Below are 230,686 nucleotides of genomic sequence, written 5' to 3'. Positions count from 1 at the left end.
GAGCCGTGTACCCAGGCGACGGACTGCGCGCCCGGGGTGGATCCCCGCGTGGCCTCCCTGCTCTACGTCTGCCGGCAGGGCGACTGTCTGCGGCAGTGTCTGAATGATCAGCTCTGCGGCGCGGGCTTCATCTGCGAGGCCGGCACGTGCGCCCGCGCGGGCTGTGTTACCAAGGCCGACTGTCCCTCGGGCCAGTACTGCACGAGCGCCACCGCGGGACGCTGCCTCGAATACCAGCTCTGCACCTCCACCTCCGAGTGCGGCCCCAACTTCGAGTGCCGGGCCTTCACCTCGGGCGCCTGTCCTCCGGGCTTCGACTGCGCGACGAAGATCTGCCAGGAGCTGTCCCGCTGCCTCGTGGACACGGACTGCCCGGCCACCGCGTACTGCCGGGACGCGCACTGCCAGCCCACCTCCGCGTGCACGGAGGGCTCCCCCTGCCCCTCGGGTCTCACCTGCGTGGCGAACCGATGCGTGCCGGGAGGTTGCCGGGGACATGCGGAGTGTGCCCCGGGCGAGGCCTGCACGGATGGCGCCTGTCGCCCCGCGCCCCCAGCGGGCAACATCGTCGCCCTCGCGCTCAGCCCCCGGGTGGCCACGCTCGTGGTGGGAGACACCGTGCAGCTCTCGCTGGTGGCCTACTCCGCGCCGGACAGCGCCAGCTTCCCGCTGGCCGAGGCCAGCTTCTCGGCAGTGGACGCGAGCGGCGCTCCCAGTAGCGCGGTGACCGTGTCGTCCAAGGGTCTCGTCACGGCCGTGTCCGCCGGGACGGTGCGCGTGCGGGCGTCTCCCGTGGGCGCGGCGGTGTCTCCCCAGGAGGCCACCCTCACCGTGCTGCCCGTGCTGGAGAGCGGCCGGCGGGTCACCGTGGTCGACGCGGCCTCCCGGCGTCCGCTCGCCGGCGTGGAGGTGCTCGGCTGTGACACGCCTCCCGCCTCGGGCCCCTGCCCCGCTCCCGTCACGGTGACGACGGACGCGAGCGGCGTGGCCCTCTTCCCTGGCTCCACCGGAGCCACCGCCAGCTTCTCCGCCGCCTCGCCCGAGACGCGAGCGGATGGGCGGCTGCGGTACGACCGCGTCTCCGTGGTCTCCACTCCCGTGCGCGACGTGCTGCTGCCGCTCGGGGAGAACCCCGTCCACGGCGCCGCCGGCTTCAACGCGGGCATCAGCTTCAACGAGGTCCACTCCTCCGGCGAGCTGTGGCTCGGCTTCTCCATGCTGTCCGCGGGGGATCCGACAGCGGTGGACCTCACCAATCTCTTCGGAGACACCTTCCTCGTCTCCATCCCTGGCCTCACCCAGCGCGTCCCCGCCCCCGCCGGCCTGGTGGCCTATGCGTCCCTGGGGCTCGCGGGGACCACGGAGATCAAACCGCGCTCGTATGGCTTGGGACTGGCCGGGCGCCGCACCGCCGTGGCCTTCGCCGGCAAGCTTCCCCTCGCCCAGGCCACGAGCCTCCGTCCCACGGACCTGCTCGCCTACTCCGGCGCGATGGACTACTCCCTCCAGGCCTTCACCTCCACCCCCCACCTCCCGTACGTACCGGACGAGACGGACCTCGATGGGGATGGCCTGTGCTCGGACACCACGCGCTGCCAGGGCAGCGAGGACCTCCCGGACTACAACCACTTCACCGGCATCACCCACCGCCCCCGCCGCGAGCAGCTCCTCCGCACGGAGGTGGTGATCCCCAATCTCCCCTCCGGCCTGGACACGGCCGTGGTCGCCGCCGTGGAGCTCTCCCCCGAGGCCGGTCTGATGCCCCTGGGGCTCGCCTCGCGCACGGCCGGAGCAGCCCAGCCGGATGGGACCCGGCCCGTCCAGCCAGTGCTGCTGCGCAGTGGTGCACCGTATGGCGGTGCGGAGGTGGGTTCACCCGGAGTGTGGGTGTTCGCCACGTCCGCGACCCTGGGGACGTCTGTCAGCGGGCGCATCGTCCGAGCGACCACCCTCCCCACCCGCGTCGCTCCAGAGCCCTTCCTGCCAGTACCTACCGCCTCCTACACGCCCGCGAGCCGGACCTTCACGCCCTCGGCGGCGAGCTGGAGCGCCCTGGCGGGACAAGGCGTGGGGCTCGTCCGGGTGACGCTCACGGGCGCCCGGGGGCGGCACGTGGTGTTCCTCTCGCTGGATGCGAGTGGAGGAGCGCTCCATGTCCCCGAGTCCCCCGCCGGGGCGGACGTGGATCCCGCCGGGCAGGCCGGAGTCTCGCTGGAGGTGGCGGCGCTCCGGCTGGCCGAGGGGCTCTCGGCCGAGGGTCTCCTGGATGCGCCCGGGGTGAACCTGCTGCAACTGCCGGTGGTGCTGGACGCCTACTCGCGCTCGCGACCCCAGTGAACTTGAACTAACCTGTCGATCCATGGTTGAGGCGAGCCCCCACTCGCCCCCGCGCGCCCTTTCATCGGAGTCCACGCCAGATGCACAAGGATCCCATCATCGGCATCGACCTTGGCACGACCAACTCGTGCGCCGCGATCGTCGAAGAAGGTGGGAACGTGAAGCTCATCCCCTACAAGGGCGGCGAGTACACCATCCCCTCCATCTTCGCGATCGACGACAAGGGCAACGAGCTGATCGGCTACGAGGCCAAGCGCCAGTGGCAGCTCAACCCGAAGAACACCATCTACGGCTCCAAGCGGCTGGTGGGGCGGCCCTTCAAGAGCGACATCGTCGAGGCGATGAAGAAGGTCGTGGCGTACTCGGTGCGCCCCGGCAAGAAGAACGACGTCGTCCTGGACGTGGGCAAGAAGGAGTTCACCCTCCAGGAGATCAGCGCCAAGATCCTCAACAAGATCCGCGACGTTGCCGCCAACTACCTGAAGACGCCCATCAAGCGCGCGGTGGTGACGGTGCCGGCGTACTTCAACGACCGGCAGCGCCAGACGGTGAAGGAGGCGGGCAAGCTCATCGACCTCGAGGTGGTGCGCATCATCAACGAGCCCACCGCCGCGGCGCTCGCGTATGGCGCCGGCAAGGGCGTCACCAAGAAGGTGCTCGTCTATGACCTGGGCGGCGGCACCTTCGACGTGTCCATCATCGAGATCCGCGACCGCGTCTTCGAGGTGAAGGCCACCGGCGGCGACGTGTTCCTGGGCGGCATCGACTTCGACAACGCCATCATCCACCACGTCCTGAAGGACTTCGCGTCGAAGACGGGCATCGATCTGGCCACGGATCCGGTGGCCATGCAGCGCATCAAGGACCTCGCCGAGCGCACGAAGATCGATCTGTCGGCGCGCGACGACGTGCAGTTCAACATCCCCTTCATCACGATGACGTCGCAGGGCCAGCCCCTGAACATCGAGATGAAGTTCACGCGCAAGATGCTGGAGCAGCTGACGAACCACCTGGTGGATCGGACGCTGCAGATGGTGGCGCGGGTGCTGGTGGACTCGGGGCTGAGCACCAAGGACATCGACGAGGTGCTGCTGGTGGGCGGGCAGACGCGCATGCCCATCGTGCAGGACCGGCTCACGAAGTTCTTCGGCAAGACGCCGAGCAAGGGCGTGCACCCGGACGAGGCGGTGGCGGTGGGCGCGGCGCTGTACGCCAAGTCGCTCGAGGACAACTCGAGCCTGCGGCTGCAGCTGCTGGATGTGATTCCCATGGCGATCGGCCTGGAGCGTGCGGGAGGGGCGTTCCACACGGTGTTCCCGCGCAACGCGCCAATCCCCAATGCCAAACAGCTGGTGGCGACCACGAGCATGGACAACCAGACCGAGCTGGCCATGCGCATCTTCCAGGGCGACCACGAGCAGGTGGTGAAGAACGATCTGCTGGGCGAGTTCACCTTCTCGGGGATCCGCCCGGCCCGGGCGGGCTCGGTGCAGGTGGAGATCACCTTCGACGTGAACGTGGAAGGCATCCTCACCATGCGCGCCAGGGACCCGGCCACCGGCCGTGAGATGAAGACCACGGTGCGCGTGAGCTGAGCGCTTCGTCCGAGGATCATGGGATGAATTTCCCGCTGGGAGAGTCGTCCCAGGGGGGCCTCATTCCACACGATTCGAGGATCCACCCCATGCGTAGCCTGTCCCTTCGGGCGCGAGCCAGCCTTCTGCTGGCCACGACCCTGCTGCCCCTGTCTGCCCTCGCCCAGGCCCCCGCCCCAAGTCAGGTCCCCTCCTCTGAGCCCATCCCGACCACCGCGCCGGCCCCGGGTGGAGACTCGCCGTTGGGTCAGGACGCTGAGCAGCCGCCAGTCCGGGGCTTCACGAAGCTCGACATCGGCGTGTCCGCCGGGTTCAACAGCCCCGCGGGTATCTATGGCGGAGAGATCGAGTACCGGGCCCTTCCGTGGCTCGGCCTGAACGCGAGCGGCGGTGTCGGGGCCTGGGGCTTGCGAGTGGGCCCGCTCGTCCGCCTGTATCCGTTGGGCGCGAGGGGCTTCAGCCCGTTCGCCGAGGCCGGCGTCAGCTTCAACCTCGGCTCCGAGGTGTACTCGGAAATCAACGGAGAGCGGCGGTATGCGGACCAGCTCTTCACGCCCGTGGCGACCGCGAGCCTGGGCGCGCGCATCGCGCTCGGGAGCCGGCTCTACCTCACGCCTCGCGTGGGCTGGGCCTTCCGCCTGCGCGAGGACAACTTCCAGATGCGGGATGGCAATCCCCCCGACTCCATCACGGATGCCGCCGTCTTCCTGACCCAGCACGGCGGTTTCCTCACCAGCCTCGCCTTCGGCGTGGCGATCTTCTGAAGCGGCCTTCCGGGCTGAAATGAGAAAGCCCCCGCGCCTCGATGGGCCGCGGGGGCTTTTTCACGACGGAAGAAGCACGGCTACGCCGACTTCTTCTCCTTCTCCATCACCAGTTGGGGCGGCTCGTGCTTGGTCACCACCGTCTCGGTGATCTTGCACTCCTTCACCCCATCCCGGTACGGGACGTCGTACATGATGTCCAGCATCGCGTCCTCGAGGATGGCGCGCAGGCCGCGCGCTCCCGAGTTGCGCCGCATCGCCTCCTTGGCGATCGCCTTCAGCGCTTCCTTGGTGAAGGTCAGCTTCACCTTCTCCATCTCGAAGAGCTTCTGGTACTGCTTGATCAGCGCGTTCTTCGGCTGGGTGAGGATGGTGATCAGATCCTCTTCCTTCAGGTCGTTGAGCGTCGCCACCACCGGCAGACGGCCGATGAACTCGGGGATCATCCCGAACTTCATCAGGTCCTCCGGCTCCACCATGGCGAGCAGCTCACCCACGCTCCGGTCTTCCCGGTGGGTGATCTTCGCTCCGAAGCCCAGGCCCTTCTCGCCCACGCGGCGCTTGATGATGCCGTCGATGCCGTGGAACGCGCCGCCGCAGATGAACAGGATGTTCGTCGTATCAACCTGCACGTACTCCTGCTGGTTGTACTTCTTCCCACCCCGGGGCGTGACGTTGGCCCGCGTGCCCTCGATGATCTTCAAGAGCGCCTGCTGCACGCCCTCGCCGCCCACGTCTCGCGTGGCGCTCGGCGTGTCACCCTTGCGCGCGATCTTGTCGATCTCGTCGATGTAGACGATGCCGCGCGCCGCCTTCTCCACGTCGTAGTCCGCGTTGTGGAGCAGGTTCTGGATGATGTTCTCCACGTCCTCACCCACGTAGCCGGCCTCGGTGAGGCTGGTGGCGTCCGCGATGGTGAAGGGGACGTTGAGGAAGCGCGCCAGCGACTGCGCCAGCAGCGTCTTGCCGCTGCCCGTGGGGCCGACGAGCAGGATGTTGCTCTTGCTCAGCTCCACGTCCTCCGAGCCCGAGGGCTTCATCCCCGGACGCGGCCGCGCCGTCGGCTTCTTCTGGTAGATGCGCTTGTAGTGGTTGTACACGGCGACCGACAGGACCTTCTTCGCCTGGTCCTGTCCGATCACGTAGTCATCGAGGAACGCCTTGATCTCCATCGGCGTCGGCAAGCTGACCTGCGGCTTGCCCTCCTCGCGCTCGTTCTCGTCCGCAATGATGTCGTTGCAGAGCTTGATGCACTCGTCGCAGATGTAGACCGTGGGGCCCGCGATGAGCTTGCGGACCTCGCGCTGCGACTTGCCGCAGAACGAGCAGGACAGGTTGACGTGGTGCTCCTTCTTCACTGCCGCCTCCGAGTTCACCGACCCCGGTTCCCCGGAGCCTACTAGCCGACACCACCACACCCAAGCCGCCTGGCTGCCCACGTCTCGAACAGCCGTCCGCTAAAATATAGGCTCCAGCTGAACGCGCAGGAAGCCCATCTCGGATGTATCGCCCGGCGGGCTGTGCACCGCCGGACGGGGTCAGCGTTGAGTAACACTCGTTCAGGCGTCATTCACGCCCGAAGCGAGTTCCTCCAGGTCTTGGGCCAGGGCGCCCGCCCGCTCGGCGATGGCGTGGGGGACCCGGCGGCAACCGGACACCTCGGAGGCCAGCTTCCGGGCCATCTGGGCCAGTTTGCGCACCTGGAGACTCTCCGGGGGGGGCTCCGGGGGCGGCCGGGGGAAGCGCTCGGCGAACTCCTTCTTCAGTTCATTGGGCGGCTTCTCGGGGTTCCAGATACTGTCACGGAGTGAACGGTACTCCTGGGGCGAGAGCTGGCCGCGCTCCTCGGCGTCCGCGAGCACCTCAATGACCTCGAAGGCGGGGGCCTTCTGGGGGAAGTCCTCCTGGGCCACCTCCTCGGCGGACTCGTGCTTGGCCAGGAAGCTGAACGAGCGCGTGAGCTTCAGGGCGGTCTGCTTCTTGATGTGGAGCTCCTTGAGGCAGTAGGCCTCGAAGGAGGCGTAGCCCCAGGGTTCCCAGAGGTTCTCGTCCCGCACCTGGACGAGCAGCTTGCCCAGCTCAGCCCAGGTGGACTTGAAGCGCTTGGCCGCCACCAGGACGGTGTGGCGGAAGGTGCCCGGGGGCACGGAGGCGGCCTTCTTCTCGATATCTGCTTCTGCGGCGGTCACCATGCCCACCTGTATCGGGCAGGAAAACCGGGGGGGCAAAAAAGCGGCCCGCCGCCGGACCGCTGGTGCTTAGCCCTTCTTACCGATGGTGAACGCGAGGTTCACCGTGGCGCGCTCGCCCGTGTAGGGCTTGAAGGGCCACTTCTTCATCTCGACCAGCAGGCAGTCGAAGAGCGGGCCCTTCTTCAGTTGCGGGTGGTCCACCCACAGCTGCGCCACCTTGCCGTCGTTGCCGATGGTGAACTCGAGCGGCACCTTGGCGGCGAAGCCCGGGCGGCGCTCGGCCTCCTCCTTGAAGCAGCGGTGGAGCGAGTTCTGGTACTGCTTCACCACCCGGTTGATGGACGCCTGGTCGTAGTTGACCTCCGTGGACAGGCCGTCCGCATCCGTGGAGACCTTGCCCGCTGGGCGGCCCCCTCCCCCCGCCGGGCGGCGATCCGGCTTCTGCGTCAGCGAGGCCACCTTCTCCGGCGGCTTCTCCGTCTTGTCCGGCGTCGCCGTCTCAGGAGGTTTGACAGGGGGGGCCGGCGTCCGCTTGGGCTCGCCTGGGTAGTCGAAGAGCTCCTCGGGCACCGAGCGCTTCGCCGTGGTGATCACCGGGGGATCCATCTTGATGTCGAGCTCCCCGCTGTCGACACCCGGCAGGTACACGGCCGAATAGCGGGCGATCTGCCACGCGCCCACTCCCAGCCCACCGAGCACCACCGCCGCCACGCCACTCGCGATCAGCCGAGCACGGGTGCGGCGGGCCTGGAGGGCTCGGGCCTCGGCTTCCACCTTCAGCTTCACCGCCGCCTTGGAGGCGTGGAGCTGGAAGGCGTCCAGGGACTTGAGTTTGCGGAAACCACTCGGACCGGAGGCGGAGACTTCCGTCTCTCCGGTCAACTCTCCGGTGTACAGCTTCTCCACCACCTGGTGGCCGGTCAGGGGTCCGAGGACGAGGTCCCCCTGGCGGTAGAGCCACTGGGCATCAAGCTGCGCCCTCTCGAAGTCATGGAGATCTTGTGCGGCCGACATGGGCCGTGAAGTATCCCAGGCCCCACGGGTCATCACAACGCCCCTCCAACCCCCAACGCTCAGTGAAGAGAACCCCCGCCGTTCTGTGGATCTGGTATCGCGGCACGAATTTCCTCGGCTTCCAACGCCAGCCGGGCGGCCTCACCGTCCAGGAGGCCCTCGAGAGCGCCATGCGCAAGGCCGGAGTCCCCTACCCCGTCATGCCCGCCGGCCGCACCGACCGGGGCGTCCACGCGCGCATGCAGGTGGTGAGTGTCCGGCTGCCGCCCTGCTACACCTCGGAGATGCTCGCCGAACGGCTGCCCCCCCACCTCCCGCCGGATCTGGGGCTGTGTGTGGCCCGGCGTCCCCCCGAGGGCTTCCACTCCCAATGGAGCGCCGCCGGCAAGGAGTACCGCTACCGCGTCCAGCTCGGAGGCACCGTGTCCGAAGCGTGGCGGCCCTTCGTGATGGATCCCTCGCTCGAGCCCCGGCTGGTGGGAACGCCGATCAAGCCCGAGCGTGTGGCGGAGCTGCTCGGCGCCGCCGTGGGACGCCGTGACTTCTACGCCTTCCACGAGCACTCCAGCCTGCGCAAGCCGCGCACCCTGGAGTCGGCTACCCTGCACGAGCTGGGGGATGGTCTGTTCGAGGTCCGGCTGCGGGGCGATGGCTTCGGGCGCTACCAGGTGCGCTACCTCGTGGGCTCCACGCTGCTCACCGCCGCGAGCTCCCTCTCCGAGGAGCACTTCCGCGCCGCGCTCGAGTCGGGCACCGCCATCCCAGGCCTCAAGGCCCCCGCCCGGGGGCTCGTGCTCTGGGAGGTGTACTACCCGTCCGACAAGGATCCGTTCCCTCCCGAGGAGCGGGCCCGCGCCCCGGGTCTCCCCTCGGCGCCTCCCTTCTCCCACCACCCCGAGGAAGCGGATGCCCGGGCCGCCTAGTCGACCAGGCGATCCTCGTACTTCGTCAGCAGATCCGAGATCGCCTCACGCAGGTACTCGCTCTGGCGGATCCTCGTCGAGCGCGACAGCTCCTTGAGCGCATCCAGCTTCTCGCGGCTGAGACGGAACACCACCGAGGTGAGGCGAGGATTCATATCCATGTGCGTTATCTCCTACAGGTGCGCACAACGTCTCACAGACGCATCGGATCGCAAGAAAATCATCGGACCCGTTGGATCACCCGAGGATCAGAAGCGGATCACCGGCCCCAGCGCACACCGGGGCACAGCTCTACGTCCGATCGGAGCGCGGATCCAAATCCCAGCCGCACTCCAGGATCAGCGCAGGCTCAGCTGACGACCGGCAGCGGGTGCGCATCCGCCGAGGGACGCTGGAGCCCCGCCGCCTCGTTCATCCGACCCGAACGGAAGGGCTCGAGATCCAACGCCACGAACTTGAACCCCAGCGCCTTGAGCGCCGCGTCCACCTCGCGCCGCACGTCCGGAGACAGGAAGCGCTCGTACTCCTCGGCGGCCAGCTCGATGCGGGCGATCTCCTGGTGGTAGCGCACCCGGAACTGCCGGAAGCCCCGCTTGCGCAGCTCGGACTCGGCCCCGGCGATCTGGAACAGGCGCTCGCGCGTCACCGACGTCCCGTACGGAATCCGCGACGCCAGGCACGCCATCTGCGGCTTGTCCCACGTGGGCAGCCCCAGCGCGTGGCTCCACGCCCGGATCTCCTCCTTCGTCAGTCCCGCCTTCGCCAGCGGCGACTGCACCGCGTGCTCCTTCGCCGCCTGGTGCCCCGGCCGGTGATCCTTGAAGTCGTCCGCGTTGAAGCCGTCCAGCACCACCTCGAGCCCCAGCTCCTGGCGCTTTGCCTCGCAGAGGTCGTACAGCTCCGTCTTGCAGAAATAGCAGCGGTTGGTCGGGTTGGCGGCGTAGTTCGGATTGGCCAGCTCGCCGCTCGACACCACCACGTGCCGCGCCCCCAGCCGCTCGGCCAGCTCCCGCGCCTCTCTCTCCTCCTCCGGCGCCACCGACGCCGACAACGCCGTCAGCGCCAGCGCCCGCTCCCCCAGCTCCTCCACGGCGATCTTCAGCACGAACGTGGAGTCCACCCCTCCCGAGAACGCCACCAGCGCCGAGCCGTGCGCGCGCAAGGCCGCACGCATCGCCTCCAGCTTGGGACGGGAGGAGTCACACAGGGCCTGGATACGCTCGGGGGTCAGCATGGGGGGACCTCTATAAACGAAGAACCCCCGGGTTGCCCACGCAACCTGGGGGTCCTCTCGTCCCTTCTCAATCCACGGCCCTCCCAGGGTGGGAGGCAGTGGGCGCCCGGCTAGCGGGCCTTGCGCTTGGCCGCCGCCTTCTTGGCCGCCGGCTTGGCCACCCGGGCCGCCCTCGACGCCGGACGCGCCTTGGCACCCTTGCCCGCCTTGGCCGCGGCCTTGGCCGGCGCCTTCGCCGACGACACCCGCGTCACCGGCGTCTTCGTCGGGGGCTGCGCCTTCATCTTCTTGCCGGTGATGATCTTCAGCTCCTCGGACGTCACGTACCCGAGGTCCAGCAGCGACTGGAAGATCTTCGCGGCGCCGTCCTCGACGCTCTCCTGATCCGAGTGGATGACGACCTCGGCCGAGGCGGGCGGCTCATACGGCTCGGTGATCCCGATGAAGTTGGGGATCTCCCCGCCCAGCGCCTTCTTGTAGCGGCCCGTGGTGTCGCGCTCGATGAGCTTCTCCGTCGGACAGTCCACGTACACTTCGATGTAGCGGCCGATCGTCCGGCGATTCTCCTCGCGCGCCGGCTTGTAGGGGCTCACGGCCGGCACCAGCACCGCCACGTTGTTGCGCGTGAGCACCCCGGCCACGAAGCCCAGCCGGCGGACGATGAGATTGCGCTCGTCCTTGGTATCCCCCAGGCCCTGCCAGAGGTCATCCCCGAGCGCGTTCTCGTCGAGGATCTCCACGTTGCGGTCCACCTGCCTGAGCCGGGCCGCGATGTAGGCAGCCATCGTACTCTTGCCGGTCCCGGACATGCCGGTCAGCCAAACGGTAAAACCAATCGTCTGCGCCATACGGGTCCCAAACTCCCTGCGCCCAGGGGCGACAACTCCGTGCCCCCCACGTGCGCGGCAGATCAAAAGTCGGGGGCGTTATAGACGAAAATCATACCGTTTGACAATTCGTACCCACCTTTCCGCAGGTAGGGGGGGCAGGCGGCCAAGTGCCCGCTTTCTCAAGGGATTTGCAAGAGAGAAATGCGCTAGAAGGCCCGTAAAACAGGACCTCCTCGAAACTCTCCGCAATCCCACCAGAAAATTTTCATATCACTGATATGCCCCGCGTGTACCGCCACCACGAGGTAGCAAACGCCGGGAAGCAGCGGATCACCGTCCGGGGCGGCCTGGCGTCGGTCTTCGTCGGAAAAGTCCGCACTCGTGTCTACATGGGAGTGGAAGACGCAGGCCACGTGCTCCCCTCGGGCCTCGGCCTCCAGCAGGACGCCGAGCCACTCGCGCGGCTCGAACGCGTACGCGATCCGGGGCGCGGCGTGGACGTTGCGCAGGGGGAGGACCCGCCACGAGCCTCCCTCCCCCGCGCGCAGCAGCACCCCACAGCCCTCCCGTGGATAGGTGGACTCCAGGTGTCGGACGACATCCGACAGGTCTTCCGGTAGCAGGGGGAGCACGTCTCTCAGCCACACCGGCCGCAGCGCCGCACGGGCAGGTCCGTCATCACGCCCGGAGCCTCCCACGTGCACGCCCCCAGGGCCGGCCCCAGTCCGAGCAGCAGCCGCTGGAGGATCAGGGCTCCCAGCGCCCCCAATCCCACGCCGAGCGCGCCCTTGGGAGGAGCACCCCACGCGGCCGTGGTGGCCTCGAAGCACCCGACACAGCCACCCGCGCCCCGGAAGATGACCACCCCCCGCGTTCCGTCGCCGCCCAACGCCACCCAGGGGCCCTCGCCGTCCCATGCCGCTGGCAGCTCCGCCAGCCTCCCGGTCCCGTGGCCGGCGAGCGCGTCCGCATTGACGTCCGGCAACACCCTCGCGAGCACCTCGGAAGCCGGCCGGCCCACGTCCTCCGCCGGGACGAGGAAGCCCTCCGCACCCGGCGCCAGTGACTCGGGGCCCGCCTCCACTGCCGTGCCCCCGGCCACCACGTACGCCGCGGCCGTCAGCCCCGCCACTCCCGTGGCCTTCAGCCGCACGCCTCCCGACAGCAGCTTCTCCTGTCCGCGCCCGCCCACCTCGCGCAGGAGGATCTGCCTCGAGTACCGGAGGATCTGCTCCTCGCGCAGTGCCATGGCTCCTACCCTCCGGCGATGGCCGGGATGAGGGTGATGCGGTCTCCCTCCTTCACGGGCGTGGCCAGTTCCCCCAGGAAGCGGATGTCCTCGTCGTTGAGGAACACGTTGACGTAGCGCCGCACCGCGCCCCTGTCGTCGAGCACCCTCGAGCCGATCCCCGGGTGCGCCTTCTCCAGGTTGTTCAGCACCTCGCCCACCGTGGCGCCCGCGACGCGGACCTCGCCCTTGTTGCCCGTGAAGCTCCGCAGGGACGTGGGAATGCGAATCGTGGCCATTTCTCAGCTCCCGCCCTGCTTGCGCAGCAGCAACCTGTGGACTCCATCGCCCCGGGGCTCCAGCTCAAGCACCTCGTGGCCATCTTCTCGCGCGTTGCGCGGGACATTCTTCAGCGGCTCGTCGCCCCGCAGCAGCACCTCCAGCACCGCGCCGTCGTCGAGCGACTCCAGCGCCAGCTTGGTGCGCACGTAGGTCATCGGGCAGACCTCACGGGTGATGTCCAACGTCCGGGTCACCTCGTGCATCCGGCGATCTCCTCGGTGAAGACGGCAGGGCGCGGGCGGGAACAGCCCTCGCAATCAGGGGCGCGCCGCACGCGCACCTGGCGGCCTCGCAGCGTGGCCCCGTCGAGCACGTGCAGGATGGCCTCGCCGTTCGCCGCCGGGGCCTGGCCCGTCAGCCGCTCCAGGATCAGCAGGGCCTGCACCGCCCCCACCAGCCCCGCCATCGAGCCGAGCACCCCCGCCTGCGCGCAGGTGGGCACCGCGTCCGGCGAGGGCGGCTCCTCGTACACGCAGCGCAGGCACGGCCCGCCGGGCTCCACGCGCATCGCCTGCCCCTGCATCCGCAGCACCCCGCCATAGACGAGCGGCACGCCCGTGGCCACCGCCACGTCCGACAGGAAGAGCTTGGTGGACGTGCCGTCGGTGGCATCCACCACCGCGTCATGGGCCCGGAACAGGGAGACGGCATTGCGATCGTCCACCCTCTCGGCGAGGGTCTCCACGCGCAGGCCCGGGAAGGCCCTCCGCAGCCCATCCGCCGCCGACTCCACCTTGGGCCGGCCCACGTCCGAGGTGCGGTGCCAGAGCTGCCGGTGGAGGTTCGTCACGTCCACCCGATCCGGATCCACGAGCGTCAGAGCTCCCACTCCCGAGCGCGCGAGCGCCAGCGAGGCCGGACAGCCCAACCCGCCCACGCCCACCACCAATACCCGCGCCGAAGCCGCTCGTTCCACGCGCGCGACCCTCGCCGAGCCTCCTCCCGCCGTCAACCCCGCCTCTCGCGCGCGTCCAGTACCGCCCACTCCACCCAGTGAAAAAGCCGCCGACCCTCGAGCCGAGCGAATATCGTCCGGCCCCGCTTCGTCTTCTCGCAGAAGCGCCTCCCATCCGGAGCACCCCACCTTCCCCGAGGACCCATGAGACACGCGCTCGCATTCCTCACCGCCGCCCTCCTCTTCACCGGCTGCCACAAGAACACCGGCGAGAGCCCCACCCCGCCCGCGGACGCCCGCGACTCCGGCCAGACCGGTTCCACCGAGTCCACCCTCTCCGCAACGGCCCCCTCTGGCGGTGGCGACAAGGCCCAGGCCGGCACCAAGGCCCAGACCGGCGGCAAGGCCGCGGTGGAGGCCTGCGTCGACCGCTGGCTCCAGGAGCACAAGCTGGACAACTACGGCCACCCCGAGGGCACCATGTACGCGGGCGGCACTCCGCTCTTCAACGAGGCCACCGGCGAGACCCGCGACCGCCTCGAGTACGTCTTCTCGCGCCAGCCCGAGGCCCGCAAGGCCTGCGCCGAGAAGAACGCGCAGTAGCCTCCCCCCTCGCCGCCCCCCAGAAACCAGGGGGGCAGGCGTCCCGAGGAGTGTTGGGATTCCAGAAAACCCGGCAGGCCCTTAAGCTCGCCCGCCAGATGGAACCCGCCCTCACGCTCGAAGACGACAAGCCCGATTCGCACCGGCGCGCCCGCGTGCGCGCAGTGCTCGAGCGGCGCAAGCTGACGGACAGCATCTCCGCCGAGCAGGCCGCGGCCTCCTGGGAGCAGGAGCGCTTCGTCGCCCGGGCCCGCGCCCTCTTCTACGCGCGGCTCATGTTCCTCACCCTGGGCCTGTTCATCCTCGCCGTGCCCAAGTGGTCCCTCTACTTCGGCTTCGGGCCCCAGGGCACCTTCGCCTTCGCCGGCTATTTCACGATGCTGCTCTACAGCGTCGCGAACTACCTGGTCATCCAGCACCCCAAGGCCGGCCGGTGGGTGACGTACATCACCCTGTGCCTCGACCTGGTCATCATGGTGGTGCTCATCAACAAGCCCCAGGTCGGCGGCGGTCTGCAGAGCCCCCTGCTCGCCACGCAGCTGCTCTTCACCACCCTCTTCGCCCTCCTCTTCCCCAAGCCGCTGGCGGTCCTCCCGCCCATGCTGACGCTGCCCATCACCGCGCGGCTGGATCTGCTGCTCAACCGGGACGTCACCGCCGTCGATGTGCTCACCCTGCTGTGGTACTCCGGGCTCAACGTCATCATCATCTACGTGCTGGTGTACCTGAACGAGCGCGAGGCCCTCTCCCACCGCGAGGTGGTGGAGCTCCAGGGAGATCTCAAGGAGATCGCCGTGGTGGAGGAGCGCAACCGGCTCGCGCGGGAGATCCACGATGGACTGGGCGCCTCGCTCTCCTCGATGATCATCCAGGCCGAGTTCATCCTCGGCATGGCCCAGGACAATGCCCTGCGCACGGAGATCCAAGAGCTGAAAGCGACCGCCGAGGAGTCCATCGAGGAGCTGCGCCGCAACCTGCAGATGATGCGCGAGGACTTCGAGCTCACCCAGGGGCTCGAGGAGTACGTGAAGACGTTCCACGAGCGCACCCAGGTGGACATCCGCTTCGAGCGCAGCGGCCTGCCGCGCAAGCTGTCCCCGGACGCCCAGCTCGCCCTCTTCCGCATCCTCCAGGAGAGCCTCTCCAACGCCGTCAAGCACGCCGCGCCCAAGCAGGTGCAGGTGAAGCTCGACTACGACCTGGACCGGGTGCACCTGCTCGTCCGTGACGACGGCAAGGGATTCGACTCGCGGCAGACACCCCGCGGTCACTACGGCCTGCTCAATATGCGCGAGCGGGCCATGAAGCTCGGCGGTACCCTCATCGTGGACTCGGCGCCGGGTAACGGCACCCGCATCTCCTTCACCCTCCCTTCCGCCCCATGACCGAAGCGATCGCGCCCTCTCCCATCCGCGTCTTCGTCGTCGAGGACCAGACGCGCATCCTCAAGAACCAGCTCCGCCTGCTCGAGAGCCACCAGGACATCGAGATCGTCGGCACCGCGCTGTCCGGCGAGGCCGCGCTCGAGGACGTGCCCCGGACGAACCCGGAGGTCCTCCTGCTGGACCTGGGCCTGCCTCGCATGAGCGGCATCGACGTCACCCGCCAGGTCAAGGCGCAGTGGCCAAAGGTGGAGATCCTCATCTTCACCATCTTCGACGAGGAGGACAAAGTCCTCGAGGCGGTGAAGGCCGGAGCCTCGGGATACCTGCTCAAGGGCACACCCGCGGACAAGATCATCGAGGCCATCAAGGAAGTGCGCGCCGGTGGCACCGTCATCCAGCCCAGCCTGGCGCGGCGGCTGCTCCGCCACTTCCGCGTGGAGCCGGATGCGAGCCCCATCCCCACCGAGCCCCTGGCCCCGGTCTCCGCCGCGCCCGCCGTGCCCGAGACACCGGAGCCGCCTCCCGCCACGCCCGCCTCAGACGCCAGCGAGGAGCCCCTGCTCAAGCCGCTGTCCAACCGCGAGACGGAGCTGCTCCAGCTCATCGCCAAGGGCGTGTCCAACAGCGAGGCGGCCCGGCTGCTCAACCTCTCCAAGGCCACCATCCGCACCCACCTCGAGCACATCTACCGCAAGCTCGAGGTCACCAACCGCGTGGAGGCCGTCACGGAGGGCATCCGCAAGGGCATCATCTCGGTGTGACGCACCGGGGACTCACCAGGAGGCGGTGACGCCCGCGAGGATGCTCGAGTAGGTGTCCTCGGCCACGCCTCCGTTCGTCCAGCCGCGCCGGGTGCCCGGCCCCGAGAAGCGATCCAGGTAGTGCTCCAGCCGGAAGCGCGCGGAGTAGCCGATCGGGCCCCAGATGTCGCCCGCCACGCCCAGCTCCGCCGCCCAGCCGAGGCTCGACACCGAGGTGCCGTAATCGCGCACCTCCGCGACGAGCGTGCCGTTGGAATCTCCGCCAATCGACTCCCCCGGGTTGGGCCGCAGGAAGAGCTGGCCCGCGCCCTCGATGCGCACCGCGCGCATCAGCGGCACCGACACGTCCAGCCCCAGCACCGGGTAGAAGCGGTGCGTCACCGGCAGCGGCGACTCCACCGCCTCGTCCACGGCGAACTCCCGGCCTTGCGCCCCCAGCCGCAACCCGGCGTAGCCCCACTGCGGCGCTCCCTGCTTCCCCAGGTCGAAGAAGTAGCGGTAGGCGAGCATGGCGCCATAAGCCGTGTCCGTCGCGTACACCTCGCGATCGGGCGTGGAGCCCACCGGCGTCGACACCTTCACCGTCGTCCGCGCGAAGCTCCGCTGGTAGCCCAGCGTGAGCCCCACCCCGCGCAGCAGCGAGGGCCAGTGCGCTAGTGGGAACACCTCCGCCTGCGCGGCGATCCCCACGTAGGGCGCGTTCGAGGAGAAGTCCGCGATGTCTCCCGTCTGCTGCTCCGGCGGCAGTGCGTCGTACTGGCTGCACGACGACACGCCCGGCCGCGCGCAGTACTTGCGCCAGGTCACCGCCGCCCCGAGGAACACCCGCACCCTCGGAGGGTAATGGCCCGGGGCCGATGCCTTCTCCGCCTCCTGGGGCTGGGCACCCTGCGCCTCGGGAAAGCCTCCACCACTGCCCTCGAAGTCCGGGGTGTACGTGTGCGACTCGTCGTCCAGCTCCACCCACGCGAGAACGGGCTGCGCTTCGGACGCGCGAGGCTCCTGCGCCGCCGGCTTCTCCGCCACCGGAGCCGGCTTCGGCTTCGGCGCCTGGGGCACCACGGGCTGCTCGGGCTCCATCAGGCGGGGTGCCTCCACCGGAGGCTCGGTCCGGGCCACCACCGGGGGCTCGGGAGCCGGCTGCGTCACCGTGGGAGGAGCGGGCGGCGGGGCCTTCGCCACGGGCTCCGGCGCCACGGGAGCGGGGGCGGGCGTGATCTGATTCGCCGTCTTCACCGCGGCGGACACGGCCAGCGCGAGCTTCTGCGCATCCTTCGGCGCCAGCACCCCGCGCGTCAGCGGGTAGCGCCCGGACCACACCTCCCGGCCATCCTTCGCCAGGAGACGGGCGTTGAAGTCCGCACCCACGGAGCCCGCCAGGACGGCATCCACCTTCAGCTTCGGAGCCAGGCGGGTCACCGCCTCGGGCGACACGGCGGCGGGGCCCCTCAGCCCCTGCTTTCCGGCCGCCATCCCCCAGGCCGCCGGAGGCGACACCTGCACCTTGCGCGTCTTGCGCAGGGCCGCCGTCACCTGGGCCCGGAGCCGATAGTTCTTGTCTCCTTCGAGTACGGAGACCGCGACGCGCTCGGCAAGCGCGACCTGCGAGGTGAGCATCACGGCCAGCGCCACCGCCGCGCCCCACCGACACATCCAGCGTCCAGAGGCCTTCATGGATGTCTGGCAGCCTCACCCAGCGTACAGGCCCTTGTCCAGGCTCGTGCACCGTCAGCCCCGCGCAGGGCCGTCCCAAGGGTGATGCCTCGCGATGAGCGGTGAGCTCGACGGCGCCAGGCCCAGCGATTCGATGACCGGCCGGGGCCTGGGTCGGGGGCCCGAGAGGGTCGCCCATGGCTTCCGCGTAAACATGTATTCATCGATTTACATGTTTTCCAGCTAGTCAACATCCTTTAACCGCGCTAGGAGAGACAACCGCCGCACCGTCCGCACGAGTAGACCTCCGGCCCACCGAGCTGCTCGGGGCCAGTCCGTACATGGAAGGAATGGGTTCCCATGATGAAGAAAGGCTTCAAGCGCTCTCGGATGTCCCTGCTGTCCACCCTGGTGATGGCGCCGCTCGCGGGGCTCACGATCGGCGCTCCCGCATATGCCGCCGGTGAGAGCAGCAGCGTCTGGCTCACCAAGAAGGATCTGTCCCAGGCCCTGCAGCAGCAAGGCAACGTGGTCTTCGGGGCGGACTCGAGCTCCGGGCAGAACACCATCTACGTGGACGAGAACGTCACCTATCAAGCCATGGATGGAATCGGCGCGTCGCTGACCGACTCCTCCGCCTGGTTGATCAAGAACAAGCTGAGCGCGTCCACCCAGACCTCGGTGATGACCAAGCTGTTCGACCCGGTCAACGGAATCGGCGTCTCCTGGCTGCGCCAACCCATGGGCGCCTCGGACTTCGCGGTCAACGGCAACTACTCCTACGACGACATGCCCGCGGGGCAGCGGGATGACACGAACCTGTCCCGGTTCTCCATCGCCCATGACGAGGCGTACATCATTCCGCTGGTCAAACAGGCCATCAGCCTCAATCCCAACATCAAGGTGATGATCTCCCCGTGGAGCCCGCCCGCCTGGATGAAGGCGAATGACTCCATGAACGGCGGGACGTTGAGCACCAGCGCGTATTCCCAGTTCGCGCTCTACTTCGCCAAGACGATCGAGGCCTATGAGGCTCGAGGCATCCCCATCTACGCCTTGACCGTGCAGAACGAGCCGCTGCACCAGACCTCCGGCTATCCCACGATGAGCCTGCCGGCCACGGACGCGTCCAACTTCATCAAGTTCAACCTGGGCCCCACCCTCGCCGGACGCGGCCTCAAGACGAAGATCCTCGGCTACGATCACAACTGGGATCAGCCGGGCTACGTGCAGACGCTCTACTCCGACGCGTCGACCTACGGCTACCTCGCTGGCTCCGCCTGGCACTTCTACGGCGGGGATGTCTCCACGATGAACGACATCCACAACCAGTACCCGGACAAGGACGTCTACTTCACCGAAGGGTCCAGCGGGACGTGGATCTCCGATTTGTTCGACGCGAACATCACCAATGAGATCTCCATCTTCCGCAACTGGGCCAAGACGTACACCGACTGGAACATCGCGCTCGACACCAACCGGGGCCCGACCAATGGCGGCTGCACGACCTGCTCGGCGCTCGTGACGATCAACCAGGCCAATGGCAGCGTGAGCTACACGCCCACGTACTACGCCATGGGCCACATCAGTAAGTTCGTCACCCCGGGCGCCAGGCGGATCACCTCCACGGGCTACGCGCAAGGGCTCCACAACGTCGCGTTCAAGAACCCGGACGGCTCCAAGTCGCTCATCGTCTACAACCAGAATGGTGCGAGCGCCACGTTCGCGGTCAAGTGGGGCAACGCGTCGTTCTCCTACACGCTGCCGGCGACCACGATCGCCACGTTCAAGTGGTCGGGCACGCAGGCGGGCAGCACCCTCATCCCGGCGAGCACCCGGCTGTATGCCTCGGCGTACCAGGAGGCCCGGGGCGCTCGCCTGGAGACCACCACGGACACGGGCGGCGGCCGGGATGTTGGCTACACCTCCAACGGCAGCTACCTCGTGTTCAAGAACGTGGACCTGACGAACGTCACGTCCGTCAGCGCCCGGGTGGCCAACGGGAGCTCGAATACCTCGCTCGAGTTCCGCACCGACAGCGCCACCGGCCCCCTGCTCGGCACGGCCACCGTCAACGCCACCGGCGGCTGGCAGACGTGGACCACCACCAGCGCGGCCCTCACCGGCGCGGCGGGCGTGCACGACCTCTACGTCGTGTTCCGGGGCAGCCTCAACCTGAACTGGGTCCAGCTCGGCTCGAGCACCGGCTCGGGCAACCTCGCGTCCAACCCGGGCCTCGAGTCCGGTGACCTGAGCAGCTGGTCCGACTGGCACCCGACGACTCAGTCCGCCGCCGCGCACAAGGTGGACACGGACACCCCGCGCACGGGCTCGTTCAAGCTGACGCACTACGCGGCCACCGCCTATCAGCAGACCTCGTTTCAGGCGGTCTCCGTGCCGAACGGGACGTACCGCGCGAGCGTATGGGTGCGCTCCGGCGGCGGCCAGACCAACCTGCGTCTGGAGGCGAGCAACCACGGCGGCGGCACCACCCTGTACAGCACGGATCTCGGCTCCACCGCGACGCCCAGCACGTGGACGCAGTTGACCATCGCCAACATTCCCGTGACGACTGGCACGGTCACGATCGGTGTCTATTCGAACGCCGCCGCTGGAAACTGGGCGGCTTTCGATGACTTCGAGCTCACGCGCCAGTAGCTCCTCACCCCTCGATGGCCGCCGTGGACGCGGGAGCCACCACCGCCTGCGGCGCGGCGACCGGCACGGGCGACACCAGGGCCGGGGTCTCTGACTCCGGCTGCGGTACCGCCAGCTGGAGCTTCAGGAAGTCCCGCCGGTAGATGCGCACCATCGCCATGAAGATCGAGGCGATGAGCGGCCCCACCAGCAGCCCCATCATCCCGAACACCGCCAGCCCGCCGAACATGGACAGGAACACCAGCAGCGGGTGGAGCGTCATCCGCGAGCCGCACAGCCTCGGCCGGATGATGTTGTCGATGGTGCCCACCACGAAGGCGCCCCACGCCAGCAGGAAGACGCCCTCGTTCACTTTGCCGGTGAGCAGCAGCATCACCCCGATGGGCCCCCAGACGAGCGCTGTGCCTCCCACCGGCACCATCGCCACCAGCGCCATGGCCGCGCCCCACACCCCCGCGTGCGGCACCTTCACCACCATCAGCCCCACCACCCCCAGCGCGCCCTGCACCAGCGCGGTGATGGTGTTGCCATAGATGATGGCGTGCGCCACGTCGGTGAACTCCTGCGCGAACGCCTGGATGTAGCGCTTGTCCAGCGGCACCAGCTGCGTGGCCTCGGACCACAGGCGGCGGCCATCCAGGAAGAAGTAGTACATGGCCACCGTCATCAGGAACAGGTCGATGACCAGCTCCGTCCCGGCCCCCAGCACCTCGCTGAGCACCGAGGCCCCGCTGGCCATCGCCCCCATCAGCGCCTGCTCCGTCTGCGTGCCATTCAGCGTCGTCGGCACGTAGCGCCGCAGCCCCCTCGGCAGGTTCGCGGCGAGCTGCTTGCGCAGGTCCACCGTGTCGAGCAGCACCTGCGTGTGCTCCAACATCCCCAGCACCTCGCGCGCCACCAGCCAGCCCACCACCGCCAGCGGCACCAGGATGAGCAGGAAGATGGCCACCGTGGAGAGGCCGGCGCACAGCGACGGATAAGCCCTCAGCCGCGTGCGGAACAGCACGTCCTGGAGTGGCAGGAACAACACCACCAGGAAGCCGCCCAACAGCACCGGCATGAGGAACGGAAGAAGGATCCTCGAGAAGAGAATCAGTGCCAGGCCGAACAGGCCGGCGAAGATAAGATTGGACCACCGCTTGGTATCGAAACCAGTCACGCCCCCACCCCCACCCCACAACACCCGCCCAGGACGCGACAAAACGTAGGAACTTCGCTTCTCAGCGGGAAGCCCGGGCACCCTCTCCAAGGCAGACGATCTCATGACTTCTGGACGCTTCCGCTTCCCCACCTTCCCCCTCACAACGCTCGTGGGGGCCCTCGCGCTGGCCTCCTCCGCATGCGGCGGCGGCTCCTCCCAGGGCTGCACCCAGTGCGCTCCCATCGAGGGCCGCTACACCCTGGTGCTCGAGCCGGGGACGAATCCCTCCTCCTGCAGCGGGGTGACGGTGACGCTGCCCCAGGGGCCGCTGGACGTGAGCCGTCAGGACAGCGACATCTCCGCCGAGCTGGACGGTCTGACGCTCCGCGGCACGCTCTACCAGACCAATGACTTCAGCCTGGTGGGCAACAGCCTCGGACAGGAAGATGGGGGAACCCCCGGGCCCGAGTCGGCGACCCTCGCCGGACTCTACGTCCCGGGAGTCGGGGACGGCGGCGTGCCCAGGTTGGTGGGGGACTGGCAGGGGAACTTCTCGAGCACCTCGGCCGGGGGCACGAAACGGTGCTCGGTGACCCGCTCCTTCACGGCGACCCGCCAGTAGGCAGGCGAGCGTGCTCGCGCGGAGCGGGTCCGAGGCAACGGGGCGACGGACTACTTCTTCTCGCCCTCGGCCGCCTTGGCCGCCTTGCGCTTGAACTGACGCTTCCACTTCTGCTTGATCTTGTTCTGAACGCGGCGGTGCTTGCTCTTGCTGCGGGCCATGTAGGTGTCTCCTGAAATAGGTAGGACAGACGAGGGGCGCCTAAGTACCAGAACTTCCCCCGGAAGAGGAGTCCTCGATGTCGTCCGGGGCGGGCCGTGTGGGGTATGGGATGCCTTCCGCCCCCCGGACCTCGGTGGGCAGCACCGCCCCGGCCGTCACCTCCCCCTCCTTGTCCACGTCCGCCGGCTTCTCCCGGACCACCGGGGCGCTCGTCTGCTGGGGGCGCTTCTTCACCGAGGCGAAGATGGGCCGGCAGGCCGTCACGAACCGCCGCACCTCGTCCAACGGCAGCGCCGGGACGAAGTTGTCGTTGACCCCCTTCATGGAGGTCGCCATGCACATGGCGTTGAGGATGGCCTCCTCGGTGGCCTCGAGCATGGCCTCGTAGAGGGGATCCAGCCGCTGATCCAGGAGGATCTTCAGCTTGTAGACCATCTTCTGGGTGCGCCGCGGGATGATGTTGGCGGTGGAGAAGCCCACGACGATCTCCCCCGAGCCGTGCGCCGCGTAGCTGCCCACCCGGCCGATGCCCAACGCCACGCGCTTGCACAGGCGGTTGATCTGATGGCTGAGCAGCGGGGCGTCCGTGGCCACCACGGCGATGATGGAGCCGTACGAGTGCCCCCGCCGGGGCACGTCCTTGAACTTCTCCGCGAGCACCTCGCCCACGGGCAGGCCGCCCACGCGCAGGTTGTGCATCTTCCCGAAGTTGGACATCACCAGCACACCCAGGGTGTAGCCGCCGAGCGCCTCGGGGAGCTTGCGCGAGGCGGTGCCGATGCCCCCCTTGAAGTCGCACGTCAACATGCCGGTGCCGCCGCCCACGTTGCCCTCGAGCACCGGGCCGTCCGAGGCGTTGCGGATAGCCTCGTAGACGTGCTCGGCGCGCACGTGCCGGCCCGCGATGTCGTTGAGGAAGCTGTCGTCGCACTCGCCGACGATGGGGATGATGACGTCGTGCTCGTCGCCGATGCCCGGGTACTGCTCCACCATGTGGCGGGCCATGGCGTCGGACACCGCGCCCACGGACATGGTGTTGGTGAGCAGGATGGGCGTCTCCACCATGCCCCACTCCATGAGCTGCGTCATGCCGGCCACCTCGCCGGCCCCGTTGAGTACGAAGCCGCCCCCGTTCATGCGCTCCATGAAGATGTTGCCCCGGTTGGGCAGGATGGCGGTGACGCCGGTGCGCACGGGGCCATGGCCGGGCCTCAGCCGCCCCTCGCCCTTGATGAGGGTGCAGTGCCCGACGAGCACTCCCTCCACATCCGTGATGGCGTTGTACCGGCCCGTCTTGAAGCGGCCCAGGGGGACGCCCAGCTCCCGGGCTCGGACGCGCTTCTCGGTGGACTCGCTCTCGGGGGGGTTGGCCATGGACGCGAAACCTAACCGAGGCGCTCCCCCGGTCAATCGCTCGTTGTGCGCGCCAGCCCTCGCAACAACAGTCTCGCCTGCCCCTCGGCCATCGCCTCGACCTGCGGACCGGTGGTGACCCCGCCCGACGCCAGGTGCCCATCCACCAGCAGCGAAGCCAGTCCGTGCACCAGGGACCAGCACGTCATCGCGAGCGCCTGGGGATCGCCCTCGAGGAACACGCTCGCCCGCTGGCCCTCGGTGATGGTGCCCATCAACAGATCGAAGGCGTCCTCCTCCTCATCGGAAGCAGACAGGTCCGGAGGCTTGGTGAAGTGCGGCCCGAACATCACCCGGAAGTGCGAGGGGTGCTCCATGGCGAAGAGCACATAGGCCACACCGCAGGCGCTCAGCCGCCCCTGGGGCGTCGTCTCCCGGGCCATGCGCTCCTTCATACCGGCCGCCATGGCGCGGAAGCCCTCCTCGGCCACGGCCGCCAGCAGGGCCTCCTTGTCCGCGAAATGACGGTAGGGCGCCGCGTGCGTCACCCCCGCCCGCCTGGCCACCTCCCGGAGAGACAGGGCCCCGAAGCCCTCCTCGGAGATGAGCGCCAGGGAGGCGTCCAACAGCGCCCGCCGCAGATCGCCGTGGTGGTAGCGGGGCTTGTCCGCTGTCTTCTTCCGAGTGCCTCGGGTGGCCATGCGCCCCTCCTCTCTCAACGAGCCTCTACGTGCAATATGTAACCACCGTCAACTTCCAAGGTTGACGCCAGAAGCACAAATGTTTACACCGTCATCATGAACAGCGGCCTCCAGGGCCCCCGAATCGGAGCACACACGCGATGACGAGCACGATGGCGGCGAAGAGGCCTGGCGCTCCCGAGCAGCCCGGCTGGCGCGGGGTCTTCCGCGACTTCACGCAGGACCATGGCTTCCAGCCGCTCCGGGTGGAGGGACGACTGCCGGAGGATCTGCGGGGCACGCTGCTGCGGGTGGGCCCGGTGGCCTTCGGGGTGGGGGCTCAACGTTACGGGCACTGGTTCGACGGGGACGGAGGCCTGCTCGCGGTGCGCTTCGAAGGGAGCGGCGCGCAGGGGGCGGCGAGGCTGATCAACACGCCGACCATCCAGGCCGAGCGCAATGCCGGCAAGCTCATCTACAGCAACTACGGCACGTCGGTCCCGCTGTGGCGGAAGCTGATGATGCGCGGCAAGAAGAAGAACTCGGCGAACACGTCGGTGATGGCGTGGAACGGGCGGCTCTTCGCGCTGTTCGAGGCCACCCAGCCCACCGAGCTCTCTCCGGAGGATCTGCGCGTCCTGGGCGAGACGGACCTGGACGTCATCGTGAGCAACTTCTCCGCGCATCCGCACCGGGTGCCGGCGCGCAAGGCGACGTACAACTTCGGCATGCAGTACGGCCGCGAGACCCTGCTGGAGCTGTACGAGCTGCCGGACGGAGGAGCCGCGCGCCACCTGGGCCAGGTGCCCCTGCCCCGGCCGACGATGATCCACGACTTCATCGCCACCGAGCGGCACCTGATCTTCTTCGTGACGCCGCTGCGGCTGAACGTCTTCCGGATGCTGCTGAAGCTGGGGACGTATTCGGAGAACCTGGAGTGGAGGCCGGAGCTGGGGACGGAGGTGCTGGTCATCCCCATCGACGACCTGGCGAACCCGGTGCGCATCGAGACGGAGCCGCTCTACACGTGGCACTTCGCCAATGCGTACGAGCGGGAGGACGGGAGCCTCGTGGTGGACTACGTGCGCCAACCGGACTTCAGCAGCACCCACACGTGGCTGGGCGAGCTGACACACGGAGTGCCCTCGGCGGACGCGCAGGGCCGGCTGCACCGGGCGACGGTGGACCTGAAGGCGCGCACCTTCCGCACCGAGGAGCGCTCGGCGCTGTCCTGCGAGTTCCCCCGTGTGGCGCCTCGGGACCAAACGCGGGAGTACCGCTACCTCTACGTGGGGGTGCACTCGAAGGCGGCGGCGCTGCGCGGCCCGTTCGACGCGGTGGCGAAGGTGGACATGACGACGGGGCGCGAGGAGCTCTTCGGGCCCTACGGGGAGCAGTACCCCGCGGAGCCGGTGTTCGTGCCGCGAGCGGGAGCCACGCAGGAGGACGACGGCTACGTGCTGACGCAGGTGTACGACGTGCCGAGCGGCCTGACGCACGTGGCGGTCCTGGACGCGCGCAACCCGGGAGCGGACCCGCTGGCCCGGGCGTGGTTCGAGCACTCCTTCCCCATCACCTTCCACGGCGGCTTCATGCCGGCGAAGTGAGGCCTCTCACTCCGTCCGGATGCCCGTTGTCCCGTGGGCGCCCTACCTCTTCTTCGCCGGCCCGCCCCACTCCGCGCCACGGATGACCCCATGGTTCTGCTGGGTCGAGACATCCCGGACGATGTTCCCCTGCCCTTCGTCGATCGGCCAGTAACCCATGAGTCCCGGAGCATCCTTCTTCGGGGCTCGCGTCATGTCCGTACGGATCTCCTCCTGGCTGCGAGCGACGTTCCAGACGCGCACGTCCCGGATGTCACCCAGGAAGGCGCGCTCGATTCCACCCCCCTTGGCGCCGATGGCCCAGGGAGCAGCGGAGGCGCGGACAGAATCGGGCGCCTGGGGTCCGCTGGAGGCCAACAATTCCCCGTTGCGATAGAGCAGCCATTGGGTGCCATCGAAGACCCCGGCCAGGTGGACCCACTGCCCCACGTCCGAGCCAGGAGCGGGAGCCCCCGCGAAATGTTCCAGCCCATCCCAGGAGCCCGCCTGGTACGTCCCGTCCGAGATGCGCAGGACGACCTCGCGCGCGGGGTCGATGGAATAACCGTGGGCCACGACGTCGCGCAGACTGTCCAGGGCCTGGGGACGGATCCACGCCTCGAGGGTGACGGGTCCCTCGATGTTCAGGGAGCGCGGGTTGCCCAGATCGACGAAGACCCCCGTCCCATCGAAGCGCAGGAACACATGGGTATCGGCGCTCCCCGAGCCCCCGGTGCCCCCCTCGCGATGGGCCCGGGCCACGAGGAAGGAGACCAGGACGATGAGGAAGAGGCCCGAGGCCAGGGCGACCACCCACCACGGGAACTGCTTCGGGCGTACCGGCACCACGGGACGTGACACCTGGAACCCCACCGAGGGCCCGACGGCGAAGTCCTCGTCGGGGTTCTCCACGCTCACCGAGGACAGACGGAACGCGTAGGTGCCCTCGGGCGTGCCGGGAGGAATGTCCACCCGCACGGTGTACTGGTGCGTGCCATCGGGAGCGAAGTCGCGCTCGGGCTCGCCCACGAGCGTCAACCACTCGCCACGGGCATTGCCCTCGGGCTCGAGCAGCGCCCGAGCCCTCACTGGCCGGCCCAGCGCGTTGGTGACGGTGAAGGTGACCTCCCCCTTGCCCGACCCATCCAACCGGAGCACTGGGGTGGACGTGGTGATGGCGAAACTGCGAACCATGCGCACCTCCCTGGGCGACCTTGTCCCTTGCATCCAAGGGTGGACACGGCTGGGGAAGCTCGTGATGGCCGGGAGGGGCGCGCATCGCTCTCTCAGAGAGGAGGCAGCCAGCCCCTCGCCAGGAGTCCGGACGTACTGGCAAGTCCAGTTCCACTCCCCATACGCTCCGCGCATGACGACCTCTCCCGCTGTTGCCGTGAAGAGCCCGGGTGAGCACCCGGTGCTCGCCGCCGTCCGACAACTCGCCCCCAGGGTGGCCAGCCGCTCCGAGGAGATCGAATCCGCCCGGCACCTCCCGGCGGATCTCGCCCGCGAGCTGGCCGCGGCTGGTCTCTTCCACATGGTGATACCCGAGGCCTATGGCGGCCTGGAGCTCCACCCCCTCCAGATCATCGAGGCCATCGAGGAGATCTCGAAAGCGGACGGCTCGGCGGGCTGGTGCGTGATGATCGGCTCCGTCACCGCCATGTGTGCGGCGTGGCTGCCCGAGTCCACGGCTCGCACCATCTACGGCGCTCCGGACGTCATCACCGGAGGAGTGGCCGCGCCCCAGGGGCGAGCCGAGCTCGTCGAGGGCGGCTACCGCGTCACGGGGCGCTGGTCGTGGGCCAGTGGAAGCCAGAACTGCCACTGGCTGACGGGAGGCGTGGTGGTGACGAAGGACGGAGCCCCCCGCATGGTGCGCGAGGGCATTCCCGAAACACGCATCCTCTTCTTCCCCCGCGAGGACGTGACACTCCACGACACCTGGCACGCCACGGGCCTGTGCGGCACGGGCAGCGGAGACATGGAAGTGCGAGACGTCTTCGTCCCCGCCGAGCGCGCCTTGTCGCTCCTCGCCGGGCCGCGCGTCGACCGGCCGCTCTACGCCTTCCCAGCCTTCGGGCTGCTGGGGGTGGGCCTCCCGGCGGTGGCGCTCGGCATCGCCCGCCGCGCCATCGACGAGCTGACGGCGCTGGCGCAGCACAAGAAGATCATGCCGCTGGGCCGTCATGCGATCGCCACGCGGCCCGCGGTGCAGGAGGCCGTAGCCGAGGCCGAGGCCACCCTCCGGGCCGCCCGTGCCTTCCTGCTGGAGACCGTGAACACCACCTACGAGGCCGCCACGCGCCGCGAGGTGACGCTGCGCCACCGCGCGGAGCTGCGGCTGGCCTATACCCACGCCACGCGGAGCGCCGCGCGCGTGGTGGACCGGATGTACGAAGTCGCGGGAGGCGCGGCCGTCTACCGGTCCAGCCCGTTGCAGCGCTGCCTACGTGATATCCACGTGGCGACGCAGCACGCCATGGTGGCTCAGCCCATCCTGGAGCTCGTCGGCAGCGTGCTGCTCGGCCAGGAAGCCAACACGGTCATGCTCTGACTGTCGGAGTAAAGAATTTTACTCTGGCTTGCAAGTGCGGTCTCAACGCAACTCCGAGCGGGTGGTGTCGATAATCGAGAAGTCAGATTCCAGGTTCTCGAAGCACGGCCCCCGACGGAGATTCCGTGAAAATTAGCGAGCGCCCGAAGCCGACCCTCCCCACTCAGCTTGCCAGGACCGCACAGCCCGCGGACGTCAGCCGGACCACCGCTGCCCAGCAAGTGGGCATGGTGGCCGTCCAAACGCCCCGTGTGCTCATGACGAACTTCGTGCAGCCGGCCAGCCCAAAGAACCTGGCCGCGGGGGAGCTGTTGCCTCCCTCGATGAATCCGGTGACGGACGAGCGCCTCGCCCGGTGCATCGACGAGGCCTACCGCGACATGTACCAGGGCAAGCAGTTCCCCACCGGCCAGCAGCGGACCGAACTGATGAACGTCGCCCGAGAGCTGCGCGCCCAGGGAAGGAACGCCGAAGACATCCGTTATGCGCTCCGCGACAAGATCCGCCTCAAAACGGAGGGCCTGGACAAGCCCAATGACGCCACGCTCAACCGGCTCATCGATGAAGCCTTCCAGCGCGTCTACAAAGGCAAACATCCGCCCTCCGCCTCCGAGCGCAACGAGATGATGGACGCGGCCCGGAAGATGATCGCCGACGGCAAGAACGGCGAGTTCATCAAGTACGGCCTGATCGACAAGGTGCGCATCAAGTCCGAAGGTCTGGACAAGACGGATGACGCCACGCTCAACCGGCTCATCAACGAGGCCTTCCAGCGCATCTATGAAGGCAAGCATCCGCCCTCCGCCGCCGAGCGCAACGAGATGATGCAGGAGGCCCGGAAGATGGTCGCCGATGGCCAGAGCGCCGAGACCATCAAGTACGGTCTGATCGACAAGGTGCGCGTCAAGTCCCAGGGTCTGGACAAGACCGACGACGCCACACTCAACCGGCTCATCAACGAGGCCTTCCAGCGCATCTACGCGGGCAAGCACCCGCCCTCCGCCTCCGAGCGCAACGAGATGATGCAGGAAGCTCGGAAGATGGTCGCGGACGGCAAGAACGCCGAGTTCATCAAGTACGGCCTGATCGACAAGGTGCGCATCAAGTCCGAAGGTCTGGACAAGACGGATGACGCCACGCTCAACCGGCTCATCAACGAAGCCTTCCAGCGCGTCTATGAAGGCAAACACCCTCCCTCCGCCGCCGAGCGCAACGAGATGATGCAGGAGGCCCGGAAGATGGTCGCCGATAGCCAGAGCGCCGAGACCATCAAGTACGGCCTGATCGACAAGGTGCGCATCAAGTCCCAGGGTCTGGACAAGACCGATGACCCCACGCTCAACCGGCTCATCGACGAGGCATACCGCAGGGTGCTCGAAGGCGCGCGGCCCCCCTCCTCGCGCGAGCGCACGGAGTGGCTGAAGGTCGCGAGGCAGATGGCCGCGGATGGCCAGAAGGCCGAGACCATCAAGTACGCGCTCGCCGATCAACTGCGGATCGCCCTCGACAACCGCTGATCAGGTAGGCTCCCCTCTCGAAGTCTGACGGGAGCCCCATGGACGCAACCCATTCACCCGGTGCGCGAGTGCGCTGGCTCGTCGCCGGCGCGTTCCACCCCTCGCCCTCGGGCCACCGCTGGCTCCTCACCGCGGAGTCCTTCGCCGAGCAACTCGGCCGCGCCGCGAGCGGGCTGCGCCTCACCGTCGAGGATCGGCTCGGTTCCGGCGACGCGAGCTCCTATGAAGTCTCCTTCGACGGGCTGCACGCCTTCCAGCTCTCCGAGGTCCTCAACTCCATTCCGGATCTCCGCACCCTGCGCTCCGCCCTCGACGCGCTCGCCCATGCGAGGGCCCTCGATCCGCAGGAGGTCGCCCGCCTCCAATCCGTCATGGGCCCGGGACGCCTGTCCTCCGCCGTGGCCGAGGCCCTCCGCGGCCGGCGCTCGGCGCAGGAGGCTCGCTCCGCTGTGCTCGGCGTCATCGAGGAGCTCCTCTTCACCACCGCGCGCGACCTCCTCCAACATCCTCTCGTGGCCCGGCTGGAGTCCGCCTGGCGGGGACTGCACTGGTTGTGGACGCACTGCCCCAGCGCGTCCGGCATGGACATCGAGGTGCTCGACGTCGGGCCGGACCAGCTCGTGGAGGCCCTCGAGCAATGCCTCGATGTGCCCGCGCTGCAACGCCCCGATGCCTGCTTCGTCCTCGACGCGAGCGCCGACATGGACACCCTGTACCGGCTCGCGGCACTGGGCGAGCAGGCCTGGGTGCCCATGGTGGTGGCGGTTCCCCCGGCCCGTGTCGGGGAGGGACAACCGCCCGCTCAGGGGGAGAAGGAGGCCCGGCCGCCGGAAGCGTGGCAGCGGCTGCGCACCGATGAGTCCTCGCGCTGGCTGTGCGCCGCCCTCAATCCGGTGGTGATGATGGCCGAGCAGCACGGAGAGGTGCGCCGCGAGTGCTTTACCAGCCCCGCGTTCGCGGTGGCGGCCCTGCTGGCGGCCAGCTTCCGGGACACGCGCACCTTCGCCCGTGTGGTGGGACCGGGGAGCGGGACGCGGGCGCCGGCGGTGTGGCGGCCCCATGCACGCTCGACGGTGGCGACCGAGGTGGGCTTCTCCCTGCACGAACAGCAGCGGCTGGCCGCGCGGGGGGTATTGGGGGTGAGCGGCTGGTGGGACTCGGATTCCGTGCTGCTGGCGGCGGCGCCCACGGCGTACGGAGGCCGGGATGCGACGCCGCTCGCCGCGCAACTGCTCACCGGCCGCCTCGTCCGCATGGCGCAGGAAATCACCGAGCGACTGCCCGTGGGCGCCAGTCCGGACGCGGTGTCGGCCGTCTTCACGCGAGCCGCCGAGGCATTCCTTCCCATGGGCCCGGGGAAGAGCTGTCAGCTCCAGGGACGGGTGGTGCCCACCGGGAACGGTGAGCGGAGCGTGCACGTGCGAGCGGCCTTGCGGCCCGAGTTGGCGGGTACGCACGTGCAACTCGAGTTCACCCTTCCGCTGCGCGGGTGAGGCGCGGGCGCCGGTTTCCATGCGCAGCGGACTGCGTGGGGATGTGAGATGATGCCCCGGGCGCCCGGCACGAGAGGAGGCCCCATCCGGTGAGGACGGCATTCCAGGAGGAGCTCCGGTTCGAGCTGACGCTCACCGTGGGGGGGAAGTCCTTCTCCATCCCCGGCGGGCAGCTCAAGCACCTGTCCGCCCGCATGGCCAACCATGGCTTCACCGCCTCGGTCACCTTCTGGAGCTCGCTGGAGAAGAAGGACGCCCCGCTCTTCACCGCCCTCCAGAAGCCGGACCTCGTCCAGGTGCGGCTGTCCGTGGCCGCGGTGGACCCCGAGCTCGATCCGCCTCCCGCGCCCCTCGTCCTCCAGGGGCTCGTGCGCAGCCGCCGGCTCGTGGCCGAAACCCATGGCGCCACCAAGAGCGCCGATCGCGTCTTCCGCCGCTACACCCTCGAATTCGCCGACGCCGCCCAGGTGCTCTGGCGCCAGCACCGCCCCGTCGAGCTGCACACCAACATCTCGATGCAGGAGGTGCTCGACGCGCACAAGGCCAGCCTCCAGCTCTCCTACGACTGGGCCGTGCTCCGGCAGAAGCAGGAGATGCTGTGCCTGGCGCTGGGCGCGGACGTCCCCGGGGTGAGCTTCTACGACTTCGTCCTCTGGTACGTGCACACGCGCAACGGCGTCTTCAGCTACGACAGCCAGCAGAACCAGTATCTGCTGACCGACAGCAAGCCCTCCTCGGGCCAGGCGGCCCCGCTGAGCCGCCAGAGGGTGCAGCACGTGCAGGTGCAGCTGCCGCAGCCCATCCGCCACGGCACCCGCGTGCTCAACGCCCTGGCCAACGGGCCCACCACCACGGCGCTCGCGCAGGACCAGGCCGTCACGGGCGTGTCCCACGACGTGCTGCTGCGCACCCCCATCACCGCCCAGGCCGAGCAGCGGCAGAAGCTGGAGAAGACCCGTCTCCAGGTGCGCCAGCGGCAACTCCTGGTGTCCTTCAAGCGGTTCCCCTCGGTGGACGTCTTCCCCGGCGCGCTGTTGCGCCTGGAGGGCCCGCTCTGGCCCTCCGCGTTGACGGGGCTCGGCGAGGACCAGCGGGTGCTCGAGCTGGAGCTGGAGGCCCACGCCGAGCGCGAGGGCCAGCACGATGAGCAGCAGTCGAAAGAGGCCAACTACCAGGTGCTCCTGTCGGCGCGGCTGGAGTCCTCCTCGGAGCCGCTGGTCACCCTGCCCCCCTACCGCGTCCCGCGCTACCCCATCCACGTCGAAGGACTGGTGCACAGCCCGGGTGGAGAGCCCCAGGACAGGCGCTACCTCATCATCGAGGACGAGAAGACCTCCCTCTCCTACTTCCGGATGACGGTGCCGCTGTGGAACCAGACGGTGAGCGTGCCCGCCGAGCCCACCCTCTTCCCGGGCCAGTTCTTCTTCCCTCCGTACAAGAACACCCGGGTGATGGTGGCGCTCCACTTCGAGCGTGCCGAGCTCATCCGCTTCCTCGACTGGAAGGAGGGCGTTCGCACACCCCAGGACGGACAGGGCGATCAGCTTCTCCTGGGCTGGAACAAGACGAGCCAGACGGCCTTCACGCACGACTTCCAGGACGAGAATCCCATGTGGCGCATGCACCGCACCAACTCGGGTGACACCCAGATCGTCCGCATGGGAGAGGGCCACCTCTTCATCCAGGTGAAGGAGTCGCCGAGTGGTGGGCCTCCCACGCCGACTTATGATGTCACCCCACAGGTAGAGGCCGCCAAGGGAGACCTCTCCTCCGCCGTGGGGAGCGCCATCGGGGAGACCTCGGCCGCCTACCAGGGCGCGATGGGCGCCGTGCGTGCGAAGATGAAGAGCGCTCAGGCCGAGACCAAGGCGGCGCTCAGCGGGGCTCGGGCGGAGGTGGGCGCCAAGGTGGCGGAGGCCAAGAGCGGGCTCCAGGGAGCCTCCTCGCGGTTGTCCCAGGGAGTGAGCAAGCTCTCCGGGGCGGCGGAGGCAGCCAAGGCGGCACTCGAGAAGCTTCGGTAGGAACCCATCGGGGGATGGAGCGGACCCATGAAGGAACTGCGCGGCAAGGTCACGGAGCTACGCGGAGAACTGGACTCGTTCAGTACGGGCGTGGTGGCCCGCCTGAAGCCGATCCGTAGCGAGATCGATGCGCTGGCGGGCAAGCTCGAGGCGGCCCTCGCGACCCTGCGTCCCGAGGTGGAGGCGTTCGGGGGAGAGCTCTCGAAGAAGATTGATGCACTGGACGCCGCACTGGCGGAGCTGGAGCCCTGAGTGAAGGCGCTGTGGACCCGATTCGACGAGGCCGCGGACGAGGTGCTCACCCTCCGCCAGAAGCTCGAGTCCTCCGCGGGCCGGGTCCGGAGCACCGTGAAGGAGCTCGGGCCCGCGGTCTCCTCGCGTTGCGAGGCCCTGGAAGGCAAGGTGAAGGACAAGGAGCAGTCCTTCGTGACGCAGCTCGATTCGCTCGAGCAGGACGTGGCGACGCGCTCCGAGACACTCTCCGCCGATCTGGCCTCCGCGATGAAGAAGCGCAAGGAGGTCCTGAAGGCGAAGCATGACGCGCGCGTCAAGCAGCTCGAGGGCGAGTACCAGAAGCTGCGCGCCCAGGCCGAACAGGAGATGAAGGGGCCCGAGCTGGAAGCTCGCATGAAACAGCTCGAGGAGGACTTCCAGAAGCTGCGCGCCCAGGCCGATCAGGAGTTGGAGAAAGCGCTCGCGGAGGACGAGGAGCGCGAGAAACAGCTCAAGGAGGAGCTCGAGCGGGTCCGTACGAGCACCGGACAGGATCTGAAGGGAGCAACCTCGAAGCTCGAGGAGGTGACGAGTCTGGTGCTCGCTCCGGTGGCGCAGGTCCGCAAGACGGTGGGAGCCGAGACCGAGCAGCTGGGCAAGGCGATCGACGCCCTGCTCGTCACGCCCACCGAGGCCCTCCAACGCGTCCACGACGAGGTGCGCTCGACGAGCGAGACATCGAAGGCCGAGGCCCAGCGGCTCATCGGCCAGCTGCGCACGGGACTGGCGCCGATCCGCGCCCAGGTGAAGGGGGCCACCGAGGCGGCCGATCAGCTCCTCCAGGTGCTGGAGAAGACCGTCGGCAGCACCCTCGAGACCGGACGCGACCAGCTCAACCACACGCTCGATGCGCTCGAGAAGACCCTGGGCGGACAGGTGCAGCAGCTGGCCAGCGGCATCGAGGTCGTCGAGGAGCTCATCGAGCAGATCCAGAAGCAGATCGACTCGCTCATCACCCAGGGGGGCGAGGCCATCGACACGCTGATGAAGACGGCGCTCGCCACCTTCGAGTCCATCCAGGTCCCGGTGCGCCAGACGATCGACGCCGCCTTTTCGGTGCTCGACACGTTGATGGACACCCTGGCGAGCCTCGAGAAGCAGCTCCAGGCGCTCTTCGCGCTGTTGCCCGAGAAGCTCGAGCAGCTCCAGACGCTCTACAAGACCCTGGTCGGCACGCTGGAGTCCCTGCTGGCCAAGGCGGTGCAGCTATTGGAGGCCGTTCCCGCCTCGGACCTGCCCAAGCCTCTGGTGGACCCGGCCATGCAGGCCATCGGCAAGGTGGTGTCGCAGATCTCCACCCAGCTCGGGAGCATCAGCAGCCAGGTGGGGCAGCAGCTCACGTCGCTGCAGGATCAACTCATCACCCAGGTGGAGCAGCTCCAGACGCAGGCCGTGCAGCAGGTGCAGACCCTGCAACAGCAGCTCGTGCAGCAGATCCAGACCCTGCTGACGTCGGTGCAGAGCAGCATCGACCAGGCCGTCGTGCAGGTGGAGCAGCTCGTGGCTCAGGTGGCGCAGCAGATCGCAACCGCGCGAGACCAGGTGGTGAAGCAGGTGGAGGCAATGGTGGACCAGGTGTCCACGCGCGTGGAGCAGCTCAAGACCGAGGTGAAGCAGAAACTCGAGGCGCTCCAGCAGAGCCTCACCGATGGAACGAAGGCCGCGACCAATCAGGTGAAGGCGATGGGCGAGGCGGCCGAGACCCAGGTGGGCTCCTCCCAGAATCAGATGAAGTCCGGGCTCGACACGACCCGCACCTCGGTGAACAAGGCCCTCGAGGAGACCCAGAAGGCCCGGGAACGCATCGAGTCCGAGCTCACCCAGCGGGTGGAGCAGGTGCTCGCGGCCTTCTCGACGCAGGCCGAGGGGCTGATGGACGCGGCGGCGAAGCAGCTCGAGGCGATGTCCGGCCGGGTGGATGCGACCCGGGAGCAGTTGCTCGCGCCCCTGGACAAGCTCGAGCAGTCCATCCAGGAGCCCACCCTCTTCGCCCAACCGGTGGAGCAGGCGCGCACCTCGGTGGGAAGGGCGATGGACGGGCTGGACGCCCAGGTGCGCTCGCTGGCCGCGTGACTCAGGCGCCAGGCAGCTTCGGCATCCCCTTGGGGAGCTCCGGCGCCTTGGGTGCTTCCGGTGCCGCCGCGGGCGCGCCCTGTCCGTCCGAGGGCAGGGCCGGCGGGATCGAGTCGCTCAGGATGCGGCTCACGGTCAGCTCGACGTCCACCGCGCTCGACATGGGAGGGCTGAGCAGCAGTTGCCAGTTGCCGTCCGGGGCGGTGAAGAGGAAGGAGACGGCCACCGCGCCGTCCTTGGGCGCCTTCACCTGGAAGCGCTGGATGGTGCCCGGGTAGATGACGGCCGTCTGCAGCACGGTGTTGTCCGGCGCGCCCACCTTGGCGGCCACCTCGGAGTAGGCCTCGTTGGCGTACTGCTTGGGGTCCACCTGGCGGACGAGCATGTACATCGGCCGGCCCATGTTGGTGCCGGGCGGCGACTTGATGCTGAGACTGATCTGACTCGGCCCACAGGCGCTGAGCAGCAGCGCCGCCAGGGCCGTCAGCCGAAACATGCGTGCGCTCATCGCGGCACCTCCCGGAACGGAACCCAGGGATCTCCCTTGAGGCCGAAGCTGATGTCCACCCCGCGCTTGCTCACGTTGTTGCCCTGCAGGGCGAGGCTCCACTGCCGGCGCTGATCCGTGGTGAGGGTGGCCTCCTCGAAGAGGCGGAAGCAGCTCCAGGCCGAGCGGTTCCACGGCAACGACAGGTACTGGGGGACGTCGCGTGCGGGCGAGCGCAGCTCCAGCACGATGGACGACACCTGCTGATCCCACCAGTTCAGGGGGAACTCCTGCCAGGTGGGGCTCTGGTTGAAGCCATACGCGGCCGTCTTCCCACACTTGAGGGAGGACATGGTGACGAAGACACCCGTCATCGGCGGCGCGGGCAGGGGCTGGGGCTGCACCTTGAGCATCAGCGGCCGGGGCCGGCCCTCGTCGTCCCAGAGCAACTTCGCCAGGCGCGCCAGCCGGCTGAGGGACAGCAGCATCTCATCCGGCAGCGTCAGCTTGTCGCGCAGCGGGCCGCGCAGCGACCACTGCGTGCCCCGCTCCACGCACACGCGGGAGAACATCTGGTTCACGAAGAGCCAGAAGGCTCCGTCCTTGCGGCGCAGCACCTCCAGCTCGCCCGGATCCACGTCCTCCTTCGATTCGGGGTTGAAGGGGTAGCGCTCCATCATGGGCCGCAGCATGCGCCCGGATGCCTCCTGCCACTGCCGCGACAGGGTGCTCTCCAGCTCCTGCTTGCCCAGGCGCTGCACCTGGAGGAAGGGCTCGAGGAAGGGCTGCCGCAGCTCGCCGGTGATGCCCTGCTGGTCCAACCACTCCTGGGCCTTGCGCAGGTAGGAGCCCTCCTCCTCGAGCAGCATGGACAGGGCCACCTTCTCCAACGGCGTCATCATGTCCGCGAGCTCGACGGTGCCGGCTTCCGACTGCGCCGGGTCGCCCTCGTCCGAGGCCGCCGCCTTGTCCTTGGCCGGAGGGGCCGCTGCCTTGTCCTTGGCACCCGCCTTATCCTTGCCCGCCTTGTCCTGACCGGTCTTGGACACGGCGTCCAGCTCGTCATGCATCTGCGCCACGATCGCCTGGTACGGGGCGAGCGCGGAGTAGAAACCATTCTTGTCCGCCGTCATGAGCTGGACGATGGGCCTGAAGGGCGCCACGGCGTTGCGCAGTGGCTCATAGTAGGGCCCATCCAACGGCTCGAGGTTGGCCCGGGTGGACACGTCGCGCAGCATATCCACCTGCTCCGAGGAGGGCTGGGTGAGCCGGGCCAGCTCATCGAGCAGCAGCCGGCGCGGCGCGGTGAAGCGGTAGCTGCGCACGGAGTGGAAGAGGCCCTCGCGGTAGCCCTGGGAGAACACGGCCACGCGCTTCTGGATGTACGCTTCGCGCTTGGCGGCCTCCTCCAGCGGCAGTTGGGCGTTCTTCAGCCGCTGGGTGAAGTCGTCCACCAGGGGCTTGAGGTCGGCCTCGAAGGGCGTCCGGCTCAGCACCATCTGCCCCTCACGAGGGGAAACCTGGGGACCGACGGTCAGCCTGCCGCTCTTCTCATAGGAGTCGAGCAGGGCCTGCAGCAGATCGCGCGACAGTTGAGGCGGGCGGAATTCGAAGGACTGCTGCAGCAGCTCGATGCGGTAGGGGCCCTTGTTGTTGCCCGTCAGCCAGAGACCATCGCGGGTGAGCAGCTCGGAGGGCGTCATCTTCTCCACGGCCAGATACCCCGCGTACGCATCCTCCTCCATGCGCAGCACGGCTGCGAGCGTGTCCCGGTTCGTCTTCAACCACTCGAGCACCTCGACGGTGGTCTCGATGCCCTGGAAGTGGCGCGTGTTGACCTGCACCGCGGAGGCGTCGATCAGGTTGAGCACCATGGGAAGCGAGGCGTAGACGTCGAGGTCGGCCAACTGCGCCTGCAGCCGCTCACGCTCCTGCCTGCGTTGATCGAGCTGGGCCAGCCCCTTGGGCCCGGCCTCCAGGGTCTGCCGCAGGAAGAGGAAGTGCTCCACCCAGGGCTTGAGCTGGCTCTCGAAGGTCAATCGCTCCACATAGGGCCAGCAGGACCAGTCCTCGTCCGCGTTGTTGTTGGACACCTGCACGGCCCCGCGGCGGCAGGGCGGAGTGCGCTCCCAGGGCGTGTCGCTGGCGAGGACGTAGGTGGCCACCAGCGACTCACGCAGCTCGAGCGCGGAGATCCACGTGCGGCTCTTCTCGACAGTGGCGGTGGCCGTGTTCCCCGTCTCGACGACATCGCGCAAACGGCGCGTGTGCTGGGGCTGAACGCTGGAGCTCACGAACGTGCCCAGACCGTCCCCATTCGAGGCGTGGAGGGTGGCCAGCAGGTAGACCACCTCCTCGGGGCGGCAGTCGTGGGGCAGCTTGTGGCAGTACTCGAGGGCGGGCCGGAGGTGGCTCTCGCGGATGCCCCGGGCCAGGCGCTGCCGCAGATCCAGCATCTCGTCGGGGAAGCTGGAGCTCAAGGGCGGCCACCAGCGCTCGGCCCGGTTGAGGCGGAGGAGCGCGTCCGCCGCCTCGTTCACCTGCTGCTCGACGACCTCTCCCCTCCCCGCCAACCCCTGCTCCTTCAGTTCCGCGACCGTGTCCTCGAAGCGCTGCAACTGCGCCTGTGCATCGCCCAGCAACGAGTAGAAGCGGGCATACGCGACCACGACCGGCAGGCAGCCCACCACGGCGATCAGCACAGCGCGCCGCAGGTGGGTGCGCAGGTAGAGCTCGCGCAGCGACTGGGTGGAGTTCTCCTCGGCCTCCACGGAGAGCGTGCCGCTGGCGCGCGCCTCGGGCGTGGGCGAGGAGAAGAAGAGCCGGGTGAGCCGGGGCTTGTAGGAGAGGGTATCGCCCTCCAGCAGCGCGGAGACGAAACGGCCGAGCGCCGTGAACGAGCGGCCCCCCTGCGAGTAGAAGTGCTCCAGGCGCTCGAAGTCATCCACCGGCAGCGAGGTGAGGCCCAGGGCCAGGTACTGCTCCTGCCCTTCCAGCAGCGAGGCCAGCTTGCCCTCCTCGCCCTGCTTGGGGATGTCGAAGGAGAGCGCCACGCCGTGCTTCTTCAGCAGCCGGGCGAAGTCCTCGAAGCCCTCCAGCCCGTCCATGTGCGTCAGGCACAGGCGGGTCTCCACCGGGCCCCGGCAGGCCTCGGACATGAGGTTGAGCTTGCCGCGCAGCAGCTGGGCCATGCGCCGCTGCTCGTCGGGCGGGGTGTCCGCGAGCCAGCGCACGTCCAGGACGATGACGGCCAGGCCCTTCTGCCGGTGGCTGAAGCACTTCTGCCACATGCGGCGCAGGGCGCTGCGGGCCTGGAGTGTCTCATCCTCCAGCAGTGGGGCCGACACCTCCTGCACCATGCAGTCGGGCCCCAGATACACCTGCAGCAACGAGTCCGCGGTGTAGCTGGGAAGGAACTGGCGGGCCTGGCGCTGCCAGTCCACATCCAGGCCAATGAGCTGTGTCTTGCCACTGCCGGCGGGCCCGAGCACCACCACGGTGGGCAGGTCCACCACGGCGGCGCGGTTGGCCCAGGGAAGCCCGGCGAGGAAGGCCCGGCGCACCTGCAGCAGCCGGTTGGAGGACATGGGCGGAGGGCCGCTCGAGACCGGAGCCGCGGAGCGGCGCTTGCGCCACCACGGCACGAGCCACTTCACCACCGCGTACACGACGAAGGCCACGGCGCCCAGCACCAGCAGCCAGATCAGGTACGGGCTCACCATGTTCCAGATCTTCCCGAGCGTCGTCGCGCTCGAGTTGACCGACTGTGCCCCGGTGTTGAGCGTCTGCACGCCCGAGTTGAGCGCCTTCACCGGATCCCCAGCGGCGGGCGCCTGCGCCAACACCTCATTCAGCAGCAGCGACGCCACGGCTCAACCCCCCCTGCGGGCCGCGCTTGCCCCGGGGCGGCCAGAGCGCGCGGCCAGTTGGAGTGCCTCCAACACGTCTTCCAGCTCGTCCAGCGACCGCAGGAGGGCCTCGTGCCGGGCCTCGTGCTCCTTGGGCGCCAGGCGCGTCCCCCCTGCCTCCGGGAAGAGCGCCGCGACACCCGCGCGCACCTCGGCCAGCAGCGGCTCCACACCCGCGCTCAACGTCCCCAGCTCGGCATGAAGCGTCTGTTCCAGGCGCATGAGTTGCGTCCGGGGCCCCTGAGCCTCGCTCATCCTCTGCGCCGCAGCCTTCATCTCGAGAGCCACCACAGTAACACCGGAACAGCCACCACCACGAATCCGGACACCGCGTAGTAGCGCCACGGGAAGGAGTGGACGAGCGGGGCCTGGGGCGCGGCAGGCGGGGCAGCGGGCACGGCCTCCGGCTTGGGGATTCGGGCCGCCAGCCGCTCCTTGTACTCGCGCAACCGGGCCGTGTTGCCCGCGTAGCGGCCCTCGAAGCCGGCGGTGAGGCAGAAGTGCAGCAGCTCGAAGACGAGCGGTGCGGCGCCACGCTGGACCAGCTTCTCGTCAGCCAACTCGTAGAAGCGATCCCCTCCCGAGTCGATGCCGAACAGCTTGTACTGCAGCAGCGGCCAGTCCGACTGCTCCACGTCCGCGAGCCGGCGCAGCACCATCTCGTCCACGAGGTAGACGAAGGGACGCAGCGCCTCGTCGAGCTCCTCCGCGCGATAGGTCTCGCCCAGGGCCCTCTGGAGGCCGCCCACCTCGTCCAACAACTGCTGCTGGAGCGGGAGCAGGCCCTGGAGACCCACGCGAACCTGGGTGCGCTCTCCACCTGCGGCGGGCTCGGCGGGCAGGGACTGCTCCAGCAACGAGCGCACCTGCCGATGGGCCCGGAGGAGGTTCTGCCAATGCTCGAGTTTCATGAGGATACCTTCAAGGGGAAGGGACCGGCCCCGGCCACGGAGGGCCGCAGCACCACCGAGGCCTCGCCATTCCACGCCTCCAGCAACTGATGGACCTGCTCGAGGAAACAGGCCACGAGGGGCTCGGCGCTGGCATCGAAGGGCTCCAGCAGCAGCTCGTAGACGTGCAGCAGGCCCGAGCCGCGCAGCGCGCCGTCCGGGGCCACCGTGACCTTGAGCTCCCGGAGCCAGGGGAGGACGCGGCGGAAGGGCTCCTCGACGGGAGTGCCCAGGTAGTTGAGCAACGCGGCCAGCTCGTTGCGCTCGAGGGTGGATCTGACCTTCCAGGCCAGCAACCGGGTCAACCCCGCCACGTCGTTGCGCAGCGCGCTGTCGCGGTGGGCCTCGAGCCGGCCCACCAACTGCCAGCCCAGGCCTTCCACGTGCCGACCCGGGGTGGAGACCCCCACCCGGCCAATGGCCTCGGAGACGAACTGCGGCTGGTACCAGAGGGCTTCCACCAGCAGCTTGCGCGGCTCGGCGAAGGCCTCGGGCAGCCGCACCAGCAGGCTGTGGCGCGGGCGCATCTCCTCGTCGAGCGTCTCATCCAGCTCGTAGCTCGGCCCCTCGCCCGGCAGGAAGGCCGGACGCATGGGCGCGCGCCCCGTCTTCTCCAGCACGTACACGCCAGTGACCGAGTGCAGCTGCAGGTCTCGCCCGGCGGTCATGCCGCGGATGGGGTACTCGGAGCGGGTGCCATCGGCGACGATGGGTTGGGCGGGCTCGGCCTTGAGGTTCTCCACCGGCACGACGAAGGGCTGGAGGAAGTCCGGGTGGCTGGAGCGGCCCACCGACCAGGACCTGTCCAGGTCCAGGCACAGGCTGAAGCGGCTCCACTCCTTGCGGTGCGAGGGCACCGACACGTGGAGGAAGAGCCCCTGCTCGGGCATCTGGAAGAAGGCGCGCACGCGCTGCAACGGGTGCTCGTAGACCGCCGCGTCATCCAGCTCGGCGGGGGCGTTGCCGAAGGAGAACTCGCAGGGCAGACACGCGGAGGACTCGTCGGCCTGTGCGTCATACACCACGCCCACCTGCAGGAGCTGCTGGCGCAGCGCGTGGAAGACGGACAGCGAGGGACGGTACTCATCCAGGTGGCGCACGTGCAGGCTGAAGAGGCCCACCGGATCCCGGCGCGGGAAGGCGGACTCGAAGCGGAGGATGAGCCGCCAGCGCCCGTCCGCCAGGCGCACCACATCCGTGCCCGCCATGGAGATGGGGAGGATGCGCAGGTGACGCCGGGTACGGAAGGAGCCGGCCACCCCATGGGAGGGAGACAGCCGCAACTCTGTGCCCCGGGGGAGCATCACCGTCTCGGTCATCTTCTCCGCCGGCAGCGCCTGCACCAGCGCCACCGCCGGCAGCGGCTGCAACAGGAAGTCGAAGAAGGAGGAGAACAGGCGCAGCCAGGTGGAGCGCAGGTTGTGCTGCGTGGCCAGGCGCGTCTGCACCGAGAAGAAGGCCATGGACTCGATGAGGCGCCGCACATGCGGGTCCTCCCGGTCCAGCGGCACGGTGGGGTACGAGGTGAGGAAACGCTGCCGGAAGCGCTCGAGCGCATCCAACTCGTTGAGGTAGTCCAGGTAGATCCGCTCCGACGAATCGCTCACCGCGCCCTCACCCCAGCTTCACGAGCGATCCGGCGACGGTGGTCAGCGCGCCCTTGAGATCCGCCATGCCCGAGGACTCGAGGCCGAGCTTGCCCTGGGCGGCGACCTTGACCATGGCGGAGGACAGCTCCGCCTGGGACTGCCCGGACATCTTCAGCGTGAGGCCCTCCAGCTTGTTCTCGCCACCGGAGGCCGTGAGGCTCGTCTGCAGGCCCTTGAGATCGAGGTTGGTGGCCGCCTCGATGCCCACCTTGGCGTTCGAGGACAACTTGGCGTCCTGCGTGGCGCTCTGGGTGAGCTTGGCGCTGGAGGTGAAGGTCATGTCCTTGGTGCTCTCCAGGGAGAGCGTGTCCTGGCTCGTCCAGCTCGAGGCCTTCTGCGACTTGAGGGTGAGCGTCCCGGTAGCGTCCACGGTGAAATCCTTGCACGTGATGGTGACGCTGTCCTGCTTCTGGACGTAGGTGCTCGTTTCCTCGGAGCCCTTCACGGTGATGGTGATGCTGGTGCCGTCCATCACCACCGTCTGGGTGATCTGATCATCGGCGTTCTCCACCTTTACGGTGACGCCTTTCTGCTTGTCCAGTTCAACGGTGCAGACGAGCTTGCCCATGGTTCCTCGCCTCCTTGGTGGAGGGCCGCAGGCCCCCTGGCTTCACGACGGCTCTTCCTTCACCTGGATGAGCAGCGTGCCTTCTTCCAGCTGGATCTTCTGCGTGTCCTTGTCATGCGTGCGCTGCATCAGGAACACGGGCTTGTCGTCCGTGTAGTAGTGCTTGAGCGCGGTGCCGTTCTCCGGAGTCTTCCCCACCATGAGCTGCACGCCCTGCCCGTCCTGGGGCATGCGCGCGCCGGTGCGCCAGTCCAGGAAGCGTTTGATCCACGCGCGCTGGAAGTCGAGCGCCACCAGCACCCGCTCCCCCTTGTAGGCGGGGAAGTAGAAGTGGCCGGGCAGCAGGTTGGGGTTGAAGGGGGCGGGGACGATCTGCTCCTCGAAGAGGGGGATCTTCACCTTGTACCCGTCCAGCGAGGTGGCCGAGTCGGTATAGGCCTGCCAGGTCTCGTCCTTCTCCGCGCCCTGCTCGCTGACGATGAGGCCCTCCACGTAGCGGGGGTAGATGGGGGGCTGCCAGGCGGGCAGATCCACATGGGACTCGTCCTTGGGCTCCAGGCGGGTGCGCATGCGGAAGGAGAAGAGGGCATACGTATCGCCGTACACCTCTTCCTCACCCTGCTCGCCCGACACCTCTCCGGACAGGTGCATGCTGCGAATGCGGAGCACCTGGTCCTTGGCGACGCCCGCTGCAGCCCAGGCCTCATGGGTGGGCAGCTTCACCAGCGTCCCCGGAGCCACCACCTTCTCGGGGAAGGAGCGCCAGGCCAGCTCCATCTCCGGGCCACGTGCCTTCAGCCGCGCCGTCTCGAGGTCCACCCGGGCCTGCACCTCGTCCGAGATGGGGGTGCACAGCAGCACGTCCTGGCGGATGCCGGCGACGGCCTGCTTGTGCGTGACGGGCTGGGTCTGTGGACTCTCGGCGGTGGCGTTGAGCACCGTCACGTCGTGACGGATGACCTCGGGCAGCAGCACCTCCAGCGCTTCCAGGTTCTCCTCGTGCAGGTTCAGCGGCGTACCCGAGGTGTCCTTGGCGCCCGCGAACTTGTAGCCGTGCGTCGCGTAGTCGTAGGTGAAGACCCCGGCGTGGCCATGCACGTACCACAGCACCCAGTCGTAGAAGCTGACCCCGCTCTGGGGATCCAACCCCACGAAGAGCACGGAGTGCGTGGTGCCGAGGCCTGCCTGCCAGTCGTAGGCGAGGCGGATCTTGTCGCCCTTGTGCGCCTCCAGCACGTCCTTCATCGTCTTCGAGGTGTAGAGGGCACAGGGATAATGCTGACGCCACAGCAGCCGGGCGGCGTCCAGGAAGCGGATGCCATAGCGGCGATGGAGGATGACATCGCTGTCGCCGCTGGTGGCGACGGCATCCTCGACGAGCGACTTCTCGGTGACGAAGCCCTGGATCTTCAGCGCGCCATGGCTCGGCCGTCCCGAGGTCTCCGGGAGGACCGCCTTGACTTCCAGCGACACCCCGACCAGGTCCGGCTTGAGGAAGTCGGCCAGCAGCTCATCCTTGTCCTGGCCGCCCTGGCTCTGGTTGTCCGTCAGCAGGAACTCCGCCTCACCCTCCAGACCCCAGCTCCACAGGTCCAGCGCGAAGCGCTTCATGCTGCCGGCGATGACCTTGTGGGCCTTGCCACCAATGGTCAGGGTGAGCGAGACGGCCAGCCGCTCATCGAAGGTGCGCTCCATCATGACTCCTCGTCCTCCGCCACCCGCACCTGGCCGCTCACGGTGTGGAAGAGGATGCGCAACGTGCAGGGCGCACCGAGCAGCGTGCCCGTCAGCACGAAGTGCAGCCACAGCCCCGAGTCCTGACCGCGCAGCTCCACCTCCACATCGCGCAGGCGCGGCTCGTGATGCTCGATCGAGTGCAGCATCTCACCGATGAGCGTCTTCATCAGATCCTGGGTGCCGAACTTCTCCGTGTAGCGCCCCAGGCCGAAGCCCTCGACGAAGTAACCGTAACCCTCCTTGGTGTTGAGCACGGACTCGAGGTTCTGCCGCACCTGCTCCCGCTCGCCCTGGGCCCCCTGGCGCTGCCAGGAGCCGGTGAACTTGTCGAGGAAGGAAGGGCGTGCCATCTCAAGCCCTGCGCCAGAAGAGGAAGACCTGGGTGCCCTGCAGCGCCGGGGTGACGTAGAAGGCCATGCCGTTGTCGCGCAGGGCGTACTGCCACTCCTCCCCCAGCGAGAGCTTGTACCAGGAGATCTCCGGACCGAAGGCGTGGGGGAAGGCGGGATGAGGCACGTGCTGCAGGGGGATGCCCCGGAGCGCCAGCCGGCGCACCACCGGGAGGCGGGAGGGACTCGCCACCTTCACCCCCTCCATCGAGGGCGGCTGACTGGGATCCTCGCTGCGCACCAGCAGGTACAGCTCGCTCTGCACGCCCGCGTCCAGGGTGGGCAGGGGCGAGAGGACGAACTGCCCTTCCCGGCAGTCGAAGGGCTTGTAGGTGAGCCGCGTGTCCTCGGGGCGGAAGGCCCGGTTGAGCAGCGTCATCCACCCCCACAGCCCCTCGCCCAGGTCCTCGTGGCGATAGGTGGGCAGCGTGGCGTCGGGCACCATCTCCAGGTAGCAGCAGACCTCGAAGTAGAACCGGCGCAGGGCGTCGAAGAAGTGATACGGGTGCGGGCAGATGCCCCCGAGCATGTCGGCACGCAGGGCCTGCAGACGGCGCACCTCCAACAGGGTCCTGCGGGCGCTGGCGAGCCGCTCGCCGCGCTGGTAGCTGTCCAGCAGGAGGGTGTGCAGCTGGCCGTGGGCCTTCTCCAGCAGCAGGTCCAGCTCGCCGAGCAATTCGTTGAGGAAGGGATTGCGGCCCACCAGCAGCAGCGGTGGCACCTTCCGGGAGGAGGGACGCCACGCGCCCTGGAGATCCTTGGAGAAGGCCACCAGCTCCAACGAGGAGAGGGCCCGGTCCACGGACTGCTCGCTGGAGAGCTGAAACCGGTGCAGCACGCGCTGCACGGTGGGCGGCTCATCCGCGTAGAGCGGCACGCCCTCGGTCCCGCGCGTCTCCTCCAGCAGGTGCAGGAAGACGGTGACCTCCGCGCGGCCGGTGGCCTCCAGGGAGAACGACGGCAGGGCGGCATTTCCCGGCACGTCCACCAGGAAGCCGCCCGGCATGACGGCGGTCAACGAGGAGATGGAGAGGCTGCCCTCGGCCAGCAGCGCCTCGCTCCACGTGAGCGAGGCGATACCCACCTGGGGCAACCCGGACAGCTGCGCATGCAGCCGCGCCTCGGCCGAGAGTGCTTCGTCCTGAGCGCGGAAGTGCTCGGGAAGGATCGTCTGGCCGACCTGCCAGCGGACCCGCGCGAGCTTGTGGCGCTGCATGGCATTGGTTCCTGTCGTTGAGAGACTAGGCCGAGCTCTCGGTGATGCCCCACTGCTTGACCAGGTTCTTGCCGGACCCCGTGGCCATGTTCACCGTCTGCTCGAGCGTCTGCGGCTTGATGCCGATCTGCAGGGTGTAGTTCTTGGGCGACTGCACCTCGTGCGACGGATCATCCGCCACCGACAGGTTCAGGTCATCCCCGGTCTTCTCCAGGATGCCCTTGAGCTCCGCGTCGATGAAGCTGGACTTGAAGTACTTCTTCTGGGCCGGGTCGTACTCGTAGATGACGTACGTGAACAGCACCTCGACGTTGGCCCAGGTGCCCAGCAGCGCGGCGGAGATCGACTGCTTGTTGGTGGTGGAGATCTGCGCGGAGAAGTACATGGCATCCGTGATGCCCGTCTCCCACAGATAGTGGTTGAGGACCCCCACCACCTTGTTGCTCAGGGCCTTGTCCGGCTGCTCCGGATCCTTGATGGTCTCCTGATCGGCCTTCAGCTCCACATCACCCACCTTCAGCTTGGTGATGTAGCCAACCGGCGCCTGCTTGTCCTTCTTGAAGTTGAACCCCTGGTAGACGTCCAGAGAACGGGCGAATTGAGGCATGACTCCCTCTGTCTTTCTCTTGAGTAGGGACTACTTACACCCGGTCATCCCAGGCGAGACTCGAGCATCAGCTCGACATTGAGGCCTTCGAACTGGATGTGGGGCAGGACGGCCACCTTGCAGTCGTACCAGCCGATCTCCCCGGGCTTCGCCTCCACCAGCACGCTGGTGGCCTTGAAGGGGAAGCGCCGCAGCGTCAGGTCATCCGGGTTGACCACTGTAGTGACGTACCCCGACAGCCACGCGTCGATCTGCCGCTGGACGTAGCCCGCATCGGCGGTGCTGCCGATGTTGTCGCGCATGATGCTCTTGATGTAGTGCGCGAGCCGCGTGATGGAGAAGGTGTAGGCCAGGTTGGTGACCAACTGCGAGTTCTCCGAGTCCTTGGGGTCCTTGAACTTCTTGGCCCGCTTGACGGCCTGGGTGCTGAAGAAGGTCGCCTCGCTGGAGCCCTTGCGGTACACGAGCGGGATGAACCCGTTGCGGGCGAACTCGAACTCGCGGTAGTCCGGGATGGCGATCTCCACCGGCGCCTGGATCATCTTCTGCCCGCGCAGGGTGAAGGTGTCCACCGGCAGGCCGGTGACGAGCCCGCCGCCCTTGGGGCCGCGGATGGACTGGCACCAGCCGGACTGCTCGAAGGACTTCACCAGATTGCGGCCCAGCAGGAAGGCCGCGTTGCCCCACAGGTACTTCTTGGAGTCACCCTGGGCGTCCTCCTTGAAGTTGAGCACGTCGCAAGGGTTGCGGTCCGGATCCCACGGCTGGCGCACCACGTAGCGCGGCAGCGTGAGGCCGATATAGGCCGCCTCCTCCTTGTCCCGGAGCTCATTCCACTTGCTGTAGCGCGGGTGGCTCAGCACGCCGTCCAGGTTCTTGAGCGACTCGAGCTGCTCGACGCTGTCGCAGTCGAAGAACTTGTAGCTGGCCGAGGAGATGAAGGGGCAGTGCGCCGCGTTGGCCACCTTGCCCATGCGCTCCAGCCAGGTGATGTCCGCGCGCGAGGAGGAGAACTCGTACAGCCCCAGCATCACCCCGTACGGGCGGCCGCCGAACTGGTCGTACTCCTTGATGTACATCTTGTCGAACAGCGCGCTGGAGAAGATGTTGCTCGAGTTCTTCTCGAAGTCCTCGGACAGCTCCTCCTTGTCCACGTCCAGGATGTCGATGGTGATGTCGGCCTGGAAGTTGGTGTTGTTGACGAGGTCCTCCAGACCGCGCCAGGAGGCCTCCATCTTCTGGAACTTCTCGCTGTGGAGGATCTCGTTCATCTGCGACTCGATGAGCTCATCGATGCGCGCGATGGCCTTCATCACCTCGCCCTTGTCGAAGCGGACCTGCCCCACGTCGTCCTGGATGGGCTCGACGTTGTAGAGCAGCGCCGCCAGGGACGACATGAAGCGCTCGTTCCCTCCGACCTGGGTCTCGTTGGCGGTGACGGGGACCAGGCCCGTGCCGATCATCGGCTGGGCGCTGGTGGGCATGTCGAGCCCGCGAACCTTGAACAACTCATTCAGATAATCTGTTTCGGCCATGAGCGATGGCTCCTCGGCGTGGAGAAAGGGGCTGTGGGGAAGATCAGGCCTTGGCGGTCGCCACGGCGGGGACGTTCTGGGCGGCGAGCGCGGGCTTGTCGTCCTGCGGCTTCGCCACGGGCAGACGCATGCTCGCGTAGCTCTTGAGCTGCTCGCTCTCCAGGAGCTTCTTGAGCTCCTCCTTGTTGGAGAACAGCTCGTACAGCTTGCGCCGCAGATCCTTGCGGTTGTCGATGTCCGACTGCATCTCCAGCAGGAGCTTGCGCATCAGCAACAGCGCCTTGAGCTTGGGCACATGGTGGACGATCTCGTCCGGGTGGAAGGACTTCATCTGATCGATGGGCAGCGCGATGGCCATCTTCCCTTCGCCATCCGCGCTCACCTTGTCGTCCACCTCGAACGAGATGGACATCCCCATGTCCCGCATCAGATCGCTGAGGTTGGAACCGGTGACCGAGCGCAGCTTGCGCTCTTCCAGGTCCACCTGGCGATCCGTGGCGCTGCCAAGGGAGAAATCACCGAGCACCACGACGCGGAAGGGGAGCTTGACGTCCTCCTCCTGTCCGTTGATGTTGGTGCGATAGACGAGCGTGATGCGAGACTTGGGCAGCTTGTCCTGGATGGGCACGGCTTCTCCTTACACAAGGCGGTTCGCGTCCCTGCATCCCGAGGCCTTCTCCCCCCTCCACCGCAGGACACAGCCCGCTGTGTTGCGAACAGCAATTTTAAGGACAAGCGATCGCAGGGGTCAAGGGAACCTATTGCTCTTCTGATACGCCGCGAGCCTGGGAACTCGAGGTGTCACCCGAAAAGAGGAGGACCTGCCGGGTCTGAACAGGGGCTTCATACAGAGGATCGAAGCCGAGGTGGCTGTCGCGCTCGAGGCGCAGGAAGCCCTCCTTCTCGCGTTGCACGACGAAGACGGTGAGCATCAAGACCGTCTCGGCGAGCAGCGGCCGCAGATCCTCCTCGAAGCGGCGGCGGGCTTCCACGGCCCATGGAACTCCGCTGGCGGAGAGGGGCTCGTCGCAGTGGATCTTCACCTCCATTCCCCCCGTGGGAAGGGAAGCGAAGCCACCCATGGAGTCGCCCTCGCCGAGCGCGCTGGAGCCCAGCCGCATCTCGCGAGCGGGCACCCGCTGTTGGCGCACCTCGCGACGTACTGAGATTTCCGCCTCGGGGAAGGTCTTGCGGAAGAGCCAATGCAGGGTACTCAGGGAGGTAGGGCGCAGCAGGCGCAGCCGGTCCTTCGCCGCCTCCGGCCAACCGGGCAGCAGCGCCCCGTCACGCTCCGGGTACAGCCCGGCGAAACACTCCTGTAGCAGTTGGTGATCAAAGAAGCCGATGAAGCGCTCGAGCCGATCATGGTCGAGCTGATCCATCGTCCGCATCAGGAAGGACGGCAGCGGCGACTGTGCGCTGAGCAGCCCCATGTTCACCGTGATGACCACCCGCTTGCGCGGCTGGTGGATGAACTGGATGTCGTGCACCAGGTGCGACTGATGAACGGTGGTGCGGTGGCCGCGGTACTCGATCTCCGCGTCGCCGTAGCCGGAAGCGTTGAGCACCTCCAGCAACGCCGGGACGTCGAAGCTGCGGATGCGCTCGCGGATGCGCTGCTCGAGAGGCCCATCCATGGAGCCCTACTCCTCCGCCCCGCCCGGCTCCGTGCTCTGCGCGAGGAAGGTGTCCAGGTCCACCCGGTAGAGCTGATCGAGCGCCCGGAACGACAGCGTCTCGGTGCTCTGCAGCATCGGCTCCACCTGCTCCGCGTGGGTGCTCAGTCCCGCGAAGAACCGGGAGAAGAGCGCGGGCAGGTACACGCGCGGATCGAAGTGCTCCACCACGTTCAGCACGTCCGCGGCCACCACGCTGGCGCGCTGGTAGTCCTGGCGCTCGACGAGCGTGTTGAACGCGGCCAGTTTGCGCATCAACTGGGCCAGCGCGGGTGACACGGACATCGTGGGTCCATCCGACGCCGCAGCCGGGCGCATGGACTCGGCCGGCCGTGCCCTCGCGGGGGCCTCGTCCTCCGCGGGCTCGTCCAGGGACTCCGGCGCGGGCTCCTCCTGCGAAACCGCGGCGGGCAGGGATTGCAGGTGGCCCTCCAGCCACTGGGAGAGACGGCGGAACCCGGCCTCGCACCCGTTGCGGGGCATCACCCGGCCGAACGCGGAGAAGATCTCCTCGCTGAGCGTGAGCGCCTGCTCCAGGGGCTCGCGGTTGCTGGGAGCGCACCAGCGCTGCCACGTCTCGTCCTTGAGGCGCTCGTGGTGCTCGAGGTGCTTGGTGAGCACCTTGAGAAACCAGCGCAGGCTGGCGTCGGCGAAGACGTCCTTGCGCTCGTGCGGTCCGAAGGACTGCCAGTTCCCCAGGAGGGTGTTGGAGAGCGAGTGGAACACCACCGGCATCGCCTCCAGACCGCCCTCGAGGAAGAGACCGAGGAGATAGGGGCTCACCAGCCGCACATCGAACACGCCCTCGCGCAGCAGGGCCTCGGCCGCCCGCGCCGCGTCGGGGTAGGTGCCCCGGGACACCAGATCGTTGACCTTCTCCAGCCGCTCATCCGTGCTCTCCAGATCCGGCGCCTCGGCATCCAGAGGCTTGTCCAGCAGGTGGAGCTCGAGTGGAGGAGGCGGAAGGGCCTTGGAGGGCTCAGCCATCTTGCACCGTGAACTGGCCAGGGGAGACGACCTGGATGACGCCACCCCAGTTGCACATCAGTTTGCAGTTGCTATCCACGGCCGGCATGTTGCCGATCATCACCTTGGGGCAACCCGGAACCCACGGAGCGGCCGTGGCGGGCACGCACGGCATGGGCGTGAGCACCCCCATGGCCGCCGCCGTCGCCGCGGCCACCGTGGGGTTGGCCATCGACATGCACATGCCAAAGGGCAGGATGTTCAGCATCGGCTTGTTGTCCATGATGTTGGCCGCTGGCGTCGTGGCCAACACCTTGTTGGTGGGCAGCACCACCAGCGACGAAGGGGCCGCGCCAAAGCTGCACTGAAGCATGGCCCCCGTAACGACCTGGACTCCCATGGTGCACCCCTTGGCGAAGCCTCTCGGGACGCACCATCCTCACACACCCTGCCCCGCTTTTTCCAGCAGATGGCCTCGCAGCGCGGTCAGGGATTGGAAGAGCGGATCCGAGCTCTTCCGGTGGAGCGCCCCCGTCAGGTACTGCGCGTGGCACCAGGCCTCGTCCACCTGCCCGTCCACCACGTGAGGGTACAGGGGAAAGAACTCGGTGCGATCCGGCAGGTGCTCGGCCCCGAGCTGGAGCTCGATGCAGCGGCGAAGCTCCTGCTGCCAGGTGCCCGTCTGCGGAGCCTGGGCCCCCGTGAAGACGAGCAGCACGTAGCGGTAGTGCCCCGCCACACCGCCCGTGGGGGCAGGCACCACGGTGGCACCCCGGACGAAGGGCAACTCCCGCACGGCCTCGGCGACCTCGGCGGCCGGATAGACGCGCCCTTCCCTCCTCGCCGTACGAGGCCCTCCGTAATGGTACAGGCCATAGGAGCACGTGAGGACCAGATAGGCGGGCGGCCGCTCCTCGTTCGGCAGCAGGGTGAAGACGCCCAGGTCTCCCGGGGCCAGCTGGCCGCTCATGTTGACGTCGTGCAGCGCCCAGCGGCGTCCCGAAGCGGGTGGTGCCTCCGTGTGCACGTCCCTCACCCGCCTCGGCGAGACGAGCACCGCGCCCCCGGCGGAGGGATCCACGAGCACGTTGGAGGAAGGTACCGCGGACAACCCACACTGCTTCACCCAGGCGCGCCAGGCCTGCCAGTCGATGGGCTCCTCGGGGTTGCGGAACCAGTGGGCCACGTTCTTGAGCTGCGTGCGGGAGCGCAACAGCACGTCCCTCAGGGCGGGGGTGACGCCGAGCGCGCGCACCGGGTGCTCGGTGAGCAGCGCGGGGTTGGACTCGAGGTCCGGCAGCTCGAGGTGGAGGTACGTGGCCCCGCGCAGCAACGTGGTGAAGAGGAATGCCGGCAGGTGCTGCAACGGATGGCAACCGGGCGACGCCAGGTGCTCCCCCGGGCCGAGGCCGAAGGTGAGCAGCCCGTCCACCAGCGCCCCGCGCCAGGCGTCCTCCGCGAGGAGCGGCACCGGCGTACCCGAAGGCTCCACCAGGGGCGAGAAGAGCAGGCCCACGGGCTCGTCCGGCTTGTAGGTGTGCGAGGTGAAGGCAGGAGAGGCCTGGCCCTGACTGTTCAGCAGCTTCTTCTCGAAGCCCTGCAGCAGCAGCACCTGATGCGGGTCGGCGGCGATGTGATCCGGCTTCAGCTCGGCCAGGCGGCGCGCGATGAAGCGTCGGCCCACGGGTGGCAGGAAGCTGATGCAGGCACCCAGGCCCAGGGCCGCCGCGAGTGAGATGAGCAGCTCACTTCCCACGGAGAACAACAGGCACACCTTGGCTCCAGGCTTGACGCCCTGCCGCGCCCACTCGGTGGCCCGCCTCGCGGCCTGCTCGTGCAGCTGCTTGTAGCCCAGCACCTGCCAGCCGCTCCTGCGATCGTAGGTGCGCAGGGCAATGCGATCCGAGTTGCCGTGGCGCACGACGAGATCGTGGAAGAAATCGTAGTGCTGGCCCGCGCGGCTCTTGAGGGGCGCGCCGCGGCCCACGTGGGCCACGGCGAGCGCGGCGGAGAAGCCCTCTGGATCCGCCCAGCTCTCCTGCTGCCAGGCGGGCACCCCTGGATCCGCGGGAGTGCCCGTCTCGAGCTGTTCGAGGATCTTCCTGACGTCGAAGGCCATCCGACTACTCACGCCTCCGCCGACGCGAGCCCAGGCCCACCAGCGCCAGCAGCATCAGCATGCCCGCGCTTCCCGCCTCGGTGCTGCTGCAAGAGCAGCCACTGCCCGAACCCGTCAGGCTACGGCCGATTCCCTTCACGGGGATCAGCGCCTCGGGCTCGGTTTCACCCTGGAGCCACACCTGCACCTCGTTGTCGGCCTCACCCGCCTTGTCGGGGTCGAAGGCCACCGTGAAGGTGGTACTCCCTCCTGGCGGGATGGCATCGGCCAGGGCCTTCGCCCCCAGTGCGAAGGGCGTGCCATCGAGGGTCTTCAGATTCACCACCACCCGCTGTTGCTGAGCGGACTTGTTGGTGATGGTCACCACCTTGGGCTCCTGCGTCTTGTTCACGTCCACCCGACCGAAATCCAGGCTGTCCTGATCGACGCTGAGGAGACGTTTCGTCGCCCTGCCCTTCAACTGGAGGGCCACCGCTGCGGGCTTGTTCGGTGTGGTGGTGCCAAAGGACAGGGTCACCTCGGACAGGGTCTCGACCATGGGCTGGTAGCCCACCGTCAGGATGATGGACTTGCTGGGTTCGATCGTGCGCCCCTGCAGGCTGGCCCCATCGTAGAGGAAGGGCTCGCCGGTGGTGTACGTCACCTCCGGCGCGGCGAGGACAATCGTCTCGCTGCTCAGGTTGGTGATGGTGAGCGGCTGCTCGCGCCGGGTGCCCCCCACACGGACTCCGCCGAAATCCACTGGCGAGGGATTGATGGCGAGCACCGCGGGAATGCCCTTGCCATGCAGCGCAACCGCGAGCGGTATCGGCAGCTCGCTGAAGGTGATCTTCAACGCGCAGTTCACCTCGGCGTCGGACAAGGGGGTGAAGGTCGTCTCCAGCGCCAGTTGGTGATCCGTGCCAGGCGCCAGCACGAGCGGCAGCGGCAACTTCGCCACGGCGAACTGCGAGTTCCCCGTCCCCTCCACCGTCAGCGCCGTGAGGGTGACATTGGTGTCGCTGTTGTTGGTGATGCGCAACGTACGCGGGCTCGAGGTGTGGTTGATGAGCTGCTGACCGAACTCCAGCGACGACTCCGAGAGTTGGATCTGCTGGCGGACGCCCGCGCCGGACATCGGCACCACCACGCTCGGCGCATCCGGGTCGTTCGACGCCACCAGCAACTGGGCCGAGAACGACGCCTGCTCCTTGTCCGGCGTGAACGTCAACGACACCTCCGTGGAGGCCTCTGGTAGCAGGGTCAGGGGCAGCGCGGGCGGCGTCAGGGTGAAGACGGCAACGTCCTTCCCTCCCAACGTGATCGACCCCGCGCTCAAGGTGAGCGGGCCGTCACCGGTGTTGGTGAGCTTGAGAATGCGGGGAGAGGACGGTCTACCCACCAGCACATTGCCAAAGTCCAGACTGGGCGACGACAAGTGCAGGTTCGGCGAGGTCCCCTCTCCCACGAGGCTCCCCTCCGCCGCCTTGTCATTCGTATAGACGATGGCCTTGGCCTGGCGCTGGCCCACCGCCCTCGGGTTGAACTTCAGCTGGACGATCGTGCTCTCCCCTGCCTCCACCAACAGCGGGAAGACCACCGAGGCATCGACGCTGTAATCCAACGCCGCGCCCTTGGCGCCCGCCGGATCATCCGCGAAGGAGATGTTCGAAACATAGAGCTGCCTCTCCCCCACGTTCTTGATGGACATGGACTGGGTGGTGGACACCCCGACGTTGGACTTGCCGAAGTTGACCACCTCGGGCAGCAACTGCACGGCCGCGGCCACCCCCGTCCCCTGCAGCGTGAAGTTCAAGTTGGGGTTCATGACGGAATCGCATCCAATGGCCGCCTGCGTGGAAACGAAGCCGCGTGTCACGGGCTTGAAGGTGGCGGTGAACGACACGCTCTCGCCTGGAGTCAACGATGTCCCGATGTTCAGCCCGGAGATGGTGAAGGCCGCATTCGAGGGAGGAGTCAAGCGCGTGATCATCAACGTGGCGTCACCCGTGTTGGTGAGCGTCACGGTCTTCTGCGTCCCGGGGCCCCCAACGTCCACCAATCCCAGATCAATGGTCCCGCTGGAGGGCGTCAGACCGAGCCGTCCGTCGACGCCCTTGCCCTTCAGGGCCAACGAGGGAGCTGGCGTGTAGGCATTGCTGGTGATGTCGAGCGTGCCTTCTACCGGGCCCAGTGTCGTCGGGGTGAAGGTCACATCCACGGTCTCCTGCTGACCCGCGGGAATCTTCAACGGCATTCCCCCGGGGAGCGGAGCGAGGGAGAAGCCGGACGAGAGCTTGAATCTCGTGATCTCCAATTCGGCCTTGCCCGGATTCTTGATCGTCACGGACCGGGAATCACTGGGCACCGTCACACGCTGCGAGCCAAAGTCGAGTGCGGTCGTGGACAGTTGCACTTCCGAGATGGTGCCATTGCCCTGGAGCGCCACCCGGACCTGCCCCCCGATACTCACGCCTCCGTCGCTGGTCGAGCTTCCCGTCCCACCGCGATTGGCGTCCGTGAGGACGGAGATGGAACCCGTCTCGATCCCCTGCACCGACGGCTTGAAGCTGATCGTGAAGACCGCGCTACCGGATGGGGGAATCTCGGGGCTCGCCAGGGGGCTCACGATGATGAAGGAGCCCGTCACGGACAGGCTCTGGACGGTGAGCTTGGCGGTGCCCGTATTGCTGATGCGAACAGGGACCGCGGTGCTCGTGGCTCCCACTCGCACGTCACCGAAATCAATGAGGCTCGGCTCGATCTTGACCTCCGAGTAGGTCCCATTGCCCGCCAGACTCAGCAACACCGTGCTGTTCACGGCGTCCGACTTGATGACGAGGGTATCGTTGGCGATGACGCTCTCCGTCGGCTTGAACCCCACCTGGAAGTCGATGAAGGCTCCAGGCAGGAGCGTCAACGTGCTCGGGCCGATATAGGAGAAGGGAGAACCGGTTCCAGAGGAGATGTAGGCCTGCTTGAGCTCGAGCGGCGCCCCTCCCTTGTTGGTGAGCCTCACCTTCTCCAGCTTGCTGGTGGTCAACCGCACATCCCCGAAGTCGAGCGCGGATTGGCCAGGGTGGTCAGGCAGCGTGAGCTCCGCCACCGGGACGACACCATTGCCCACGAGGTTGAGCTGGTGCGGGTTGTTGTAGGAATCACTCACCACGACGAGGCTCCCACTGGCGTTTCCTTGCACGGTGGGGCTGAAGCTCACCGAGAAGGTGACGGCGGTGCCCCCAGCCAGTGTCCTCGGCAGGTCGAGCCCCGTGACGGAGAACGGGAGGGACACCGACGACAGATACTGGAGCTTGATGGGAACGGAGCTGATGTTGGTGAAGGTGACGTCGCGGGTGACGGTCTGTCCCACTCGCACGGCGCCGAAGTCGAGCGAGCCGGAGGGAGACGCCTCGATCCAGGACACACCATTCCCGGAGAGGTTGATGGTGACGTTGGGCTTCGTCGGATCGTTGGTATTGAAGGTGAGGGTGGCCGACACCGAGCCGAGCGCGGTGGGGCTGAACGTCACCGAGAGATCCTGGCTGGTACCCGGCAGCAGATCGAACGGCAGGTTCGGGGTCACCGTGAAGGGCCTGCCGACGACGATCGAGGTGATGCGCAGGGTTCCGTTGCCGGTGTTGGTCAGCGTCACCTTCTGGGACGGACTGGTGGTCCCCACGGGCTGGACGCCAAAACCGACCGAGGTGGTGCTCAACCCGAGGGTAGGCCTCACACCGGTGCCGGAGAGGGAGACGTTGACCGTGGGCTCGACCGGGTCATTGGTGGTGAGCGTGAGGGTGCCCGTGACCGAGCCCAGATCCGTGGGATTGAAGGTCACCGAGAGCGCCTGGCTGGCGTTCTGGCCCAGCGAAAACGGCGTGCTCGGGGTGACCGAGAAAGGCCCGGAGCTGATGGTAATGGACTTGATCTGCAGGGTCCCCGAACCGTTGTTGGCCACCGTGACCAGCCTGTTCGTGCTGAGGGTGCCCACGGGCTGTTCCCCGAAGGAGATCGTCCTGGGATCAATCGAGAAGGAGGGCCTCACTCCCGTGCCGGACAGGGTGACGGAGGCGTTGAGCGTGGGCCCATAGTCGGTGGTGATGGTGAGGGTGCCGGAGACCGAGGACTCGGCGGTGGGGCTGAACTTCACCGCGAGGTTCTGGCTCTGACCCGCCCCCAGGGTGAAGGGAGCGCCCGGAGTGAAGGAGAAGGCCGAGCTGCCAGTCAGGGAGATGGCGGTGATGAGGATGGGGCCGGAGCCAGTGTTGCTCAGCGTCACCGTCTTCGTGTTGCTGGTCTCCACGCGCTGCTCGCCGAAGGCCAGTTCGGTGGGGCTCACCGAGAAGTTGGGCTTCACGCCCCTGCCCGTGAGGGTGACCGCGGGGTTGGGTGCGGCCAGATCGTTGGTCGCGAGGCCGAGGGTCCCTGTGGCCTCTGCATCGGCGGTGGGGCTGAACTTCACCGTCAACACCTTGCTGTCGCCCGCCACCAGCGAGAAGGCATCGGGCGGAGAGACAGTGAAGGGACCGGTGATGGAGAGGGCGGTGATGTTGAGCGAGCCGGAACCGGTGTTGGTCACCGTCACCGTCTTCGTGTTGTTGGTGTCCACGCGCTGGTCGCCGAAGGCCAGCTCGGTGGTGCTCAGGGTAATGGTGGGCTTCACACCCCTACCGGAGAGATTGACGGTGACGCGGGACCAGTCTGGATCGGTGGTGTCCAGAAGGAGGGTGCCTGCTTCCGCTGTCTGGGTGGTGGGGCTGAACTTCACCGACAGCGTCTTGTTGGTGCCCGCCGCCAGCAAGAACGGCGTCGTCGGGGGAAGGACGAGAGAGAAGGCCGCACTCCCGGCAATGGACACAGCGGAGATGGTGATGGGGCCAGAGCCGGTGTTGCTCAGTGTGACCGTCTTCGTGTTGCTGGTGTCCACGCGCTGCTCGCCGAAAGCGAGATCGGCAGAGCTCAGCACGAGGTTGGGTTTCACGCCCTTGCCCGTAAGCGGAACGCTCGAGGTGGATGCCACCACGTAGTCGGTGGTGAGGATGAGGGTTGCCGAGGCATCTGTCTCGGTGGTGGGGCTGAAGGTCACCGAGAGATCCCGGCTGGCGCCCGCCGCCAGGTCGAAGGCAGCAATCGCGGGAACAGAGAAAGCGGAGCTACCACTGATGGAGACCGTTTCGATGCGAATGGGGCCGGTGCCGTTGTTGCGCACCGTCACCGTCCTCGTGGTGCTGGTCTCCACGCGCTGCTCGCCAAAGGTGAGCGGTGTGGGGCTCAACACAAGGTTGGGCTTGACGCCCTTGCCGGAGAGGTCGACCTCGGCGCTAGACCACTCCGAGTCCGTGGTGGTGAGCGTGAGGAGACCCGATTCCGTCGTCTGGGTAGTGGGGCTGAAGGTTACCGACAACTGCTTGCTGGTACCCGCAGCCAGATCGAACGCCGTGTTCGGGAAGACGGTGAAGGCGGCACTGCCAATGATGGAGATGGTGGAGATGTGGATGGGACCGGTGCCGTTGTTGCTCACCGTCACCGTCTTCGTGAAGCTGGTATCCACACGCCGCTCTCCAAAGTCGAGCTCGGTGGCGCTCAGCATCAACTGGGGCCTCACGCCCTTGCCGGAGATGCTGACACCCACACTGGAGTAATCCGTGTCTCCGGTGGTGAACGTGAGGGTGCCCGCTTCCGCTGTCTCGGTGGCGGCGCTGAACTTCACCGACAGCGTCTTGCTGTCTCCCGCCGCCAACGTGAACGGCGTGCCCGGAGGCGAGACGAGCGTGAAGGCCGAGCTGCCGGTCTTGTCGATGCTGGAGATGGTGATGGGACCGGAGCCGGAATTGCGCACCGTCACCACCTTGGTGCTCTCGGTGCCCACGCGCTGGTCGCTGAACGCGATGGGGTTGGGGTCCACCACGAGATTGGGCTTCACGCCCCTACCCGAGATGTCGACAGTGACACTGCTGTAATCCGGGTCCGCACTGGTGAAGGTGAGGAGGCCCGTGACCGAGCTCGCCGTCTCGGTGGTGGGCAGGAACTTCACCGACAGCGTCTTGCTGTCTCCCGCCACCAGCGTCAACGGCACGCTCGGGGGCGAGACGAGCGTGAAGGCCGAGTTGCCTGTCTTGGCGATGCCAGTGAAGGTGATGGGACCTGTGCCGGTGTTGCTCACCGTCACCACCTTGGTGCTCTCGATACCTACTCGCTGGTCGCCGAAAGCGATCGGGCTGGGGTTCACCACGAGATTGGGCTTCACGCCCCTGCCCGCGAGGTCGACCTTGACGTTGGTGTAGCCCGCGTCCGTGCTGGTGAGGGTGAGGGCTCCCGTGGCGGCAGCGTCAGCGGTGGGGCTGAACTTCACCGACAGCACCAGCTCGGCGCCCGCGTCCAGCTGGTAGGGGATGGCCGGAGGAGAGACGAGCGTGAAGGTCGGGCTCGTCGCGGCGCTGATGCCGGAGAAGGTGATGGGACCGGAGCCAGTGTTGCTCACCTTCACCGTCTTCGTGAGGCTGCTATTCACACGCACCTCCCCGAAGTCGAGTGCGGTGGCGGGCACCAACACCAGATTGGGCTTCACTCCCTTGCCGGAGATGCTGACGCTCGCACTGGGAAAGTCCGGGTCCGTGGTGGTGAGCGAGAGGGTGCCCGCTTCCGCTGTCTCGGTGGCGGCGCTGAACTTCACCGAGAGATCCTGGCTCTGGCCCGCCGCCAACGTGAGCGGCGTGCCCGGAGGCGAGACGAGCGTGAAGGCCGAGCTACCGGTCTTGGCGATGCTGGAGAGGGTGATGGAACCGGAGCCGGAATTGCGCACCGTCACCACCTTGGTGCTCTCGGTGCCCACGCGCTGGTCGCTGAACACGAGCGGGCTGGGGCTCAGCACCAGGTTGGGCTTCACGCCTCTGCCCGAGATGTCGATAGCGACGCTGGTGTAATCCGGGTCCGCACTGGTGAAGGTCAGGAGGCCCGTGACCGAGCTCGCCGTCTCGGTGGTGGGCAGGAACTTCACCGACAGCGTCTTGCTGTCCCCCGCCACCAGCGTCAACGGCACGCTCGGGGGAGAGACGAGCGTGAACGCCAGATGGCCGGTCTTGAAGATGCCAGTAAGGGTGATGGGACCGGTGCCGGTGTTGCTCACCGTCACCACCTTGGTGCTCTCGGTGCCCACGCGCTGGTCGCTGAACGCGATGGGGCTGGGGTCCACCACGAGGTGCGGCTTCACTCCCTTGCCAATGAGGTTGACCTTGACGTTGGCGTAGTCCGCGTCCGTGCTGGTGAGGGTGAGAGCTCCCGTGGCGGCAGCGTCAGCGGTGGGGCTGAACTTCACCGACAGCACCAACTCGGCGCCCGCGGCCAGCTGGTAGGGAATGGCCGGAGGAGACACGAGCGTGAAGGTCGGGTCCGTCGAGGCACTGATGCCGGAGAAGGTGATGGGACCGGAACCGGTGTTGGTCACCTTCACCGTCTTCGTGAGGCTGCCATCTACCCGCACCTCCCCGAAGTCGAGCGCGGTGGCGGGCACCAACACCAGATTGGGCTTCACGCCCTTCCCCCCGTTGAGGGTAACGGTGGTGCTGGCCTTGTCCGTGGCGTCGGTGTTGATGGTGAGGGCGCCCGTTTCGGGAGCCGTTGATTCCACGGTGGGGTGGAACCGCACCCACACGTCCTGGCTCTGGCCCGCCGTCAGTGTGAACGGCGTGCTCGGGGGAGTAACGAGCTCGAAGGGTGGCGCGATGTCGAGGCTGCTGATCTCAAGGTTGGCGGAGCCAGCGTTCTGCACCGTCACCTTCTTGGGAGCGCTGGCGGTCCCCATACGCTGGTCTTCGAACGTGAGTAGCTCCGAACTTACATCCGTGGCGAACGCCACCCCTTTGCCAGAGAGTTGGACCTGCGTCGCAGCGGTCGCGGCATTGCTGGTGATGGTGAGAATGCCCGAGGCATCCCCAAGTGCGATGGGCGTGAACTTCACCCAGATGTCCTTGGTGCCCCCATTTGCCACTACGATGAAATCCGCACTCGGGTCAGTCGGATCAACAATGCTGAAGGGCCCGGTAATGGCGAGATCGGAGACCGTGAGAGGTGCGTCGCCGTTGTTGGTCACCGTCACCTTCTGGGCCGTGCTGGAGGTGTCCTTCTTCTGGCTGTTGAAGTTGAGGGGCGCAGGCGAAACCTGGATGCGCCGTTCAGCGACGGTCAGGGTGAGCTCGACGTGGGAGATACAAAAGTTACCGTCGTCGGGCACGAGCGTGAGTGTGTTGACGCCCCCGTCATAGACGTAACCCGAGATGCCGTTAGCGTCTGTTTTCGAGAGTGTCGATGGCGTCGAGTCGCAACTCTTCGAACTGCCGGCGCAGAGTCGGGTCGTGAAGGAAAGAGTGGTGGAGGCACCATTGCTGAGACTGACGTTGTTCAGTTTGACAGCGACGTCCGACGAGCCGGAGGGACTGCTCGATTTCACGCTGGCGCCAAACACCTTCGCCTCGACCCCCACCACCAGATAACCCTTGGGGACGGTGTCATTGAAGGTCGTAGTCCAGTCGGCCGACGAGCTCGCCAGACAGGCATACCCACCGGAGGCACACGCCAGGCAGCTGCCACTGGTGCCGGTCCACTTGGAAGACTTGATGGTCTGGACAGGAAGGAGGGTGGTGGCCGCCATGGACTTCCGCCCCAGCGGGTCCGCTGACGTCAACTTCTCCGGTTCGCTGGGCCCACAGGAGACCAGGACTCCAAGACACATCACGGCCAGGACGTTGAACCGGAGCACTTGCCCCTCCCCACTCAAAGAGGGGTAGAATTCTACCTGAACATGAGATTACCTTCATCCGCCATCAGCGCCGCAATGGCCGCGACGCTGCTGGCGTGCGCCGCGGCATCGGCGCAGTCCACCGAGCAGTTGCCGGGCTTCGACCTGGAGCGGTTGGAGACGAACGTGGGGCGCGGCACGCTGCTGGTCGGCAACGGCGAGCTGATGGCGCCCGGTGGCCTGAGCGTGACCCTCCTGGGGCACTACCAGCGCATGCCCCTGGTGCTGAGCGACGGAGAGCGGGATCTCCGGGTGGTCCAGGACAGGGCGACCGCGCTGCTCGCCGCCAGCTATGGCGTGTTGCCGTGGCTCGAGCTGTCGGCCCAGGTGCCCTTCGTGCTCTGGCAGCAGGGAGACGATCCGGGTGAGGCGGGTCTCGCCCAGCTGGCTGCGCAGGGGCTCGGAACCCCCGTGCTCCAGGCCCGGTTGGGCTTGTTGTCACGGCGCTACCGGCAACCCGTGGACCTGTCGGCGGACCTGGGCGTGGGGCTGCCGGTGGGCACCGGGACCGCGCTGGCGGGAGATGCGGGGCCGCGCTTCCATGCCCGGCTGGTGGTGGGCACGACCCTGGGCTGGCTGCAGCCCTCGCTCGAGGCGGGCGTGCTGTTCCGCCCCTCCATCCTCCTGGACACCGCCGAGGCCGCGGCCAAACCGGGGGCGAGCTCGGAGGTACGCCTCGGGGCGGCGCTGGCCACGACGGGCCAGGGCCTGCGCGGAGAGCTGGGCCTGCGGGCCACGCTCGCCCCCCAGGTGTCGATGGAACTGCTCGGAGGCGTGCGCTTCCCGCTGTTGGTCGGATTGGATGCCTTCGTCCTGGGGGGACCTGGCGTGGGCGGAGCCCCCGGGACACCTCGTTTCCGCGTGCTCGCCGGTGTCGCCTTCCGCAGCGAGCCGCCTCCCAAGCTCTCCTTCATCGATCAGAACGCGGATCATGAGCTCCAGCTCTCACTGGCCACGCCAAAGCCTCCACCGGAGGACAATCGGATCCGTCCGGTCGGAACCTGGGAGCTCAACTCCCTCACTCGCGACGACACCTCGGGAGCCTCGGGTGAGAGCGGAGCACCGCAGGAGGCTCCTCGGCCCTACCAACCCGGCCCCCAGGAGAGGCTCGTGCTGCGGGGAGAGATCCACTTCGCGCAGGGCAGTTCGGAGTTGCCGGGCGTGGTACCGCTGCTGGACCAGGCTGTCCTGCGGTTGTCGGAACAGACCCGGGGGGGCACCATCATTGTCGAGGGACACGCCGATTCCGAGGGCACCGACTCATCCAACATGATCATGTCGCTGCGGCGCGCTCAAGCGGTGCGGCGCTACTTGATCGACCAGGGCGTTCCCGCGACGCGGGTGCGAATCCGCGGCTTCGGCTCGAACTGGCCGGTGAGCGCCAGACCCGCTACCGAGCAGGAGCGACAGCTCAACCGCCGAGCCGAGGTACTCGTCCTCACCGAGGTCCCGGCACCCACCACCCCGGCGGCGCCGACCACCACCCAGGTGCCGGCCCCGTAACATCCGCTCCTGCTCGCGCGGGAGCAGGGCCCCTGCCACCGCTTGGAACCGATGCACGCCTCCCCTGCCCCTCTGGAGGCGATGGAGCTCGCTCAGCGCTGGGATGGAATGACGCCGATCCGGATGAGAAACCGGGTCTTCCTCTCCAGATCGCGCTGCAGATCGCCCAGGTGCCGGGCTGACTCCCGCACAGGTACGATCGCGGGCGGACTCACGCGCGCGGGCACGATGGCCGGAGGACTCACGCTCCGCCGCGGTTCCGCAACCTTCCGCATTGCCTCACGCTCTGGCGGCGCATTGCGCGGCTTGCGCACCACGGACTGCCGGATCGGAAGCGGCGGCACGCGCTCATCGACCGCACGGCCGAAGAGCCACGCACCACACCGCCAGAGCATGTCGTGGCGCTGGTTCAACAGCGTCCAGAAGCGGTCCCGCATCTCAATGACCTTGACGAGGGACGGAGTTCCTCCATCGCTCGCGTCCCCTTGCTGCCCCAGCAACGTCCGCAGCTTCTCCGCGACCTGCTCCGCCTCGCGGATATCGGGGGCCGTCACCGGCGAGCGGCCGGCGATCCTCGCCTCGTTCCTTCGCAGCAACGCGGCGAGCGCCAGGCAGTCCTCCAGGAGCTCTCGCGGAGCTTGGAGCCGGACTTCATCGATGTCGGCCTCGGCCAGGAGGTTGGCCTCGGCGAGGGCATCGGCGGCCTTGCGCAGCTTGCGGCGCAGGAGTTGCGCTCGCTCGAAGAGCATTCCGAAGGAAGCGGACTGGAGCTCACGCTGTACCTGCAGCGCGGCGAAGGCCAATCCCTGGGCGAGTCGCGGGAGCATCGAGAGCTCCTCGACGTTCACGTTGGGCAGCTTGCCGACCAACACCGCCCCACTGCCCACCACGCTCTCCACGCCACGCATCACGGTGTGGTAGGTGAGCACGACGTCAGCACAGCATTCCTCGATGAGGCCTGGCTCGATGGCCTTGGCGGCGGTGAGGAACGCGTCGTAGGCCATCTGTGAGCTGATGGTCTCGAGCTCGGGGGCATCATCCAGCCCGTTCTCCTCCGGAGTTTCCGACCTTCTGACATCATCCGCGGCCATATGAGGGCAGATTATCGGGCACCCTCCGACGCTGCAATGCACCGAGACCCAGGTGCGATGTGAAGCCGACGCGAAAAGGGCAGGCAGTCAAGCGCGCGAATCCGCTGCGTGAAAGCCATGGCCAACACTCCGCTCGCGATCAATCCGTCCTAGTATCGCGGGCCTCTCGTCTGAAAAGGAGCGCACAGTCCATGAGGTTCATCAAGGCAGCCCTCTGCCTCTCCGCGCTGATGGTGCTAGGAGGATGCCCCGGCGAAGAGCCCGACAAGACCCCCAAGCTGAGCGAGGTCACGGTGACCTGTGCCCCCGCCTCCGTGGTGGTCGGTCAGACCGCGCAGTGCACGGCCAGCGCCACGGATCAGAACGGCCAGCCTTTCACTGTCTCCAGCTATAGCTGGACATCCAGCAACGAGTCCGTGGCCAAGGTGGACGCAACGGGCAAGGCCACGACCCTCACCACCGGGACGACAGCCATCAGCGCGAGCGCCACCGCGAGCGGAGTGACGCAGCAGGGGCAGGCCACCCTCACGGTCACCGAGCCCAAGCTCACCGTTCACACCACGGCCATCACCGCCAACGAGACCTGGCGCGCGGCCGACAACCCGCACCTGGTGCGTGGAGCCATCGAGGTGGGCGGTACCAGCGCCCCTACACTCACCATCGAGGCGGGGGTGGAGATCCGCTTCGATCAGGATGCCGAGCTCCGCGTCACCAACGGGGCGCTGAAGGCAATGGGGACGCAGCAGGCACCGATCAACATGGTGTCCAACCAGAGCGCCCCCACCAAAGGATACTGGCGCGGCGTGGTATTCGCCGCCGCGGGCAGCGCTTCCGCGATGGACTCCGTCACGCTGAGTGATTGTGGAGCTGGCTCGGGCAAGGGTGCTTGTATCGCACTGGAGAGCAAGGCGGCGCCGGCACTTCGCAATGTGACGGTGCGGAACAGCGGTACCGCAGGAGTGGCGGTGGCCGATGACGGCAGCGCCTTTGGGACCGGTTCCACCATGCTCAGCGCCGCTGGAAACCAGAGCTACGCCATACGTATCGGCGCCAACGAGGCAGGAACGCTCCCGACCGGTGGCACCTTTACAGACAATGCACGCAACGCGGTCGAGCTCCAGGGCAACGTCTCGCGCTCGCAGACCTGGCCGAACCTGGGCATCCCCTATGTCGTGAATAGCAATATCAATGTCGATGGAGCTGCCAATCCAGTGCTCACGCTCTCCGCCGGCACGGTGCTGCGCTTCGGGCACGACTTCGGGTTGTACGTCGGCGTCCTCAACGAAAAGGGTGCATTGATGGTGGACGGGACCGCAGCTGCCCCCGTCCTCCTCACCGCCGACTCTGACAGCCCCCAGCCGGGCCATTGGCGGGGCGTGCACCTGCTGGTCAGACTCGGGGACACCGCGAGCCGCATCTCCCATGCCACGCTCGAGTACGCTGGAGCCAGCAGCGGCCCCGACATCGAGACCGGAACGGGCAACTTGAACGTCCACGGAGACTACGGCCGTGGCGACGCGCCTCCCGTCATCAGCAACCTCGTCGCTCAGAAGGGCAGCGGGCCCGGCATCTGGCTGGGCTTCGGAGGAGCGCTCGGCGCGGGCTCGACCGGGCTGACCACGCGTGACAATGGTAGCTATGCGCTCTCGGTGGATGCCAACTCCGCCAGCTCGCTGCCCACGGGCAGTACCTTCAGCGGCAACGCCATCAACGCGGTGGAACTGCTCTGCTGCAGCGTAGGCAAGTCCCAGACGTGGCCGAACCTCGGCGTCCCCTACGTCATCAACGAGAGCCTCAGCGTGGGTGGCTTCGGAACCAGTGTGACGCTCACTCTGCCCGCGGGAACGGAACTGCGATTTGGCCCGGACACGGAGCTTCAGATCGGCAACGACGGCGCTCCAGGTGCCCTGATCGCCGAGGGAACCTCGTCAGCACCCATCCGATTCGTCCCGAACACGACCACTCCCACCAAGGGCTACTGGCGCGGTCTCCACCTCTGGCAGGCCAGTGGGAGCAAGCTCGACCACACTGTCGTCACTCACGCCGGGGCTCCGGGTAGTGTTGGTAGAGGTAACCTGAATGTGTACAGGGAGATTGGCGCCTTCGTGACCAACAGCACGTTCAGCGACTCGTCTGGCTGCGGTATCACCCGAAGCGACGGCAGCGGCACTGGCACCACAGCGGTGACGACCGATTTCACTCTCGCCACGTACGACAACACCTTCATCAACAACGACGCCGGGGCGGTGTGCAAGAATTGATGGCACCGGGCTCAAAGAGTCCGAGCCGCCCTTGACCCCTGCCCCCCCTCACCGGGCGGCGGGGGTTTTCATTTCCAGAGGCCTCGCTGAAATGACGAAGCCCGGCACATGGGGCGAACTTCCCACCCACGTACCGGGCCGTGTGACGAAACGCCGCTCGGGGCGGCCGTCAGGCGTCAGCCCGCCTTCATCTCCATGCTCACCCGAGCCGCCGTCTCGCCGGACGAGGACGACCCGGAGCCCGAGCCACCCGCGGCCATGGCTCCGGCCTTCTCCTCGGCCAGGGTGGCCTTCTCGATGGCGGCCTTCTCCAGCGCCAGCTTCATCAGCGCGCTCTCATCCGCCGCACGCCGTGCCTCCCGCTCCTTGTAGCGGCGGATGGCGGGGGCCATGATCTCTCCAATGAGCGCCCGGTAGTCCATGCCGGCTCCCTGCGCGATCAGCACCAGGTCGCTCCACCCCGGCGTGAGCCCCGGCAGCGGGTTGCACTCGATGAAGTAGATGCGGCCCTTGTCGTCCATGCGGAAGTCGATTCGCGCCACGTCCCGGCACCCCAGCGCCATGAACGAGTTGCGCGCCGCCGCCCTCAGCTTCTCCAGCAGCGCGGGCTCGATCTTCGCCGGCGCGTCGTACCGGATGCGATCGTTCCAATCCAGCTTGTGCTGGAAGCTGTAGATGGGCGTCCGGTCCTCCTTGTCCAGGAAGACGATCTCCATCGGTGGCAGCACGCGCGGGCGGCGCTCGCCCAGCAGGCCCACCGTGAACTCTCGTCCGCCGATGTACTCCTCGATGAGCGCGGCCTGCTGGTACTTGGTGACGATCTCCTTCACCACCTCACGCAGCTCCGCCTCGCTGTGGCAGACGCTCTTGCTCACCACACCCTTGGAGGAGCCCTCGGCCACCGGCTTCACGATGAGCGGGAAGGTGGTGAACTGCTTGTCGAGCCGCTCCTTGCCCGTGTGCATGAGCTGGAAGTTCGGCGTGTGGATGCCCGCCTGGCGCACGATCTTCTTCGCCAGCGCCTTGTCCAGCGCGATCGACAGCGTGGCCGGATCACTCCCCGTGTACGGGATGTCCAGCAGCTCCAGCATGGCCGGCACCTGGCTCTCGCGGTTGCGGCCCTTGAAGCCCTCGGCGATGTTGAACACGATGTCGAGCGGCGTGCTGGCCAGCACGCTGGGCAGCTCCGCCGTGGCCTCCAGGTCCACCACCTCGTGGCCCCACGATGCAATCGCCTCGCGGATGGCCTGCAGCGTGGTGGGCGAGTCGTACTCGGCCTCGCTGTCCTCCAGCGCCGTGCCATCCGCCGCCACCGGCTTCACTCGCTTCACGTTGTAGGTGAAGCCCACGCGCAGCGGGCCCGACTTGCGCGTCGGCTTGCCCTGGCGCTTGCCGTCCTTGATCTTGTAGCGCCGCGCCGCACTCAGGATGATGGCGTTCACGACGCCGTCCAGGTGCACGCCCTCCATGGCCGCCGCCGCGTAGATGCCCGCCCCCGGCTCCAGGCTGGGCAGCGCGTTGATCTCCAGGAAGTACGGCACCCCCGCGTCACTGAGCCGGAAGTCGATGCGTCCCAGATCCCTGCAATCGAGCACCTGGAAGATCTTCTTCGACATGTTGCGCATCTCCTCGGCCACCTTCGCGGGGATGTTGGCCGGGGCGCGCACCTTGACGGCGCTCTCCTTCTTCGTCTTCAGCTCGTAGTCGTAGATGGCGTACTTGCGGCCCGCAATGGCCGCCGGATCGATGTCGTACTCCACCGGGCTGAGCACGCCGTCATGGTCGTTCTGCACCGCCGACAGGTACGGGACGGTGATGTCCGTGCCGATGATGAACTCCTCCACCAGAACACCGGCCGGGTAGCGCGCCAGCGCCTGGGCCACCTTCTCGCGCGCCTGCTCGACCGTCTCGGCCACCGAGTCCTGGGTGATGCCCTTGGAGGAGCCCTCGAAGTTGGGCTTGATGATGAGGGGGAAGCGCAGGTCCTCGACCTTGAGCTCGTTGAGCTTCTCGACGAACTGCCAGCCGGGGGTGCGCACCCCGTGCTTGGACAGCACGAGCTTGGTGAGCTGCTTGTCCAGCGTCACCGCCAGCGCGTACGCGTCCGAGCCGGTGTACGCGAAGCCGAGCTCCTCGAAGAGCGCCGGGTAGAAGGCCTCGCGGAAGCGGCCTCGGCGTCCCTCGGCGATGTTGAAGATGAGGTCCGGGCTGTACGCCTCGAGCCGCGCCACGGTACGGGAGGCCGGGCCACTCACCTCGAAGCGCTCCAGCCGGTGGCCGAGCCGCTCGATGGCGGCCGCCAACGTGTTCACCGTTTCCTGGGTATCGAACTCCGCCTCGTCTTCCGAGTCGGACAACCTGAGGTTGTAGGTCAGCGCGATGCGCAAGGCTTTCCCCTTCTGGACTTCTTGAACGTGCGGAACCGGCGGACCCGGGCCGCGGACAAAAAACGACCCGGGACGCGAGCGGGCGCCACGGGCGTGCGTGCTGCAACCGTTGCTCCGGCGACGACCTTCCCGTCCACCACCTGCGTCTGGGCCCACGTGTCACCGAGCCGCCAGCCGAGCGGATCCCTCACCACGCGCAGGGCCTCGACGCCGCCGATGACCACCAGGCCGGCGAGCCCCGCGACCAGGCCCAGGGGCGGAGGCATCATCCCCAGCAGGACGATGAGCGCCAGCGGCGCGTTGCGCAGGGTGCTGTCGCGGTGGCGTGCGGCGGACTGCGTGGGCAGGTGCATCACCTTCACGCCGAAGATGCGCTTGCCCACGCTCTGGCCCTGGAGCATGCCGTCGGCCAGCAGCAGGAAGAGCAGCGCCACCACGCCGCCGGCGGCGCCGCACACCACATGGAGGCCCCAGGCCACGGCCACGTCCACGATGCGCGCGCCCAGCCGCATCCACAGCGAGGCCTTGGGATAGGGCGAGCCGAGCTCCTCCCCTTCGTGCACGACGCGCAGGCCAGGACGGCGGGGGGCGGAGTAGACCGGATGGGAGGCGCTCACTCGTCGGGCTCCAGGATCAGTCCCCGCTCGGGGCGCTCCGGCTCATCCAGGCCCGCGAGCTGCGCGAGCCGTTCATGGGCGCTCACCATGCCCGGAGGCCGTTGGTAGGTAGAGGACGAAGCGGCGGCATTGCCGGTGAAGTCCGGCGAGGCCACCAGCGCGGCCGTGGGCGAGCCCGTCTCGGACATCTCCCGGAGCCGGCTCCGCGCGGACTCCACGTCATGCGTCGCGGGCTCTCCCTCGCGGGTGAAGAAGACGAAGGCCATGGCCGGACGCTTGGAGGACTCGCGCATGGCGAACTGCACGCCATCGAGCGTCCAACCTTTGGAGCTCCACTCATTCACGGTGCGCTCGAGCGTGCCTTCGTCGACGGTGGACAGCTCGACGACCTTGTACTGGAGCGGGCCCGTGGGACGCGGAGTGGCGGCGGGCACGGCGGGACGGGCGGCACCCGGACGCTTGCCAGCGCGCAGGGGGCGCCGGGTCGCTGTCGGGGGTGCCGCCTTTCGAGGCGGGGGCCGTTTCTTCTTGCGGGTGGCCATGGCCAATTCTGGATCTTTGCCCTCAGTCGGGGGGGTGGGCGCAAGCACCTCGTGGAGATGCTACGCCGCAACCGTCAACCGATCAGCTTTGCGGCTTCCAGCGAGTGGTAGGTGATGATGAGGTCCGAGCCGGCGCGCTTGATGGACGTGAGAATCTCCAGCATCAGCCGATCTCCGTCGATCCACCCGTTCTGGGCGGCAGCCTTCACCATGGAGTACTCGGCGGACACGTTGTAGGCGACCACCGGCACGTCCACGCGCTCGCGCACCCGGTGGATGACGTCCAGGTAGGACAGCGCGGGCTTCACCATGATCATGTCCGCGCCCTCCTCCAGGTCCAGGTCGACCTCCTTGAGGGCCTCGCGCACGTTGCCCGGATCCATCTGGTGGGTGCGGCGATCGCCGAACTGGGGCGTGCTCTGGGCGGCCTCGCGGAAGGGCCCGTAGAAGCCCGAGGCGTACTTGGCGGCGTAGGAGAGGATGGGGATCTCCGTGAGCTTCACCTCGTCGAGCGCCGCGCGGATGGCGGCGACCCGCCCGTCCATCATGTCCGAGGGGGCGATGACGTCCGCGCCGGCCTGGGCGCACGTCACCGCCATCTGGGCGAGCAGCGGCAGCGTGGCGTCGTTGGCGACGTGGCCGCCCTCGATGACGCCGCAGTGACCGTGGTCGGTGTACTCGCACAGGCACACGTCCACGATGACGAGCATGTCCGGGATGGCGTTCTTGATCTCCCGGACGGCGCGCTGGACGATGCCCTCGCGCGCATAGGCCTGGGAGCCCACGGCGTCCTTGTGATCCGGGATGCCGAAGAGGAGCACCGCAGGCACGCCGAGCGCCTTGGCCTGCTTCGCCTCGGCGACGGCATGCTCCAGCGAGAGGTTGAACACGCCCGGCATGGAGCCGATCGGCCGGCGGACGTCACGACCCTCGACGACGAAGAGCGGATAGATGAAGTCCGAGGGAGCGAGCGTGGTCTCTCGCACCATCTCTCGAAGGGCCGCGGAGCGGCGCAGACGGCGGGGGCGATGGATCGGAAAAGACATGTGCCGACGGTATAAACCCTCGGCGCCCCCCGGGAAGGAATTCTCGCTTCGAGGCTGCCTAGACAGTAGCCAGGCGCCAGCTTTCGGTAAGCCAACCGCGCTTTCGGGCCAGGCGGGCGGCCCTGCGTTCTGCCAGCTCGGCCTCGTGGACGGCGCGGGCATAGCGCGTCCGGGCCGCCTCCGTGTTCACCATCAGACCCTGCTCTGCCTCGGCCAGCTCCCTGCGGGCCGCACGCAACTCCTGCTCCATTGGATTGATCGTCGACATGGGTGGTGCCTCCTGTGCCTGGAAGGCTGTGCACACCCCGGGCCACCCGACATCCCCGCCCAAAGGTGCGAAACGTCGAAGCCGGTGTGGCCCGGGAGCCACTGAAACCCGGAAAGAAGGTGCGAATGGCGCTTCCCAGGGTGCGCAAGGGACGTGACGAGCGGACAGGACGCGGGCTCGACCGGTGGCCCGTCTGGAGTGCGAGGCAATCGAGGGGCGTGCTCCGTCGTAAAGTGCCCATCGTGCCAGCCATCGAAGTTATTGGACTCCGCAAGACGTACCGCCGCGCGTTCCGCAGCGGACACGAGGCGCTGCGGGGTGTGGATCTCTCCGTGCCGGAAGGCAGTGCGTTCGGGCTGATCGGCCCGAACGGCGCGGGGAAGACGACGTTCATCAAGAGCATCCTCGGCATCGTGCAGCCCACGGAGGGAAGCGTGCGGGTACTCGGAGGGTCGCCGGAGGACCCGGGCATCCGGGCCCGCATCGGCTACCTGCCCGAGCGCCTGCACCTGCCGGGCGCGTGGACGGCGCCAGCGTTCCTGGCCACGGTGACGAAGCTCAAGGGACAGAAACCGAACAAGGCCGCGACCCTGCGGCTGCTGGAGCGCGTGGGACTGGCGGACGCGGTGGGCCGGCGCATCGGCGGCTACTCGAAGGGCATGAGGCAGCGCCTGGGGCTGGCGGCGGCGCTGCTGGGCAACCCTGACCTGCTCATCCTGGACGAGCCCACGGACGGTATCGATCCCATGGGCCGGGTGGAGGTGCGGCGGATCCTCCAGGAGGAGGTGCAGCGAGGCACCACGCTCTTCCTCAACTCGCACCTGCTGGCGGAGACCGAGCGGCTGTGCAACCGGGTGGCGATCCTCGGGGAGGGCAAGGTGCTGCGCGAGGGACGGCTGGAGGAGCTGTCTCGGGGCGGCTCGCGGTGGGCGGTGCGCTTCGCGCCAGGAGCGGACGGGGGCGCGCTGACGGGAGCGGGCTTCACGGCGGGAGGTTCCGAGGGGCTGTACCACGTGGAAGCTCCGGACGTGGCGGGGCTGAACGTGGCGCTGGACAAGGCGAGAGCCGCGGGAGCGCTGCTGGTGGAGCTCAAGCGGGACGGGCAGGACCTGGAGGCCGTGCTGGCCTCGGCCATGGGGGTGGCGGCATGAGGGGCGTGGTGGGGATCGCGGGCTACGTGTTGCGCGAGGCGGCGTCGCGCAAGTTCATCCTGGCCTTCCTGTTGGGCGTGACGGCGGTGCTGGTGACGCTGTCGCTGAGCCTGAAGATCGAGGTGGTGGATGGGGCGCTGGCGGCCTCGCGGCTGTTCGGCGAGGCGATGCGCATGGACATCCGCGCGGTGGACGTGGCGCTCAAGCCGGTGTTCATGGCGGCGGCGGCGGTCGTCTTCTATGGCGGCATCCTGTTCGGCATCGTGGCGTGCTCGGACTTCGCGCCGAGCCTGCTGTCCCCGGGCCGCATCGAGCACCTGCTCGCCCTGCCCTTGCGCCGCTGGCACATCCTGGCCGGAACGTTCCTCGGGGTGATGACGCTGGCGGTGCTCGGCGCGCTGTACGGCTCGCTGGGGCTGGTGCTCATCTTCGGGGTGAAGACGGGGTATTGGACGGCGGGGCCGATCATCGCGGCGCTGCTGGCGTGCGTGAGCTTCGCGGCCGTGTACGCGGTGATGCTGACGACGGCGACGCTGGTGCGCAGCGCGGCGCTGTGCGCGGCACTGGGTGGCATCACGCTGGTGGCGGGCATCCTCGCGGGCTACCGGACGAAGATCGCGCCCTTCCTCGAGGAGGGGCTGAGCCGGAACCTCTTCAAGGGGGTGACGATGCTGCTGCCGCGGCTGTCCTCGCTGGCGCAGGCGAGCATGGACCTGGCGGCCTCGACGCCGCTGGGGGTGCAGTCGCTGGCGATGCTGCTGGTGGGCGTGTTCGTGTTCGGAATGGGAGTGCTGGCCGTGGGCTTCTGGTGGTTCGAGGGGAGGGATTACTGATGCAGCGGCGTCGTGGACTGTGGCTGGTATTCGCGGTGGTGCTGTTCGGCCTGGCCGCATGGCTGATGCTGTCCGGTCAGGGCGAGGAGGAGGCCCCTCCCCCGCCGAAGGTGGCGTTCCCGAACCGGCTGCGGCCGCAGGAGCGCGAGCGCATGGAGAAGCGGCGGACGTACGTGCTGCCGGTGGTGGACGCGGGGACGGCGGTGGAGCAGAAGCCGGTGCGGCCGCGCGACCCGGTGCTGGCGGCACTGCCTCGGGGCAAGGGGAAGACGGCGATGGTCATCGAGGCCAATGCCATCCGCCACTCGCCCATCGGAGAGCTGCTGCTGGAGTGCTTGATGAACCGGGGCGGCGAGGACCTGGCGCGGTTCAAGCAGGAGACGGGCGTGGACCCGTTGCAGGACCTGGACCGGCTGGTCATCACGGATGACGGGGTGATCGTCTCGGGGAACTTCGGGGACAAGCGCCTGAAGGACCTGCTCTCGAGCAGGGGATCGACGAACTACGACTACGGCGACGAAGCGCGCCTCTTCGAGCCCCAGTTCGAGCGCAATCTGCCGGATGGGGGAGTGGCGCGGCGGCGCGGGCCACAGGTGGGCCTGTGGAACGATCAGATGCTGGTGTTCGGCAGGTCCCCAGACAGGGTGAAGGAGGTCATCGACCGGGTGGAGGGGCGCGGACCAGACGAGCCACCGGTGATCTCCGAGGGCAGCACGTACGGGGAGATGTACGGGGTGATCTCCGTGGAGCAGCTCAAGAAGATGTTCCCGTCGGAGCAGCAGGAGCTGGCGGCGAAGCTGGCCGAGGTGGCGGAGAACGTGGAGCTGCACGTGGACGCGAGCTCGGACTTCGCGATGACGGCACAGGTGACGGGGCCGAACGCGGACAAGGTGACGGACCTGGGCAAGTCGCTCGGGGGTGCGCTGTCTCTGGCGCGGATGAAGGCGCAGGCCGAGGGCGAGAAGGAGCTGGCGCAACTGCTGGACTTCGCGAAGGTGCGGCCGGACGGCGACGAGTTCAAGCTGGAGCTGGCGGTGCCGCTCGAGGTCATCAAGCAGCAACTGGCCTTCTGCCGCGAGCAGCAGAACGCCCAGAGCGAGAACCCGCAGGAGGCCAGCCCCACGCCGTGAAGGCCCGCCCTACTCCACCATCGCGCTGACCTCGCGGGAGAACGCCTGCTCGTCATCGGCGTGGATGACGAGCGGGGGCAGCACGGTCATCCCGGTGGGAGCCCCCTTCACCGCGTGCATCAACACGAGCTTCGCGGGCCGCCCCGCTCGCGAGTGCACCATGCGCGCGGTCCTCGGCTCCAGGTTCCCCGCGCGCAACGCCGCCATCAGTTCGGACAGCCGTGAGGCCGGGTACACCAGGCAGAAGCTCCCCCGGCCCCTCAAGAGATACGTCGCCGAGCCCACCACGTCCGCGAGCTCGCAGGCGATCTCGTGCCGCGCCAGCGCCTTCTCCATGTCCGTGCTGATCCTCCCCTGCTCCCGTGCCCGGTACGGCGGATTGCACACCACGTGCGAAAAGCTGGCCTTCGGAAACAGCCGGTCCACGCAGCGCAGATCCCCTCGCACCAGCGACACCTCGCGCTCGCAGCGGTTGAGGTGCACGTTGCGCTCGGCGAGGGAGAACAGGCGCGGCTGCAGCTCCAGCCCGGTGATGCTGTCGCAGCCCAACCGCCGCGCGAGGATGAGGGGGATGATGCCGCAGCCCGTGCCCAGGTCCATCAACCGTCCCCGCACCGTCCCGGCCTCGTAGATGGCGAAGTGCGCGAGCAGCACCGGATCCAACGTGAAACGGTATCCGCGGCGGCGCTGGAGCACCCTCACCTCACCGCCACAGATGGAGTCGAGCGTCTCTCCAGAGCCGGGCCGGAGCTCGAGCGGCATGCGCTGAGGCCACTCCAGCGCTTCTGACGAGAGAATGCCCACCCAGGCCCCCTCTCAGACCTCCGGATCCAGGAACAGGAGCCCGGCCGGAAGCGAGGGCTCCACGCGGAGCGTCCGGGGCGGCAGCATCTGCGCCGCTTCCATCACCGCGCGGACCTCCCACAACGGCGGCGGGTTGAGCGCGAAGCCCACCTGGAACGTCCCCGCGTGGACGCCTCGCACCAGCGCATCCAGTCCCTGCACCGCGAACACCTGCGGGTGGCCGGGATCCTCGGGATCCTTGATGCCCAACACCGTGCGCAGCACCAGCGCGTTCAGCAGCGCCAGGTCCAGGCTGCGCAGCGTCGGGTTGCGCGGCGCGCCCTTCAGGTGCGCCAGGTCCAACCCCTGCCGGAAGCGGAGGATCTTCCCCCTCCCTCCGGGCAGCACCAGCAGCACCGCGTGGTGCCCGCGCACCAGCGTGGTCAGCCGCTCGTTGGCATGGGCCACGCCCCGGGACGTCGTGAGCGGCTCCTCCAGGTCATAGACGCGCGCATACGCCGTCACGAGCGCCAGAAACGTCTCCTCCTCGAAGGTCTCCAGCCCCTGGATGGCGCGGTGCACGGGCTCGAAGTGCAGCCCGGGATCCGACAGCGGCACGATGGCCGCCAGACTGGGCCTGCGCTCGTCCAACTCGGCCAGGGGACGCAGTGGCGCCTCGTCGAGCACCTCCTGGATGCGGCGGGCCATCGGCGAGGGCTCGATGCGCCGCAGGGACACCGGGGCGTCCTCGAACGTGCCCTGCCACACGGTGCTGCTGCGCTCGGCCGCCTCCGCCAGGAGGGCGCGGAGCACCCCGTGGTCGTCCGCCGCCAGCGTGACGGCCGGCTCCACCTGGGCCGAGCGTGGCCGGTAGGGCTCGGTCTCCAGGGGATCGGCCGCGTCGGGAGACAGCGCGCACAAGAGGAAGCGCACGGGAGGCCCTCCGAGCCGCCCGGCCGGGCTGTAGACCTCGGCCAGATACAAGGCGGGCCGCGTGTCGCGGAGGACGGAGCCGGCCTCCCTCAACCGCCCCAGCTCGGCCGTGGGGTCCACCCGATCCAACAGCGGCCGGATGAACGAGGACCGGGGCGGCGCATTGAAGGGGCAACCATCATCGTCGGCCGACAGGTGCGATTCGAGCGATGGGAGCAGTGCGGAGAATGGAAGGACGCGCGCCATATCCACAAAAGTGTGGACGCGCTCGCCCCCCTGCCACGGAGTCCTCTCGACAGAGGGGCAGGCGAGCTACCACCAGACGCAGCGGTAGGCCCTGGAGCGCCCCGAGCCACTCGGAGCCATGCTGGGGCGCTCGGCGGCCTCCTCCCACAGGAGGCTCACGGTGGTGATGGCGCCCGCCGAGCCGAGGAAGGCCAGCACGTAGGGCGTGGGCTGATTGAAGCCGCCCAGCACCAGCGCGGAGAGCACCAGCACCACGCCGCCCACGCCCGCCCCGAAGAGGTCCGCCCGGAGTATCTGCGCGGGGGTCGGGCTGTATTTCATCGTGGCCAGCGCGAGCGCCATCGCGCCGATTCCAGGCGCGATGAGCAGCGAGTCCGTCCATGTCTTCCCGGAGAGCTGCGAGCCTGAGAAGTGCACGACGGACAACAGGAGCGCGCCATAGATGAGGCCCCATCCGCCGCCCGAGGCGATCAGCAAACCATCGTTGAGCGGCAACTGACCGCCGCCGATCGACGCGGTGAGCCACGCGCCGAGCTCGGCGCCCAGGAAGGCGGACCAGGTCAGCAGGCTCGGATCGCGCGAGAGCATGTCCATGAAGCCCGCGGCGAACATGCCGCCTATGACGGAGTTAGTGATGCCGAAGTAGCCCATGGGCCTGTCGACCCAGTTGTAGAACTGCCACCACGCCGACGCGCCGAAGCCGAGCCCCGCACCGATGAGCGTGCCCGCCAGCATGGCCTCGCGCGAGCTGCGATCGAAGCTGAAGTCATGGGCGATGCCCTGGGTGAAGAAGCCGCCCAGGGCACCCATGATGGAGTGGTGCAGGATGAAGGTGAGGCTGCCGGGTCCGGACAGGAACGCGCCGTAGCGCAGGTGACCATCGAGGATGGCCCCATCGGACTCGGGAACCGACGTGGCGGCGGGAGGCAACTGCCCCTCCTGGGTGAGCGGCGCCTGGGGCTCGGTGCGCAGCGAGGCCGTGTCCGGCGGTCGCACGGGTGCATCCGAGGCGTACTCCTGCGCCTGGGCCGCACCCGGCGCGGAGAGCAGGAGGACGACGGCGAGGGACAACCAACGGTTCAGCGGGGACACTCGGCACACTCCTTGTCCGGACACGGCGGCATCAAACCCCAATGCGCGACCGACGCAGCGGGAATCTCATGAATTCACGGGGCGTCCGCCCCATTCATCCGGGAGCATGTCGACAGAGCGTGACAGCACTGTTGACTTCCGTTCTCCTGGCGGCGAGACCCAGGTTCCCCTACCGTTCCGGCATCACTAGACCGGGCGGGAACATCACGAACCCCAGGAGCGCCACATGGGCACGATGAAGTTCGAGGTCCCCCACACCCTCTCGAAGGACGACGCCAGGAAGCGCGTCGAGCAGCTCCTCAAGTACTGGACGGACAAGTACGGCGTGAAGGCCGACTGGTCTGGTGACGGTGCGAAGGTGATCGGCAAGGTGATGGGCATCAACCTCGATGCCAGCTTCACCATCACCGACGGAGCCATCCAGGGCGAGGGCACCGACCCCGGCATGTTGCTTCGGGGCCAGGCCAAGTCCTACCTGCAGAAGAAGTTCACCACCGTGCTGGACCCCAGCAAGAGCATCGACGACGTAGGCAAGGGCCTGGCGTAGCGGCTCAGATCAACGGTCCCTCCTCCAGCGCGGCGAGCGCATAACGCGCCGCGCGGGAGATGGCCTCGGCCGAGTCCGGCAGCTCCGGGTAGTGGCCGGCCAGCGGGCGTTGAGGGAAGCGCAACTGCGAGATGGCGTTGCGGTAGCTGCGCCGCGCCGCCTCGTGGTCCTTCAGCCGCTCATGCACCTGCGCCATCAGGTAGTGCCCGATGGCCAGCGAGGGCTCCAGGAAGAGCGCCTTGCCCAGCTCCGAGCGGGCCTCGGAGAGCTCTCCGGCCTGCAGCGCCGCCAGTCCGCCGAACACCCGCGCCTCCACGCACAGCGGCTCGCGGTTGATGGCCTGCCCGAACGCCTCGCGCGCGTCGACGCTCCGCCCCGTCAGCGAGTAGAGGTTGCCCACGGTGAGCAGCGCGTCCAGGTGGTTGGGCTCGTCAACCAGGAGCTGCTCCACGGTTGACACGGCGGACACGAAGTCACCGCGCTCAATCATCCGCACGGCCGCGTTCAGCCGCTCGCCCGGGGACAGCATCAGCGACCACGCGGGCTCACCCGTGCTCCTGCGCTCGCCACCCGCCGAGGGCACTTCGAGCGACTTCCGGGGCCGCTCGACGGAGACAGACGCGGGGCTCTTCGACGGGGACGCCTCGGATGCCCGGGCCACGGGCATGTCCGGTGGTGTCTTGCGCGGGGACGAGCCCACCTGAGGCTGCTTGGACGCATCGAGCGTCGTTTGCAGGGCCCGGGTGGACGGCAGCATGGAGCCCGTCTCCCGAGGCCTCGCGCCGCTTAGGGAGGCCGCGGACGCGGTGTCCGCCGGGCGATCCCCCACGGTCGGCAGCGAGCCGATCGTCATCGGCCTCGGGCCGGAACCCGGGGCACGCGGAGACAGCGACGTGGGCCGCCGGTAGACGAACGAGCCCTCCACCTCCACCATCTCGAAACGATCGTAGACCTTGAAGAGGCTCTCCGAGTAGCCCAGCAGCAACAGGGCCCCGGGCCGCAGCGCCGCGAGGAAGCGATCCATCAGCGCGCGGATGGTGGGCAGGTCGAAGTAGATGATGACGTTGCGGCAGAGGATGAGGTCCAACGACTCCGGCTTGACCTTCTCGAAGACGGGGACGGCGAGGTTCTGACCGTCGAAGCGGACATAGTCCTTGAGCGACGAGACGATCTCGAACCCGTCCTCCACGGGCCGGAAGAAGCGGACGCGACGATCGTGGGGGATGCTGGAGACGCGCCGCGACGAGAAGCGCCCCTGCCGCGCGGCCTCCACCGCGGCGAGGTTCAGGTCGGTGGCCCACAGGTCCACCTCGATGGGGAGCGCGCCCTGCTCGGCCAGCACCATGGCCAGGCTGTAGGGCTCCTCGCCGGTGGCGCATCCGGCGGACCAGATGGACACCCGGCGGTTCTCCCGCCGCGCCCGCCACAGCGCCTCCGGGAGGATGCGGCTCTCCAGCGCCCGGAACTGCTTGGGATCGCGGAAGAACTCCGTGTGCCCCACCGTGACGAGCGGCAGCAGCGCGCGCAGCTCGTCCTCCACGGTGCGCAGGCGCTTCACGTACTCCTCGGCATCCTCGATGCCCACCGCGGGCATGCGCGTGGACAGCGCCAGCCGGAGGCTGTGGTAGCCGTCGGGAGTGATCTTCAACCCCGCCCGTTCCAGCAGCAGGGAGGCCAGTTGCTGCAGGGCCCTGGAGGTCACCGTCAGCATGTCTGCACCCACTGGACGAGCATTGGTCCTATCTGATCGAGAGGCAGGATTTCCTCGGCAGCACCGAGCCGCACGGCCTCCTTGGGCATTCCGTACACGGCGCAACTCGCCTTGTCCTGGGCGATGGTGCGGCCACCGCGCTCGCGGATCTCCTTCAATCCCCGAGCGCCGTCGCGGCCCATGCCGGTGAGGATGACGCCCATCACGCGCGTCCCGAAGGTCTCCGCCGCCGACATCAACAACACGTCACACGAAGGCCGGAAGCCCCGCACTGGTGGACTCGGATCCAACGCCAGGCGGCCCCTGGAGCGCACCACCAGGTGCGAGCCCGAGCGCGCGATGTAGACGGAGCCGGGCACCATCTCCTCGCCGTCGGTGGCCTCCACCACGCGCAGCGGCGTCTCAGAACCGAGCCACTGGGCGAGGCCCTCGGTGAAGCCCTCGCTGATGTGCTGGCAGATGCACACGGGCGCGGGGAAGTCGCGGGGAAGCATCTTCAACACGATGGAGAGCGCCTTGGGCCCGCCGAGCGACGAAGCGATGGCCACCAGCGGGAACGGAGCATCGGTGGGCGGTGGGCGCACGTTCGGCTTCTGGGCCTGCACGGGGCGCGACACACGCACCTCGGCGAGCAGCATCAGCTTGCGGCTCACCGTCTGCCAGAAGTCGGTGCCAGGCTCGGTGGGCCGGTCCACCACGTCCACGGCCCCGTAGGCGAGCGCCTGGAAGGCCTCCGCGCCGGAGAGCACGCCCGGGTGGAGCGCGAGCACCGGCACGGGCCGCTCGGCCATCACCCGCTCGATCGCCTTGAGTGCATCCTGGCTGGACAGGTCCACCACGACCACGTCCGGATGCAGACGCTGCACGCCCTCCAACGCCTCGGAGAACTCGCAGACGTTGCCGGCCGGAGCGAGCACCACCCCGTCGAACAACCCCCGCGAGGCTCCCCGAAGAACCTCACCCACGAGCAACACCCGGTATGCGGACGCCCCGACGTCCAAGCAGCCCCCTTGAAATGACTCAGGTCAGACGATCGATGGTCTGAGCCAGACTCTCCACACCCAATTCGCCCTTGACCAGGTACGCATCGGCCCCCGCCTCGGCACCGCGCCGTCTGTCCTCCGGCGACGCGAGCGACGAGAGGATGATGACCGGAATGCGGGCCAGCCCCGCGGTGGACTTGAGCCGCCGCGAGAGCGAGAAACCATCCAGCCGGGGCATCTGCACGTCCGTGAGGATGAGGTCGTACGGCTGGGACTGGGCCTTGAGGAAGCCCTCCTCGCCATCCTGGGCCTCGTCCACGGTGTGCCCCAGCGCCTTGACGAGCGCGGACTCGGTGGCGCGAGCGATGGGCGAGTCGTCCACCAGCAGAACCCGCAGGCGCTTGGTGGCCTGGGACTGGGTGACGGGCCGCGCCATGCGACGCACCTCGGCCATGATGTCCGGCACGTGGAGGAGCACGGCGATGCGGCCGTCCTCCAGCGCGGCGGTGCCGGCGATGAAGGCAGCGCCCTTGAGGAACTCGCCGCCGCACGGCTTCACCGCCACCTCGCGCTCGTCCACGAAGCCATCCACCACCAGGGCGGCATGGTCGTCGCCATGGCGCACCACCACGGCGGGCGGCTTGTCGAAGCGGTTGCCTCCGTTGACGCCCAGCAGGGGCCCCAGGCCCACCAGCGCGATGGGCTTGCCCCGGTGCTTCACCGCCAGGGTGCCGAAGACCTCCATGCGGTCATCCGGCTTCACGCGCATCACCGCCACCACGTCGGCAGCGGGCATGCCGTAGACATCGTCGCCCAGGCGCACCAGCAGCACCTTCATCAACGCCAGCGACTGCGGCAGGCGCAGGGTGATGGAGGTGCCACGGCCAATGCGGCTGACGATGCCCACCGAGCCACCCAGCGACTCCACCTTCTTCTTGACGACGTCCATGCCCACACCGCGGCCGGAGATATCGGTGATCTCCTCGCGGGTGGAGAAGCCGGCGCGGAAGACGAGCTCGATGGCCTCGCGCTCGGAGAGGGCGGCGGCCTGCTGCTCGGTGAGCAGCCGCTTGCGGACGGCCACCTCCCGCAGCCGCTGCGGATCCATGCCGCGGCCGTCGTCATCCACCTCGATGCTGAGCATGTCGCCGTCGGCACGCACGCGGATGCGCAGGCGGCCCGCGGAGGGCTTGCCGAGCATGCGACGATCGTCGGGCGTCTCCAGGCCGTGGTCCACGCCGTTGCGCAGCAGGTGCACCAGGGCGTCACGCACGTCGGCCAGCATCGAGCGATCCACGCCGAGGTCGGCGTTCTCGATGACGAGATCCACCTCCTTGGCCTGGGCGCGAGCGATGTCACGCACGGCGCGCGGGAAGGCGTCGAAGACGGTGGACAGGGGCACGAGGCGGGCCTCGGCCACGTGGTCCGCCATCATCGACAGGTTGCCGTGCAACGTCTCGATGCCATCCCCGTTGTTGCGCACGAAGCGGAACGCGTCGTCGCGCAGCATGTGCAGGTCGCCCTCGATGCGCTCGAGATCGGTGCGCAGCACGTTGGGGACGTCGAGCTGCTCGGCCAGCTTGAGGAAGCGATCACCCAGGCGCGAGAAGCGCTGGAGCAACTCCTCGACCTCGGAGGCGCGCAGGCGTCCACGCGCGCTCTCCACCAGGAGATCTCCCGCGAGCAGACCGAGGGAGTCGAGCACCTCGACATTCACGCGGATGCTGCGGTCGGCGAGCGCCTTGGTGGTGTGCGTCTCCTCGTGGGCGTGCTCACCCTTGTGACCCCGGGGTGGGGCCGCGGGAGGAGCCGCCGGAGCTGGCGGAGGCGCGTAGACGGGCTCCGCGGGCTCGGGAGCCGCTTCCACGACCACGTTCGCCGCGGGCACCACCGGAATGGATGTCTGCGAGGGCGACCTGACGCCTCCGATGGGCGGTGCCGCATGCCCGGAGGCCGCGGCGAGCGCCTCGACCATCTCCTGGGAGGCCGGCGTGCCCGACTGGGCTCCGTCATTGTCCTCCAGGAGGTCCGAGATGATGTCGCATGCGCGCAGCAGGAGGTCCGTCGCCACTTCGGTGGCGGTCCTCCCGTCGCGCTCGGCACGTAGGACGTCCTCGGCCGCGTGCGCGAGCTGACCGATGGCGGCCAGACCCAGCATGCGGGCCTCGCCCTTCATCGTGTGCAGCTCGCGTGCGACCTCGTCCGCCGCCTGATCCGCGGTGGGCTTCTCGAGATCGAGCACGCCCAACTGGATCTTCTGGAGACGGTCTGCGCTGACCTCCTGAAACTTGCTCAGGAGGGATTTCTTGAGGGACTCGGTGTCCATGACCGGAGGGCGTCAGGACGGAGATCCGCCCCGTGCCCCTCCCCCTCCTCTTGTCAGTCGGCCTTGAAGCGCTTGATGAGCTCGGCGAGACGGCCGGCGAGCTGCGTGAGTTCCGCGGCGGCACCCGTGGCCTGCTTGGAGGCCTGGGTCGTCTGACGCGTCACATCCTCGATCTCCGCCATGGAGGCCACCACTTGCTCGGTGGCGGTGCGCTGCTGCTGGGTGGCGAGATTGATGACGCGGGCCGCGTCGCTCGTCTCCTGCACGCCGGCGAGGATTCCCTCGACGGCCTGCGCAGCCACCGCGCCCAGCTTCTCACCGGACTCCGTGGCCTCCTTGGAGGCATCCGCGGCGGTGCCGGCGGCGGCCGTGGCCTCGCGGATCTCGGTGATCAGGTTCTTGATCTCCTTGGTGGACTCCATGACGTTCTCCGCCAGGCGGCGCATTTCGGCCGCGACGATGGAGAAGCCCTTGCCCGCCTCACCGGCGCGGCTGCCCTCGAGGGCCGCGTTGAGCGCGAGCAGGTCCGAGCGGTCGGCGATCTCGTCGATCACCTCGACCACGGTGCCGATGCGCTCCACGCGCTTGGACAGCTTGGCGATGGAGTCGGCCACCGCGACGCCGTCGCTGCGGATCTGCTGCATGGCCTGGATGAACTCGCCGATGGCGCCCCGGCCCGCGCGAGCGGCACCCAGGGTCTCCTCGGCCACGCGCGCCACGCTGCCGGCGTTCTCGGCGATCTGCGCCGAGGCGTGCTTGAGCTCCTCCATGGTGGCCGTGGTCTCGTGGATGGCGGCGGCCTGTTCAGTGGAGGACGTTTCGTGCTGTGTGGAGGCCGCGAGCACCTGGTTGGCGGACGAGGACAGGCGCAGGGCCGCCTCGTTGATCTCCCGCACGAAGGTGCGCAGCGTTTCGATCACCTTGCCGAAGCCCTCGAGCAGGGGCCCGAGCTGGGGGTCTTCGGTGGAGGTGTTCCACTGGGCCAGGTCACCCTCGCGCACCAGGGTGATGAGCGCGTCGATGGCCTGATCGATCTCCTGGGCGGCCACCTGCTTGCGGCGCTCGGCGGCGGCATGACGATCGAGCAGCTGGTTGAAGAGGTTGGCCAGATCGGCGGCATCGTCCTCCAAGGCGCTCTTGGTCACGCGCGCCTCGAGATTGCCCGCCAACACCGCGATCACGGTGTCGGTGATGGGCTTGAGGGAGCCGGCCTTCTTCGAGCGAGGGGCGGGCCCCTCCGTCGGAACAACTTCGTTCTTCGTGTCAGCGGGGGACATTGCCGTCAGTGCCTTCCTTGAGCATTCAAGGTTTCAACAAGATCGATGAGCATCACGGGGCGTTCCTGGTCGAGGAACACACCGACCGCGTAGGGCGCGGCGCCAGCCACGAGGGGCAGACGCCGCAGGTCCATGATGGGGACGGGGCGCACGCCGCGGATGGCGTCCACCTTGAGGTGGCCCTCCCCTTCTGGGGTGTCGAACACGAGCACGCGATTGCCGCGCTTGAGTGGACCGAGATCTGGCAGCTCGAGATCATCCGGGTGCGAGCGGTCGATGCGCAGCACCTGCGACGCATCGGTGCCGTAGACGATGTCGCCGACCTCGAAGAAGAGGACGTCGACCTCGTTGAGCTCGGGCGAGTGATCATCGCCGTAGATCATCGCACCACCGCCCGCTGCCGGGCGCTCTGCAGCAACTTGGTGAAGTTGATGAGGGCGATCGCCTCCTGGGCCGTGGCCCCCTCGGCCACACCGAGCAGGTGCTCGACGGCCGCATCCCCACCCAGCGGAGGAGGGAGGATGTTGGCCAAGGGAATGCGCCGCAGGCCGAGCACCGCGTCCGCCACCACGCCGACGCGGTAGTTGCCGCTGGTGCCGATGAAGAGGCGGGTCCGAGGCCCGACGCGGGCCTCCCCCTTGCCAAGGAAGCGCAGGAGATCCATCACCGGGAGTACCTCGCCGCGATGGCCGGTAACACCCAGGAGGAAGGACGGAGTTCGAGGCAGGGGCGTGAGGAGCCCGGTGCGGATGACCTCGAGGACATTCTCGCTGGGAACCGCGAGGCGAAGCTCGCCCGCGCGGAAACAGAAGAATTCCTGCTCCGGCCGGGCCTGGCCTGCGATGGCTCGGTCGGGCGCCATCCGGAGCGCACGCTGGAGGGGAGTGTTGGTCAAGGCGCCAAAGTATCCGGAGGCTTGCGAAGTGGGTCAAGGGTGGACCGAATCACATGGTCCGGGCCCGCTCAACGGTGTAGGGTGACTGCTGTATTCCTGAGGAGGCAGATGTCTCGCGTACTGGTCATCGATGATAGCCCGATGCTGGTGGAACTCACCGTCAGGGCATTGGCCTCGGCTGGCTACCAGGCCACCGGGGCGACGGACCTGGCGAGCCTCGATCAGAAGCTCACCGAGGGACCGTTCGCGCTCATCCTCATGGACGTGAACATGCCGGAGATGTTCGGCGACGACGTCGTCGAGTACCTCCGCACCCAGAAGAAGGTCACCTCCAAGCTGGTGCTGTACTCGGACATCGCCGAGGAGGAGCTCGCGGCCAAGACACGCCAATCGGGTGCTGACGCCTATATCCTCAAGGGCGGCGGCCTGGAGGCGGTCATCGGCGGCATCATGCGGATCCTCGGCGCTCCCACCACGAGTGCGCCAGCTCCCGCACGACCCGTGGCGGCCCCAGCAGCCACCCTGGCTGCCCGTCCAGCGGGCACCGCCGCGGCCCCTCGCCCGCCCGCGGTGGCTCCGGCAACCCGTCCGCCCACCGCCACGGCCACTCCCCGGCCCGCCGGTCCTGGAGCACCCCAGACACCTGGAGTCCCTCCGCCGCGCGTCGCTCCAGCGGCCCAGGCCCAGGCGATTCCCGGTCCTCGTGCGCCCGCCGCGGGTCAGGTGGCTCAGCCTCGTCCGGCACAGACTCCAGTGGGAGCACATCCCGCTCCGGCGGCAGGCGCTCCAACGGCTCCGGCAGCCCCTCGTGCGCCCGTCGCGGGTCAGGTGGCTCAGCCTCGTCCGGTGGCTCATACGCCCGCGGCGGGAGCTCCGACTGCTGCTGGAGTTGCTCCTCGCGCGCCCGTCGCGGGTCAGGTGGCTCAGCCTCGTCCGGTGGCGCAGGCTCCCTCGGCGGGGGCTGCGGTCAACCCGGCCGCTGCGACGCCTCGCGCACCCGCGACTGCGGCCGCGGCACATCCGGCATCTCCTCCGGCGCAGGCTCCAGCGAGGCCCGTGGCTCCAGCGGCCGCGCACCCGACGGCTCCCGCCGCGCACCCAGCCCCGGCACATACCGCCGCTCCCGTGGCGCCTCGGGCGACCGCGCCCGTGCAGGCTCCCACGGCGGCTCCAGCTCCAGCGCAGCCGGCCGCTCAGCAACCCACGGCGGCTCCCGCACCGTCGGCTGCTCAACAGACTCCACCGGCGGCCACTCCGGCTCCCGCCGCGCCCTCCCCCGCCGCCGCGCCCGCTCCGGCCGCGACGGGTGGCTTCCCATCGGCCGCGAAGATGGCGGCCTCCGCCGGCAGGAAGCCCCGCATCCTCATCGTCGACGACAGCGAGATGACGGCGCGCATCATCGAAGCGGACCTGGTGACCAAGGGCTTCGAGGTGCACATCGCCGACTCCGCGGACAAGGCGACGAAGATCATCCTGAAGAAGCAGACGCGTCCGGATCTGGTCCTGCTGGACGTGCGCATGCCCAACGTGAACGGCGAGCAGTTCTGCCGGTTCATCAAGAGCAACAGCCTCTTCAAGGGCATCAAGGTGCTGCTGTGCTCCGGCGAGAACGTCGAGGAGTTGCAGCGCATCTGCCGTGAGGCCGGCGCCGACGGCTACGTGCCGAAGGACGCCGTGCTGGGCCATCTGGTGGCGAAGGAGCTCAACCCCGTCGCCACGGGCAACGAGTAGCCCGCGCTCGACGCGGGCCCTCCGCCGCAGACTCGGCTTCCGACTCCGACAACCTCCTCCGGAAAACCCACACCTGGAACACCATTCCCTCTTCCCCCTCAGAGAGGAGAGGGAAGCCCGGCGAGCATCCGTTCAGCGCGTCCACATCGCGACGTCGAGGCCGTCGCCCATGGGCACCTTCACGGCGAAATAGGGGCTGCGCTCGCGGTGCACGTACTGGAGGTACGGCGTGAGGACCTCCGGCATGAGATCGATGTCATCCGCGATGATGAGGCTGCCCGTGCGCAGCTTCGGCTCGAGCAACTGAAGGACCGGCAGGTACAGCCCCTTCCAGCCATCCAGCAGCACGAAGTCGACATCCGGCTCGACGTCGCGCAGCGTCTCCCGGGCATCGCCTTCCCGCACCTCGACGATGTCCGACAGCCCCGCCTCGGCGAAGTGCTCCCGGGCACGGCGCACCTTGTCGGGCTCCAGCTCGGTCGTCACCAGCGTTCCCCCGCCAGAGTCCTTCAACGCCGCGGCGAGGAAGATCGTCGAGATTCCGAACGACGTCCCGAACTCGATCACGCGACGGCAACGGCTGGTCCGGACCATCATGTAGAGCAGATGGCCCACGTCTCGCGAGACGGGCATGAAGGCCCGTCTCAACATCCCGGCCAGTTCACGATCATCCAGTGGCCCCTTCCGTCGTCTGGCCTCCGCCATCGCGGGTTCGAGGACCTCTGGATCGATTTTCTCGGCCTGCGCATAGAGCCGGTCGAGGACAGCAGCAACAGGTTCACTCTGAAGTGAGTTCGGCATGGAAATCCTCCGTGACGTGAAGTCGGAGGACACTCTTTCCACGCGAGGTGTTTTCCACCAGTGCAATGACCGCATTGCATCATTGCGTCCAGCGCAATCCTCACAGCGAGGCACTCACTTCTTCCGACGGCCCTCGCTGCCACACACGCGGCGAACGCACTCCCTGAGCCAACGGTGCCCGCCGTCCGCATCGAACCGAGGATGCCAGGCCTGGGAGATGACGACCGTGGGCAGGGTCGCGGGCAGGGGAATCGTCTTCAAGCCGAGGGCCTCGCAAACGCGTTCCGAGCTCCGCTCCGGAACGGCCACGATCATGTCCGATCCGGCGGCGAGGACCAGCGCGGCATACATGGACGGCAGTGCCAATGAGACCGTCCGTGTGATGCCCATGCCCGCGAGGGTCTCGTCCAACGGGCCGCGCAGCTTGCCCCGGCGTGAGATGGAGATGTGCGGATGAGCGGCGAGCCGCTCGAACGAGTAGCGTCCCCGCAGGATCGGATGGCCGCGCCGCACCACGGCGGCATACCGATCGCGAAACAGCGTCTGGAGACGAACCTCGGGGCCCATCGCGCCGATGACTCCCACGTCGAGGTCCACCTGACCGTCGCGGAGTGCTCCGACGTCTTCTTCGCCCTCCGGGACGAAGCGGGTCACGACACGTGGAGCCTCTTGTTGAAACAACCGGGCGAGAGACTCGGCGAACATGCCGGCAATCCCATCGTGCGCCCGAATCGTGAAGACGCGGTCGAGCGTCGCGGGCTCCAGCTCGCCGGCCGGTCGAAGCAGTCCCGAGGCCTGCTCCACGACCTCGTGCACGCGGCCGCGCAGTGCCAAGGCATGAGGCGTGGGAACGAGCTTGCGGCCCGCGCGCACGAGGATCGGATCTCCCACGGCCTCGCGGATCCGCGTCAGGGTCCGGCTCATCGCCGGGGCACTGAGATTCATCCGCCGGGCCGCACCGGTCACGCTGCCCTCCTGGAGGAGGGCATCCAGCGCGGTGAGCAGGTTCAAGTCGAGGGATTGCATGGAGCGCAACTCTACCGCCCGAGCGTTGTCCTGTTGGACAACCTCGAGCCGGAAGGTGCTCCCGTTACTTCCGCGCGCTGGCCGCGTTCTGCCGCTCGTCGAGCCCTCGCGCGAAGTTCCCTATGATCAGCCCCGGCCGGGCTGCCTTGAGCCGGCGCAGCAGCTCGCGGATGCCCACGGGCTCTCCACCGGGGCCCTTGTCGCGCGCCACCTCCAGGTACTGGATGGGATCGATGCACAGCGAGCGCGTCTGCACCTGGTCCACCTTGTACTTCTTCACCAGCCGCTCCAGGGCCTTCACCTCGCCCTCGCGATCCGTGACGCCCGGGAAAAGCAGCAGGTTGAGCGCGAGGTACGCGCCGCGCTTGCGCGCCAGCGCGATGGAAGCCTCCACGTCCTCCCAGCCGTACTTCACCGGCTTGTAGTAGGCCTCGTAGAGCTCCTTCGATGCCGAGTTGAGCGACACGCGGATGGCATCCAGCCCAGCGTCGAAGAGCGCCTCGAGTCCCTGCGTGAGGCTCGCGTTGGTGTTGATGTTGATGGAGCCCTGCGAGGTGCGCTCGCGCATGTAGCGGATGGACTCGGCGATGAACTTCCACCGGGTGAGCGGCTCGCCCTCGCAGCCCTGGCCGAAGCTGACCATGGTGCGGCCGGGAGCGTTCTCCAGGTGGTACAGGCCGATCTGCCCCATCTCCTCGGCGGTGGGCCCGTCGTTCATACGCTCGTGCGACGCGGGCGGCCCGTCCGCCGGCTGATCCGAGATGCAGCCCACGCAGCGCGCGTTGCACATCACCGACGCGGGGATGGCGCCCTCGTCACGCACGTAGAAGATGTTCTGCGAGGTGAAGCACCGGTACAGCATCGCGCACGTGGTGAGTTGCTTGAGCACGCGGTTGCCGGGGAAGCGCGCCAGGTGCGCGTCCACGAGCTTCTTCAGCTCCGGGGTGGAGTACTTCTCCGGCTCCCAGTGCGAGCGTGTATCGGTGTGGATGGCCCACGCCACAGGCCCGTCCTCTCCCCACGCGGCGGCGGTATAGGCCCACTGCGGCAGCACCGGACCATCGGCCTTCACCTCGCCGGGAAGGAAGGTGCGCGTGTAGCCCGGCGGCAGCAGCGCCCCCACTGCGCTGGGCACAAATGTCTTCCCGTTAACCTTCATCTCGCGCACCAGCTCCAGCTCACCGGTCTCGGGATGGATGCCCACCGGCAGGCGCCCCGGCAGGTGGACGAGCCGGCCAGCGGACGGCAGCGCAATGGGCTTGTCCTGCGTGGGAACGAGCTCTTCCCCGCTGCGCAGAGTGGCGAGCAGGTAGGGATGCTCCATCACCCGTCCCTTCGGGTCCGCGAATAGAAGCTTCGGTGCCAAAGTCATGACCTCGTTAACTATCACTGCCGGGCGGGCCATTCGACGCGCCGCGCATTCACGAGCCGTACGGCTCCTTGCCGGTGCGCGTCTTGACTCGCCCTAGGCCCCTGCCTAGGGTCCGCCCGCTTTTGCGTCCCTTATTGCGGACAATTCGGAGGCATCTCAAGTGATCGTCGGAGTTCCCAAGGAGATCAAGACCCGCGAGTACCGTGTCGGCATGGTTCCGGCGGGCGTTCGTGCTCTCACCAGCGCGGGCCACACGGTTCTGGTCGAGACGAACGCCGGCGTTGGCTCCGGCATCCCCGACTCGGAATACCAGCGCGTCGGTGCGCAGATCGTCCAGAGCGCGGACGAGGTCTGGAAGCGCGCCGAGATGATCGTCAAGGTGAAGGAGCCCATCGCGCCCGAGTACGAGCGCATCCAGGAAGGGCAGATCATCTACACCTATTTCCACCTGGCCGGCGTGGACCCGGAGCTCACGCGCACGCTGGTGAAGAAGAAGGCCGCGGCCGTGGCCTATGAGACGATCCAGCTGGAGGACGGCTCGCTGCCGCTGCTCAAGCCCATGTCCGAGGTGGCCGGCAAGATGGCCATCCAGGTGGGCGCCGCGTGCCTGGAGAAGGCGCACGGCGGCAAGGGCATCCTCCTGGGCGGCGTGCCGGGCGTGCGCCGTGGCCGCGTGGCCGTCATCGGCGGCGGCGTGGTGGGCACCTGCGCGGCCAAGGTCGCCGTGGGCATGGGCGCCGAGGTCACCATCCTCGACATCAACCTCGAGCGGCTCACCTACCTGGACGACGTGTTCCTCGGCCGCGTGGCCACCCTGGCCTCGGACACCGAGAGCGTCGCCAAGACCGTGCGCGAGGCGGACCTCGTCATCGGCGGCGTGCTCATCCCCGGCGGCAAGGCGCCCAAGCTCGTCTCCGAGTCCCTCATCGCCGAGATGAGCCCCGGCTCCGTAGTGGTGGACGTGGCGGTGGACCAGGGCGGCTGCATCGAGACGTGCGTGCCCACCACCCACGACAACCCCACCTTCGTGAAGCACGGCGTCGTCCACTACTGCGTGGCCAACATGCCCGGCGCGGTGCCGCAGACCTCCACCTACGCCCTCACCAACACCACCCGGCCCTACGCCCGGAAGATCGCCGACATGGGTCTCGTCGAGGCCGTCAAGGCGGACAAGGCGCTCGCCCGCGGCCTCAACACCTACAACGGCCACGTCACCTACGAGGCCGTCGCCAAGGACCTCGGCTACAACTACCTGTCCATCTTCGACGCCATCGGCTCCAAGCCGGCTCGGTAGTCAACACTGCGACACCCTGACGGAGGGCTTGTTCCCAAAATCAGGGAATAATTCCCGCCGTTAGATGTCTCCCGCCCGCCGGGGCAGCCGTGCAAACGGCGCCGGCGGGCTTTGTGTTGTTGCCCACTCTGTTCCCGTGCATACATTGCCGGGTAGGTAACGACTCAATTGCCTGTGATTTCGGGCCTCTGGAAGGCGGGAGCATGCTGGACTTCAGGCAGAACAACCGGACGAAAGCGGAATTCGAGGAATTGGCCCTGGCACACCTCGACCCCCTGTACTCCGCGGCCCTGAGGCTGACGAAGAACGAACGGGACGCCGAGGACCTGGTGCAGGACACCTGCATGAGGGCCTACCGCTTTTTCGACAAGTTCGAGCGAGGCACCAACATCAAAGCCTGGCTCTTCAAGATCCTCACCAACACCTTCATCAACCGCTATCGGCGCAAGGTGAAGGAGCGCAGCGTGGTGGAGGGCGTGGAGCGCGAGGCCGTGCACGAGCGCTTCGTGAGCCGGGACGCCACGGACTTCGCGGCCAACCCCGAGCAGTACTTCTTCGACCGGCTCCTGTCGGACGACGTGCTCAGGGCCATCGACGCGCTGCCCATCGACTTCCGGCTGGTGGTCATCCTCGCGGACCTGCAGGAGTTCTCCTACAAGGAGATCGCGGAGATCCTCGAGTGCCCCGTGGGCACGGTGATGAGCCGACTCTTCCGCGGCCGCAAGCTGCTGCAGAAGACGCTGCGCGAGTATGCCGAGGGCACTGGCGTGCTGCGTCAAGAGGGTGGCGCCGAGGGTGCGAACGCGGGTCCGGCCAATGCTCCGGGCTCGGCGACGAGTCTCGACGAATACCGCCGCAGGAAGAAGGTGGGGTAGATCGAGGTTGATGGCCCCGGAAATATTTCTTCACGATATTTCCACCCGGGCCCTCCACCATTGCCCGCCCTGAGCGCTCATGACCTGCCAGGAACTCGATTCAATCCTGTACCCGTACCTCGACGGTGAGTTCCAGACCGACGAGCGGTTGGAAGTGGAAGCGCATCTGACCGGCTGTGCCGAGTGCGCACGGCGGGTCAATGAAGAGACTCGGATGCAGCAGTCGCTGCGCCGGGCCGCGCGGCACGCCGTCGAGACCACCCGAGCTCCGGACACCCTGCGCGCCCGCATCCAGGTGGGCATCCGCGAGGAGCAGCGCCGTGCCTCGCAGGCCTGGTTGTTGCGCGCGAGCGCCGCGGCCGTGGTGGTGGTGATGGCCGGCGGCACGTGGCTGGCCCTGCAACCCAAGCAGCACCAGCGCTTCATGGAGGACGCCGCGCGGCGGCACGCCAAGAAGCTTCCGACGGAGATCGCCGGTACCTCGCACGAGAAGGTGGAGGCCTGGTTCGACGGCAAGCTGGATCATCGCGTCTCGGTGCCCCGGCTCCCCGACGTGCATCTGTCCGGCGCGCGCATCTCCAACGTGACGGATCGCCCCGCCGCGTACATCAGCTACGAGCGCAACCCGGAGACTCAGGGCGCGCCGGCCAAGCGCATCGGCCTCTTCGTCTTCGACGACGCCCGGCGCGAGGTGGAGGCTCCTCCCCTGCCCTCCGTGCAGGTGGGCTCCAGCCTCGGCTACAACGTGGCCGTGTGGCGCGAGGGCGAGGTCGTCTACGAGCTGGTGTCGGACCTGGATGAGACGGACATCCGCCGCATGATCGCCGAGCAGGGGGCCCAGAAGAGCAAGCCCGCGCGACCGGTGACGCCGGATGTGCAGGCCCGGCCCGTGTCCCTGCAGCCCTGAGGGCCGAGGGCCCGCACTGGGGCCGCTCGCTCGCCTGAGGGGCTGGACTCCTGGAAATCCGACAGGACCGAAGATTGACGGTCCCGGTAGGCACCGATAGCCTCCCCGAGCGACTTTTCCAGAGCCGCCGTTCCCTCGTACCGACGCGGGACGCGCACGCCCTCCCTGGTCCGGCAGCCCTTCTCATGTCCAAGAACATCCTGATCGTCGAAAGTGACACCGCCCTCTCCGCGACCCTGCATCAGGCCCTGGAGGCCCGGGGCTTCGCGGTGCAGGAGACCACCGACGGCAAGGGCAGCGTGGAGCAGATCCGCCGCGACCGGCCGGACCTGGTGGTGCTCGCGGTGGACCTGTCGGCGGGCCAGAACGGCTACCTCATCTGCGGCAAGCTGAAGAAGGACGATGATCTCAAGACGATCCCCATCGTCATCATCGGCAACCCGGACGGTTTCGCGCAGCACCGCAAGCTGAAGGCCCACGCGGACGACTACGTAGCCAAGCCGGTGAACGCCGACGAGCTGGTGGAGCGCGTGGGTGGGCTGATCGGCTTCCCGGAGCTGCCCGCGGGCGAGCTCGTCGACGACGGCCTCGCCCTGGGCGGGCTGGACGGGCTCGGCGAGGAGCCGGTGCAGGGCGAGGAGCTCGCCATCGAGGGCGAGCCGCTGGAGAGCCACGGCGAGGAGCTGGCGCTGCTGGACAACCCCTTCGGCGACAGCGTGGATGAGCCCGTGACGGGCAGCTTCGAGGAGCCGGTGGAGGCTCCGCCGGAGCTGAGCTCGCCGGAGGACGACTTCTCCGGGCTGGACAGCCTGAGCAGTGGCGAGGACGACAACGCGCTGGATTCGCTGGGCATGGACAGCGACAAGACGGTGGTGGGCTTCATGCCGACCGCCCCCGCGCCCACGCCTCCCCCGGCGGCCCGCCCCACTCCGGTGGTTCCGCCGGCCCCCACCCGCCCCACGGCTCCGCCCGTGGCCGCCACGCCGGTGGCGCGCCCCACGCCCACGGCTCCGGCCACCCCTCCCCGCACGGCTCCGCTGAGCACGCCCTCGGCCCCGGCCATGTCCGCGGCGGACGCGGCCGAGCTGCGCAACCTGCGCGCCCGCGTGGCCGAGTTGGAAGGCGCCCTCGAGGATGCACGAGGCCAGGCCAGCACCGCGGAGACGCGGGTGCAGGAGCTGGAGTCCGAGCTCGAGACCAAGACGACGGAGCTGGAGACGGTGAAGGCCTCCGCCGGCAAGAACGACTCGGCCACCCTGGCGCTGCGCGAGGCGTCCAACCGGAAGGATCGGGAGATCCTCCGGCTGAAGACGGAGCTCAACCAGAAGGAGCAGGAGATCGTCGAGCTGCAGGATCGCCAGCTCGCGCTGGAGCAGCAGGCCAGCGGCGCCACGGATGAGATCGCCCGGCGGGACGCGGAGCTCAAGACGCTGAAGACGAAGGCGGACCAGCTCATGGCGGAGCGCAAGCGGGTGGAGCAGCAGCTCGCGGCGGCCAAGGAGGAGGCGCGTGGCGCCACGGCCCGCGCCACGGCGATGCAGACCGAGCTGGAGCAGTACCAGGCCCAGGCCGGCGAGGTGGAGGAGCTCCGGGTGCGCTCGGAGCAGCTCGATGCGGACCTGGCGGCGACTCGGGGCGAGGCGGACAGCCTGCGCGAGGAGCTCGAGGCGGTGAAGGCGCAGACGAGCACCGAGGCCGACGAGCTGCGCAAGCGGATCGCCGAGATGGAGGAGTCGGTGGCGCGCAACGAGGACCGGGTGGCCCGGCTCTACACGCGCATCAAGGCCGACGAGAAGCTGCGCGAGAAGACGAAGAAGGCGCTGGCCATCGCCACGCAGCTCCTGGAGGAGACGCCGGCGGGTGCGGACGACGAGGAAGCCGTCGCCTGAGGAGGGCCCGGGTGAGGGTCTTCCCCTCGCCTCCGAGCCCCCTGCTCCACCCGAGCCCTACTTCTCGTCCTTCTTGGGCTCGTTCTTCTTTTCCATCATCTTCTTGGCCACGCCCTGGAGCGCGGACGGGACGTTCTTGTCCCGGCTGAGCTCCTTGACGTCGTTCTCGCGCAGGGTGTTGAGGAACTTCATGCCCACGGAGAGCGGCAGCTTGGGGTTCTTCAACAGCGCGATCTTGATCTTGTAGTTCTTCGTGAACTCGCGGCTGTTGTAGATGATGCGCAGCACCTCCTCGTTGACGGCCTTATTGCTGGCGCAGTTGAGGACCTCGCCGTCGGTGATGCGGGGGCTGCGGATGACGGCGGTGCAGACGAGCTTGTTGGTGTCGCGGATGAGGAGGCTGCGGGCTTCCTTGTTGCCCAGCGTCGCGAGCTTGATCTTCTCCGCGATGCTCATCTTCATGACGCGCTGGGTGAGGTTGAGCTTCTTGCCCTCCGGCATGGGCGCGGCCTCTTCCTCCTTCTCTTTGGCCACGTCCTCCTGGAACTCCTTGAGGACCTCCTCGGCGGTGGGGCCGGGATCCGGCGGAGCGGCGACGGCCTGGGGACCGAAGAGGCGGACCCGCGCGGCCTGCATCTGGGGCACGTCCGCGAGCACCAGGCCGCTGCGCACCGCGAAGTCGCAGACGTTGTCGAGCAGCGCCGGGCTGGCGTTGGGGTTGGTGCAGAGGTTGCGGATGATGTTCTCGTGGCGCAGCACGCGCAGCTGGTTCTGCCCGATGATCTCGGAGATCTTCGCGCTGCAGTCGCGCGCCGCCTCGGCCACGGCCTCGTCGGGCGTGGTGGGGTTGAGCACGAGCATCTCCGCGAGGGCGTCCCTGGAGCGCAAGAGCGTCAGGAACCAGCCCAGCACGGGGGCCGCGACGTTCTCATCGCGCAGGCCCGCGGAGAAGCGATCCGGGAGGGCGGCGGCCGTCTTGGCGGCGGTCTCTCGCACCCCCGCGTCCGGATCGAACGTGAGCATGAAGAGAGCACCGAGCATGTCCGCGGGCGCCAGTGGCACCAGGGCCTTGGCGGCCATCATCCGCAGGGGCGCGGGCGCGGCCGGATCCACATGCTTGCGCATGTTGGGCGGAAGGATCTCCGCCGAGATGGGACAGCCGCCAGCGGCCGCGGGAGAGATCTGGGGTTGGGTGCTCATGAAGCGTGATTCCTTCCGTAGATGATGCGGAGACCCTCGAGCGTGAGGAACTCGTCGACTTCGTGGATGAGCCGGGACTCGCTGGCCACCAGCGGCGCGAGGCCCCCCGTGGCCACCACCCGCACCTCGAAGCCGAGCTCCGTCTGCATGCGGGCGCAGATACCATCCACCATGCCCACGTAGCCGTAGAAGAGGCCGGACTGGATGGAGTGCACGGTGTTGCGGCCCACCACGTGTGGGGGCCGGGCGAGCTCGACCCGAGGCAACTTGGAGGCGTTCTGGAAGAGCGCCTCCATGGAGATGTTGATGCCGGGGCAGATGGCGCCACCGAGGTACTCGCCCCGGGGCGTCACCGCGTCCAGCGTGGTGGCGGTGCCGAAGTCCACGACGATGAGGCCGCGGCGGTGCTTGTCGTAGGCGGCCACCGCGTTGACGATGCGGTCGGCCCCCACCTCGCGCGGGTTGTCGTAGAGGATGGGCATGCCCGTCTTCACACCGGGCCCGACGAACATGGGGCTCGTCTTGAAGTAGCGCTCACTCATCCGCTCCAGGTTGAACTGCAGCGGCGGCACCACGCTGGAGACGGCCACCGCGTCCACCTGGTCCGCGTCGATGCCGCTGGACTGGAAGAGCTGGCGCAGGAGGATTCCGTACTCGTCGGAGGTGCGGCGGGCGCTCGTCTCCAGGCGCCAGTGGTCCAGGAGGCGCTTGCCGTCGTACACCCCGAGGACGGTGTTGGTGTTGCCAACGTCGATGGCGAGAAGCATGGCTCGCCGCGCAGTCTAGCGGGGCCGCAGTTGCTCCACATCCCCGGCGAGCACCCTTTCCAGAGCGCCTGCCCCCGTCCTCACCAGGAGTGCACCGGACGTGTCGATGTCTTCAGCCACACCGCGCAATTCCGACCGGTCCGTACGCACCAGCACCTCCTGGCCGAGCGTGGACGACAGCTCCTTCCAGCGCTGGCGCACCGGATCGAAGCCCACCTCGTGGTGCAGGTCCAACCACTCCTCCAGGCGGCCCCAGAGGGCGGCGGTGAAGAGGGCACGGTTGACGCGCCGCCCCAACGCCTGGGAGAGCGACGTGGCGGTGGTGGCCACCTCGGGTGGGAAGTCCTCGGGGCCCGCGTTGAGGTTCACCCCGATGCCGAGCACCACGAAGTGCACCCGCTCCGGCTCGGCCGACAGCTCGGTGAGGATGCCCGCCACCTTGCGGCCGCCCACCTGCACGTCGTTGGGCCACTTGATGCGCGCCTCCGCGTCTTCCTCGCGCAGCGCCTCGGCGAGCGCCACCGCAGCCACCAGGGTGAGCTCCGGAGCGCGCTGCGGCGGCAGCTCCGGCCGGAGGATGGCGGAGAAGTACAGGTTCACTCTCGAGGGGGACACCCACGTGCGGCCCCGGCGGCCCTTGCCCGCCGTCTGCTGCTCGGTGATGACCACCTCGCCGTGCTCGGCCCCGTCCGCGGCCAACCGGAAGGCGGCCTCGTTGGTGGACGGCAACGACTCGTGGAAGTGGATGCTCTGCCCCAGGTGGTGCGTGGACAGCAGCGGCGCCAGTTCCAGCGGCGAGAGCCGATCCGGCACGTCCACCAGCCGGTAGCCCCGCGCGGGCACGGCGTCGATGCGGTAGCCCTTGCCCCGCAGCGACTGCACGTGCTTCCACACCGCGGTGCGTGACAGGCCCAGCTTGGCGGAGAGCGCCTCGCCCGAGGTGTACTCGTCCCGCCCGTCCGCGAGGAAGCCGAGAATGAGCTCCTGCTGTGTCTGCTCGGCACTCTCGGTGACACCCATACCGCGAACCTCCCTGGAAAAGGGTTCCCAGGGTAGGGATCGCCGCCCCGGCTTTCAACAGCCCCGCCGGGTAGGAGACATCCGCCTGCTTCTCTGCCTGCCGTCCTACTGCGCGGCCAGCAACACTCCCGGGTCCTCTTCAATGCGGATGACCTGGGTAGGTGCACGTGTGCTGCTCAGCGAGTCGATCCACCGCACCGCGGCGAGCACATCCGCCTCGCGCGTGGCGTGGGTGAAGACGACGATGGTGGCGCGGGCGTCCTCGGGGCGCGGGGGGCGCTGGAGCACCGAGTTGATGCTCACCCCCTTCTCGCCCAGCACGCTGGCGATACGCCCCAGGACGCCGGGCTCGTCGCTGACAGAGAAGCGCAGGTAGACGGGCCCCCGCCGCTCCCCGGAGGGCAGCAGCGGCACGTCCTGCACGTTCGGCGCGACCGGCAGGGGCAGCCGTCCGGACACCCCGGCCAGCAGGTTGCGGCAGGTGTCGATGATGTCGGACACCACCGCACTGCCCGTGGGCAGGGCTCCAGCGCCCCGGCCCGAATAGAGCGAGGCCCCCAGCGCCGCGGACTGGAGCAGCACCGCGTTGAAGGCACTGCTCACGTCCGCCAGAGGGCTGGCGGCGGGGATGAAGGCCGGGTGCACGCGCACATCCAGCCCATCCGCGGCCCGGCGCGCCCGGGCGAGCAGCTTGAGGACATAGCCCGCCTCGCGCCCATAGGAGATGTCCGTGGGGGTGAGGCTCGTGATTCCCTCCACGAGGATGGACTCGGGAGACACGCGCGCGGAGAAGGCCAGCGAGGCCAGCAGGCACAGCTTCTGCGCCGCGTCCATGCCGCTCACGTCCAGCGTGGGATCCGCCTCCGCGTAGCCGAGCTCCTGCGCGCGCCGGAGCGCGTCCGCGTACGTGGCCCCCTCGTTCGCCATGGCCGAGAGGATGAAGTTGGTGGTGCCGTTGACGATGCCGGTGAGCGACTCGACCCGGTCCGAGGCGAGCGCCTCGCGCAGCGTGCGGATGATGGGGATGCCGCCGCAAACGGCGCCCTCGAAGTGCACGTCCACCCCGCGCGCCAGCGCCCGCGAGAACAGCGCCTCGCCATGTGCGGACAGCAGTGCCTTGTTGGCCGTCACCACGTGGCGGCCCGAGGCAATCGCCTGCTCGAGGTACTCGCGCGAGGGGCTCAACCCGCCCATCACCTCCACGACGACCGAGACCTCCTTGTCCTCGAGGATCGTCTTGATGTCCTGGGTGATGAGCGAGGAAGGCACGTCCTCGGGCCGGGACTTGCCCGGCGTGCGCACCAGCACGTGGCGCACGCGCACCTTCGCGCCCAGACGCCTCTCGATGTCCTTCGCGTGGTCGGTGAGGATGCGGTACGTCCCCAGTCCCACGTTGCCCAGTCCCAGCAGCGCGATGCCGATCTCTTTCATGAACCTCGTCCCCTGTTGTCAGCTGCCCGAGCCCTGCAGTTTATAGGACGCCAGCTCCAACCATGTCTGCGGAACGCGCTCGCCGTTGCTCTTCTCCGCGGACACCTCCACACGCACCAGCCCCACGCCCTCCGCGAAGGTGAGCGCGTTCACCAGCGTGGTGGTCGCATCCACCCGGTTGCGCGCCTCCACCCGCACACAGTGCTGGAAGGAGCCCGCGGGCGCCTCGCAGGGCACTCCTGACTGGAGGATGCGGTAGCGCTCGGTGGAGGACACCGACACCACGTTCGTCCACTCGGTGCCCGCGGCGAGCGGCCCGCGCAGCAGGTAGCGCTTGCGATCGCGGATGCCGAAGCCATCCACGGCGAGCTGCCCCCCCTGGTTGTCATGGAAGTACCCGTCCTCCTCCTTGAGCACCTCCACGTCCACGGTCCTGTCCGCACGGCCGTTCACCCGGTACGTCCAACGGTTGCCCACGGCCAGCGGGTAGTACTCGCCCAGGGACTCGGAGGGGCGCGACTCGGACTCGGCGGCCACGTGCTGCCGGCCCGCGCATCCACCTGCTCCCACCACCAGCGAGGCCCCGAGACCCACCCGTACGACGACAGACAAGAGCTTCATGTATCAGTGTTCCGCGCGGTCCGCGCCGCGCGCCTCCGGAGTGGCCAGCTTGTGTGATGCGTAGAGTGTGTCGAGCGCCTGCTTCGCCGCGGCCTGGACGTCCGGCTGATCATGTCCCTGGGCCACGGTGAAGAGGTACGCCTCGGCCTCGGCGCCACCCAGCTCCCCGATGGCGAAGACGACCTCCTGCACGAAACCGATCTCCCGGTCCTTCACCAGCTCGATGAGCGCGGGCACGGCGGAGCGGGCCTTCATCTCCACCAGCGCGCCGATGGCCTGGCGCACCTGCTGTGGATCCTCGTCCTGGAGCTGGCGGATGAGCAGCGGCGCCGCCGCGGGGTTGCGCCGCTCGGCGAGCACCCGCAGGGCGAACTCGCGCACCCGCTCATCCTGCGACTGCAAGTCCTGGAGCAGCGCCGCGTCCTCGCGATCCGCCGCCCCCATCTGAAGCCCGGCGGCCTCGGCCACCTGGGTGAGCGCCCGCCGGAGCGCCTCGCGCAGGGCCTTGCGCCGCGCCTCGGCGCCCTTCGTCTCCACCCGCACCTCGCCCAGCCCCACCACCTGGTAGCGCTGCGGGGGCTCCACATCGCGCCGCTCCAGCGACAGGGTGGCCCCCACCTCGGCGAAGGAGTACGTGCTGCCGTCCCGGAGCGACTCGCGGGTGAAGGGCAGCTCGAGCGTGAGCGACCAGGCGCCCTGCACGGGCTTGCCCTTCTTCCCCTCCTCGAGCAGCTCGAAGCGGTGGCTGTCGCGCAGCGTGCCAGCGAAGAGCTCCTGGACCTCGGACGGAGCCCAGCCGAGCAGGCCGTTGTCGACCACCGTCGCGCCCTTGAGAGAGACGTGCTCCACCGGGAAGCGCGGCTCCCGCGAGCGACAGGCGCCGAGCATCAATGCCACGAGGGTGATGAGCAGGCCGGGCTTCATACCGGCCTACCCTAACCCAGTCTCGCGCTCCCCTCACCCAAGGAGAGCGCGAGGACGTCAGGTCGTCCCGCCTTCCGGCGAGCCGCCCCCCGAGGAACCAGGCCCGCTGGAGGGCTCCGGCTCCGAGGGCTCACGAGCCCCCTCGGCGGCGGACTCCGCGTGCCTGGCCGCCGCCCGGGCGGACTCCTCCGCGGCGGTGCGCTGGGCCTCGGCCGGAGCGGCACTCTCAACACTTGGGAATGGCGACTGCCACTCGGCGGCCGTCCTCGTCGCCTCACCCGGAGCCGCGATGGCCTCGGCGGGTACGGCCTCGGCGATGGGAGCCGGCGAAGGGGCCTCGGCGCCAGTCACGGCCCCCTCGGCGGGCGTCACCCCCGCGGTCGTGGCCTCGGCGGCACCCTCGGCGGGCGTCACTCCGGCGGTCGCGGCGGCGGCACCCTCCGCGGGTGCACCGGCCTCACCCGGTGCGCCCTCGGTCCGGCCACCCCGGCCGCGACGACCCCGGCGGCGGCGGCGGCGGCGCTTGCGCTCACCCGCGGCCGCGCCCTCACCCGCCGCAGCACCCTCGGGCGGAGCCCCGTTGACGAAGGCGCTCGCTGCCTCCAGATCCTCGTCCTCGCCCTCCTCCTCACCCTCCTCGCCCTGCTCCTCCTCGGAGATGGCGGCGGGTGCGACGGCCTCGATGGGCGCGGCGGCGACCGGACCGGGCTCCCCGGCGGCCTCCGCCTTCTGCGCGGCCTGAGCAGCCCGAGCGGCCTGCTTCTCGCGGCGACGCTCCTCGCGGCGCTCCTCCCGCTCGCGCTGACGCTCCTCGCGGCGCTGCTCCCTGCGCTTCTGGGCCGACGTCTCCTCGCCCCCCTCGGCGGGCGCGGCGGCGGCCTCGGTCTCCTCGCCAGCCTCCTCGCCTTCCTCGGCACGGGCCAGCTTCTCGCGCTGGCGCTCCTCGCGGCGCTTCTGGGCCTCGTCGGCCTCGAGCCTCGCCACCTCGAAGAAGCGCTCATCCACGTCGTACAGCTCCACCGTGGTGACGCTCACCGCGGCCTTCGCCTCGAGGAACTTCTCGCCGAGCGCATCCCCGCACCACAGCATCACCAGCGAGCCGCTCGCCTGGGCTTCGGTGCGCGCATCGCCCCGCACGTCCCCGGCGCATGCCAGCAGGCCCACCTGGGCCGAGTAGTGGCCGAGGTCCTTGCGCAGCTCCTGCACCGCCTTGCGGTCCAGCGACGGCGAGCCCTTGAGCATGCGGATGGCGTAGCGCAGGTCCACGCTGCCCTCACGCTTGCGCGCGGTGAGCAGCGGGCCCTCCTTGGAGCGCTTGGCCACCTTCAGCTCGCGGAAGCCCAGGGCGTGCATCATCTTCACGACGGACTTCTCGAAGGTGCCCACGTCCAGCTCGCCCAGGCGCTTGCGCAGCGCCCGCGCCACGGCCTTGCGCGCGTCCTTCACCGCGGTGCGCGCCACCGTCAGCAGCGCGGCATCGGCCTGGGCCTCGGGAGTCGCGGCGGCGGCGGCACCCGCCCTCGGCAGCACCGGACGCCCGTCCTCGAGCGGAATCCCCAGCGCCGCGGCGAAGGCGGCCTGCAGCTCCAGCGGCGGCGCCTCGCTCGGCGCACCGGCCCGCTCCAGCGTCACCGCCCCGGTCTCCGTCGAGAAGGAGAACTGCGGACGGCGGCCCGCGTCGATCCGGCGCTGGTTGTCCTCCAGGAGCGCGGTGAGCAGCAGCTCCACCGTGGTGTCCTCGGCGGCCAGCTCCTTGGTGCGCGCCTGCTCGAGAATCTGCTCCGGCCGCAGCGGCTGCTCGGCCTCGCTGAGAATCTCGAACACCACCTCCGACACCGGCGGGAAGCGGCGGCGGCGGCCACCCCGGCCTGCCTCCTCCTCGTCCTCCCGGCGGCGCTTGCGCTCACTGCCCCGGCCCGCCACTCGCACGTTGTCCGAGCGAGATTCCGGGTGACGCTCGACCGGCCGCAGGGGGGGCAGGCCTTCCTCTGGATGCGCCTCCATCACTCCCGTCAACGCCAGCGCCTCGGCATCCTCCGGCAGCGCCCAGTCGGCGAGCGCGAAGGTGTCCTTGGCGGTGACAATCACCTTGCGATCGCGCGTCCGGCGGGCCATCGCCGCGAGCCGCGACAGCATCGTCAGCTCGGGCGTCTTCCCCACGTGGGACAGCAGGTTCTGAGCGATCGACTTCTCGGTGATCTCGAGGAAGGTGAGGGGTCGTCCTTCGCTCTCGAGCACACGGAGAGCGGCCTCATAAAAAGTCATCGGCGATTCCCCAACAATTTCAAACGGTTACAAAAATGTAGGTCCGTATAGGCGGCGGATGCTAGCCATCGCTATTCTGGGTTGTCAACGAATGGGGAAGGGATGATCCGCTTTCGCATCGGACATCGATGGAAGCGCGAACCCGCGGACCCGCCACACGATTCCGTGGCGCTGGATCTGGACGGGGTGAATGTGCTGCCGGGTGCCGTCGAGGAACCGCTCGTGGAGGCGGTGCCGGCGCTGGTGGGCGCCGTGGCCACGCTACACGCGGGGGGGCGGCTGGCCCAGGCGTCGCTGGCGGAGGCTCACCTGGAGCTGGTGCTGCGACGTTCAGGAGCGGACATCGAGCTGCAGGTGGCGAGCCTCTCGCGGCCGGCCCGGCTGCTGCGGCCACCGCTGAAGCTGGACGCGGAGGAGCTGGCGGAGGCGGCGCGGGTGTGCGGACAGGGCTTCCTGGACGACATGGCCCGGGTGGCGCCCCGGATGCTGCCGGAGACCCACGGGCAGGCGCTCGAACGGGCGCTGAGGCAGCTGGAGGAGCCGCCCCGCCACCCGGAGGAGCTGCGTCCCCAGCCCTTCACTCGGCGAGTGGCGCCCCCCACCCTGCCCGGCTTCGGCTTCGCGCTGGAGGACGCGGAGGACGTGCTGCGCCGCTCGGCGAGGGAGAAAGGCCCGGCACTGGCCTCGCTGCTGTGCCCGGGAGAGGTGTGGCTATCCCTGCCGGAGAGCCCGGTAGCGTGGCGAGCACCGGGGCCGCCCTTCCTGACCGCGCTGGAGCTGGCCCGGCAGGCGGCGGAGCTGGCGCGGGCGGTGGAGCTGGGCGAGCCACGTTACAGCTTCGAGCCCTCGGGCCTCCGGCCGGAGCTGATGCTGGACTTGAAGACGGGAGAGGCTCGACTGGGCGGAGCTACCTTCCCCCTTCAGGGCAAGGCGCTGGTCGCGGCCATGTACCACCTGGGCCAGGCCCTCGCGGTGGCCATGTCCGAGCGTGAGCGATCCCTGGCGAACAACCCCTACCTGGTGGAGCTGACGGAGCGCTGCCGCGAGGGGCTCTCGCACCTGCGCGAGGCGGTACAACCCGCCGAGGAGAGCGCCGCCGCGGTGGCGAGGAGCGCGCCGTCGGCTGGGAGCTCGCGCCCGTTGAAGGTGCCGGGGCGACTGCGCCGCCTGCGCTTCGAGAACCTGTGGGAGCAGCGCAAGCTGACGGACGCGAGCGAGGGGCGGCTCATGATGGGGCGCCAGGGACTGGTGTACTCGTCACCGCGGATGGCGTGCGCGTTCGATCGCAAGACGGGCAAGCAGCTGTGGCGAAGGGCGGCGACGCATGGCGTGGCGGCCTCGGCGGATGGCTACAGCCTCGCGGCGAGCGCCGTGCGAGTCTGCGGCTTCGAGGGCAAGGGCGCCGGAGCTCTCTGGCTGCGCAACCACGATGGCCTGCGCCTCGGCCCGCTGCTGCTGCGGCAATATGGGATGCTCTTCACCCTATCCGATGACCGGGTGGCACTCGCCATCAACGAGGTGACGGGCCGGGAGATGTGGCGCCTGGCGCCTCCACGCACGCGGCGGAGCTACCTGGGCATCCACGCCCACCGCGCCCTGCTGGCGACGGACTCGGGCTACCTCTACGGGCTGGGCATGGCGGATGGACAGGTGCGCTTCCGCATCAGCGCGTCCCTGCCCTTCCTGGGGCCCCCGGTGCCGTGGGGCCGGCGCTTCGTGGCCACGCTGGGCCAGGGCTCGAACTTCGCCCTGCTGTTGTCGGACGCGCATACCGGCGAGGCGGTGTGGACGTACGAGACGTCACTGTCGCTGCCCTCGACACCACTGCCGAGCGGGAAGCGGGTGTACGTCGCAGGTGAGCTCGAAGGCGAGGGCGTGCTGCTCTGCCTCGATGCGAACGGGCAGACGCGGTGGCAGCGGGTGCTGCACCTGGGGCCGGGACCGTTCGCGCTGGCGAGACTGCCGGGCGCGGTGCTGGTGACATCGGCGCTGGGAGCGGCCGCGAGGATCAGCGACGCGGGCGAGGTGGACTGGCGCGTGGGCGCATCGGGCGAGCAACTCACCCGGGCGCTCCAGCCCATCATCTCGCGAGGGGTGGTGCTGGTGCCGGGCGAGCGCGTGCGCGCGGTGGATCCGGACAGCGGCGACGTGCTTGCGGAGGTGCGGGCGGGAGCGGGCCTGATGGCGCTGCAGTCCGACACCCGGCTCAACCTCTACTTCCTGGACGAGCTCGGAACGCTCTCGGCCTACCGGCTCGGCTCGCACTTCGCGGTGGTGGAGAATTGAGCCCGCGGAAGGCCCGGGACCGAGAACGCGTACCGGTCACCTCCGCCCAGGACTACGGAAAGTACGGATAGCGCGCCAGCACCTTCCCGTCTGGCGATACGGCGTACAACTCGAACCAGTCGAACGTGAGGTTGAATCCGGGAGCATACCCTCCACATTTCTCCACACGCTGGTTGATCTGGACAAAATAGATCCCCCCCTGCTCGCCGACTAGTACCTCCATGGCCTTGGCAGAGTGGGAACAGGTTCTCGCGTATTCCTTTGGGAAGCTTGCCAGCAACTGTTGCAGCGCAGCATGGGCCGCGAGGACAGCAGGGCCATCCAACGTGGCCAGCGGGCGAATCTCCTCGGGCCAACGAATACCTTCTGCAACGGTAGGCCAGCGAGCAGCAGGCCCCCCATCCAAACCCGATGGGCTCGGCTGGGAAACAACCGTTCCCCCATCCAAACCCGATGCGCTCGGCTGGGAAACAACCATTCCCCCATCCCCCCCTGAGCTGCTGGGTTGGGAAACAACCGTTCCTCCATCTACTCCTGATGTGCTGGGTTGAGGAGTGGCCGTTCCCCCATCCGCCAGGAGGGCCATGAGAAGAAAGAAATGATAAGGGTTCATCATGGAATCATGATCCAGGGCTCTTCTACCATTTCAGTTCGGGTGAGCATCGTGGCGAAAATGCTCGGGTTCCAAACATGCCGGATGACTGGGGCTGACAGATTGCCTGGAACTCCCAGCTCTTCGTATCTTCACTCCATCGGAATACTTCACCCGCTGGATTCCACCTGTAGAAACGAGGCTCGTCTTTGTGTCCTGTAGCGAGCCAAGCCCATGCTGGAATCAACTGTCCTTGTGAATCACGTGCCAGTCTACCGCTGGGGCTTGTCGCGTAGGACACCACCACCCAGAATCCTTCACCTGTCTTCAGCTCGGGGAAAGCGACCAGATCTGGGCTGCTCATCAGGGTTGCGCAGGGGTGGTTGTGGGCAAAACCAAAGACAGGCAAGTCTCGGCCGAAATCTGCATCCTCCACCCCGCCGAAGGGGGGCTTACACGAGCTGCGTTCACCTGTCAGATCTCGGATGGGCCATGACACGCGCCAATCTTCCGGCGTCCTGTAGATTGCGACGCAATACTCGGCTGCATCGGGGCGCGGATACCCCGTGTTCGTATCACAGGCATCCGCCGCTCCCGGCAAGGTCATCAAGGCTCTGAGCGTGGGCAGTACCAGATCGTCTGGAACACTGGCTGTGTCCGAGACAACGATAGGAACGTTCTCGTGCATCCAAGGACCGGGCGCCACCGCCTGATCGAGACTTCCCTCCAAGTTGGGCAGCTCGGTCCGCAAGTAGTAGAGCCTGGAACCCGTACACGCCAGGATGAGTGTAAGCATGGGGATGAAGAGCCGCCTCATTCGGTAGATCCTACTACGGATAGAACCACCGCCCAGCCCACGGCCCTGCGAATCGGCTAACGTCGTCCCCCGCATCAGCATAGGGGGACTCATGCAACCGCAGACCGACCGCATCACCCAGGGCACGCTGCGCACCTCGACCGGCCAGCCATTACCGCTCGAGCACACGGACGTGAAGGCACGTCTCGCCGGGCCCATGGCCAGCGTCGAGCTCCGGCAGGTGTTCCGCAACGACACCGGCGGGCCCATCGAAGCGGTCTATCTCTTCCCGCTGCCCCACGAGGCCTCCGTCTACCGGATGAGCTTTCAGATCGGCGAGCGCACCGTCCAGGCCGTCATCAAGGAGAAGGAGGAGGCCCGCCGCGCCTACCAGGCCGCGTGCAGCGAGGGCCGCAGCGCCACCCTGCTCGAGCAGGAGCGCCCCAACCTCTTCACGCTCTCCGTGGCCAACATCCCCCAGGGCGAGAAGATCGAGGTGATGCTCGGCTACCAGGAGCGGCTCGCCTTCGACGACGGCGAGTGGCGCTTCGTCTTCCCCATGGTCTCCACCGAGCGCTACCAGCCCGGCAAGCCCATGGCCTCGGGCGGCACCGACCAGGTACACGATGGTGCTCGCATCCGCCCTCCCCGCCCCGCGTCGAAGGACCGGGCGGGCGACATCTCCCTCGAGGTGGAGCTGCACCCGGGACGCGCCATCGACGCACCCCGTTCGCCCTCGCACCAGGTTCTCAGTGAGCCCCTCTCCAGCGGCTGGCGCGTACGGCTCAGCCCCGCCGACTCCCTGCCCAACCGCGACTTCGTGCTCGCCTGGCGCGCCGCGGAGCGCGGGGTCCGGCCCCAGGTCTTCTTCGAGCGCAAGGCCGACAAGCCCGGTGCCTTCATGCTCGTCGTCACCCCGCCCCTCGAGGCCCCTCCCGACGCCGCCGAGGCGAAGTCCATGGGCGGCAAGGCCGTACGCTGCGGCAATTGCGGCGGCACGCTCGAGGACCCCGGTGCCGTCCGCGAGGTGCCCGGCATCGGGCCCGCGTGGCGCTGTCACTACTGCGGCGCCGTCGTCTCCGCCTCGCGCCAGAGCCCGGGCCGCAAGGTGGGCCTGCCGCGCGACGTCGTCTTCCTCGTGGACCGGTCCGCTTCCATGCGCGGCGGCAGCCTGCCCCAGGCCCGGCGCGCGGTGCGGATGATGCTCGACAAGCTCGGGCCCGAGGACGCTGTGCAGCTCCTCGCCTTCGACCATGACCGCGTCCCAGCGGACGGGCTCGGCGAGGCGTTCCTCCCCCTCTCCCCCGAGACGGTGGGCCGCCTCGACTCGTTCCTCGCCGGACTGTCCGCCCGCGGAGGCTCCGAGCTGGAGGAGGCCCTGGAGCGCGCCGCGAAGCTGCCGGTCCGCGAGGGACGCACCCGGCTCGTGGTGCTCCTCACCGACGCCGCCGTGGGCAACGAGGGCCGGCTGCTGCGCCGCGCCCCGGAGCTGCTCGGCCGGGACACCCGGCTGTACGTGCTCGGCATCGGGCCCGCGGTCAACCGCTACCTCGTGGAGAAGCTGGCCCGCGCGGGCGGCGGCGCGAGCGACGTGCTGCTGCCCACCGAGGACATCGAGACCGTGGTCCCCCGCTTCGCGCGGCGCGTGCGCCAGGCCGGGCCCGTGCTCTCCGAGCTGCGCCTGTCCTGGGAGGACGCGCTCCCCGTGGACGTCTACCCGAGCCCCATCCCGGACCTGTTCGGCGGCCAGACCGTCCAGGTCATCGGCCGGTTCAGCGGCTCGGGCCGGACCCGGCTCGTGCTCACCGGCAAGACGGCCACCGGCGAGCCCTTCCGGCAGGAGGTGGACGTGGACCTGCCCGACGAGTCCGATCAGGTGCCGGGCCTCGAGCGGCTGTGGGCGCGGCTGCGCATCGACTCGCGCCTGGAGCGGCTCGCGCGTGAGCCCTCGGAGGCGGCGGACATCCGGCTGGAGGTGCTCGGACTGGCGCTCAGGCACTCACTGCTGAGCCCGTACACGGCGCTCGTCGCCGAGGACAGCGAGAAGCGGGTGAAAGAGCCTGCCCGTCGCGTGGACGTCGTCGCCGCCGCTCCCGCGGACGAGGACGGGACCCTGCGCAAGAAGAGCCCGTACACGGCGTCCACCACGGGCGGGCCCATGCTGGACGGTCTGGAAGGAGAGGAGGCGCCGATGTCCGCGGAGATGGCGGACGAGGATGCCATGTTCAGTGAGCCCGAAATGCCTCCAGGGCTCGCGGCCCCGTTCGACGACGAGGATGACCCGATGGCGGTGACCGGCTCGCATGGCCGGCCCATGGCGCCTCCGATGCCCGCCGCCCCGCCCGCCACCTCCATGGCCCCTGGCGGAGCCCCTCCTCTCATGAGTCCGGCCGTCGCTCCACGCCCGCCCCCACCCGCTCCGAGGTCGGTGTCGAGGCCGCCTCCTCCGAAGCGGGCGAGGGAGATGGCCCTCTCGGAGGAAGAATCCGAGGCCAGGGCGAGCCCGGCGAAGAGCCTGGGGGGAGTGCTCGACTCGCTCAAGCGCATGGTGACGGGACGCAGCGAAGAGGCCACCCCACCACCCCGACAGGGCACGACCCGGCGCGGCGGCATGGCCCTGCGCTCGGATGACTCGGACACCTACTCGAAGGAGCAGATCGACTACGCGGCGAAGAAGGGCGTGGGCGAGCTCGACCTGGTCTTCCTGGTCGACGAGACCGGCAGCATGGGCGCCTACATCGAGGAGGTGAAGAGCCGGCTGCTGGAGATCATCGACGCGCTCGAGGGAGCGCCGCTGTGCCGCAGCCTGAGGCTGGGCCTGGTCAGCTACCGGGACCACGCGCCGCAGGACGCCACCTTCGCGAGCCGGGTGGTGCCCCTCACCTCGGACATCGGCTCCATCCGCCAGGGCGTCGAGCGCATGCAGGCCTCCGGTGGCGGCGACGGCCCCGAGTCCGTCACCGATGGTCTGTACGATCTGGTGCGGCTCGACTGGCGGCCGAAGGCGGCCCGGGTGGTGGTCTGGGTGGGCGACGCGCCCCCGCACGGCGTCGAGCCCTCCGGCGATGGCTTCCCTCAAGGCTGCCCCTGCGGGCACCACTGGTACGTGCAGGCCGAGAGCTGCCGCGAGATGGGCATCACCATCTACTCGGTGGGCTGCCTGCCGGGGCTGCGCGGCTTCGCCGGAGCCGAGGACGTGTTCAAGACGGTGGCCCGCACCACGCGCGGTCTCTACCTGCCGCTCACGCAGGCGCCGGTGCTGGTGCCGCTCATCGTGGGAGCCGCGGAGTCGGAGCTCGACCGGCAGCGGCTGGAGGAGCAGCTCGCCGAGGTGGTCACTCAGCACGAGCAGGTGCTCGCACAGGCCGATGAGCAGGAGCGGGTGCGTTACCTGACGGAAATGCTGCAACAGCAGATGGTCCGGCCCCGCACGATGGTCTACGAGGAAGGCCAGTCCACTCCGCCGCCGCTCAAGTTCCGCGACCTGGTGCCCGAGGACGTGGAGGCGGGCCTCGACGCACTGAGGCGGGCCGGCCGGACCACGGTCTGAGCAAGGCAGACGGCACGAGGCAGGGGCCCGAATCACCTCATCGGATTCAGGCCCCTGCGCGGGCTACTTCTTCTGCGCGGCCTTCGAGGGATCGATCTCCTCCTCGGGACGCTCGGAGACCTCGGCGCCCTCCCACTTCTCACCCGCGCCGAGCCGCCACCCGGAGGGCACGTCCAGCTTCCACACGTAGCTGGCCGCGGCGTCGCCACCCGTGGACGAGCGCGAGCTCACGTTGAAGGTGATCTCCATCTTCTTCACCTCGCTGGGCACCAGGTCCATGTCGTAGTGGCCCAGCACCATCTGCGGCGGGAACTCGGCGATGAAGCGCTCGGGGAAGTCGATCTTCATCGACGGATCCTCTCCCGACATCTCGCCGATGAGCTTCCCCTTCTCGTCCGTGAGCTTCCACTGCGTCTTGAAGGAGGCGCTGGTGACCATCTTCTTCACCTTGCCGTCCTGACGCTCCTCGCGCTGCGCGCCCCAGAGCACCAGCTGCAGCCGCACCTGCGGCTTGTTGAGCACCATCACCACGTCCGAGGACAGCACGTCCAGCCGCATGCCCTTGTCGGTGGCGCTCCACTGCGGCTTGTAGCGGCCCTCGCGCATCTGGTCGAACACCTTGCGCGTGTACTCGTAGAAGGCCTTCTTGTCCTGGGCCCGATCGTCCTTCTCCGCGCGCTTGTCGAGCTCCTCGAGGTACGCGTCGAACTCCTTGCCCAGCTTGTAACGGTTCCGATACTCGGTGACGTCCTCGAAGTACGCCTTGAAGAAGGGAGCGACCTCCTGCCGGTACGAGGCCTCGTCCGGATTGGTACGCAGCCACCCCACGCGCTCCAGGTAGTCCTTCTGGAGGCGGGTGAAGTCCGCCTCTCGCTGAGCCGCGACTGCCTTGGCGCTCGCGCTCCGGTAGGACATCACCGCGGCGAGGACGATGCCGGCGATGAGGACGATGAGTCCGAAATAACGCTTCACGCGAAGATGCTCCTGTCTCTATGGAATGACGGCCTTAGTGATATGAGACCTCTCCAGCGTGTACCAGACCACCGGCAGCTTCGCGTTACCGGTTGCACTCCCTCTGGAGGAGGGCGGCCTGCTGGGCGGAGCCCAGGTCGCCTGGTGTGCTTACGGTGAGCGCTCAGACGACAATGTTGCGGTGCTGCTGCACGACCTGGTGCAGTCGCATCAGGCTCTAGGGCCCGCGGAGGAGGCGGCCTTCCGGCCCTCGGGCTGGGGCACGGAGCTCGTCGGTGAGGGGCGGCCGCTGGACACCTCCACCCTGCACGTGGTGGTGCCCAACCTGCTCGGCAGCCCCTTCGGCTCCACGTCACCGGTGACGGTGGATGCGCGAGCGGGGAAGCCCTATGGCGCGGCCCTGCCCACGGTGACGGTGACGGACATGGCGCGCACGGTGGCGGCGATGCTGCGCGGGATGAAGGTGGAGCGCGCTCGGGCGCTGGTGGGCGTGGGGCTCGGAGGGCTGGTGGCGTTGCAGCTCGCGGCGCTCTTCCCGGAGCAGGTGTCGGCGGTGGTCGTGCTGGGGGCCGCGAGGACCCTGCCAGAAACATTGCGCGAGCGGCTCGGCCTCACGCGGCACCTGCTGCGGTTGGAGCCGGACTTCCGCGAGGGCCACTACACGCCGGGCCAGGGCCCCAAGCGGGCGCTGCGCAAGCAGTACCTGGACTACCTGCGGCTGGTGCACGGTCCCCATTCACTCCGCGCCACGTACCCGTCACCCGACGTCGCCGAGCGGGCGCTGGAGTGCGAGGCCGACGCCTTCTCCGAGACGTTCGACGCGAACACCTGGGCGCTGCTGTGCACGGCCTACGTGGGGGGAGACGTCACCGAGAGCCTGCCCAAGGTGCGGGCACCGGTGCTGCTGGTGGCGGGAGCGGATGACGCGCTGGCGCCTCCTTCGCGCGTGCGGGACACGTACCACCTGCTCAGCGCGGCGGGAGTGCGGACGCACTACCACGAGCTTCCCGCGCCGTGCGATCACTCGGGCCTGTTGACCCAGGCGAAGCGGCTGCACGGCCCGATGAGGGACTTCCTGCGCCGCCGGGGCTGAGCCCATCCGAGGCGCCGCCAGCTCCTCCGCGGTGTCACCGCTGCGGTGCGGGGGCCTGGAGCAGCCTGGCGCGCAGGGCTCCCACGATCATCCCGATGGCGATGTCGTTGTTGCCACCCTGGGGAACGATGATGTCGGCGTGGTGCTTGGAGGGCTCGATGAAGCCCTTGTGCATGGGACGCACGTGGCGCAGGTACTGGCTCACCACCGAATCGAAGTCGTACCCGCGCTCGTGGATGTCGCGCTCGAGCCGGCGGAGGATCCGCAGGTCATCGTCGGTGTCCACGTAGATGCGCACGTTCATCTCGTCGCGCACCTGCTTCATGTGGAGCACGAGGATGCCCTCGATGAGGATCATGTCCCCGGGGTCCACGCGCACGGTGGCGCTCTGGCGGTTGGAGGTGACGAAGTCGTAGACCGGCTTCTGGATGGGCCGGCCCGCCTTGAGCTCGCGCAGGTGCTCGACGAGCAGCTCCGTGTCGAAGGCGTCTGGATGGTCGAAGTTGACCTCGCGACGCTCGGCGAGCGTCATGTCCGACAGGTCCCGGTAGTACGAGTCCTGGTCGATGAAGGCCACGCGGCAGTCAGCGAGCGCATCGCGGACCTTCCGGGCGACCGTCGTCTTGCCAGAGGCGGTGCCACCGGCGATTCCAACGACGAGGGGTGACGACATGGGCGCGAACTACCGCAGAGAGCGGGCCGGGCGCAAGGCTCCGTCGGGAACCCGACACTGTCTCCCCTCCGCGTGGCGCGCGGCCCCTTCCCCCGAAAGCCTCTGACACCCGTCGGAGGCACCCGTCGGACGCTCTCCTGCCTCCCCCTAAAACCCACACAAACCGTGTCGATTGCGGAACACTCCCCGTCAAAAAATCATAAGCCACGATTCTCAATTCCAGTGGCAAAGTTAATATGAAGGTGGAGCATATCTTCCTCGCCCGCCCGCCCATGAGGCTCCCCGGTGCCGCGCACACCCTGCGCGCCCGGTCGCCACCCCTGCCTCCGGGAGGAAGACATGAATACCGGCTCGATCGAGGTTTCTCGTCTGGGGTATCTGGGCGCCGCGCTCCTGCTGGTGGTGGGCAGCGCTTGCGGCCCCGCGGAAGGTGCGTTCGAGCTCGAGGCCGGGGATGAGACCGGGGAGCTGGCCGAGGAGCTGAGAGGCGCCAACGGACTGTCCCTCAACGGCCTGTCCCTCAATGGGCTGTCGCTCAACGGACTGTCCCTCAATGGCCTGTCGCTCGAGGGCCTCTCCTCCGCCGAGTTCGACACCTGGTTCCAGGAGAACCCGGAGCTGCACAACCAGGTGATGAAGTACGTCGTCCGCTGCGCCGTGCCGGCCGGGGTGACTCGCACCTACACGTCCGCCTCCACGGGCATGACCCGGACCTGGAAGGGGAACCTGGGCCTGGCGCCGGACTGGACCAACGGCGCGCCCGCCACCGTGGCCGAGCAGCAGATCGTCTCCGCCTGCCTGGCGGCACACGCCGACAAGTACGGCGTCCACACCCGCATCTCGGTGCTGGGCCGGGGCGCCACGGGAGAGGCCATCCCCTACACGTCCGAGGAGCTCCAGAGGTTCTCGGAGCGGGAGGCCTGCTTCTTCGGCAACCTCTTCACGGATGAGGGCGTCTTTGTCGGCAATGACGGGCGCCCGCTCAACAACCGGGAGAGCACCACGCGCGCCTGCGCCCTTTCCTCCCGCCGGAACGACGACAACCAGGAGTGTCTGCCGATCGTCCGCGTCGAGCGCGACTGCGCGAGGTTCTGCACCCTGGACGCCTCGCGGAAGTTCTACGTGTCGTGCACGTACAACGGCGTCGAGTACCCGGTCATCACGACGCGGCTCCGCCCCGCGGACATCTACACCTGCGGGGACGACGTCTGTCAGCTCACCGAGTCGTGCGGCACCGGCCATACGCCCGACAACTGCGGCGTGGATTGCGGCCGCTGCCAGTGAGCCCCAGTAAGGGCTCCCCTGACACGAGGGCATGGGACTCCAGGACAGGTGTCTAGAGCCTGGCGGCCCCGAGAGGCCGCGGCAATCACCAGTGCACAGAAATCCTGTCAGGAACGCATCAACCCAAGCATTTCCATATCTACCTGCCTCCTCAGGAAACAAGCAAACCGGTACCTTGTTTCAAGAAAGCCAATCACCTCACCCCCGTCGTGTCTGGCTTCCGGAACGGGGCATCGCGCCCCGGCCGTATGACTTCTCCGCCCAAGAGGGCACGTCATGCAAGAGTGTGTGGTCACAATGTCTCGCCATGAGAAGGAAACCCCGGGAGCCCGATTCCCCCTGACGCTCCTGGGCGCGGTTCTCCTGCTCTCCTCCGCGGCCGCCTGCGGCCCGGTGTCTCCACCCGAGGAGACCCCTGTGTCTCCATCCGAGGAGATCCAGGAACGCGCCGCCCAGCAGCAGACGCTCTACGAGCTCAATGGACTGTCACCCAACGGCCTTGCCTTCAATGGCCTCGCCTTCAATGGCCTCGCTTTCAATGGCCTTGCCTTCAACGGCCTCGCTTTCAATGGCCTTGCCTTCAATGGCCTGTCCACCACCGAGTTCTCCTCCTGGTTCCAGACGAATCCCACCCTGGGCAACATGGTGATGCGGTACGTCATCCAGTGCGCCGTGCCCGCGGGGCAGACCCGCAGCTACACCCACCCCGGCACGGGTATCACCTATACCTGGACGGGAAACCTCGGGCTCGCGCCCGATTGGGCCAACGGCGCGCCCGCCACCCTCGTCGAGCAGCAACTCATCTCCGCGTGCCTGGCGGCCCATACCAACAAGTTCGGCGTGCGCGTGCCCATCTCCGTTCTGGGACGCACTGGACGCGGAGAAGTCATCCCCTACACCAAGGACGAGCTCGAGACGTTCTCGGAGAAGGAAGCCTGCTTCTTCGGCAACCTCTTCACGGGCCAGGGCCTCTATGTCGGCAACGACGGGCGCATGCTCCACCACAACAACAGCTCCGCACGCGCCTGCGCCCGCTCGGACGAGGAGGACGACAACCGCCAGCCCTGCATTCCCATCCTCCGCGTCCGGCTCAGGTGCGACAAATACTGCAAGAAGGACGCGTCGAAGGAGTTCTACGCCTCATGCACCTACAACGGCATCACCTACCCGGCCATCACCACGCGCATGAGCAAGAACGATGTCTTCAAGTGCGGTGACGGGGAGTGTCAGTACACCGAGTCGTGCGGCACGGGCGACACCCCCAACAGCTGTGGCAAGGACTGCGGCCCCTGCCCGTGAGTCCCAGCCCGGGCGGGCCAGGACCCGGGCCGTTCCGCTCAGCCGCGACGCAGCAGTCCGAGCGCCCTGCCCTCGGCCAACACCTGCGCGGGTACCTCCTCCACCGCCCGGGCCCCCCGCGCGAGCGAGCGCAACAACTCCAGCACCGACGGGGGCACCGTCAGGACTTCCAGGCTCCGGCTCTTGCGCCGCACGACGAAGGTCCACGGACCCCGGCCCGGACGCCGCGCCACCTGCGCGAGCGCCTCCAGGCCACTCACCTCCAGCACCTCGCACGCCCAGGCCCGCCCCGTGAGGTGGCGGCGCAGCGACTTCGCGGCGAAGACGAGCTCGGTGAGATCCACCGGGAAGGTGCCCACGCGCACGTCCTCGGCCAGCCCCACCTGCCCCGGCCCGGGCACGGGGGGTGGCCGCATCATGAAGCTGTTGGGCAGGAACGTCTCGAAGGAGACCGCCGCCGCCACACCCTCGTCCGGATGCTCGCGCAGGTGGCGCCGCGTCCAGGCCGCGAAGGCATGTCCCGGCGAGCGGCCCTCTCCCTCGAAGAGCCCGCGGAACTCCTGTGAGGCCGTGAAGACGCTCAGGTCCTCCCGCGTGCCCGCGAGCAGCAGCCGGGAGATCGGCCAGTCCCGATCGAGCGTCTCGGCCACCACCGCGAGGCGGAAGTCCGTCTCCGCCCGGGCTCCGTCCACGTCTCCCCCGGGCTCCGGCTTCGCGGCGTATCCGGTCTCGAAGAGGGCCCATGGCTCGCTCTCGCGGGAGAGAGGCGGCGCGGACTGCTTCACCGGAGTGAGCGCGAGCGGAGGCCTCGGCGCGGCGGGCACCCACTCGCGCAGGCGTCGCAGCGTGAGGAGGGCCACCTCCAGCGGGTGCCCATCCCCCTCGAAGGTGACCGCGCGCAACGAGGGACAGCGCGGAAGCAGCGACTCCAGCAGGCCGAAGAGCTCCTCGCGCACGGGCTGGGTGTGATCGTCCACGTAGTACCCACGCCCGCCCCGCCGGGTGATGACGCCACCAGCGATGTGGATCTCGATGATCTTGTCCAACGGGAAGCCGTCGAGCCCCGCCTCCAGCGGTAGCCCGGCGGCGAGCTGGTAGCTGAGCAGGTGCCCCAGATCGAGCAGCAGCGGCAGGCCGGTGCGCTCCTGCACCCGGGCCATGAAGTCGAGCACGTGCAGCTCGCCCCGCTTCGCGAAGGCGGCGGGGTTCTCCAGCGCGAGCGGCACGGACAGGTGCGATTGGACGTGGAGCGCGTGCGCCACGCAGTCCCGGACACCGGCCTCGGTGAAGGGGGGCGTGAAGTAGAGGTAGCCCGGGAACGGCTGCCCTCCCGAGTGCCACCAGCCGATGTCATTGCCCACCCACGCACTGCCCACCGCGCGAGCGTGCGCGTCCAGGTCCTCGAGCGCCTTCACGGGCTCCAGCTCGGGGCCGTAGAGGTTGAGGTGCACGGGGTGGAAGAGCACCGGCACCTCCTCACGGCGCTCCCACATGCGGGGGAAGAGCGAGGCGGACTCGCGCGTCTCGTCGAGCGACAGCGGCGCGCTGTACTCCACGAAGTCAAAGAGGCCGGGGGACTCGGCGAGCAACCGGTAGGGGTGCGGCTGATCCGCCGCGTCGAGGTTGCTGCTCAGGCCCAGCCCCCTCCAGGGGAGCGTCCAGGCAGTCGCGTCAGGAAGGCTCATGGGGCGTGAACCCTACAGCGGGCGCGGGACATTCTCAGTGCCTCGATGAAGGCGCACTCGTCCGGGCCCCTCTTGACATTGACCCGCCGGTCAATATCCTGCAGTGCGTCATTGACCCGATGGTCAATGGGGAGGCCGCCATGCCAGGCAGGAAAGCGTCGGAGGAGCAGCGCCGGGAGCAGATCCTCGCGGCCACGTTGAAGGTGGCGGCGAAGGAGCGGCTCGAGGGCGTGACGGTGCGGCGCGTGGCGGCGGAGGCCAGACTGAGCAGCGGGCTCGTCTTCTTCCACTTCGCGTCCAAGGACGCCCTGCTGGTGGCCCTGCTCGACTGGCTGATCGAGGCGCTCGTCGCCCGTGTGCGCGAGGTGCAGCTCCCCGAGGGGGCGCCGCGCGACCGGTTCCTCGAGCTCGTGCGCCAGCGCATCGCCCACCTGCCCGAGGAGCGCGACTTCGTGGAGCTCTTCTTCGACTACTGGGTGATGGGGACGCGGCACCAGGAGATGCGCGGGAAGATCCGTGAGGCACTCCAGCGCTACCGCGATGCCTTCCGGCCGCTGGCCGAGGAGCTCCTGGCCTCGGCACCCGAGCGATTCCCGGGCGTCACCGCCGAGGGGCTCGCCGCGGTGGCGGTGAGCTTCATCCAGGGCTGCGCCATGCAGTCGGTCATGGATCCGGGCCGCTTCGACGTCGAGCAGTTCATGTGGACCCTCGAGGCGCTGGTGGCTCGGGCCGAGTCCCAGGGTCTCCCGCCTCCACCCCCGCGCAAGCGCATCCCCGCGCCGCGGCGGTAGCGGCCTCCCTTCCCTCCTTCCTCTCGAATCACACAGGGGTGCATTCCCATGAAGAACCTTCGCAACCTGCTCGGGCAGCTCCGGCGGGTCTTGTCCATGGAGCTGGGCCTGTTCCGCGGCCGGCGCGCGCTGGTGCTGTCGACGCTCGGCGTGCTGGTCATCCCGACGCTCTACGCCGTCACGTACCTCTCCAGCGTGTGGGATCCCTACGGCCGCGCGGACCACCTGCCCGTGGCCCTGGTGAACCAGGATCGCGGCGCCACGTACCAGGGCACGCCCGTGCACCTGGGTGACTCGGTGGTGGACACGCTCGAGCAGAAGCACTCGTTCCGCTACATCCACTACTCCAACGCGGAGGAGGCCCGCGACGCGGTCCGCGAGGGCCAGCTCTCCTTCGCGGTCATCATCCCCGAGGACTTCAGCGAGCACGCCGTGGTCGGCAAGCACGCTCAGGCGGGCAAGCTCGTCGTCTACTACTCCGAGGGCAACCAGTACATGGCCTCGGGCATCGCCAAGCGCTTCAGCGTCGAGCTGGCGCATCAGATCAACGAGAGCCTCAACACGAAGCGGTGGGATCGGGTGCTGACGAAGGTCTCCAGCGCCTCGGAGGATCTCTCGCGGCTGCGCGAGGGCGTGCAGCAGCTGCGCGACGGAGCGCACCGGCTGGACGAGGGCCTCGAGAAGGCGAGCTCGGGAGCGGAGCAACTCTCCGGGGGCCTGAGCCGGGCGGCGGATGGATCCGAGCGGCTCGCCCAGGGAGCCGGACAGGTCGCGGGCGGCACGGCCCGCCTCACCGAGGGCATGGCGAAGCTGGGCGATGGCATCCGCACCATGAACGAGCGGCTGCCCGCGGACGAGGATCTGCGGCGGCTCGCCGACGGCACGGCCACGCTGGCGGAGAAGAACGCCGAGCTGGCGCGAGGGCTCGGGCAGCTCGAGCAGGGCGCGGTGAAGCTGACCGAGGGCACGGGCCAGTTGAAGGACGGAGCGGCGAAGGTGCCCTTCGTCGGGGGCCGCATCGCCGAGGGCGCGGGCCGGCTCCAGGGCGGCATGGGGCAGCTCCACGACGGACTGGCGAAGGCGAGCGATGGCAGCCAGCGGCTCGCGTCGGGCGCGACCCAGGTGAACGACGGCGTGTCGCGGCTCACGGGCGGCATGCAGCAGCTCGGCGCGGGCATCCGCACCATGGCCCAGAAGGTGCCGGACACGGCCACGCTCGACACGCTGGCCACGGGCGCCTCCACGGTGGCCCAGAAGACCGAGCTGCTCTCCGAGGGCATCGGCCAGCTCCAGGGCGGCTCACGCAAGCTCGCGGCCGGGCTGGGCCAGCTCGAGGACGGCAGCACCCGGATCGCCGAGGGGCTCGACACGCTCTACATGAAGATCCCCGCCCAGGTGCCGGCGCTGGAGGGAGATGCGCAGGGGCTCGCGGCCTCCGTCGAGCCTGTGACCGAGGCGGCCGATCCCGTGGCCAACAACGGCACCGCCTTCACGCCCTACTTCGTGGCGCTGTCGCTGTGGGTGGGCGCGGTGATGACGTCCTTCCTCTTCCACCTGCGCACGCTTCGCGCGGCTGCTGGGCAAGGCCGGAGTGCCCGCCGCCATCGTGCTCGGCCAGTCGCTGGTGATGACCCTGGGCGTGCACTTCGGCCTGGGCGTCCCCCTGCCCCATCCCGTGCTCTTCGTGCTGCTCGCGGCGACGGGCTCCCTCACATTCCTCTCGCTCGTGATGCTGCTGGTGCGCAACCTCGGGGACGCGGGCAAGGGAGCCGCCGTGCTGCTGCTCATCCTGCAGATCTCCTCGGCCGGCGGCGCCTTCCCCATCGAGCTGTCCCATCCCTTCTTCCAGGCACTCCACCCACTGCTCCCGTTCACGCATCTGATGAAGGCGCTCCGGGCCGTCCTCTTCGGCGCGTACGGCGGCCACTGGGCCGTGCACTACTTGTGGCTCGTGGCCACGGCGCTGACGGCCCTGGGGCTGGCGCTGGTGCTGGGCCGGTGGAAGTACGTCCCCGAGGAGCGCTACGCCCCCGCGCTCGACGTCTGAGCGACAATCCCCCCGGCGCTCCGGCATGCTCCGGAGCCGGGGTGATGCGATGGCCGTCCGAGGCACGTGGGTCTGTTCACTGGCGTTGATGGGAAGTCTGGGTTGCGCCGTCCTGCCGCCACCCGTGGAGGAGAGGGTCTCGGCGGTGGACCCACAGGTGGTCCGGGCCGATCTCCACATGCATGTGACCATGCGCGCGGCGCTCGGCCCCCTCTTCCAGGGCGAGCCCGGGGATGGCGTGCTGGCGGGCTCGCACGCGGAGCGCTTCGTCAACCAGGTGGACGCGGCGGCGCTGCGGCGGGCGGGAGTCCGGCTGATCCTCGCAACGGTGTGGCCACCTCCCGCCACCCGTCCCGGCCGGAGCGCGCTCGGCGAGGCCCTGCATCAACTGGCGGAACTCGAGGCCTTCGCCCGGAAGAATCCCGACTTCGTGCTGGCGCGCAGTGCCGAGGAGGCCCGGAAGGAGCTCGCGCGAGGGCAGCTCGTGCTGGTCCCCGCCGTCGAGGGTGGCGAGGGCATCCGGCGCGTGGAGGACGTGGATCTGCTCCATGCAGCGGGCGCGAGGTCCATCACCCTCGTCCACTTCTTCGACAACTCCCTGGCGGACGCGGCCGATGATCAGTTCGGGCCGGTGGTGGGAGGACTCACCAACGGACGGGCGGGAGGCCTGACGCCCCTCGGAGCGACGGCGGTCCGTCGGATGATCCAGCTCGGCATCCTGATCGACGTGGCCCACGCCAGTGACCAGACGATCTCGGATGTGCTCGCCATCACCGAACCCGCCGGAGTGCCGATCCTCTATTCGCACACCGGCGCGGGGTGGGCCGGGACTCGTTGCCTGAGCACGCCCCTCGCCCAACGGATCGCCGCCAGCGGAGGGCTGATCGGCATCGGCCTCTTCCGCTCCCCGTTCCAGGAGGTCCCCCAGGCCGAGCGCTGGGAGGGCTTCCAACCGGGGACCTGCGACGACGACATCGCCCACTGGGTGCACTACGCACGGCAGGCGGGCCCGGAGAGCGTCGTGCTCGGCAGCGACTTCAGCAGCGTCATCCTTCGCGCCCGTCCGGGAGGCGCCTGCGCTCGGGGCATCCGCCACGCGGGAGATCTGCCCGCCCTGTTCTCCGCGCTGGAGGCTCATGGCGTCTCACGCGAAAACCTCGATGACTCGGGAACCCGGGTGCTGCGCGTGCTCGATACGGTGGAGGCCCGGGCGGATTCCTCCGCTCGCCAGTCCGCCCGGTCCCTCGCCCAGCCACGAGACAACCTCTTCCTTGACTGGGAGTAGCGCCCGAGAGGCACCGGTAGCATATGATTGCTCGTCTGACCCCTACCCTTGCGTACATCACAGTCCGGCGAGCCGTCGCTTGCTTCCCATCGCCGGCTGCCATAACTCGCCCCGCATGCTCGCTCACTCGGTCGTGAATGGAACCAGGACCTGGACCACCCCGAACGGGGAGCTGCGGCTGTGGCAGCCCGCCCCGCACGTCATCGTGACGCGCTTCAAGGGGTCGATGTACGACGCCCATCTGGCCCACCTCGCGATGGTGAGCATCGAGGGCATCCTCTCCTCCTCGCCATCGAAGGTGGACATCTTCCATGACTGGGAGGAGATGGAGCTCTACGCGACCGAAGCGCGCACCATCATGACGGAGCGCGCCGTGCCGCTCGGGCCGAAGATCAACTCGCTCAGCGTGTTGTTCGGCTCGAAGGTGGTGCTGATGGGGGTGTCCCTGGCCAGCTTGAAGCTGGGCGGCATCCACACGTTCACCGGCCGGGACGAGTTCGAGCAGGTCATCCGGCAGGCCAGCGAGTCTCGGCCCGGCACGTACAAGCCCACCCTTCACGGGTAGACGGCCCGCGAGCCGTCCACCCCGGGCCTACCGGGGGACCGCGGTGGATCCGTAGGCCCGCTCGAGGATGCGCTCGGAAGCCAGGCCGCTCGTCTTCGCCGCTTCGACGTCGAGGCCCTCACCGTGGCCCTGGCCTCGTCCCTCGAAGACCACCTCCCGGTCAGCGAAGGCGGCGGTACGCGGACAGGCCGGGAGCTTCAGCGCCGAGCGCAACACCTCACAGGGTTGGGACTCGGTGACGTCGAACACGGCGCCGCCCTCGCGCTTCGTGTGCAGGTAGTGCACGCGTCCGTCCGCGAAACGCACCGCCGTCACGCCAGTACCCAGCAGGGACTCCACCTGGTCGCGCGGGCGCGTCTCACGCCAGGGCTCCTGGCCTCCCTGTGAGAACGGCAGCCACTCGCGCCAGCGGAGCGGAGGCAACTGGAGCGCCCGCTCCTCCTCGGGCTGGATGCGCACGGTCCCCTGGAAGGCCTGGCAATGTGTCGTGTCGCAGACAGGCCGGCCCGGGTGGCGGCTGTCCGCGTGCCGCTCGTTGTGCGCCACCACGCGCGCCAGGGCCACCATCGCCTCTCCCTTCAACGCCGCGTCCTCCGCCGCCACCACCCCCGCCGTGTATTGCAGGCGCGTGGTGCGGAAGACGAAGTCCGAGCCCCTCCTCGCCTTGAGCGCATTCGGGCTGGTGGGGACTCCCGGGGGCGGCTTGTAGGGCGGTGGAGGAAGCCACGTGAAGATGCCGGCGTAATCGCGGCCCGCCGGCACGTCCGGGAAGCGCACCCGCCAGGGGCTTCCGAGGCATACCGCCGCGCCTTTCGACACGAGCGGCTCCAGCTTCGAGAAGCCCTCGGGGATGGCGCGTGGCGAGCCGTCCTCCAACGTGAAGCCCGAGCCCCGGCACTGCGCCTCGACGGCTCCCGGCGGCACCAGCCCCAGCACCTGCACCTTCGCGGCATCCAGCCCGCTGCGCTTCTTGCGGACCTTCGCCAGCACCTCGGGCACCTCGTCCGCGAAGGCGCGCGGCATCTTCCCCGGCCTCGCCACCACCGCCACCAGGTCATCATCCACCGCGACGATCCACCCGAGCCTCGGCCGGCTGTCCGCATCCCTCACCGTGCCCGTCTTCGTCGCCACGCCCGCATAGGCCTTCGACGCGGGCAGCTCGGACAGCGTCCCCCGCGCGGCGTTGTCGGCCAGCACCGCCATCAGGTCCGGCCTCGCCTCGGCCAGCAGCCGGTACGCCTGGGCCAGCCCCCACGGAGAGAGGCGCAGCGTCGAGCGCAGCCCGATGGCGTCTGCCATGTCGAGGGGCTCACTGGACAGGCCCACCGCGGACAGCACCGCGCCCCAGGGGCCAAAGGACTTCGGCGCGCGCCCCTGCCCCTCCCAGTCCAGGAAGTACCCGTTGCACGAGCGCAGTAGTGCCGTCCTCACGTCCACCTTCCCGGGCAGCCGCTCGCCACAGGCCCACTCCGCCACATCCGCTCGCGGAGAGAGCACCGGCGGAGGCGAGGTGCTCCCGGCCACCACGAAGGGCTTCAGCGTCGAGCCGTAGGGCATCGCCGTCCGGATGTCTCCCTCGGCAAGCAGCACCTCGCCCGAGTGGCGGCTGAGCACCACCGTGGCGCTGGCCGCTGCCTGCACCGCCACTCCGGCCAGCTCGTCCACGGACAGCGGCACCGTCCAGCGTGCCCCGTCCTGGCACTGCCTCAACCGGCGCGTCAGGGCCTTCGGAAATCCCGCGTCCTCGTTCAGCACGCGCGCCAGCGCCCTGCGTGCTCGCGGCGTGTCCACGTCAGGGTTGTGCGCCAGCTCCGCCGAGGCGCTCGACAACGACTGGTAGGGCGCCTCCCGCCACTCGGACAGCTCGCCGCTCACCGCCAGCGCGAAGGCCTCGTGGAACAGCCGATCCTCCGCCGACGCCGGACAGGCCCACCACAGGAGCTGATGCGCCAGCTCGTGCCGGAGCGCCACGCGCAACCGCGCATCCAGCACTCCGGGCGTCCCCTGCCGTAGCTCCACCACGCCGGGCCGTCCCTGCCCGTTGCGCGAGGGCAACATCGCCTCGCCCCGTTGTAGAGCAATGGTGCCCGGTGCCCGGCCCGGCTCGCCCCCGGCCTCGGTCACGTAGCGCGCCTCGAGCGCCTTCCACGCGGCCTCGGCCTCGGAACGCAGCTCGGCCTCGGGCGTCACGTCTCCCCTCGTGAGGAAGACAGGGGTGGCCGCCAGCAAGGCGACCGTCACGGCGGCCCACCCCATCACGTCCTCACCACTCGCTCTGGCTGACGTCGCCCGCGGCGCGCTTGGACGGCGTCACCTTCAGCACGTCCGAGCCCGTGCGCCCACGGATGCTCGTCACGTACATGTCCTCGATGAAGGCCGGCGGCGCGGAGAAGGTGCCCGCGAACTGCGCCCGCATCACGTAGCCCACCGTGCGCGGACTGTCGCTCCACCACGTCGGCTCCTCGAAGAAGAACGTGGCGCGCTCGGGGTTGAGCGAGCGCCGCTTGAGGGCCTCGGGCGCCAGCGGCAGTGAGTGCGGAGCGCCGCGGAACTCCTTGTCCTCCACCAGCGGCACGAAGCCCGCCGGCACCGCGTCCTCCACCACGTAGTACGCCGAGCGGTTGTGGTTGTCGCCGTGCGCGTTGAGCGTCAGCTCCACGTACACCTGCTCGCCCTGGCTGAGGCTGTCACCCGGGTTGAGCCGCACCTTGCCGCCCTCGCGCAGCACGTAGTACGCGCGCTCGAGGCTCATGCCCTCGGCCACGGGCTTCACATCCGCCAGCGGCGTGGCCGCCGAGGCCCGCAGGGTCGCCACGCCCTCGAAGCCCGCCACGTCCACCGAGCGAGTCCCGGGCTCGAGCGTCGCCACCAGCCCCATGCCTCGCGGCGTGAAGCGCACCTTGCCCTTCGCCCCCTTCACCTCGGGCGGGGCCAGCTTGCGGAACTCCTTCGCGTCGCGCTCGATGAGCCACATCGAGTGCAGCAGCGCCGTGCTCCGGTCGAACGTGGACAGCTCCGGCTCCGTCAGCGCCTCCAGCAGCCGCCGGCGCGCCTTGTCCACGTCCATCTTCCCGAAGGACGCCGCGTGACCCAGGATGGCGGTGAGGCCCACCCGGCGCAGCGGGTAGCGCCACAGGGCCTCGCTCGGCGCGGGCATGCTCGCCAGCGAGACGAAGCCCTGGTTGCTCGCCGCCACCAGCTCGTCGATGCGCCCCTTGAGCTCGGGCTCCTTCATCACGCCCGCCTTCTCCGCCGCCAGCACCGACAGCGCGAGCGGGTACAGGTCTCCCGGCTGCGCGGCCTGCACCAGCGCGCGCACCCGGGCCGCCTGCCGCTCTCCGTCCAGCCGAGCCAGCACCCAGGCCCGCGTGGCGTCCCACTCGAAGGGCAGCCCCTCCTGGGCCTCCAGCCAGCGCATGCCCTCGGTGATGCGCGGATCATTGCGGTCCACGAGCCCCGCCTCCACCGCGTACGCCAGCCCGTCGAGCGCGATGAGCGTCATGGGCAGATCCGCCTCGCTGTAGCCGCTGAACCAGGTGAAGCCGCCGCCGCGAACGGAGGCCTCCAGGATGCGGGCCGTGCCCTGCACCGCGCGGCTACGGGCCTCGGCGAGCAGCGCCTGGCTGTCCGTGTCGAGCGACTCCAGCGAGCCCGCCTTCTTCAGCGTCTGGTACAGCGCCACGTTGGGCACCGTGGTGGACACGAGCTGCTCCACGCACCCGTACGGATAGGTGAGCAGCTCGCGCACGTTGGAGAGCGCCGCGTCCACCAGCGACGGCTGCAGCACCAGCTCCACCTCCGAGACCGTGGCGCTCGGGGCCGCGGGCAGGGACAGCTCGCCGCCGCCCCACTGCGACACCTTCACCGGCTCCTCCAGCGCCGCGGGCCGCACTGCCAACGCGCGCCTGTCGCGCAGCGGCTCCTTCCCGCCCGTCACCTCCACCGCCAGTTCGGCCGTGCCCGAGCCGTTCGCCTTCAGGGTGATGGGCAGCACCTTCTCGCCGCCCTTGGCCAGCTCCACCTTCTGCTTCTCCTCGGCGGACTCGAGCACTCCCGCCGCCGCGAGCCGCACGTCCAGCACCTGACTGCCCTTGGACGCTTCACCCGCCGACAGGCGCACCGACGCGAGCGCCTCGTCTCCCTGGCGGAGGAACTGCGGCAGCGCGGCGTACAGGTTGAGCCCACCGCGCGTGGCGAACTCGGCCGTGGACTCGCCGAAGCGGCCCGAGGTGTCCGCCGCCACGCCCGTCACCACCCACAGCGTCTGGTTGGACGGCAGCTTGAAGCGCACCGTGGCCCGCCCGTCGCGATCCGTGACGACCGTGGGGCTCCAGTACGCCGTGTCCCGGTCCAGGTCCTTCGCCTGCCGCGTGGGCGGCTTGATGGAGGCGAAGGCATGGTCCGGCAGCCCCGCCATCTTCCGCGCGAGCGCCTCGCCATAGCCGTAGCCCTGGAACTCGGCGGAGAAGAAGGTGGCCACGTTGTTGCGGCCCACCGGGTAGAAGAAGTCGAGCACCTTCGGGCGGAATTCGTTCTGGATGGCGTAGACGGCCTTGTCCACCACGCCCACCGAGAGCTGAGCCACCACTCCCTGGCCCTCGTGGTCCGTCACCCGGACGTCGATGACCTGCTCGGTGAGGGGCGTGGCCTCGGCGCGCCGGGGCTGCAGCGACACGGAGAGGGTGCGCTCGGCGGGGATGATGCGGAAGCCCACCGTGCGCTCCTCCCAGCGGCCCGAGGCCGTCGGGTACGCCACCGAGGCATACACCGCGCTGCCGAAGCGCTTCTCCACGTCGAAGGAGTGCACCAGCGTGCGGCCCTTCAGCTCCACGAGCTGCGTGCCGTACACCCCCGAGCCCGTGAGCGTCACCCACACCGGACCCTTGTCCGAGCCACCCGGGCCCCAGCCATCCGGCAGGAGCGCCACGAGCTGCGCCGTATCGCCCGGCTCCAGCGTGCCCGACAGCGACGCCAGCGTCAGGTTGGGCACCTGCGCCACCGGCTCGTCGGCCTCGCCGATGACGAGCATCTGATCCTCGCCCTTCCAGGCCTCACCGCCCTTGTCCTTCACCGTGACGCGAGCCACCACCGCACCCACGTCCGAGGTGGGCACCTTCTCGCGATACGAGCCATCCGCCGCCGTGGTGAAGCTCTTCTTGCTCAGGCTCTTCTCACTGCCATCGGCCTTGCGCAGCACGAACTCCACCTCGCCCGGCGTGGCGCCGTAGGGCTTGCCGCCCAGCGTGGTGGCGCGGATGCCCAGCGTGGCCTCGGAGCCCTTCTTCACCACCGCCGCCGAGTAGCGCGTGGACCCCAGCACCTCCACCTTGGACAGGAAGAAGGCGGCGCTCGCGTTGGCGAACGTCTGCTGGTCGTCGCGAGCACGCACGGTGAGCGTGTAGCGGTACGGGAGGCGATCCTCGCCCGGCTTGAGCGCGGGCACGGGGATTTCGATCTGCGCATTGCCCTCGGCATCGAAGGTCGCGGCGCTCGCCCAGGGATCCTCCTCGGCACCGCGCTCGGCCACCGTGGAGAACAGGCGCTCGGGGACGCTCAGCTTGCCCTCCGTGGTGGAGGCGCTCCCGTACGTCACCGCGCTCCCCTGCCCGCCCATGCCCGAGTCATCCACCCAGGCCGGCGCGTCCAGCAGCGTGCGGTAGAGGAACACCTCGTACTTCGCCCCTGGAGGCACTCCGCCCGCGTAGCGCCGTGCCCTCACCGTGGCCCGCACCGTCTCGCCCGGCACCACCGTCTCCTTCTCCGGCTGCAGCTCCAGGTAGAAGGTCGGCTTCACGTAGTCCTGCACGCGCGCCTCGCCCTGGTGCGGCTGCGTGTCCAGCTCGGCCGTCACGCGCAGCACGCCGGTGCCCAGGTCCGCCGGCACGGCCATGGTGCCGTTGAAGCTGCCGAACTCGTCCACCTTCGAGCGCGTCTGGACCTCACGGCCCTCGGCCGAGACGAGCTTCACCGTCACGTCCCGCTTCCGCGGCGTGAAGAGACGCGCGAGGAAGCTGTCCGGCTGGCGCACCACGCCGCGGAACTTCACCTCGTCCCCGGGCTTGTAGATGGGCCGGTCGCTGTAGATGAACACGTCCGGCGCCACCGCGAGCGACGAGTAGAAATCCGTGTCCACGATGGCGGTGTCCCCGCCCGACGAGGCCGTGGCGATGAGGCGCGGCTCCTGGACGGCCAGCGTCACCTCGCCCTTGTCGTCCGTGGTGCCCGCGGGCCCCTTGCCCGTGGGCAGGTACACCTGGACCTGGGCGCCCGCGCGAGGCTTCTGATCCCTCCCCGCCACGCGCACCAGCACCTGTCCATCCGTCTGCTTGAGTTGCACGGTGAGGTCGGTGACGACGAGCACCACCTGCCCCTCCACGCGGCCCTGGACGAGCTGGAGGATGTACGTGCCTGCGGGCAGCGGCGCGAGCGTCACGCGGCGCTCCTCGTAGCTGCTGCCGTAGAACGAGGTGTCGAAGCCCGGGACGCTGAACTCGCGATCAGAGCCACCGAGGTCCAGGTTCAGCCACTGGCTGCGAACCACGGAGAAGCCCGGAGGCACACCCACGAGCTTCTCCGCGCCCTCGGACACGCGGGCCAGCGGGCGGCCCGGAGGAGGCGGCGGACGCGCGGGCAGCCCCGGCGCCACGGCCTTGCGGAACTCCTCGTTGAGGGCGAACAGCAGGAAGCTGCCCGGAGCGTGCGCGGCGTTGAGACCGCGGCTGAGCGCGTTGCCGGGGTTCGCCGTGACGGGCGGCGTCTGGTAGGCGCGCCGGATGTCCCCCTGCGCGCGGATGAAGGCGTCGACGTCCGCGGGCTTGAGCACCCGCAGCTCGACGGGCCCCTTGCTCTCGAAGGACACGTCCACGGCCACCGGCTCGTTGCTGCCGTAGGCACGCGGAACGGTGATGTAGAGCGGCTTGGCCGCCGCCACGCCAGCGCACACCAGCGCGGCCAGCGCCGCGATGCGAGCGAAGAACCTCATGACCCGAACCCTCCCGGAACCAACTTGTTGCCATCCACCGTGCCGCGCAGGCCGATGAAGGGCAGCGTCTCCAAGTCACGCCGCGCCGCCTCGATCTCCGGCGGAGCCGCGCGCGGCTGCGGCTTCTTCGAATCCGACTGCGTCACCTGCGACCAGTACCCGTCCGCCATCAGCATGCCGAGCAGCCGCCCGGTGTTGACGCCGAAGGACACCGAGCCCGGCGCGCGCAGCCCCTGCACCACCGGGCCCGCGGCGTTGAGCAGGTTGGGCCCCTTGCCCTCGCACGCCTTGCGCAGCCGCGCGAGCACGTCCGGAGTGGAGGCCAGCACGTGGTGTCCGCACAGCGTGGCGGTCACCATCTTGTTGGGCCCGGAGAAGAGCTGGCCGAGCGCCGCGGCGTCCTCGGGCCGGCCCCACAACAGGGCCACCTCGGTGGGCAGCTCCGGATTGCCCCGGGGCGTCCACACCATCGCCACCTGCCGCGTGCGCACCGCGCCCGAGAAGCGCTTGCCGGACCAGTAGGCCTTGAGGGTGTTGGCATCGAGCTGCTCGGGCAGCTTGAGCTGGAGCGCGAGCAGCACCGGCGTCTCCTCGGGAATGAGCTTGAGCAGCTCGTCCGAGATCGGCGCACTGTCCATCCGGGGCTCGTCCGCCACAGGGCCGGAGATGCCTCGGCCCACCAGCCGGTTGCCCTCGACGGCGAACTGCAGCCGGATGCCATTGGCCACGCCCATCACGTGCGTGAGCAACTGCGCCTCGCGGCCGAGCGGCTCGGGAGCGAAGCCCAGCTCCACGTCCACGCCCTGGGGCGGCTCGAGGTCCAGGTGGGGCTCGCACAGGCCCTGGAGCACCACCGCCGGGTGCCGGCCGAACACCATCCGGTCACTGGTGCGCGCGGCCCACAGCGCCTGCTCGGCCACCAGCCAGCGCTCCAGCTTGAAGCCCTCCGAGGGAACCTCATCATCACCCTGCCCGCCCGGGCAGGACTGGGCCACCATCTCATTGCGGCGGACCACGGCGTTCATCGAGTCGAAGGCGGCCATGGCGGCATTGCCCGGCTCGGGGACGATGATGGCGGGGGTGCCCGTACGGGTGTCACCGGAGAACCACACCATGCGGAACGGCGCGGCCAGGAGCTGCCCGGCCATCACGTCGAACACGGCGCCCTTGAAGTTGGCGCCGATCTCCTCGCCACGGGTGTCCAGGAACGCGGCCCACCCGCCCACGAAGCCCTTGCCGAGCGGCTTCTGGAGCTGGTCCTTCACCCACGCGTTGCCGGCGAGCGCCTCGCGCACCTTGCCCGGCGCATACACATCCGCCCAGACGGCCGGGCGCACCGGCTCGGTGGGCACCTCCATCTGCTGGGGCTTGTCGGGTACGGGAGGCAGGGCCTGGAGGATCGAGCCCTGGTTGGAGGCCGTGCCGCTGGAGGCACCGGAGGGAGCACTCGCGCCCGGGCCCGAGGGACCGGGGGAGCTGCCACGTCCGAGAAGGAAGGCGCCCGCGGCCACCGCGACGAGCACGGCGGCGCCAGCACCAATGAGGACGGCCCGGGGAGGTCCGCCCCGGGGAGGCGGTGCGGACGGCGGAGGCGCGTCCGGCGGAGACGAGGGAGGGTTCATCACATCCACTCCTTGAAACGGAAGAAGCCGAGGAAGGCGGTGTTCTGGGGCACCGGGCGCCACTCGAGAGGGGCGTCGGTGACGAGCGACTGGAGGACGCCGGTGCGCACCGCGGCCCCCTTGTCGCCCGGGTGGTAGACGACGCGCGTGGGGGCATGCGCCTTGTCCTCGGGGCGCACCACGAGCATCAGGTGAAAGACAGGGCCCGAGTCCCGATCCTGGCGGAAGGCCACCAGGTCGCCGGTGCGCAACGACTCGCGCGAGGCCTCATCACGGCCGAGCGGGACGAAGCTGTGCGCCAGCAGCGTCTCGGCATCGGCGAAGTCTGCGGGGCGGCCCCGGTCATCGAGCCACAGGGGAGTGGCGAGCCGCTCGGGCCGGAAGCGCCGGTACGCGCCGCGGAAGACGAAGCGCACGAGGCCCGCACAGTCGCGCTGGTCCGGGTGCCAGGCCGGATCCATCCGGCGCACCTGGGCGAGCGCGGCCTGGGCGATCTCGCGACGCAGCAGCGTCTCGAGGGACTCGGCGGGAGCGGGCGACGCCGCCTGGAGTGAGAGGAGCAGGAGCAGGACGCGCATGGCGTACCGGGCGGCTCAGTAGTCCGAGTCCAGGCTGCCGCTGGAGAGCGACTTGACGGCCTCGTCCAGGTTGCCGGGCCACGAGGGCGACTTGGGGGTTGGGTCCTGCGAGGGCACATACAGCTCGGCCTTGCCGTCACCGAGCACGTTGACCCAGGCGAGCACGCGCGTGGTGCCGGGGGTGGCGAGCGGGATGCGCACCATGCGGCGCACCTCCTGAGGGGTGCCCTCGTAGAGGACGACGTTGAGGGTGGCCACGGTATGGGCCTTGTCGCCGCTGGGCCAGTAGTTGGTGGCGATCAGGTAGACGCCCTTGGGAGGAGCGCGGTGGACATAGAGGTAGGGGCCATAGGCGGGGTCGTCGAAGTCGCCGCCCTGCTCGTTGAGGAAGAAGGTGCCGCCGCTGGGGCTCTCGGTGTTGGCCCAGTAGACGTGGGCCATCTTCTTCAGGTCGAGCACCTGGCCCGAGCCCCCGCCCGAGCCCTCCTTGGCCGGGGAGACGCTGTCCTGGGTGGGCTCGTAGATGTGGAGGTCGGTGTAGACGCCCTGGGTGTCGCTGGTAAGGATGGCCTTGAGCGGGACGGGAGGAATCTGCGCGTAGCTGGTGGCCTGGGCGCGAGCGGTGCCCGCCTGGTTGGTGGCCATGACGGTGACGACGTTCTTGCCACTGGCGGCGGGGAACTTGCGCTTGAAGCGCCCGCTGAAGGTGCGCATCAGGTAGCGGTCGCCGTTGATGGAGATGACCACCGGGTCGATGGAGGTGTCGCTGATGGTGCCCTCCACGAGCAGCATCCGGTCCACCGTCCAGCCGCCAGCGGGAGCGGAGAGGCGCACGGTGGGCAGCGTCTTGCCCTGCCCGATGGGAACCCCCTGTTGGCGGGGGTGGGCGGTCGGGGCCTGGGTGAGCAGCACGGCCAGGAGTACGGGCAGCATCGCGGGTGGGTCCTGTCGAGGAAGGAACGGCGGACAGCCTGCGGCAGATGACCGCCGCATTTCAAGGGTGCTGGAGCCCCAACCGGGTCACCTGTCGAGTCGACCCGGCCACATGACCCCATGGGTTGAGCATGTCAGACGGCTGAGGTAGGGTGGCGGCAGTTGACGTCGCGGAGCGACCGGTGGGAGGGCGAGGATGGGGAGCGAAGAAGAATACAAGTCCCGGATCAGGACCATGGGGTGGGCACGGCTGAGGGCCTTTCACGATCGGCTCGTCCAGGGACGGGTGCAGAACTGGGAGCCCGGGAAGGCATTCGAGTACCTGATACTCCGAGCCTTCGAGCTCGAGGGCGCCGTGGTGACGTGGCCCTACAGCATCACGCTCTCCCTCTCGGAACCCGGTGGAGAGATGGAGCAGATCGATGGTGCCGTCTTCATGGACGGGCTTGCCTGCATCGTGGAGGCCAAGGACACCTCCAAGGCGATAGGCACCGAACCCCTTGCCAAGATGCGCAACCAGTTGCTCCGCAGGCCCTCGAGCTCCGTTGGGCTGATCTTCAGCCGCGGAGGGTTCTCTTCCGCGGCCACCACCCTCATCAAATTCGTCGCCCCTCAGACGATCCTCCTGTGGACGGGCAAGGAAGTCGCTCACGCCCTGAAGCACCGGGCGTTCCGAACAGGACTGCAGAGGAAGTACAGGCGCAGTGTCGAGCAGGGTCTCGGCCTGCATGACTTCTTGGAGAAGAGCGCATGAGAGCCTATGTCGTGACGGAGAACGAATTCGACAAGGAGCTGATCGAATCACTTCTGGCTAGACGCTTCGGCAAGAGTGCTCGTGAAATCTGCGTCCGCGCGGCGGACAGCAAGCTGTATGCGTGGTCAGGCGCGTGCTCACTGCTCACCAACAGGCGGATACCAACGGCGCTCATCGTGGATGCGGACACCATCGATGACGATCTCACGGAGGAGCAGCGGACCAACCTCGATTACCTCTTCGCCACAAGTGCACCCAGGCACATGTGGCTCATCGTGCTCGCACAACCCGAAGTCGAGGCGGTCTTCGTCTCCGACCGCGCGCTGCTGGAGCGGGCCACTGGCAAGAAGGTCTCGGAGCTCGACGTCGCCCGGGCCGCGCTGGGTCCCCGGGCGGCGCTCCAGAAACTCCTGCCCAAGCCCAGGTCGGGTCATGGCGCGAAGCAGATGGTGAAGAAGCTCTCCGCGCCGGACTTCGAGACGGTCATCTCCTCCGTGGCCTTCCGCCCGCTGATCGAATTCATCCAGCGCCAGCTCTCGGCCAAGGAGCCGCCTCGTGGCATCCAGCGGACGGGGGAGAAGTCTCCGAATTACCTCCCGTGATCGGAGGAGCCACCAGGGGCTTGCGGCGGCCCCCCGGAGCCTCATAGACCCGAGGCTCGCGGCCCGGGAGTCCCCACACCGATGAGCATCCTCAACGAAGTCGCCGTCTTCCTCATCGCGGCGGTCATCTCCGTCCCCCTCTTCAAGCGGTTGGGGCTCGGCGCCATCCTCGGCTATCTGGCCGCGGGCGCCATCATCGGCCCCTCCGGCCTGGGACTCATCCGGGACCCCGAGGACATCCTCCACTTCTCCGAGTTCGGCATCGTCCTGTTCCTCTTCATCGTCGGCCTGGAGCTGCAACCCGCCCGGCTGTGGGCCCTGCGACGCTCCGTCTTCGGGCTCGGCCTGGCGCAGGTGCTGCTGACCGGCATCCTGCTCGCTGGTGTGGGCGTGCTGCTCGGCCTTCCCGTGAAGACCGCCATCATCGCCGGACTCGGACTGTCGCTGTCCTCGACGGCCATCGCCCTGCAATTGCTCGGCGAGCGCCAGCAACTCACCGCCCGCCACGGCCGCGAGAGCTTCGCCATCCTCCTGTTCCAGGATCTCGCCGTCATTCCCCTGCTCGCGCTCATCCCCCTGCTCTCGGGCCAGCAGGAGGCCACCGGCAGCACGGGCCAGGGTCTGCTCCTGCCCATCCTCAAGGTGGCGGCGGTGCTCGTCGCGGTGGTGGTGGGCGGGCGTTACCTGGTGCGCCCCGTCTTCCGGCTCATCGCCTCCACGCGGATGCAGGAGATCTTCACCGCCACCACGCTCCTGGTGGTGGTGGGCGCCGCGCTCCTGATGGAGTTCGCCGGCATCTCCCCGGCGCTCGGCGCGTTCCTCGCGGGCGTGCTGCTGGCGGACTCCGAGTACCGTCACGAGCTGGAAGCGGACATCGAGCCCTTCAAGGGCCTGCTGCTGGGGCTCTTCTTCATCGCGGTGGGCATGTCCATGAACCTGCGGCTCGTCGTCCAACGGCCGCTGGTCATCATTGGGTGCGTGCTGGGTCTGATGGTGCTCAAGGCCGGTGTCCTCTTCTGGCTCGGCAGGCCCATGGGGCTGATGCTGCAGGGGCGGCGCATCATGGCACTGGCGCTCGCCCAGGGAGGCGAGTTCGCCTTCGTGCTGTTCGGCGTCGCCGCCTCCGCCGGGGTAATGGACCGGGGACTCTCCGAGTTGCTCGTGGTGGTGGTGTCCCTGTCCATGGCCGTCACACCGCTGCTGCTGGCGCTGCACGACGCGGTGATCAACCGTCTGCTCCAGCGGGCCGTGCCCGTGGAGTACGACCGGATAGAGGATGCCGAGCAACAGCCGGTGCTCATCGCCGGGTTCGGCCGGTACGGGCAGATCATCGGGCGCGTGCTCAACATGCTGGACATCGGCTTCACCGCGCTGGAGGTGAGCCCCCAGCAGGTCGACTTCCTGCGCCGGTATGGCAACAAGATTTATTACGGGGACGCCTCGCGCGTGGAGCTGCTGCGTTCCGCGGGCGCGGACCGGGCGAAGCTCTTCGTGCTGGCCATCGACGATCCGGACACCTCGGTGCGAACGGCGGAGCTCGTACGCCACAACTTCCCGGACCTGCCCATCTACGCCCGGGCGCGCAACCGCGCGCATGCCTACCGGCTGCTGGACGCGGGGGTGAAGGTGCTCAACCGCGAAACACTGCTCTCCAGCCTGGACATGGCCGCGCACGTCCTCGAGGGCCTCGGCATCGACGAGGCGCGGGCCAGGGCCATCGTGGAGCGCTTCCGCGTCCACGACGAGGAGCTGCTCTCCAAGCAGTACGCGGTGTACATGGACGAGGAGCAGCTCGTTCAGACGGCGCAGCAGGCCCGGGAGGAGCTGCGCTCGCTCTTCGAGCAGGACAACCAGCCCCGCTCCCAGGCCCAGTTGCAGGAAGAAGCCCCCCGTGACGCGAAGTCCCCTGACTCAACGGAAGGGTCTGATGGCTCACATCAGCCGCGCCCCCCTCATTTGACCTGAAACGAGCACGCCTGGCCTCCCTGCGGCGGAGGCGCATCCCGGTCCCCTGTCCCCTCTTCACCGGCTCCATATATTCCTGACCGCTGAGGGGATCGGGGCTAGTAGATATGGCTGGATATCGGGACGGGCGACATCTTGGGACTCTACGAACGAGCTGAGCTGTACGACATCGCGTTTTCCTACCGGGACATCGCCAGCGAGGTGGATGTCCTGACAGACTGGTACAGGCGCGTGACGGGCCGTCCGGGGCCGGCGAGTGTGTTGGAGCTGGGGGCCGGGCCCGCGCAGCATGCTCGAGAGCTGGCACGCCGGGGCGCGGAGGCGTGGGCGCTGGACATGTCCCCCGTGATGTCCGACTACGCCCGTGCACAGGCCGCAGCCGAAGGAGTCCGGCTCGAGGTGGTGACGGCGGACATGACCGCGTTCGAGCTGCCTCGCCGGTTCGACCTGGCCCTGCTGATGGTCAACTCGGCCGGCCACCTCCTGACGGAGGCGCTCATGGTGCGCCACCTGGAGTGTGTCGCCCGAAGCCTCACGCCGGGCGGCATCTACGTCATGGAGGTGGCCCACCCGGCGGATGACGAGAAGCATCCGCAGGGCGAGCCCCCCCGGCATTGGAGCACCCGGCGCGGGCAGACGACCGTCGACATCCACTTCGGGAGGCCGGGCGACCCCCTGGATGCCCAGCACCGGATCCGGACCTACACGGTGGAGCTGAACGCGAACATCGCCGGCCGCCCCACGTCCTTCGTGGAGCAGTTGACGCTGCGGGCCTGGAAGCGGCAGGCCATCGACGAGGCCATCCAGCGCACCGGAAGGTTCGGCGACGTCCGCATCTACGGCGACTTCTCTTCGGACATGCCGCTCGATCATCCGGAGGCCTGGCGGATGATCTACGTGATGCAGCGCGCGGACAGGTGAGCGTGAGGCGGCGGCCGCCCCCCGGAGACGCGGGAGGTGGGGCCTCCGCCTGAGCCGATGCCACCTCCCGGGCCCGTCGCCGAGCGGCCCGAGGCCCAGGGGGATGTGCCAGCACCGGGCAGACCCTAACTTGAGCTGATTGGAGGCTGGCCCATGCTCCAAGGAGGCTCCCCTGCTCGCCCGGAGACGCTCGAGCGCGCCGTGCTCGACGTCGTGGGGGCCCTCGTGGCCGAGCTGGGTCTGCCGAGCGCCGGGGAGGCACCCGGCCTCGACGACGCGCTGGACCATGAGCTCGGACTGGGCAGCCTGGAGCGGGTGGAATTATTGCTTCGGCTGGGGCAGCGCTTCGGCGTGGTGCTGCCGGATGCAACCGTCGCCAGCGCGTCCACCCCGCGCGACCTGGCCCGGGCCGTCGCGGCGGCGGGCCCCGCCCTCTCGGAAGAGAAGGGCTCCGCACCTCGGGTGCCGCTGGCTCCCGGCGTGGCCGCACCGGACTCGGCCCGTCTGCTGACGGACGTCCTGCGTTGGCATGCGGAACACCACCCGGAGCGCCCCCACCTCTTCCTGCGCCAGGAGGACGGCTCGGAGCGGATTCTGCATTACGGTGAGCTGTGGGCGTCGGCCCGGGCCATGGCGTCGGCCCTCGTCCACGAGGGACTCCGGCACGGGGACACCGTGGGCCTCCTGCTGCGCACCGAGCCCGCCTTCTTCCCGAGCTTCCTGGGCGTGCTGCTCGCCGGAGGCATCCCCGTGCCCCTCTACCCGCCCTTCCGGATGGACCGGCTCGAGGAGTACGTCGAGCGGCAGGTCGGCATCCTCCGCAACGCCGGGGCGCGCGTGCTCGTCACCTTCGACGAGGCGAGACGGGTGGGCACGCTCCTGAAGGCCCGGGTGCCCTCCCTGCGGCGCACCGTCACCCCCGCCGAGCTGGACGGGAAGGACGCGGGCACCCTACCCGTGCGCCTGGAGGACTCGGACGCCGGGCTCATCCAATACACCTCCGGAAGCACCGGCGAGCCCAAGGGCGTGCTGCTCACCCACGCGCACCTGCTCGCCAACATCCGGGCCATCGGCCAGGCGCTCCGCATCCACCCCGAGGACGTCGCGGTGAGCTGGTTGCCGCTGTACCACGACATGGGCCTCATCGGCGCCTGGCTGATGCCGCTCTACTACGGGATTCCGCTCGCGCTCCTGTCGCCCCAGGCCTTCCTGTCGCGGCCCTCGCGCTGGCTGCGCGCCGTGCACCACCACCGGGGCACGCTCTCCGCCGCGCCCAACTTCGCCTACGATCTGTGCGTGCGGAAGGTGGAGGACGCGGAGCTGGAGGGGTTGGAGCTGGACTCGTGGCGGGTGGCCCTCAACGGCTCCGAGGCGGTGAGTCCCGACACCGTCGAGCGCTTCACCCGGCGCTTCGCACCCCACGGCTTCCATCCCGGCACGATGTTCCCGGCCTACGGCCTGGCGGAGGTGGCCGTCGCCCTCACCTTCCCTCCCGTGGGAAGGCCGCCGCGAATCGAGGCCATCGACCGCGAGCACTTCACGCGCCACCGCGAGGCCCGGCTCGCGCGTGACGGCGGAACCCCGCTGCGCTTCGTCGCCTGTGGCCGGCCGCTCCCGGACTACGAGGTGCGCATCGTGGACGACGCGGACCACACGCTGGGGGAGCGCGTGGAGGGACGGATCCAGTTCCGAGGGCCCTCGGTGACACCGGGCTACTTCCACGCTCCCGAGGCCACCCGGGCCGTGATGCACGGGGGATGGATGGACTCGGGGGACCTCGGCTACCTGGCCGAGGGGGAGCTGTACGTCACGGGAAGGCGCAAGGATCTCATCATCAAGGCGGGCCGCAACCTGTACCCCACCGAGCTCGAGGAGGTGGTGGGAGACATTCCCGGCATCCGCAAGGGCTGCGTGGCGGCGTTCGGGGTGCCCAGCGAAGAGCTCGGGACCGAGCGGCTCGTGGTGGTGGCGGAGACGCGCGAGCACGACCCGGAGGCACGAGAGCGGCTGCGCTCGGCCATCATCGACCGGGTGACCGCGGTGCTGGGCCTGCCCCCCGACGTCGTGGAGCTGGCGCCTCCTGGGGCGGTGCGAAAGACGTCCAGCGGGAAGATCCGCCGCAGTGCCACCCGGGAGGCCTATGTGCGCGGTGCGATCTCGCGAGGCCGGCGTGCGGTGCTCACCCAGTACGCGCGGCTGGCCGGCTCCCATCTCCGGGCACGAGGAGGCCGGATGGCCGGCGCCGTGGGCTCCGCGCTCTACACCGTGTACCTGTCCGTGCTGATCCTGCTCACGATGCTGGCGCTGGGGGTGGGGCTGATGTTCGTTCGCTCAGGGCCGCCAACGGAGCGGCTGGTACGCCGGTTGTCCCACGGGGCGATGTGGGCCGCCGGGTGCCCGGTGCGTGTCGAGGGACTCGAGCATCTGCGAGGACCGGGGCCGTGGGTCCTGGTGGCCAACCATGTGAGCTATGTGGACTCGGTGGCCATGCTCGCGGGCCTGCCCGTGGACTTCCGCGCGGTGGCGAAGCAGGAGGTCCGCACGTGGCCGCTGGTGGGCGCGGCGGTACGCCGGGCCGGACACCTGACGGTGGATCGCTTCGACACGAGCCGAGGTGTCGCGGGGGCCGCGCATGTCACCGAGGTGCTCCGGCGAGGCACCTCGCTGCTCATCTTCCCCGAGGGCACTCGCTCCTGCGGGCCCGCCCTGCTCCCCTTCCGGCTGGGAGCCTTCAAGGCCGCGGTGGAGACCGGACGCCCGGTGGTGCCCATCCACATCGAGGGCACGCGGCGCATCCTCGGTCCGGGCTGGCACCTGCAGCACCCGGGGCGCATCACGCTCCGAGTCGGCGAGCCGCTCGTTCCCGCGGGCGAGGGCTGGCCGGAGATGGTGCGGCTGCGCGACCAGGCCCGCGCCCGGGTCTGACAGTGTAGCGGAAGCAGGGGGTCAGCCTTCTGCTTCGTCCTCGGGCTCCTCGGCCTTCTTCCCGCTGAGGAGCTGATCGATCTCCGCGTGCGCCAGCTGCGCCTGCTCGCCGTTCAGCCGCTTCACCGCTTCCATCTGCTCGATGATCCAGTGCGCCCGCTTCATCAGCGCCTTCGAGCCCGAGGTCACCGAACGCTTGCGCGGCGCCGGCAGCATCGACGCCAGGATGGCCCCCTGCGCCGCCGTCAGGCTCGAGGCGGCGATCCCGAAGTGCTCCCGCGCCGCCGCCTCGATGCCGTACACGCCGTTCCCCCACTCCACCACGTTCAGGTAGATGGTGAGGATCCGGTTCTTCGGCAGCGACTCCTCCAGCCGGTGCGCCAGGATCAGCTCCTTGCCCTTGCGCAGCAGGCTCCGGTCCGTGGACAGCCACAGGTTCTTCGCCAGCTGCTGAGTGATCGTCGAGGCGCCCCGCCCCAGCTTCCCCTTGCGCACCGCGTCTTCCAGCGCGTTCTCCAACTCCTTCGTGTCCACGCCCTCGTGCAGGTAGAAGCTCGCGTCCTCCGAGAGCAGCACCGCGTCGATCGCGTGCCTCGACACGTTCGACAGCCCCACCCAGCTCTGTCGGCGCCGGGGCTTCTGGTCGGCGTCCCGCGCCTCCTCCGCGCGCTGCTCGATGAGCGCCGTCGTCTTGGGGTTCTGCTTCAGCAGGGGCTCCGCGGACGGGAGGCTCGCGTACTCATAGGACGCGAACACCACGAGCCCCAGGAACGCCAGCATCAACAACCGGCCCAGCAGCCCGCCGCGCGAGGGGGGAGACTTCTTCTTGCCCACCGCGCTCACCTGCTTCGTCTTGCCGGTGGTGCCCTGCTTCAACTTCAGCTTGCCGCTGCTCTGATTCAGCTTCATCGTCCGACTGCCCATGTGGGAGCCACATCTACATCGAACCGCCGCGGGAAGAAACTTCGTCGCCCCGCCGAGCGCCCCGAACGGCCCTTCGAGCGCCTGTCTGCCCGCCGCTCATCTCCCCGAACGGTGCCGCGCGCCCGATTTCTTGCCTACCAGGAGGAGGGACTCATGGTCATCCGGCTGATGTCGTGCGGCGTGCTCATCGCGGGGGCCGTGCTCTTCGGAACGGGGTGCAGGAACACGGCCGAGGCGCAGAACCCACCCACGAATCAGGAGAAGGCCCGCTTCTGCGGGGGCATCGCCGCCATCCCCTGCCCCGAGGGTTACGTCTGCGTGGATGATCCCTCGGACGACTGCGACCCGAACAACGGTGGCGCCGACTGTGGCGGCCTCTGCCAGAAGGCACCCGACAAGGGCGCCTGTGACCAGCCGGAGCGCAGCTACGTCTCGAGGGACCCCAACCGGTGCGCGGCCATCCGGTTCGTCTGCGATCCCAACAAGGTGCCCTTCTTCGACGACTGCGGCTGCGGGTGCGAGCCGGCGAAATAGGGCTCGCACGGGACACGCCTATGGGACGACCTCCACGGTGCCGCTGGAGAGCTTCACCTTCACGTCGACGGAGTTCGGCCGCACGTCGTCCTCGTCGATGAGGTCGTTCCTGTCCACGCCCACGCGCAGCGTGTACGTGCCGTCCGGCACATCCGTGATGTCCAACCACTGGCACGGGTAGTCGGCCACGTACACGTCCGCCCAGCCCGGCGAGATGCCCTGGGAACCATCCACGGCCATGAACGGCTCCGGCGCGTCGCCGCAGTAGGGCACGATATCCGTCAGGGCAAAGCCCTGTTTGCGGCCCACGGTCACCACCTCGTTGTGGGCATCGAGCAGCTCGTAGCGCGCGAACCCCACGAGGTGATCATGCTGGTGGCAGGAGTCGAACTCGTAGAGGTCCGGCCGCTCCTCGGGGGACGGGATGTGCACCGCGCCCGAGCCCAGGTTCGGAATGGCGACGGTGAAGCGCAGCAGCCGCCGGTCTCCGGGAGCCCCCACGCACCGCTCCACCACCTCGCAGGCCGTCTCCGAGAAGCTCCGCCGCTCGGCATACACCGAACGGGAGATGACGTCCGCGTCCACCGTCACGTCCGGCTTGCCCCCGCTCATCGCCAGTCCGCACGACGCGGCCGCCCGCAGGAAGGGCTCGGGAGACGAGGACTGTCTCCTGCCACCACCGAAGGCCACCACCCGTCCTGGCCGTGGCGACGTCGTTGGGGCCAGCATGTCATACGGTGGCGCTAGACCGGCGATGATGTCCGCGTAGCCGTCCCCGTTGAGATCCCCGGCGCGGATGGGCGCGTAACGCACGAAGCCCGGGAACTCCGGCCCCAGCGCGTCGCTCCTTGGCCAGGCCCAATCGGGGCGCAGCTCCGAGGAGAGCGCCTGGTTCGGGAAGAACGCGTACAGCCGTCCCGGCGCCCCCAGCAGGAACTCCGTCTCCTTGCCGTCCTTGTCCAGGTCCCCCACGAAGTAGAACGGGGCCGAGACACTCGGGTACGCCGCGTCGCCGAGGATGCTCCAGATCGGCGTCGGCGAGAGGCCTCCCTCCGGCTGGGCGAGGTGAACAGCCACACGGCCCAGGTACTGGTAGCTGAGCACGGCCTCCGGGAATCCATCCCCGTTCTGATCCGGGAAGAACCCCACCACCGCCTCGGGGGCCTTCCACGCGGGAGCGACCGACAACCCGCCCTCGCAGACCCCGGCCGCCTCCGGTGCACACCCCTGGTAGAGCGCGGAGCCCGACGAGGCCCCGAACAGCACATCCCTCCTTCCGTCTCCGTTGAGATCGCCCACCGGGAGGACCCGTAGCAGGGTGTCCGGGAAGGTCTTCACCAGCTTGAACGGAGCCTCCGCACCGGGGGTGGCGCGATAGATGGAGACCGTTCTCTTCGCGCCCTGGGCACTGACGAGCTCATCGAGCCCATCCCCATCCAGGTCGCTGAGGAATCCGACGTAGTGAACGCCCAGGAAGGGCACGCGGAACAGGGGCGTCTGGAGCACCTTCCCGAGATCCTCCCCACCCGCGAAGACGAGCGTTCCCGTGTACTGGGAGCGGACGAGGATGTCGGCGAAGCGATCCCCGTTCACGTTGCCGATGGACACCACCATGCCGCGTCCGCTCGCGGACGGGTTGGAGTTCTGCCAGTCCACCTCCGCGATGACTGGCTCAGAGGCGAAGGACGCGCCGTTGCCGGCGTAGATGACCACCGAGCCCTTGCCCGTCATCCCCGGACACGGAGGCGCGGCGACCACCAGATCCTGATGGCCATCCCCATTCACGTCTCCGAGCGCGATCGAGAAACCGAAGCAGGATTGCCGGAGCGAAGCGGGAGCTTCCAGCGTCCAGAGCGGTGTGTCGGACAAGGAGGGTCCCTGCTCCTCCGGCGGAGGTCCCACCGGTTCCGGTGGTGTGGGGCAGCCCCCCAGCACCGCCACCAGCGAGATGGAGACGAACGCGCGACGCATCTTCATGACGACCCCCCTGAGCCCAGGCCCTCCGGCCCAGCCAGACGTTGGCATTGCGGAATGCTCCCACCGCAGCTCGGAGCACGGGCAGGGGAACGAAGCTCGAGACGCCACATATCGAACCCTTGTCCGCACCCTCCCCTGGTGCCGGTGCGAGGAGACGTGCCGCGCATCGTGCGGCTGGCGTCCTGGGCCCGAGTGCTGGCGTGCTATGCCCTGGCCATGGCACAGGGGCCCGAGTCCTTCTCCGAGCTGGCGCAATACAGCCTCGATCGAAACTCCATCCGGCGGCTGCCGGAGCCGTTCTGCCGCCGCAACATGGTGGTGGTCCTTGGCAAGGTCGACGCGAAGGCGCCCGATGCGCCCGTCTCCATCGGCATGCTGCACCCGGAGGACTCGTCCCTGCGTCTGGAGATCGCCGACTACCTGCAGCGCCCCATCCAGGCGGTGAAGCTCAACCGCTATGAGATCGACAAGGCCCTGGAGGCCGGCTTCGGCGTCGGAGCCCAGACGAAGGCGGACCTGGTCATCCGCAAGCGCCCCCACTCCCACCGCGAGCCCACGCCCGTCGAGCTCGTGGATGACCTGCTCGCGGGCGCGCTCGAGCGCAAGGCCTCGGACATCCACATCGAGAGCTACCTGGAGGACGTGGACCTGCGCTACCGCATCGACGGCATCCTCCACCAGTCCCATACGGACATGGATCCCGAGTCCGTGCAGGAGGTGGTCAGCCGCCTCAAGGTGCTCGCCGGGCTGGACATCACCGAGCGCCGCCGGCCCCAGGACGGCCGCATCCGCGCCGTCATCGCCCGGGGCGAGGAGCAGAAGGTCCTCGACTTCCGGGTGAGCGTGACACCGAGCCCCGGCGGCGAGGACGTGGTCATCCGCGTGCTGGACTCGAGCGTGGGGCTGGTGCCCGTGAGCAAGCTGGGGATGAACCCGGCCATGGAGCGGCTGTTCCTCCAGCTGCTGTCCAACCCCGAGGGCCTCATCCTCGTCACCGGCCCCACTGGCAGCGGGAAGACGACCACGCTCTACGGAGCGCTCGCGCAGCTCAACGACGGGCGCAAGAAGATCATCACCGCCGAGGACCCCATCGAGTACTACGTCCCCAAGGTGAACCAGAAGGAAGTGACGCCGCAGCTGTCTCACGCGGCGCTGCTGCGCGCCCTGCTGCGCCAGGATCCGAACGTGATGCTGGTGGGGGAGATCCGCGACCTGGAGACGGGCAGCATGGCCCTCAACGCGGCGGCCACCGGACACGTGGTGCTCGGCACGCTCCACACCGCCGACTCCGTGGGCGCCGTGGGACGGCTGCGCGGCCTGGAGCTGGAGAGCACCGACATCGCGGACTCGCTGCTCGCGGTGCTGGCGCAGCGGCTCGTGCGCCGCAACTGCGAGAAGTGCATGGCGCCCACCGAGCCCACCCCGGAGCAGCGCGAGTTGCTCGGCCCGCTGCTGGACGGCATCCAGTTCCAGGCGGGCCGGGGCTGCGAGGAGTGCCGCCACACCGGATACCGCGGGCGCATCGGCATCTATGAGTTGCTGGTGGTGGACTCGGCGATGCAGGATCTCATCGCCAGCGGCGCCCACGGCGTCCAGTTGCGCCGGCATGCACGCGAGCACGGCTTCCGCACACTCGTCGAGGATGCGCTGGACAAGATCGCCGCCGGCCACACCACGCTCGCGGAGTTGCTGCGCGTGGTGCCCTACCGGCAGCTCATCGGCACCCGCGAGGACCGCCAGCAGCGACGGGGACGCGAGGGCTGAGCGGCGCCCGCTCCGGGCCGTTCACCGCAGGAAGAGCAGCGCGGCCACCGCCACCAGACCGAGCACCGCGAGGAGGATCCCCCATCGCAGCGCTGAGAAGGCAGTGACCTCCACCGGGGGTGGTGACAACTCGGGGAGCGGCTCGGGCGGCACATACGGTTCCTTCGTGATGCTCAGCCGGAGCAGGACCGACGCGGACAGGTTGCGTCCGAGATCCTCGGGCCGCACGGGCTCCCCGTTGATGATCAGGCGGGGACGCTCGGAAGGAACCGGCGCGGGCGTCTCAGGGGATTTGGAGGAGGGAGCCGTCATCAATGCCCCACTCTAACTCAGGCGGCCACGATCGGCCGTGCGAGCGCCTCCAGGAAGCGAACGATGCTCGCGTTGACGAGCTCGGGCCGCTCGCCGGACAGGAGGTGGGCGGCACCCGGGACGAGCTCGGCCTGGATGCCGGGGACGAGCTGCCGCGCACGCTCCAGCAGGGCCGAGCCACCGCAGATGACCTCCTTCTCCCCCACCAGCAACAGCGTGGGTACGCGCAGCCGCCGCAGCTCCTCCTCGGGGAACCTGTCCGGCCGCACCCGCACCTGCAGACGACCGTGCTTCATGGCCACCGTGAAGAGTTCCGCGAAGTCGCGAGGCGGGGTGTTGCCTGGAGCACACATCCACCGCAGGGCCCAGTCGATGACGGGGCGGTACGGGAAGAACATGCACGGGAAGACGTGGAGGATGAACTGCATCCCGAGTTCCACGAAGCCCCCCGCGGGAGCCATCAGCACCAGCCCCCGCACGCGCGAGGGCTCCTTCAACGCGAGGTTGAGGCCCAGCCAGCCCCCCAGCGACAGCCCTCCCACCACGGCGGACTCCACCTTCAACCCGTCCATCACCTCCCGGAACCAGGTGGCACCATCGTCGCGATTGCGCAACGGCTGCTCCACCTCGCTCCACCCGAGGTCGCCCACCAACTCCGGCAGGTACACCCGGTGGTCGCGCGAGAGCGCGGCGATGTTGGGAGCCCACATGGCCGCGGTCCCCGTCATCCCGGGCACCAGCAGGAGTGGCGGGGCGTCACGAGGCCCGCTCGCGAGCACATGGGTCCGCCCGAAGCGCGTCGGCACGAAGAGTGTCTCGAGGGCCACGGGCCAGCGGCCCAGGCTCCTGTCGTAGACGTCCTTGAAGGCAGCGCGCCCGTCCGGGGACTTGAAGATGGAAAGAGTCGCCATGGCGAGCGCTCTATAGCCCCACCCCCTCGGGGGTGGGAGCGCCTCCCCACACGCTCGCCTGCTCCGTCACGGGCCTGAAATGCAACACATTCCCGGCACGAGCCCATACTCCGCGTTAATTTGGGGGCATGTGGAAGATCCTCAATCCCAACAAGCAGAAGCTTCCCACCGCGGAGGAGGCCCTGCCGGGCCGTTCCACCCGGATGCCCGTCCCCAAGAAGCACTACGTCAACGGCGCACCGTTGGAGGCCCCCTTCCCGGAGGGCCTGCAGCAGGCCATCTTCGGCCTGGGCTGCTTCTGGGGGGCCGAGCGCAAGTTCTGGCAGACGCCCGGCGTGTACTCCACCTCGGTGGGCTACGCGGGAGGCCTCACCCCCAACCCCACCTATGAAGAGGTGTGCTCCGGCCGCACCGGCCACACCGAGGTGGTGAGCGTGGTGTACGACCCGAAGCAGGTCTCCTACGAGACGCTCCTGAAGGTCTTCTGGGAGAACCACGATCCGACCCAGGGCATGCGCCAGGGCAACGACGTGGGCACCCAGTACCGCTCGGCCATCTACTGGACGAACGACGCGCAGCGGAAGGCGGCCGAGGCCTCGCGCGACGCCTACCAGCAGGTGCTCACGAAGGCGGGGTACGGGCCCATCACCACGGAGCTGCGCCAGGCACCCGAGTACTACTACGCCGAGGATTACCACCAGCAGTACCTGGCGAAGAACCCGAACGGGTACTGCGGCATCGGGGGCACCGGAGTGAGCTGCCCCGTGGGTGTGGCCGCCGCGCCGTAGCGGGCGGCCGGGGCCGTGCGCCCTACTCCGAGCGCATGGCCTCCACCGGATCCAACCTCGCGGCGCGTGCCGCGGGGTAGATGCCGAACACGAGCCCCACGCCCGAGCTCATCCCCAGCGAGAGCGCCACCGCCCAGCCGGGCACGATGGTGTTGAAGCCCAGCATCCACCGCGCGAGGAAGGCCAGGCCGAAGCCGAGCCCCACGCCGATGGCTCCACCCAGCAGCGCCATCATCACCGCCTCGGTGGCGAACTGGCCGAGGATGCGCGACTTGCGCGCCCCCAGCGCCTTGCGGATGCCGATCTCCTTGGTCCGCTCCGTCACCGACACCAGCATGATGTTGAGGATGCCGATGCCGCCCACCACGAGCGACAGCAGGCACACGCCGAAGCTGGCGATGGTGATCACCTGGGACAGGTTGTTGAAGGTCTCGGTCATCGACTCGTTGGTGCGCACCTCGAAGTCGTTGGGCTCCAACGGGGGCACGTCACGCCGGCGGCGCAGCAGGTTCGTCACCTCTTCCTGCGCCTTGGTGAGCAGCTCCGGCGAGGAGGCCTGCACCGACACGCCGACCGAATCCACATCGCCATAGAGCGTCTCATAGGCCAGCAGCGGCATGACGATGACGTTGTCCATGCTCACCATGCCCAGGAAGCTGCCGCGCCGCTGCAGCACGCCCACCACGGTGAAGGGGCGGCCCTTGATGCGGATCTCCTGGCCGAGCGGCTCCATGCCCGGAAAGAGCGTCTCCACCACGTCCAGCCCCAACACGGCGACCTGCCGTCCGTCCACCGCCTCCACCTGGCCGAAGAAGCGCCCCGCGGCGATGGTGATGCCACTGGTGTCCACGTACTCGGCGGTGGCGCCCGTAACGCGCACCGAGGGCCGCGTCACGATGCTCGACGTGGAGATCTTCTGGCCGCCCTGGGTATCCGCCGCGGACGCCACGCCCACCGAGGGACACGACTCCTGGATGGCGCGCACGTCGTCGAGCGTCAGGTCCTTGCGCTTGGCGTACTTCTGCCAGTTCACCCGGCCGAAGCCCGAGGGCCACTTGCTCACCTGGAAGGTGTTGGCGCCGAGCTGCGACAAGTCATTGTTCACCTTGATGCGCAGGCCCTCGATGAGGGCCATCATGGTGATGACCGTCGTCACGCCGATGACGATGCCTAGCAGCGTGAGCAGCGAGCGCAGCGGGTTGCCCAGGAAGGTGCCGAAGGCCAGCCGCAGGTTGTCGACGGAGGCCGCCACGAAGTTCTGGCGCGGGCTCTTGGTGCCCTTCCGGCTGGAGGAGAAGAAGAGGAACATGCCGGCTCACTCGTAGCGAAGCGCTTCCACGGGGTCCAGGTTGGCGGCCCGAGCCGCCGGCCAGATGCCGAACAGCAGCCCCACCAGCGCGGCGAAGCCCACGCCGCCGACAACGGTGAGCATCTGCACATCCGCCGCCAGCGGGGTGATGAGGGAGACCACCTTGGCCGTCCCCAGCCCCACCACCGTGCCCAGCAGGCCGCCCACCGCGGACACGGCGGAGGCCTCCATGAGGAACTGCAACACGATGGTTCTCTTGCGGGCTCCGAGCGCGCGCCGGATGCCGATCTCCCGCGTCCGCTCGCGCACCGACACCAGCATGATGTTCATGATGCCGATGCCGCCCACCAGCAGGGTGATGAAGCCCACGCCCACCGCCACGCCAAAGAGCGCTCCGGTGAGCTGCTCGTAGGTCTGGGCCAGCTGCTCCGGGCGGTTGATGGAGAAGTCGTCCGGCTCCCCGGGGGGCGTCCCTCGCACGCGCCGCACGACGCTCACGAGCTGATCCTCCGCCTTCTTGATGTCCTCCGCGCGCTCGATGGCGATGGCGATGTTGAAGGGGCGGCCCTTGCCGAAGACGGCGTAGAACGTCTTGAAGGGAATCATGACGATCAGATCCTGATCCTCATCCAGCAGCTTGCCCTTGCGCGACAGGGTCCCCACCACCTGGAAGGGCCGGCCGTCGATGCGGATGGTGCGGCCCACGGGATCCATCCCCGGGAAGAGACCATCCACCACCGAGCCCCCGATGACCACCACTGGCCGGGTGACGGCATCGTCCGCGCTGGTGAGGGGTCGCCCGGACACAATCTCGTAGGCGGAGATGGAGAAGTACTCCGGCAACACCCCTCCGACGTCCACGGCGGAGAGCTGCTCACCTCCGAAGGACACGTCCGCGTTGCGGTTCACGTAGGGCGAGATGGCGGTGACGTACGACGCCTGCGAGCGGATCTGCTCCACCTGCGGCAGGGTGAAGACCTTCCGGTTGCGGTACTGCCACCAGTCCCCCTTCATCACCCAGGGGAACCGGGAGAGGTAGAGGGTGTTGGAGCCAATGCCGGCCAGCTGCTTTTCGAAGGAGGAGTTGAGCCCCTGGATGATGCCGACGATGGCCAGCAGCGTGGCCACGCCAATGCCGATGCCCACCGTGGTGAGCACCGTGCGCATCCGGTTGGCACCCAGCGAGAAGAACGCGATGCGCGCCCCCTCGAGCACATCCACTCGCACCGCCTTGCTCATGTGCCCCCCACGGCCTGCGCCTGGGGCGAGGCCGCATCGCCCAGGGCCACCTGGCGCCCGGGGCCGTCCGCGACGATCTCCCCGTCACTGAGCCGGATGGCCCGCGGGCAGCGCGCCGCCAGCTTCGGCTCGTGCGTGACGAGCACCAGGGTGTTTCCGGCGCGGTGCAGTTCTTCGAACAACCGTACGATTTCCTCGCCCGTGGCCGAGTCCAGGTTGCCCGTGGGCTCGTCCGCCAGAAGCATGGAGGGCTCGGCCACCAGCGCCCGGGCGATGGCCACACGCTGACGCTGGCCACCCGACAGCTCGTTGGGCTTGTGATGCATGCGGTGGTCCAGGTGCACCTTCGCCAGTGCGGCCTTGGCCCGCTCGCGCCGCTCCCTGGCCCCGATACCCCGGTAGACCAGCGGCAGCTCCACGTTGGCCAGCGCCGTCTCGCGAGGCAGCAGCTGGAACGTCTGGAAGATGAAGCCGATCTCCTCGTTGCGCACCACGGCGAGCTCGTCGTCCGTCATGCGCGACACGTCCTTGTGGTTGAGCAGGTAGCGGCCGCTGCTGGGCGTGTCCAGGCACCCCAGCACGTTCATCAGCGTGCTCTTGCCCGAGCCGGACTGGCCGATGATCGCCACCCACTCGCCGCGGCTGATACCGAAGGAGACGCCGCGCAGCGCGCGCACCTCCTCGCCACCCACGTGGAACACGCGGGTGACGTCCTGCACATCGATGAGCCGGGGAGAGCCGGCGCCGTTGGACTCGCTCACGACTTCTGCCCACCCCTGCCGCCCGGACCCCCCGGACCCCCCGGCTGCGGCTCGCGCACCGTATCCCCGTGCTTCAGCTCCTTGGACAGCGTGCGGAAGGGGCCATCCACCACCTTGTCCTCCGGATCGATGCCCTCGAGGATCTCCAGATCCGTGTCGGAGGCGATGCCCGTGCGCACCTGCTTCATCTGTGCCTTGTTGTCCTTGTCCACCACGAAGACCACCTTGGTCAGCGTCTGCGCGCGGCGGCCCGTCGTGAGGGTGGCGCCCTCCACCGGCGGCTTGTAGGTCGGCAGGCTCTTCTCCGGACGCACCGTCACCGACTGGATGGGGACGAGCACCGTGTCGTCATGCGTCTCCGCGGAGATGCGCACCTCGGCGCTCATGCCCGGCAGCACCCGCGCCGGCCGCGTGCTCAGCGCCACCGTCACCGGGAAGGTGGTGACCTCGGCCTCGGTGCCCGGGTTCTTGATGAGCGCCTTCTGGGCGATCTCCACCACCGAGCCCTGGAACGTCTCCCCCTCCAGCGCGTCCACGGTGATCTCCGCGGGCTGGCCGGGCTTGAGGTGCACCACCTCGTGCTCGCCCACCTCGAACTTCACCTCCATGACGTTGAGCGCGGCGATGGTCATCACCACGTCCTCGGAGAAGTCCGAGCCACGCACCCGCTCACCCACCTCACGCGACAGCTCGATGACGTTGCCGTCGATGGGAGACAGCAGGGTCGTCTTGGAGAGGTTGCTCTGCGCCTCTTCGTTCGCGGCGGAGGCCTGGGCCAGGCGCTGCTGGGACGAGGCCAGCCGTCCCGCCGCCGAGTCCCGGGCCGCCCGCGCCTGGTCCACCTCGGCCGCCGAGGCCAGCCCCTTCTTGCCCAGCTCCTCCACACGGGTGAGCTCGGCCGCGGTGCGATCCGCCTCCACCTGGGCCACCTGCACGTCCGAGCGCGCCGCGTACTGCGCCGCCTGCGCCTGCTTCGTCGAGGCCTCATAGCGCTTGCGATCGATGCGGCCCAGCACCTGGCCCTTCGTCACCCGGTCCCCCTCCTTCACCAGCAGCTCGATGAGATCTCCCGAGAGGTTGGAGGAGATCTTCACCGTGGTGGCCGCCTGGACCTTGCCGGCGCCGGTGATGGTGCGGGTGATGCTGCCCTTGCGGGCCTTCGTCACCGTCGCTTCCACCGAGGGAGGAGGCCGATCCTTCAGGCCACCGGCGGTGATGGCCGCCGCTCCGAGGAACAGACCGCCTGCGATGACCGCCTTCCACCACTTCATTTCGCTTCTCCCGGGGCCAGCGTCCCCATGGCCCGCATCACTGCGAAGCGGGCGAGTTCCACGTTGATTCGGTTCTCCAACAAAGTCAGCTCGGCCTGCGTGAGCTTGAGCTGCGCGTCACGCACCTCGAGCGTCGAGCTGACGCCCGCGCTGAAACGCTCCTGGGCGAGCACCAGCGCGTCGGAGGCCGCCTTGCGGTTGGCCGTCGCCAGCTCCAGGGAGGCCAGTTGCGCCACCAGCGCCGCGTGCGCCTGGCGCACCGAGCCCTCGAGCTCGCGCTCGGATTGCTGCAGGTTCAGCTCGGCGATCTTGCTCTGGTACTGCGCCCGGCGCGTCTGCGCCTGGGTAGTGAAGCCGTTGAAGAGGTCCCACTGCAGCGAGATGCCTCCGGTCACCCCGTTCTGCAGACCCCATTGGGTGAGAACAACCAGGGGATCGGGACCGGAACGCTGGAGGGAACCCGACAGGGACAAGCGCGGGATGTAGCCGGCGTGGGCGATGCTCTCCTGCAGCTCCGCCACGCGCAGCTGCTGCCGCAGCACCACCAGCAGCGGCCGGCGGGCCCTCGCCTCGGCCAGCGCCTGCTCCAGGGACGGCGCGGGGGCGGGCGTCTGGGTCATCACTCCCGGATCCACCGCCACCACGGACTCCGTGCCCGGCATGGCCAGCCACGTGGCCAGCTGCGTCTGGTCCGAGGCGAGCTGCGACTGCCTCGACACCACGGCGATGCGGTCGTTGCCCAGGTTCACCATCGCGGACAGCTCCTCGGCCTTGCCCACCCGGCCCGCCTGGAAGAGCGCCTGGGCGCGCTCGAGCTGCTCCTCGCTGCGCTTCACGTTGGCCTCCAGCACCTGGATGGTGGCCTGGGTCCGGAAGAGCGAGAAGAAGCGCTGGATGCCCTCCAGCTCGGAGGTGTCCCGCTGCTCGAGAGCCTGGCCCCGCTGCGCCTCCAACTGCGCACCGCTCTGCTCCAGCCTCGCCCAGACGGCCCGGTCATAGATGAGCTGCGAGAGGGTGATGCCGAGGCTGAACCCGGGGATCGTCACCTCCTTCACGTTGCCCGCCTGCTGCTCGAACTCGCCGCCCACGGACACGACGTTGTAGGCGCGCGCCGGGCCGCTGTAGTTCACGTTCGCCCCGGCACGGAAGCCCACCTGGGGAAACAGCGACGAGCGTGCAACGCGCACGTCCTGCTCGGCGGAGGAGGCCTGCAGCACGGCCGTCAGCGCCTGGGTGTTCTCCCGGCTCCGGGCACGGGCATCTTCCAGGCTGATGGGGGTGGGGGCGGCGGCGAGCACCGCCGCGAGCACGAGCGCGCTCATCGGCCACCTCCCGGACCGCGCGGGCCGCCACCGGGCCCACCCGCCATCATCGCGGGCACGCCGATGGAGAACACCCCGATGTACAGGACGTAGAGGACGAGGCACAGCAGCACCGCCCGCTCCTTGCGCATCCCCGTGGCCGCGGAGAAACCCAGGCCCAGCAGACCCACGCTCCACAGGTTGAAGAAATCCACGCCCTTGAGCACCTGCTTCATCTTCGGGGACAGCCCGCCCAGCGCGGCCAGGCTCGAGGGCACCAGGTCCTGCACGCGCGCCTCGGTGAGCGAGTACTGCGCCAGCGCGCAGATGGCGAAGACGAGGTGGTAGAGCGCGATGGGCAGCATCGCCAGCGCCGCCGCCGACATGAGCCGGCCAAACGGCGCGGACTTGTCGAACAGCCAGGCGAACACCCACAGCGCCGCCGCCAGCACCAGCGTCATCATCGGCATCACGAAGACGCCCTTGGCGATCCCCGCCACCAGCGCCTTGCGCGAGGCCGTCTGGATCTCCTCGGAGATCTCACTCTCCGTCATCCGGTCGAGCTTGCCGGTCATCTGCAGTTCCTGCACCACCGCCGGGCCAGCATCCCAGCGGAGGGAAAAGGCCGTCCCGGAAGCGGACACACAGAGGGCGAGGATCAGAAGGGGCCAGAACCAGCGCCGGGCCTCGATGGCGGCACCTGTCGCATCGAGCGGATCCAGGAGCACGCGGGTGGGTTGGACGATTGAGCTCATAAGATGGGATGAGGGGACGTTCGGATGTACGCCCAGGAGCCGCCCCTATTGCAAGCCGGATGACAGCGGGCGCCCAACAGGCTGGCGAGCGGGCCATTCCCCGCATCCTCGCTTATGAAAGGTGGGAGATGTAGCGACCTGTAGCGGAAATTTTGCGGGGCGGATCCGAAGGGTGTATTTGCTCGCCTGCCCGCCTGCCGGAGCTCGAATGGTCGACAGCACGGATCTCGCTCAGGTCCTCCACGAAGCCAATGACATCGCCCAGAGCGTGGCACAGAAGCTTACCTCGGCGCACGTGCTCCTGGCCCTCTTCACGGTGGAGAACCGGGCGCAGATGCTCCTGAGGGAGAAGGGCATCGACGAGGACAGCCTCCTGGAGAGGATGACCTCGCAGCCCTCGGAGCAGGACGGGCTCGTGCGCGAGCTGTGCATGCGCTCGAGGGAGATCGCCCAGAGCAGCGGAGCGCGCGAGACGGACTGCATGCACCTGCTGGTGGCCTTCACCCGCCTGCGCTGCGCCGCGAGCGATCTGCTGGCCCGGACAGGTCTGCACCTCATCAACCTGGGCAACACCGCCCTCTCCTATTGTCTCAGCGGGGCCATGCCCCGGAGGCTCCAGCCGGGCCGCAACGCCATGACGGTGGGCCTGCCCCGGCCGAGCCGGCCCCTGGGTGCCCCGCCCTCGGCGCCGCCCGCGTCCGCCCTCGCGCTGAGCGCGCCCCGCCCCGCCCCCGTGGCCCCCCGGACGCCGTCCCGGCCCGCCATCTCCCCGCGCGACCTCATCGACGAGGTGAACGAGGACACGGCCGACGCCCCCGAGCCCACGCCGGTGCCCCCGGTGCCGACGCGCGCCCCGACCCCGGTCCCCGCCGCCCTGACCCCGGCCGCACCGCTGGTGGCTCCGGTTCCGGCTCCGCCGCCTTCCGTGCCCGCTCCCGCCCCGGCACCGCGCCCCCCGCCCAGCCCGGCCCGCGCCGCGCCCGCGCTCGTGCTCGACGAGAAGCGCTTCCCCCTGCTCACCTCGCTGGGCCGCAACCTCAGCCGGCTCGCCCAGGAGGGGAAGTTGGATCCGGTGGTGGGCCGCGCCAAGGAGATCGAGGAGGTCATCGACGTCCTCGGCAAGCGGCGCACCAACAACCCGTGCCTGCTGGGCGAGGCCGGCGTGGGCAAGACGGCCGTGGTCGAGGGCGTGGCCCAGCGCCTGCTGGAGCTGCGCGGCACCCTGGCCGAGAAGATCCTCCTCGAGTTGGACATGGCCACGCTGGTGGCCGGCACCCAGCTGCGCGGCTCGTTCTCCGAGAAGCTCAACGCCCTCAAGGACGAGGTGCGGCGCGCTGAGGGCCGCGTGGTGGTCTTCATCGATGAGATCCACACGCTGGTGGGCGCGGGCTCCACCGGCGAGGGCCCGCAGGACGCCGCCAACGAGCTGAAGACGGCCATGGCGCGCGGCGAGTTCCCCTGCATCGGCGCCACCACGCACGACGAGTACCGCAAGTTCATCTCGCAGGATCCCGCGCTGGAGCGGCGCTTCACCCCGGTGGTGGTGCACGAGCCGTCCGTGCCGGAGACGGTGGAGATCCTCCAGGGCATCATCGGCCGCTACGAGGACCACCACGGCCTGCGCTACGCCCCCGATTCCCTGGAGGCCGCCGCGTCCCTGGCCTCGCGTTATGTGACGGACCGCTTCATGCCGGACAAGGCCATCTCCGTGGTGGACCTGGCCGGCTCGCGCTGCCGCCGCGAGGGCAAGGAGCTGGTGGAGGCCTCGGACGTGGCGCGCGTGGTGGCGAAGATCGCCGGCATCCCCGAGGAGCGCCTGCTGATGACGGACTCGGCGCGGCTGCTCCGGCTGGAGGCCGACCTGGGCGAGCACGTCATCGGCCACGAGGAGGCCGTCTCCCGCATCGCCCGCGTCATCCGCCGCAACTACGCGGGCTTCGCATCGCGCAGGCCCATGGGCTCCTTCCTCTTCCTGGGCCCCACGGGCGTGGGCAAGACGGAGATGGCCCGCGCGCTGGCCGAGGTGCTCTTCGGCAGCAAGGATCTGCTGGTGCGCCTGGACATGAGCGAGATGTCCGAGAGCCATGGCGTGTCGCGCCTCATCGGCTCGCCCGCGGGCTACGTGGGCTATGGCGATGGGGGCCAGCTCACCGAGCCGGTGCGCCGCCGCCCCTCGTGCGTGGTGGTGCTCGATGAAATCGAGAAGGCCCACCGCGAGGTACAGCTGCTCCTGCTCCAGGTGCTGGAGGAGGGACGCCTCACCGACGGCAAGGGCCGCCACATCGACTTCTCCAACACCGTCATCGTCCTGACGACGAACCTGGGCGCGGAGTCCTTCCACCGCACCAGCCGGGCGCTGGGCTTCGGGGCCTCGGCGGAGGGCCACGGGCAGAACGACATGGACTCGGCGAGCAACGCCGCGCGCCAGGCCCTGCCGCCCGAGCTGTGGAACCGCATCGACGAGCGGCTCCCCTTCCGTCCCCTGGCCGAGGGACAGGTGGCGCGCATCGCCACGATGCTGCTGGAGGAGAGCAGCCGGCGGCTCACCACGGAGAAGGGCATCGAGTACGTGGCCGAGGCGGAGGTGGTGGAGCTGCTGATGAAGTCGGGCGGGTTCGATCCGAAGCTGGGCGCCCGGCCCATGCGCCAGGTGGTGCAGCGGCTGGTGGAGGCGCCCCTGGCCGAGCGGATCCTCGCCGGAGAGTTCATGGCGGGCGATCGCGTGCGGGTGACCGTGCGGGCCGGAGAGCTGCAGTTCCAGCGCGAGAGCCGCTGAGCCCATGAGCCCCTCGCGTCCCAGTCGCCCGCGGGTGGTGGTGGTGGGCACGGGCCGGCTGGGGGGTGCGCTGGCCCTCGCGCTCGCGGCGAAGCGCTGGCACGTGCGCGTCCTGGCGCGCTCCGAGGAGGGCCGGCGACGCGCCCTCGAACTGGGGCTGAAGCCCGCCACGGACGCCGATGTCGCCCAGGCCCGCGTGTGCCTGCTGTGTGTGCCGGACAAGTCAGTGTCCCCGGTCGCCGAGGAGCTGAAGCCCCGGCTGGCGCGCGGCGCGGCCCTGGTGCACTGCGCGGGTGCGCTCTCCCTGGAGGCCCTGGGCCCTCCTCGCGGACGGGTGTTGGGCTCCTTCCATCCCCTGGTCGCGGTGTCGGATCCACGCGACTCGCTGGCCGGGAACTCGGTGGCGATCAGCACCCGCTCCCGCTGGCTGCGCGACGCGCTGGAGCGGATGGCGAAGGACGTGGGTCTGCGAGCCCTCCGGGTGCCGGAAAAGAAACGCGCCGCCTACCATGCCGGAGCCGTGCTGAGCGCGGGAGGCGTGGTGGCCGCCCTGTCCGCCGCGGTGGAAGCCTTCCGGGCCGCCGGTATCTCCGAGGAGGATGCACTCGCCGCGCTGCTTCCGCTGACGCGCTCGGCGCTGCGCGGTGTGGAAGCCCGGGGCCTCTCGGCCGGGTACACCGGACCCATCGCCCGGGGGGACTCGGGGGTGGTGGCGGCCCACCTCGCGGCGCTCCCTCCCGAGTCGGTGGCCGTCTACCAGCCGCTCTCACGGCGAGGACTGGAGCTCGTGGGACACCGGCTCCCGCCCGAGGCCCGCGCCGCCCTGGAAGCGCTGCTCGACTGAAATGAAAGAGGGTGCACCGCTCATGGCAGTGCACCCCCTGGGACGACGGACGGCAGCGGCTTCAGGCCAGGATGATGCGCGGCGCGTTGAGCGCCTGGCGGACCGCCGTCATCACCTGCTCGGACATGGCGTCGCCCTCGGTCATCTGGCGCAGGCACAGCTGGCCCTTGCCCTCGGTCACCGCCCGCTTGAGATCCGTCAGCAGCACCGTGGCCGCCTTCAGCATCTCCTCGTTCTGCGGGTTCGGCGGAGCGCCCTTACCGGCCTTCTCCTCCATGTACTTCGTGAAGCGGCGCACCGCGTCCACCATCTGGTTCGCATCGAAGCGCTCCAGCAGCGGCTTGATGCGCGCCGCGTCCAGCTTCAGCAGGTGCAGCGGCGCCCGCGACTTCTCGAAGGCCGGGTGGATCGGGCTCACCTCGGAACGCTCGAAGGCGCCCAGCAGCCCGTCCTCCGGCGCCTGCACCGAGTGCGGCACCACGTCCACGAAGAGCTCCATCGGCGACACCCCCTGGGTGAACGCCTGGATCTCCTCCTCGTCCACCGGCGGGAAGCTCGCCGGCGCGCCAATGAACAGCATCGGGAGGATCAGATGGCCCCAGAACTCGTTCTGCGCCGCCCCCGTGCTCCCCACCGTGCCGAACAGGTGGCCCATCAGCTCCACGATGCGCGGCGCCATCTCCACCTGATCCGCCAACGTCCGGTTCGGATCCATCTGCGGCAGCACCGAGAGCACCTGCCCCTCGAACTGCTGGCGCACCTCCGGCGGAAGCTGGGTTCGACCCAGTGCGTCACGAATCTCCCGCTGCAGCACGTCCGGCTTCGACTCGAGCGCCTTCTGCGTCTTGGCCGGATCCATCACCAGGAACTGCATGAAGCCCGGATCAATCAGCCGCTGGTAGTCCGCGGGGCCCAGCTTCTGCGCGCCGGCGCCGGCCCCAAAGCGGACCTCGCCCAGACGGCGGCGGATGCCCGCGGAGACCTCGTCCAGCCTCGCCAGCTTGCCCTGGGCGAGCGCGTTCATCACCTCGTTGAACGGCGACACCACCAGCAGCGCGTCCGGGAAGCCCAGCGAGGCCCCCTCCGGAGACTCCCGGTTGAGGAACCAGAAGGCGCCATGCTCTCCCGCCAGACGCTCGGCGAAGGCACCGGCCAGGCCCAGTGCCAGCACCTGGTGGTTCGGGTTGTTCACCTGGAAGGCGCCGCCGAGCAGCTTGGGGACGGACGCTTCTACCTCCGTCCAGGGGGCCTTGAGGAGATCCACCGGCTTGCCCTCGATCTGCTGGAGGGCGCCGGCGACCTGGGCCTGGGCGGATTCGACATGCGGAGGGGCGGGATGGGCCATTGAAGGTTCCTGTTCCGGGTACTCGACCGTGACGAAACAGCCGAACCCCTTACCCCGAAAACCAAGTTCATCGCCATGATTTGTCGCCGCACCTAGGATGGGGGCGCATGCCGAGCCGCCTCCTCCCCCTCCTGCTGCTCCTGCTCTCCCTCGCCGGGTGCGCATTCGTCACACCCCGTTTCCCCCAGAACATCCAGGCGGACTTCGCCCGGGAGGACATGCGCAAGCTGTCCACGCGGAGCCTGGAGCTCTACTACCCGGCCCGTCTGCGCCCGGCCGCCCTGCGCGTCGCCGCCCGTCTGGAGGACTGCGTCGAGCGCCTGCGCACCCTCACCAAGAGCCCCCGCCCACGCGCCCGCGCGCTCATCTACCTGACGGGCGCGGACTTCAACAACGCGTACGTGACGCCGGACTACTCCAGCATCCCCCAGCAGATGGTGTTGCCGTCGCACATGTCGCTGGAGCTCTTCAACCTGCTGGGCTTCGGCCCGGCCGAGATCGGCGGAGTGAGCTGCCACGAGTCCGTCCACTACGTGCAGCTCCAGCAGACGGATGGACTCTGGGGGGCGGTGAACACCGTCACCGGCGGCCTCTTCCAGCCCAACTCCTTCACCGAGTCCTGGTTCCTCGAGGGGCTCGCCACCTATTACGAGGGGCGGCTGGGCCGGGCGGATGGACGCCCCCACAGCCCCGTGTGGCTCGGCTACTTCGAGTCCGCCAACGAGGCGCTCCACGGGGACTTCCACGCCGGCTACCTCTCGCCGGAGCACCGGCGCATGGAGCCATTCGGCGGCAACTACCTCACCGGCAGCTACTTCGTGGAGTGGCTCGCCCGGCGCTACGGCGAGGACAAGCTGTGGCAACTGGTGGAGCGCCAGGGAGAGTCCGTCATCCCACCGCTGGGGGTGACGCTGCGCTTCGGCAGCGTGTACGGCCGCAACATCGGCGAGCTCTTCAACCAGTTCGCCCTCGAGCTCATGACGACGCAGGCGCCGCGCAAGCGCCCTGACACCCAGCAGGTGCTCGCCCCGAAGGCGGGCAACTTCACCCGGCTCACGGCCTCGCCCGCGGACGGAGCCATCGCCACCATCGAGGCGGGACGCGAGGAGGTCCCCCGCCTCATCGTTCGCGAGCGCGACGGCTCCGTGCGCTTCAGCCACTCCCTCACCCAGTTCCTCCCCGGGCGCCGGTGGATCTCCACCCACCCCCTCAACATGAGCGGGCTGTCCTTCACCGCCGACGGACGCTTCCTGTTCCTCGTGGCCTCGGACATCGACTCGCTGGAGAGCTCCCTCTCGCGCGTGTGGCAGGTGGACGCGCGCACCGGCGAGGTGATGAAGACCTGGGAAGGCATCGAGGGCATGGGCGGCAGCGTCACCCCGGACGGCCGCGCCTACGTCTTCATCCACGTCTCGGGAGACAGCGCCAACCTCCACCGGTTGGACCTCGCCACCGACGAGCGCACGCCGCTCACGCACTTCGAGGGACGTGAGTCGCTCGGCCCTCCCTCCGTGTCCGCGGACGGGCGCATCGCCTTCTCCCGGATGACGGAGCACGGCTGGAACCTCGCGCTGCTCGAGCCCGATGGCACCATCCGCGCGCTCACGGACGACGTGCACTACAACTACGCCCCCCGCTGGCTGGATGAGGGGCGGATCGTCTTCCTCCGCGAGTACGAGGGCCGGTGGCAGGCCCATGTCCTCGACCTGGCGGGCGGCGAGCCGGTGCGCATCACCGACGCCCCCCACCTGGTCATGGACGTGGCTCCGCTCGGGGGCACGGACGTGGTCTTCCTCAACCGCGACGCCTTCGACTTCTCGGTGGATCGCGCCCCCATCCTCCCCGCGGCCGCGCCCCAGGCCGTCGCCCAGGCGCCCTCCCCCGCTCCCGCCCCGGCCGCGCCCCCCTCGCCGGCGTCGGCCCCGTACCTGGGACACACGCTGGACATCCTCTCGGACGAGCCCTACTCGACCATGGAGCACTTCTTCCTCCCGGAGTTGCGCGCCCCGTACCTCTACGTGCTGCCGGATCCGGACTCCCGCTCCAACGAGCTCATCGGCTACGGCGGCGTGGCCCTGGCGGGGCAGGATCGGCTGGGCTTCCACCAGTACGCCCTCCAGGTGGAGGCCAACACGAAGCTGCGAAGCCCCAACCTCGCCTTCAGCTATGGCACCTCCGTGGCCGCGCCCTGGTACATGCAGTTGTCCGCGGTGCGCATCGGCCAGAGCGACCGGCGCGACCTGCAGGCCTCGCTGACCGCGTCCCGCGTCTTCTGGACCACCCCCGTGAGCTTCAACCTGCTGGCGCTGCGCCGGGACTGGTACTCCACCTCCAGCCACCCGGGAGTGCGCACCACGCTGCTCGGACCGGAGGCCACCATCTCCTACCTGGCCAGCGAGAGCACCTCGTACGGCGGCGCGCAGCGGGGCGTGGGCCTCTCCCTGGGCGCGGGCGTGTACCCCCTCGCCTTCGATGAGACCAACCCCTTCGCGGACCTGCGCGCCGAGGCCACCGTGTACGCACCGGGCCTGCCCCTGCTCAAGCGCGACAACCTCCAGCTCTCCGCCATCGCGCGCTACCTGCCCAATGCGCCCAAGGGACTCCTCCAGGTGGGCGGCATCCAGTTCGGCTCCCCCATCTACCAGGGCCGCACGGGCCCCGAGGACTCGCGCTACCTCCCGCTGAGCCTCCAGCCGGGCCTCGCCTTCTCCGAGTACCTGCGCGGCTACGAGGACTTCGCCCTCAGCGCGACCAACGTCCTCATCGCCAACGCGCGCTATCGCTACCGCATCATCTTCGACTACGGGTGGAGCTCCTTCCTGTGGCTGGGGCCCTCCTTCTTCATCAGCCAGCTCGACTTGGAGGCCTTCGGCTCGTGGGCGCGCACGGACCTGCGCGACAACCACCGGGCCGCGGGCGGCGCGGCCTTTCTGCGCACCACCTTCGGACAGTCCATCGGCGTGTCCTTCTTCTACCAGTACGCCCGGCGCTTCGATGATGGGCTCGGGGACCTGCACCTGGTGGGCATCGCCTACTGACCAGAGGGGAGTCCGGTCGGCGCGCAGCTCCCGGTCGAGCTTGCACAGCGACTTGCCGCCTACCCGGGCTTTTCGGCTCTGTCAGACAAAACTGATAGTATGGGAGTCATCCATCGGAGGTGACGATGACTTCCACGCTGCTGCTGCGCTCCCTGGCGGAACGGTCCGATAGCCTGCCCGCTGATGCAATGGAGCCACCGCCCGCTGACTCACGGCGAGCCCTGTGGGCGGGCCTGGTGCTCGCCGTGGCCCTGCTGTCCACCGGCTGCGCATCGCTGACGCCACCGCCCGGCCGGGGGATGAGTCTGCGCTATACGCCGCTCGAGGTTGCCGCGCCCGCGTCGGCCGAAGAGCCGAGTGTTGAGCCTCCGCGCGCCCTCGCCTCTCCCCCACCAGCCCAGCCCAGCCTGAGCCCGAGGCGCCGGAGCGACAGTACCGTCGCCGGGGCGCCCGTGAGGCCGTGACGGGGACGGGCCCTGGCAGTGTATCGGGAGCTGTTGGGGGCGCGCAGAGCGCCACCCTGGCCCGCCAGGCGGTCTTCGGTGCCATTGTCGACGTGTCGGGCTCCACCAGGCGCATCGCCAGCTCGCTTTCCAAGCTCGCGGACAGCACGGCGGGCATCGGCAGCCGAGCCAACGGCGTGTTTGCCCGCTACGTCGTCTACGGCGAACGTCAACTGCGGTGGATTGACGCCGAGCTCGCTGCCGCCACGACGCTGGCCCGCACTGCTTCGGAGATGGATGACCCGGACATGCAGCTCGCCGTCCTGCGCCTCACCGGCCCACGACTCGAGGCTGCCATGATGGGCTCCCTCCTGCTCGCCGCATGGATCGACTTCCTCAGCCTCGCTGACGTCGTGATCAAGCAGCACCCCTTCTACAGCGTGGAGAGGTTGTTCCGGGACATTGAGCGCGTACAGAAGATGCTCGAGCCCTCCATGAGGGCGCTCTCCTCGCTGAAGCCAGAGCAGGTGGAGGCAGCGGCGACCGACCTCCCCGCGTTGATGGGCCATCTCACGGGCGAGTTCACTTCAACCTGTGAAGCCATGCACATGGCGGCGGAGCGCGGCAGTCAGGTGATGCAATTGGTGCAGATCGTCGAGATGGTCACCATGGTATCGGCGATGAGGATGTCGCTGCCACTGCTGCCTCCGACCGCTCCCGCCACACTCGGAGTGGGCCTCGTGGTGGGAGGCGACGGCGTGATGATGGGCACGCAGATTGTTGTCTCCGCCGAGTGGGTGGAGATGATGCGCCGTCTGGTGCAGGCGGGAGTCATCTCCCTCCCAGTCGTCAGCGCCGCTGTGCGGATTCACGCCGGTCAGGTGATGATGGCGCAGTCGCACGACGAGTTGCCGCAAGGAGTGCGCGAGGCGCTCGGCGACGGGCCCGAGGTGCGGGGCATGCGCGTGACGGGTAAAGCGGGGGCTGGCATGAGCGAGCCTCCGCAGCACCACGTCTTGCCGCGAGAGTTCCGCGAGTGGTTCGAGAAGCGCGGCTTCACCGGAGACATGAGCATCGACCAGTTCTGCGTCGAGATGGAGCAGGCTCACCACGAGGCGATTCATGGAGGTGGCGACTGGCGCGTGGGCCGCAAATGGCCCGGCGAGTGGAACCAGATGATCATGGAGGCTCTGCGCGACGCCGAGGCCGAAGCTGGTCGGATGTTGACACAGAGCGAGGTCCTGAAGGTCGTCGCGGAGTACATGAGGCTATATAAAATCCCGATGAACTTCGTCCCCTGGAGAGGTCTATGACGGATGGGAGTGCTTGGCGGGGCAACTGGAGGGTCCGCCTCTATGAGCGGGTCCGTGAGCGTGGTTTCGCTTCGCTCACCGCCTTCGCCGAGGCGCGCCCTGCCATCCCGCTTCATGCGCTGGCCGAAGAGCTTGGTGAGGACGACGTCGCAGGGGTGCAGGTGTTGAGCGGGTTGCTCGCCGAGGCGGAGCGACGCCATCAGGTCACACGATTGGTGCGCGATGTTCTCGTGCGCCTGTTGTCCCAGAGTATCCCTGACGGTTGGCCGGCAGTGCCGGACGACCAATCCCGTTTCGAGATCGCCAAGGCACTCGCCATGTGGACCAGCTTCACTCCAGAAACACATAAGGAGCGGGTCAGGCAGGCCAGGGCAGCGCTCCGTACCGCACCACCGCCGCCCGGCTGGCGCCCGCTCGGCCCCGACGACGAGTTGCTCCTCACGCTCCTGCCCGACGAGGAAGTCTGAGCGTTACCCTCCGGCGAGGGCAATGAGCAACAAGAATACTTGGAGAGACAACTGGAAGGGCTGCGCCGCGAACGTGCTGAGAATCTTTCGCGCATTGTCCCCATCCGCCACGGTGGCCGAGCATCAGGAGCACCCCCGAGAGGCCCCCCTCGCGGCGAGCAGCGGAAGTTGAATAGAGTCCCGCGCTCGGAGGGGAACTCATGTCATTGGATGCCGTGGGAAGCGCGGCCCAGCGCAGGTTGGGAGACGTGGTCGTGAAGCGGATGGAGCTCGCTCCACCGCCGGCCAGGTATTACGCGGGCTCCATCGCCCTGCTCGTGCTCGCGGTGGCGCTGGGCGGCCTCGGGGGATGGCTGGCCGTGGCCGAGAGCGTCATCGCCGGCAGCGTCTGCCTCGTCCTCGCAGCTCCACTCGCCGGGCTCGGTGTGTTCGGGCTCGTCCGTCGCGCCGCCCTGCGCTGCGCGCTCACCGTGCACGAGGAGGGCATCGTCGTCTCGCGCAAGGGCACCGACGCGGTCATCCCCTACTCCGAGGTCCGCGACTTCTCCCTCAAGGAGGAGGCCAGGCACGACAACGGAACGCACGCCGGGATCCTCCGCTCCCTGACCTTCGTATGGCCCGGTGGAAGCACCCAGGTCGCCCAGTTCGCGAGCGTCAAGGCCGAGGATCGCTTCGGGCCGGTCATGGCGCGGATCCTCGACAAGCTCGCCGACAAGGCGGAGGCGAGGCTCGCGACGGGCGCGTCGCTGGGCGGAAAGGGCTGGGCGCTCGACTCGCAGGGGCTGCACGCGGACGGGCAGCAGCCGGTGCGGCTGCGCGATCTGGCTGGCTCGGGCATGTTCGAGGGGAAGGTCTCGTTCTGGCGTCCGGGGGAGGAGCTGCCCTTCCTCTCCATTCCAGAGGCGAGCCCCAACGTGCGGCTGCTCGGCACGCTGGCGCAACGCCAGAGCACCGGCCGCGAGCGGCCCATGGCCGGCGCCTTGGGACGCATCCTCTTCCAGAAGAAGGTGGGCACCGTCGGCCTGTTCCTCTCCTGGGGATTCGCGGGCTGCTTCTTCCTCGGCGGCCTGTGGGGAATCATCGGCTTCGCCCTTGGCGGGGGCTGGGTCGAGAGCGCCCTGTTCCTGGTCATCGGGTGGAGCGTGGCCCTGTGGCTCGCCGCCCATGCCCTCGGCCGTTTCCGCGTGTATGAACTGGGCGTCACCCGGAAGTCGCTCTTCGGCACTCGCACGCTGCGTTACTCGGAGCTCACGAGCTTCCAGTTCGGCGCGACCCGGAACTACTACAACGGCGCCTACGCCGGGACGACGGTGAACATGCGATTCACCCCCGGCCCGGGCGCAAAGGCGATCCGCCACAACCAGACCATCCAAGGCAACGACTCGGACCTGGACATGTTGCGCGATCAGGTGGCCGATATCGTCGCCGGCCATCTCCTCGAGCGTTTGAAGCAGGGCGAGGAGATCCTCTGGGGCCCCACCGCCCGCTTCACGAAGGACGGCCTGGTCGTCCGGGCCTCGAAGCTGTTCGGCAAGGGCGAGGAGCGGCTGGCCCCGTACAACGCGGGCCTGGGCTTCAACATCGAGCAGGGCACCTTCCATCTGTTCATCGGCAACGAGACGAAGGCCGCCATGAGCGTCGCTTGCGCGGCGGACAACTTCTATCCAGGGATGAAGATGCTCGGGGCGCTGGTCCCGCCCCGCTCGAAGGTGCCGCGGATCGCCGTGTAGGGTGCACGCTCCGGCTCAGCGAAATGTGACGACGAGCTCGTGCGCCAACGATGCTAGAAAATCTCGCGCGTCGAAAAGCGCTCCCGGAGCGGCCGTTCCCGTGCGCCTGGCTTGTCCATCAACGAGCCGGGTCGCGGCTTCGACGACCAGGGGAGCGGTGAACGCATAGATGTCACGGCCGCGCGCCGTCGCTCGGCGTTCCTCGTTTCCGTTCTTGACGACGACGTCCATCACGAACGTCTGGGCGGACCGTCCGCTCTCGTCCGCGGCCCGAGGTGTTGGCGTATCTGGATTTCGAATGTCCGCGATCGGCGCGAGATTGATGTACGAGTGGATGTCGCGTGCTCGCAGATGACTCGCGATCGTGACGATCTCCGAAAACGGGAGCTCGATGACTTCCTGCGTGTCGAACGGTTCGGGAAAAGCCCAGGAGCGCCGAGGTGGCGGATCGGGAACGAACGCGGTCGCACCGTCTGCAACGCCGAACCGCCGTGCGGTGTTCCGTTTGCCCGTCAACCGTGTCCCATGGGTCGGCCACCAGCTATCGAGCGCCACGGCGACGGTGATCTCGTCGGCGGAGCGCCATTCCCCCATGGCCGCCGTCGCGAGAAGATCGGCCAGTCCGCCATAGAAGGCGAATGCTGGAGCCACGACGACACCCGCCGCCGCGGCGGCGTTTGCGAACTGCTCCAGGGTTGCCTTCGCGGCAAGTTGTTCCGCCGTCACGTCCAAGTAGTGCGCGCCGGTGCGCAGCGCCGCGCGAACGATCGCGTCGGCCGTATCGAGAAAGGGCCCCGCACAATTGATGATCACCGAGACGTCGGACAGCGCTCGGTCGAGGGCCGAATCGTCGTCGATCGCGGCGACCCGAACCTCGGCTTCGGGAGAGAGGTCGTGACGCCTCGGGGAGCGCGCGATCCGCACGGGTACCCATCCCCGCCGGCGCAGCTCGTTCACCACGAATCTTCCCGTGTGCCCGGTCGCGCCATAGACACCTACCCTCCTGCTTGCCACGTCACGCATACCTCGTCTCCTTCCGCGTGAACGTCATCGTGGACGAGGGGGCTGGGGCGTACTTGGTGAATCTTGCGGTCCTCGTCACACATCCGCGCGCAGGCGCGCCGGTGTGCCGCTCGCCGCGTGAGAGGCGCTTCGGGCCAGCAGTTGCCCTCGGAGGCATTCTCCCATCCACCCGTCAACACATCCGGCATTCCAGAGAATGCCCTGAAGAAGGGATTGAGCCTGCTCCCTTGCATCCCCAATGGGGCGACCTCAGTTTCCCCCACCCTCTGAGAAGGCGCTCCGAGGGTGGGGCAATGGCGCCCCACACCCGGGGAGGAGCGCAGACACAGGGGGCGACTGCAGCCGGAGGTCACGCGGATGAGAACGAGTGAGAGCCCCGCTCCCGAGTCCGTGCTGGTCGTGGATGACGAGCCGTCCCTGCGCACCATCCTGTCCTTCATCGTCCAGCGCACGGGGGCCATCCCCGTCCTGGCACCAGACGCCGCCGCCGCGCGCCAGCTCGCCGCGAAGCACACCTTCGCCTGCGCGCTCATCGACAAGAACCTGCCGGGCGAGAGCGGCCTGGACTTCCTCAAGTGGCTGCGCTCGGTGCAGCCCGGGTGCAACGCCCTCATCGTCACGGCCTACGGCAACGTGGACAGCGCCGTCGAGGCCCTGCGCCTGGGTGCCTTCGACTACCTGCTCAAGCCCTTCGAGGTGGACACGCTCGAGCACCGCCTCAAGCTGGCCCTGGAGCAGTACCGTCTGCGCCAGGAGCGCGAGCGCATGCAGGCCATGCTCGTGCAGGCGGACCGGATGGCCTCGCTGGGCCTGCTCGCCGCCGGCGTGGTGCACGAGGTGAACACGCCCCTGGCCTACATCCTCTCCAACCTGGACTGGCTCGACGAGGAGCTGCCGTCCCTGCGCAAGGGACTCGAGCACCAGCCGCGCCAGGGCCCGGAGCTGGCCTCGCTCGCCGAGCGCCTGGCGTCGGTGGAGTCCACCCTGCGCGACATCCGCGAGGGCGCCGAGCGCGTGCGCCACATCGCTCGGGACGTGAAGGCCTTCGCCAGAGACCCTGGCGACGCGAGCATGCTGGTGGACTTGCGCCAGGTGCTCGAGGCGGCGCTGAAGATGGCGCTGGTGCACATCCGCTACCGGGCCCGCGTGGTGCGCGACTACCAGGAGGTGCCGCTGGTGCTGGCCAACGAGCCCCGCCTGGCCCAGGTCTTCCTCAACCTGGTGGTCAACGCGGCCCAGGCCATCCCCGATGATGGGGGCGACCATGAGATCCGCGTCCGGCTGTGGACGGGCCCCAATGGCGAGGCCTGCGCCGAGGTGGGTGACACGGGCATGGGCATCCCCGCCGAGCACATGCCACTGCTCTTCGAGCCCTTCTTCACCACCAAGCCCGCGGGCGAGGGCACGGGGCTGGGCCTCTTCATCTGCAAGTCCATCCTCGACGCGTTCGACGGCACCATCTCCGTGGACAGCCGCCTGGGCGAGGGCACCACGTTCCGCCTCACCCTGCCCCCGCACGTGCAGGCCTCCCGCGTCACGAGGCCCGTGGAGCCGGTGAGCGCCGCCGCCCCGTGAAGGCCACTCGACGGCGCGGAGTCAGGGCCCTTCCCCGGTGGGCGCCGAGACCGTGACGGAGCGCACGGCGCGATTCCGGATGTTCACCGAGGAGGAGTTCACGCGCGGGGCCCTCACCAGGATTCCCTTCGTCTTCTCCACCCCACGAGCCCCCGTGCTGAAGACAAACGAGCCGTCGCTCGTTCCCACGAGGCGTATGCGGAACACCGTCCGCCCCTTTCCGGGGATGTCCACGCTCGCCGGCTCCGGGTCGGAGACGCGAAACATCTGCGCTGTTCCCGAGAAGCCCGCCGCCTCGGGCATCACCCCGAGCACGGGAGTGTCTCCCAGGTTGCGCACCTCCAGTTCGACATCGAACGGCTGCCCTACGTCGACGTTCGAGGGCACATGGGAGAAGCGCGCCACCAGCACATCTTGCGCCTGCACGGTGACCTCTTCCGAGTGGGCTTCACGCGCGGTCACCTCGACACCGCTGTGGCCATCGCGGCCCACCGCGCCCACCCGGAAGGACAGCGTGCCCACGGTGCCGGCGGTGTACGTCCACTCGAAATCGCGGCTCTCTCCGGCGGGGATGTCCGTACTCGCCGGCACCGGCCCGGACAGGGGCACCACCGGGCGCCCCGACACCACCGGCACTCCGGGCACCACCTCCAGCACCGCGCTCTCCCCCGGATTCGTCACGTGCAGGCTGGCCTTCAGCGGATACCCCTCGGGCACCACGCGCGGCGAGACGGTGAGCGCGGTGGTGAGCACGGCTCGCTCCCGTATCTGGAGCGGCCCGGCTTCCACACCGGGCGTCTGGAACTCCAGTCCGATCGTCGACTCGCTTCCCCGGGTATCCAGCGTGAAGCGCAGGTCTCCTGCCGAGGCAGCGCCGAGCTCCCATGCGAAGGACGCGCTCGCGCCCGGGGCGATGTCCGCGGGCACCGGCTCCGTGATGACCTCCACCTGGCCATCGCCCGACCGGTGCAACACCGGAGTGACGGCGAGCGCCGCCGTACCGCCCGTGTTCTCCACCGTCAGCAGCAGCCGCGTCCGCTCCGCCACCGACACCTTGTCCCGCTCCAGCAGGGCCCGAGCGCTCAGCGACGCGAGCGTCCGAGCCGAGGCGTAATACGCCCGAAGCAGCTCCGCGCGCCGCCCCAGGGGCCCCACCACCGCCAGCGTGTGCCAGCCGGGCGCGAGCCCCTCGGGAATCCGGGCCCGCAGCGTGTGCGAATCCTCCAGGGTCACGTCCTCGAGGGCCACATCATCGAGGAAGGCCGCGAAGCGTGTGTCCACCGTCACCGGCTCCGCACCGCCGATGTGCTGGGTGGGGAGCGCCAGGAAGTTCTCCCCTTCGATGACCACGGAAACCGGCTCCGTGTTCATCCCCCAGCCCGGCACCAGTTGCTGAGGACGCGGGTCGAGCTCGTTGCCCGCCTCCTGAGTACACGCGGTCCCAAGGACCCAAAGCGCGAGCCACACGAACAACCAAAGGAAGCCACGATCAGAAGAGCGCAAGGCGATACCCCAGGTGAAGACCGCCGCCCCGCAACACACCGCGCAGCACGCGCAGGGACGGCTCGTCGAACCAACAGAACCGCGTTTCGAGAAAGGGCTGCCCGGGTCCGAGCCGCAGGCCCACCCCCAGAAACGCCTGCGCCCCGAGCACCCACGCGCCCTCCTCCAGCACACGCCCGTCGCCCAGCGGCACGCGGCCACGCACCCGGGCCAATGAGGGACCCGCCCCCACCCAGCCCTGGAGCCCCTGCTCTCGCAGGGTCCGCAGCCCCACCGCCACGGAGGTCTCGAACATCTCGTTGCGCCCCGTGAAGCCGGGCACCGCCTCGCCGCCCGTGAGTGAGAACCGCAGATAGCCGGTGTCGAGCAGCAACCCCAGGGCCAGCAATGAGCGCAGCGGCCACACCTCCAGCCGGAGCCCCACGGACGGCGCCAGCACCCGCGCGAAGTTCGTCACCAGACCCGCGCGTGGAGACACCAGCAGCACGGGCCTGCGGTGCAACAGCGGGAGCGTTCCCCTCCCACGCACCTTCCCCACGCGCACCTCCAGCTCGGAGAGGTGGTCCACGCGCGCCTCCGGCGGCACGTACCGCAACTCGTACTGACCGGGTTCCTTGGGGAGGAGCGTGCCCGACAGCCCCCCCGCGAGCGTGGCCTCGGGCCCGGGCTCCCGCACCGGGTTGCCGAAACGATCCTCCACGGAGATGCGCCAGGCCGCCTCCGACTGGCCATCCGCCACGAACACCCCATGCAGCGGCTCCACCCGCACCCGCGCGGGCTCGGAGGCATGAAGCACCAGGGTCCTCGAGCCCACGGGCGCGGAGACCCCTTCCGCGAGCACCCGCAACTCCAGCCGCTCCCGTCCACCGAAGCGGGGGGAGAGCTCGAGCACCCCCGCGTACTCTCCCGGTTTCCGCTCGGTGAGCATCTGCGCGCCCGTGACATCGGACTCGAGCCGCAGTCCAGCATGAGCCGGATTGCCGAGGGCATCCCGGACGGCGACCTTCACCGCCACCCGGACCTCCTCCGAGGCCACGAGCGCCTCGCGATCCACCCGCATCTCGAAGCGCTGGGCCGGGCCGGGCACCGCCTCCAGCCGCACGCCGACCGATCTCCGCCGCTCCCCAGCCACCGAGCCCTTCAGCTCCAGGCGTCCCACCGGTCCCGGAGGCACGGTCCACCGCAGGAGGAGGACTCCCTTCTCCAGCAGGGCGGGCGCGCTCACGGTGCCACGCGACACGGAGAAGGAGAAGGCGTCCGGACGTGGAGGCTCGCCCTCGGGCTTCAACGTGTAGAGGCGGATGTCCACCGTCTCCTCGCGATCGGCCCGCACCTCGCGGCGTCCGACGACGGCGTGGAGCAATGGCGCCGGTGGCACTCCGAGATCGATGCGCTTGCGCCCGAAGAAGGCCTCGTGCAGGCCGGGCGGCACCTCCACGGGGATGCTCGCGAGCCCCGCCGCATCCGCCTGGACCGGCCCGAAGGTCCGCTCCCCCACCTGAAGCGTGACGGGGGCTCCGGGCAGGGTGCGCACCTCGGCCTGGCCCTGGCCCCAGAGCGGAAGCACCGACCAGGACTCGAAACCTCCCCGGGGGCCCCGCGCCAGCGCCACGAGGATGACCTCCAGGGGAAGGCTCTGCCGCGGAGGCACGTAGGTGGCACGGAAGACGCCTGGCGCCACCCGGGTCAGCGGCCCCACTTCACCCCGGCTCGCGAGCAGCTCGACGCCGGTGGCCTCGGAGTCCAACTCGAGGCGCACCTCCGCCTCGCGATCCGAGCCGAGCAGCACGTGCTCGGGGATGCACCGGATGCGGATGCCACCGCCCGTGGAGACGGGAGCAGCATCCGCTCCTGCCGCTCGAGCGGGCCACCCACCCGCCAGCAGCCCCACGAGCAGCAACAGCCAGGACACCGGGTGCGAGCACATGGTGTCAGGGCGCCTCCTCCCAGCGGAACTTCACCGACTCCACACGGGGAGCCCTGGCTCTCGCGCGGGGGCGGCACGCCAACAGGGTCTCCCGGATCTCACCTCCAGGCTCCCGTGCCACCACCTTCACCTGGGAGAGCCCCTCGCGGCGCGGAACGTCCGCATGGAAGGAGCCGTCATGCGAGACCACCGTGGGCTCCCCTTCCACGAACACCTCCGTTCCCACGCGCACCTTCCCGGACAGGGAGAGGCAGAGCGACTCCGATGCGCTGGCCTTCGCCGCGACCTTCAACAGCACCTCCAGCGGAATGGGCTCGGCGGCGAGCGGCTTCGCTCCATCGAACACCACCGACTGCTGCCCGGCGCCGACCTGCACGGTGACTCCCGCGGAGGACAGGTTCACCGACCCGCCCCGCGTGGCCACGGCCACCATGGCTCCACCGCGGAGCATGGAGAAGCGCGCCTCCCGCGTCTCGGCCACCGTGCCGCTCTCGCTGCGCACGCGCAGCACCCGGTCCTTCCGCCCGCGGTAGTCCACGTCGATGCGGCCGCGCTCGAGCAGGAGCGTGTGGACGGCGCGCGTCACCTCCCCCACCCGCACCGCGGAGCGCTCGGGGATGGACAACCGCGAGGCCTCGTCCCCCACCCTCAAGTCCACCCGGGCACCGGGGCCGGTGCGGACGGAGTCGTCGGGGGCGAGCGCATCTCCCACGCGCAGCGCCGTCCACGTCTCGCCATGCGTCCACTCCACCGAGCCCACCACCTCGACGACCGTGGCGCGCACCTCCGGCACCACGGCCGGGATGGGCCGAGACCCCGCGAGCGTGGACATGGCGGCCGTCATGCGCGGCGGAGCGGCGGCCTCGAAGCGCTCGAAGGCGACCCACCCGCCCAGGGCGAGCAGGAACACCAGGCCCAACCCGAGCACCAGGGTCCGGCCAAATGCATCCCGTGAGGACGTCACGACCAGACGCCTCCACGCCCCTTCACGTCTCGCGCGACCTGTGCTGTCCGCATGGCGTGCTCCTTCCTTCCACCGGGTTCCTCAAGAGAGATGTGCCTCCCCGCCCGCCGCGGGAAGGATGACGGTGATGGTGGTGCCCTGCCCCTCGGCGCTCTCCACCCGGATGCGGCCGTGGTGGGCCTCGACGATGCGGTGCGCCACCGACAGCCCCAACCCCACCCGCCCGGGCTCGTCCTTCGTGGTGAAGAACGGATCGAAGATGCGCTCGCGCAAGGGCTCGGGGATGCCCCTGCCGGTGTCCTTCACCGACAGGCACACCGCGTCCCCCTCCACCGCCGCCAGCCCCACCGAGAGCGTGCCCCCCGTGGGCATCGCGGTCAGCGCGTTCTGCAACAGGCTCGTGACGACCTTCTGGAGCTGGTCCGCATGCCCCAGCACCCGCGGCACCGACTCGCCCAGTTCGCAGCACAGCGTGACACCGCGCGAGGGGAGCTCGTCGCGCAATTCGTGGAGCGCCGCGCGCACCGGCTGAAGCGGATCCAACGGGCGGCCCGCCCCCACGCGCTCCTGCTCCGCCATCTGACGCAGCTCCTTGATGATGCGCGCCATGCGGCGGGCCTGCTCGAGCGCCATCGCCAGACTCTGGCCCAGGCTCGACATCGCGGGCACGTCCTCGCTGGCCAGCGACAACAGTCCGAGGATGCCGGTGAGCGGGTTGTTGAGCTCGTGGGCGATGCCGGCGCTGAGTGAGCCGAGCGCCGCCAGCCGCCGGGTGCGAGCGATCTGATCCTGCGCCTCGCGCAGCTGCCGGGTGCGCTCGTCCACGCGCTGCTGAAGCTCCTCGCTCCAGCGCCGCAGCTCGGCCTCGCGCCGTTGCAGCTCTCCGGCCATGTGATTGAAGGAACGGGCGAGCCGTCCGAGCTCGTCACGGCCCTCCTCGGAGATGCGCTGGTCGTAGCGGCCCTCGGCGAGCGCGGCCACGCCCTCGGAGAGACGAGCCACGGGCTGGCTCACGCCCCGGGCGAGCACGAACCCGAGGACGCCGGTGGCCGCCAGCGCCACCAGGGCCCAGAAGAACGTCGAGCGCCGGACGTGCTCGGCCGGAGCGAAGGCCACGTTCGCCCTGCGCCCCACCACCGCGCCCCAGCCGAGGTCCGGCACGGGAGCGAAGGCGGCGAGGTACTCGGTGCCGTCCGAGCCCCGCACGGTGCGCACCAGGGACTCGCCGAGAGAGAGCCCCTCGGACACCAGGGTGCGCTCCTCGTCGCTCAGCGCGCCCTGCCCGAGCGAGGAGGCCACCGGTGAGCCCTGGGCGTCCACGATGAAGGCCAGACCGCCCTCGAGGGCCAGCTCCTCCACACGGTGACCCAGCTCGGCGAGCGACAGCTCCGCCAGGAGGAGACGGGAGGAACGCTCTCCCGCGCGCACCGCGAGCGCCACGCGGCCCCCGGAGGACTCGGACGTGCGGTACGGAGGGCCGATGGCCGCACCGGAGGACAAGGCGGCCTGTACGGGAGCCTGGCGCGAGAAGAGGGCCAGCGAGTCCTCGGTGACGCGCTGCCGGTTGCCACCGCCCTCGGGGGTGAACACGGCCGGAGCGATGGCGTGCCCCTGGGCGTCCACCAGCACGAGCAGGTTGAGGGTACCGAGCTGACGCAGGGGAATGCTGAGGACCTGGGAGGCATCCTGGGGGCCGAGACGCTCGAGCGGGAGGTACTCAGCGGCGAGGCGGAGGTTGTCCACGCCCATGAGGACGAGCTGGCGGCAGGAGCGCGCGAGGTCCGTGGCGGCTTGCGTCTGGAGACCACCCACGAGACGGAGGAGCGCATCCCGGTTGGCGCGGAAGGACAGCCCGCCGAGCACCAACACGGGCACGACGCCCACCAGGGCCAGCACGAGCATCAATCGCGAGGCGAAGCGCACGGGCACGACCGTTCCCCTGTCCAACAGACCCAGAGGATTGCAGCACAGTTGGCCAACACAGATGCGAGGGTGCGGCGGCGTGACGTCGCGCCGTGAACGTGCGCGAGGGTCCGGAGTTGGGAGGCAGACGAATCAAACCCACCGTGGATCCAGACACTCACATGTGGGTGCCCATCACCTTGGCCGCCCAGCGGCGTGTTTCATTGTCCACATTCTTCATCAACGAGTCGAAGCGCCCCGCGCGCATCAACTCCACGAGTCGCTCATCCCGCGCGAGGATTTCGGTCGCATCCCAAGGGAAACGGATATCTATTCCACCGACCTCCTTGTGGGGCGAGTGTGAGACCTTGGCTTCCAGGTAGCGCGCCCAGGTATCGAAGAACCGGTCCACGTTCGAGGCAATGGGCATGACCTTGGGCGCGAGCTCATAGGTATCCACCATCACCACGGGCTGCCGACCATGCGCATCCGCGAGACCGGGCACGGCGGCGTAAGCGTAGACGTCACCAGCAAAAACAATCACAGGCTCCCCCAGGTCCTTCCACCATTCCTCCCGCCACCACCTGGCTTTTTCCTCCACCCCATGCGCTTCGTCGTTGGACTGGGTGAGAACCAATCCAATCACCTTGGTAGCGAAAACCGCATGTCCCAGGCGCGCATAGACGCTCGCCAGCACCGGGTCGAAGGGAACGCCCTCCAATAAGCTCCCAGCCTTCAACGGCTCACGGGCGGGAGGCGAGGTCTTCAGGCCCAAGCTCAACCGCTGACATACCTCCATCAGCTGCTCCAACCCTGGCAGGGAAATGGACTCCATCGTTCCACCTCCATCGTGGAGTCAGGCACTCACACCTGGGTCCCCATCACTTTGGCGGCCCATCGGCGCGTCTCGTCGTCCACATTCTTCATCAACGAGTCGAAGCGCCCCGCGCGCATCAACTCCACCAACCGCTCGTCCCGCGCAAGGATTTCGGTCGCGTCCCAGGGAAACATGAGTCCCTTCTCACCCGACTCCAAGTAGCGCGAGTCAGCAACCAGGACTTCCAGATAGCGCGAGTAACTGTCGAACAGCCGGTCAACGTTCGAGGCCACGGGCCTCACGTAAAGCTCATCGAACTCATAGGTATTCACCTCCACCACGGGTTGCCTTCCCCACCCATCCGCGAGACGAGGCACGGTGGCATAGGTATAGACGTAGCCGCCGAAGACTATCACGGGCTCACCAAGCCTCTCCCAATAGTGCTCCCGCCACCATTTGTTATCCTCCTCCAGCCTGTGCACCTGCTCATCGGAGCGGGTGATCCCCCAACCCCTCACCTTCTTGGCGAAGGCAGCGTATCCCAGGCGGGCGTAAACACTCGCAAGGATCGGATCTAATGGGGCGCCCTCCAACAAGCTCCCAGCCATCAACGGCTCATGGGCGGGCGGTGAGGTCTCCAGCCCCAAATTCAACCGCTGGCACACCTCGATCAGTCGCTCCAATCCAGGCAGGACCATGGATTCCACTGCTCCTCCTCATCTTCGACAGGATGCAGGCACTCACACCGGAACGCCCGCCACCTTCGCGAACCACTGGCGCGTCGCCTTGCTTTCCTTCGTGTTTTTCATCAACGATTCGAAGCGTCCAGCGCGCAGCAACTCCACCAACCGCTCATCCCGTGCGAGAATCTCGGTTGCGTGCCAGGGAAAGATGAGATCCGTTTCTCCCGCCTCCTGGTAACGCGGGTCTGCGACCAGGGCTTCCAGGTAACGCGAGTAGCTGTCGAAGAACCTATCCACGTTCGAGGCAATGGGCATGACCTTGGGCTCGTACTCGTAGGTGTTCACCTCCACCACGGGCTGCCTTCCCCACCCATCCGCGAGACCAGGTACTGTGGCGTAGGTGTAGGCCATTCCCATCTCCCCCCCGAAAACAATCACGGGCTCCCCCAGTTGCTCCCAGTGATTCTCTCGCCACCATTTGTTGTTCTCTTCCAGCCTGTGTACCCGATCATCGGATCGGGTGAGAATCCATCCCATCACCTCCGTGGCGAAAGCCGCGTGCCCCAGGCGCGCATAGATGCTCGCCAGTACCGGGTCGAAGGGAACGCCCGCCAGCAAACATCCAGCCCTCAGCGGCTCACGCGCGGGCGGTGAGGTCTTCATGCCCAGATTCAACCGCTGACATACGTCCAACAACCGCTCCAACCCGGGCAGAGCCATGGACTCCATCGTTCCTCCTCTATCGTGGAGTCAGGCACTCACACCTGGGTGCCCATCACCTTGGCGGCCCAACGACGCGTCTCGTCGTCCACATGCATCATCAACGAGTCGAAGCGCCCCGCGCGCATCAACTCCACCAACCGCTCGTCCCGCGCGAGGATTTCGGTCGCATCCCAGGGAAAGAGGAGATCCGTTTCTCCTGCCGTCTGGTAACGCGGGTCTGCGACCAGGGCTTCCAGGTAGCGCGAGTAACTGTCGAAGAATCTGTCCACGCTCGAGGCGATGGGCATGACCTTGGGCTCGTACTCGTAGGTATCCACGCGCACCACGGGCTGCCTTCCCCATCCGTCCGCAAAGCCGGGTACGGTGGCATAGGTGTAGGCCATTCCCATATCGCCGCCGAAAACAATCACAGGCTCCCCCAATTCTTTCCACCACTTCTCCCGCCACCGCTTATTCATTTTTTCCAGGTCGTGCGCCTCATCGTTGGATTGGGAGAGCACCCAACACATCACCTCCGTGGCGAAAGCTGCGTGTCCCAGGCGCGCATAGACACTCGCCAGTACCGGATCAAAGGGAATCCCCTCCAGCAAGCTCCCAGCTCTCAACGGCTCACGAGCGGGCGGTGAAGTCTCCAACCCCAGGTCCAACCGCTGGCATACTTCCGACAGCCGCTCCAACCCGGGCAGTTCCATGGACTCCATCGTTCCTCCTCCATTGCGGGGCCAGGCACTCACACCTGGTTCCCCATCACCTTGGCGGCCCAGCGGCGCGTCTCGTCATCCATGTTCTTCATCAAAGAGTCGAAGCGCCCCGCGCGCATCAACTCCACCAACCGCTCGTCCCGCGCGAGGATTTCAGTCGCATGCCAAGGAAAGAAGAGCTTTGTTTCTCTCGACTCCTGGTAGCGAGGGTCTTCAATCAGGGTCTCCAGGTAATGCGAATAGCTGTCGAAGAATCTGTCCACAGTCGAGGCCACGGGCATGACGTGGGCATCAGGCTCGTAGGTGTCCACGCGTACCACGGGCTGCCTTCCCCATACGTCCGCGAGTTCAGGCACAGTGGCATAGGTATAGATATCGCCACCGAAAACAATTACCGGCGCCCCCAGCTCCTTCCACCATTCCTCCCGCCACCGTTTGTTGGTTTCCTCCAGCCTGTGTACTTGGTCGTCGGAGCGGGTGAGCCCCCATCTCATCACCTCCGTGGCGAAAGCCGCATGTCCCAGGCGGGTGTAGACACTCGTCAGGATCGGATCGAATGGAAGGCCCACCAACGAACTCCCAGCCTTCAACGGCTCACGGGCGGACGGTGAGGTCTCCATCCCCAAGTTCAACCGCTGGCACACCTCGATCAGTCGCTCCAATCCGGGCAAGGCCATGGATTCCACTGTTCCTCCTCATCTTCGAGAGAAACAGGCACTCACACCGGAACGCCCGCCACCTTCGCGAACCACTGGCGCGTCGCCTTGCTTTCCCTCGTGTTTTTCATCAACGACTCGAAGCGCCCAGCGCGCATCAGTTCCACTAGCCGCTCATCCCGTGCGAGAATCCCAGTTGCGTGCCAGGGAAAGATGAGATCCGTTTCTCCCGACTCTTGGTAACGCGGGTCTGCGACCAGGGCTTCCAGATAACGCGAGTAGCTGTCGAAGAAACGGTCTACGTTCGAGGCAATGGGCATGACCTTGAGCTCGTCCTCATAGGTGTTCACCTCCACTACAGGCTGCCTTCCCCACGCATCTGCGAGGCCGGGTACGGTGGCATAGGTGTAGGCCAGCCCCTTCTCACCACCGAAAACAATCACAGACTCCCCCAGTTGCGCCTCATAGTTCTCCCGCCACCACTCGTTATCCTTCTCTAGCCCATGCACCTCATCATCGTAGCGAGTAAGAACCCACCCCATCACCTTGGTGGCGAAAGCCGCGTGCCCCAGGCGCGCATAGACGCTCGCCAGTACCGGGTCGAAGGGAACGCCCGCCAGCAAACTTCCAGCCCTCAACGGCTCACGCGCAGGCGGTGAGGTCTTCAGGCCCAGAGTCAACCGCTGACATACTTCCATCAGCCGCTCCAGTCCGGGCAAAGCCATGGACTCCATCTTTTCTCCTTGTCTACTCAAGGCCAGGGAATCGGATCTTCAACTCACGAAGCGCGGCCTCTCTGGCTTGTTCGGCGGTCTTCAACAATCCTGGTGGCTCATCGACGCGGTGGTACCAGGGCTCGAACTGCCTATCAATGATTTCGGCTGCTCGCCTCACTTCATCCGCTGTAGGGTTGGGCCGGGCCTTTCGAAACCTCCCCCACAAGACGTTGATTTCTTTATGAATATAGTTCTGCAACACCGCCAGATTCTCTGCGGCATTGATGTTTTCATCCGGGAAGAGATGAGCGTATTGGAGCGGCCTCCGATGATGGAGGGGAAGCATGCGACCCTGCTCATCCAAGATTTTAGCGAACTGCGGATATAGCTCCACGTAATACGCGCGAGCTTCCTTTCGAAGAGTTCGCTTCAGATCATCATCCAACGGCTCCTGAATAGCTTCTTCGAGCCGGACGAAGAGTCCTCGCAGTGCTTTTCGCTCGCTCCGACTCAGGGCCTGCTCGCCTTCCAGCGCCACCTTCTGCCAGAGCTGTTCAAAGGCAGCCCTCTCCTCCGTGGACAGGCGCTTGAGCGAGGTGCGCAACCACCCAGCCACCACCTCGGGGTCTCTCCCCAGCGCCCTCGTCACCCACTCCAGCCCCTCCGTCGCGAAGAAGCCCAGGCCCTTGGCGATGATTCCCATCGCGCACCACACGGCCAGTTCCTCCACGCCCCGCTGCGCCAGCCACGCCGAGCCCTCCACCACGTTCTCCCGCCAGCGCAGCAGGATGGCCTCGTGCATGGACAGGTACCAACTTGGCCCGGGCACATACGGCGGGCGCACGACCTGCACGGACTCCACCCGGCCCCGTGCCCCCTCCTCTCCCAGCCGGTGCTCAGCCCGCAACACCAGATGCACCGTGCGCGGGCCCAGCCCCTCGGTGAAGGGCAGCAGCGATTGGACCAGGTGCCCCGCCACCTCGGACGACAGCCGCCGTGGGCTGCCTCCCGGCCCCTCGCGCGTGCGCCGCACCTCCTTCAACTCCCAGCCACCGAGCCGGCCGTCCTCCAGCCGTACCTCGAGCTCCACCTGCGCCGCGCCACCGGCTGGCACCTGCACGGCGCGCGTCCACTTCCCGGCCGCCTCCTGAAAGGCGAGGAAGGTGTCAGCCGGGGTGCCTTGCGTGCGCACCGCGAGTGTCCTGGCTTCGGGAGGACGGGTTGCTGGGCGCGTGGCGTCGTAGTCCACCGCCCACTGTGACTCCTCTCGCCTCAGCCTCAGCACCACCTCGCCCGTCCGCCGCCCTACGTACTCAGTGAAGACGTGGCGCAGCACCCGCGCCAGCTTCTCCGCTTCCACCGGCCTCCCCGCGCGCTCGCCACGCCTTTCTTCCTGGTAGCCCACCGGCGTCAGCGCGCCGTCCTCCACCCAGAAGGTGAAGGCCAGCACCGTCCCCACCTCCTCCACTCCGCTGCACTGGCCCACCAGCCGGGCCGCGGCCCTGTCCGCTTCAGCCTCCCTCGCCGCCTCGTCCGCATCCGGCCCGCGCCCCTCTCTCCGCGCCGCCAGTACCAGGGCCTCCGCCCTCGCCTCCTCCACCCGCCTCTCCCGCTCCCTGACTCCCTCCTCGAAGCGGATCATCGCGTTCGGCCCCCGAGCCGGAACGAGAGACCCTCCAGCACTGTCTCCACTGCCGGGAGTAAGGAGTTCTGGCGGTGGCTCATGGAAGCGCTGAGGCTTCAGGGGCCGATATGGGTAGCTCCCGAGCGGGCGACCCCCCAAGGGTGCTCCCGTGGCACAGCCCACCTGGAACACGAGCGCCACCAGGGCCAGCACGGTCCACGCAGCGTGTTGCCGCACACCCGCCACTCGCGGGCCAACGAGACAGGTGAACATGATGCACCTCCCTAGAAGCCGCGTGGGCGGGAAGCCCCAGTCGGGGATTACACGGAAGTACGAATACGCCCGTCAAGCCACCGTCGGCAGCTGACCGGGGGATGCAACGCATTGACCGCTGTCCTTGGACGTCAATCTCGCTCGGCAACGCTACGGAAACGTGACGTTTCCGAGAATGACAGTGCGCTTGTGCTCCGCGTCCCAGAGCGTGAGGGTGTACGTGCCACGGGCCTCCGTCGCCGAGGCCAACACCTCCACCACCACGCGTCCTTGCCGCTTGGTTATGACTCCCGGCTCGCTCGGGAGGATGGGCTCCGGTTGCCAGAGGGGAAGCGGCTTCAACACCTCGCCCTTGGGGCCCCGCAGCACCGCACCTCCCGCCGTCCAGGGCACCGCTCCGGGATTCAGCAGCCACACCTCCACCGCGACGCGGCCCTCCGCGCGGCAGCTACGAACATCCTCCGGGCTGAGCGCATTTCCCTCCGGCTGGATGAACCTGTCCGTCAGGTCCTTGCACGCAATGCCCTGCTTCCCCAACAACCCCGAGGCGAACACCCCCCGCAGCCCCTCTGGCGCGCCGAGCTCGGCGCGCAACTGCCGCACCTCCTCACGCAGTTGTTGAGCCTCGGCCCGCGCTTCCCTCTCCGCCTGCTGGTAGGACGCCACCGGACGGGGTTGGCGGAACACCTCCACCTGCTGCATGCCGAGCCCCGGGTGCCCCACCAGCAGGAAGCTGGCACAGGCGGGGGCCGCGCCGTCCACGAAGCACACCTCCACCGTGAATCGCTCCCCGGCCACCATGTTTTTGGGGGACACCAGCGTGAGCGTCGTCCGCCCCACGGCCACATCCTCGAAGCGCTCCCGCTCCTGAATCCTCACGGACTCCGGAAGCAGCAGCGAGTCGAAGCGGAACGTGGTGGACATGCGAGGACTTCCACACACCACCGGCTGCCTCGCGGGGGGCTCGGCCGTCAGCTCGAGGCGGGGGCTCGCCGTCTCACACTCGTCCGGGCGGGATGGCTCAGGGGCTTTGGGTGGAGTGGCGAGGAGGGCCAGCGCGAGCAGACCCACGGGGGATGCGAGGGGCACGGGAAGTCAACCTCCAAGGCAATGCAGGGAGTGGCAACCAGAAACGTTGGCCTCTACCACACCTGGCCGCCCCGTGCCGCCAGCCGCCGTGCCCTTACTCGAAGTGGTCCACCACTTTGCCTCTCTGATTGGAGATGACCACGGCGGAGTCGGCGGGGCCACCGGTGTCCTCCCGCTGGACGCCCCGCTCGTAGCTATCTCTCGGCGCGAGCTCGATGCAAACCGGGTACGTCTTCCCGGCGGGTGTCCGGGCCTGGGTGAAGCGGCCGTAGATGCGCTCCGCCCCGAGGTAGAGCCGCCCGGAGAGCTCGGTCCCCCCGTAGAGCTTCCCGAAGTTCATGAGCAGTTCCACCTGGGTGGATTCCCGCACGGTAACGGGCCTGGCGCCACCTTCCTTGGGGAAACTGACAAAGCCCTCCTCGCCGATGCGGAGGCCCAGCTCCTCCGTCATGGTCTTCACGGCGCCGGGAGGACAATCGGAGGGCCTGGGAGGGGGGCGCACCACCTGGGGCGTACCAGGGCAACCCGTGAGCAGAATGGTGCAGATGCCGACCACGCACGTCTCCTGAACGGTGGGCACGCAGCCCGGTGCCTTGCGCTGTGGCCTTGGGGTGAGCTTCTCTTCGGGCTTCAAGCGGGCGTCTTCCTTGCGAAGCATGGTGGCGAACACGGGCGCGGGGGTGGGGCCCGTGAAGGGCACCGCGCCCCTTCCAGCTTCGGACGACTCCCACGGCGCCGCCACTTCGCCGCCGAGGGAGGCATGCAGCGTCGGCTGACCCTCCAACCACCCGGGAAGTAGCGGTGCCTCTGGTGCTGTGGGCGCCGAGGTGGGTGCCACCACGGAAGCAGGGCGGTCCTGCACGGCCCATGGGCGGGCCAGCAGCAGCGCTCCCAGCAACACCCCGGCGAGCGCCACGGCCACCGCGCGAACCAGAGGTACCCCCACGCCAGAGCGCAGGCGCGAGAGCACACGGCGGACAACTCCCGGCACGGGAGCCGCCGGCTCGGGTGGTGCCGCCTCAACCCCATGCACAGGGGCCGCTGGCTCGGGTGGTGCGGCCTCAACCCCATGCACAGGGGCCGCTGGCTCGGGTGGTGCGGCCTCTGCCTCATGTACGGGGGCCGCCGGTCGGGCGGCGACTGCCGCGGCTCCGGCAGCGGGCTCGACTCCCGGCTGGAGCGGACGCGGCGCCAGCAGCCATGCCTCCAGGGACTCCGCCATTGCCTCGAAGTCATCGGCCTGCTCCGCCTCCTCCACGGGCGCCACGACGGCGGGAGGGCCCTCGATCAGGGACAGCAACCCGCGCCGGGCCTTGCGCACCCGCCCGCGCCGGGACTGCCCTGCCTTCCACATCTGCATGAAGCGCTCCTTGGCGTCCCGGTCCACCACCATCCCGGGAATCTCCTCCGTCGTCCGCCTCTCTGGCGCGTCCGGGTCCAGCATCGGCGCGTCCCAGAACGCCTCCTCCCCGGCCCCGGCCAGCGATTCCTCCAGCGCCACGGCCACCGCCTCCATGTCCGCGTAGCGCGCCCTGGGCTCCTTCTCCAGCATGCGCATGCACACCCCGCTCAGTTCCACCGGCACGCTCGGGTTGCGCTCGTGCGGCATCTCTGGTGTCCGGGTGAGGATGTCCTTCACCATGGTGGGGTTGGTGCCGCGCTCGCCAAAGGGCAGCACGTCCGTCAACAGCCAGTACGTGGTGACGCCGAAGGCCCACACCTCGTCGGCCACGCCCGGCCGGTAGCGCACCTGCTCCTCGAAGTGCTCCTGGAGGAAACGGTAGGCCTCCGGGCTGGCGAATTCCGGTGTCCCCGGGGGCAGCCCGCTCATCCCCGGCGCCGTGGTGCGGCCCTTCAGGTGGCCCACCCCAAAGTCCACCCACACCGGCTCTCCGTCCACCGCCCTCACCAACAGGTTCTCCGGTTTCACGTCCCGGTGATGGACACCCTGGCGGTGCACCACCCCGAGCGCTCGCGCCGCCTTCAGCAGGAGGGTGGCAGCCTGACGTGCCGAGGGGTTGTGCTCCAGGGCGTGCGCCTCCAGCGTCAGTCCCTCCACGAATTCCATGACGATGTAGAAGAAGCCCTGCTCCGGGTCCGGCCACCGCCCATACCCCAGGACACGCACCACGTTGGGGTGCTGGAGGTGACGCAGGATGTCGAGCTCGAGCTCGCCCCAGGGACTCCGCCCTGGACGTGAGGGGAAGACCTTGAGGACGAAGAATCGTCCGGCGCACTCCACCTTGTAGACGTGGCTCTGGCCCCCCCGGCCCAGCGGGGCCACCACGCGGTACTGGCCCACCGTGTCCCCGGGTACGGGCAGTCTGAAGAGCAGCGGTCTCACGCGCAGGTCAACCTCCGGAGTCCGGAGGCTAACATGACTCGACAGATCCTCCTCTACCCCCGGCACGTTGGCGGCGAGGCACTGCGCGATGCCCGGCCCGTCTCAGTAGACGATGAGCGGGTGCGGCGCGTAGTAGCCCACGATGGTGAGCACCGGCAGCTTGGGGGCTGCCTCGTCCTCTTCCTCGTCACCACCCGAGGTGGTGCGCAACCCATCGAAGCGCGCGAGCACCACGAAGTCACTGCCTGGCGCGAAGAACGGATCCGCCTTCGGCAGACGCCCGAGCGCCTCGCGGCCGGTCTCGTCCGTGACGTTGTCGAAGCGCCGCACCGTGAGCGAGCTCTGCTCGCGCTCGCTGGTGCCAATCTGCCCGCCCAGGTTGGCGCGGCCCAGCAGCCCCGCGTCCCCGTTCACCGCGCCGGAGTGCACGGACGCCGTGTCCTTGCGCGTCGAGTAGCCCACCGGCTGATCGCTCTCCACCGAGCCCAGCGCCTGCTCGACGAGCCACACCGTGGGCCTGTCGCCCTCGCTGCGCACGTCGGCCACCTGGGCGCGCAGCAGCAGGTAGCGGCCCTTGTAGATGTCGGGCTGCGCGATGGCGGCCGACAGCCCGAAGATGGGCACCTTGCGCTCGTGCAGCAGCTTCAGTTCGCCGTCCACGCTGCCACCGCGCTTGGCCACCACCTGGGCGATGACCTGCGCCGCGTCTGGCCGGACCCGCAGCTCCTCGGCCCACGCGTCGCTCAGCAGCGCGTCGAGCAGCGTGAAGTGCATCTGCTCCACACAGGACTTCAGCGCCGCCCAGCCCTCGTCCCGGGACGAGAGCAGCCGCTTCCGGGCCGCCACCTCGCACTGCGCCGGCGTCGCGTAGCGGGCGCCAAAGTCCTTCTCCACCGGCCGCGCCCGCTCGGCGGGAGCGGTCTCGGCCGTGGCCACGGGAGCCGGGCGCTCCTCCTGCAACAGGCGCCGGGAGGACCCCCGCGCCTCCACCGTATGCGTGTGCCTCGCCGAGCCACACCCCACCGTGGCCACCGCGGCCAGCGCGCAGCACAGGGCCGCACCCGAGCGCGCGGCCACCTTCGTCATCTTCTGGAAGGCAGACATGAGTCCTCGCTCCATTGCGCCGGTTGCCATTACAGGGACCCCGTGGCATGGGCCGACGACTGCCGGACGCGCCGGGCCGGCCTCGAGTCCCCGGACGTGGTCTGGTTCGCCGGTATCATCAATTCACAGGACGCGCCGCACTGGCTGGCCAGGCACGCGAGCGCCGTCGCGCTCAACTCCTGGTGGGACACGTTCTCGTGGCAGCGCTCACCCGCGGCCGGGCATCCGCGCTTCTCCGCGCACTGGCAGCACGCCGAGGCCACCGCCGCCATCATGGCGGTGTCCTGCAGCACCGAGGACAACTGGCGGTAGCAGGCCCGGGCGGCCGGCGCGAAGCGGCCCTTCGCGTCGATGATGGGCACCTTCCCGTCCAGGCCACACGCGTCATCCGCGGCCTCGCTGTACTTGCGCTCGCACTGCGCCACGAGGTTCTTGTCCGCGGCGACTCCCGAGGGCGGCTTCGCGGCCTCCAGGCACAGCGTATGTCCAATCTCCTTGAGCGAGCGGATGTTGCTCGCCGACTGGGCCTTCACATCCGTGGAGGAGGAGACCTCGGCCTCGAAGACACATTCGCGGCCCGCTCTCAGCGTCTCCACGGTGCAGGCCCAGGCCGTGGGCGACTCATCCGCATGGGGAGGAGCACCCAGTGCATCGGGCGACAGGGGCGTACCGGCGGCGTCCGGAGCCGAACAAAGAAGGGCCAGAAGAACGGCGGTAATCATGGTGCCCCCAGAGTAGGACCAACGCGTCTCATACTCAAACAGGCCCGGGGTGGCAGGCAACCATGACGTCGTCTCATGCACGATGGCCATCACTGACTAGCTTTCAGTGGTCGTGCCGAGGCACCCGAGCGGGGGTCACGGGGCTCCCAGGTCCCCGTGCCGAGCCAGGATGGAACGCGCTCTGGAGGGGGGGGAGAGCCATGGTGTCTTCCGTTGGGAAACGGGTCGTCACGCGACTCTTGCTCACATGTGTTCTCTTTTGTGCGTGTGATGCACCGGTCATCTTGAGGGGTCCCGCGGCGTCGGCCACCGTCGTCGAGGGACCACTCCTGGTGAAGCTCTCCGTCCAGGCGGTAGACCCCAATGGAGGAGCGCTCACCTACACCTGGAGACAGCTCCCCGCGTCACCCGAGGGGACGTTCAGCGACCCTGCCTCACCTACGCCGGCCTGGCTCGCGCCGGTGGTGAAGTCGCCCACGACCTTCACGCTCCAGGTCACCGTGACGAACTCGAACGGGGGCACCACACAGGCCGACATCCAGGTGAAGGTCCAGCCTCCGTCGGAGCGGACCAATCGAGCACCGGTGATCTCCGGAACGCCGGCGTTCTCGCCCTCGTGGGTGAAGGCCGGAGACACCCTCACGCTCTCGGTGCGGGCGAGTGATCCGGACGGAGATGCCCTCACGTATCTCTGGCGCCAGCTCGGCCCCACGCCCCAGGGCACCTTCGTCTCGGGCGCGGAGGGCGAGAGCGTCACCTGGTACTCGCCAGCGATGGGTGCGCAAACGGACTTCACCTTCGAGGTGCTCGTGTCCGATGGCCATGGAGCCACGGTGAGCCGGACGGTGAAGGTGCCGGTGCGGATGCCCCACTACGCCCAGGACATCCAGGTGCTCTGGGAGACGCTGTGCTCCCAGTGTCACGGCAAGAGTGGCGGGTTGGATCTGCTGCGGGGCCGGAGCCATGCGGCGCTCGTCCAGGTGCGGGCGGAGACGCAGGCCTGCGAGGACTTCATGCGGGTGGCCCCCGGCGACCCGGAGTCCTCCGCGCTGGTGATGAAGCTCTCCGGCACGCAATGCGGCAGCCGCATGCCTCGCAACAACCCGGAATACTTCGATGCCCACCCGGGCGAACTCGTGAGCATCCGCTCGTGGATTCTCGGCGGCGCTCCCGAGGATTGACCGGAGCCCACCCGCCCGCCTGCTCGCTCGCTCGGGGTCCCGCTTCGTCCTGGAAATTCCGGTTTTCGGAAGGTAGACTGGCTGACCCGTGGCAGCCCAAGAGTCGCAGTCCTGGGGCCACCGCCTGTGGCCCGCGGCAACGTTCCAGTTCGCCCTCATCGCTGGCGTCACGCAGCTCAAGACGGCTGCCAACGCACTGGTGCTTTCGCGCTTCGAGTCGCACACGATGCCCTACCTGTACCTGGTGGGCGCGCTGCTCGTGGCCACGCTGACGCTGCTGCCGCGCCGGGAGCCGGGCACGGCGAGCGAGTCGCTGAGCATCCTCACCGCAGTGGGAGGAGTGGGGGTGCTGGGACTGGCGGTGGGCGTGTCCCTGGGCCAGAGGACTCCGGCGCTGGTGCTGTACCTCTTCGTGGACGCCTTCACCACGTTCATCTCCCTGCGCTTCTGGGGGCGGATGGCGTCGGCCTTCGACGCACGCGAGGCCCGGCGGGCCTTCACCGCGCTCAACGGGGTGGGCATGGCGGGAGGCATGCTGGGCGGTCTGCTGGTGCAGGGACTGGCCGAGCGGCTCGGCACCGCCGCCATCGTGGTGAGCGGGGCGCTGTCGCTCTTCGCCGCGGGAGGGGCCTTCCACTTCCACCACGGCGGGGCGCCGCAACCCTCGCGCCCCCGCCACCTGGCTCCGCCCGTGGCGGCCTGGGAGTACCTCGCCACCAGCAGCTATGCCCGGGTGCTGGCGGCGCTGGGCGTGAGCTTCGCGGTGCTCTCCTCCTTCGTCGACTACCTCTTCCGCCTGCGCGTGGAGAACACGCTCAGCGAGGACGGGCTGGCGGCGCTCTTCGGCTCGCTCCAGCTGTGGATCGGCCTGGTGTGCGTCGTCTTCCAGCTGCTGTTGGCCGAGCGGCTGCTCAAGCGGCTCGGGCTGATGCGCTACCTGGCGCTGCTGCCCGGGGCGATGGCGCCACTGGCCGTGGCCTCGCTGGTGACGCGCGAGCTGTGGCCGGTGCACCTGCTGCGGCTGCTGGAGAACGCGGTGAACTACTCGCTGCTGCCGGTGGGCGTGCAGCTGCTGTACGCGGCCGTGCCGGACGAGGAGCGCGAGGCGCTGCGCGGCGCGGTGGAGGGGCTCTTGCGCAAGGGCGGCACGGTGCTGGCGGGCGTGCTGCTGATCGGCGCGGGCCGCATGGCCGATGGCGTCACCATGGCGCTCGTGGTGGTGGGCGTGTGCGGGTTGCTCGGCGTGCTGCTGCTGCGCCTGAGGCCGGCCTACGTGGAGGCGCTGGGCGAGCAGGTGGGCGCCACCTCCGAGGACGACGAGGCGCTGGGCCGCGAGGATCGCCGGCTGCTGGTGGAGGCGCTGGGCTCGAGCGCACCGGAGCGGGTGCTCAACGCGATGGAGCTCCTGTCCCAGGAGGGGCTGTCGCTGCAGCCGCACCTGTCCGTGCTGCTGCGCCACACGCATGAGCGGGTGCAGGAAAAGGCCGTGTCCCTGGCGCTGGAGCTCGGGGCCACCGAGACGGCGCCGCTGCTGGAGCAGCTGGTGACACAGGGCACCCGCCGCCCCCGGGACAGCGCGGTGTGGGCGTTGGCGAAGCTGGCACCGGAGCGGGCCGAGGTGCTGCTACCACCGCTGCTGCAGAGCGCGGACGTGGGGCTGCGCTGCGCGGCCATTGGCGCACTGCTGACCACGAAGTGGCGCGCGGCGGCGCTGGTGTCCCTGGGGGCGCTGGCGGCCCGGGGCACGCAGGCCCCGGTGGCGGATCGCCGCGAGGTGGCCCGGCTGTTCGGCAGGCTGAAGGACCCGAGCTACACGCCCATGCTGACGTCCTTCCTGGGAGATCCAGACAGCTCGGTGCGGCGCGTGGCGGTGCGCTCCGTGGGCGAGGGTGGCTACGTGAAGCTGGCGCCCCGGCTGCTGACCTTCATCACCTGGCGCGAGGAGCGGCGCGAGGCACGCGAGGCCCTGGCCGCGCTGGGTGACGAGGTGACGCCGCTGCTGGAGACGACGCTCAACGATCTCTCCGCGCCGCTGACCATGCGGCTGCAGGTGCCACGCGTGCTGCGCCACATCGGGACGCCGGCGGCGCTGCACGCCCTGCTCTTCTCCAACGTGCGCGACGACGCCCGGCTGCACTTCCGCATCGGCGCGGAGCTCTCCCGCCTGCGGGACGAGCACCCCGAGCACCCGGTGGATCAGGACCGCGTGCGCGAGGCCCTGGGGCGGCGGCGCGAGGTGTACCGCGCCCTGGTGGAGCCCTTCCGCGACCTGCGCGCGGAGCTGGGAGACCATTCACTGCTCACGCGCGTGGTGGGAGATCGGCTGGACCAGGCCCTGGAGCTGTCCTTCTTCCTGCTGGGCCTGCTGCACCCGCCCCAGGTGATGCGGCGCGTGCACCAGCAGGTGGCGGGACAGGATGCGCGGCGGCGGGCCTACGCGCTGGAGCTGCTGGAGACGCTGACGGACGAGGAGGACCGGGCGCTGGTGCGCGAGCAGGTGGAATCACACCACCGGGATCTGCCTCCCGGCACGCCGGGTCAGCTGGAAGCACACCTCGCGTGGCTGTGCCGCAGCGAGGATGTGGTGCTGCGCGGGTGCGCGCGCTACGTGGCGGGCCGGATCGGCTTGGATCTGCCGCCGCCGCAGGAGGGAGACATGAGTCAGGCGACGGTGCAGAAGCTGTTCCTCATGGAGGAGGTGCACGTCTTCTCGCAGAGCGACGTGGACGACGTGGCGGCGGTGGCGGCGATCGCCCGCGAGGCCCGCTTCCGCGCGGGCGAGCGCGTCTACAGCCAGGGCGATCCGGGCGACGCGCTCTACGTCATCGTCGAGGGCGCGGTGGACGCCATCAGCAACGGCGAGCACGTGCTGCGCATGCGCGCCAAGGAGACGTTCGGCGACCTGAGCCTGCTGGACGGAGCCCCCCGCCCCAACGACATCATCGCGGTGGAGGACACGCGGGTGCTGGTCATCGACCGGCGCGACTTCCTCGATCTGCTGGCGGACCGCCCCGAGCTGCTCACGGGCTTCTTCCGCGCGGTGAGCCAGCAACTGCGCGCCGTCATGCAGTCCGCCGAGGCGAGGCAGGCGGGGGAGTTGTTGGAGCTGGGGGGGCACCCGAAGAATCAGGAGGAGCAGCCCCCAGTCCCGGAGCAGAAGGCCGCGAGCTAGCGCTCGCCTCCACCGAGCCGGCCGCGTCCGCCAGGAGCAGGTGGGAGGCGGCCACGGGGATGACGGGGCGCAGGAAGCACTTCACCACGGGGAGCGCCGCGAACGCCCGCGTCACCGCGAGCCCGCTGAAGCTCCAGGGCTGCCGCTCCACACTGGCGATCGGGGAGAACACGGGCCGGGTGACGGCCGTCCACACCGAGCCGTAGGTCCCCATCGGCCCGCGCAAGGGCACCAGGTGCGAGGTGGCCCAGCGCCAGCCGCGCAGGAACCAGGGCTCGCGGGGAGTGGGCTCGTTCCAGGCCAGGGAGCTCTTGCCGGCGGTGAAGACCACGAACCACCAGGTCCCCCACACGGACAGCAGCGCGGTGAAGACGCTGTCGCCTCCCCAGATGAGCGGTAGCTTGACGAGCCAGAGCAGGGGCGTCGCGACGGCGAACACCAGCAGGGCCCGCCAACGGCGCTTCATCTTGTTGCGCAGCCACTGCATGTTGAGCCGGACGCGCGGGGAGAACGCCTCGTCCTCCGGCGGAATCCCTGAGAGCAGGCTCGCCTCGCGCGCGAGCGCCGTGTGGTAGTCGCGCGACAGGGCGATGACGATCCACTGGGCGAGGTGCAGCGAGGACAGGAACGTCGCCCAGTACACCACCTGATGCACGGTGCGTTTGCGAGGGCGCTCGGCGTCCTTCGCGGACTCCTTCGCGGCCTTCTGGCTCTCCCGGGCCTCCTTCTCCTCGCGCAGGGACTCCTTCGCCTCGCTCACGACCTCCTTCGCCTTGCGCAGGGACTCCTCCACCTTGGCCCGCACCTCGTCCCCATCCGCGCCCGCCTTCTCGGCGAGCGCGGCCACCTTCTCGGCCGCCTTCTCGAACTGCTCCGCCTGCCGCACGGCCTCCTCGGCCCGCACCTGGGCGTCCGCCGCGGCTTCCTCCGCATCGGCCTGGGCCTCCTCCACCTGCTCGGACCAGTCCTCGGGCCCGACGCTCTCCACGACCTCCTTGCCCGAGCCCGTGAACAGCGCCGCCAGCGCGATGATGACGGCCGTCTGGGTGAGGCTCACCCGCAGGTAGCGCGACCGGGTCGTCTTGTCCGCCAGCAGGGCCCTCGCCAGATGGAACGGCAGGCTCAGGCCATGGACGAACTGTCCCAACCGATTCACTGGCAACGGAACCTGTCGCTGGTGGAAGTGCTCCGCGCCCCGACGCACGTCCTCCCACACCTGCCGGAGCATCCGCTCCTGAGCGGAGGCGGGCCCGGCCTCATGACTTCCCCCGTCCTGCTCCTTCACCGGAGGGGGCGGAACACCCTTCTGCTGACTCTGCACGCCCCGACCCTACCACGGAGGGCGGAGGGAGGCGGGGTCCCCCTTTTTCGCGACCCCCGGGGGGAGGTGTGCTATTCGCGCGGTCGTATCGCCAACAAATTCGGAGCCCTCATGCATCAAGAGTCCGATTCCAAGCCGGCGGCGGGGAGCAACCCGTGGCGCCGTGCTTCCGGTGTGGTGGCCTTCGCCCTCGTGGGCGCGCTCACCGGTTGCGACAAGAATTCCGCTCAAGAGCACAAGCCCGCCGAGACCGCCCAGCCGGCGCAGGCGCCCGCGGCCCAGCCCCCCGCCCCCAAGCCGACCATGGTGACGGTGCTCGTCACCGGCAGCCCCAATGGCCAGCTCCTGTCCACCACCTCCGAGGAGGGAAAGCCAACCACCGGCGCCGCCGAGCTGCTCGGCTGGTGGGAGGCCAAGGAGAAGCACTGTGCGGGCCAGGTGAAGGACGGTGTCGCGCCCTGTAAGGACGCCTCCACGCTGGCGCTGACCATCGGCGATGCGTGGAACGGCCCGGCCATCTCCTCCTTCTTCTATGGCGAGCCCACCGCCGTGGCGATGGGCCAGATGGGCTTCGCCGCGTCCGCCCTGGGCAACCACGAGCTGGACTACGGGCTGGAGCAGTTCCAGAAGAACCACCTGGCGGGCGGCTTCCCCTTCCTGGCGGCCAACCTGAAGGTGAAGGATTCCGCCCTGGCCAAGGGCTGGCATCTGCCGGGCTACAAGGTGTTCGAGCGCCAGGGCCTGAAGATTGGCGTGGTGGGCCTGACCTCGCCCAAGACGGTGACCACGGCGATGGCCGGGCGCGCCGAGGGCCTCGAGGTCATCCCCGACGAGCAGGCGCTGACGGAGGCGGTGGCCGCGGCCCAGAAGGACGGAGCGGACACCGTCGTGGTGCTCGCGGACGAGTGCCCGACCAACCTCGAGCCGGTGGTGGGCAAGCACCCCGAGTGGAAGGTGTCGCTGGTGGCCGGTGGCCGCTGCCTGCAGCCGGTGGACACCAAGCAGGGCAATACCTCCTATGTGTCGCTGGGCCTGGGCTTCGACAAGTACCTGCGCGCCGCCTACACCTACGATGCCTCCAAGCCCGAGGGTGAGCAGGTGACGGGCGTGGAGACGTCGCAGGTGGACGTCACGGGCGGCGAGGGTGCTCCGGCGCCGAACGCCGAGCTCGCGAAGAAGATCTCCGACTACAAGACCCGGCTGGACACGGCCCTGGGCGAGCAGATCGGCTTCACGAAGAAGGCCTTCGACAAGAACTCCAAGCAGCTGCTCACCTGGGTGACGGGCGCCATCCGGGAGCAGCTGGGCACGGACGCGGTGGTGCTCAACCGCAAGGGCTTCCGCGAGGGCCTGCCCGCGGGCAAGGTGACCAAGGGCAGCGTGTACTCGGTGTTGCCGTACGAGAACTCGCTGATGGTGGTGGAGGTGAAGGGCGCGGATCTGGCGCACCAGCTGGAGAACCCGGAGGCGGTGTTCTCCGGCTTCACCGCGGCCGGCAAGGGCAAGTTCAAGGACGCCAAGGGCAAGCCGCTGGATCCGAAGAAGGAGTACAAGGTCGCGACGATCGAGTACCTGTACTTCGGCGGTGACGGCTTCGAGTTCGAGAAGCTGGACCCCGAGCCGGGCGAGACGGGCATGTCGTGGCAGACCCCCGTCATCGACTGGACGAAGACCCAGGCCACCACCGAGGCGAAGCCGCTGGACAAGGTGGTCAAGTAGTCCGCGGTCCCTCGTCTCCCCAGGGCCCGGTGTCCCCCCTTCCCTCTCCCGCCAGGAAGAGGGCCAGGGTGAGGGTGCCGGGCCCTTCGTCTTTCGAGGGCCGCGTCACACGAGGGCAACGGCTTCGCGCTCGGGCGATGCGTGCCCCGTCCCCTCCTCGGCGGATGGCTCGGTGGGCAGCACGAGGGTGAAGGTGGCGCCCTGTCCCCGCCCGGCGCTCGTGCAGGAGAGCGCACCTCGCATCTCCCCGGCCGCCAGCGCGCTGATGTGCAACCCGAAGCCGTGCCCATCCCGCTTCGTCGTGAAGCCCTGGGTAAAGAGGCGCGGCAGGTTCTCCGGGGCGACGCCCACCCCGTTGTCCACGACCTCGATGCGCAGCTTCCCACCCGCCGCCCACCCCACCCGGAGCGTGAGCTGTTTGTCCGCGCGCTCGCTCTCCAGCAGCGCGTGACGCGCGTTGCTCACGAGGTTGAGGAGGATCTGCAACAGCTTGTGCCGATCCACCCAGACCGGCTGCACCGGGGCGTACTCCCGCCGCACCTGGATGCCCACCCGCTCAAAGGACAGGGCGTGCAGGCGCAGCGCGTCGTCGAGCAGCTCCGGCACCGGCAGCAACTCCACCACCCCCGACGCGCGCGCGTGCTGCTGCTGCATGCACACCACCGCCTTGATGTGGTCCACGCACTGGCACAGCGTGCGCACCTCCGCCAGCACCTCGTCGCGCTCCTGCGTGAGCCGCCGCGCCAGCGCCTTCAGGTAGACCGGAACCTGCTGCCCCCGCGCGTCCTGGGTGAGGAAATGGCCCAGGTCCCCCGCGTGCGCGTCCAGCAGCTCCATCGCCTGGCTCATGCCGGACACGTGCAGGCGGTGCAGCCGCTCGGTCACCAGCCCCGCTGACACGTTCACGCTGTTGAGCGCGTTGCCCACGTTGTGCAGCACGCCCGTGGCGATCTCCGCCATGCCCGCCTGCCGCGACACGTCCAGCAGGTTGCGGTGCATCTCGCTCAACCGGGCCTCGGCCGCCTTGCGCGCCGTGATGTCGCGCCCGAAGAGCGTCGTCCCCACCACGCGCTCCCCCTCCCCCCTCACCGGGCTCACGGTCAGCTCCACCGTGAGGGTCCACTCCCTCGTCGGGAGGATCAGCTCCTGCTTCACGCGCTCCCCTCCCAGCGCCCGGACCATGAACCCGAGCCACCTCGCCCGCTCCTCCGGTGGAAACTCGCCAAAGGCGAACGCTCCCTTGCGCAGCTCCCGTCCCACCACCCGCAGGAAGAGCTGCCTCGCCGCGTCGTTGGCGGTGACCACGCGCCCCTCCGAGTCCAGGGAGATCACCACATCATCCGTACTCTCGATGAGGCTGACGAGCTGGCCCTCGCTCTCGCGCAGCGTCCGCAGCATCTGCTCGACCATCGCCTGCGCCTCGTCTCGCGCGGAGATGAACAACCAGCCCACCGCCCACGCGCACAGCACGTAGATGGCCGCGAAGCTGCACAGCATCGGGCCGCGGCCTTCCAGCGAGCCCCAGGTGTGGAGCGGAAAGACCAGGCCCACGTTCACCGCGGCGGCAACGGAGAAGACCAGACCCAGGCGCCACCCCAGCAGGTAGACCGACACCACCGGGACGAGCATGAGCGAGGCGTGTGCGGCCACCGCCAGATCCCTCATGTACAGGCTGTGGGTGATCATCCCTCCAGTCACCAGGGAGCACAGTAGCAGCGCCAGCGGCCGGGTCGAGGTCGCCCGGCGCAGCAGCAGCAGCACCACCGCGAACCCCAACGCGCACGCCGATCCCACCACGGTGATGGTCAGCGGAATCGGGTTCACCAGCCCCTGGAGCAGGACCAGCGTGACGCACAGAATGAGTCCCCAGCACACCCCGGCCAGCAGCCGGGCCCGGCCGAGCTCCAATGGAGAAGACCGGCGCAAGGACTCCGATAGGAAGCCATCCAACAGCTCCACGAACCACGCGCGTGGACTCTGGCCCATCGTCTTCCCCCCTGATTGAGACATTCGAAGCTTCAACCAGGCATTCGGCACCGTTCAACGTCAGCACCCGGGAATCTGCGGTAATTCGGATATTGCGGCGCATCCGGCGACGCTGAACGCACCCTGGTTCACAGTTGCCCCCTGCGCCGCGGTTCCGCGGAGCGGAGCACCCCCCTGTCCTGCGGCCGTGGAACCTGGCCACGGGCGGGCGCCGGGCGTCTCGTGGCCCTGAGTGGAGTCCCCTCTCCCTCAGCCCGTGGCTTCGCGCAGCGCCTGGATGGGACTCGCCTGGCACCTGGGCAGGTGGACCGTGAACGAGGTGCCCTGCTCGGCGGTGGAGCGCACCCGGATATACCCGCCATGGGCCTGGACAATCTGGTTCACGATGAAGAGCCCCAGGCCCACCGAGTCATGACCGTCGCTTCGTCCCCGCCGGAACGGCTCGAACAGGACCGGCAGGAGATCCTTGGGAATGACGGGACCGAAGTTGTGCACCTCGACACTGGGCTCGCCGTTCCAGGACTCCACACGCAGTGTGACCGGCCGATCCGGATGGCCATACTGGAGCGCGTTGCCGAGCAGGTTCGCCAGCACCTCGGCCAGCCGGTGGGGATCCCACATGCCGTGTATCTCCTCGGCGACGAAGTCGATCTGCCGCTCGGGGAACGCGGTCCGTGCCTCCTCGACGACGGAGCGTGCGACGTCATCCAACCGCGCATCTTCGAGGTCCAACGGCAGTCCTCCCTGCGCCTTGAGCCGCGCGTACTCGAGCACCTCCTCCACCAGACGCCGGGCGCGCTCCACGCAGGAGAGGATGCGCCGGACGTTCACCAGGTCATTCCCCCCGACCGTGCCGCGCCGGATGAGCGACTGGGATGCGAGCGAGATGGCACCGAGCGGATTCTTCAGATCGTGCGCGACGACCGGGATCAGCCGCGCGAGCGTGGGATCCTCCTCGACACGAGATGTTCCCTCCGAGAAGGCGAGCCGCAACCGGAGGTGCTCGGCCTCCTGCTGGAGCTCGACCCGGCTCAAGGCGGCGAGCGCGGCCTCGGCGATCATCTCCACCAGGAACAGCTCGCGCTCGCTCGCCTTGTGGTTTCGAGCCCAGTACACGCCAATCGAGCCGCGAGGCTGCTCATGACCGATCGGCACCATGGCGAGGCTCCTGACGAACGTGGGACGGTAGGCCTCGATCGGGATACGGGGATCGACGTAGATGTCCTCGATCACCGCCGCCTGGCGGTTCATGATCGCCCAGCCGGAGATGCACATCTTCGCGGGGAACCTGCGGCCCTTCCAGAGGCGCTCGGGCGACTCCTCCTCGGCGTAGTAGACGAGCTCGCCTTCGCTCAGCACGAACGTGACGCCGTCCGCTCCCACGAGCCGCTTCACGAGCCCACAGACGCGATGGGCGATGTCGCGGACATCCTGTGCTTGAGCGAGCAGGCGGGAGGCTTCCAGGAGTTGAAGGACATCCTGGAAGGAAACTCCCACCTTCTCCGCTCGAGCTTCCAGGTCCATCGACGTGAGCATCTGCACGTTCGCCTCCGGAAAGCCCCGCGAACAGGCAGCGCCTCCCCGCCACAGATCACACTCTCAACCCGATGCCGGGCGGCGATGTTTCCCCGGTCGATGAGCCACTACACTGCCACCCCTCCACCCAAGCCCGGACGACCAGCATGTCCCGCGCCCCCTCCGCTCCGCTCCACGCTCCGCCGCGCCTGGTGCTCGACACCAACGTGGTCCTGGACCTGCTGGTGTTCGATGACCCCGCCGTGCGCCCCCTGGTCCAGAGCCTCACAGCGGGCGAGTTCACCGCGTGGGTGGATGGGGACACACTGGCGGAGCTGGAATACGTCCTTGCCTACCCCACCTTCGAACTGGACGAGGCTGCCCGGCAGGCGGCTTCCGAGCGCTATCGGAGCCTCGTGCACATGGCCACCGAGGACATGGTGCTCCCCGCGCAGCCCCTGCCCCGCTGCCGGGACCGGGATGACCAGAAATTCCTCGTGCTCGCCGCGCGAGTGGGTGCCACCTGGCTGGTGAGCAAGGACAAGCGGGTGCTGTCTCTGGCGGATCGCCCGGGTCTGCCTTTCGGCATCCTCACCTCGCGGCAATTGGCGGAGCGGCTGGTGCGCGAGGCGCGTTGAACGGGCATCCGCTCAGACGCGGGTCGACTGCCGCAGCTCGGAGAGCCGGCGCCGCGCCCATTCCGGAGCCAGCTCCAGCTCCTCCGGGAAGAACAGATCCTCGCCGAGGCCGTCGACACGCACCTGGATGAGCGGATCATGCGGGAACTGGAGGCGCGGCTCATCGAACACCAGCGCCACCACGACGCCGGTGCGGCCCAGGAAGTGCCGGTCCATGGAGGAGTCATCCGCCGAGACGCTCACGACCTTCACCGACTCGCCCATGCGCACGGGCGCGCCATCCACGTCCTCGACAACGATGAGAGAAGGGTCCTGGATCATGGGGCGAAAGACCGGGGCACGAGAAACCTCGAGAGGGTGAGCGTGGCGACGGCGACGAGCGCCCATGCGGACAGGTGGTAGCCCAGGACATGCCGCCAGCCCTGGGCGCACGCGAGCTCTCCCACGAAGGCCCCCGTCGTTCCCACGGACAGGCCGGCCAGCAGGGCGCGCAGGGGGCGGAAGGCGGCGCCCCGCAGGAGGACCACCGAGACCACCAGGGGGATGAGCGCCACTCCGACATGGCTGGCCGTGCAGACCCAGCCCGGGAGGGTCGGCTCCGCCTCGATGGAGGCCCGGGCGAAGACGAGCGCGGCGGCACTGGCCACCGCCATCCCCACCCCCACGAGCTGAAGCCTCCGTCCGCGCGGAGCCAGCGCGCCCCAGGCACACACCGCGCTGGTGGCCCACAACAACCCCAGCAGGGGCGCGCGGCCGAGCAGGAAGGAAAGGGACGTCTGACCCAGCACCAGCAGCACCCCGGCCACCACCGCCGTCAGGGCCGCCGACGCCACGAACATCCACGCGGCCTGCGTGCGCCAGCGCCGCACCGGGCGGTTGAGGGCCAGCTCCTCGCGAGCCGCGCTCAGCGCCCGCGCGATGACGGCGCCGTCGGTGTGGAGCTCCTCCGCGAGCAACCTGTCGATGGACGAGCGCATCAGGCCTCCCCCAGTTCGCCCAGCAGCAGCCGGAGCTTCTCGTAGCCGCGGTGGGCCCGGACCCGGGCCGCCACCGTGCTGATGCCTCGCATGGAGGCGATCTCCTCGAACGACCAGCCCTCGACCTTGCTGAGGAGGACCGCCTCGCGCTGCTCCGGGGGCAGTTGCTGGAGCGCGTTCTCGATGCGCTTGCGCATGCCAGGGTCGCCCACGTCGGGCGCGACCGACGAGGGCAGCGGGTCGCTCTCCTGGGAGTACGCCTCGGAGTGCTGGCGGCGGCGCAGGGCATCCCGCGCGGCGTTCGCGGCGATGGTCAGCAACCAGGGAGTGAAACGGGTCCCCGGCTCATACCGGCCCCTGGCCCGGATGACGGAGAGAAAGGTCGTCTGTAGCAGGTCCTCCGCGAGCGGGCCGTCCCGCACCATCCGCGTCAGGAATCCCTGCACCCGCCCGGCATGCCGGGCGAAGAGGGTCTCGAACGCAGCGTGTTCACCGTCGCAGAACCGATCCATGAGCTCTTCGTCCGTGGGACTTCCCATCCGCTGGCTCACGTACGCTCCACCCCGGAAAACGTTTCCGACCCCCCGAAATCTTCGTCCTCCCCCCAGGCGGCCTCTTGGGTTGACGCAGCGCCGCACCAGTTGATAAGTGCCTCCTTAACGCTTAACGAGCCCGTCATGGAGGACGAATGCACGCACTGGCCCACAACGCGCTCACCCTGCTCATCGTGCAATTCCTCGTGATCATGGGGGCGTCGCGGCTCATCGGGCGGGGTGCCCGGTGGCTGGGACAGCCCATGGTCATCGCCGAGGTGCTCGCGGGCATCCTCCTGGGCCCGTCGCTGCTGGGATGGCTGGCCCCGGGCGCCATGGAATGGCTGTTCCCCAACAGCTCCATGCCGGTGCTGAAGATGCTGAGCCAGGTGGGGCTCATCCTCTTCATGTTCCTCATCGGGCTGGAGCTGGACCCGCGGCTGCTCAAGGGGAAGGGGCACAGCTCGGTGGCCATCAGCCACACCAGCATCATCGTCCCGTTCGCGCTGGGAGCGGCGGCGGCGCTGTGGTTCTACCCGAGGCTGAGCGACCCCTCGGTGCCCTTCTCCTCCTTCGTGCTCTTCATGGGCGTGTCGATGAGCATCACCGCCTTCCCGGTGCTGGCGCGCATCCTCACCGAGAAGCGGCTGCTGCGCTCCAAGGTGGGTGCCATCGCCATCACCTGCGCGGCGGTGGACGATGTGACGGCGTGGTGCCTGCTGGCCTTCGTGGTCTCCATCGTGCGCGCCACGAGCCTGATGGAGGCGGGGCTCACCACGCTCCTGGCGCTGCTCTACATCGGCTTCATGATGGGGCTGGTGCGGCCCTTCCTGGCGCGGCTGGGGGCGCGCGTGGCGAGCAAGGATGGGCTCACCCAGAACGTGGTGGCCCTCACCCTGATGATGCTGCTGGCGTCCTCGTGGGCCGCGGAGCTCATCGGCATCCACGCCCTTTTCGGCGCCTTCATGATGGGGGCGGTCATCCCCAAGGAGGGCGGGCTGGCCGAGGCACTCGCCGAGAAGCTGGAGGACGTGGCGGTGGTGCTGCTGCTGCCGCTCTTCTTCGCCTTCAGCGGCCTGCGCACGCAGGTGGGGCTGCTCAACAGCGCCGAGGCGTGGCTCATGTGCGGCCTCATCATCCTCCTCGCGTGCCTGGGCAAGTTCGGCGGCAGCGCGGTGGCCGCGCGCCTCACCGGCCTGCGCTGGCGTGAGGCCGGCGCGGTGGGCGTCCTGATGAACACCCGCGGGCTGATGGAGCTCATCGTGCTCAACATCGGCCTGGACCTGGGCGTCATCTCCCCCACCCTCTTCACCATGATGGTGGTGATGGCGCTGGTGACGACGTTCATGACCACGCCGCTGCTGCGGTGGATCTACCCGCCCGAGGAGCTGGCCCGAGAGCAGGTGTCACTCGAGCCCGTGGCCCCGCTCCCGAACGCGGAGCCCTTCACCGTGCTGATGTGCGTGTCACACGGCCAGGCAGGAGCCGCCATGGTGACGCTGGGACGCGCGCTCACCAACAGCCCCGCGGAGCCCTCCCAGCTCTATGCCCTGCACCTCATCCCCCCGACGGAGCGCGCCTCCTTCCACCTGAGGCATGACCCGGAGAAGGCCAGTGGAAGCACGCTGGCGCCCATGCTGGGCCGCGCGAGCAGCCTCGGGCTGGAGCTCCGCCCGCTCTCCTTCGTCTCCGCCGAGCCCGGGCTCGACATCTGCCGCACCGCCGAGGCCAAACGCGCCGACCTCATCCTGCTCGGCTGGCACAAGCCCCTCTTCAGCCAGACAATGCTGGGCGGCACCGTGCACGAGGTGATGAGCGAGGCGGCCACGGACGTGGCCGTCCTGGTGGACCGGGGCCTGGAGAACATCCGCCGGGTGCTGGTGCCCTTCATCGGCAGCCAGCACGACCGGGCCGCGCTCGGGCTGGCCCGGCGGCTCCTCCAGCAGGGACAGGTGGAGATCACGCTCCTTCACGTCTCGTCGGGTGCCCACGGCCGGACGGGCGCGCGGACCCGGGTCGAGGAGCTCTTCCCGGAGGGCTCCGGGCGGGTGCGCTTCAAGGTGGTGGAGCACGAGTCTCCCGAGGATGCGGCGCTGGAGGAGGCGCGGAGCGGGTATGACCTCGTGGTGGTGGGCGTGGGTACGGAGTGGGGGCTGGAGGAGCGGCTCTTCGGGCTGCACCGCGAGCGCATCATCCGCGAGGCCTCCGCCTCGGTGCTGGTGGTACGCCACCCGGCTCCCACGCCCGCCGCCGAGTCCCTTTCCACGCCGGAGGCACCGGGAGAGCTCCCGGCCGGCGGTGCCGTGACCTGAACCACCGGACCGGGTGCCGCCCGGGCCGGGGTGTTTTCCCCATGAGGACCTGACGAAGCCATGCACCCGGGAGCGACCCTCCGATTGCTGCGCGTGGACGCGGGGTTGAGCCTGCGAGACCTGGCCCGGCGCATCGGCGTTTCCAGCGCATACCTGAGCCGGGTGGAGAACGGGCTGGACGCCGTTCCCACGCCGGAGCGGCTGACGGCCATCGCCCGCGAGCTGGACGTGCCGCCCCTGCTGCTGATGGACATCGCGCAGCGGGTGGGCCCGCTCGTGGTCACCTACCTCGAGCAGGAACCCAGCGCCGGCTCGCTCTTCCTGGACATCGCGCGGCGGCGGCTCACCGGAGCCCAGCTCGCCCGCCTGCGCGAAATCCTCGACGCGGAGTTCCCGGTGCGCGCGGCCGTGAGGGAGGAGCCCGCCCCGGCACTCGCCCCACTGCTGGCGCCCGAGCGGATGGTGCTCCAGCTCACCTGTGCCGCCCTGGACGATGCCCTGGACGTGGCCGCTGGCCGGCTCGCCCCCGCGTGTCCCGGACTGGGGGCGGCCCAGGTGGCGGCGGCGCTGAAGCGCCGCGAGGAGGAGGCCTCCAGCACGGTGGGCAGTGGCGTGATGGTCCCCCACGCCTTCGTGGCCGAGCTTCCCCCGCTGGCAGCCCTCGTGACCCTGGCGGAGCCGCTCCGGGCCGAGACGCCGGATGGCATGCCGCTCCGGTTGCTGCTGGTGCTCATTGGAGGGGAGCACGGCCGGCAACGGCTCCTGCGGCTCGCCCACATGGCGCGCCTGGCCAGCCGAGGCCTCGCGGAGCGGCTGCTCGATGCACAACACCCGCAACAGGTGTTCGAGCGGCTCGTGGAGCTGGAAGCACTCCGCTGACATTGTTGGGAGGGATTGGCTCCATATTGAGCAGGGTTTGGTTCCTTGAGGAGCCGGTGTCTGCTTTTGAACACCGAGCCTCGAGCGCTCCATTCGTCAGATAACTGGAAAATCCATGAAAAACCGCTTGCCCTGAGAGTACCCGCTCGGGCATGAGACACGGCGTTACAGTTCAGGACCCCGGGGGGATCCACAGTGAAGACGCTTCACACGGAAGAGATGCGCCAGGAACGCCCTGTGCTGAAGGGGCTGACCCTTCGCGCCAACGGACTGAAGTTCTCCGCCCTGGAGATGGGAGAAGGGCCGGAGGCCGTCTTCTGCCTGCACGGCTTTCCCGACCACGCCCGCTCCTTCCGCGAGCAACTGCCCGCGCTGGCCGGGGCTGGCTACCGCGTCATCGCGCCGACACTCCGAGGCTATGAGCCCTCGTCCCAGCCGCACGATGGGGACTACCACCTGGTGCACCTGGCGGAGGATCTGCTGGGGTGGATGACGGACCTGGGCGTGCGCAAGGCGCACCTCATCGGTCACGACTGGGGCGCGGTGATCGGCTACGCCGCCACGGCGATGGCACCGGAGCGCTTCCACTCGTTCTCCGCGCTGGCGGTGCCCCACCTGCACAACCCGCTCGACGCCTACCGGCGCATGCCCGGCCAGCTGCGCAACTCCTGGTACTCGTTCTTCTTCCAGCTCCGGAAGGTGTCGGACCTCGCGACGCGGTGGGACGACTTCCAGCTCATCGAGAAACTCTGGCGCGACTGGTCCCCGGACTGGCGCTGGCCCGAGGAGGAGATGATCGCGCTCAAGAAGACCTTCCGGCAGCCCGGCGTGGTTCACGCGGCACTCGGCTATTACCGAGCCGTCTACTCACTGTGGTCCCCCACGACGTGGCGGTCCCACAAGCTGCTCCAGTCTCCCGTCCGGGTGCCCACGCTCGCGCTTACCGGCGCGCGGGATGGATGCCTCGACACGCGCATGTTCGATCTCATGCGGCCGGAGGACTTCCCGGTGGGCCTGCGCATCGAGCGCCTCCAGGGCGCGGGGCACTTCCTGCACCAGGAGAAACCAGCCGAGGTGAACCGGCTCCTCGTGGAGTGGCTCGGCCGGCACCGGGGCTGAGACCGGCCCCCGTCCCTACCCCACCGTCGCGCGCCGAGGCACACGCACGGGGAGCCGCCTCCCCCGCTCCCGGCGCGCACGCCGCGAGCGCCACCACTTCTCCACGGTGATGACGGGCAGGACGATGGCCCCCACCAGCGCGCACAGCCCGAGCGCCTCGAGCGTCAACGGCGCGGTGTGGAACACCTTCCGCATGAAGGGCAGGTAGATGAACCCGAGCTGCAGCAACACCAACGCTCCGATGCCGAGGTAGACGAAGGGGTTGCTGAAGAGGCCGATGCGCAAGGACGAGTCGCGCAGGGAGCGGCAGTTCAGCAGGTAGAAGATCTGGAACATGATGACCGTGGTGACGGCCATGGTCTGCGCCTCGCGGATGGCCACCGAGTGGCCCGAACGAGCCACCTCGAGGTTGTACTCCCAGAGGAAGAGCCCGGTGGCGCCGACGCACATGAGCACGGCCACGAGCAGGGTGCGCGTCACGACGAAGCCGCTGAGCACGGGCGCGTCCGGACGGCGAGGAGGCCGCTTCATCACGTCCGGCTCGCGGGCCTCGAAGGCCAGCGGCAGCGCGAGCGCCACGGTGGCGACCAGGTTGATCCACAGGAGCTGGGTGGGGAGCATGGCGAGCAGGGGCTCGCGCTCGCCGTCGATGTGGAGGATGGGGAAGAAGGCCACGCCGACGATGAGGATGAGGGCCAGCCCCAGGTTGGTGGGCAGCACGAAGGCGAGTGATTTGATCAGGTTGTCGTAGACGCGCCGTCCCTCCTCCACCGCGGCGGCGATGGAGGCGAAGTTGTCGTCCGTGAGGATGATGTCCGCGGCCTCCTTGGACACGGCCGTGCCGGTGATGCCCATGGCCACGCCGATGTTGGCCTGCTTGAGCGCGGGCGCATCGTTCACACCATCACCCGTCATGGCAACCACCTGCCCCTCCTTCTGGAGGGCGCGCACCAGGCGCAGCTTGTGCTCGGGCGCCACGCGGGCGAACACATTCGAGGACACGGCCACCTCGCGCAGCCGCGCGTCATCCATCTCCGCCAGTCGGGCACCCGTCACCACCCTGCCTTCATCGAGGATGCCGAGCTGCTCGCCGATGGCCTCCGCCGTCTTGGCGTGGTCCCCGGTGATCATCTTCACGGTGATGCCCGCTGTGTGGCAGGCCTTCACGGCGCTGATGGCCTCCTCGCGCGGCGGGTCGATCATCCCCTCGAGACCCAACAACCGGAAACCACCGGCCACGTCCTCGACCTGAAGCACGTCATGCGAAGCGGGAACGGATTGGCTCGCCACGGCCAGCACGCGCATGCCGCGTGAGGCCATGCGCTCCACCTCGGCGTGCACCGTGCCGGCATCGACGCCGTCGTGCATGTCACAGCGACGCAGCACCACCTCGGGAGCCCCCTTGAGGAACAGGACGCGGCCGTGCCGCCCGTCCTCGTGGAGCGTGGCCATGAACTGGTTCTCGGACTCGAAGGGGATGGCATCCACGCGGAGGTGACGGGCGCGCAGCTCGTCCTGCGGGAGGCCGGCCTTCTCCGCGGCGGCGATGAGAGCGCCCTCGGTGGGATCTCCCGTCAGCTCCCAGGCGCCGTCCCAATGCCGGACCGAGGCGTCAGTGCAGAGCGCGCCGGCCACGAGCAGTTCGCGGACATCCTCGGGCGGAGAGGCCAGGGGTTGACCATCACGGCGCACCTCACCGTGGGGCGCGTAGCCCACGCCCGAAACAGAATAGGAACCCGAGGGCGTCCACAGCGCCTGCACCGTCATCTCGTTGCGGGTGAGCGTGCCCGTCTTGTCGGAGCAGATGACGGTGGTGCTACCGAGCGTCTCCACGGCGGGCAGCTTGCGGATGATGGCGCGGCGAACGGCCATGTACTGCACGCCGATGGCCAGCGCGATGGTGACGATGGCGGGCAGGCCCTCGGGGATGGCGGCCACGGCCAGGGTGAGGGCGGCCATGAGCGACTCGGCGACGCCGTAGCTGCGCAGCAGGCCCACACCCAGGAGGACGGCGGAGATGACGAGGATGGCGAGGGTGAGGTAGCGGCCGATGGAGGCAAGCGCCTTCGTCAGCGGCGTCTGCAGATCCACCGCCTCGCGCAGCAGTTGGGAGATGCGGCCGAGCTCGGTGGCGCCGCCGGTGGCCACCACCACCGCGGTACCCGTGCCCGAGGTGACGTGGGTGCCACCGAAGGCCATGCTCGTGCGATCGCCCACGCCCACGCCCGGCGCGACGGGGGCCACCCGCTTCTCCGAGGGGACGGACTCGCCCGTGAGCGCCGCCTCCTCTACCTGGAGGTTGCGCTCGGCGAGCAGCCGCACGTCCGCCGGCACCTTGTCCCCCGAGGCGAGCAGCACCACGTCCCCTGGGACGAGCTCGGCGGAGGGCACCGTCACCTTGCGGCCCTCGCGCAGGACGGTGGCGTTCTCCGGCACCATCTGGGTGAGCGCCTCGATGGCCTTGCCCGCGCGAAACTCCTGCACGAAGCCAATGAGGGTGTTGAGCACCACCACGGCGAACACGATGAGCCCATCCGTCCCCTTGCCCAGGGCCACCGCCAGGCCCGCGGCCGCGAGCAGCACCCAGATGAGGGGGTTGTTCACCTGGCGCCACAGCAGCTTCAGCGGACCCTCGCCGGAGACGCGTTGCAGCACGTTGGGGCCGTGGCGTGCGAGCCGGGCACGGGCCTCGGAGTCGGAGAGTCCCTCGGGGCGGCCCTGGATGACCTCGAGCGCCGCCTCCGGTGGCAACGCGTGCCACGGCGGGCCCTGGTTGGGAACCGTCTGAGAGTCGGTCTGGGACGGGTTCATGTGGCGCTCCTCCGACGGTCAATCTGGGGAGTGCCTCACACGTCAGCCCAAAGAGAATCCATCCGCGACGCTTCGAGAAAATCGAAGCACGCGCGGGAAGAACGCCCTGGCCTGGTCATCCTGCCTTCAGGTCGGGCTCGGCGGCCCCGTGGGTCCCCGGGGCGGAAGGCAGGCGCTCACAGCCCGTACAGGTGGTGCTCGCGGGCGTAGGTGAGCACCCGGCCCGGCACCAGGTCGGAGGGCAGCTCGCCCCGGGCCAGCCGCTCACGGATATCCGTGGAGGACACCACGGCCAGCGGCGGCCCCACCGTTCCATCCGCCGGGTAGCCCGCGCGGTAGAGCACCAGCACGTGCGCCAGCCGCTGGATGCGATCGAAGTCCTTCCAGTGCGGCAGATCCTTGAGGATGTCCGAGCCGATGATGAGCGTGAAACGGTGCTCCGGGTAACGGGCGCGGAGGAAGTCCAGCGTGTCCACCGTGCGCCCGTCCTTGCCCACCTCGCTCTCCACCCGCGAGGCCTTCATCCAGCCCGAGGCGTCCTCGCACAGGAGCTCGCACATACGCACGCGGTGCTCGAAGTCCTCGGACACCTTGCCGAAGGGATGGCGGAACGTGGGCATGAACCACACCTCGTCCACGCCCTGGGTGGCGCGCACGTAGTGGGCCGCCAGGAGATGGCCCACGTGGGGTGGATTGAACGAGCCTCCGAGGAGCGCGACCTGCACGAGGGGCCTCACTTGATGGACAGCTTCGACCGGCGGTCCACCGCCAGCGTCTGGGGGTCCAGGACCACCTTCCCATCCAGCCGGTAGGCAGAGAAGCGCAGATCCTTGTCCACACGCTCCAGCAAGGCACACGTCTGCTCCGCGGCACCGGCCAGCCGGCCCGGGGAGAGGAAGTACCGGGGGCCGATCTGCACCAGCTTCGGCTCGGACTCCTTGCCATGGATGAAGATGATCGCGTTGACCAGATCATCCCGGGTCAGGTCGTTCTTGTCGTACACGACGCACACGAGCGTCTCGCCCACCATGTCCAGCACCTTCCGGGGGATGGTCGGGTCTCGGTACTGGATGGAGTCGCGCTCCGGGGTGCGCAGGAAGTGCTCCCGGACGAGCAGCGGATCCTCCTCGAGCTCCTTGAGCACCTCGTCCGGGATGGACAGCGAGCGGGGACGAGGCTTCTGCTCGGTGACGGCCAGCCAGCGAGCCACGTCCTCGATGAAGTCCGCCCCCGAGTACTCACGTCCCCCGCGGCTGCGCTCGCGCCGGTCGAGGATCCACTCGTCCAGGTCGGTGTAGCGGCCCCCCAGGAAGATGAACCGGTTGGCGCCCTTGGCCCGCAACAGCTCGTAGGCCGCATCGAAGGCGGCCAGGTCGCCATGGCTGTCGGACAAGATTCCGATGACGTCTTGGCTCACGACCCTTGAGCGTACAGCAGGTGACGCTCCCTCCGCTTGGCGAAGTCCCGAGCCTGGACCTCGAAGCCATCTAGCAAACGATCCAGCGGCCAGCCGGCCTCAATCCCCTTGCGGACCTGGTCCGTGCCACAGAGCAGGTCGAAGGCGGGCACGTCCTCGACGAACTCATAGGCGTCTTCCCGCCAGGCGAACCGGCCTCCCCTTCCCTGCTCGAAGAGCGCCTGGAAGATGGCGATGCCTGTCCGCAGGGGGAGGAAGGCGTTGCGGTCGGTGACGTGGATGAAGGCCCCGTTGCAGGACTCCCCCTTGTACTTGTCGAAGGTGGGGGTGAAGCCCACGGCGCGGAAGCGGATACCAGGCAGTTTCTCGCGCTCCAGGCGGGCGATCAGCGCATCCGAGTCCACCCAGGGAGCGCCGAACTGCTCGAAGGGACGGCAGGTGCCCCGGCCCTCGGAGACGTTGGTGCCCTCGCCCTGGCACATGCCCGGGTAGACGAGCGCGGTGTCCGGGGTGGGCATGTTGGGCGAGGGAGAGATGAAGGGCAGCCCGGTGTCAGACCAGAAGTACTCGCGGCGCCAACCGTCCATGGGCACGACCGTCAGCTCGCACCCGAAACCCTGCTCGTCATTGAAGAGGCGGGCCAGCTCGCCGGCCGTCATGCCGTGCCGGTTGGGCAGCGAGTACAGCCCCACGAAGGAGCGGTAGCGCTCGCCCACGAGGTTGCCCTCGATGGAGACCCCATTGAGCGGGTTGGGCCGGTCCAGCACGTAGAAGGGCACCTTCGCCTTGCCGGCGGCCTTCATGGCCAGGGCCATGGTGTAGACGTAGGTGTAGTAGCGGCTGCCCACGTCCTGGATGTCGAAGACGAGCGCATCGAGCCCCTCCAACCACTCGGGGCGGGGCGAGAGCGACTCGAAGGAGGAGCCGTAGAGGCTGTGCACGGGGACGCCGGTGCGCCGGTCCTTCGCGTTGTCCACGGCGACCATGTACTGGGCCTCGCCGCGCACACCGTGCTCGGGGCCGAAGAGGGCCGCCAGCTTCACACCGGGCGCGTGCGCCAACAGGTCCGCCAGGTGGCGGAAGTTCGAGTCCACGCTGGTGGGATTGACGATGGCCCCCACCCGCTTGCCCTTCAGCGGCGCGAAGCCCTGCTCCACCCAGACATCCAGTCCCGTCTTCACCCGTCTCATGTCATCCCCCACTGCTTTTCCAGGTGCGGCATTCAGCGTCCGAGCCGATCCAGTGCCCGCTTCGCGGCCTTGCGCGAGTTGCATCCGATGAGCGGCATGCCCGGCTCCTCGCCCGGGCCGCCGTCCTCGGCCAGATCCTCCAGCTCGCCCCGCGCGGACTCCACCTTCAGGTCCCCCAGGGCCTCCGCGGCGTTGGCGCGAACACGGCACTCCGAGTGTTCCAGAAGCTTGATGAGCCGGCGCTTCGCGTGGCCGTTGCCAGCCTTCACCGCGGAGCGGTAGCGGTCCACCGCCGCGTTGGGCGCATCCAGCGCCTCGTCGAGCTGTCCGAAGAGCCAACCCTTTTCGCCCTCGTCCTTCTCCTCGGCGATGAGCCTCCGGGCCTTCTCCACGAGCACCAGCTTTTCCTTGGGAGAGGAGGCATCGGCCACGTCCTCGATGGCATTCTCCGCAGCGCTGTCACTCAGCACGAAGCCAATGCCGAGCACCAGCGCCAGCGCCCCTCCCACCACCAGCATCCGCGGAGCGGGCGGCGTCGGACGCTTCCCCGCCTGCACCGACTGGATGACCGTGCGGGTGCGGTCCACGAGCTGCCCGCCCACTGTGCGGGTGCGCTCCACGAGCTGCCCGCCCACCGTCAGGGTACGCGCCATGACGTGGCCGCCCACGCTGGCCGCGCGGCTGCCCAGTGCGGCCGCGGTGGCGGCGAGATCCGTCCCCGGCACGAGCGAGGACTCGGGGATGCGCGAGAGGGCCAGGTTGCCGAAGGGCGGCTGCTCGTTGGCGATCGCGGACTCGGCGCCAGGCACCATGTGCACCACAGGGGCCGGCGTCTCCACGCGGTAGGGCGCCCGAGGCACGCGGAAGACGCGGATCTTCCCGGGGATGCCCTTGAGCTCGAAGGAGCCCACCTCCAGCGAGGGCACCTCGGCCTTGTTCATGGCCAGATAGACGGCCTCGGTGAAGAACACCTCTCCGGCCTCGGCGAGGGACTCCACACGGGCGGCGATGTTCACGGGCTCGCCGAAGACGTCATGGGATTCCAGCCGCACCTCGCCCACGTTGATGGCCACCCGCACGTCCAGCCGCTCGCTGTCCAGCGCGGTGCGGTTGTAGTGCCAGAGCCGATCCTGGATGGCCATGCCCGCCAGGACGGCCTGGGTGGGCGACTCGAAGGTGACGAGGAAGGCGTCGCCAATGGACTTGATGATGCGCCCGCCGAAGGCCTTGAAGAGCGGGGTGAGAAGATCGTTGTGCGCCTTGAGGAGACGCTGATTCTCCTCGAGGGTCTGCCGGCTGGTTCGCTCGGTGAACCCTTTGATGTCGGTGAAAACGATGGCGAGGTTGGCGGTCTTCAAGGCGGGCGCAGTGTATGCACCGGCGCTTTCCGTGCAATCAGACAGGGGAAGAAAGGTTCCCTACCGGCGTGACGGGCGCAGGGGCCGCATTTTCTTGGAGGGAGCGACTGACTCGAGGCTCGCTCGCAACCTCGCCGCCAGTTGGGGACGGCCCGTGCGCTCATAGAGATCGGCCAGCCGGCGGATGACCAGGGCGTTGCCCGGCTGCTCTCCCTTCAGCTGAAGCAGCTCCTTCTCGGCGTCCGCGGCCCGGCCCTGCTCCTCGATGGCCTGGATGAGCTGGAGGCGCACCTGCACCCACTCGGGGCGGGAACGGCTGAGCAAGCGGTAGTGGTACTCGGCCTTGAGCCAGTCACCCAGGGAGGCACAGATGCTGGCGGCCCGGAAACGGGCATCCTCGTAGGAGGGACGATAGACGAGGGCCTGCTCATAGGAACGGGCCGCGCGCAGAGGCTGGCCGCGCTCCTCCCAGAGGAGACCGCGCAGGTAGTGGACCCGGGGGTTCTCGGGGGCCGCGGCGGCGGCGACATCCAGGTGGGCTTCGGCCTCATCCAGGTTCCCCCCGAGCTTCAGCAGCAGGCGGGCGGCCTCCACCCGAGGGAGGGCCTGCTGGGGCCAGTCCAGGATGACCGCCTGGACGCCCTCCAGGGCCCCGGAGGTGTCACCCGAGGCCTCCCGAGCCAGGGCCGTTGTCAGGGCATCCGGGGTGGGGGCGTCCATGGCCGCCGCGAGCGTGCCCGCTACCAGAAGCCAGAGCATGGCCAGCAGATAGCAGAGCGGCACCGGCCATCACAATCGTACTTCCTCTTGACGGCCGACCGGCCGCGCATGAAACCCATGTCCGTGCAGATTGCTCAGAGAACGCTCGAAGACCTTGGATTCGCGGATGTGCTCCGCGCACTGGCCCACCGTTGTCGGACCGAGCCCGGGAGGGAGCGCGCGCTCGCCCGGCCGTTCCTCGACACGGAGGACGAGGTAGGGGAGGCCCTGGAGCTCGTCGCCGAGGCGCGGCGGCTGGCCCAAGAGCAGTTCTCCCTGCCGCTCGGCGGGGTGACGGACCTGCGCGGCGCGCTGGAGCTGGCGTCCAAGGGGGCATGTTGGAGCCCCGGCAGCTCATCGCGTCAGCCCAGTTGCTGTTCGCCTTCGTGCGCACCCGCGAGGCGCTGGAGGAGCGGCAGCACGTGGTGCCCCGGCTGGCGGCCATCTCCCGGCGGCTGCCGCTGCTGGAGCAGCTGGCGGTGCGCATCGACCGGAGCTTCGAGGCGGACGGGGAGATCTCCGACCGGGCGAGTCCGGAGCTGCGCGAGGCGCGCGACAAGGTGCGCGGGCTGCATCGGCGCATCAAGGGCCGGCTGGAGGAGATGCTCCACGACGAGAACTTCCTGCCGAAGCTCCGGGAGAACTACTACACCATCCGCAATGGCCGGTACGTGGTGCCGGTGGTGTCCAACTACCGGGGCGAGGTGCCGGGCATCGTCCACAACGCGAGCCAGACGGGGCAGACGCTGTTCGTGGAGCCCGAGGGACTGGTGGGGATGGGCAACGACCTGGCCATCGCCCAGTCGGTGGTGGCGGAGGAGGAGCGGCGGATCCTCCAGGAGCTGACGAACCAGCTCGGGCGCGAGTCGGCGAAGGTGCTCGAGGGCATCGCGGCGGTGGCGGAGCTGGACGAGGTGGAGGCGGCGGCGGTGCTGGCCGGCGACCTGCGCGCCTACGCACCCGAGTTCACCGGGGTGGAGGATCTGTCGCTGGTGAGGCTGCGCCACCCGCGGCTGGTGCTGAGGGACACCGAGGTGGTGCCCAACGACATGGAGATGAAGGGCCAGGCGCGGGCGCTGGTGGTGTCCGGTCCGAACGCGGGCGGCAAGACGGTGACGCTGACGGCGGTGGGCCTGTGCGCGCTGATGCTGCGGGCGGGCCTGCCGATTCCCGCGGGCGAGGGCTCGCGGATGCCGCTGTACCGCTCGGTGCACTCCACGGTGGGTGACGCGCAGGACCTGTCGCAGGGCCTGTCCACGTTCAGCGCGCACGTGGTGATGCTGCGGGATATCGCGCTGACGGCGGGGAAGAACTCGCTGGTGCTCATCGACGAGATCGCCGCGGACACGGATCCACGCGAGGGCGCGGCCATCGCCATCGCGGTGCTGGAGGAGCTGCTCACCAAGGGGACGGTGGTGTTGGTGACCACGCACCTGGAGGAGCTGAAGGCGCTGGCGCACCTGGATCCGCGCTTCCTCAACGCGCGGGTGGGCTTCGACGCGAAGAAGATGGCGCCCACGTACAAGCTGCAGCTGGGCGCGGCGGGAGCGTCGTCGGCCATCGAGGTGGCGTCGCGGATGGGGCTGCCCGAGCACATCTGCACCCGGGCGAGAGACCTGGCGATGAACGCGGGTGGCGCGCTGGCGAAGGCGCTGGCGGCGGCGGAGGAGGATCGGCGCAAGCTGCAGGACGAGCTGGACCGGGCGAAGGCGGCGGCGGAGGAGGCCGAGCAGCTGCGCAAGACGCTGGAGGAGCAGAAGCAGCAGTTCGAGCGCGAGCGCAAGGCGAGGCTGATGCGCTTCAACGAGGAGGTGGCGGCGGCGAGCGAGCAGGCGGCGTCGGAGGTGCAGGAGTTGCTGAAGATGCTGAGGGCGCAGGCGAACGAGAAGGCGGCGTCGGAGGCGCGTGCGCAACTGCTGCAGCGGATGGAGGAGGCGAACCAGCGGGCGAAAGCGTCTCGGGCGGAGCTGTTCCAGGTGGAGGCGCCGGCGCCCGCGGAGCTTCGGGTGGGGGCGTTGGTGCGGCACTCGGGGTTGAACAAGGACGTGGAGATCCTGGAGCTGCACGGGGATCAGGCGCTGGTGGCGGCGGGCATCATGAAGATGCGCGTGCCGGTGTCGGAGCTGTCGGGCACGAGGACGGGGAAGCCGAAGGAGACGAAGTTCCCGGAGCGCAACAAGCAGGCGCAGCAGTTCCAGAGGGCGAAGGCGGCGGCGCCCGAGGCGGTGGAAGCGACGAACTACCGCTGCGACGTGCGAGGCATGAGGGCCGAGGACGCGCTGGGAGAGGTGGAGTCGTTCCTGGACCGGGGCATGAGGAGCGGCGAGGAGTCGGCGCTGATCATCCACGGGCACGGCACGGGAGCGCTGCGACAGGCGATCCGGGACTACCTGGCGGCCTCGCCGTACATCCGGATGTTCCGTCCGGGAGAGAACCACGAGGGCGGGGACGGCGTGACGGTGGTGGCCCTGCGGGCGTGATCCCGGGGAGCCACCCCCTCCCTTCAAACCCAGCGTCCGAGACGCGAACCCTCAGCGCGTCTCGGGCAGCTGGGTGTAGTCGTGGACGTTGCCGTACAGCTGCTCACCGGGAGCGCCCGCGATGGGGCGCCACGGAAGCGGGAGACCGCCCTCAAGCCGTTGCGACCGACTTGGGCGGGAGCTTCAGCACCTGGCCGACCTTGATGTGGTCTGGGTCCTTGAGCTGGTCTTTGTTGATCTCGAAGATCTTCGGGTAGAGCTTCGCATCGCCGTAGATGTCCTTGGCGAGCTTGCTCAGCGTGTCACCCGACTTGACGGTGTACACACCGTAGGGATCCGCATGGGACACGGTGAGCAGGACCATCACCTCGTTCTGCCACTTCGCGTGCTTCGCCTTGATCTGATCCCAGATGCGATCGCGATCCCAGGCGTACTCCACCGTCCCCTGGATGACGAGCTTGCCGTTCTCCTCGCGGGACTCGACCTTGGCGCCGACGTTCTTCGCCACGTCGAGCACGTCCTTGTAGTCGTTCTGCAGGGCCATGGCTCCTCCTGTCGTGCCACGCGGCGCGCGGATGTACTCTGCCGCGTGGAGCGGCGCACTGTACACACGGCCCTTCACCCCCAGCGGTAACACGGAGCCTCTGTTGATGGACGGTCAACAGACCGCGTGCGGAGAACGGGAGCGAGCCTGAAAGGCCCGCTCCGCCCTGCCCTACCGCTTCTTCGCCTTGCGAGAGGAAGCGGTCTTCTTCGCTTTCGCCCCACCCTTCGCCCCGGCGCCGCCTGCGGAGCGGGCTTTCGCGGCCGAAGCACGGGGCTTCGGAGCCGCAGCACGCTTCGTCGCAGCCGAGGCCCCCTTCTTCGTCGCAGGCGCCTTCTTCGCGGTCGGCGGACGAGTTGCCTTCTTCGCGGCGGCCTTCTTCACAGCCGGAGCCTTCTTCGCGGCGGCCTTCTTCGCGGCAGGAGCGGGAGCCTTCTTCTTCCCACCCGCCGCCTTCTTCGCGGCGGCGCGAGGAGCGGCCTTCTTCCGGGCCCCGGCGGCGGCTCGCTCCGCACGCGCCGGCTTCTCCTCGACCGCGGCAGCGGCCTTCCTCCGCCGCTTGGGAGGCACGACCCGAGCCACCTCGGCCTCCTCGCCCCCTTCGCTCGTCCCCTGAGCAGCCAGGGCGCGGAGACGCTCGAAGCCTGCCGGAGCCGCTGCGGCGGGCGGCTGCTCCACCCCTCCGACAGGCGCGGCCTGCACTTCCACGGGAGGCGGAGCCACTTCCTCCACCGGCTCGGCCGAAGCTACCTCCACAGTCGCGGCCTCCTCGGCCCGCCGCCGAAGCGCCTCCGCCTCGGCCATCGAGAGCTCGTGGGCTCCCACGCCCCGCTCGGGACGGCCCCACCGCTCCTCGCGCGCCCGCTCGCGAGCGATCCGGGCCGCCTTCTTCCGCTCCTCCTTGGTCTGCTGCCTCTGCGTCTCCCGCGCCTGTCTCTCCACGGCCTGCATGGCCTGCACGGTCTTGCCGTCGATCTCCAGGGCCTCGAACTCAATGCGCCGCAGGGCGAGGTTGACGTTGACGAGCCGCACCCGGGCCTTCTGTCCGACACGGACGCGGAAGCCGCCCGGCAACGTGAGGGAGTGCAGGGCCTTGTCGAAGCGAGCCCCGAACCCGAGCGAGTCGGCGCGCACGAGCCCCTCGACGTGCACCTCGTCGAGTTCCACGAAGAAGCCGAAGTCGACGATGCCGGCGACGGTGGCGGTGAACTCCTCGCCGATGCGGTCCTTCATCATCAGGGCCGCGTAGTAGGAGACGACCTCGCGCTCCACCTGCATGGCGGCGCGCTCGCGGTCGGAGCTCTGGGAAGCCATGTCCTCCAGCCGCTGCTCCTCGCGCTCCAGTTCCGCGGCGGGCCGCTGCTGTCCCTTCCGAGCCCAGTGCGCCTTGAGGAGCCGGTGGACGAGCAGGTCCGGGTAGCGGCGGATGGGCGAGGTGAAGTGGAGGTAGTACTCGGCGGCCAGGCCGTAGTGGCCGATGTCGGAGGCCGTGTAGACGGCCTGCATCATCGAGCGCAGCAGGAGCTGGTTGAGGGCCCGCTCCTCGGGATGGCCCTGGAGCTGGGCCATGAAGGCATTGAGGGACTTCGGGGTGACCTCCTCTGCCTGAAGGCGGAAGCCATAGGCCTGGGCGAGCTGGGCGAAGACGGCCAGCTTCTCCTCGTCAGGCTCACCGTGGTAGCGGTAGACGCTGGGCAGGCCCAGGTCGGCGAAGAACTTCGCCACCGCCTCGTTGGCGGCGAGCATGCACTCCTCGATGAGGCGGTGGCTGTCCTTGCGCTCGCGGCGCTCCATGCGGGACGGCAGGCCGTCCTCGCCCATCATCACCTTGTGCTCGGGCAGGTTGAAGTCGATGGCGCCGCGCTCCTTGCGCATCACCATCAGCACGCGGGCCAGCTCCATGAGCCGCTCGAAGTGCAACTTGAAGGCGTTGCGGTGGGGGACATCCTTGCCATCCAGCACGTCCTGCACCTCGTTGTAGGTGCAGCGGGCCTGGCTGCGCATGACGGCCGGGTACAGCTCGCTGGTGAGGAGCCGCCCACGCGGGTCGAGCACCATGTCGGCGACCATGCACAACCGGTCCTCGTCGGGGCGCAGCGAGCAGATGCCGTTGCTGAGCCGCTCGGGGAGCATGGGCAGCACACGGTCCGGCAGGTAGACGGAAGTGGCGCGGTGGAGCGCCTCGGCGTCGAGCGCGGTGCCCTCGCGCACGTAGTGCGTCACGTCGGCGATGGCCACCACGAGCCGCCAGCCCTCGGCAACGGGCTCGACGTAGACGGCGTCGTCGAAGTCGCGGGCATCCTCACCGTCGATGGTGACGAGCGGCAGCGAGCGCAGATCCCTCCGGCCCTCGGCGCGCGCCTCTTCCTCGGAGACGACCGGGCGGATGCGATCCGCCTCGTCCATGACCTCGGGAGGGAACTCGTCGGAGAAGCCCTGGGAGTAGGCGATGGACAGCACCTCGGTGCTCGGATCCCCGGGCTTGCCGAGGGAACCGGCGACCTCGCCATAGAGGCCGTCGCCAAGCTCCAGCAATTCCGCGCCGATGCCCAGGCGCACCTTGACCACGTCTCCCTCGCGCGCCATCTGGGTGGGCGGAACGCGGATGGGGCCCTGGGCCTGCAGGTTCTTGTCGTAGGGAATCACCAGCGCATGGCGCCGGCCTCGCTCCACGTACGTGCCGACGGCGAGCGTCCGCGTACGGCCGACCACATCGAGGAGGCGGCCTTCCATGCGTCCGGGGCGGCCCCAGGCCTCCACGAGCACGCGGTCATTGTCGAGCGCCCGCGCGGCCTCCTGAGGCGGCAGGAAGATGTTGTCCCCCTCGCCCGAGCTGGGGTGGACGAAGCCGTAGCCGTCGCGGTGCACGTGGAGGATGCCCTCCACGGTGAAGGACTCCTGATCCTCGCCTCCGCGGCCACCCTGCCCGCCGCGGCCTCGGGGCTCGAAACGCCCCGCCTGCCGCTGCCGGGCATCGAAACGGCCCCGGGTATCGGGCCGGCCAGCCTGCCGCCGGGCGTCGAAACGGCCCTCCGAGGGCCGCTCCTGCCGCGCGAAACGGCCCCGAGGCTCGGGACCTCGCGCCTCGAAGCGGCCGCGTGAGGCAGGACCCCCGCGCTCCTCGAAACGGCCGCGCGAGGGAGGACCCCCGCGCTCCTCGAAGCGGCCGCGCGACGGAGCTCCGCCCCTCTCCTCGAAGCGACCACGGGGCTCCATGCGGCCCTCGCGAGAGAAGCGTCCCCGAGGCTCTGGACGGTCTTCGCGAGAGAAGCGTCCCCGGGGAGCGAAACGCGCATCGGGCTGGCTCTGGGGCTCCTCGCTCGGGCCCCCGGCACCGGGCCGGGCCTCATCGCGACGCCCCTCGCCCCAACTCCCCGGCGGACGACCTTCCCGCTCGCGGCCTCGCCAGCCACCGGGTCCCTGTTCTTCGCGCCCGCGCCGCATGTGGGGAGGCTGCGCCCTGCCATCACCGATGCCCCCAGAAGGGGCTGGCTGCTCGCGCCGCAGGCTGAAGCGCTTGCCCTCCTTGATCAGCTCGCCTCGCCGGACCATCTCCCGGAGGGTGCGCTTGAGCTGGGTCTGCTGCCCGGGGTGCAGCTGGGTGAGTCGGAGCAGATCCTTGACGCCGAGCGGATGCTTGGACTCCGCCAGGTGTCGCCTTACGTCTTGAAGAAGGTCGGTCACGAGAGTTCCCAGAACGGGGAGCCCGACGGGCCCTGAAAAAAGTAAGCCCGGCAGGTCCCACTGGGGACCCCCGGGCGGAAGACGGCGATGACGTGGCTTCGGAGCGCCAGAAAGGCCCTCAGGGCTTGACGGTCACGTTGAGCTTGAACGAACGCTCCACCTGGCCGGGATTGAAGGCCTTGGCGAGGAAGAACTCGACGTCGGAAGCCCCGGGGTTGCGCGGGGTGAAGAAGAACTCGCGGGTGGCGGGTCCCTCCGAGCCCGGCTCGAAGTTGGCTTCCCGCAGGCCCACGCGCTTGGCCGCCGTGGGCTCGATGGCCCAGGTGAAGCCCGGCTGCTCCTGGAGGCGCACGGTGAAGGCGTGGTTGAGCTTCACCTCGATGCTGGCTGGCTGCTCGCCCTCCACGTGGACGCTCTCCAACCCCTCGCGGGAGATGGGCCGGGTCTCGGAGGGGCGCGGCTCCACGTTCTCCACGTCGATGCGGCCACCCCAGCCGGAGGACTTGTCCACCACGCCGGTGACGGAGAGCGTCTGACCCAGGAACTTGCGCAGCCCCTTGGCGCCCTTGCCCTCGACGATGTAGGACACCTGCTGCCGGGTGCCGCCGTTGGACACCACCAGCACGAACTCTTCGCCGGTCATCTCCAGGTTGCCGCGCAGCGTCGCGAAGCCCTTCATGCCCGCGCCCATGCCGGCCGACACCACCTGGGACACCTCACCGGGGGACAGGTAGCGCAGCCGCGTCTCCACCTCCACGGGCTCCGGCGTGGGCTCCTCCACCTCGGGCTTCTTGGCGGAGAACTTCCGCACGTCCACCGTGCCGCCATAGTTGGTGGTCTTCTTGATGAGACCGCTGACGGACACCTTGTGGTCCACGTACGCCGGCAGCACCTCCTGGTCCGGCCCCTGGAGGATGAAGGTCAGCTCGCGCTTGTCGCGGCCCACCACCACCAGATTCGGCAGACCGTCGATCACCGTCAGACGGCCCTTGAGGCTGCCCTCGCCCACCACACCGCGGCCCGTGCCGGCGGTGAGCAGTTGCTCCATGTCGCGCTTGTTGAGCGGCTCACCCTGGGGAGGCAGCTTGGTGGCGCGGGGCCGCGGCCTTTCGACGGGCGGCGTCACGGCCTCCGCCCGGGCAGCAGCCTCCTTGCCCTTGGAAGCGGGCTCCTTGCCCTTGGCGACCTCCTTCACCTTGGCGGCCGCCTTCGCGGCAACCTTGGTGGCCGCCTCGGCGACCTTCTTCACCTTGGTGGCTGCCTTCTCGACGGTCTTCTTCGCGACGGCAGGCACGGCCTTCTTCGCCTTCGCGGCCTTCTTCTCCGCGGGTGCCTTCTTCTCCGCCTTCGCGCCTCCAGTCGCCTTCGTCACCAGCTTCGCGGCGGCCTTCGCCACGTTCTTGGACGCGGTCTTGAGGACACCCGGTTTCGTCGACTTGACCTTCTTGGCAGCGGAAGTTGCCTTCTTGGCCCCGGACTTGGGCTTGGCCATCGACGCTGTCTCCTTGAATTCCCGTGTCATCTCAACGGGTTGGCGCACCTGCCCCAGACCGGATGCGGGGCTCGCGATCACTGGAGCTTGTAACGGTGATCAGCAGGAGTGTCAAACAAAGTCTTGAATTTCCTAGGGACTTTGATCCCAAAAACACCCCGTGGCTACACACCTGTTTCGCCAGCCCCGGGACAATGCCAATCAGTTCCGGGAGATCACCCCGAGGGAGCCCAACCCATGAAGGAAGATGACGCGCTGCTGCCCGTAGAGGAGGCGCGTGCCCGCACGCTCGCCCTGGTTTCCCCTCTGCCGCCCGAGTGGGTCCGGCTGGAGGAAGCGCTCGGGCGCACCCTGGCCGAGGACGTGCGCGCGCAACGGACCCTGCCCCCCTGGGACAACTCGGCCATGGACGGCTTCGCGGTGCGAAGTGCCGACCTGACGGCGCCCCTGCCCGTCCGCCTCCACATCCAGGAAACCATCTACGCCGGCCAGACGCCGCGAAATGAGGTCCGTCCAGGCACCTGCGCGCGCATCATGACGGGAGCGCCCCTGCCCGCGGGAGCGGACGCGGTGGTGATGCGCGAGCGGACGCGGCTGGCCCCCGAGGGTGACGCAGTGGACATCCTCGAGGCCGTGGAGCCGAGCCACTTCGTGCGGCCGAGGGGCGAGGACGCGAGGCAGGGCGAGGTCCTGCTGCCCCGGGGAACGCCGCTGGGCATTCCGGAGCTGGGACTGGTGGTGGGCCAGGGAATGCTGACAGTGCCGGCGGCGCGCCGCCCGAGGGTGGCCATCCTCTCCACCGGCGACGAGCTATGCCGCGCGGACGCCCCCCTTGAGGGCCGCATCGTGGACGCCAACGCCCCCGCGCTGAGCCTGGCCGTCCTGCGCGCCGGAGGAGTGCCCTCGGTGCTCGGCATCGCCCGGGACACACTGGAGGACGTGTACCAGCACCTCGAGGCAGCCGAGGGGTACGATCTGGTGCTCACCAGCGCCGGCATGTCCGTGGGCGAACACGACTTCGTCCGCGAGGCCCTGGCGAAGCTGGGCGTGGAGCAGGACTTCTGGCGCGTGGCCATCAAACCGGGCAAGCCGCTCGCCGTGGGCCGCAAGGGGCGCACCGTCTACGTCGGGCTCCCGGGCAACCCCACCTCCTCGCTCGTCACCTTCGAGCTCTTCGTGCGCCCGACCCTGCGCCGCATGCTGGGACACGCGGACGTGGAGCCTCCCAGGGTGTCCGGCCGGCTGGCCGGCGAGCTGAAGAAGCCCGAGGGACTCGCCCACTATGTCCGGGTGACCACCGCCTGGCAGGATGGCGAGCTGTGGGCTCGGCCCTTGTCCACCCAGACGTCCGGCGCACTACGCTCGGCGGCCTCGGCGACCCACCTGCTCCATTTTCCACGCTCGTCCAGTAGGTTGACTACTGGCGACAGGGTGGAATTGCTTCCGCTGTCCTGGGGGGCGTGAGTAACGAACTTGCCCGGTTCGCATCCATCTTGTGCCACCGGATGTTGTGCGGGAGAAGGGTTCACCTATGTCCGATTCGCGTACACCACAGGTTCTTCCGACCCGAAAGAGCGCTTCCCTGCTGGAGAAGTTTTCCGAGGCGGATGTTCCCACCGGCCGGGGCGTGCTGCGCACGGTCGTCTTCCGGGAGAAGCGCAATGGGCGGGAGCACGTGGCCCTCGTGGTGGGGGAGGTGCAGGCGTTGGAGGGGGTGCCGGTCCGGGTGCACTCCGAGTGCCTCACCAGTGAGGTGTTCGGCAGCCTGAAGTGCGACTGCCGGGAGCAACTGGACAGGGCGCTGGACTTCATCACCCAGAACGGGACCGGCGTGGTGCTCTACCTGCGCCAGGAGGGCCGTGGCATCGGCCTGGGCAACAAGATCAAGGCCTACGCCCTGCAGGCCCAGGGGCTCGACACGTACGAGGCCAACCGCAAGCTGGGCTTCCCGGACGATCTGCGCAGCTACGACATCGCCGCCGAGATGCTGCGCCTACTGGGAGTGCGATCGGTGGACCTGATCACCAACAATCCGCTGAAAATTGCAGGCTTGGTGGAAGAAGGAATTCCAGTCCGGCGACGCATTCCCTCGCGTACGGGGCACAATCCGCATAACGTCGACTACCTGAGGACGAAGCGCGAGCGGACGGGGCACCTGATTGAGCTCTTCGCCGAGGACGACGACACGGAAGCGAAGGTTGGCTGAGAACGAACAAGCGGGGACGACCGCCGAGGCGAGTGTCCCTTTCCATGTCCGTTTCTGGGGAGTGCGCGGCTCGATCCCGGTACCGGGTCCGAAGACGCAGCGCTATGGCGGCAATACGCCCTGCGTCGAGGTCCGATGCGGGGACGAGCTGCTCATCTTCGACCTGGGGACTGGGGTTCGCGTACTGGGAGAGGAGCTGCTCGCGGGGAGAGGACCCACGCGCGCCACCATCTTCCTCTCGCACTACCACTACGATCACTTGCAGGGGCTGCCGTTCTTCACGCCCATCATGATCCCGAAGTTCGCCTTCACGGTGTACGGGGCGCCTCGGGATGGGAGGTCGGTGAAGGAGGTCCTCGCCGGGCAGATGGTGCAGCCCTATTTCCCGGTGACGGCGGAGCAGGTCTTCAAGGCCCAGCTCACGTACAAGGACCTGGAAGCGGGGCAGCAGCTGGAGCTGGGCCCCGCGAGGATCCGGACCCTGGACCTGAACCACCCGGGCGGCAACCTGGGCTACCGGGTGGAGTGCAACGGCAAGTCGGTGGTGTACGCGACGGACGTGGAGCACGGCTGCGAGAAGGACCGGGATCTCGTGGAGTTCGCACGGGACGCGGACGTGCTCATCATCGACGCGATGTACACGGAAGATGAGTACCGGGGCCGCAAGGGCGCCGCGAAGATTGGCTGGGGCCACTCGACGTGGGAGTCCGCGGTGGAGACGGCCAACGCCTCGAAGGTGAAGAAGCTGGTGCTCTTCCACCACGAGACCACGCGCGACGACGATGCGATGGATCAATTCGTCGAGCGGGTGCGCAAGCACCGCCCGGATGCGATCGCCGCCGTGGAGTCGGAGATCCTGAAGGTCTGATGGGGCGGGGGTGAGGGTCCGCCCCTCACCCCACGCCGCTCACACCGCGAGCGCCTGGATGGCGCGCCGTACGCCCTCGCGCAGCCCCTGGAACGGAAGCCGGGCGAGTGCGGTGGGAACATCCACCCACTCGTGGGCATCGTGCTCGTCTCCGAGACGGACCTCGAAGCCCTCCGTGCACCGGGCGGCGAAACCGTTCTCCTCGACGAGCCGCGGAGGCACCACTCCGCCGACGGCGAAGGCGTGGCGATACTCCAGGTCCACCACCTCCGTGCGCAGCCCGGTCTCCTCGAACAGCTCGCGCGCGGCGGCGGCGCGCGGCAGCTCTCCGGGCTCCATGCGGCCGGTGACGATCTGCCAGAACCCCCCACGCGTGGGACGCCGGCGCAGTAGCAGCACGCGGGCCTCGGGCCCCTTGCCGCGCACCAGCGTGACGCTCACCGTGCGCGTGAGCGGCGCGGGCTCGACGCGCTCGAGCTCGAAGACGTCGGCGAAGTGCCGGGCCATCTTCTCCTCGACCTCGGCCATGGGCACGAGCCGGCCGAGCTCCTTCTGCAACGAGGTAACACCTGCCTCGCGGATGCCGCAGGGGACGATGAGGTTGAAGTGCAGCAGGTGCGTGTTGACGTTGAGCGCGAAGCCGTGCGTGGTGAGCCAGCGGGCGAGGTGCACACCGATGGCGGCAATCTTCCGGGCGTCCGGCGAGTCCTCCCGGCCGATCCACACCCCGGGCCACTTGGGAATGGTGCCAGAGGTGATGCCGTACTCGGCGACGGTGCGGATGATGCACTGCTCGACGTCGCGCACGTAGCGGCGCACATCGTGGCGGTGCTCGGGCAGGAGGAAGATGGGGTAGCCCACGAGCTGTCCGGGCCCGTGGTAGGTGACATCGCCACCGCGATCGGTCTCGAAGATCTCCACGCCCTCGGAGGAGAGGCGCGCGTCGCTGGCGACGATGTTGGCGCGATTGGCGGCGCGGCCCAGGGTGAGCACGGGCGGGTGCTCGAGCAGCAACAGGACGTCTCCGCACAGGCCCTGACGCCGGGCCTCGCCGAAGAGCTTCATGAGCTGGAGACCATCCTCGTACTCAACCCGGCCGAGCCGGTAGACCGTCAACGTGTTCACGACTTTCCCTTCCGCCGACCCCCGCGGGCCGGCTTCGCCTTCCCCTTCTTCTTCACCTCCAGACGCCAGGTGCCCGAAGGCACGCGGGCCAGGAGGGCCTGCAACTCATGCCCCAAACGCGGCGAGCGGGCGGCCTCGGTGGCGAGGGCCTCGAGCACCTCGTCGGAGAGGCGCGAGTCCTCGCGCGAGGCCAGCCGGTGCCGGGCGATCTCCATCAGGTCCTCGACGCCTGGCTTCTGGAGCGGAACCAGGAGCTGCACCTGCTCCAACAAGAGGGCGGACAACGCGCCGCGTACGGCCTCGGAGAGCGAGGCGGTGGTGGGCACGGACAGGCGACCGGAGTCCGAGAGCAGCACGGGCCCCGGAGACGCCGGTTCCCCCCGCGAGGTCATCAGCACGGTGTGCTCGGGGTGACGGGCCAGGAAGGCGCCCAGCGAGGCCTGCTCGGCGGGCGGAAGCCGGTCCACGTCCTCGATGAGGAGCAGGGCGTCCATTGGAGCGCGGTCGAGGGAGTCGGAAGTAACGAGCACTCCCCTCCCCTGCTCCACGAGCGCCTGCATCCAGGTGCTCTTTCCGGAACCTTCGGGCCCGAGCACCAACACGCGGCGCATGCCCATCTCCAGACCCTGCTCGAGACTCTCGCGGGCCGCCTCCTGTCCCACCAGCTCGAGGGAGACGGGCCGATGGGTACTCACAATCCGGCGCGCGGTGGGTGCCCTCGGAGCCACGCCGCCGAGCAGCGCACCCGACTCACCAATGCAGGCCGAGCAGATGAACGCCCCGGCCGGGCCGGCGATGAGTGACCCCACCTCGGAGCGAGGCCGGCAGCAGAAGGAGCACCAGGCATCGAGGGAGGGGTCCGCCCGGGTTGGCCCCCGCTCGATGAAAACCCCCTCTCCCTCCGACGGGCTGGAGCTGGGACGGGGCTCTTCCTTCCGAGCCTCCTGCCCGCTGGACACGTCCACGCTGAGCACGGCGGCGCGCATGACCTCCACGGCGGCGGCCACGGGATTGGTCCGGCGATCCATCGCCAGCTCGGCCTCGCGCAGGGCCTCTTGAAGCGTGGAAGAGGTGTCGTCCTCGAGGGCCCACACACCGGGCTCGGGCTCGTCGTCGGGCTCCGGAGCGGAGGGAGCCGAAAGCGAACCGGCACGGCTCATCGCCTCCAGCCGGCCGAGCTCCTCCTCCAGCTCCTTGCGAGAGGGATCCAACCGGAGGGCATAGCGCAGAAGCTGCTCGGCCCTGGGCATGTTGCCCGAGCGGCGGCAGAGGTCAGCGGCACGCCGGAGCAGCTCGATGGCCCGGGCCTTGTCACCACCAAGCTCCGCGGCCTGGGCTTCACGGATGACGTCGCGAACGTTCTCGGCCATGAGGCAGCGTAACCTCCTCGAAGGCCGGGAGCGCGGTGCGCGAGCGCTCCCGGCGAGGCACGCGCCCCCGGCAGGCGGCCCGGCCGTCAGGCCATGGCCAGGAACAGCATGTCCGGATGCTCCAGGTACTTGATGACCTCGTAGACGAAGTCAGCGGCGACCTGGCCATCGACGACGCGGTGATCCGCGGAGATGGAGACGTTCATCATCTCGCGCACGACCACCTGGTCGTTCTTGTCCACCACGGGACGCTTGCGCATGCGGTGGATGCCCATGATGGCCACCTCGGGGTGGTTGATGATGGGCGTGGCGAAGATGCCACCCGTCTGGCCGAGCGAGGTGATGGTGAAGGTGCCACCCGTGAGCTCGTCCATCTTCAGCTTGCGATCCCTCGCCGCGGTGCTGAGACGGACGATCTCCTCGGCCAGCTCGCGCAGGCTGAGACGGTCCGCGTGCTTGATGACGGGGACGGTGAGACCCTCCTCCGTCGCCACGGCGATGCCGATGTTGAACTCGCCACGCACGACGAGCTCCTGGGCGGCCTCGTCCATGTTGGCGTTGACGTGCGGGTACTTCTTCATCGCCGCGATGACGGCCTTCACGATGAAGGGCAGGAAGGACAGCTTCGTCTTCTCGCCGGCGGCCACCAGCGTCTCGTTGAGGCGCTTGCGCAGGGCGACGAGCTCGGTGCAGTCCACCTCCTCGACGAAGCCGAAGTGGGGCGCGGTGAACTTCGAGCGCACCATCTTCTCGGCGATCCGCTTGCGCAGGCCGCGCAGGGGGATGCGCTCATCACCCCGGCCCGAGACCACTGCCGGCGCGGCCGGACGGGCCTGGGCGGGAGCCGCAGGAGCCTCGGCAGCCACCTCGTTGCGCGCGGAGCGGCCACCCTCGAGCGCCGCCACCACGTCCGCCTTCATCACGCGGCCCTGTGGACCAGAGCCCGGAATCTCCGCGAGGTTCAGCCCGTGCTCGGCCGCCATGCGGCGGGTGAGCGGCGTGGCCAGCACCTTGGAGGCGGACGCGGCCTGCGAAGCGGCCACGGCCGCGGGCTGGGCAGCGGCGGCCGGAGCACCGTGGGCGGCGGGAGCCCCATGACCCGAGGCCTGGGCCGGCACCGCGCCCTCGATCTCCAGCGTCACGAGGAGCTGATGGACCTTGGCCATATCGCCTTCTTTGCCGTGCGTCTGCACGACACGGCCAGCCTTGGGGCTGGGCACGGTCACCGTGGCCTTGTCCGTCATCACCTCGGCGAGCGTCTGGTCCTCCTTGACGCTGTCGCCGGGCTTGACGTGCCACTTGACCAGCTCGCCCTCCTGCACGCCTTCGCCAAGATCGGGCAGCTTGAACTCGAAGATCGCCATTCGCGGGGGTCCGTTTCGGGTGAGGGTTGAGAAGGCGTCAGGTGTTGCCGGCGAGCTCCAGGCGCTCACGCTCCATGAGGCCCTTCATGAAGAACTCGGCGGCGCGGTAGCTGGAGCGCACGAGCGGCCCGGAGGCGACGTACAGGAAGCCGTAGGACTCGGCGAGCTTCTTGTAGTCCTCGAACTGCTGCGGAGTGACGAAGCGCTCCACCCGCAGGTGGTACTGTGAGGGCTGCAGGTACTGGCCGAGCGTCACCACGTCCACGCCCACGGCGCGCAGATCCTTGAAGGTCTGCTCCAGCTCGGCGTCCGTCTCGCCCAGGCCCACCATCACGGAGGTCTTGGTGTAGAGCTTCTCCGGCCGCTGCTTGAGGTACTCGAGCACCTTGAGGGACTGGCGGTAGGTGGCGCGGCGATCACGCACGGTGGGGGTGAGGCGCTCCACCGTCTCCACGTTGTGGGCCACCACGTGCGGACGGGCCTCGGCCACGGTGGTCAGGTCGCGCTCCACGCCCTTGAAGTCGGGGATGAGCACCTCGACGATCGTCTTGGGCGAGTGCTGGCGCAGCTCCCGGATGGCCGAGGCGAAGTGGCTGGCGCCTCCATCCGGCCGGTCATCGCGGTTGACGGACGTCACCACGATGTACTCGAGGTCCATCTCCTTGACCGCCTGGGCCAGGTGGATGGGCTCCATCGGATCCAACGGAGGCGGCGCGCCCACCTTCACGTGGCAGAAGCGGCACGCCCGGGTGCACACCTCACCCATGAGCATGACCGTGGCGGTGCCTCCGCCCCAGCACTCGGCGATGTTGGGGCAGCGGGCCTCCTCGCACACCGTGGCCAGCTTCGTGCGGCGCACGATGGACTTCACCCGCTCGTACCCTTCCCCGTGGGGGAGACGCACCTTCAACCACTCGGGCTTCCGGGTGGACTCGGATACCTGCGGCAAGGGGAAACGGTCAGGAGTTGCCATGGGTCGCGGCCTTCTACGGTTGGGGCGAAAGCAGGGTCAAGAGGGAAGCCCTGACGCGAGGCGTCAGCTCCCCCCGAAGGTTCAGACACTTCACCCGTTGTTAACGTCTCCATCGAGACCAGGCAGCGGATGCACGGACCCCGAGCCACAAAACCATTCCGGACCCCGTAAGCGCAGCTTGGATGAAGGATGAGCGAAGCATGAGCCCCCGCTCGTCCACCAGACGCCGAGCCACCGGGACCGCGAGAGTGCCCATGCTTGGCCCATGCGGGCCATCCACCTGGGGACGAGTGGCTACGTCTACAAACACTGGAAGGGGCTCTTCTATCCGGACGGACTGCCGGCCAGCCGCTGGCTCCCCTACTATGCCCGCGTCTTCTCCACGGTGGAGCTGAACGCGCCCTTCTACCGGCTGCCCACAGCGGACACGGTGGACGGCTGGCGGGAGCAGACGCCCGCGAGCTTCCGGTTCGCGAGCAAGGGCAGCCGCTACCTCACGCACATGAAGCGGCTGACGGACATCGGCGAAGGCCTGGAGCACTACTTCAACGTCATCCTCCGCCTGGGCCCCAAGTTGGGTCCGGTGCTGTGGCAATTGCCGCCGCACATGAAGAAGCCGGATCCGGAGCGGGTGGACCGGTTCCTCGCGGCCCTGCCACGCGGCGTGCACCACGTCTTCGAGTTCCGCAACGTGGCCTGGTACCACGAGGAAGTCCTGGACGTGCTGGACCAATGGGGCGCGGCCGTGTGCGAGCACGATCTCGTGCCGGTGCCTCCGCCGCGCGTCACGGGAGACTTCCGCTACCTGCGATTCCACGGCGCGGGCGCACGCTACGCCGGGCGCTACGGCCGCGAGGCGCTCCGGCCGGTGGCGGTCGACCTGGACCGATGGAGACGCAAGGGCCGCACGGCCTGGGTCTACTTCAACAACGACCTACACGGACACGCGCTGCTGGATGCGTTCGACCTGGCCGAGCTGCTGGGCCACGTGCCGGTGCACCCTCCCCCGGAAATGCGAAGGCCACCCGAGACGGAAGCGTCCCGAACGGCCCGAGTGCCATGAGGAGGCCCCTCGAGAGGACCTCCCCGGCAGCCGCGACTCAGATGTGGATCGGATGACCCAGGGTGGCTTCGGCGCCCTCCTTGACGATCTCGGAGAGCGTCGGGTGGGCGTGCATCGTGTGCGCGAGCTCCTCGGTGGTGATCTCCAGCCGCATGGCAACACAGGCCTCGGCGAGCAGCTCCGTGGCGTGCGGGCCCACCAGGTGGACACCGAGCACCTCGTCATACTTCTTGTCCGACACCACCTTGATCATTCCGAAGGCCTCGTTGGAGATGGAGGCCTTGGTGACGGCGGAGAACGGGAAGATGGCGGCCTTCACGTCGTAACCGCGCTCCTTCGCCTTCTTCTCCGTGAGGCCCACCGACGCCACCTCGGGGTAGCAGTAGGTGGCCGACGGCGTGAGGTCGTAGTTGATGGGCGCCGGGTTCTTGCCCGCGATGTGCTCGACGGCGAGCACGCACTCGGCGCTGGCCACGTGGGCGAGCATCGGCGTGGGGATCACATCACCGATCGCGTACACGTTCGGCTCGGTGGTCCGCATCATGTTGTCCGTCTTGATGAAGCCGCGCTCGGGCTTGATGGACGTGAGCTGCAGCCCGATGTCCTCGGACACGGGCGCGCGGCCCACGGCCGACAGCACGAGCTCCGCCTCGATCGTGCGGGTCTCGTTGCCCACCGTCATGGTCAGCTTCACGCCGTTGGCGGTGTTCTCGACCTTCTCCACCTTGGCGCCCAGGTGCAGATCGATCTTCCGCTTCTTGAAGTGCTTCTCCAGCTCCTTCGAGCAGTCCACGTCCTCGATGGGGAGCAGGTTGGGCATGTACTCCACGATGGAGACCTGGCTGCCCATGTGGTTGAAGACCGAGGCGAACTCGCAGCCCACCGCGCCCGCGCCGATGACGATCAGGCTCTTGGGAATGCGATCCAACTCCAGGATGGAGTCGCTGTTGAGGATGCGCTTGTGGTCCACCGGGACGTTGGGCAGCGACTTGGGCACCGAGCCGGTGGCCACGATGATGTTCTTGGCCTCCAGCGTCTGCTTGCCACCCGCCTCGAGGGTGACCTCGACCTTGCCCTTGCCGGCAATGCGGCCATGGCCCTTGATGACGGTCACCTTGTTCTTCTTCATCAGGTAGTCGATGCCGTTGGCACCCTTGGTGACCACCTTCTGCTTGTGCTCCTGGACCTTGGCCCAGTTGACCACCGGGGCCGGCACCTCGATACCGAAGTCCGCGGCCTCGCGGATGTGGTGCAGGAGCGCGGCGGACCAGAGGAGGGACTTGGTGGGAATGCAGCCACGGTGGAGGCAGGTGCCGCCCAGGCGCTTGTCCTTCTCAATGATGGCCGTCTTCAGCCCAAGCTGCGCGGCCCGGATCGCACCGACATACCCGCCGGGGCCCGAACCGATGATCACCACGTCGAAAGTCTCAGCCACAAACGCCTCCGGAGTGGATGTACCCGAGCGGCGCTGATAACCACCCATCCCGGCCGGAATCAAGGAGTTTGCACCGTGCGACGCTTCCCGCTCCGAACCCTGCTGCTGATGACGCTGGCCCTGGTGGCCTTCGTGCGTCTGTATTTCATCACCCACCGGGCCGGGCGTCAGGCCGAGCGACCCACCTCCGCCAGAACGGAACCGGTGGTCATCGAGACGACGCCCAGGAGCATGGATGCCGGCTCCCCCGCGAGCGCCCAGGCCTGCCGCACCCTGGACCGGACCCTGGAGGGCGCCATTCGAGCCCCCTCGGATGCGTCCGCCTCCTCGAAGGCCCGGCAGCAGCTCGACGCGTGCCCCGAACCGCCGGCGCGCGCCTGTGAGCTGGGCGCGGCCCTGGATGCCCGCTCTCCGCTCGACACCGGAACCACGCCCCTGCGCGAGTTGCTGGACGCACTGTGCCAACGCTGCCCCGCCGGAACCAATCCGTGTGCGGGCTATGTGACACGCGCGGTGATGGGGCTGGGCGTGGGACGTCCGGCCGAGTTCGCCAACGTGCGCTGGCACCTGGAGCATGCCGGACCGGGAACTCCCGCCGCCTGCGCCGAGGTGGTGCACTCCCTGCTGGCACCC

At 68.8% G+C, this 230,686-nt stretch carries 179 protein-coding genes and 3 pseudogenes (2 of these 182 running past the window's edge); 67 read left to right on the top strand and 115 right to left on the bottom strand.

Annotation, left to right across the window (positions count from 1 at the left end):
• From DAT35_RS01515 to DAT35_RS01505, 3 genes are all read left to right on the top strand, one after another.
• Positions 1-2,337: the 3' portion of a hypothetical protein gene (locus tag DAT35_RS01515; protein ID WP_146209537.1), read on the top strand. 255 nt of this gene lie to the left of the window's left edge; 2,337 of the gene's 2,592 nt are visible here — the last part of the coding sequence; its start codon lies off the left edge, out of view; its stop codon occupies positions 2,335-2,337.
• Positions 2,338-2,417: 80 nt separating this feature from the next.
• On the top strand, positions 2,418-3,932 hold the full coding sequence (locus DAT35_RS01510) for an Hsp70 family protein (RefSeq protein WP_108065069.1): 1,515 nt from the start codon (positions 2,418-2,420) through the stop codon (positions 3,930-3,932).
• An 89-nt stretch (positions 3,933-4,021) separates the two neighbouring features.
• A complete protein-coding gene (locus DAT35_RS01505; RefSeq protein ID WP_146209536.1) occupies positions 4,022-4,696 on the top strand; it encodes a hypothetical protein in 675 nt (224 codons plus the stop codon).
• A gap of 80 nt (positions 4,697-4,776) precedes the next feature.
• On the opposite strand, the gene clpX is transcribed toward DAT35_RS01505, so the two are convergent.
• The 3 genes from clpX to DAT35_RS01490 all read right to left on the bottom strand — a co-directional run bounded on the left by clpX (position 4,777) and on the right by DAT35_RS01490 (position 7,902).
• A complete protein-coding gene (gene clpX / locus DAT35_RS01500) occupies positions 4,777-6,054 on the bottom strand; it encodes an ATP-dependent Clp protease ATP-binding subunit ClpX (RefSeq protein ID WP_108065067.1) in 1,278 nt (425 codons plus the stop codon).
• Between the two features lie 201 nt (positions 6,055-6,255).
• Positions 6,256-6,888, bottom strand: a complete 633-nt coding sequence (locus DAT35_RS01495; RefSeq protein ID WP_108065066.1) for a hypothetical protein — start codon at positions 6,886-6,888, stop codon at positions 6,256-6,258.
• Positions 6,889-6,954: 66 nt separating this feature from the next.
• Positions 6,955-7,902: an AgmX/PglI C-terminal domain-containing protein gene (locus tag DAT35_RS01490; protein WP_233261248.1), complete on the bottom strand. Its 948-nt coding sequence runs from the start codon at positions 7,900-7,902 to the stop codon at positions 6,955-6,957.
• A gap of 170 nt (positions 7,903-8,072) precedes the next feature.
• Between DAT35_RS01490 and DAT35_RS01485 the strand changes: the two genes are divergently transcribed.
• Complete coding sequence (locus DAT35_RS01485) at positions 8,073-8,825, top strand: tRNA pseudouridine(38-40) synthase TruA (RefSeq protein ID WP_233261247.1); 753 nt, start codon at positions 8,073-8,075, stop codon at positions 8,823-8,825.
• Here DAT35_RS01485 and DAT35_RS01480 read toward each other — a convergent pair.
• The 8 genes from DAT35_RS01480 to DAT35_RS01445 all read right to left on the bottom strand — a co-directional run bounded on the left by DAT35_RS01480 (position 8,822) and on the right by DAT35_RS01445 (position 13,375).
• The gene (locus DAT35_RS01480; protein ID WP_108065063.1) at positions 8,822-8,986 is read right to left on the bottom strand and encodes a ribbon-helix-helix domain-containing protein; all 165 of its coding nucleotides are present in this window, start codon (positions 8,984-8,986) and stop codon (positions 8,822-8,824) included. The two genes, DAT35_RS01485 and DAT35_RS01480, sit on opposite strands and share 4 nt — an antisense overlap.
• Positions 8,987-9,174: 188 nt before the next feature.
• Complete coding sequence (larE, locus tag DAT35_RS01475) at positions 9,175-10,059, bottom strand: ATP-dependent sacrificial sulfur transferase LarE (RefSeq protein WP_108065062.1); 885 nt, start codon at positions 10,057-10,059, stop codon at positions 9,175-9,177.
• 110 nt (positions 10,060-10,169) lie between these two features.
• Positions 10,170-10,907: an adenylyl-sulfate kinase gene (gene cysC / locus DAT35_RS01470; RefSeq protein WP_108065061.1), complete on the bottom strand. Its 738-nt coding sequence runs from the start codon at positions 10,905-10,907 to the stop codon at positions 10,170-10,172.
• Positions 10,908-11,095: 188 nt separating this feature from the next.
• Complete coding sequence (locus DAT35_RS01465) at positions 11,096-11,521, bottom strand: Mov34/MPN/PAD-1 family protein (RefSeq protein WP_108065060.1); 426 nt, start codon at positions 11,519-11,521, stop codon at positions 11,096-11,098.
• Between the two features lie 5 nt (positions 11,522-11,526).
• Positions 11,527-12,138, bottom strand: coding sequence for a ThiF family adenylyltransferase (locus DAT35_RS01460; protein WP_108065059.1), 612 nt, complete (start codon positions 12,136-12,138; stop codon positions 11,527-11,529).
• Positions 12,139-12,143: 5 nt separating this feature from the next.
• Complete coding sequence (locus DAT35_RS01455; protein ID WP_108065058.1) at positions 12,144-12,416, bottom strand: ubiquitin-like small modifier protein 1; 273 nt, start codon at positions 12,414-12,416, stop codon at positions 12,144-12,146.
• A gap of 3 nt (positions 12,417-12,419) precedes the next feature.
• A complete protein-coding gene (locus tag DAT35_RS01450) occupies positions 12,420-12,662 on the bottom strand; it encodes a sulfurtransferase TusA family protein (protein ID WP_108065057.1) in 243 nt (80 codons plus the stop codon).
• Entirely contained in the window at positions 12,650-13,375 is a 726-nt protein-coding gene (locus tag DAT35_RS01445) for a HesA/MoeB/ThiF family protein (RefSeq protein ID WP_233261245.1), read from the bottom strand. Before DAT35_RS01445 ends, DAT35_RS01450 begins: the two co-directional genes overlap by 13 nt.
• Before the next feature lie 183 nt (positions 13,376-13,558).
• On the opposite strand from DAT35_RS01445, the gene DAT35_RS01440 reads away from it, so the two are divergent.
• From DAT35_RS01440 to DAT35_RS01430, 3 genes are all read left to right on the top strand, one after another.
• Complete coding sequence (locus DAT35_RS01440) at positions 13,559-13,957, top strand: hypothetical protein (protein WP_108065055.1); 399 nt, start codon at positions 13,559-13,561, stop codon at positions 13,955-13,957.
• Positions 13,958-14,055: 98 nt separating this feature from the next.
• A complete protein-coding gene (locus DAT35_RS01435; RefSeq protein WP_108065054.1) occupies positions 14,056-15,342 on the top strand; it encodes a sensor histidine kinase in 1,287 nt (428 codons plus the stop codon).
• A complete protein-coding gene (locus tag DAT35_RS01430) occupies positions 15,339-16,103 on the top strand; it encodes a response regulator transcription factor (protein ID WP_108065053.1) in 765 nt (254 codons plus the stop codon). The genes DAT35_RS01435 and DAT35_RS01430 overlap by 4 nt, the downstream gene beginning before the upstream one ends.
• 12 nt (positions 16,104-16,115) lie before the next feature.
• Here the strand turns inward: DAT35_RS01430 and DAT35_RS01425 are convergent, their stop codons facing one another.
• Positions 16,116-17,756, bottom strand: a complete 1,641-nt coding sequence (locus DAT35_RS01425) for a hypothetical protein (RefSeq protein ID WP_108065052.1) — start codon at positions 17,754-17,756, stop codon at positions 16,116-16,118.
• A gap of 360 nt (positions 17,757-18,116) precedes the next feature.
• On the opposite strand from DAT35_RS01425, the gene DAT35_RS01420 reads away from it, so the two are divergent.
• Positions 18,117-20,414: a carbohydrate-binding protein gene (locus tag DAT35_RS01420; protein ID WP_108065051.1), complete on the top strand. Its 2,298-nt coding sequence runs from the start codon at positions 18,117-18,119 to the stop codon at positions 20,412-20,414.
• Between the two features lie 4 nt (positions 20,415-20,418).
• Here the strand turns inward: DAT35_RS01420 and DAT35_RS01415 are convergent, their stop codons facing one another.
• Entirely contained in the window at positions 20,419-21,573 is a 1,155-nt protein-coding gene (locus tag DAT35_RS01415) for an AI-2E family transporter (RefSeq protein WP_108065050.1), read from the bottom strand.
• 103 nt (positions 21,574-21,676) lie between these two features.
• On the opposite strand from DAT35_RS01415, the gene DAT35_RS01410 reads away from it, so the two are divergent.
• Positions 21,677-22,177 carry a hypothetical protein gene (locus DAT35_RS01410; protein ID WP_108065049.1) on the top strand — a complete coding sequence of 167 codons (501 nt, stop codon included), beginning with the start codon at positions 21,677-21,679 and terminating at the stop codon, positions 22,175-22,177.
• Positions 22,178-22,227: 50 nt separating this feature from the next.
• Here the strand turns inward: DAT35_RS01410 and DAT35_RS01405 are convergent, their stop codons facing one another.
• Genes DAT35_RS01405 through DAT35_RS01395 form a run of 3 tightly spaced genes read right to left on the bottom strand, consistent with a single transcriptional unit; the run spans position 22,228 to position 24,393 of the window.
• Entirely contained in the window at positions 22,228-22,338 is a 111-nt protein-coding gene (locus DAT35_RS01405) for a hypothetical protein (RefSeq protein WP_047858218.1), read from the bottom strand.
• A gap of 40 nt (positions 22,339-22,378) precedes the next feature.
• Positions 22,379-23,713: a P1 family peptidase gene (locus DAT35_RS01400; protein WP_108065048.1), complete on the bottom strand. Its 1,335-nt coding sequence runs from the start codon at positions 23,711-23,713 to the stop codon at positions 22,379-22,381.
• Between the two features lie 32 nt (positions 23,714-23,745).
• Positions 23,746-24,393, bottom strand: coding sequence for a TetR/AcrR family transcriptional regulator (locus DAT35_RS01395; protein ID WP_108065047.1), 648 nt, complete (start codon positions 24,391-24,393; stop codon positions 23,746-23,748).
• A 140-nt stretch (positions 24,394-24,533) separates the two neighbouring features.
• Here DAT35_RS01395 and DAT35_RS01390 point away from each other — a divergent pair, with 140 nt between their 5' ends.
• A complete protein-coding gene (locus DAT35_RS01390; RefSeq protein ID WP_108065046.1) occupies positions 24,534-25,979 on the top strand; it encodes a carotenoid oxygenase family protein in 1,446 nt (481 codons plus the stop codon).
• A 42-nt stretch (positions 25,980-26,021) separates the two neighbouring features.
• Here the strand turns inward: DAT35_RS01390 and DAT35_RS01385 are convergent, their stop codons facing one another.
• A complete protein-coding gene (locus DAT35_RS01385; RefSeq protein ID WP_158501505.1) occupies positions 26,022-27,152 on the bottom strand; it encodes a LamG domain-containing protein in 1,131 nt (376 codons plus the stop codon).
• Positions 27,153-27,324: 172 nt separating this feature from the next.
• Here DAT35_RS01385 and DAT35_RS01380 point away from each other — a divergent pair, with 172 nt between their 5' ends.
• The 6 genes from DAT35_RS01380 to DAT35_RS01355 all read left to right on the top strand — a co-directional run bounded on the left by DAT35_RS01380 (position 27,325) and on the right by DAT35_RS01355 (position 35,889).
• Positions 27,325-28,512 (top strand): acyl-CoA dehydrogenase family protein, encoded by a 1,188-nt coding sequence (locus tag DAT35_RS01380; RefSeq protein ID WP_108065044.1) that lies wholly within the window; start codon positions 27,325-27,327, stop codon positions 28,510-28,512.
• A gap of 227 nt (positions 28,513-28,739) precedes the next feature.
• Entirely contained in the window at positions 28,740-30,029 is a 1,290-nt protein-coding gene (locus tag DAT35_RS01375; protein WP_108065043.1) for a hypothetical protein, read from the top strand.
• A 38-nt stretch (positions 30,030-30,067) separates the two neighbouring features.
• Positions 30,068-31,522: a type VI secretion system contractile sheath domain-containing protein gene (locus DAT35_RS01370; RefSeq protein WP_108065042.1), complete on the top strand. Its 1,455-nt coding sequence runs from the start codon at positions 30,068-30,070 to the stop codon at positions 31,520-31,522.
• 89 nt (positions 31,523-31,611) lie between these two features.
• Positions 31,612-33,543: a hypothetical protein gene (locus DAT35_RS01365; RefSeq protein WP_108065041.1), complete on the top strand. Its 1,932-nt coding sequence runs from the start codon at positions 31,612-31,614 to the stop codon at positions 33,541-33,543.
• Positions 33,544-33,570: 27 nt separating this feature from the next.
• Positions 33,571-33,795 carry a hypothetical protein gene (locus DAT35_RS01360; RefSeq protein ID WP_108065040.1) on the top strand — a complete coding sequence of 75 codons (225 nt, stop codon included), beginning with the start codon at positions 33,571-33,573 and terminating at the stop codon, positions 33,793-33,795.
• The gene (locus DAT35_RS01355) at positions 33,796-35,889 is read left to right on the top strand and encodes a hypothetical protein (RefSeq protein ID WP_108065039.1); all 2,094 of its coding nucleotides are present in this window, start codon (positions 33,796-33,798) and stop codon (positions 35,887-35,889) included.
• Position 35,890: 1 nt separating this feature from the next.
• Here the strand turns inward: DAT35_RS01355 and DAT35_RS01350 are convergent, their stop codons facing one another.
• The 17 genes from DAT35_RS01350 to DAT35_RS01270 all read right to left on the bottom strand — a co-directional run bounded on the left by DAT35_RS01350 (position 35,891) and on the right by DAT35_RS01270 (position 62,322).
• On the bottom strand, positions 35,891-36,397 hold the full coding sequence (locus DAT35_RS01350) for a hypothetical protein (RefSeq protein WP_233261244.1): 507 nt from the start codon (positions 36,395-36,397) through the stop codon (positions 35,891-35,893).
• Positions 36,394-40,098: a hypothetical protein gene (locus tag DAT35_RS01345; RefSeq protein WP_369945069.1), complete on the bottom strand. Its 3,705-nt coding sequence runs from the start codon at positions 40,096-40,098 to the stop codon at positions 36,394-36,396. Before DAT35_RS01345 ends, DAT35_RS01350 begins: the two co-directional genes overlap by 4 nt.
• 150 nt (positions 40,099-40,248) lie before the next feature.
• The gene (locus DAT35_RS01340; protein ID WP_233261242.1) at positions 40,249-40,506 is read right to left on the bottom strand and encodes a hypothetical protein; all 258 of its coding nucleotides are present in this window, start codon (positions 40,504-40,506) and stop codon (positions 40,249-40,251) included.
• 50 nt (positions 40,507-40,556) lie between these two features.
• On the bottom strand, positions 40,557-41,195 hold the full coding sequence (locus tag DAT35_RS01335) for a DotU family type IV/VI secretion system protein (RefSeq protein WP_108065036.1): 639 nt from the start codon (positions 41,193-41,195) through the stop codon (positions 40,557-40,559).
• Entirely contained in the window at positions 41,192-42,841 is a 1,650-nt protein-coding gene (locus DAT35_RS01330) for a type VI secretion system baseplate subunit TssF (protein ID WP_108065035.1), read from the bottom strand. Before DAT35_RS01330 ends, DAT35_RS01335 begins: the two co-directional genes overlap by 4 nt.
• Before the next feature lie 7 nt (positions 42,842-42,848).
• On the bottom strand, positions 42,849-43,451 hold the full coding sequence (locus DAT35_RS01325; RefSeq protein WP_108065034.1) for a hypothetical protein: 603 nt from the start codon (positions 43,449-43,451) through the stop codon (positions 42,849-42,851).
• A gap of 42 nt (positions 43,452-43,493) precedes the next feature.
• Complete coding sequence (locus tag DAT35_RS01320) at positions 43,494-45,149, bottom strand: hypothetical protein (RefSeq protein ID WP_233261241.1); 1,656 nt, start codon at positions 45,147-45,149, stop codon at positions 43,494-43,496.
• Positions 45,146-45,538, bottom strand: coding sequence for a GPW/gp25 family protein (locus DAT35_RS01315; protein ID WP_108065032.1), 393 nt, complete (start codon positions 45,536-45,538; stop codon positions 45,146-45,148). Before DAT35_RS01315 ends, DAT35_RS01320 begins: the two co-directional genes overlap by 4 nt.
• A 1-nt stretch (position 45,539) precedes the next feature.
• A complete protein-coding gene (gene tssK / locus DAT35_RS01310; protein ID WP_108065031.1) occupies positions 45,540-46,793 on the bottom strand; it encodes a type VI secretion system baseplate subunit TssK in 1,254 nt (417 codons plus the stop codon).
• 25 nt (positions 46,794-46,818) lie between these two features.
• A complete protein-coding gene (locus DAT35_RS01305) occupies positions 46,819-47,400 on the bottom strand; it encodes a hypothetical protein (protein WP_108065030.1) in 582 nt (193 codons plus the stop codon).
• Positions 47,401-47,444: 44 nt separating this feature from the next.
• The gene (tssC, locus tag DAT35_RS01300) at positions 47,445-48,935 is read right to left on the bottom strand and encodes a type VI secretion system contractile sheath large subunit (RefSeq protein ID WP_108065029.1); all 1,491 of its coding nucleotides are present in this window, start codon (positions 48,933-48,935) and stop codon (positions 47,445-47,447) included.
• A gap of 43 nt (positions 48,936-48,978) precedes the next feature.
• Positions 48,979-49,563 carry a type VI secretion system contractile sheath small subunit gene (tssB, locus tag DAT35_RS01295; protein ID WP_108065028.1) on the bottom strand — a complete coding sequence of 195 codons (585 nt, stop codon included), beginning with the start codon at positions 49,561-49,563 and terminating at the stop codon, positions 48,979-48,981.
• Positions 49,564-49,693: 130 nt separating this feature from the next.
• Positions 49,694-50,572 (bottom strand): hypothetical protein, encoded by an 879-nt coding sequence (locus DAT35_RS01290; protein WP_108065027.1) that lies wholly within the window; start codon positions 50,570-50,572, stop codon positions 49,694-49,696.
• Between the two features lie 6 nt (positions 50,573-50,578).
• Entirely contained in the window at positions 50,579-51,598 is a 1,020-nt protein-coding gene (locus DAT35_RS01285; protein WP_108065026.1) for a type VI secretion system protein IglI family protein, read from the bottom strand.
• On the bottom strand, positions 51,591-51,977 hold the full coding sequence (locus DAT35_RS01280; RefSeq protein WP_108065025.1) for a DUF4280 domain-containing protein: 387 nt from the start codon (positions 51,975-51,977) through the stop codon (positions 51,591-51,593). Before DAT35_RS01280 ends, DAT35_RS01285 begins: the two co-directional genes overlap by 8 nt.
• Before the next feature lie 39 nt (positions 51,978-52,016).
• Positions 52,017-53,696, bottom strand: coding sequence for an AMP-binding protein (locus DAT35_RS01275; RefSeq protein ID WP_108065024.1), 1,680 nt, complete (start codon positions 53,694-53,696; stop codon positions 52,017-52,019).
• A 4-nt stretch (positions 53,697-53,700) separates the two neighbouring features.
• Complete coding sequence (locus DAT35_RS01270) at positions 53,701-62,322, bottom strand: choice-of-anchor D domain-containing protein (protein WP_158501504.1); 8,622 nt, start codon at positions 62,320-62,322, stop codon at positions 53,701-53,703.
• 150 nt (positions 62,323-62,472) lie between these two features.
• Between DAT35_RS01270 and DAT35_RS01265 the strand changes: the two genes are divergently transcribed.
• The gene (locus DAT35_RS01265) at positions 62,473-63,972 is read left to right on the top strand and encodes an OmpA family protein (protein ID WP_108065022.1); all 1,500 of its coding nucleotides are present in this window, start codon (positions 62,473-62,475) and stop codon (positions 63,970-63,972) included.
• A 92-nt stretch (positions 63,973-64,064) separates the two neighbouring features.
• On the opposite strand, the gene DAT35_RS01260 is transcribed toward DAT35_RS01265, so the two are convergent.
• The gene (locus DAT35_RS01260) at positions 64,065-65,063 is read right to left on the bottom strand and encodes a hypothetical protein (RefSeq protein ID WP_108065021.1); all 999 of its coding nucleotides are present in this window, start codon (positions 65,061-65,063) and stop codon (positions 64,065-64,067) included.
• A gap of 191 nt (positions 65,064-65,254) precedes the next feature.
• Here DAT35_RS01260 and DAT35_RS01255 point away from each other — a divergent pair, with 191 nt between their 5' ends.
• Positions 65,255-67,324: an Ig-like domain-containing protein gene (locus DAT35_RS01255; RefSeq protein WP_108065020.1), complete on the top strand. Its 2,070-nt coding sequence runs from the start codon at positions 65,255-65,257 to the stop codon at positions 67,322-67,324.
• A 176-nt stretch (positions 67,325-67,500) separates the two neighbouring features.
• On the opposite strand, the gene DAT35_RS01250 is transcribed toward DAT35_RS01255, so the two are convergent.
• The 5 genes from DAT35_RS01250 to DAT35_RS01230 all read right to left on the bottom strand — a co-directional run bounded on the left by DAT35_RS01250 (position 67,501) and on the right by DAT35_RS01230 (position 72,184).
• Positions 67,501-69,711: an ATP-grasp domain-containing protein gene (locus DAT35_RS01250; protein ID WP_108065019.1), complete on the bottom strand. Its 2,211-nt coding sequence runs from the start codon at positions 69,709-69,711 to the stop codon at positions 67,501-67,503.
• Positions 69,696-70,328: an RDD family protein gene (locus DAT35_RS01245; RefSeq protein WP_369945015.1), complete on the bottom strand. Its 633-nt coding sequence runs from the start codon at positions 70,326-70,328 to the stop codon at positions 69,696-69,698. The genes DAT35_RS01250 and DAT35_RS01245 overlap by 16 nt, the downstream gene beginning before the upstream one ends.
• A complete protein-coding gene (locus DAT35_RS01240) occupies positions 70,325-70,870 on the bottom strand; it encodes a hypothetical protein (RefSeq protein ID WP_108065018.1) in 546 nt (181 codons plus the stop codon). Before DAT35_RS01240 ends, DAT35_RS01245 begins: the two co-directional genes overlap by 4 nt.
• Before the next feature lie 74 nt (positions 70,871-70,944).
• The gene (hemB, locus tag DAT35_RS01235) at positions 70,945-71,916 is read right to left on the bottom strand and encodes a porphobilinogen synthase (protein WP_108065017.1); all 972 of its coding nucleotides are present in this window, start codon (positions 71,914-71,916) and stop codon (positions 70,945-70,947) included.
• A gap of 58 nt (positions 71,917-71,974) precedes the next feature.
• Entirely contained in the window at positions 71,975-72,184 is a 210-nt protein-coding gene (locus tag DAT35_RS01230; RefSeq protein WP_108065016.1) for a hypothetical protein, read from the bottom strand.
• A 242-nt stretch (positions 72,185-72,426) separates the two neighbouring features.
• On the opposite strand from DAT35_RS01230, the gene DAT35_RS01225 reads away from it, so the two are divergent.
• From DAT35_RS01225 to DAT35_RS01215, 3 genes are read left to right on the top strand one after another with little or no spacing between them, the layout of a single operon-like run.
• Complete coding sequence (locus DAT35_RS01225; RefSeq protein WP_233261294.1) at positions 72,427-73,335, top strand: ABC transporter ATP-binding protein; 909 nt, start codon at positions 72,427-72,429, stop codon at positions 73,333-73,335.
• Positions 73,332-74,168 carry a hypothetical protein gene (locus tag DAT35_RS01220; RefSeq protein ID WP_108065014.1) on the top strand — a complete coding sequence of 279 codons (837 nt, stop codon included), beginning with the start codon at positions 73,332-73,334 and terminating at the stop codon, positions 74,166-74,168. Before DAT35_RS01225 ends, DAT35_RS01220 begins: the two co-directional genes overlap by 4 nt.
• Positions 74,168-75,298 (top strand): hypothetical protein, encoded by a 1,131-nt coding sequence (locus DAT35_RS01215; RefSeq protein WP_108065013.1) that lies wholly within the window; start codon positions 74,168-74,170, stop codon positions 75,296-75,298. The genes DAT35_RS01220 and DAT35_RS01215 overlap by 1 nt, the downstream gene beginning before the upstream one ends.
• A 9-nt stretch (positions 75,299-75,307) precedes the next feature.
• On the opposite strand, the gene DAT35_RS01210 is transcribed toward DAT35_RS01215, so the two are convergent.
• The 3 genes from DAT35_RS01210 to DAT35_RS01200 all read right to left on the bottom strand — a co-directional run bounded on the left by DAT35_RS01210 (position 75,308) and on the right by DAT35_RS01200 (position 78,352).
• Positions 75,308-76,060: a tRNA1(Val) (adenine(37)-N6)-methyltransferase gene (locus DAT35_RS01210; RefSeq protein WP_108065012.1), complete on the bottom strand. Its 753-nt coding sequence runs from the start codon at positions 76,058-76,060 to the stop codon at positions 75,308-75,310.
• 54 nt (positions 76,061-76,114) lie between these two features.
• Positions 76,115-77,260 carry a DUF1015 family protein gene (locus DAT35_RS01205; RefSeq protein ID WP_108065011.1) on the bottom strand — a complete coding sequence of 382 codons (1,146 nt, stop codon included), beginning with the start codon at positions 77,258-77,260 and terminating at the stop codon, positions 76,115-76,117.
• Positions 77,261-77,326: 66 nt separating this feature from the next.
• On the bottom strand, positions 77,327-78,352 hold the full coding sequence (locus DAT35_RS01200) for a hypothetical protein (protein WP_233261240.1): 1,026 nt from the start codon (positions 78,350-78,352) through the stop codon (positions 77,327-77,329).
• A 226-nt stretch (positions 78,353-78,578) separates the two neighbouring features.
• On the opposite strand from DAT35_RS01200, the gene DAT35_RS01195 reads away from it, so the two are divergent.
• Complete coding sequence (locus DAT35_RS01195; protein WP_108065010.1) at positions 78,579-78,899, top strand: polyhydroxyalkanoic acid system family protein; 321 nt, start codon at positions 78,579-78,581, stop codon at positions 78,897-78,899.
• 4 nt (positions 78,900-78,903) lie between these two features.
• Here the strand turns inward: DAT35_RS01195 and DAT35_RS01190 are convergent, their stop codons facing one another.
• The 6 genes from DAT35_RS01190 to DAT35_RS01165 are packed head-to-tail and all read right to left on the bottom strand — an operon-like array spanning position 78,904 to position 86,058.
• Complete coding sequence (locus DAT35_RS01190; protein WP_108065009.1) at positions 78,904-80,610, bottom strand: protein-glutamate O-methyltransferase; 1,707 nt, start codon at positions 80,608-80,610, stop codon at positions 78,904-78,906.
• Complete coding sequence (locus DAT35_RS01185) at positions 80,604-81,611, bottom strand: chemotaxis protein CheB (RefSeq protein WP_199242766.1); 1,008 nt, start codon at positions 81,609-81,611, stop codon at positions 80,604-80,606. The genes DAT35_RS01190 and DAT35_RS01185 overlap by 7 nt, the downstream gene beginning before the upstream one ends.
• A 19-nt stretch (positions 81,612-81,630) precedes the next feature.
• Positions 81,631-83,919, bottom strand: a complete 2,289-nt coding sequence (locus tag DAT35_RS01180; protein ID WP_108065007.1) for a hybrid sensor histidine kinase/response regulator — start codon at positions 83,917-83,919, stop codon at positions 81,631-81,633.
• A 53-nt stretch (positions 83,920-83,972) separates the two neighbouring features.
• Positions 83,973-85,196 carry a methyl-accepting chemotaxis protein gene (locus tag DAT35_RS01175; RefSeq protein ID WP_108065006.1) on the bottom strand — a complete coding sequence of 408 codons (1,224 nt, stop codon included), beginning with the start codon at positions 85,194-85,196 and terminating at the stop codon, positions 83,973-83,975.
• A 5-nt stretch (positions 85,197-85,201) separates the two neighbouring features.
• Entirely contained in the window at positions 85,202-85,579 is a 378-nt protein-coding gene (locus DAT35_RS01170) for a Frizzy aggregation protein FrzB (RefSeq protein WP_108065005.1), read from the bottom strand.
• Positions 85,576-86,058, bottom strand: coding sequence for a chemotaxis protein CheW (locus DAT35_RS01165; RefSeq protein WP_108065599.1), 483 nt, complete (start codon positions 86,056-86,058; stop codon positions 85,576-85,578). Before DAT35_RS01165 ends, DAT35_RS01170 begins: the two co-directional genes overlap by 4 nt.
• Before the next feature lie 141 nt (positions 86,059-86,199).
• Here DAT35_RS01165 and DAT35_RS01160 point away from each other — a divergent pair.
• Positions 86,200-86,502: pseudogene (locus DAT35_RS01160) on the top strand (response regulator); the annotation flags it as partial.
• Between the two features lie 774 nt (positions 86,503-87,276).
• A pseudogene (locus DAT35_RS01155) lies at positions 87,277-87,822 on the top strand (response regulator); the annotation flags it as partial.
• Between the two features lie 132 nt (positions 87,823-87,954).
• On the opposite strand, the gene DAT35_RS01150 reads toward DAT35_RS01155, so the two are convergent.
• The 3 genes from DAT35_RS01150 to DAT35_RS01140 form a co-directional block, all read right to left on the bottom strand.
• A complete protein-coding gene (locus DAT35_RS01150) occupies positions 87,955-88,623 on the bottom strand; it encodes an O-methyltransferase (protein ID WP_108065004.1) in 669 nt (222 codons plus the stop codon).
• Positions 88,624-88,737: 114 nt separating this feature from the next.
• The gene (locus DAT35_RS01145) at positions 88,738-89,649 is read right to left on the bottom strand and encodes a LysR family transcriptional regulator (RefSeq protein ID WP_108065598.1); all 912 of its coding nucleotides are present in this window, start codon (positions 89,647-89,649) and stop codon (positions 88,738-88,740) included.
• A gap of 64 nt (positions 89,650-89,713) precedes the next feature.
• Entirely contained in the window at positions 89,714-91,021 is a 1,308-nt protein-coding gene (locus tag DAT35_RS01140) for a radical SAM protein (protein WP_108065003.1), read from the bottom strand.
• A 160-nt stretch (positions 91,022-91,181) separates the two neighbouring features.
• Between DAT35_RS01140 and ald the strand changes: the two genes are divergently transcribed.
• The 4 genes from ald to DAT35_RS01120 all read left to right on the top strand — a co-directional run bounded on the left by ald (position 91,182) and on the right by DAT35_RS01120 (position 95,986).
• Complete coding sequence (gene ald, locus DAT35_RS01135) at positions 91,182-92,315, top strand: alanine dehydrogenase (protein ID WP_108065002.1); 1,134 nt, start codon at positions 91,182-91,184, stop codon at positions 92,313-92,315.
• 203 nt (positions 92,316-92,518) lie between these two features.
• Positions 92,519-93,190, top strand: a complete 672-nt coding sequence (locus DAT35_RS01130) for a sigma-70 family RNA polymerase sigma factor (protein WP_108065001.1) — start codon at positions 92,519-92,521, stop codon at positions 93,188-93,190.
• 79 nt (positions 93,191-93,269) lie between these two features.
• Positions 93,270-94,097 (top strand): anti-sigma factor, encoded by an 828-nt coding sequence (locus DAT35_RS01125; protein ID WP_108065000.1) that lies wholly within the window; start codon positions 93,270-93,272, stop codon positions 94,095-94,097.
• Positions 94,098-94,282: 185 nt separating this feature from the next.
• Complete coding sequence (locus DAT35_RS01120) at positions 94,283-95,986, top strand: response regulator (RefSeq protein WP_108064999.1); 1,704 nt, start codon at positions 94,283-94,285, stop codon at positions 95,984-95,986.
• Positions 95,987-96,043: 57 nt separating this feature from the next.
• On the opposite strand, the gene DAT35_RS01115 is transcribed toward DAT35_RS01120, so the two are convergent.
• The 7 genes from DAT35_RS01115 to DAT35_RS01085 all read right to left on the bottom strand — a co-directional run bounded on the left by DAT35_RS01115 (position 96,044) and on the right by DAT35_RS01085 (position 104,187).
• Positions 96,044-97,186 carry a hypothetical protein gene (locus tag DAT35_RS01115; RefSeq protein WP_108064998.1) on the bottom strand — a complete coding sequence of 381 codons (1,143 nt, stop codon included), beginning with the start codon at positions 97,184-97,186 and terminating at the stop codon, positions 96,044-96,046.
• Positions 97,183-97,953, bottom strand: a complete 771-nt coding sequence (locus tag DAT35_RS01110) for a type III pantothenate kinase (RefSeq protein WP_108064997.1) — start codon at positions 97,951-97,953, stop codon at positions 97,183-97,185. The genes DAT35_RS01115 and DAT35_RS01110 overlap by 4 nt, the downstream gene beginning before the upstream one ends.
• A 15-nt stretch (positions 97,954-97,968) precedes the next feature.
• Positions 97,969-98,973 carry a biotin--[acetyl-CoA-carboxylase] ligase gene (locus DAT35_RS01105; protein WP_108064996.1) on the bottom strand — a complete coding sequence of 335 codons (1,005 nt, stop codon included), beginning with the start codon at positions 98,971-98,973 and terminating at the stop codon, positions 97,969-97,971.
• Between the two features lie 105 nt (positions 98,974-99,078).
• On the bottom strand, positions 99,079-100,404 hold the full coding sequence (locus tag DAT35_RS01100; RefSeq protein ID WP_108064995.1) for a homoserine dehydrogenase: 1,326 nt from the start codon (positions 100,402-100,404) through the stop codon (positions 99,079-99,081).
• Positions 100,405-100,422: 18 nt separating this feature from the next.
• Positions 100,423-101,025, bottom strand: coding sequence for a hypothetical protein (locus DAT35_RS01095; RefSeq protein WP_108064994.1), 603 nt, complete (start codon positions 101,023-101,025; stop codon positions 100,423-100,425).
• 3 nt (positions 101,026-101,028) lie between these two features.
• The gene (locus DAT35_RS01090; protein ID WP_108064993.1) at positions 101,029-101,949 is read right to left on the bottom strand and encodes a HEAT repeat domain-containing protein; all 921 of its coding nucleotides are present in this window, start codon (positions 101,947-101,949) and stop codon (positions 101,029-101,031) included.
• Positions 101,950-102,006: 57 nt separating this feature from the next.
• Positions 102,007-104,187: a restriction endonuclease gene (locus DAT35_RS01085; RefSeq protein ID WP_369945012.1), complete on the bottom strand. Its 2,181-nt coding sequence runs from the start codon at positions 104,185-104,187 to the stop codon at positions 102,007-102,009.
• Positions 104,188-104,316: 129 nt separating this feature from the next.
• Here DAT35_RS01085 and DAT35_RS01080 point away from each other — a divergent pair, with 129 nt between their 5' ends.
• Entirely contained in the window at positions 104,317-106,500 is a 2,184-nt protein-coding gene (locus DAT35_RS01080) for a PQQ-binding-like beta-propeller repeat protein (protein ID WP_108064991.1), read from the top strand.
• Between the two features lie 52 nt (positions 106,501-106,552).
• Here DAT35_RS01080 and DAT35_RS60455 read toward each other — a convergent pair whose 3' ends face one another.
• Positions 106,553-107,116 (bottom strand): hypothetical protein, encoded by a 564-nt coding sequence (locus DAT35_RS60455; RefSeq protein ID WP_233261239.1) that lies wholly within the window; start codon positions 107,114-107,116, stop codon positions 106,553-106,555.
• A gap of 884 nt (positions 107,117-108,000) precedes the next feature.
• Here DAT35_RS60455 and DAT35_RS01065 point away from each other — a divergent pair.
• Positions 108,001-111,438, top strand: a complete 3,438-nt coding sequence (locus tag DAT35_RS01065) for a VIT domain-containing protein (RefSeq protein WP_108064989.1) — start codon at positions 108,001-108,003, stop codon at positions 111,436-111,438.
• 63 nt (positions 111,439-111,501) lie between these two features.
• Here DAT35_RS01065 and DAT35_RS01060 read toward each other — a convergent pair whose 3' ends face one another.
• Entirely contained in the window at positions 111,502-112,410 is a 909-nt protein-coding gene (locus DAT35_RS01060) for a hypothetical protein (RefSeq protein ID WP_108064988.1), read from the bottom strand.
• A 58-nt stretch (positions 112,411-112,468) separates the two neighbouring features.
• On the opposite strand from DAT35_RS01060, the gene DAT35_RS01055 reads away from it, so the two are divergent.
• Positions 112,469-113,503: an alpha/beta fold hydrolase gene (locus DAT35_RS01055; protein WP_108064987.1), complete on the top strand. Its 1,035-nt coding sequence runs from the start codon at positions 112,469-112,471 to the stop codon at positions 113,501-113,503.
• 34 nt (positions 113,504-113,537) lie between these two features.
• Here DAT35_RS01055 and udk read toward each other — a convergent pair whose 3' ends face one another.
• Positions 113,538-114,176, bottom strand: coding sequence for a uridine kinase (gene udk, locus DAT35_RS01050; protein WP_108064986.1), 639 nt, complete (start codon positions 114,174-114,176; stop codon positions 113,538-113,540).
• Positions 114,177-114,515: 339 nt separating this feature from the next.
• Here udk and DAT35_RS01045 point away from each other — a divergent pair, with 339 nt between their 5' ends.
• Together DAT35_RS01045 and DAT35_RS01040 are read left to right on the top strand one after the other, a co-directional pair.
• Entirely contained in the window at positions 114,516-115,460 is a 945-nt protein-coding gene (locus DAT35_RS01045) for a hypothetical protein (protein WP_108064985.1), read from the top strand.
• 417 nt (positions 115,461-115,877) lie between these two features.
• Positions 115,878-116,759 carry a hypothetical protein gene (locus DAT35_RS01040; RefSeq protein WP_158501503.1) on the top strand — a complete coding sequence of 294 codons (882 nt, stop codon included), beginning with the start codon at positions 115,878-115,880 and terminating at the stop codon, positions 116,757-116,759.
• Positions 116,760-116,797: 38 nt separating this feature from the next.
• Here DAT35_RS01040 and DAT35_RS01035 read toward each other — a convergent pair whose 3' ends face one another.
• A complete protein-coding gene (locus DAT35_RS01035; RefSeq protein ID WP_108064983.1) occupies positions 116,798-118,444 on the bottom strand; it encodes a DUF692 family multinuclear iron-containing protein in 1,647 nt (548 codons plus the stop codon).
• Between the two features lie 140 nt (positions 118,445-118,584).
• On the opposite strand from DAT35_RS01035, the gene DAT35_RS01030 reads away from it, so the two are divergent.
• From DAT35_RS01030 to DAT35_RS01015, 5 genes and pseudogenes are all read left to right on the top strand, one after another.
• The gene (locus tag DAT35_RS01030) at positions 118,585-119,235 is read left to right on the top strand and encodes a TetR/AcrR family transcriptional regulator (protein ID WP_158501502.1); all 651 of its coding nucleotides are present in this window, start codon (positions 118,585-118,587) and stop codon (positions 119,233-119,235) included.
• Positions 119,236-119,283: 48 nt separating this feature from the next.
• Positions 119,284-120,603 (top strand): annotated as a pseudogene (locus DAT35_RS62290) (YhgE/Pip family protein); the annotation flags it as partial.
• 223 nt (positions 120,604-120,826) lie between these two features.
• Positions 120,827-121,282 carry an ABC transporter permease gene (locus DAT35_RS62285; protein ID WP_369945066.1) on the top strand — a complete coding sequence of 152 codons (456 nt, stop codon included), beginning with the start codon at positions 120,827-120,829 and terminating at the stop codon, positions 121,280-121,282.
• A 145-nt stretch (positions 121,283-121,427) separates the two neighbouring features.
• Entirely contained in the window at positions 121,428-122,567 is a 1,140-nt protein-coding gene (locus DAT35_RS01020; protein WP_158501501.1) for a dipeptidase, read from the top strand.
• A gap of 79 nt (positions 122,568-122,646) precedes the next feature.
• Entirely contained in the window at positions 122,647-123,132 is a 486-nt protein-coding gene (locus DAT35_RS01015; protein ID WP_108064979.1) for a hypothetical protein, read from the top strand.
• 27 nt (positions 123,133-123,159) lie between these two features.
• Here DAT35_RS01015 and DAT35_RS01010 read toward each other — a convergent pair whose 3' ends face one another.
• The 5 genes from DAT35_RS01010 to DAT35_RS00990 are packed head-to-tail and all read right to left on the bottom strand — an operon-like array spanning position 123,160 to position 133,247.
• A complete protein-coding gene (locus tag DAT35_RS01010) occupies positions 123,160-125,388 on the bottom strand; it encodes a SpoIID/LytB domain-containing protein (RefSeq protein ID WP_108064978.1) in 2,229 nt (742 codons plus the stop codon).
• A gap of 7 nt (positions 125,389-125,395) precedes the next feature.
• On the bottom strand, positions 125,396-130,114 hold the full coding sequence (locus DAT35_RS01005; RefSeq protein WP_108064977.1) for an alpha-2-macroglobulin: 4,719 nt from the start codon (positions 130,112-130,114) through the stop codon (positions 125,396-125,398).
• Positions 130,111-131,736 carry a hypothetical protein gene (locus DAT35_RS01000; RefSeq protein ID WP_199242765.1) on the bottom strand — a complete coding sequence of 542 codons (1,626 nt, stop codon included), beginning with the start codon at positions 131,734-131,736 and terminating at the stop codon, positions 130,111-130,113. Before DAT35_RS01000 ends, DAT35_RS01005 begins: the two co-directional genes overlap by 4 nt.
• Positions 131,736-132,314, bottom strand: coding sequence for a DUF1175 family protein (locus DAT35_RS00995; protein WP_108064975.1), 579 nt, complete (start codon positions 132,312-132,314; stop codon positions 131,736-131,738). Before DAT35_RS00995 ends, DAT35_RS01000 begins: the two co-directional genes overlap by 1 nt.
• Positions 132,315-132,329: 15 nt before the next feature.
• A complete protein-coding gene (locus DAT35_RS00990; RefSeq protein WP_108064974.1) occupies positions 132,330-133,247 on the bottom strand; it encodes a DUF2135 domain-containing protein in 918 nt (305 codons plus the stop codon).
• A 196-nt stretch (positions 133,248-133,443) separates the two neighbouring features.
• On the opposite strand from DAT35_RS00990, the gene DAT35_RS00985 reads away from it, so the two are divergent.
• The 5 genes from DAT35_RS00985 (at position 133,444) to DAT35_RS00965 (ending at position 140,414) form a co-directional block, all read left to right on the top strand.
• On the top strand, positions 133,444-134,001 hold the full coding sequence (locus DAT35_RS00985; protein WP_108064973.1) for a restriction endonuclease: 558 nt from the start codon (positions 133,444-133,446) through the stop codon (positions 133,999-134,001).
• Positions 133,998-134,603, top strand: a complete 606-nt coding sequence (locus tag DAT35_RS00980; protein WP_108064972.1) for a hypothetical protein — start codon at positions 133,998-134,000, stop codon at positions 134,601-134,603. Before DAT35_RS00985 ends, DAT35_RS00980 begins: the two co-directional genes overlap by 4 nt.
• 81 nt (positions 134,604-134,684) lie before the next feature.
• On the top strand, positions 134,685-136,568 hold the full coding sequence (locus tag DAT35_RS00975; protein ID WP_108064971.1) for a monovalent cation:proton antiporter-2 (CPA2) family protein: 1,884 nt from the start codon (positions 134,685-134,687) through the stop codon (positions 136,566-136,568).
• Positions 136,569-136,703: 135 nt separating this feature from the next.
• On the top strand, positions 136,704-137,489 hold the full coding sequence (locus DAT35_RS00970) for a class I SAM-dependent methyltransferase (protein WP_158501500.1): 786 nt from the start codon (positions 136,704-136,706) through the stop codon (positions 137,487-137,489).
• Between the two features lie 153 nt (positions 137,490-137,642).
• Positions 137,643-140,414: an AMP-binding protein gene (locus DAT35_RS00965; RefSeq protein ID WP_108064969.1), complete on the top strand. Its 2,772-nt coding sequence runs from the start codon at positions 137,643-137,645 to the stop codon at positions 140,412-140,414.
• 21 nt (positions 140,415-140,435) lie between these two features.
• On the opposite strand, the gene mtgA is transcribed toward DAT35_RS00965, so the two are convergent.
• Positions 140,436-141,323: a monofunctional biosynthetic peptidoglycan transglycosylase gene (mtgA, locus tag DAT35_RS00960; protein WP_108065596.1), complete on the bottom strand. Its 888-nt coding sequence runs from the start codon at positions 141,321-141,323 to the stop codon at positions 140,436-140,438.
• Between the two features lie 168 nt (positions 141,324-141,491).
• Between mtgA and DAT35_RS00955 the strand changes: the two genes are divergently transcribed.
• Positions 141,492-141,872 carry a hypothetical protein gene (locus DAT35_RS00955; RefSeq protein WP_108064968.1) on the top strand — a complete coding sequence of 127 codons (381 nt, stop codon included), beginning with the start codon at positions 141,492-141,494 and terminating at the stop codon, positions 141,870-141,872.
• 18 nt (positions 141,873-141,890) lie between these two features.
• On the opposite strand, the gene DAT35_RS00950 is transcribed toward DAT35_RS00955, so the two are convergent.
• Positions 141,891-143,849, bottom strand: a complete 1,959-nt coding sequence (locus DAT35_RS00950) for a lysyl oxidase family protein (protein ID WP_158501499.1) — start codon at positions 143,847-143,849, stop codon at positions 141,891-141,893.
• 156 nt (positions 143,850-144,005) lie between these two features.
• Between DAT35_RS00950 and DAT35_RS00945 the strand changes: the two genes are divergently transcribed.
• Positions 144,006-145,613, top strand: a complete 1,608-nt coding sequence (locus tag DAT35_RS00945) for a GspE/PulE family protein (protein ID WP_233261238.1) — start codon at positions 144,006-144,008, stop codon at positions 145,611-145,613.
• 21 nt (positions 145,614-145,634) lie between these two features.
• Here DAT35_RS00945 and DAT35_RS00940 read toward each other — a convergent pair whose 3' ends face one another.
• A complete protein-coding gene (locus tag DAT35_RS00940; protein ID WP_108064966.1) occupies positions 145,635-145,925 on the bottom strand; it encodes a hypothetical protein in 291 nt (96 codons plus the stop codon).
• Between the two features lie 17 nt (positions 145,926-145,942).
• A complete protein-coding gene (locus DAT35_RS00935; protein WP_108064965.1) occupies positions 145,943-146,836 on the bottom strand; it encodes an alpha/beta fold hydrolase in 894 nt (297 codons plus the stop codon).
• Between the two features lie 128 nt (positions 146,837-146,964).
• On the opposite strand from DAT35_RS00935, the gene msrA reads away from it, so the two are divergent.
• Entirely contained in the window at positions 146,965-147,624 is a 660-nt protein-coding gene (gene msrA / locus DAT35_RS00930; RefSeq protein ID WP_108064964.1) for a peptide-methionine (S)-S-oxide reductase MsrA, read from the top strand.
• A 22-nt stretch (positions 147,625-147,646) separates the two neighbouring features.
• On the opposite strand, the gene DAT35_RS00925 is transcribed toward msrA, so the two are convergent.
• The 6 genes from DAT35_RS00925 to DAT35_RS00900 all read right to left on the bottom strand — a co-directional run bounded on the left by DAT35_RS00925 (position 147,647) and on the right by DAT35_RS00900 (position 154,260).
• Positions 147,647-148,876, bottom strand: a complete 1,230-nt coding sequence (locus DAT35_RS00925) for an ABC transporter permease (RefSeq protein ID WP_108065594.1) — start codon at positions 148,874-148,876, stop codon at positions 147,647-147,649.
• A gap of 63 nt (positions 148,877-148,939) precedes the next feature.
• Positions 148,940-150,172, bottom strand: a complete 1,233-nt coding sequence (locus DAT35_RS00920; protein ID WP_108064963.1) for an ABC transporter permease — start codon at positions 150,170-150,172, stop codon at positions 148,940-148,942.
• Positions 150,169-150,933, bottom strand: coding sequence for an ABC transporter ATP-binding protein (locus tag DAT35_RS00915; protein ID WP_108064962.1), 765 nt, complete (start codon positions 150,931-150,933; stop codon positions 150,169-150,171). Before DAT35_RS00915 ends, DAT35_RS00920 begins: the two co-directional genes overlap by 4 nt.
• Complete coding sequence (locus DAT35_RS00910) at positions 150,930-152,204, bottom strand: efflux RND transporter periplasmic adaptor subunit (protein ID WP_108064961.1); 1,275 nt, start codon at positions 152,202-152,204, stop codon at positions 150,930-150,932. Before DAT35_RS00910 ends, DAT35_RS00915 begins: the two co-directional genes overlap by 4 nt.
• The gene (locus DAT35_RS00905) at positions 152,201-153,526 is read right to left on the bottom strand and encodes a TolC family protein (protein WP_108064960.1); all 1,326 of its coding nucleotides are present in this window, start codon (positions 153,524-153,526) and stop codon (positions 152,201-152,203) included. The genes DAT35_RS00910 and DAT35_RS00905 overlap by 4 nt, the downstream gene beginning before the upstream one ends.
• The gene (locus DAT35_RS00900) at positions 153,523-154,260 is read right to left on the bottom strand and encodes a YIP1 family protein (RefSeq protein ID WP_108064959.1); all 738 of its coding nucleotides are present in this window, start codon (positions 154,258-154,260) and stop codon (positions 153,523-153,525) included. Before DAT35_RS00900 ends, DAT35_RS00905 begins: the two co-directional genes overlap by 4 nt.
• Positions 154,261-154,468: 208 nt before the next feature.
• On the opposite strand from DAT35_RS00900, the gene DAT35_RS00895 reads away from it, so the two are divergent.
• Together DAT35_RS00895 and DAT35_RS00890 are read left to right on the top strand one after the other, a co-directional pair.
• Positions 154,469-157,036, top strand: a complete 2,568-nt coding sequence (locus DAT35_RS00895) for an AAA family ATPase (protein WP_108064958.1) — start codon at positions 154,469-154,471, stop codon at positions 157,034-157,036.
• Between the two features lie 4 nt (positions 157,037-157,040).
• A complete protein-coding gene (locus DAT35_RS00890) occupies positions 157,041-157,880 on the top strand; it encodes a Rossmann-like and DUF2520 domain-containing protein (RefSeq protein ID WP_108064957.1) in 840 nt (279 codons plus the stop codon).
• Positions 157,881-157,941: 61 nt separating this feature from the next.
• Here the strand turns inward: DAT35_RS00890 and DAT35_RS00885 are convergent, their stop codons facing one another.
• Positions 157,942-159,225, bottom strand: a complete 1,284-nt coding sequence (locus DAT35_RS00885) for a hypothetical protein (RefSeq protein WP_108064956.1) — start codon at positions 159,223-159,225, stop codon at positions 157,942-157,944.
• Between the two features lie 107 nt (positions 159,226-159,332).
• Between DAT35_RS00885 and DAT35_RS58740 the strand changes: the two genes are divergently transcribed.
• From DAT35_RS58740 to DAT35_RS00865, 5 genes are all read left to right on the top strand, one after another.
• Positions 159,333-162,263, top strand: coding sequence for a hypothetical protein (locus DAT35_RS58740; protein ID WP_158501498.1), 2,931 nt, complete (start codon positions 159,333-159,335; stop codon positions 162,261-162,263).
• Positions 162,264-162,388: 125 nt separating this feature from the next.
• On the top strand, positions 162,389-162,727 hold the full coding sequence (locus tag DAT35_RS60450; RefSeq protein ID WP_233261237.1) for a hypothetical protein: 339 nt from the start codon (positions 162,389-162,391) through the stop codon (positions 162,725-162,727).
• Positions 162,724-164,019 carry a DUF2380 domain-containing protein gene (locus tag DAT35_RS00875; RefSeq protein WP_233261236.1) on the top strand — a complete coding sequence of 432 codons (1,296 nt, stop codon included), beginning with the start codon at positions 162,724-162,726 and terminating at the stop codon, positions 164,017-164,019. Before DAT35_RS60450 ends, DAT35_RS00875 begins: the two co-directional genes overlap by 4 nt.
• Positions 164,016-164,486: an NUDIX hydrolase gene (locus DAT35_RS00870; protein ID WP_108064955.1), complete on the top strand. Its 471-nt coding sequence runs from the start codon at positions 164,016-164,018 to the stop codon at positions 164,484-164,486. Before DAT35_RS00875 ends, DAT35_RS00870 begins: the two co-directional genes overlap by 4 nt.
• A gap of 200 nt (positions 164,487-164,686) precedes the next feature.
• Complete coding sequence (locus DAT35_RS00865) at positions 164,687-166,216, top strand: hypothetical protein (RefSeq protein WP_108064954.1); 1,530 nt, start codon at positions 164,687-164,689, stop codon at positions 166,214-166,216.
• A 15-nt stretch (positions 166,217-166,231) separates the two neighbouring features.
• Here the strand turns inward: DAT35_RS00865 and DAT35_RS00860 are convergent, their stop codons facing one another.
• Positions 166,232-167,239, bottom strand: coding sequence for a saccharopine dehydrogenase NADP-binding domain-containing protein (locus DAT35_RS00860; RefSeq protein WP_108064953.1), 1,008 nt, complete (start codon positions 167,237-167,239; stop codon positions 166,232-166,234).
• Between the two features lie 357 nt (positions 167,240-167,596).
• On the opposite strand from DAT35_RS00860, the gene DAT35_RS00855 reads away from it, so the two are divergent.
• Positions 167,597-168,814 (top strand): sensor histidine kinase, encoded by a 1,218-nt coding sequence (locus DAT35_RS00855; RefSeq protein ID WP_108064952.1) that lies wholly within the window; start codon positions 167,597-167,599, stop codon positions 168,812-168,814.
• A gap of 21 nt (positions 168,815-168,835) precedes the next feature.
• Here DAT35_RS00855 and DAT35_RS00850 read toward each other — a convergent pair whose 3' ends face one another.
• From DAT35_RS00850 to DAT35_RS00780, 15 genes are all read right to left on the bottom strand, one after another.
• Positions 168,836-170,185, bottom strand: coding sequence for a hypothetical protein (locus DAT35_RS00850; RefSeq protein WP_108064951.1), 1,350 nt, complete (start codon positions 170,183-170,185; stop codon positions 168,836-168,838).
• Between the two features lie 118 nt (positions 170,186-170,303).
• Positions 170,304-172,244 carry a hypothetical protein gene (locus DAT35_RS00845; protein WP_108064950.1) on the bottom strand — a complete coding sequence of 647 codons (1,941 nt, stop codon included), beginning with the start codon at positions 172,242-172,244 and terminating at the stop codon, positions 170,304-170,306.
• Between the two features lie 4 nt (positions 172,245-172,248).
• Positions 172,249-173,208: a FecR domain-containing protein gene (locus tag DAT35_RS00840; protein ID WP_108064949.1), complete on the bottom strand. Its 960-nt coding sequence runs from the start codon at positions 173,206-173,208 to the stop codon at positions 172,249-172,251.
• Between the two features lie 81 nt (positions 173,209-173,289).
• Complete coding sequence (locus tag DAT35_RS00835; RefSeq protein ID WP_108064948.1) at positions 173,290-175,137, bottom strand: ATP-binding protein; 1,848 nt, start codon at positions 175,135-175,137, stop codon at positions 173,290-173,292.
• A 151-nt stretch (positions 175,138-175,288) separates the two neighbouring features.
• A complete protein-coding gene (locus tag DAT35_RS00830) occupies positions 175,289-175,885 on the bottom strand; it encodes a hypothetical protein (RefSeq protein WP_158501497.1) in 597 nt (198 codons plus the stop codon).
• A gap of 89 nt (positions 175,886-175,974) precedes the next feature.
• Entirely contained in the window at positions 175,975-176,634 is a 660-nt protein-coding gene (locus DAT35_RS00825; protein WP_108064946.1) for a hypothetical protein, read from the bottom strand.
• Positions 176,635-176,667: 33 nt separating this feature from the next.
• Positions 176,668-177,339 (bottom strand): hypothetical protein, encoded by a 672-nt coding sequence (locus tag DAT35_RS00820; RefSeq protein WP_108064945.1) that lies wholly within the window; start codon positions 177,337-177,339, stop codon positions 176,668-176,670.
• A gap of 29 nt (positions 177,340-177,368) precedes the next feature.
• Complete coding sequence (locus tag DAT35_RS00815) at positions 177,369-178,034, bottom strand: hypothetical protein (RefSeq protein WP_108064944.1); 666 nt, start codon at positions 178,032-178,034, stop codon at positions 177,369-177,371.
• Between the two features lie 29 nt (positions 178,035-178,063).
• Positions 178,064-178,720 carry a hypothetical protein gene (locus DAT35_RS00810; protein WP_146209529.1) on the bottom strand — a complete coding sequence of 219 codons (657 nt, stop codon included), beginning with the start codon at positions 178,718-178,720 and terminating at the stop codon, positions 178,064-178,066.
• Between the two features lie 32 nt (positions 178,721-178,752).
• Complete coding sequence (locus DAT35_RS00805) at positions 178,753-179,424, bottom strand: hypothetical protein (protein ID WP_108064942.1); 672 nt, start codon at positions 179,422-179,424, stop codon at positions 178,753-178,755.
• Positions 179,425-179,437: 13 nt separating this feature from the next.
• Positions 179,438-181,048, bottom strand: coding sequence for a hypothetical protein (locus DAT35_RS00800; RefSeq protein ID WP_108064941.1), 1,611 nt, complete (start codon positions 181,046-181,048; stop codon positions 179,438-179,440).
• A 405-nt stretch (positions 181,049-181,453) separates the two neighbouring features.
• Complete coding sequence (locus DAT35_RS00795; RefSeq protein ID WP_108064940.1) at positions 181,454-182,392, bottom strand: DUF2381 family protein; 939 nt, start codon at positions 182,390-182,392, stop codon at positions 181,454-181,456.
• 94 nt (positions 182,393-182,486) lie between these two features.
• Entirely contained in the window at positions 182,487-184,736 is a 2,250-nt protein-coding gene (locus DAT35_RS00790) for a serine/threonine-protein kinase (protein WP_146209528.1), read from the bottom strand.
• A 102-nt stretch (positions 184,737-184,838) separates the two neighbouring features.
• Positions 184,839-185,840: a hypothetical protein gene (locus tag DAT35_RS00785; RefSeq protein WP_108064938.1), complete on the bottom strand. Its 1,002-nt coding sequence runs from the start codon at positions 185,838-185,840 to the stop codon at positions 184,839-184,841.
• A gap of 29 nt (positions 185,841-185,869) precedes the next feature.
• Positions 185,870-186,562, bottom strand: a complete 693-nt coding sequence (locus DAT35_RS00780) for a hypothetical protein (RefSeq protein WP_199242764.1) — start codon at positions 186,560-186,562, stop codon at positions 185,870-185,872.
• 332 nt (positions 186,563-186,894) lie between these two features.
• Between DAT35_RS00780 and DAT35_RS00775 the strand changes: the two genes are divergently transcribed.
• Together DAT35_RS00775 and DAT35_RS00770 are read left to right on the top strand one after the other, a co-directional pair.
• A complete protein-coding gene (locus DAT35_RS00775; protein ID WP_108064937.1) occupies positions 186,895-187,743 on the top strand; it encodes an Ig-like domain-containing protein in 849 nt (282 codons plus the stop codon).
• A gap of 88 nt (positions 187,744-187,831) precedes the next feature.
• The gene (locus DAT35_RS00770; protein ID WP_108064936.1) at positions 187,832-190,915 is read left to right on the top strand and encodes a cyclic nucleotide-binding domain-containing protein; all 3,084 of its coding nucleotides are present in this window, start codon (positions 187,832-187,834) and stop codon (positions 190,913-190,915) included.
• On the opposite strand, the gene DAT35_RS00765 is transcribed toward DAT35_RS00770, so the two are convergent.
• The gene (locus tag DAT35_RS00765; RefSeq protein WP_146209526.1) at positions 190,806-192,236 is read right to left on the bottom strand and encodes a hypothetical protein; all 1,431 of its coding nucleotides are present in this window, start codon (positions 192,234-192,236) and stop codon (positions 190,806-190,808) included. The genes DAT35_RS00770 and DAT35_RS00765 overlap by 110 nt on opposite strands.
• A 111-nt stretch (positions 192,237-192,347) precedes the next feature.
• Here DAT35_RS00765 and DAT35_RS00760 point away from each other — a divergent pair, with 111 nt between their 5' ends.
• Entirely contained in the window at positions 192,348-193,955 is a 1,608-nt protein-coding gene (locus DAT35_RS00760; RefSeq protein WP_108064934.1) for a bifunctional UDP-sugar hydrolase/5'-nucleotidase, read from the top strand.
• A gap of 105 nt (positions 193,956-194,060) precedes the next feature.
• Here the strand turns inward: DAT35_RS00760 and DAT35_RS00755 are convergent, their stop codons facing one another.
• A complete protein-coding gene (locus tag DAT35_RS00755; RefSeq protein ID WP_108064933.1) occupies positions 194,061-195,941 on the bottom strand; it encodes an ATP-binding protein in 1,881 nt (626 codons plus the stop codon).
• A 249-nt stretch (positions 195,942-196,190) separates the two neighbouring features.
• Entirely contained in the window at positions 196,191-197,477 is a 1,287-nt protein-coding gene (locus DAT35_RS00750; RefSeq protein WP_108064932.1) for a GAF domain-containing sensor histidine kinase, read from the bottom strand.
• A 146-nt stretch (positions 197,478-197,623) separates the two neighbouring features.
• Here DAT35_RS00750 and DAT35_RS00745 point away from each other — a divergent pair, with 146 nt between their 5' ends.
• The gene (locus DAT35_RS00745) at positions 197,624-198,094 is read left to right on the top strand and encodes a putative toxin-antitoxin system toxin component, PIN family (protein ID WP_199242763.1); all 471 of its coding nucleotides are present in this window, start codon (positions 197,624-197,626) and stop codon (positions 198,092-198,094) included.
• A gap of 12 nt (positions 198,095-198,106) precedes the next feature.
• Here the strand turns inward: DAT35_RS00745 and DAT35_RS00740 are convergent, their stop codons facing one another.
• The 3 genes from DAT35_RS00740 to DAT35_RS00730 are packed head-to-tail and all read right to left on the bottom strand — an operon-like array spanning position 198,107 to position 199,610.
• Positions 198,107-198,415: a Carotenogenesis protein CarS gene (locus DAT35_RS00740; protein WP_108064930.1), complete on the bottom strand. Its 309-nt coding sequence runs from the start codon at positions 198,413-198,415 to the stop codon at positions 198,107-198,109.
• The gene (locus DAT35_RS00735; RefSeq protein ID WP_108064929.1) at positions 198,412-199,071 is read right to left on the bottom strand and encodes a DUF1109 domain-containing protein; all 660 of its coding nucleotides are present in this window, start codon (positions 199,069-199,071) and stop codon (positions 198,412-198,414) included. Before DAT35_RS00735 ends, DAT35_RS00740 begins: the two co-directional genes overlap by 4 nt.
• Positions 199,071-199,610 (bottom strand): RNA polymerase sigma factor, encoded by a 540-nt coding sequence (locus DAT35_RS00730; protein WP_108064928.1) that lies wholly within the window; start codon positions 199,608-199,610, stop codon positions 199,071-199,073. The genes DAT35_RS00735 and DAT35_RS00730 overlap by 1 nt, the downstream gene beginning before the upstream one ends.
• Before the next feature lie 149 nt (positions 199,611-199,759).
• Between DAT35_RS00730 and DAT35_RS00725 the strand changes: the two genes are divergently transcribed.
• From DAT35_RS00725 to DAT35_RS00715, 3 genes are all read left to right on the top strand, one after another.
• Positions 199,760-201,916 (top strand): cation:proton antiporter, encoded by a 2,157-nt coding sequence (locus DAT35_RS00725; RefSeq protein ID WP_108064927.1) that lies wholly within the window; start codon positions 199,760-199,762, stop codon positions 201,914-201,916.
• 60 nt (positions 201,917-201,976) lie between these two features.
• Positions 201,977-202,795, top strand: coding sequence for a helix-turn-helix domain-containing protein (locus DAT35_RS00720; RefSeq protein ID WP_108064926.1), 819 nt, complete (start codon positions 201,977-201,979; stop codon positions 202,793-202,795).
• Between the two features lie 195 nt (positions 202,796-202,990).
• Positions 202,991-203,914, top strand: coding sequence for an alpha/beta fold hydrolase (locus DAT35_RS00715; protein ID WP_199242762.1), 924 nt, complete (start codon positions 202,991-202,993; stop codon positions 203,912-203,914).
• A 15-nt stretch (positions 203,915-203,929) separates the two neighbouring features.
• Here the strand turns inward: DAT35_RS00715 and DAT35_RS00710 are convergent, their stop codons facing one another.
• From DAT35_RS00710 to DAT35_RS00685, 6 genes are all read right to left on the bottom strand, one after another.
• Entirely contained in the window at positions 203,930-206,725 is a 2,796-nt protein-coding gene (locus tag DAT35_RS00710) for an HAD-IC family P-type ATPase (protein WP_108064924.1), read from the bottom strand.
• A 176-nt stretch (positions 206,726-206,901) separates the two neighbouring features.
• Positions 206,902-207,462: a nicotinate (nicotinamide) nucleotide adenylyltransferase gene (gene nadD / locus DAT35_RS00705; protein ID WP_108064923.1), complete on the bottom strand. Its 561-nt coding sequence runs from the start codon at positions 207,460-207,462 to the stop codon at positions 206,902-206,904.
• Positions 207,459-208,118 (bottom strand): hypothetical protein, encoded by a 660-nt coding sequence (locus DAT35_RS00700; protein ID WP_233261235.1) that lies wholly within the window; start codon positions 208,116-208,118, stop codon positions 207,459-207,461. Before DAT35_RS00700 ends, nadD begins: the two co-directional genes overlap by 4 nt.
• A 20-nt stretch (positions 208,119-208,138) precedes the next feature.
• Entirely contained in the window at positions 208,139-209,332 is a 1,194-nt protein-coding gene (locus DAT35_RS00695) for an exo-beta-N-acetylmuramidase NamZ domain-containing protein (RefSeq protein ID WP_108065593.1), read from the bottom strand.
• A 32-nt stretch (positions 209,333-209,364) separates the two neighbouring features.
• The gene (locus tag DAT35_RS00690) at positions 209,365-210,690 is read right to left on the bottom strand and encodes an adenylate/guanylate cyclase domain-containing protein (RefSeq protein ID WP_108064921.1); all 1,326 of its coding nucleotides are present in this window, start codon (positions 210,688-210,690) and stop codon (positions 209,365-209,367) included.
• 60 nt (positions 210,691-210,750) lie between these two features.
• Entirely contained in the window at positions 210,751-211,473 is a 723-nt protein-coding gene (locus DAT35_RS00685) for a tetratricopeptide repeat protein (protein WP_369945009.1), read from the bottom strand.
• Between the two features lie 311 nt (positions 211,474-211,784).
• Between DAT35_RS00685 and DAT35_RS00680 the strand changes: the two genes are divergently transcribed.
• Positions 211,785-213,929 carry an endonuclease MutS2 gene (locus DAT35_RS00680; protein ID WP_233261234.1) on the top strand — a complete coding sequence of 715 codons (2,145 nt, stop codon included), beginning with the start codon at positions 211,785-211,787 and terminating at the stop codon, positions 213,927-213,929.
• A 151-nt stretch (positions 213,930-214,080) separates the two neighbouring features.
• Here the strand turns inward: DAT35_RS00680 and DAT35_RS00675 are convergent, their stop codons facing one another.
• The 3 genes from DAT35_RS00675 to DAT35_RS00660 all read right to left on the bottom strand — a co-directional run bounded on the left by DAT35_RS00675 (position 214,081) and on the right by DAT35_RS00660 (position 219,649).
• Positions 214,081-214,473: a LysM peptidoglycan-binding domain-containing protein gene (locus DAT35_RS00675; RefSeq protein ID WP_108064920.1), complete on the bottom strand. Its 393-nt coding sequence runs from the start codon at positions 214,471-214,473 to the stop codon at positions 214,081-214,083.
• Positions 214,474-214,644: 171 nt separating this feature from the next.
• Complete coding sequence (gene rnr, locus DAT35_RS00670; RefSeq protein ID WP_233261233.1) at positions 214,645-218,157, bottom strand: ribonuclease R; 3,513 nt, start codon at positions 218,155-218,157, stop codon at positions 214,645-214,647.
• A gap of 118 nt (positions 218,158-218,275) precedes the next feature.
• Positions 218,276-219,649 carry a protease inhibitor I42 family protein gene (locus DAT35_RS00660; protein ID WP_108064917.1) on the bottom strand — a complete coding sequence of 458 codons (1,374 nt, stop codon included), beginning with the start codon at positions 219,647-219,649 and terminating at the stop codon, positions 218,276-218,278.
• Between the two features lie 237 nt (positions 219,650-219,886).
• On the opposite strand from DAT35_RS00660, the gene glp reads away from it, so the two are divergent.
• From glp to DAT35_RS00645, 3 genes are all read left to right on the top strand, one after another.
• Positions 219,887-221,113: a gephyrin-like molybdotransferase Glp gene (gene glp, locus DAT35_RS00655; protein ID WP_108064916.1), complete on the top strand. Its 1,227-nt coding sequence runs from the start codon at positions 219,887-219,889 to the stop codon at positions 221,111-221,113.
• Positions 221,114-221,180: 67 nt separating this feature from the next.
• Entirely contained in the window at positions 221,181-221,855 is a 675-nt protein-coding gene (ribA, locus tag DAT35_RS00650) for a GTP cyclohydrolase II (protein ID WP_108064915.1), read from the top strand.
• Positions 221,848-222,723, top strand: coding sequence for an MBL fold metallo-hydrolase (locus DAT35_RS00645; RefSeq protein WP_108064914.1), 876 nt, complete (start codon positions 221,848-221,850; stop codon positions 222,721-222,723). Before ribA ends, DAT35_RS00645 begins: the two co-directional genes overlap by 8 nt.
• Positions 222,724-222,762: 39 nt before the next feature.
• Here DAT35_RS00645 and lipB read toward each other — a convergent pair whose 3' ends face one another.
• The 4 genes from lipB to lipA all read right to left on the bottom strand — a co-directional run bounded on the left by lipB (position 222,763) and on the right by lipA (position 227,555).
• The gene (gene lipB, locus DAT35_RS00640; protein ID WP_108064913.1) at positions 222,763-223,848 is read right to left on the bottom strand and encodes a lipoyl(octanoyl) transferase LipB; all 1,086 of its coding nucleotides are present in this window, start codon (positions 223,846-223,848) and stop codon (positions 222,763-222,765) included.
• Positions 223,845-225,218: a ClpX C4-type zinc finger protein gene (locus tag DAT35_RS00635; protein WP_108064912.1), complete on the bottom strand. Its 1,374-nt coding sequence runs from the start codon at positions 225,216-225,218 to the stop codon at positions 223,845-223,847. Before DAT35_RS00635 ends, lipB begins: the two co-directional genes overlap by 4 nt.
• Positions 225,219-225,304: 86 nt before the next feature.
• The gene (locus DAT35_RS00630) at positions 225,305-226,582 is read right to left on the bottom strand and encodes a dihydrolipoamide acetyltransferase family protein (protein ID WP_108064911.1); all 1,278 of its coding nucleotides are present in this window, start codon (positions 226,580-226,582) and stop codon (positions 225,305-225,307) included.
• 37 nt (positions 226,583-226,619) lie between these two features.
• A complete protein-coding gene (lipA, locus tag DAT35_RS00625; protein ID WP_108064910.1) occupies positions 226,620-227,555 on the bottom strand; it encodes a lipoyl synthase in 936 nt (311 codons plus the stop codon).
• Positions 227,556-227,820: 265 nt separating this feature from the next.
• On the opposite strand from lipA, the gene DAT35_RS00620 reads away from it, so the two are divergent.
• Positions 227,821-228,618, top strand: a complete 798-nt coding sequence (locus DAT35_RS00620) for a DUF72 domain-containing protein (protein ID WP_108064909.1) — start codon at positions 227,821-227,823, stop codon at positions 228,616-228,618.
• A 37-nt stretch (positions 228,619-228,655) separates the two neighbouring features.
• Here the strand turns inward: DAT35_RS00620 and lpdA are convergent, their stop codons facing one another.
• The gene (gene lpdA, locus DAT35_RS00615) at positions 228,656-230,053 is read right to left on the bottom strand and encodes a dihydrolipoyl dehydrogenase (protein ID WP_108064908.1); all 1,398 of its coding nucleotides are present in this window, start codon (positions 230,051-230,053) and stop codon (positions 228,656-228,658) included.
• Between the two features lie 75 nt (positions 230,054-230,128).
• Between lpdA and DAT35_RS00610 the strand changes: the two genes are divergently transcribed.
• Positions 230,129-230,686, top strand: the beginning of a protein-coding gene (locus DAT35_RS00610) for a hypothetical protein (RefSeq protein WP_108064907.1). The gene runs 591 nt beyond the window's last position; the window shows 558 of its 1,149 coding nt (coding positions 1-558); its start codon is at positions 230,129-230,131; the stop codon falls past the right edge of the window.

It is taken from the genome of Vitiosangium sp. GDMCC 1.1324, from assembly GCF_003044305.1.
Lineage (GTDB): Bacteria > Myxococcota > Myxococcia > Myxococcales > Myxococcaceae > Archangium.
Note: the sequence above shows the minus strand (reverse complement) of the source record. Positions and strands in the feature narration are given on the sequence as shown.

Coding starts and splice junctions, on each gene's coding strand:
- DAT35_RS01510 (WP_108065069.1), top strand. CDS start 2,418: ATGCACAAGGATCCCATCATCGGCATCGACCTTGGCACGACCAACTCG.
- DAT35_RS01505 (WP_146209536.1), top strand. CDS start 4,022: ATGCGTAGCCTGTCCCTTCGGGCGCGAGCCAGCCTTCTGCTGGCCACG.
- DAT35_RS01495 (WP_108065066.1), bottom strand. CDS start 6,888: ATGGTGACCGCCGCAGAAGCAGATATCGAGAAGAAGGCCGCCTCCGTG.
- DAT35_RS01490 (WP_233261248.1), bottom strand. CDS start 7,902: ATGTCGGCCGCACAAGATCTCCATGACTTCGAGAGGGCGCAGCTTGAT.
- DAT35_RS01485 (WP_233261247.1), top strand. CDS start 8,073: ATGCGCAAGGCCGGAGTCCCCTACCCCGTCATGCCCGCCGGCCGCACC.
- DAT35_RS01480 (WP_108065063.1), bottom strand. CDS start 8,986: ATGGATATGAATCCTCGCCTCACCTCGGTGGTGTTCCGTCTCAGCCGC.
- larE (WP_108065062.1), bottom strand. CDS start 10,059: ATGCTGACCCCCGAGCGTATCCAGGCCCTGTGTGACTCCTCCCGTCCC.
- cysC (WP_108065061.1), bottom strand. CDS start 10,907: ATGGCGCAGACGATTGGTTTTACCGTTTGGCTGACCGGCATGTCCGGG.
- DAT35_RS01460 (WP_108065059.1), bottom strand. CDS start 12,138: ATGGCACTGCGCGAGGAGCAGATCCTCCGGTACTCGAGGCAGATCCTC.
- DAT35_RS01455 (WP_108065058.1), bottom strand. CDS start 12,416: ATGGCCACGATTCGCATTCCCACGTCCCTGCGGAGCTTCACGGGCAAC.
- DAT35_RS01450 (WP_108065057.1), bottom strand. CDS start 12,662: ATGCACGAGGTGACCCGGACGTTGGACATCACCCGTGAGGTCTGCCCG.
- DAT35_RS01440 (WP_108065055.1), top strand. CDS start 13,559: ATGAGACACGCGCTCGCATTCCTCACCGCCGCCCTCCTCTTCACCGGC.
- DAT35_RS01435 (WP_108065054.1), top strand. CDS start 14,056: ATGGAACCCGCCCTCACGCTCGAAGACGACAAGCCCGATTCGCACCGG.
- DAT35_RS01430 (WP_108065053.1), top strand. CDS start 15,339: ATGACCGAAGCGATCGCGCCCTCTCCCATCCGCGTCTTCGTCGTCGAG.
- DAT35_RS01425 (WP_108065052.1), bottom strand. CDS start 17,756: ATGTGTCGGTGGGGCGCGGCGGTGGCGCTGGCCGTGATGCTCACCTCG.
- DAT35_RS01420 (WP_108065051.1), top strand. CDS start 18,117: ATGATGAAGAAAGGCTTCAAGCGCTCTCGGATGTCCCTGCTGTCCACC.
- DAT35_RS01410 (WP_108065049.1), top strand. CDS start 21,677: ATGACTTCTGGACGCTTCCGCTTCCCCACCTTCCCCCTCACAACGCTC.
- DAT35_RS01405 (WP_047858218.1), bottom strand. CDS start 22,338: ATGGCCCGCAGCAAGAGCAAGCACCGCCGCGTTCAGAACAAGATCAAG.
- DAT35_RS01400 (WP_108065048.1), bottom strand. CDS start 23,713: ATGGCCAACCCCCCCGAGAGCGAGTCCACCGAGAAGCGCGTCCGAGCC.
- DAT35_RS01395 (WP_108065047.1), bottom strand. CDS start 24,393: ATGGCCACCCGAGGCACTCGGAAGAAGACAGCGGACAAGCCCCGCTAC.
- DAT35_RS01390 (WP_108065046.1), top strand. CDS start 24,534: ATGACGAGCACGATGGCGGCGAAGAGGCCTGGCGCTCCCGAGCAGCCC.
- DAT35_RS01385 (WP_158501505.1), bottom strand. CDS start 27,152: ATGGTTCGCAGTTTCGCCATCACCACGTCCACCCCAGTGCTCCGGTTG.
- DAT35_RS01380 (WP_108065044.1), top strand. CDS start 27,325: ATGACGACCTCTCCCGCTGTTGCCGTGAAGAGCCCGGGTGAGCACCCG.
- DAT35_RS01375 (WP_108065043.1), top strand. CDS start 28,740: ATGGTGGCCGTCCAAACGCCCCGTGTGCTCATGACGAACTTCGTGCAG.
- DAT35_RS01370 (WP_108065042.1), top strand. CDS start 30,068: ATGGACGCAACCCATTCACCCGGTGCGCGAGTGCGCTGGCTCGTCGCC.
- DAT35_RS01360 (WP_108065040.1), top strand. CDS start 33,571: ATGAAGGAACTGCGCGGCAAGGTCACGGAGCTACGCGGAGAACTGGAC.
- DAT35_RS01350 (WP_233261244.1), bottom strand. CDS start 36,397: ATGAGCGCACGCATGTTTCGGCTGACGGCCCTGGCGGCGCTGCTGCTC.
- DAT35_RS01345 (WP_369945069.1), bottom strand. CDS start 40,098: ATGGTGAGCCCGTACCTGATCTGGCTGCTGGTGCTGGGCGCCGTGGCC.
- DAT35_RS01340 (WP_233261242.1), bottom strand. CDS start 40,506: ATGCGCCTGGAACAGACGCTTCATGCCGAGCTGGGGACGTTGAGCGCG.
- DAT35_RS01335 (WP_108065036.1), bottom strand. CDS start 41,195: ATGAAACTCGAGCATTGGCAGAACCTCCTCCGGGCCCATCGGCAGGTG.
- DAT35_RS01325 (WP_108065034.1), bottom strand. CDS start 43,451: ATGGGCAAGCTCGTCTGCACCGTTGAACTGGACAAGCAGAAAGGCGTC.
- DAT35_RS01320 (WP_233261241.1), bottom strand. CDS start 45,149: ATGATGGAGCGCACCTTCGATGAGCGGCTGGCCGTCTCGCTCACCCTG.
- DAT35_RS01315 (WP_108065032.1), bottom strand. CDS start 45,538: ATGGCACGCCCTTCCTTCCTCGACAAGTTCACCGGCTCCTGGCAGCGC.
- tssK (WP_108065031.1), bottom strand. CDS start 46,793: ATGCAGCGCCACAAGCTCGCGCGGGTCCGCTGGCAGGTCGGCCAGACG.
- DAT35_RS01305 (WP_108065030.1), bottom strand. CDS start 47,400: ATGCCTCAATTCGCCCGTTCTCTGGACGTCTACCAGGGGTTCAACTTC.
- tssC (WP_108065029.1), bottom strand. CDS start 48,935: ATGGCCGAAACAGATTATCTGAATGAGTTGTTCAAGGTTCGCGGGCTC.
- DAT35_RS01290 (WP_108065027.1), bottom strand. CDS start 50,572: ATGGATGGGCCTCTCGAGCAGCGCATCCGCGAGCGCATCCGCAGCTTC.
- DAT35_RS01285 (WP_108065026.1), bottom strand. CDS start 51,598: ATGGCTGAGCCCTCCAAGGCCCTTCCGCCTCCTCCACTCGAGCTCCAC.
- DAT35_RS01280 (WP_108065025.1), bottom strand. CDS start 51,977: ATGGGAGTCCAGGTCGTTACGGGGGCCATGCTTCAGTGCAGCTTTGGC.
- DAT35_RS01275 (WP_108065024.1), bottom strand. CDS start 53,696: ATGGCCTTCGACGTCAGGAAGATCCTCGAACAGCTCGAGACGGGCACT.
- DAT35_RS01270 (WP_158501504.1), bottom strand. CDS start 62,322: ATGGCGGCCACCACCCTCCTTCCTGTCCAGACCATCAAGTCTTCCAAG.
- DAT35_RS01265 (WP_108065022.1), top strand. CDS start 62,473: ATGAGATTACCTTCATCCGCCATCAGCGCCGCAATGGCCGCGACGCTG.
- DAT35_RS01260 (WP_108065021.1), bottom strand. CDS start 65,063: ATGGCCGCGGATGATGTCAGAAGGTCGGAAACTCCGGAGGAGAACGGG.
- DAT35_RS01255 (WP_108065020.1), top strand. CDS start 65,255: ATGAGGTTCATCAAGGCAGCCCTCTGCCTCTCCGCGCTGATGGTGCTA.
- DAT35_RS01240 (WP_108065018.1), bottom strand. CDS start 70,870: ATGGCCACCCGCAAGAAGAAACGGCCCCCGCCTCGAAAGGCGGCACCC.
- hemB (WP_108065017.1), bottom strand. CDS start 71,916: ATGTCTTTTCCGATCCATCGCCCCCGCCGTCTGCGCCGCTCCGCGGCC.
- DAT35_RS01230 (WP_108065016.1), bottom strand. CDS start 72,184: ATGTCGACGATCAATCCAATGGAGCAGGAGTTGCGTGCGGCCCGCAGG.
- DAT35_RS01220 (WP_108065014.1), top strand. CDS start 73,332: ATGAGGGGCGTGGTGGGGATCGCGGGCTACGTGTTGCGCGAGGCGGCG.
- DAT35_RS01215 (WP_108065013.1), top strand. CDS start 74,168: ATGCAGCGGCGTCGTGGACTGTGGCTGGTATTCGCGGTGGTGCTGTTC.
- DAT35_RS01210 (WP_108065012.1), bottom strand. CDS start 76,060: ATGCCGCTCGAGCTCCGGCCCGGCTCTGGAGAGACGCTCGACTCCATC.
- DAT35_RS01205 (WP_108065011.1), bottom strand. CDS start 77,260: ATGGCGCGCGTCCTTCCATTCTCCGCACTGCTCCCATCGCTCGAATCG.
- DAT35_RS01195 (WP_108065010.1), top strand. CDS start 78,579: ATGGGCACGATGAAGTTCGAGGTCCCCCACACCCTCTCGAAGGACGAC.
- DAT35_RS01190 (WP_108065009.1), bottom strand. CDS start 80,610: ATGCTGACGGTGACCTCCAGGGCCCTGCAGCAACTGGCCTCCCTGCTG.
- DAT35_RS01180 (WP_108065007.1), bottom strand. CDS start 83,919: ATGGACACCGAGTCCCTCAAGAAATCCCTCCTGAGCAAGTTTCAGGAG.
- DAT35_RS01175 (WP_108065006.1), bottom strand. CDS start 85,196: ATGTCCCCCGCTGACACGAAGAACGAAGTTGTTCCGACGGAGGGGCCC.
- DAT35_RS01170 (WP_108065005.1), bottom strand. CDS start 85,579: ATGATCTACGGCGATGATCACTCGCCCGAGCTCAACGAGGTCGACGTC.
- DAT35_RS01165 (WP_108065599.1), bottom strand. CDS start 86,058: ATGGCGCCCGACCGAGCCATCGCAGGCCAGGCCCGGCCGGAGCAGGAA.
- DAT35_RS01150 (WP_108065004.1), bottom strand. CDS start 88,623: ATGCCGAACTCACTTCAGAGTGAACCTGTTGCTGCTGTCCTCGACCGG.
- DAT35_RS01145 (WP_108065598.1), bottom strand. CDS start 89,649: ATGCAATCCCTCGACTTGAACCTGCTCACCGCGCTGGATGCCCTCCTC.
- DAT35_RS01140 (WP_108065003.1), bottom strand. CDS start 91,021: ATGACTTTGGCACCGAAGCTTCTATTCGCGGACCCGAAGGGACGGGTG.
- DAT35_RS01130 (WP_108065001.1), top strand. CDS start 92,519: ATGCTGGACTTCAGGCAGAACAACCGGACGAAAGCGGAATTCGAGGAA.
- DAT35_RS01125 (WP_108065000.1), top strand. CDS start 93,270: ATGACCTGCCAGGAACTCGATTCAATCCTGTACCCGTACCTCGACGGT.
- DAT35_RS01120 (WP_108064999.1), top strand. CDS start 94,283: ATGTCCAAGAACATCCTGATCGTCGAAAGTGACACCGCCCTCTCCGCG.
- DAT35_RS01115 (WP_108064998.1), bottom strand. CDS start 97,186: ATGAGCACCCAACCCCAGATCTCTCCCGCGGCCGCTGGCGGCTGTCCC.
- DAT35_RS01110 (WP_108064997.1), bottom strand. CDS start 97,953: ATGCTTCTCGCCATCGACGTTGGCAACACCAACACCGTCCTCGGGGTG.
- DAT35_RS01105 (WP_108064996.1), bottom strand. CDS start 98,973: ATGGGTGTCACCGAGAGTGCCGAGCAGACACAGCAGGAGCTCATTCTC.
- DAT35_RS01100 (WP_108064995.1), bottom strand. CDS start 100,404: ATGAAAGAGATCGGCATCGCGCTGCTGGGACTGGGCAACGTGGGACTG.
- DAT35_RS01095 (WP_108064994.1), bottom strand. CDS start 101,025: ATGAAGCTCTTGTCTGTCGTCGTACGGGTGGGTCTCGGGGCCTCGCTG.
- DAT35_RS01090 (WP_108064993.1), bottom strand. CDS start 101,949: ATGAAGCCCGGCCTGCTCATCACCCTCGTGGCATTGATGCTCGGCGCC.
- DAT35_RS01080 (WP_108064991.1), top strand. CDS start 104,317: ATGATCCGCTTTCGCATCGGACATCGATGGAAGCGCGAACCCGCGGAC.
- DAT35_RS60455 (WP_233261239.1), bottom strand. CDS start 107,116: ATGATGAACCCTTATCATTTCTTTCTTCTCATGGCCCTCCTGGCGGAT.
- DAT35_RS01065 (WP_108064989.1), top strand. CDS start 108,001: ATGCAACCGCAGACCGACCGCATCACCCAGGGCACGCTGCGCACCTCG.
- udk (WP_108064986.1), bottom strand. CDS start 114,176: ATGTCGTCACCCCTCGTCGTTGGAATCGCCGGTGGCACCGCCTCTGGC.
- DAT35_RS01045 (WP_108064985.1), top strand. CDS start 114,516: ATGAATACCGGCTCGATCGAGGTTTCTCGTCTGGGGTATCTGGGCGCC.
- DAT35_RS01035 (WP_108064983.1), bottom strand. CDS start 118,444: ATGAGCCTTCCTGACGCGACTGCCTGGACGCTCCCCTGGAGGGGGCTG.
- DAT35_RS01030 (WP_158501502.1), top strand. CDS start 118,585: ATGCCAGGCAGGAAAGCGTCGGAGGAGCAGCGCCGGGAGCAGATCCTC.
- DAT35_RS01010 (WP_108064978.1), bottom strand. CDS start 125,388: ATGGGGTGGGCCGCCGTGACGGTCGCCTTGCTGGCGGCCACCCCTGTC.
- DAT35_RS01005 (WP_108064977.1), bottom strand. CDS start 130,114: ATGAGGTTCTTCGCTCGCATCGCGGCGCTGGCCGCGCTGGTGTGCGCT.
- DAT35_RS01000 (WP_199242765.1), bottom strand. CDS start 131,736: ATGAACCCTCCCTCGTCTCCGCCGGACGCGCCTCCGCCGTCCGCACCG.
- DAT35_RS00995 (WP_108064975.1), bottom strand. CDS start 132,314: ATGCGCGTCCTGCTCCTGCTCCTCTCACTCCAGGCGGCGTCGCCCGCT.
- DAT35_RS00990 (WP_108064974.1), bottom strand. CDS start 133,247: ATGCTGCCCGTACTCCTGGCCGTGCTGCTCACCCAGGCCCCGACCGCC.
- DAT35_RS00985 (WP_108064973.1), top strand. CDS start 133,444: ATGGGGAGCGAAGAAGAATACAAGTCCCGGATCAGGACCATGGGGTGG.
- DAT35_RS00980 (WP_108064972.1), top strand. CDS start 133,998: ATGAGAGCCTATGTCGTGACGGAGAACGAATTCGACAAGGAGCTGATC.
- DAT35_RS00975 (WP_108064971.1), top strand. CDS start 134,685: ATGAGCATCCTCAACGAAGTCGCCGTCTTCCTCATCGCGGCGGTCATC.
- DAT35_RS00965 (WP_108064969.1), top strand. CDS start 137,643: ATGCTCCAAGGAGGCTCCCCTGCTCGCCCGGAGACGCTCGAGCGCGCC.
- mtgA (WP_108065596.1), bottom strand. CDS start 141,323: ATGAAGCTGAATCAGAGCAGCGGCAAGCTGAAGTTGAAGCAGGGCACC.
- DAT35_RS00955 (WP_108064968.1), top strand. CDS start 141,492: ATGGTCATCCGGCTGATGTCGTGCGGCGTGCTCATCGCGGGGGCCGTG.
- DAT35_RS00950 (WP_158501499.1), bottom strand. CDS start 143,849: ATGAAGATGCGTCGCGCGTTCGTCTCCATCTCGCTGGTGGCGGTGCTG.
- DAT35_RS00940 (WP_108064966.1), bottom strand. CDS start 145,925: ATGACGGCTCCCTCCTCCAAATCCCCTGAGACGCCCGCGCCGGTTCCT.
- DAT35_RS00935 (WP_108064965.1), bottom strand. CDS start 146,836: ATGGCGACTCTTTCCATCTTCAAGTCCCCGGACGGGCGCGCTGCCTTC.
- msrA (WP_108064964.1), top strand. CDS start 146,965: ATGTGGAAGATCCTCAATCCCAACAAGCAGAAGCTTCCCACCGCGGAG.
- DAT35_RS00920 (WP_108064963.1), bottom strand. CDS start 150,172: ATGAGCAAGGCGGTGCGAGTGGATGTGCTCGAGGGGGCGCGCATCGCG.
- DAT35_RS00910 (WP_108064961.1), bottom strand. CDS start 152,204: ATGAAGTGGTGGAAGGCGGTCATCGCAGGCGGTCTGTTCCTCGGAGCG.
- DAT35_RS00905 (WP_108064960.1), bottom strand. CDS start 153,526: ATGAGCGCGCTCGTGCTCGCGGCGGTGCTCGCCGCCGCCCCCACCCCC.
- DAT35_RS00900 (WP_108064959.1), bottom strand. CDS start 154,260: ATGAGCTCAATCGTCCAACCCACCCGCGTGCTCCTGGATCCGCTCGAT.
- DAT35_RS00895 (WP_108064958.1), top strand. CDS start 154,469: ATGGTCGACAGCACGGATCTCGCTCAGGTCCTCCACGAAGCCAATGAC.
- DAT35_RS00890 (WP_108064957.1), top strand. CDS start 157,041: ATGAGCCCCTCGCGTCCCAGTCGCCCGCGGGTGGTGGTGGTGGGCACG.
- DAT35_RS00885 (WP_108064956.1), bottom strand. CDS start 159,225: ATGGCCCATCCCGCCCCTCCGCATGTCGAATCCGCCCAGGCCCAGGTC.
- DAT35_RS58740 (WP_158501498.1), top strand. CDS start 159,333: ATGCCGAGCCGCCTCCTCCCCCTCCTGCTGCTCCTGCTCTCCCTCGCC.
- DAT35_RS60450 (WP_233261237.1), top strand. CDS start 162,389: ATGACTTCCACGCTGCTGCTGCGCTCCCTGGCGGAACGGTCCGATAGC.
- DAT35_RS00870 (WP_108064955.1), top strand. CDS start 164,016: ATGACGGATGGGAGTGCTTGGCGGGGCAACTGGAGGGTCCGCCTCTAT.
- DAT35_RS00865 (WP_108064954.1), top strand. CDS start 164,687: ATGTCATTGGATGCCGTGGGAAGCGCGGCCCAGCGCAGGTTGGGAGAC.
- DAT35_RS00860 (WP_108064953.1), bottom strand. CDS start 167,239: ATGCGTGACGTGGCAAGCAGGAGGGTAGGTGTCTATGGCGCGACCGGG.
- DAT35_RS00855 (WP_108064952.1), top strand. CDS start 167,597: ATGAGAACGAGTGAGAGCCCCGCTCCCGAGTCCGTGCTGGTCGTGGAT.
- DAT35_RS00850 (WP_108064951.1), bottom strand. CDS start 170,185: ATGAACACGGAGCCGGTTTCCGTGGTCATCGAAGGGGAGAACTTCCTG.
- DAT35_RS00845 (WP_108064950.1), bottom strand. CDS start 172,244: ATGTGCTCGCACCCGGTGTCCTGGCTGTTGCTGCTCGTGGGGCTGCTG.
- DAT35_RS00820 (WP_108064945.1), bottom strand. CDS start 177,339: ATGGAGTCCATGGCTCTGCCCGGGTTGGAGCGGTTGTTGGACGTATGT.
- DAT35_RS00815 (WP_108064944.1), bottom strand. CDS start 178,034: ATGGAGTCCATGGAACTGCCCGGGTTGGAGCGGCTGTCGGAAGTATGC.
- DAT35_RS00805 (WP_108064942.1), bottom strand. CDS start 179,424: ATGGAGTCCATGGCTTTGCCCGGACTGGAGCGGCTGATGGAAGTATGT.
- DAT35_RS00800 (WP_108064941.1), bottom strand. CDS start 181,048: ATGATCCGCTTCGAGGAGGGAGTCAGGGAGCGGGAGAGGCGGGTGGAG.
- DAT35_RS00785 (WP_108064938.1), bottom strand. CDS start 185,840: ATGTCTGCCTTCCAGAAGATGACGAAGGTGGCCGCGCGCTCGGGTGCG.
- DAT35_RS00780 (WP_199242764.1), bottom strand. CDS start 186,562: ATGATTACCGCCGTTCTTCTGGCCCTTCTTTGTTCGGCTCCGGACGCC.
- DAT35_RS00760 (WP_108064934.1), top strand. CDS start 192,348: ATGCATCAAGAGTCCGATTCCAAGCCGGCGGCGGGGAGCAACCCGTGG.
- DAT35_RS00755 (WP_108064933.1), bottom strand. CDS start 195,941: ATGGGCCAGAGTCCACGCGCGTGGTTCGTGGAGCTGTTGGATGGCTTC.
- DAT35_RS00750 (WP_108064932.1), bottom strand. CDS start 197,477: ATGCTCACGTCGATGGACCTGGAAGCTCGAGCGGAGAAGGTGGGAGTT.
- DAT35_RS00745 (WP_199242763.1), top strand. CDS start 197,624: ATGTCCCGCGCCCCCTCCGCTCCGCTCCACGCTCCGCCGCGCCTGGTG.
- DAT35_RS00740 (WP_108064930.1), bottom strand. CDS start 198,415: ATGATCCAGGACCCTTCTCTCATCGTTGTCGAGGACGTGGATGGCGCG.
- DAT35_RS00735 (WP_108064929.1), bottom strand. CDS start 199,071: ATGCGCTCGTCCATCGACAGGTTGCTCGCGGAGGAGCTCCACACCGAC.
- DAT35_RS00730 (WP_108064928.1), bottom strand. CDS start 199,610: ATGGGAAGTCCCACGGACGAAGAGCTCATGGATCGGTTCTGCGACGGT.
- DAT35_RS00725 (WP_108064927.1), top strand. CDS start 199,760: ATGCACGCACTGGCCCACAACGCGCTCACCCTGCTCATCGTGCAATTC.
- DAT35_RS00720 (WP_108064926.1), top strand. CDS start 201,977: ATGCACCCGGGAGCGACCCTCCGATTGCTGCGCGTGGACGCGGGGTTG.
- DAT35_RS00710 (WP_108064924.1), bottom strand. CDS start 206,725: ATGAACCCGTCCCAGACCGACTCTCAGACGGTTCCCAACCAGGGCCCG.
- DAT35_RS00695 (WP_108065593.1), bottom strand. CDS start 209,332: ATGAGACGGGTGAAGACGGGACTGGATGTCTGGGTGGAGCAGGGCTTC.
- DAT35_RS00680 (WP_233261234.1), top strand. CDS start 211,785: ATGTTGGAGCCCCGGCAGCTCATCGCGTCAGCCCAGTTGCTGTTCGCC.
- DAT35_RS00675 (WP_108064920.1), bottom strand. CDS start 214,473: ATGGCCCTGCAGAACGACTACAAGGACGTGCTCGACGTGGCGAAGAAC.
- DAT35_RS00660 (WP_108064917.1), bottom strand. CDS start 219,649: ATGGCCAAGCCCAAGTCCGGGGCCAAGAAGGCAACTTCCGCTGCCAAG.
- glp (WP_108064916.1), top strand. CDS start 219,887: ATGAAGGAAGATGACGCGCTGCTGCCCGTAGAGGAGGCGCGTGCCCGC.
- ribA (WP_108064915.1), top strand. CDS start 221,181: ATGTCCGATTCGCGTACACCACAGGTTCTTCCGACCCGAAAGAGCGCT.
- DAT35_RS00635 (WP_108064912.1), bottom strand. CDS start 225,218: ATGGCCGAGAACGTTCGCGACGTCATCCGTGAAGCCCAGGCCGCGGAG.
- DAT35_RS00630 (WP_108064911.1), bottom strand. CDS start 226,582: ATGGCGATCTTCGAGTTCAAGCTGCCCGATCTTGGCGAAGGCGTGCAG.
- lipA (WP_108064910.1), bottom strand. CDS start 227,555: ATGGCAACTCCTGACCGTTTCCCCTTGCCGCAGGTATCCGAGTCCACC.
- DAT35_RS00620 (WP_108064909.1), top strand. CDS start 227,821: ATGCGGGCCATCCACCTGGGGACGAGTGGCTACGTCTACAAACACTGG.